Origin of the sequence: Pararhizobium antarcticum, from assembly GCF_001885585.1 — a bacterium.
GTDB lineage: Bacteria > Pseudomonadota > Alphaproteobacteria > Rhizobiales > Rhizobiaceae > Pararhizobium > Pararhizobium antarcticum.
Window position 1 is genome coordinate 56,228 of sequence record NZ_LSRP01000085.1, and the last position, 166,170, is coordinate 222,397.

General features: G+C 61.0%; 165 protein-coding genes, 1 tRNA gene and 1 pseudogene (1 of these 167 running past the window's edge). 79 read left to right on the forward strand and 88 right to left on the reverse strand.

Features of this window, described 5'->3' with window-relative positions:
* Positions 1-667 carry the 3' portion of a benzoate/H(+) symporter BenE family transporter gene (locus AX760_RS12165; RefSeq protein ID WP_071833150.1) on the forward strand. It extends 518 nt beyond the left edge of the window, so only the last 667 of its 1,185 coding nucleotides appear in the window; the start codon falls outside the window, past its left edge; the stop codon is at positions 665-667.
* Positions 668-670: 3 nt separating this feature from the next.
* On the opposite strand, the gene AX760_RS12170 is transcribed toward AX760_RS12165, so the two are convergent.
* Positions 671-2,731, reverse strand: coding sequence for a putative bifunctional diguanylate cyclase/phosphodiesterase (locus AX760_RS12170; RefSeq protein WP_071833151.1), 2,061 nt, complete (start codon positions 2,729-2,731; stop codon positions 671-673).
* 320 nt (positions 2,732-3,051) lie between these two features.
* Between AX760_RS12170 and AX760_RS12175 the strand changes: the two genes are divergently transcribed.
* From AX760_RS12175 to pth, 5 genes are all read left to right on the forward strand, one after another.
* Positions 3,052-3,651 carry a 50S ribosomal protein L25/general stress protein Ctc gene (locus AX760_RS12175; protein ID WP_071833152.1) on the forward strand — a complete coding sequence of 200 codons (600 nt, stop codon included), beginning with the start codon at positions 3,052-3,054 and terminating at the stop codon, positions 3,649-3,651.
* A 275-nt stretch (positions 3,652-3,926) separates the two neighbouring features.
* Complete coding sequence (locus tag AX760_RS12180) at positions 3,927-6,308, forward strand: putative bifunctional diguanylate cyclase/phosphodiesterase (protein ID WP_071833303.1); 2,382 nt, start codon at positions 3,927-3,929, stop codon at positions 6,306-6,308.
* Between the two features lie 167 nt (positions 6,309-6,475).
* The gene (locus AX760_RS12185; protein WP_245295003.1) at positions 6,476-7,045 is read left to right on the forward strand and encodes a substrate-binding periplasmic protein; all 570 of its coding nucleotides are present in this window, start codon (positions 6,476-6,478) and stop codon (positions 7,043-7,045) included.
* 82 nt (positions 7,046-7,127) lie between these two features.
* Complete coding sequence (locus tag AX760_RS12190; protein WP_071833153.1) at positions 7,128-7,841, forward strand: substrate-binding periplasmic protein; 714 nt, start codon at positions 7,128-7,130, stop codon at positions 7,839-7,841.
* Between the two features lie 144 nt (positions 7,842-7,985).
* Positions 7,986-8,711, forward strand: coding sequence for an aminoacyl-tRNA hydrolase (pth, locus tag AX760_RS12195; RefSeq protein WP_071833154.1), 726 nt, complete (start codon positions 7,986-7,988; stop codon positions 8,709-8,711).
* A gap of 9 nt (positions 8,712-8,720) precedes the next feature.
* Here pth and clpS read toward each other — a convergent pair whose 3' ends face one another.
* Positions 8,721-9,035 carry an ATP-dependent Clp protease adapter ClpS gene (clpS, locus tag AX760_RS12200; protein WP_071833155.1) on the reverse strand — a complete coding sequence of 105 codons (315 nt, stop codon included), beginning with the start codon at positions 9,033-9,035 and terminating at the stop codon, positions 8,721-8,723.
* A 153-nt stretch (positions 9,036-9,188) separates the two neighbouring features.
* Here clpS and ychF point away from each other — a divergent pair, with 153 nt between their 5' ends.
* Positions 9,189-10,292: a redox-regulated ATPase YchF gene (gene ychF / locus AX760_RS12205; protein ID WP_071833156.1), complete on the forward strand. Its 1,104-nt coding sequence runs from the start codon at positions 9,189-9,191 to the stop codon at positions 10,290-10,292.
* Between the two features lie 119 nt (positions 10,293-10,411).
* Here the strand turns inward: ychF and AX760_RS12210 are convergent, their stop codons facing one another.
* Together AX760_RS12210 and AX760_RS12215 are read right to left on the reverse strand one after the other, a co-directional pair.
* Positions 10,412-10,618, reverse strand: coding sequence for a YgaP family membrane protein (locus tag AX760_RS12210; protein WP_071833157.1), 207 nt, complete (start codon positions 10,616-10,618; stop codon positions 10,412-10,414).
* A gap of 94 nt (positions 10,619-10,712) precedes the next feature.
* The gene (locus AX760_RS12215) at positions 10,713-11,369 is read right to left on the reverse strand and encodes a Crp/Fnr family transcriptional regulator (RefSeq protein WP_071833158.1); all 657 of its coding nucleotides are present in this window, start codon (positions 11,367-11,369) and stop codon (positions 10,713-10,715) included.
* A 66-nt stretch (positions 11,370-11,435) separates the two neighbouring features.
* Here AX760_RS12215 and AX760_RS12220 point away from each other — a divergent pair, with 66 nt between their 5' ends.
* Together AX760_RS12220 and AX760_RS12225 are read left to right on the forward strand one after the other, a co-directional pair.
* Positions 11,436-11,903 carry a MaoC family dehydratase gene (locus tag AX760_RS12220; protein ID WP_071833159.1) on the forward strand — a complete coding sequence of 156 codons (468 nt, stop codon included), beginning with the start codon at positions 11,436-11,438 and terminating at the stop codon, positions 11,901-11,903.
* On the forward strand, positions 11,900-12,367 hold the full coding sequence (locus AX760_RS12225) for a MaoC family dehydratase (protein WP_071833160.1): 468 nt from the start codon (positions 11,900-11,902) through the stop codon (positions 12,365-12,367). Before AX760_RS12220 ends, AX760_RS12225 begins: the two co-directional genes overlap by 4 nt.
* Before the next feature lie 14 nt (positions 12,368-12,381).
* Here the strand turns inward: AX760_RS12225 and AX760_RS12230 are convergent, their stop codons facing one another.
* From AX760_RS12230 to AX760_RS12240, 3 genes are all read right to left on the reverse strand, one after another.
* On the reverse strand, positions 12,382-13,449 hold the full coding sequence (locus AX760_RS12230) for a hypothetical protein (protein WP_071833161.1): 1,068 nt from the start codon (positions 13,447-13,449) through the stop codon (positions 12,382-12,384).
* A 13-nt stretch (positions 13,450-13,462) separates the two neighbouring features.
* A complete protein-coding gene (locus AX760_RS12235; protein WP_071833162.1) occupies positions 13,463-14,008 on the reverse strand; it encodes an adenine phosphoribosyltransferase in 546 nt (181 codons plus the stop codon).
* 137 nt (positions 14,009-14,145) lie between these two features.
* Positions 14,146-14,613, reverse strand: a complete 468-nt coding sequence (locus AX760_RS12240) for a DUF4168 domain-containing protein (protein WP_071833163.1) — start codon at positions 14,611-14,613, stop codon at positions 14,146-14,148.
* A 346-nt stretch (positions 14,614-14,959) separates the two neighbouring features.
* On the opposite strand from AX760_RS12240, the gene AX760_RS12245 reads away from it, so the two are divergent.
* The gene (locus AX760_RS12245; protein WP_071833164.1) at positions 14,960-15,145 is read left to right on the forward strand and encodes a DUF1059 domain-containing protein; all 186 of its coding nucleotides are present in this window, start codon (positions 14,960-14,962) and stop codon (positions 15,143-15,145) included.
* Positions 15,146-15,151: 6 nt separating this feature from the next.
* Here AX760_RS12245 and AX760_RS12250 read toward each other — a convergent pair whose 3' ends face one another.
* From AX760_RS12250 to AX760_RS12260, 3 genes are read right to left on the reverse strand one after another with little or no spacing between them, the layout of a single operon-like run.
* Complete coding sequence (locus AX760_RS12250; RefSeq protein ID WP_071833165.1) at positions 15,152-16,405, reverse strand: CCA tRNA nucleotidyltransferase; 1,254 nt, start codon at positions 16,403-16,405, stop codon at positions 15,152-15,154.
* Positions 16,402-17,043: a CoA pyrophosphatase gene (locus tag AX760_RS12255; protein WP_071833166.1), complete on the reverse strand. Its 642-nt coding sequence runs from the start codon at positions 17,041-17,043 to the stop codon at positions 16,402-16,404. The genes AX760_RS12250 and AX760_RS12255 overlap by 4 nt, the downstream gene beginning before the upstream one ends.
* Positions 17,040-17,663 (reverse strand): DUF1285 domain-containing protein, encoded by a 624-nt coding sequence (locus tag AX760_RS12260; protein WP_071833167.1) that lies wholly within the window; start codon positions 17,661-17,663, stop codon positions 17,040-17,042. Before AX760_RS12260 ends, AX760_RS12255 begins: the two co-directional genes overlap by 4 nt.
* A gap of 179 nt (positions 17,664-17,842) precedes the next feature.
* Here AX760_RS12260 and AX760_RS12265 point away from each other — a divergent pair, with 179 nt between their 5' ends.
* The 5 genes from AX760_RS12265 to AX760_RS12285 are packed head-to-tail and all read left to right on the forward strand — an operon-like array spanning position 17,843 to position 25,153.
* Positions 17,843-18,856, forward strand: a complete 1,014-nt coding sequence (locus tag AX760_RS12265) for an AAA family ATPase (RefSeq protein ID WP_071833304.1) — start codon at positions 17,843-17,845, stop codon at positions 18,854-18,856.
* A gap of 16 nt (positions 18,857-18,872) precedes the next feature.
* Positions 18,873-19,793, forward strand: a complete 921-nt coding sequence (locus AX760_RS12270) for a DUF58 domain-containing protein (protein ID WP_071833168.1) — start codon at positions 18,873-18,875, stop codon at positions 19,791-19,793.
* Positions 19,787-22,600: a DUF4159 domain-containing protein gene (locus tag AX760_RS12275; protein ID WP_083531169.1), complete on the forward strand. Its 2,814-nt coding sequence runs from the start codon at positions 19,787-19,789 to the stop codon at positions 22,598-22,600. The genes AX760_RS12270 and AX760_RS12275 overlap by 7 nt, the downstream gene beginning before the upstream one ends.
* Before the next feature lie 10 nt (positions 22,601-22,610).
* Complete coding sequence (locus tag AX760_RS12280) at positions 22,611-24,680, forward strand: hypothetical protein (protein WP_071833170.1); 2,070 nt, start codon at positions 22,611-22,613, stop codon at positions 24,678-24,680.
* On the forward strand, positions 24,659-25,153 hold the full coding sequence (locus tag AX760_RS12285) for a GNAT family N-acetyltransferase (protein ID WP_071833171.1): 495 nt from the start codon (positions 24,659-24,661) through the stop codon (positions 25,151-25,153). Before AX760_RS12280 ends, AX760_RS12285 begins: the two co-directional genes overlap by 22 nt.
* Positions 25,154-25,163: 10 nt before the next feature.
* Here AX760_RS12285 and AX760_RS12290 read toward each other — a convergent pair whose 3' ends face one another.
* The gene (locus AX760_RS12290) at positions 25,164-25,664 is read right to left on the reverse strand and encodes a GNAT family N-acetyltransferase (RefSeq protein ID WP_071833305.1); all 501 of its coding nucleotides are present in this window, start codon (positions 25,662-25,664) and stop codon (positions 25,164-25,166) included.
* Between the two features lie 279 nt (positions 25,665-25,943).
* Here AX760_RS12290 and AX760_RS12295 point away from each other — a divergent pair, with 279 nt between their 5' ends.
* The gene (locus AX760_RS12295; RefSeq protein WP_071833172.1) at positions 25,944-26,921 is read left to right on the forward strand and encodes a glutathione S-transferase family protein; all 978 of its coding nucleotides are present in this window, start codon (positions 25,944-25,946) and stop codon (positions 26,919-26,921) included.
* Between the two features lie 10 nt (positions 26,922-26,931).
* On the opposite strand, the gene AX760_RS12300 is transcribed toward AX760_RS12295, so the two are convergent.
* A complete protein-coding gene (locus AX760_RS12300; RefSeq protein ID WP_071833173.1) occupies positions 26,932-27,423 on the reverse strand; it encodes an NUDIX domain-containing protein in 492 nt (163 codons plus the stop codon).
* 83 nt (positions 27,424-27,506) lie between these two features.
* Here AX760_RS12300 and AX760_RS12305 point away from each other — a divergent pair, with 83 nt between their 5' ends.
* The 4 genes from AX760_RS12305 (at position 27,507) to AX760_RS12320 (ending at position 30,693) form a co-directional block, all read left to right on the forward strand.
* Positions 27,507-28,409: a metallophosphoesterase family protein gene (locus tag AX760_RS12305; protein ID WP_071833174.1), complete on the forward strand. Its 903-nt coding sequence runs from the start codon at positions 27,507-27,509 to the stop codon at positions 28,407-28,409.
* A 167-nt stretch (positions 28,410-28,576) separates the two neighbouring features.
* The gene (locus AX760_RS12310; protein ID WP_071833175.1) at positions 28,577-29,128 is read left to right on the forward strand and encodes a tetratricopeptide repeat protein; all 552 of its coding nucleotides are present in this window, start codon (positions 28,577-28,579) and stop codon (positions 29,126-29,128) included.
* Between the two features lie 209 nt (positions 29,129-29,337).
* A complete protein-coding gene (locus tag AX760_RS12315; protein ID WP_071833176.1) occupies positions 29,338-29,856 on the forward strand; it encodes an RNA polymerase sigma factor in 519 nt (172 codons plus the stop codon).
* A 3-nt stretch (positions 29,857-29,859) separates the two neighbouring features.
* Positions 29,860-30,693, forward strand: a complete 834-nt coding sequence (locus AX760_RS12320; RefSeq protein WP_071833177.1) for an anti-sigma factor family protein — start codon at positions 29,860-29,862, stop codon at positions 30,691-30,693.
* A gap of 119 nt (positions 30,694-30,812) precedes the next feature.
* Here the strand turns inward: AX760_RS12320 and leuA are convergent, their stop codons facing one another.
* Positions 30,813-32,522, reverse strand: coding sequence for a 2-isopropylmalate synthase (gene leuA, locus AX760_RS12325; protein ID WP_071833178.1), 1,710 nt, complete (start codon positions 32,520-32,522; stop codon positions 30,813-30,815).
* Here leuA and AX760_RS27715 point away from each other — a divergent pair.
* Both AX760_RS27715 and AX760_RS12340 read left to right on the forward strand, forming a co-directional pair.
* Positions 32,497-33,210: a type II toxin-antitoxin system Phd/YefM family antitoxin gene (locus AX760_RS27715; RefSeq protein ID WP_245295004.1), complete on the forward strand. Its 714-nt coding sequence runs from the start codon at positions 32,497-32,499 to the stop codon at positions 33,208-33,210. The two genes, leuA and AX760_RS27715, sit on opposite strands and share 26 nt — an antisense overlap.
* 67 nt (positions 33,211-33,277) lie before the next feature.
* Entirely contained in the window at positions 33,278-33,595 is a 318-nt protein-coding gene (locus AX760_RS12340) for a type II toxin-antitoxin system VapC family toxin (protein ID WP_245295009.1), read from the forward strand.
* A 56-nt stretch (positions 33,596-33,651) separates the two neighbouring features.
* Here AX760_RS12340 and AX760_RS12345 read toward each other — a convergent pair whose 3' ends face one another.
* Positions 33,652-34,233 (reverse strand): ATP-dependent Clp protease proteolytic subunit, encoded by a 582-nt coding sequence (locus AX760_RS12345; RefSeq protein ID WP_071833181.1) that lies wholly within the window; start codon positions 34,231-34,233, stop codon positions 33,652-33,654.
* Positions 34,234-34,481: 248 nt separating this feature from the next.
* Between AX760_RS12345 and AX760_RS12350 the strand changes: the two genes are divergently transcribed.
* Positions 34,482-35,063, forward strand: a complete 582-nt coding sequence (locus AX760_RS12350) for a HupE/UreJ family protein (protein WP_071833182.1) — start codon at positions 34,482-34,484, stop codon at positions 35,061-35,063.
* A gap of 301 nt (positions 35,064-35,364) precedes the next feature.
* Here AX760_RS12350 and queF read toward each other — a convergent pair whose 3' ends face one another.
* The 4 genes from queF to AX760_RS12370 all read right to left on the reverse strand — a co-directional run bounded on the left by queF (position 35,365) and on the right by AX760_RS12370 (position 41,553).
* On the reverse strand, positions 35,365-35,829 hold the full coding sequence (gene queF / locus AX760_RS12355) for a preQ(1) synthase (protein ID WP_071833183.1): 465 nt from the start codon (positions 35,827-35,829) through the stop codon (positions 35,365-35,367).
* Positions 35,826-36,749: a cation diffusion facilitator family transporter gene (locus tag AX760_RS12360; RefSeq protein ID WP_071833184.1), complete on the reverse strand. Its 924-nt coding sequence runs from the start codon at positions 36,747-36,749 to the stop codon at positions 35,826-35,828. Before AX760_RS12360 ends, queF begins: the two co-directional genes overlap by 4 nt.
* 91 nt (positions 36,750-36,840) lie before the next feature.
* Positions 36,841-39,030, reverse strand: coding sequence for an anthranilate synthase (locus AX760_RS12365; RefSeq protein WP_071833185.1), 2,190 nt, complete (start codon positions 39,028-39,030; stop codon positions 36,841-36,843).
* Between the two features lie 288 nt (positions 39,031-39,318).
* Complete coding sequence (locus AX760_RS12370; protein WP_071833186.1) at positions 39,319-41,553, reverse strand: TonB-dependent hemoglobin/transferrin/lactoferrin family receptor; 2,235 nt, start codon at positions 41,551-41,553, stop codon at positions 39,319-39,321.
* Between the two features lie 288 nt (positions 41,554-41,841).
* Between AX760_RS12370 and AX760_RS12375 the strand changes: the two genes are divergently transcribed.
* Together AX760_RS12375 and AX760_RS12380 are read left to right on the forward strand one after the other, a co-directional pair.
* Positions 41,842-42,762, forward strand: a complete 921-nt coding sequence (locus AX760_RS12375; RefSeq protein WP_071833187.1) for an extensin-like domain-containing protein — start codon at positions 41,842-41,844, stop codon at positions 42,760-42,762.
* Between the two features lie 122 nt (positions 42,763-42,884).
* On the forward strand, positions 42,885-43,394 hold the full coding sequence (locus tag AX760_RS12380; protein ID WP_071833188.1) for a DUF1993 domain-containing protein: 510 nt from the start codon (positions 42,885-42,887) through the stop codon (positions 43,392-43,394).
* A 46-nt stretch (positions 43,395-43,440) separates the two neighbouring features.
* Here the strand turns inward: AX760_RS12380 and AX760_RS12385 are convergent, their stop codons facing one another.
* From AX760_RS12385 to AX760_RS12430, 10 genes are all read right to left on the reverse strand, one after another.
* Complete coding sequence (locus AX760_RS12385; RefSeq protein ID WP_071833189.1) at positions 43,441-45,120, reverse strand: formate--tetrahydrofolate ligase; 1,680 nt, start codon at positions 45,118-45,120, stop codon at positions 43,441-43,443.
* Positions 45,121-45,328: 208 nt separating this feature from the next.
* Entirely contained in the window at positions 45,329-46,471 is a 1,143-nt protein-coding gene (locus tag AX760_RS12390; protein WP_071833190.1) for a DUF2333 family protein, read from the reverse strand.
* Complete coding sequence (locus tag AX760_RS12395) at positions 46,464-47,765, reverse strand: DUF6638 family protein (protein WP_071833191.1); 1,302 nt, start codon at positions 47,763-47,765, stop codon at positions 46,464-46,466. Before AX760_RS12395 ends, AX760_RS12390 begins: the two co-directional genes overlap by 8 nt.
* Before the next feature lie 21 nt (positions 47,766-47,786).
* Complete coding sequence (locus AX760_RS12400) at positions 47,787-48,005, reverse strand: type II toxin-antitoxin system RelE family toxin (RefSeq protein WP_342587495.1); 219 nt, start codon at positions 48,003-48,005, stop codon at positions 47,787-47,789.
* A gap of 34 nt (positions 48,006-48,039) precedes the next feature.
* A complete protein-coding gene (relB, locus tag AX760_RS12405) occupies positions 48,040-48,273 on the reverse strand; it encodes a type II toxin-antitoxin system RelB family antitoxin (RefSeq protein WP_071833193.1) in 234 nt (77 codons plus the stop codon).
* A gap of 88 nt (positions 48,274-48,361) precedes the next feature.
* On the reverse strand, positions 48,362-50,272 hold the full coding sequence (locus AX760_RS12410) for an AAA family ATPase (protein ID WP_071833194.1): 1,911 nt from the start codon (positions 50,270-50,272) through the stop codon (positions 48,362-48,364).
* A gap of 3 nt (positions 50,273-50,275) precedes the next feature.
* Positions 50,276-51,424 (reverse strand): hypothetical protein, encoded by a 1,149-nt coding sequence (locus tag AX760_RS12415; protein ID WP_071833195.1) that lies wholly within the window; start codon positions 51,422-51,424, stop codon positions 50,276-50,278.
* 196 nt (positions 51,425-51,620) lie between these two features.
* Positions 51,621-52,709: a coiled-coil domain-containing protein gene (locus AX760_RS12420; protein WP_071833196.1), complete on the reverse strand. Its 1,089-nt coding sequence runs from the start codon at positions 52,707-52,709 to the stop codon at positions 51,621-51,623.
* 132 nt (positions 52,710-52,841) lie between these two features.
* Positions 52,842-53,300 carry a c-type cytochrome gene (locus tag AX760_RS12425; protein WP_342587493.1) on the reverse strand — a complete coding sequence of 153 codons (459 nt, stop codon included), beginning with the start codon at positions 53,298-53,300 and terminating at the stop codon, positions 52,842-52,844.
* Entirely contained in the window at positions 53,297-53,881 is a 585-nt protein-coding gene (locus AX760_RS12430; protein ID WP_071833197.1) for a thymidine kinase, read from the reverse strand. Before AX760_RS12430 ends, AX760_RS12425 begins: the two co-directional genes overlap by 4 nt.
* Before the next feature lie 245 nt (positions 53,882-54,126).
* Here AX760_RS12430 and AX760_RS12435 point away from each other — a divergent pair, with 245 nt between their 5' ends.
* From AX760_RS12435 to AX760_RS12455, 5 genes are all read left to right on the forward strand, one after another.
* A complete protein-coding gene (locus AX760_RS12435) occupies positions 54,127-55,083 on the forward strand; it encodes a choline ABC transporter substrate-binding protein (protein WP_083531170.1) in 957 nt (318 codons plus the stop codon).
* 86 nt (positions 55,084-55,169) lie between these two features.
* Positions 55,170-56,021, forward strand: a complete 852-nt coding sequence (gene choW / locus AX760_RS12440) for a choline ABC transporter permease subunit (RefSeq protein ID WP_071833198.1) — start codon at positions 55,170-55,172, stop codon at positions 56,019-56,021.
* Positions 56,018-57,067, forward strand: a complete 1,050-nt coding sequence (choV, locus tag AX760_RS12445) for a choline ABC transporter ATP-binding protein (protein WP_071833199.1) — start codon at positions 56,018-56,020, stop codon at positions 57,065-57,067. The genes choW and choV overlap by 4 nt, the downstream gene beginning before the upstream one ends.
* Before the next feature lie 70 nt (positions 57,068-57,137).
* On the forward strand, positions 57,138-57,881 hold the full coding sequence (locus tag AX760_RS12450; protein WP_071833308.1) for a HugZ family pyridoxamine 5'-phosphate oxidase: 744 nt from the start codon (positions 57,138-57,140) through the stop codon (positions 57,879-57,881).
* A 118-nt stretch (positions 57,882-57,999) separates the two neighbouring features.
* A complete protein-coding gene (locus AX760_RS12455) occupies positions 58,000-58,338 on the forward strand; it encodes an ArsR/SmtB family transcription factor (RefSeq protein WP_071833200.1) in 339 nt (112 codons plus the stop codon).
* A gap of 111 nt (positions 58,339-58,449) precedes the next feature.
* Here the strand turns inward: AX760_RS12455 and AX760_RS12460 are convergent, their stop codons facing one another.
* Positions 58,450-60,744: a glycoside hydrolase family 9 protein gene (locus AX760_RS12460; RefSeq protein WP_425348847.1), complete on the reverse strand. Its 2,295-nt coding sequence runs from the start codon at positions 60,742-60,744 to the stop codon at positions 58,450-58,452.
* A 249-nt stretch (positions 60,745-60,993) separates the two neighbouring features.
* Between AX760_RS12460 and aptA the strand changes: the two genes are divergently transcribed.
* On the forward strand, positions 60,994-62,322 hold the full coding sequence (gene aptA / locus AX760_RS12465) for an omega-aminotransferase AptA (protein WP_071833309.1): 1,329 nt from the start codon (positions 60,994-60,996) through the stop codon (positions 62,320-62,322).
* A gap of 81 nt (positions 62,323-62,403) precedes the next feature.
* On the opposite strand, the gene AX760_RS12470 is transcribed toward aptA, so the two are convergent.
* On the reverse strand, positions 62,404-62,865 hold the full coding sequence (locus AX760_RS12470; protein WP_071833202.1) for an Lrp/AsnC family transcriptional regulator: 462 nt from the start codon (positions 62,863-62,865) through the stop codon (positions 62,404-62,406).
* 95 nt (positions 62,866-62,960) lie between these two features.
* On the opposite strand from AX760_RS12470, the gene AX760_RS12475 reads away from it, so the two are divergent.
* The 3 genes from AX760_RS12475 to AX760_RS12490 all read left to right on the forward strand — a co-directional run bounded on the left by AX760_RS12475 (position 62,961) and on the right by AX760_RS12490 (position 66,193).
* Positions 62,961-63,914 carry a threonine ammonia-lyase gene (locus AX760_RS12475; protein ID WP_071833203.1) on the forward strand — a complete coding sequence of 318 codons (954 nt, stop codon included), beginning with the start codon at positions 62,961-62,963 and terminating at the stop codon, positions 63,912-63,914.
* Between the two features lie 137 nt (positions 63,915-64,051).
* Complete coding sequence (gene ade, locus AX760_RS12480) at positions 64,052-65,746, forward strand: adenine deaminase (protein ID WP_071833204.1); 1,695 nt, start codon at positions 64,052-64,054, stop codon at positions 65,744-65,746.
* A 261-nt stretch (positions 65,747-66,007) separates the two neighbouring features.
* Positions 66,008-66,193 (forward strand): type II toxin-antitoxin system RelE family toxin, encoded by a 186-nt coding sequence (locus AX760_RS12490; protein ID WP_071833206.1) that lies wholly within the window; start codon positions 66,008-66,010, stop codon positions 66,191-66,193.
* Between the two features lie 62 nt (positions 66,194-66,255).
* On the opposite strand, the gene bglA is transcribed toward AX760_RS12490, so the two are convergent.
* Positions 66,256-67,905, reverse strand: a complete 1,650-nt coding sequence (bglA, locus tag AX760_RS12495) for a beta-galactosidase BglA (RefSeq protein WP_071833207.1) — start codon at positions 67,903-67,905, stop codon at positions 66,256-66,258.
* 366 nt (positions 67,906-68,271) lie between these two features.
* Here bglA and AX760_RS12500 point away from each other — a divergent pair, with 366 nt between their 5' ends.
* Together AX760_RS12500 and AX760_RS12505 are read left to right on the forward strand one after the other, a co-directional pair.
* Positions 68,272-69,198, forward strand: coding sequence for a sugar kinase (locus AX760_RS12500; RefSeq protein WP_071833208.1), 927 nt, complete (start codon positions 68,272-68,274; stop codon positions 69,196-69,198).
* Positions 69,199-69,359: 161 nt separating this feature from the next.
* Complete coding sequence (locus tag AX760_RS12505) at positions 69,360-70,166, forward strand: tetratricopeptide repeat protein (protein ID WP_175552058.1); 807 nt, start codon at positions 69,360-69,362, stop codon at positions 70,164-70,166.
* 63 nt (positions 70,167-70,229) lie between these two features.
* On the opposite strand, the gene der is transcribed toward AX760_RS12505, so the two are convergent.
* From der to AX760_RS12520, 3 genes are all read right to left on the reverse strand, one after another.
* Positions 70,230-71,666 carry a ribosome biogenesis GTPase Der gene (gene der, locus AX760_RS12510; RefSeq protein ID WP_071833210.1) on the reverse strand — a complete coding sequence of 479 codons (1,437 nt, stop codon included), beginning with the start codon at positions 71,664-71,666 and terminating at the stop codon, positions 70,230-70,232.
* Positions 71,667-71,784: 118 nt separating this feature from the next.
* Positions 71,785-72,468, reverse strand: coding sequence for a tetratricopeptide repeat protein (locus AX760_RS12515; protein WP_071833211.1), 684 nt, complete (start codon positions 72,466-72,468; stop codon positions 71,785-71,787).
* Positions 72,469-72,575: 107 nt separating this feature from the next.
* Positions 72,576-73,163, reverse strand: a complete 588-nt coding sequence (locus AX760_RS12520) for an NnrU family protein (RefSeq protein WP_071833212.1) — start codon at positions 73,161-73,163, stop codon at positions 72,576-72,578.
* A 142-nt stretch (positions 73,164-73,305) separates the two neighbouring features.
* Here AX760_RS12520 and AX760_RS12525 point away from each other — a divergent pair, with 142 nt between their 5' ends.
* Positions 73,306-74,310 carry a polysaccharide deacetylase family protein gene (locus tag AX760_RS12525; protein WP_071833213.1) on the forward strand — a complete coding sequence of 335 codons (1,005 nt, stop codon included), beginning with the start codon at positions 73,306-73,308 and terminating at the stop codon, positions 74,308-74,310.
* A 20-nt stretch (positions 74,311-74,330) separates the two neighbouring features.
* On the opposite strand, the gene bacA is transcribed toward AX760_RS12525, so the two are convergent.
* The 5 genes from bacA to glpK all read right to left on the reverse strand — a co-directional run bounded on the left by bacA (position 74,331) and on the right by glpK (position 80,781).
* A complete protein-coding gene (gene bacA / locus AX760_RS12530; RefSeq protein WP_071833214.1) occupies positions 74,331-75,608 on the reverse strand; it encodes a bacteroid development protein BacA in 1,278 nt (425 codons plus the stop codon).
* Positions 75,609-75,722: 114 nt separating this feature from the next.
* Positions 75,723-76,931, reverse strand: coding sequence for a YbfB/YjiJ family MFS transporter (locus AX760_RS12535; RefSeq protein WP_245295006.1), 1,209 nt, complete (start codon positions 76,929-76,931; stop codon positions 75,723-75,725).
* A gap of 80 nt (positions 76,932-77,011) precedes the next feature.
* On the reverse strand, positions 77,012-77,764 hold the full coding sequence (gene map, locus AX760_RS12540) for a type I methionyl aminopeptidase (protein ID WP_071833215.1): 753 nt from the start codon (positions 77,762-77,764) through the stop codon (positions 77,012-77,014).
* A 76-nt stretch (positions 77,765-77,840) separates the two neighbouring features.
* Complete coding sequence (locus tag AX760_RS12545; RefSeq protein ID WP_071833216.1) at positions 77,841-78,902, reverse strand: LLM class flavin-dependent oxidoreductase; 1,062 nt, start codon at positions 78,900-78,902, stop codon at positions 77,841-77,843.
* 385 nt (positions 78,903-79,287) lie between these two features.
* A complete protein-coding gene (gene glpK / locus AX760_RS12550) occupies positions 79,288-80,781 on the reverse strand; it encodes a glycerol kinase GlpK (protein WP_071833217.1) in 1,494 nt (497 codons plus the stop codon).
* 232 nt (positions 80,782-81,013) lie between these two features.
* Here glpK and xdhA point away from each other — a divergent pair, with 232 nt between their 5' ends.
* The 8 genes from xdhA (at position 81,014) to AX760_RS12595 (ending at position 91,523) form a co-directional block, all read left to right on the forward strand.
* Positions 81,014-82,489 (forward strand): xanthine dehydrogenase small subunit, encoded by a 1,476-nt coding sequence (xdhA, locus tag AX760_RS12555; RefSeq protein WP_071833218.1) that lies wholly within the window; start codon positions 81,014-81,016, stop codon positions 82,487-82,489.
* A complete protein-coding gene (xdhB, locus tag AX760_RS12560) occupies positions 82,489-84,831 on the forward strand; it encodes a xanthine dehydrogenase molybdopterin binding subunit (protein WP_071833219.1) in 2,343 nt (780 codons plus the stop codon). The genes xdhA and xdhB overlap by 1 nt, the downstream gene beginning before the upstream one ends.
* A gap of 7 nt (positions 84,832-84,838) precedes the next feature.
* Positions 84,839-85,663, forward strand: a complete 825-nt coding sequence (gene xdhC / locus AX760_RS12565; RefSeq protein ID WP_071833220.1) for a xanthine dehydrogenase accessory protein XdhC — start codon at positions 84,839-84,841, stop codon at positions 85,661-85,663.
* Positions 85,664-85,945: 282 nt separating this feature from the next.
* Positions 85,946-86,842 (forward strand): LysR substrate-binding domain-containing protein, encoded by an 897-nt coding sequence (locus AX760_RS12575; RefSeq protein ID WP_245295007.1) that lies wholly within the window; start codon positions 85,946-85,948, stop codon positions 86,840-86,842.
* A 127-nt stretch (positions 86,843-86,969) separates the two neighbouring features.
* Complete coding sequence (locus AX760_RS12580) at positions 86,970-88,208, forward strand: urate hydroxylase PuuD (protein WP_071833222.1); 1,239 nt, start codon at positions 86,970-86,972, stop codon at positions 88,206-88,208.
* Positions 88,205-89,521, forward strand: coding sequence for a guanine deaminase (gene guaD / locus AX760_RS12585; protein WP_071833223.1), 1,317 nt, complete (start codon positions 88,205-88,207; stop codon positions 89,519-89,521). Before AX760_RS12580 ends, guaD begins: the two co-directional genes overlap by 4 nt.
* Positions 89,522-89,689: 168 nt before the next feature.
* On the forward strand, positions 89,690-90,223 hold the full coding sequence (locus tag AX760_RS12590; protein WP_071833224.1) for a DUF992 domain-containing protein: 534 nt from the start codon (positions 89,690-89,692) through the stop codon (positions 90,221-90,223).
* 163 nt (positions 90,224-90,386) lie between these two features.
* Positions 90,387-91,523 (forward strand): alpha-hydroxy acid oxidase, encoded by a 1,137-nt coding sequence (locus AX760_RS12595; protein WP_071833225.1) that lies wholly within the window; start codon positions 90,387-90,389, stop codon positions 91,521-91,523.
* Here the strand turns inward: AX760_RS12595 and AX760_RS12600 are convergent, their stop codons facing one another.
* The 8 genes from AX760_RS12600 to AX760_RS12635 form a co-directional block, all read right to left on the reverse strand.
* Entirely contained in the window at positions 91,524-91,790 is a 267-nt protein-coding gene (locus tag AX760_RS12600; RefSeq protein ID WP_071833226.1) for a Txe/YoeB family addiction module toxin, read from the reverse strand.
* Between the two features lie 6 nt (positions 91,791-91,796).
* On the reverse strand, positions 91,797-92,054 hold the full coding sequence (locus tag AX760_RS12605) for a type II toxin-antitoxin system Phd/YefM family antitoxin (protein ID WP_071833227.1): 258 nt from the start codon (positions 92,052-92,054) through the stop codon (positions 91,797-91,799).
* A 71-nt stretch (positions 92,055-92,125) separates the two neighbouring features.
* Positions 92,126-92,482: a hydroxyisourate hydrolase gene (gene uraH, locus AX760_RS12610; protein WP_071833228.1), complete on the reverse strand. Its 357-nt coding sequence runs from the start codon at positions 92,480-92,482 to the stop codon at positions 92,126-92,128.
* On the reverse strand, positions 92,479-92,988 hold the full coding sequence (locus AX760_RS12615) for an ureidoglycolate lyase (RefSeq protein WP_071833229.1): 510 nt from the start codon (positions 92,986-92,988) through the stop codon (positions 92,479-92,481). The genes uraH and AX760_RS12615 overlap by 4 nt, the downstream gene beginning before the upstream one ends.
* A 4-nt stretch (positions 92,989-92,992) precedes the next feature.
* Entirely contained in the window at positions 92,993-94,033 is a 1,041-nt protein-coding gene (gene alc / locus AX760_RS12620; protein ID WP_071833230.1) for an allantoicase, read from the reverse strand.
* The gene (uraD, locus tag AX760_RS12625; protein ID WP_071833312.1) at positions 94,026-94,526 is read right to left on the reverse strand and encodes a 2-oxo-4-hydroxy-4-carboxy-5-ureidoimidazoline decarboxylase; all 501 of its coding nucleotides are present in this window, start codon (positions 94,524-94,526) and stop codon (positions 94,026-94,028) included. Before uraD ends, alc begins: the two co-directional genes overlap by 8 nt.
* 2 nt (positions 94,527-94,528) lie before the next feature.
* Positions 94,529-95,458 (reverse strand): allantoinase PuuE, encoded by a 930-nt coding sequence (gene puuE / locus AX760_RS12630; protein WP_071833313.1) that lies wholly within the window; start codon positions 95,456-95,458, stop codon positions 94,529-94,531.
* Between the two features lie 145 nt (positions 95,459-95,603).
* The gene (locus AX760_RS12635) at positions 95,604-96,413 is read right to left on the reverse strand and encodes a DUF1045 domain-containing protein (protein WP_071833231.1); all 810 of its coding nucleotides are present in this window, start codon (positions 96,411-96,413) and stop codon (positions 95,604-95,606) included.
* Positions 96,414-96,575: 162 nt separating this feature from the next.
* On the opposite strand from AX760_RS12635, the gene AX760_RS12640 reads away from it, so the two are divergent.
* A complete protein-coding gene (locus AX760_RS12640; protein ID WP_071833314.1) occupies positions 96,576-96,965 on the forward strand; it encodes a PRC-barrel domain-containing protein in 390 nt (129 codons plus the stop codon).
* Between the two features lie 27 nt (positions 96,966-96,992).
* On the opposite strand, the gene AX760_RS12645 is transcribed toward AX760_RS12640, so the two are convergent.
* Positions 96,993-98,165: an NAD(P)/FAD-dependent oxidoreductase gene (locus AX760_RS12645; protein ID WP_071833232.1), complete on the reverse strand. Its 1,173-nt coding sequence runs from the start codon at positions 98,163-98,165 to the stop codon at positions 96,993-96,995.
* Positions 98,166-98,204: 39 nt separating this feature from the next.
* Here AX760_RS12645 and mnmC2 point away from each other — a divergent pair, with 39 nt between their 5' ends.
* The gene (mnmC2, locus tag AX760_RS12650) at positions 98,205-98,960 is read left to right on the forward strand and encodes a tRNA (5-methylaminomethyl-2-thiouridine)(34)-methyltransferase MnmC2 (protein ID WP_083531173.1); all 756 of its coding nucleotides are present in this window, start codon (positions 98,205-98,207) and stop codon (positions 98,958-98,960) included.
* A 146-nt stretch (positions 98,961-99,106) separates the two neighbouring features.
* Positions 99,107-100,699, forward strand: coding sequence for a trimethylamine methyltransferase family protein (locus tag AX760_RS12655; RefSeq protein WP_071833316.1), 1,593 nt, complete (start codon positions 99,107-99,109; stop codon positions 100,697-100,699).
* A gap of 15 nt (positions 100,700-100,714) precedes the next feature.
* On the opposite strand, the gene AX760_RS12660 is transcribed toward AX760_RS12655, so the two are convergent.
* On the reverse strand, positions 100,715-101,395 hold the full coding sequence (locus AX760_RS12660; RefSeq protein ID WP_071833317.1) for a helix-turn-helix transcriptional regulator: 681 nt from the start codon (positions 101,393-101,395) through the stop codon (positions 100,715-100,717).
* A 93-nt stretch (positions 101,396-101,488) separates the two neighbouring features.
* Between AX760_RS12660 and AX760_RS12665 the strand changes: the two genes are divergently transcribed.
* The 4 genes from AX760_RS12665 (at position 101,489) to AX760_RS12680 (ending at position 105,171) form a co-directional block, all read left to right on the forward strand.
* Entirely contained in the window at positions 101,489-101,788 is a 300-nt protein-coding gene (locus AX760_RS12665) for a hypothetical protein (RefSeq protein ID WP_071833233.1), read from the forward strand.
* A 6-nt stretch (positions 101,789-101,794) separates the two neighbouring features.
* A complete protein-coding gene (locus AX760_RS12670; RefSeq protein ID WP_071833234.1) occupies positions 101,795-102,895 on the forward strand; it encodes a DNA alkylation repair protein in 1,101 nt (366 codons plus the stop codon).
* A 299-nt stretch (positions 102,896-103,194) separates the two neighbouring features.
* On the forward strand, positions 103,195-104,718 hold the full coding sequence (locus AX760_RS12675; protein WP_071833318.1) for a DEAD/DEAH box helicase: 1,524 nt from the start codon (positions 103,195-103,197) through the stop codon (positions 104,716-104,718).
* Positions 104,719-104,919: 201 nt separating this feature from the next.
* The gene (locus tag AX760_RS12680; protein ID WP_071833319.1) at positions 104,920-105,171 is read left to right on the forward strand and encodes a hypothetical protein; all 252 of its coding nucleotides are present in this window, start codon (positions 104,920-104,922) and stop codon (positions 105,169-105,171) included.
* A 45-nt stretch (positions 105,172-105,216) separates the two neighbouring features.
* Here AX760_RS12680 and AX760_RS12685 read toward each other — a convergent pair whose 3' ends face one another.
* Positions 105,217-106,101, reverse strand: a complete 885-nt coding sequence (locus tag AX760_RS12685; RefSeq protein WP_071833235.1) for a DMT family transporter — start codon at positions 106,099-106,101, stop codon at positions 105,217-105,219.
* Between the two features lie 371 nt (positions 106,102-106,472).
* Here AX760_RS12685 and AX760_RS12690 point away from each other — a divergent pair, with 371 nt between their 5' ends.
* The 3 genes from AX760_RS12690 to AX760_RS12700 are packed head-to-tail and all read left to right on the forward strand — an operon-like array spanning position 106,473 to position 109,655.
* The gene (locus AX760_RS12690; RefSeq protein WP_071833320.1) at positions 106,473-107,867 is read left to right on the forward strand and encodes a circularly permuted type 2 ATP-grasp protein; all 1,395 of its coding nucleotides are present in this window, start codon (positions 106,473-106,475) and stop codon (positions 107,865-107,867) included.
* Between the two features lie 6 nt (positions 107,868-107,873).
* Complete coding sequence (locus tag AX760_RS12695) at positions 107,874-108,812, forward strand: alpha-E domain-containing protein (RefSeq protein WP_071833236.1); 939 nt, start codon at positions 107,874-107,876, stop codon at positions 108,810-108,812.
* Positions 108,813-108,833: 21 nt separating this feature from the next.
* Positions 108,834-109,655, forward strand: a complete 822-nt coding sequence (locus AX760_RS12700) for a transglutaminase family protein (protein ID WP_071833237.1) — start codon at positions 108,834-108,836, stop codon at positions 109,653-109,655.
* Positions 109,656-109,665: 10 nt separating this feature from the next.
* Here AX760_RS12700 and AX760_RS12705 read toward each other — a convergent pair whose 3' ends face one another.
* The 7 genes from AX760_RS12705 to chvE form a co-directional block, all read right to left on the reverse strand.
* Positions 109,666-109,929 carry a type II toxin-antitoxin system VapC family toxin gene (locus tag AX760_RS12705; protein ID WP_071833238.1) on the reverse strand — a complete coding sequence of 88 codons (264 nt, stop codon included), beginning with the start codon at positions 109,927-109,929 and terminating at the stop codon, positions 109,666-109,668.
* Between the two features lie 82 nt (positions 109,930-110,011).
* On the reverse strand, positions 110,012-111,751 hold the full coding sequence (araD, locus tag AX760_RS12710) for an L-arabinonate dehydratase (protein WP_087149236.1): 1,740 nt from the start codon (positions 111,749-111,751) through the stop codon (positions 110,012-110,014).
* Between the two features lie 62 nt (positions 111,752-111,813).
* A complete protein-coding gene (locus AX760_RS12715; protein WP_071833239.1) occupies positions 111,814-113,247 on the reverse strand; it encodes an aldehyde dehydrogenase family protein in 1,434 nt (477 codons plus the stop codon).
* 74 nt (positions 113,248-113,321) lie between these two features.
* Entirely contained in the window at positions 113,322-114,314 is a 993-nt protein-coding gene (gene araD1, locus AX760_RS12720; RefSeq protein WP_071833322.1) for an AraD1 family protein, read from the reverse strand.
* A gap of 157 nt (positions 114,315-114,471) precedes the next feature.
* Positions 114,472-115,680 (reverse strand): multiple monosaccharide ABC transporter permease, encoded by a 1,209-nt coding sequence (mmsB, locus tag AX760_RS12725; RefSeq protein WP_071833240.1) that lies wholly within the window; start codon positions 115,678-115,680, stop codon positions 114,472-114,474.
* Complete coding sequence (mmsA, locus tag AX760_RS12730; RefSeq protein ID WP_071833241.1) at positions 115,680-117,215, reverse strand: multiple monosaccharide ABC transporter ATP-binding protein; 1,536 nt, start codon at positions 117,213-117,215, stop codon at positions 115,680-115,682. The genes mmsB and mmsA overlap by 1 nt, the downstream gene beginning before the upstream one ends.
* Positions 117,216-117,431: 216 nt before the next feature.
* Positions 117,432-118,493: a multiple monosaccharide ABC transporter substrate-binding protein gene (gene chvE, locus AX760_RS12735; RefSeq protein WP_071833242.1), complete on the reverse strand. Its 1,062-nt coding sequence runs from the start codon at positions 118,491-118,493 to the stop codon at positions 117,432-117,434.
* A 302-nt stretch (positions 118,494-118,795) separates the two neighbouring features.
* Between chvE and AX760_RS12740 the strand changes: the two genes are divergently transcribed.
* Both AX760_RS12740 and AX760_RS12745 read left to right on the forward strand, forming a co-directional pair.
* Positions 118,796-119,773, forward strand: coding sequence for a LysR family transcriptional regulator (locus tag AX760_RS12740; protein WP_083531176.1), 978 nt, complete (start codon positions 118,796-118,798; stop codon positions 119,771-119,773).
* A 56-nt stretch (positions 119,774-119,829) separates the two neighbouring features.
* Entirely contained in the window at positions 119,830-120,303 is a 474-nt protein-coding gene (locus AX760_RS12745; RefSeq protein WP_071833244.1) for a hypothetical protein, read from the forward strand.
* Here the strand turns inward: AX760_RS12745 and AX760_RS12750 are convergent.
* Complete coding sequence (locus tag AX760_RS12750) at positions 120,300-120,572, reverse strand: hypothetical protein (RefSeq protein WP_083531174.1); 273 nt, start codon at positions 120,570-120,572, stop codon at positions 120,300-120,302. The two genes, AX760_RS12745 and AX760_RS12750, sit on opposite strands and share 4 nt — an antisense overlap.
* A gap of 365 nt (positions 120,573-120,937) precedes the next feature.
* Here AX760_RS12750 and iolG point away from each other — a divergent pair, with 365 nt between their 5' ends.
* Positions 120,938-121,930 (forward strand): inositol 2-dehydrogenase, encoded by a 993-nt coding sequence (gene iolG / locus AX760_RS12755; RefSeq protein ID WP_071833245.1) that lies wholly within the window; start codon positions 120,938-120,940, stop codon positions 121,928-121,930.
* A 57-nt stretch (positions 121,931-121,987) separates the two neighbouring features.
* Here the strand turns inward: iolG and AX760_RS12760 are convergent, their stop codons facing one another.
* Positions 121,988-123,235, reverse strand: a complete 1,248-nt coding sequence (locus AX760_RS12760; RefSeq protein ID WP_071833246.1) for an ROK family transcriptional regulator — start codon at positions 123,233-123,235, stop codon at positions 121,988-121,990.
* A gap of 243 nt (positions 123,236-123,478) precedes the next feature.
* Here AX760_RS12760 and xylF point away from each other — a divergent pair, with 243 nt between their 5' ends.
* The 3 genes from xylF (at position 123,479) to AX760_RS12775 (ending at position 126,746) form a co-directional block, all read left to right on the forward strand.
* On the forward strand, positions 123,479-124,519 hold the full coding sequence (gene xylF, locus AX760_RS12765) for a D-xylose ABC transporter substrate-binding protein (protein WP_071833247.1): 1,041 nt from the start codon (positions 123,479-123,481) through the stop codon (positions 124,517-124,519).
* Between the two features lie 114 nt (positions 124,520-124,633).
* The gene (locus tag AX760_RS12770; RefSeq protein ID WP_071833248.1) at positions 124,634-125,947 is read left to right on the forward strand and encodes a sugar ABC transporter permease; all 1,314 of its coding nucleotides are present in this window, start codon (positions 124,634-124,636) and stop codon (positions 125,945-125,947) included.
* A 13-nt stretch (positions 125,948-125,960) separates the two neighbouring features.
* Complete coding sequence (locus tag AX760_RS12775; RefSeq protein WP_071833249.1) at positions 125,961-126,746, forward strand: ATP-binding cassette domain-containing protein; 786 nt, start codon at positions 125,961-125,963, stop codon at positions 126,744-126,746.
* Between the two features lie 71 nt (positions 126,747-126,817).
* On the opposite strand, the gene AX760_RS12780 is transcribed toward AX760_RS12775, so the two are convergent.
* Both AX760_RS12780 and AX760_RS12785 read right to left on the reverse strand, forming a co-directional pair.
* Positions 126,818-128,374 (reverse strand): cryptochrome/photolyase family protein, encoded by a 1,557-nt coding sequence (locus tag AX760_RS12780; protein ID WP_071833250.1) that lies wholly within the window; start codon positions 128,372-128,374, stop codon positions 126,818-126,820.
* Positions 128,368-129,045 (reverse strand): SDR family NAD(P)-dependent oxidoreductase, encoded by a 678-nt coding sequence (locus AX760_RS12785; protein ID WP_245295008.1) that lies wholly within the window; start codon positions 129,043-129,045, stop codon positions 128,368-128,370. The genes AX760_RS12780 and AX760_RS12785 overlap by 7 nt, the downstream gene beginning before the upstream one ends.
* A gap of 283 nt (positions 129,046-129,328) precedes the next feature.
* On the opposite strand from AX760_RS12785, the gene AX760_RS12790 reads away from it, so the two are divergent.
* The 3 genes from AX760_RS12790 (at position 129,329) to AX760_RS12800 (ending at position 131,140) form a co-directional block, all read left to right on the forward strand.
* A tRNA-Arg gene (locus AX760_RS12790) sits at positions 129,329-129,405 on the forward strand.
* A gap of 74 nt (positions 129,406-129,479) precedes the next feature.
* Positions 129,480-130,295, forward strand: coding sequence for a DUF429 domain-containing protein (locus AX760_RS12795; protein WP_071833252.1), 816 nt, complete (start codon positions 129,480-129,482; stop codon positions 130,293-130,295).
* A 176-nt stretch (positions 130,296-130,471) separates the two neighbouring features.
* Complete coding sequence (locus tag AX760_RS12800; RefSeq protein WP_139276131.1) at positions 130,472-131,140, forward strand: SH3 domain-containing protein; 669 nt, start codon at positions 130,472-130,474, stop codon at positions 131,138-131,140.
* Between the two features lie 34 nt (positions 131,141-131,174).
* On the opposite strand, the gene AX760_RS12805 is transcribed toward AX760_RS12800, so the two are convergent.
* From AX760_RS12805 to AX760_RS12830, 6 genes are read right to left on the reverse strand one after another with little or no spacing between them, the layout of a single operon-like run.
* Positions 131,175-131,948, reverse strand: a complete 774-nt coding sequence (locus AX760_RS12805) for an ABC transporter ATP-binding protein (protein WP_071833254.1) — start codon at positions 131,946-131,948, stop codon at positions 131,175-131,177.
* Entirely contained in the window at positions 131,945-132,778 is an 834-nt protein-coding gene (locus tag AX760_RS12810; protein ID WP_071833255.1) for an ABC transporter ATP-binding protein, read from the reverse strand. The genes AX760_RS12805 and AX760_RS12810 overlap by 4 nt, the downstream gene beginning before the upstream one ends.
* A complete protein-coding gene (locus AX760_RS12815; RefSeq protein ID WP_071833256.1) occupies positions 132,775-133,707 on the reverse strand; it encodes an ABC transporter permease in 933 nt (310 codons plus the stop codon). Before AX760_RS12815 ends, AX760_RS12810 begins: the two co-directional genes overlap by 4 nt.
* Positions 133,704-134,774, reverse strand: a complete 1,071-nt coding sequence (locus tag AX760_RS12820) for an ABC transporter permease (RefSeq protein ID WP_071833324.1) — start codon at positions 134,772-134,774, stop codon at positions 133,704-133,706. Before AX760_RS12820 ends, AX760_RS12815 begins: the two co-directional genes overlap by 4 nt.
* 14 nt (positions 134,775-134,788) lie before the next feature.
* Positions 134,789-136,429 (reverse strand): ABC transporter substrate-binding protein, encoded by a 1,641-nt coding sequence (locus AX760_RS12825; protein ID WP_071833257.1) that lies wholly within the window; start codon positions 136,427-136,429, stop codon positions 134,789-134,791.
* Positions 136,430-136,476: 47 nt separating this feature from the next.
* On the reverse strand, positions 136,477-137,532 hold the full coding sequence (locus AX760_RS12830; RefSeq protein ID WP_071833258.1) for a dipeptidase: 1,056 nt from the start codon (positions 137,530-137,532) through the stop codon (positions 136,477-136,479).
* A gap of 344 nt (positions 137,533-137,876) precedes the next feature.
* On the opposite strand from AX760_RS12830, the gene AX760_RS12835 reads away from it, so the two are divergent.
* The 3 genes from AX760_RS12835 to AX760_RS12845 are packed head-to-tail and all read left to right on the forward strand — an operon-like array spanning position 137,877 to position 141,248.
* Complete coding sequence (locus AX760_RS12835) at positions 137,877-139,139, forward strand: alpha/beta hydrolase (protein WP_071833259.1); 1,263 nt, start codon at positions 137,877-137,879, stop codon at positions 139,137-139,139.
* The gene (locus AX760_RS12840; protein WP_071833260.1) at positions 139,136-140,176 is read left to right on the forward strand and encodes an Lnb N-terminal periplasmic domain-containing protein; all 1,041 of its coding nucleotides are present in this window, start codon (positions 139,136-139,138) and stop codon (positions 140,174-140,176) included. Before AX760_RS12835 ends, AX760_RS12840 begins: the two co-directional genes overlap by 4 nt.
* Before the next feature lie 49 nt (positions 140,177-140,225).
* On the forward strand, positions 140,226-141,248 hold the full coding sequence (locus AX760_RS12845; protein ID WP_071833261.1) for a substrate-binding domain-containing protein: 1,023 nt from the start codon (positions 140,226-140,228) through the stop codon (positions 141,246-141,248).
* On the opposite strand, the gene AX760_RS12850 is transcribed toward AX760_RS12845, so the two are convergent.
* The 4 genes from AX760_RS12850 to AX760_RS12865 form a co-directional block, all read right to left on the reverse strand.
* Positions 141,237-142,280, reverse strand: a complete 1,044-nt coding sequence (locus AX760_RS12850) for a Gfo/Idh/MocA family protein (RefSeq protein WP_071833262.1) — start codon at positions 142,278-142,280, stop codon at positions 141,237-141,239. The genes AX760_RS12845 and AX760_RS12850 overlap by 12 nt on opposite strands.
* A gap of 8 nt (positions 142,281-142,288) precedes the next feature.
* On the reverse strand, positions 142,289-143,074 hold the full coding sequence (locus AX760_RS12855; RefSeq protein ID WP_071833263.1) for a ThuA domain-containing protein: 786 nt from the start codon (positions 143,072-143,074) through the stop codon (positions 142,289-142,291).
* A gap of 151 nt (positions 143,075-143,225) precedes the next feature.
* On the reverse strand, positions 143,226-143,567 hold the full coding sequence (locus AX760_RS12860; RefSeq protein WP_071833264.1) for a DMT family transporter: 342 nt from the start codon (positions 143,565-143,567) through the stop codon (positions 143,226-143,228).
* A gap of 20 nt (positions 143,568-143,587) precedes the next feature.
* Positions 143,588-144,166 (reverse strand): TetR/AcrR family transcriptional regulator, encoded by a 579-nt coding sequence (locus tag AX760_RS12865; protein ID WP_071833265.1) that lies wholly within the window; start codon positions 144,164-144,166, stop codon positions 143,588-143,590.
* On the opposite strand from AX760_RS12865, the gene AX760_RS27980 reads away from it, so the two are divergent.
* The 3 genes from AX760_RS27980 to AX760_RS12875 are packed head-to-tail and all read left to right on the forward strand — an operon-like array spanning position 144,159 to position 145,087.
* Positions 144,159-144,293 (forward strand): hypothetical protein, encoded by a 135-nt coding sequence (locus tag AX760_RS27980; RefSeq protein WP_280950773.1) that lies wholly within the window; start codon positions 144,159-144,161, stop codon positions 144,291-144,293. The genes AX760_RS12865 and AX760_RS27980 overlap by 8 nt on opposite strands.
* Before the next feature lie 27 nt (positions 144,294-144,320).
* The gene (locus tag AX760_RS12870; RefSeq protein WP_071833266.1) at positions 144,321-144,722 is read left to right on the forward strand and encodes a group II truncated hemoglobin; all 402 of its coding nucleotides are present in this window, start codon (positions 144,321-144,323) and stop codon (positions 144,720-144,722) included.
* Positions 144,719-145,087 carry a DUF423 domain-containing protein gene (locus tag AX760_RS12875; RefSeq protein ID WP_071833267.1) on the forward strand — a complete coding sequence of 123 codons (369 nt, stop codon included), beginning with the start codon at positions 144,719-144,721 and terminating at the stop codon, positions 145,085-145,087. Before AX760_RS12870 ends, AX760_RS12875 begins: the two co-directional genes overlap by 4 nt.
* An 11-nt stretch (positions 145,088-145,098) precedes the next feature.
* Here AX760_RS12875 and AX760_RS12880 read toward each other — a convergent pair whose 3' ends face one another.
* The 6 genes from AX760_RS12880 to AX760_RS12905 all read right to left on the reverse strand — a co-directional run bounded on the left by AX760_RS12880 (position 145,099) and on the right by AX760_RS12905 (position 148,151).
* On the reverse strand, positions 145,099-145,470 hold the full coding sequence (locus tag AX760_RS12880; protein ID WP_071833268.1) for a bleomycin resistance protein: 372 nt from the start codon (positions 145,468-145,470) through the stop codon (positions 145,099-145,101).
* Positions 145,470-145,784, reverse strand: coding sequence for a heme-degrading protein HmuQ (gene hmuQ, locus AX760_RS12885; protein WP_071833269.1), 315 nt, complete (start codon positions 145,782-145,784; stop codon positions 145,470-145,472). The genes AX760_RS12880 and hmuQ overlap by 1 nt, the downstream gene beginning before the upstream one ends.
* 8 nt (positions 145,785-145,792) lie before the next feature.
* Entirely contained in the window at positions 145,793-146,062 is a 270-nt protein-coding gene (locus tag AX760_RS12890) for a hypothetical protein (protein WP_071833270.1), read from the reverse strand.
* A 56-nt stretch (positions 146,063-146,118) separates the two neighbouring features.
* On the reverse strand, positions 146,119-146,532 hold the full coding sequence (locus tag AX760_RS12895) for a DUF2325 domain-containing protein (protein ID WP_071833271.1): 414 nt from the start codon (positions 146,530-146,532) through the stop codon (positions 146,119-146,121).
* A 202-nt stretch (positions 146,533-146,734) separates the two neighbouring features.
* Positions 146,735-147,676 carry a cell envelope integrity protein TolA gene (tolA, locus tag AX760_RS12900; protein ID WP_071833272.1) on the reverse strand — a complete coding sequence of 314 codons (942 nt, stop codon included), beginning with the start codon at positions 147,674-147,676 and terminating at the stop codon, positions 146,735-146,737.
* A gap of 31 nt (positions 147,677-147,707) precedes the next feature.
* Complete coding sequence (locus tag AX760_RS12905) at positions 147,708-148,151, reverse strand: hypothetical protein (protein WP_071833273.1); 444 nt, start codon at positions 148,149-148,151, stop codon at positions 147,708-147,710.
* A 199-nt stretch (positions 148,152-148,350) separates the two neighbouring features.
* On the opposite strand from AX760_RS12905, the gene hemP reads away from it, so the two are divergent.
* The 7 genes from hemP (at position 148,351) to AX760_RS12940 (ending at position 153,530) form a co-directional block, all read left to right on the forward strand.
* Positions 148,351-148,530 (forward strand): hemin uptake protein HemP, encoded by a 180-nt coding sequence (gene hemP / locus AX760_RS12910; RefSeq protein ID WP_071833274.1) that lies wholly within the window; start codon positions 148,351-148,353, stop codon positions 148,528-148,530.
* A gap of 7 nt (positions 148,531-148,537) precedes the next feature.
* The gene (locus tag AX760_RS12915) at positions 148,538-149,593 is read left to right on the forward strand and encodes a hemin-degrading factor (RefSeq protein ID WP_071833275.1); all 1,056 of its coding nucleotides are present in this window, start codon (positions 148,538-148,540) and stop codon (positions 149,591-149,593) included.
* Positions 149,594-149,605: 12 nt separating this feature from the next.
* Positions 149,606-150,553, forward strand: coding sequence for a heme/hemin ABC transporter substrate-binding protein (locus AX760_RS12920; protein WP_071833276.1), 948 nt, complete (start codon positions 149,606-149,608; stop codon positions 150,551-150,553).
* Complete coding sequence (locus AX760_RS12925) at positions 150,540-151,664, forward strand: FecCD family ABC transporter permease (RefSeq protein WP_071833277.1); 1,125 nt, start codon at positions 150,540-150,542, stop codon at positions 151,662-151,664. The genes AX760_RS12920 and AX760_RS12925 overlap by 14 nt, the downstream gene beginning before the upstream one ends.
* A 10-nt stretch (positions 151,665-151,674) precedes the next feature.
* Positions 151,675-152,463, forward strand: coding sequence for a heme ABC transporter ATP-binding protein (locus AX760_RS12930; RefSeq protein ID WP_071833278.1), 789 nt, complete (start codon positions 151,675-151,677; stop codon positions 152,461-152,463).
* Between the two features lie 142 nt (positions 152,464-152,605).
* Positions 152,606-152,965 carry an ElaB/YgaM/YqjD family protein gene (locus tag AX760_RS12935; protein WP_071833279.1) on the forward strand — a complete coding sequence of 120 codons (360 nt, stop codon included), beginning with the start codon at positions 152,606-152,608 and terminating at the stop codon, positions 152,963-152,965.
* A 139-nt stretch (positions 152,966-153,104) separates the two neighbouring features.
* A complete protein-coding gene (locus tag AX760_RS12940) occupies positions 153,105-153,530 on the forward strand; it encodes a hypothetical protein (protein WP_071833280.1) in 426 nt (141 codons plus the stop codon).
* Positions 153,531-153,564: 34 nt separating this feature from the next.
* Here the strand turns inward: AX760_RS12940 and AX760_RS12945 are convergent, their stop codons facing one another.
* From AX760_RS12945 to AX760_RS12955, 3 genes are all read right to left on the reverse strand, one after another.
* Positions 153,565-155,070, reverse strand: a complete 1,506-nt coding sequence (locus tag AX760_RS12945) for a sensor histidine kinase (protein WP_071833281.1) — start codon at positions 155,068-155,070, stop codon at positions 153,565-153,567.
* Positions 155,071-155,260: 190 nt separating this feature from the next.
* On the reverse strand, positions 155,261-155,839 hold the full coding sequence (locus tag AX760_RS12950; RefSeq protein ID WP_071833282.1) for an RNA polymerase sigma factor: 579 nt from the start codon (positions 155,837-155,839) through the stop codon (positions 155,261-155,263).
* Positions 155,836-156,033, reverse strand: coding sequence for a NepR family anti-sigma factor (locus AX760_RS12955; RefSeq protein WP_071833283.1), 198 nt, complete (start codon positions 156,031-156,033; stop codon positions 155,836-155,838). Before AX760_RS12955 ends, AX760_RS12950 begins: the two co-directional genes overlap by 4 nt.
* 142 nt (positions 156,034-156,175) lie before the next feature.
* On the opposite strand from AX760_RS12955, the gene AX760_RS12960 reads away from it, so the two are divergent.
* Positions 156,176-156,970 carry a response regulator gene (locus AX760_RS12960; RefSeq protein WP_071833284.1) on the forward strand — a complete coding sequence of 265 codons (795 nt, stop codon included), beginning with the start codon at positions 156,176-156,178 and terminating at the stop codon, positions 156,968-156,970.
* A gap of 228 nt (positions 156,971-157,198) precedes the next feature.
* Positions 157,199-158,158 (forward strand): sensor histidine kinase, encoded by a 960-nt coding sequence (locus AX760_RS12965; RefSeq protein ID WP_071833285.1) that lies wholly within the window; start codon positions 157,199-157,201, stop codon positions 158,156-158,158.
* 289 nt (positions 158,159-158,447) lie between these two features.
* Here the strand turns inward: AX760_RS12965 and AX760_RS12970 are convergent, their stop codons facing one another.
* The 8 genes and pseudogenes from AX760_RS12970 to AX760_RS26755 all read right to left on the reverse strand — a co-directional run.
* On the reverse strand, positions 158,448-160,031 hold the full coding sequence (locus AX760_RS12970) for an FGGY-family carbohydrate kinase (protein ID WP_071833286.1): 1,584 nt from the start codon (positions 160,029-160,031) through the stop codon (positions 158,448-158,450).
* Positions 160,031-160,723, reverse strand: a complete 693-nt coding sequence (locus tag AX760_RS12975) for an HAD family hydrolase (RefSeq protein ID WP_071833325.1) — start codon at positions 160,721-160,723, stop codon at positions 160,031-160,033. The genes AX760_RS12970 and AX760_RS12975 overlap by 1 nt, the downstream gene beginning before the upstream one ends.
* Before the next feature lie 78 nt (positions 160,724-160,801).
* Entirely contained in the window at positions 160,802-162,286 is a 1,485-nt protein-coding gene (locus AX760_RS12980; RefSeq protein ID WP_071833287.1) for a mannitol dehydrogenase family protein, read from the reverse strand.
* Between the two features lie 31 nt (positions 162,287-162,317).
* The gene (locus AX760_RS12985) at positions 162,318-163,091 is read right to left on the reverse strand and encodes an L-iditol 2-dehydrogenase (RefSeq protein ID WP_071833288.1); all 774 of its coding nucleotides are present in this window, start codon (positions 163,089-163,091) and stop codon (positions 162,318-162,320) included.
* Positions 163,088-164,089: an ABC transporter ATP-binding protein gene (locus tag AX760_RS12990; RefSeq protein WP_071833289.1), complete on the reverse strand. Its 1,002-nt coding sequence runs from the start codon at positions 164,087-164,089 to the stop codon at positions 163,088-163,090. Before AX760_RS12990 ends, AX760_RS12985 begins: the two co-directional genes overlap by 4 nt.
* Positions 164,090-164,119: 30 nt before the next feature.
* Positions 164,120-164,944, reverse strand: a complete 825-nt coding sequence (locus AX760_RS12995) for a carbohydrate ABC transporter permease (protein ID WP_071833290.1) — start codon at positions 164,942-164,944, stop codon at positions 164,120-164,122.
* A 12-nt stretch (positions 164,945-164,956) separates the two neighbouring features.
* The gene (locus AX760_RS13000) at positions 164,957-165,829 is read right to left on the reverse strand and encodes a carbohydrate ABC transporter permease (protein ID WP_071833291.1); all 873 of its coding nucleotides are present in this window, start codon (positions 165,827-165,829) and stop codon (positions 164,957-164,959) included.
* A gap of 188 nt (positions 165,830-166,017) precedes the next feature.
* Positions 166,018-166,170: pseudogene (locus AX760_RS26755) on the reverse strand (sugar ABC transporter substrate-binding protein); the annotation flags it as partial.

The following is a 166,170-nucleotide window of genomic DNA, read 5'->3' on the forward strand; positions in this document are numbered from 1 at the left end:
GCTGGCCGCATTCGTGCTGGTGCTGGTCTTCGGCGTCGATATCCCGGCAGACGCCCTGGCAAAGCTCTCCGGGACGCTTTTGCCGCAGGCCGAGCTGGTCAGCCCCGTCTTCAATATCGCAGGCCTCGTCAGCATCGCCCTGCCTCTGTTCATCGTCACCATGGCATCGCAGAACATTCCGGGCATCGCCGTGCTTCAGGTCAACGGCTTTGAGCCCAGGCCCGGACCTTTGTTTGCGGTCACCGGAGTCTTTTCTCTGCTCAGCGCGCCCTTTGGCGGCCATGCGGTCAATCTGGCGGCAATCACGGCGGCCATGTGTGCCGGCAGCGATGCCCATCCGGATCCGGCACGGCGCTATTGGTCGGCGATCGTCGCCGGTGTCACCTATGTCGTCTTCGGCCTGCTGGCCGCAACCGTCACCGCCTTCGTCAGCCTTGCACCGCCCATCCTGATCCAGGCAGTCGCAGGCCTTGCGCTGATCGCCGCCTTCGCCGGATCGTCAATGGCAGCCTTCAAGGAACCGGACACGCGCGAAGCCGCCGCCGTAACCTTTCTCGTCACGGCGTCCGGCGTCAGTTTCGCTGGCATTTCCGGCGCGTTCTGGGGGCTTCTGGCCGGCGGGCTGATGCTTGGGCTCGCCCGGCTGACACGTCGTTTGAAAGGCTGATGCTCAGGCGGCGCTGCGTGTCACAGGCATCTTCGTTCCCGGCGCGGCGTTGACGATATGGGCGATGCCGCTCAGCGGCATCGGTTTGCCAAACAGATAGCCCTGCACCTGCAGACAGCCTTCCCGACGCAGAAAATCCATATGCTCTTCCCTCTCGACCCCTTCGGCCAGCACCGGAATATTGAGGCTCTGCGCCAGAATGATCGTCGAGCGGACGATCGCTGCAGATTGCCGGTTGCTGTTGACGCCGTCGATGAAAGCCCGATCGATCTTGATCTTGTCGAAGGGAAAATTCTGCAGGGTCGAGAGCGACGAATAGCCAGTTCCATAGTCGTCCATGGCGATCCGGACGCCGAGATCTTTCAGCTGGCGGATGATGTGCAGCGCATGCTGCTGATCGGCGATAATGCCGGATTCAGTGATCTCGAGTTCCAGACGCGCGGCGGACAGGCCGGTTTCCAGAAGAATCCGGTTGACCCGCTGGGGAAAATTTGCGTCGGCAAGCTGGGCGGGCGCGACATTGACCGCGATGTTCACGGGATTGTTCCAGCCGGCCGCCTCCTGGCAGGCCGTACGCAAAACCCACTCCCCCAACTCATGGATGAAGCCGTTCTTCTCGGCGATCGGGATGAAGTCCAGCGGCGGCACCTTGCCCCGCACCGGATGGTTCCAGCGCAACAGCACCTCGAAACCGATGATGTCGCGCGTCTGCGAACTGTTCTGATACTGGTAATAGAGTTCGAACTCGCTGCGGGTGATGCCCTGGCGCATGTCGGCTGCAAGGACGCTGCGGTTGCGGGCGGCATCGTCCATCGACGAATCATAAAGGCGTATCGCATTCGAGCCGGCGGCCTTTGCCCTGTACATGGCAAGGTCAGCCTGGGCCAGCAATTCCTCCGATGTGCGGGCGTCGACCGGAAACAACGACATGCCAACGCTGGTGCCGACCATCAGCGTGCGGCCCTCCCATTCGATCGGCTTGACGATCTCCGCCACAAGCCTGGCGGCAAAGGCGCGCGCATCGCCCTTCATGAAGAAATTGCTGGTCAGCGCCACGAACTCGTCGCCACCGATGCGTGCCACGAATTCGCCTTCGCCGAGAACCAGGGTCATGCGCTCGGCCACCAGGCGCAAAACAGCGTCGCCGGCCGCATGGCCGTGCACGTCGTTGACCTCCTTGAAGCGATCTAGGTCGAAGGACAGGACGGCAATCCGGGCTGTATCGTCGGACTGACTGCGGATGCTTGCGCTCAGATGCTCGCCGAAGGCCGCCCGGTTCGGCAGACCGGTCAGCGGATCGTGCAGCGACAAATGGCGGAAGCGCTCGACCGCCACCTGCGTCGCATGCAGGTCGATGATATAGGTCGAGGCGCCGAGCCCCAGCATGACGCAGACAAGGGCAAGCACCATGATGGTCATGAGGCTGTCGGGCATCATGTCGGCCGCAAGCGGTATCAACGGATCGGGCACGATCGTGATTGCCGCCATGCCGGTGAAGTGCATGGTGGTGATGGCAAGAATGAGCGCGATGGAGGCGCCGTATTTGCAAAAACGCGTGACGGGCCGCGCAATGCGGCTCGTCGCAAGGGCGCCGAAGACAATACCCAGCACGATGGAAGCCGCGTAATAGGTGGGATCCCATTCCAGCCGACCGGTGACCTGGTAGGCCATCATGCCGACATAGTGCATGATGGCGATGCCGGCGCCCATGATGGCGCCGCCAAGCTCGATGGTCGGGCCGGTCTTGCGCAGCGCCGTGACCAACAGGCCGCACGTCGTCATGCCCACGGCAATCGCCAGCGACAGGACGGTCAGCGTCGGGTCATAGGCATGCGGCAGCGACGGCTCGAAGCTCAGCATTGCGATAAAATGCGTGGTCCAGATGGTGGAACCGCCGATGACACCGCCCATGAAGAGCCAGTTCATCTGCTGCACGCCGACCGTTCGCCGCACCCGTGCATAGAGCCGCATGGTCAGGATAGAGCCGAGGATGCAGACCAGCACCGCCAGAAGCAGCAATCCATATGTATGGTCCGTGGCAATGCAGGACAAAACCGTAATCATGAAACACCTGTACCCGTCATGACGGCGATCCTCGCATCCAGGTGTTAGGATTTGCTAAGCACCCTTGATTTCGATCAAATGAGAGTTAGCAAGCGCTGAAGCGAATCCCGCATGAGGCGAATTTATGCGGCGGCGTCACCGCAGGGCGCAGTTTCGCACAGAACGCCGTCTGGCTTGCTTTTCAGGCTGTTCTCGGTTATGGACCCCGCGTCCGCGCGGACACCCTTGGAGGCAAACGCGGATGAGGTTTTCACCGGCCTCGGTTTTCCGGACCACGTCTGGACCGGCAAACTCTCCAAAAACACCAGAAAGGTACGACCATGAGCCACGCATCCTATGAGCTCAAGGCCGAAACGCGCGAACGGGTTGGTAAGGGGTCCTCCCGTGAACTGCGCCGCAACGGTCTTATTCCTGCTGTCATCTATGGCGACAAGCAGACTCCGATTTCGATCTCCCTGTCTTCCAAGGAAGTCACCCTGAAGATTCACGCCGGTGGTTTCATGACCACGATCGCCACGATCGACGTTGGCGGCGAGAAGATCCGGGTTCTGCCGAAGGATTACCAGCTCGATCCGGTCCGCGACTTCACCATGCATGTTGATTTCCTTCGCGTTTCGAAGGACAGCGTCGTGACCGTTGAAGTTCCGGTTCACTTCGTCAACGAAGAAAAGTCCCCGGGCATCAAGATCGGCGGCGTTCTGAACATCGTTCGCCACGCAGTCGAACTGGTTGTTCCGGCCGACGACATTCCGGAATTCCTGACGGCCGACCTGAGCGGCCTGAAGATCGGCGACGGCATCCACATCTCCAACATCACGCTGCCGAAGAACGCGACCCCGGTCATTTCCGATCGCGACTTCACGATCGCCACGATCGCCCAGCCTGCTGGCGGCACGACCGAAGAAGCCGAAGCAGAATAAGGTTCGCCTGACGGCCGCAAGGCCGGATGAGACGATCTCCACAAGACCCGCTCCTGCGCCCGCAGGGGCGGGTTTTTTCGTGCGCACAGCCACACGTGTCTGCAAGCGGACCGAGAAAAACGATGTGCCCTGCTACCGGAAGACAACTTTTCACGGACGAATTTCAGCAAGCTTTAAGACTTTGATGGTGTTTTAGTGGTGGGGGATTTTAACGGCATTTATGTACGAGAATCCTAAATGATATTTGAAAGCCGCAAGCCGCCGGAATGCGCACGATGATGCATTCCGTCGAGAACCGATTTATTGCAATCGTCTGTGCCGCGATGCTGATATTCGTGGCGCCTCTGCTCGTCCTGTTCCTGACGCTGTCTTCGGACCGGCTGGCGCGGGAACGCGTCCATAACCCGCATGTGCTGATGGAAGCCAGTGCCAAGGCTCTCGGAAAGCCGCTCTGGGACTTTGATGCCGATAGCGTCACGCAGATTGCCAGATCCCTGACCGACGACCCGAATGTCATCCTGGTTCATATCAAGGACAGTTCCGAATCGATTTCCGTACAACTGCCGGCCGGCACCATTGATGCCAGCATTCCACACACCTCTTTGAACACACCGATCCACTATGTTTCGTCCACCGGGCTCAGGCAGGTTGGCAACATCGATGTCTGGGTCGCCGCACCCGGACTGCTGTCGCGCTTCAGCATGGACGAAATCAGCGTTTTCGCCATCCTCATCTTTGCCGTCGGCATCGTGTTTGCCTCCGCCATCATCGGAAACCGGATCACCGTCATCCGCCCCCTCATGCGCCTGACCGCAGCCATAGAGGCAACGCGACGCCTCGGGTCGCGTCACCATGTCGACTGGACGTCCGACGACGAAATGGGCAGTCTTGCCGAGAACTTCAACGACATGCAGATCCGCCTCGACCGCGAGGAAAAGGAACTGCAGCTGGCGCACAGCCGAGCCAAGGACATCTACAACCAGACGCCCGCAATGCTGTTCTCGCTCGACACGGAAAACCGCATCACGGCCGTCAGCGACTACTGGCTGCTGGCCACCGGCTATGCCCGCGACGACGTCGTCGGGCGCGCCTTTACCAGTTTCGTCCATGAGCACTGGCATGAAACCTACCGGGCGCGAAACGCCCATGTCAACGCGACGCACGCCAACATCTGCGAAGTCACCGTTCCCTTCGTCCGCGCCAACGGCGAAGCGATGACAGTGCTGATCCTGGAGATGAACTCGGCGACCTGCGATGCCGACGGCACCACGTCGCTTTCGGTCATGACGGATGTCACGGAGCTGAAGCAGGCCGAGAGTCGCAACCATGCCCAGGCGATTACCGACCACCTGACCGGTCTCTTGAACCGGCAGGGCTTCGAAGCCGCGCTCGATAACAGCATCCGCCAGGCTGACGAGCGCGAAACGCAACTCGCCTGCCTCTTTATCGATCTCGATCGTTTCAAATGGATCAACGACAATTTCGGCCATGCTGCCGGGGACGAGGTGCTTCGGCAGGTTGTCTCGCGGATCAAGACGACGCTGCGGCCCGACGACACGATGTCACGGCTCGGCGGCGACGAATTTGCAATCCTCGTTATGGCGCGCGACGTCGAAGCCCTGGCAAGCGAGATCGGTGAGCGGATCTGTGCCAGTCTGCGCGAACCCATCCTCATCGAAGGCGCCGAGCTGTGCGTCAGTTCCAGTGTCGGTATCGCGCTCTACCCGATCCATGCGGCCAACGCCGCCGAACTGCTGCTGAAATCCGACATGGCGATGTATGCCCGCAAGCGCGACGGCAAGAACGGTATGCAGATCTTCGATGCCAGCATGCTGGATACGGCGCGGGAGCGTCATGAAATCGAGCAATATATCGAATCCGGACTGAGGGAAGACTGGTTCGAAGCCTATCTTCAGCCGATCGTCAGCCTGAGCGACGGCCGGATCGCCGGCTTCGAGGCACTGATGCGGCTCAATCATCCGGAAAAAGGCATCCTTCCACCCGCCAAGATCATCGGCATTGCCGAGGAGACCGGCACGATCGCGCTCGTCGGCGAGCGTATGATGGAGAAAGCGATCCACAATCTGGCCCGGATCTCCCGGCTCGATGGCACGCAGGAAACCTATCTGGCGATCAACTTCTCGCCACTGCAATTCGAGGAGACGCTGCCGCACAAGCTGGCAGCCCTCCTCCTCAAGCACCATATCGCGCCCAACCGCATCGTCATCGAGATCACCGAGGCGGTTCTGATGCTCGACAACCCGCATATCCATGCCGTCCTCAAGCAACTCAGCGAATTCGGCTGCCGCATCGCGCTCGATGATTTCGGCACCGGCTATTCCTCGCTCAGCTATCTCAACCGGTTTCCGGTCGATATCGTCAAGGTGGATCAGTCCTTCACCCGCTCGCTCAGCACCGGCACGGCGGATGTCCGCCGCAAGAGCCGGATGTTGATCAAGGGGATTCGCACGATCTCGCACCAGATGGGCTGTACGGTTGTCGCGGAGGGGATCGAGACACAGGATCAATGGGAATTGCTGCGCAAGCTGGGGCTCGACTATGGCCAGGGTTTTCTGTTCAGCAAACCCATGCCGATCGAAAGCATGTTACAAATGCTCGAGACGAATTCCGAAGCAAAAGCCAGCAATCTGGCATGACACACCAAAGCGGGAAATGGTATGAAATCTGCAACTCTTGCACTTCTTCTTGCCCTTTCCTGCCCTGCCCGTGCCGAGCCGCTCAGGCTGCTGAGCGAAGAATATCCGCCGTATAGTTCAGCGCTGGCGGCCAGCTGAGCGGTGCATCGGTCGAACAGGCCGAACTCATGATGGCGGCGCTCGGCATCGACTATCGGATGGAGATCCTTCCGTGGGCACGGGCTCTCTCGCTGGCCGAAAGCCAGCCATCCACCTGCATTTTCACCACCGGTTATGACGAAGACCGGGCCCCGCGCTTCAAATGGGTGATGCCGCTGCTTCTCGACCGCATGGTGATGCTCAAGAAGGCTGGCTCCGCCGTAAAGCCCTTGAACGTCGAAGACGCAAAGCGCTTCACCGTCGGAACGCAGCGCGAGGATCTATCCAGTACCTATCTGAAGAACAACAACTTCACCCGGGTCGACCTCGCTGTCGATATGGAATCGACACTGAAGAAGCTCCTGAGCGGTCGCATCGACCTGATGATGACCTCGGAAAAGACATTCGAGACCATGCGCGCCGATGGCAAGGCGGTCGAGGCCGCATTGACGCTCGAAGGCAAGGCCTACGGATTTGCCTGCAATCTCGCTGTCCCCGACGCGACGATCGCCGCGATGCAGGGCGCACTCGACAGGCTGATCAAGGACGGCGTCCAGGATCGCATTTTTGCGAAATACGGTTTGCGAAAAAACAGGTAACATCGCTGGCCACCCTGCAGCCATCACGCAAGCGCGCCTGCGCCCGGAAAAGGCGTCTCGTCCCCATCGACAGGAAAACATCATGAGACGTCTGATCCCCACGCTCCTTGTCCTTTGGTCTTCCTCCGCCCAGGGCCAGGAGCTGCAGCTCCTGACAGAGAACTACCCGCCCTTTTCCTATAGCGAGAACGATGAACTGCGCGGCATATCCGTCGATCAGGTGCGGGCCATCATGAAAGGCTCCGGCATCGGCTTCACCATGGAGATGCAGCCCTGGGCCCGGGCCTTTGCGCTTGCCGAGAGCACGCCGGATACCTGCGTCTTCACGACGGCTCTGCTGCCGGAGCGCAAGGCACGGTTCAAATGGGTCCAGCCGCTGGTGCTGGACAGGATGATCATGGTCCGCAAGCAGGGCCAATCCTTTCAGCCAAAGACACTCGAGGAGGCAAAGTCCTTCATCATCGGCGTGCATCGCGACGATTCGGCCGAGACCTATGCCGAACAGCAGGGATTTCCGCAGCTTGACAGCGCCCCCAGTCTCGATATTTCGCTGAGGAAGCTGTTGAGCGAACGGGTACAGCTGATGATCATGACCAACACCACCTATGAAAGCCTGAAACAGCAAGGCGAGCCGATCGAATCCGTGCTCGATCTCGAAGGCACGCGCGCAGGCATTGCCTGCAATCTTGCCGTTGCCGATACGCGCATTGCCAGGATGCAGGCGCAGCTTGACGGGCTCATCAAGGATGGCGGCCAGGCGGAGATCTACCGGCGTTATGAAAACACAGCAAAATAGCCGCTGGTCGGGCCGCCATGGTTGACTTCCGCGCGCCAACGCGATGGAAGACAGTCAACAGCAGCGCGGGGTGCCGTGCTGTAAAGTGTCATGCAGCATCCGGGCGGGCGCGTCGCCTGCAGGGTGCCCCGGGAAGAGATCGTCATGCAGATTTTCGCAGGCCTTGGGAATCCGGGCAGCCAATATGCCGGAAACCGGCACAATATCGGCTTCATGGCCGTCGACGCCATTCACCGTCGTCACAGCTTTTCGCCCTGGAGCAAGAAGTTCAAGGCCCTTGTTTCCGAGGGAGAGGTGGCCGGCCAGAAGCTTTTGCTGTTGAAGCCGCAGACCTTCATGAACCTGTCCGGCGAATCGGTCGGCGAGGCCATGCGCTTCTACAAGCTGGAACCGGGCGCGGTGCTGGCGATCTACGACGAACTCGACCTGCCTCCCTGCAAGGCCCGGATCAAGACCGCCGGCGGCCATGGTGGCCACAACGGCATCAAGTCGATCGACGCGCATATCGGCAAGGACTACCGCCGCCTCAGGCTCGGCATCGATCATCCCGGATCGAAGGAACGCGTGCAGGGCCATGTGCTCGGGGATTTCGGCAAGAACGAGCGGGTCTGGCTGGAGCCGCTGCTCGACGCGCTGGCCGACAATGCCGAGATGCTGGCCCGCGGCGAAGATTCGCAATTCATGAACAAGATCGCGCTCGCCACCGGCGGCAAGCCGGAGCCTGAGCCCGCCGCGGCCAGGCCGAAGCCTGTGGGAAAATCCCATATCCGCCAGGCCAACAACAGCTTTCAGCCGAAAAAACTGCCGACCACAGGCCCGATGGCCGACATGCTGAAAAAGCTGTTCGGCGGCGGCGACAAGAGCGAGTAGCGACGCGCCCTACTCTTCCGGCTCGGTGCTCAGCATCAGGGGGAAGCCTGCTTCCTTGGCGAGATCCGTCGCTTGCTTCGACTTGGTCTCCGCAATGTCCTTTGCGCAGACGACGATGACGCAGGACCCCATCTTATGCGCCGTCATCATCAGCCGGTAGCCGGTTTCCGGACCGATGTTGAACACCGACTGCAACACCATGATCACGAATTCGCGCGGCGTGTAGTCGTCGTTGAGCAGGATGACCTTGTAGAGTTTCGGCCGCTCGAGCTTCGGTTTGGTCTGGGTTTTCCGGTCGACGACCGTATCCTTCTGGTCTGCCATGATTGTCTCCGCGGAAGGGCAAAGCCCGTTCCTGTCCTGCTGCAATGTCGGATTGCCGGTCGAAACCACCCTGCAAGGGCACGCAAGGCTTGACCGCCTTCCTCCTTTATCTCATAGGCAGGGCAAGAGTTTCAAGAATAACGGACCAGTCTCATGGGTTTCAAATGCGGTATCGTCGGACTGCCGAATGTCGGCAAGTCCACCCTCTTCAACGCCTTGACCAAAACGGCGCAGGCGCAGGCGGCGAACTATCCGTTCTGCACCATCGAGCCGAACACCGGTGAAGTGGCCGTGCCCGACGCACGCATGCGCAAACTTGCCGATGTCGCGAAGTCGAAGGAACTGATCCCGACCCGCATCTCCTTCGTCGATATTGCCGGTCTGGTGCGCGGCGCCTCCAAGGGTGAAGGTCTTGGCAACAAGTTCCTCGCCAATATCCGCGAGGTCGACGCCACCGTGCACGTGCTGCGCTGCTTCGAAGACGACGACATCACCCATGTCGAAGGCCGCATCAACCCGGTTGGCGATGCCGAGACGATCGAGACCGAGCTGATGCTCGCCGACCTCGAAAGCCTCGAGCGCCGGACGGAGCAGACCCGCAAGCGCGCCAGCGCCAAGGACAAGGAATCCATGACGCTGCTGCCGATCATGGACGCATCGCTGAAGCTTCTGCAGGACGGCAAGCCGGTGCGCACGCTGGTGCCGACGCTCTCGCCCGAGGAAGTCGAGATCCTCAAGAGCCTCAATCTCCTGACCTCGCATCCGGTGCTCTATGTCTGCAACGTCGCCGAGGCGGACGCGGCAACCGGCAACGCCCACACCAAGGCCGTCGAAGCCATGGCGAAAGCGCAGGGTGCCGAGACCGTGATCATTTCGGCTGCGATCGAATCGGAAGTCGCACAGCTTCCGGATGACGAATCCAAGGAATTCCTCGAGGCGCTCGGCCTGCATGAAGCCGGTCTCGACCAGCTGATCCGTGCCGGCTACAAGCTGCTCGACCTCATCACCTATTTCACCGTCGGTCCCAAGGAAACACGCGCCTGGACCATTCCGCGCGGCACCAAGGCGCCGGGCGCCGCCGGCGTCATCCACACGGATTTCGAACGCGGCTTCATCCGCGCCTTCACCATCGCCTATGACGACTACATCACCTACAATGGTGAAGTGGGCGCCAAGGAAGCCGGCAAGGGCCGCGACGAAGGCAAGGAATATGTCGTGCAGGACGGCGACGTCATCCATTTCCGCTTCAACACCTGATCACAGCAAGACAGCCAGCCAGCAGCAAGACAGCAGCAAGACAGACAACGGCCGTCCCTCATTCGAGGGGCGGCCGTTTCAGTGTCAGGCGATCCCTCTCGGCTGATCTTCGGACACTGTCAGATCCGCTTTGCCGGGCATGACGAAATGCCGAGGAGAGAATAGAGGGGGCAGGTCGACAGAAGTCCGGTCAGCAGCGGCACCACGCCGATCAGCGTGAAATAGCGCCAGGGCGCAGCCGGATAGAGAAAGAACAGCGCCAGCAGCGCCACCCCGACAACAATGCGCAACAGCCGGTCGATGGACCCGATATTCTTGGCAAACATGCGTTTTTCCCTTCAAGGTTCCGTGTGGTGATGTCTCACATTAGAACCTCGTTGCAGGCTTCACGGTGACTAAGTCACACGGGATCGAAAGAACTCAGTCTTGTGCCGCCATTCGGCTGAGCGCCGGGCGGTCGAGAATGCGGATCGCTCCCCGCTCGTTGGCAATCAGACCTTTCGACTGCATGGCCTCCAGCCTGCGCGAAATCACCTCGCGAGCCGTGCCGATCACCACGGCAAGGTCATGATGCGTCATGGAGACGAGCCCATCCGGCCCGGCCCGCTCCAGCAGCGCATGGGCCAGTCGCTGCTCCACTTTGACGAAGGCCACTTGCTCCAGCACGAACATCAGATCACCCAGGCGCGCAGCAAACGCCTTGAAGACGAAATGCCTGAAGCCCGCCGACCCTGCCATCAGGCGCTCGAACAAGGCCGGTGGCACAAGAACCGCCACCAGATCCGTCTCCGCCAGCGCCTCGCCCGAATAGGGCGCTCCGCCGAGAACACCGAGGGTCGTCTGGACGCAGGTTTCCCCCGGCGTCACCGAATAAAGCAGAAGTTCACGACCGTTGCGCCCGGTCAGGTAAACGCCGATCTTGCCCGACAAAAGCACGACAAAGCTCTGTGCGTGATCGCCGGGACGAAACAGCGTCGTGCGCACAGGCACCAGAACGGGCTTGCAGGCCCTCAGTTCTTCCCGCCATTGCGGCTCCAGTCCAGCCAGAAAGCCTGCGTCATCCACCCAACCCGCCATAGACCCTCCAGGATTTCCAAGGCATAAGCTGCATACTGCACATCGCAGGGAAGGAAGGAACACCGGATGCAGGCAGATCGTCTCCATATCGAGGACTTTACGCCGGGGCGCGCCTTCGCGCTCGGCCCCACACCTGTGTCCGCAGACGAAATTGTTGCCTTTGCCAGCGAATTCGATCCGCAGCCGATGCATCTTTCGCAGGCGGATGGTGCGGCGAGCATCCTCGGCGGCCTTGCAGCCTCCGGCTGGCACACCAGCGCCCTGATGATGCGCATGCTCTGCGACAGCTATATCGGCAACAGCGCCTCCGAGGGATCGCCCGGGATCGACAGCATGGAATGGAAAAAACCGGTGCTGGCCGGCGACACGCTGTCCGGCCAGAGCCGCGTCACCGCCGCACGCGTGTCGAAATCCCGACCGGAGATCGGCATCGTCACGTTCCGGGCCACCGTCACCAACCAGCGCGGGGACGTCGTCGCCATCTGCGAATATGCCAACTTGATCCGCTGCCGCCCTTCAGGAGAGGCCGCATGAAACTGTCGGAGCTTCATCCCGAAGGCACGAAAGTCCGGATCGGGACCGTGGATTTCACCCAGGACGACATCATCCGCTTTGCAGGACAATTCGATCCGCAGCCGTTTCACCTTGATCCGGAGGCTGCGCGTCAATCGCTGTTCGGCGGGCTTTGCGCGTCGGGCTGGCACACATGCGCCGGCTGGATGAAGTGCTTCGTGCCGTATTGGACAAGCGAAACGATACGGCTGGGCAAGGACGGTATCGTTGCGCCGAAACTTGGCCCCTCCCCCGGCTTTGCCGATCTGCGCTGGCTGCGACCGGTCTTTGCCGGCGACAGCATCACCTATTTCGTGACGTTCCTTGCCGCCAAGGACCTGGAATCGCGACCGGGATGGCGGATCAACACCATCCGTTGCGAGGGCGAGAACCAGAACGGTGAAGCGGTCATACGCTTCGACAGCAAGGTGATCGAGTTTCCCTGATCCCCTGCATGACGTCAGAACGCCGGATGCAGCCGCCGTGCGATGGCAGAGGGCATCGGGCGCATGACAAGCCGGCGCAGCCGCACCCAGAAGATACCGATGGCCAGAACCACGACGCCGACCGCCAGCAGGGTTGTGAAGCCATATTCCACCCCCTGAAATCCGCTTCGATTGATCAGCGCAAAAATCGCAAAGCCGAGCGAGATCAAGCCCGAAGTGACGAAAGCGCGGCGATCGATAATCAGCCCCAGAAGCATGAACGCCGCAACGATCACCATGACGACAGCAGCATAACCTGTCGGCATTTCGAAAACCGGTTGTGTGAACTGTCGCAGGAGAATGAGAGACAGCATCGCGTAGAGCAGCGCCGGCGCCGTCACGAGATGCAGCCAGAAGGCGATATCGGACCGCCGCGTCTGCCGCAGAGGGTCTGAAACATCATAGCGCATCGCCAGCGCGAACAGCCCGAATGCAACAACAAGGAAAACTGCCGAGACCAGGTGCGGATGTGTCTCGAAAATAACGTTCGCTCCCAAGACCTTGCCGATCAGCACAAGAACACCAAGCACGAAACACCCGGCGAGCGACACGACGGCCAGCGCCAGGGCGAGTGGCACGCGATAGCGCCAATAGAACAGGCCAACAACAAGCGGAACCGGCGCAAGCATCGCAAGAGCCGCAAGCAGGCCGGGTTGTCCCTCCAGGTAGTCACCCAGGAAAACCACGGACAGCGTTGCTGTCCAATAGACGAGGGCAATCGTAATCACCACGGCCGGCAACGCCAGACGCTGGCGGCGAATGAGGACTTCGGCAAGCGCGACGATCAATGGCAGGCTGGCGAAAGGACCACCGAGCCCCGACGCGCCCGTCAGCACGATCAAAACGCCGATGGTGATCAGGATATCGTGGAAGCCACGCACAAACCGCGGTTGCTCGCTGTCTTCGGCAATCAAGCCGTCTTCAGCCGGCCGCGCCACGGCATCGGCTGTCTGCTGAAAATAGGGCGCAAGCCGATTGGCCTGATCGGGCGTGATCAGGCCGTCACCGGCCGCGGCATTCAATGCATCGGTGATCGACCGCATGAACAATCTCCGCTCAATGTCCGCCGAATTCGATCAGCGTATGGACGTTGACGCCGAGCGCCTCGAGCTTCTTGCGGCCACCCAGGTCCGGCAGGTCGATGATGAAGCAGGCAGCGACGATATCGGCCCCCATCTGGGTCAGGAGCTTGACCGCCCCTTCGGCCGTGCCGCCGGTGGCAATCAGGTCATCGACGAGAATGACCTTCTCGCCGGGCGTGATTGCGTCCCGGTGCATCTCCATCTCGTCGACGCCATATTCCAGGCTGTAGGCAATGCGCACGGTATCGTGCGGCAGCTTGCCCTTCTTCCGGATCGGCACGAAGCCCGAAGACATCTGGTGTGCCATCGCACCGCCCATGATGAAGCCGCGCGCCTCGACGCCAGCGATCTTGTCGATCTTGGTGCCGGCATAGGGATGAACGAGTTCGTCAATCGCCCGGCGAAAGGCGCGCGGATTGCCGAGCAGCGTGGTGATATCGCGGAACATGATGCCGGGCTTCGGATAGTCCGGAATGTTGCGGATGGCGGCGGTCAATTCCATTTGCAGGGAAGACGTCATGGTATCTGGCATGCCTTTGAACGTGTCACGATGGGCGCAAGGCATAGCACCAAACCGGGATTTTTCTAAAGCTGTTTCTGACAGCGAAAGGGCCGCCAGGGGCGGCGGCCCGACGTTCAACGCAAAGACGCGTTGGTTTACGGTGCTGCGGCCGGTGCCTGCAGTTTTTCCTGCAGTTTCTTGGCAATGACGGGATCGGTCTGCGCGGCGCTGATCACGGTCTTGTAGTCTTCGACCGACATGTTCGGCGATGTCTCGACGGCCTTGATCATCTGCTGATTGGCCTCGTTCTGCAGTTTCTGCTTGGAAGTCGAATCCTTCGCCGCGCCGATCTTTGCAGAATAATCCTGACGCACCTTGTCGACCTGCAGATAGGCGACGGCAAAGGCCTGCAGCTTCTCGTCGGAGATCGCGGCCGGCGCCGCCTGTTCCATGGACTGACCCTCGCTAGACCGGCCCTCGCTAGATTGGCCCTCGCTAGATTGGCCCTCGATCGGCTTGGCCTGCGGGGCGGTGTTTTGCTGGGCAAAGGCCGGCGCGCCGATGACGACGAGGCTGAGGACGGCAGCGCCGAGCGCGGCAATGGGCATGTGGCGAATGGTCATTCGTTCAGTTCCTTCTCGGTTCTGTGTCTGAAGGACGGGACCAGCGCGAGACGACCCGCTTTGCCAGATAACCAACGTTGCAAAGACAAGCCTGCTTGCTGTTCCTGTCGACCGGGCACAGGGTCGGGGATCGATCGGGCGACAATGTGACCCTCGAAAGGGAGGAATGGGGCCATGTCCGGGTGATGTCTTGACCCTCGAACGGCCATTTCATGGCATGCGGTCGCCCTTACCGGAACAATTCGGCCCGTAAGCCGGTTCGTGTTATGCTTGCCGCGCGGGCCGGATCGCCCGCGACGAACACAGAGAAAAGACCCAGATAGCTGAACAGACAAGGAGGAACATCATGCGACTTTTTGAATGCGGTTCTCTCGTGCCCGGTTGCGACTGGCACACCCGCGCCGACAGCGATGCGGAGGTCATCCGACGCACCGTCGACCATATGAAACAGACCCATGGCGAAACGACCATCCGCGAAAGCATGATCGAGAACATCCGCGCCCGCCTCGTCAACGAGACGAAGGCAGCCTGACCGGCGTCAGGATACCATCGATCCCAGCCGGGCAACCAGCGTTGCCCGGTCCGCATGAAAGTTTCCCTCCACCCACTGCTTTTCCAAGGCCGCCAGGATTTCCCCGACACGCGGCCCAGCCGTGATACCGGTCTGAAGGACGTCGGTTCCGGACAGCGGAAAAACTGGCTTTTTCCAATCTGCCGCACGCGTCAGGAGACGCTGCAGCTTGCCCATCTGCGGCAGCAGCGCCGGGTCGTTCTCTGCTTTCGCGCGAAGGCCGGCGAGCATCAGCTTCAGCCTGGGAATGATCCCTGCCGGGCCGTACCAGTAGAGCAGCCGATCGAAGGCGGTGTCGGCGATCGTATCGGCGACAGGTGGCGATGTCGCCCATTGCTGTAAAGAACCGCCCTCGACCTTCGACAGCCGCAAACGCGCGGCCATCGCTTCCAGCCGTTCCGCATCGGGCGGCACGATCGCCGCGAGGCGCAGCAGCGGGTCCGGCTGCCACTGCAGGACGGTTTCGGCCGCAACCAGGGCCGGGATCGCATCGATACCCCATTTTTCCGTCTCGGGCAGGACGGCGGTCAGAACACCGGCCTGCCGCATCCAGAGCAGGGCGCGGCCCGGATCGCGCGCGCCAAGCAGCTTTTTCGTCTCCGACCAGATACGCTCGGCCGACAGTGTCGAGAGTTTGGATTTCGCTTGCGCGCAGGCCCGCAGACCATCGGCATCGGGGCGGCCCGAGCCGTAAAAGGCAAAGAAGCGGAAGAACCGCAGAACCCTGAGATAATCTTCCGCAACACGCGCCTGCGCATCGCCGATAAAGCGCACCGTGCGGGTCTCGATGTCGGCCATGCCACCGATGAGATCGATGACCTCGCCGTTTGCATCCGCATAGAGCGCGTTGATCGTCAGGTCCCGGCGCGCCGCATCCACCGTCCAGTCGGTTCCAAAAGCAACCTCGGCATGGCGACCGTCGGTCTCGACATCGCGGCGCAGCGTGGTGACCTCGAACGGCTGCCGGTCGATCACCAGCGTGACGGTGCCATGCGCAATCCCGGTCGGGACCGATTTGATGCCGGCTGCCTGCGCCCGGCGGACGACCTCGTCCGGAAGGAGCGTCGTCGCCATGTCGATATCGCCGACCGCAAGCCCCATCAGGGCGTTGCGCACGGCGCCGCCCACGATACGCACTTCGCCACCATCGGCATTCAACAGATCAAAGACGCGTCGCAGCGCCGGCGCCGAAAACCAGGTTTCGGCGGCAATCGAGGTCATGCGTAAAGCCTTTCATAGAGCATCCGGACAATTCCCGCCGTGATACCCCAGATGTTGCGATCGCCATAGGGCATGCTGTAAAATTGCCGCTCGGCGCCCTGCCAGTGGGCAAGGCCCGTGCCGTGATTGCGCGGATCCATCAGGAACGACAAGGGCACGTCGAAGATCGCCTCGACCTCGGTCGGGTTTGCAACGAGATCGAAACCGGGCCGGACGATGGCCAGCACTGGAATGATCCGGAAACCCGACAGCGCCATATAATGCGGCAGGCGGCCGATCGGCTCGACGAAGCGGCGATCAAGGCCGATCTCCTCCTCGGCCTCGCGCAGCGCGGCCACTTCCGGCGTGTCATCGGCCGCGTCGATGGCCCCACCTGGAAAGGACACCTGGCCGGAATGCTTGCGCAGCGTCGCTGTCCGCTGGGTGAAGATCACCCGCGCATCCGCGCCATCATCAACGACCGGCACCAGCACGGCGGCGTCCTTCAACTGCAAGGTCTCAAGATAGGGAACAACATCCGGATTGAGCAGGAAATCGCCATGTTCGCGCCAGGCATCGTCGATCGGGCTGCCGGTCTGGGCAAGGGCCCGACGGCGAAAACCTTCGGCAGAAAACAGATTGCTCTGGAGAACGGTCATTTCGACAGCATGTCCAGCTCGGCGGCCGGCATGACCGGAAACACGGCCCCGCACGAGCGCAGCGCAAACATCGCCACACCATCGATTACGACTGTTTCGCCGAGCGCCACCAGATCATACATGACAGGGCGCGAAACCAGCGCCTGGAGCCGGCCGCGCACATGCAAATAGGGCTTCAGTTCCTTGTTGTCGCCATGAATGACGAACTGCAGCGGATGCTCCGGCCCCGCCTCGACGACATCGCCGACATTGGTGCGGAAGGTCAGGATCGGTTGGCCGTCGCGATCGCCGACATTCATCTCGACCGCGATGAAATGCGCATCGACGACGCGGATGCCGACCTTTTCCACAGGCGTGACGAGATAGGTCCTGCCATCTTCCTCCTTGCGCAGCACGGTGGAAAAAAGCCGCACCAGCGGTTGCCGACCGATCGGCGTACCCATGTAGAACCATGTGCCATCGGCGCGGATCTCCATGTCGATATCGCCACAAAACGGCGGATTCCAACGCTCTATGGGCGGCAGGCCCTTGTTCCCGTCGCCCGTCTGGCCGGCGGCACGGGTAATCAGCGCCGCCAGACCGGCGGCATCTGCTGCCGCGTGTATTTTCGCCTCTGCCATCGTTCCGTCCCGTTTGGTGGTGATCGTGCCCGAATGCTGTCCGGGCTTCGTATCCTTCTCACGAGATAGTGCAGTGCCCTTGGCTTGTCAGCCGCCGGGCATAGCCTAGATTGAAAAAGACGATCGAAACAGCATATTTCGCGATTCGGCGATCCGCCGACCGGCCACTGGAGACGACGATGGGTGTGATGAAAACCGCCGACACGGCCATGGACGACAAGGCCATCGTTGCGGCAGCCGAAAAGGCACTGAGTGAAATCGCCGTGATCCGCAAGGAAGTCGGCAAGGTGATCTTCGGTCAGGAAAGCGTCGTCGAACAGACGCTGCTCGCCGTCCTGTCCGGCGGCCATGCGCTGCTGGTCGGGGTTCCCGGTCTTGCCAAGACGAAGCTGGTCTCGACGCTCGGCACCGTGCTCGGCCTCAATGCCAGCCGCATCCAGTTCACACCCGACCTGATGCCTTCGGATATTCTCGGGTCCGAAGTCATGGACCAGGACGAAACCGGCCGCCGGTCCTTCCGGTTTGTGCCCGGTCCGATCTTTACCCAGTTGCTGATGGCCGACGAAATCAACCGTGCCTCGCCGCGCACCCAGTCGGCGCTGTTGCAGGCCATGCAGGAATATCACGTCACGGTCGCCGGCCAGCGCAACGACCTGCCGCAGCCTTTCCACGTTCTCGCGACCCAGAACCCGCTGGAGCAGGAGGGCACCTATCCGCTGCCCGAAGCCCAGCTCGACCGCTTTCTGATGCAGGTTGACGTCGGTTATCCCGAACTGGCCGCCGAGCGCCAGATTCTTCTTGAAACGACCGGTATCCACGAATCCGAAGCGCGTGGCGTCATCGACGCGACCCAGTTGAAGTCGATCCAGCACCTGATCCGGCAGATGCCCGTCAGCGAAAAGGTTGTCGACGCAATCCTCTCGCTGGTCCGCTCCGCCCGCCCCGGCAACGGCAATGCAGAGACCGACAAGAACGTCGCCTGGGGACCCGGCCCGCGCGCAGGCCAGTCGCTGATGCTCTGCGCCCGCGCCCGGGCGCTCTACGACGGCAGGCTGGCACCATCCATAGACGACATCATGGCGCTCGCGGAACCGGTTCTGCAACACCGCATGGCACTGACATTTGCAGCTCGCGCCGAAGGCATGACGGTCCGCGATGTGGTTGCCGGGCTGGTCACCAAGGCTAAGGGCTAGGCCCAGGGAAGAGTGAATGGCTGCGATCGGGCAAAGCGTTGAACCGACACCTTCAGGAGACGTGCTTCACCGCGCCCAGCAGCGCGCCATGCTCATTCCCGACTGCATGGTCGAGGCCAAACGCATCGCCAACACCGTGATTTCCGGCTGGCACGGGCGGCGCAAGCGCGGCGTGGGTGAAAACTTCTGGCAATTCCGACCCTATAGCGACGGCGAAAGCCTGTCGCGCATCGACTGGCGCCGTTCGGCCCGCGACGATCACACCTATGTCCGCGACCGCGAATGGGAAGCCGCCCACACGATCTGGCTGTGGGCCGACCTGTCGCCATCGATGATGTACAAATCCCGCTTCGGCGCGGTGTCCAAGGAAAGCCGGGCGCTGGTGCTGATGCTGGCGCTTGCGGAAATCCTCGCGCGGTCCGGCGAGCGCATCGGCTGCCCCGGCATCATGGAACCGGTGTCCGCCCGCAATGCTGCCGAACGGCTGGCAACGGCGCTGATGCACACGCCGCTGTCGGGCGGCCTGCCCGAGACCCAGATGATCCGGGGATCAAGCGACCTGATCCTGATCGGTGATTTTCTCGATCCGACCGATCGCATCATGGCACGGCTCGGGCCGCTGGCCCGGCGCGGACTGCGCGGCCACGTGGTCGAGGTTGCCGACCCCGCCGAGGAAAGTTTTCCCTATGCCGGGCGGACCGAATTCACCGACCCCGAAACTGGCGAGAAACTGACCGCCGGCCGCGCCGAGATCGTCCGCGACGACTATCGCCGCGCCTATCTTGCCCGGCGCGACACAATGGGCGAAAGCCTGCGCCATCTCGGCTGGACGTTCACGCCGCATCGCACCGACCATCTCGCCTCCGAAGCTTTGGTTGCCGTCCACATGTATCTGTCGGGCATGCCGGGACGCGCCACCCATGGAGGCCAATTGTGAGCGGCCTGTCCTTCCTCTTCGCCAATCCGCTGATGCTGGCGGCGCTCGTCGCCCTGCCCGCCATCTGGTGGCTGCTGCGGCTGACGCCTCCAAAGCCGGTGACGGAAGTCTTTCCGCCGCTGCGCATCCTCGCCTCCGTTCTGAAGCGCGAGGAAACGCCGTCGAAAAGCCCGTGGTGGCTGACGCTTCTGCGCATGCTGATGGCGGCCGCCGTGATCCTTGCGATCGCCGACCCGGTGTTCAATCCGCGCACCAACACGCTCTCTGCCGAGGGGCCGCTGGTTCTTCTGATCGACAACAGCTGGGCGACCGCCAGCGACTGGGAACGCCGCGTCGAAACCGCAGATGCGCTGATCGGCGATGCCGAGGCCAGGGATCTGCCCGTCTCGATTGCGTTTACCACGGACCGCGAGCACAATGCCGTCCCGGCCTCTGCCGCGACAGCCCGCAACCGGCTCGCCGCTGCTGCGCCGCAACCGTTGCGAGCAGACCGCAAGACGGCAGTCGAGGCAATCACGACTGCGCTGGATGCTACACGGATCGGAACCCTGGCGTTCCTGTCCGACGGCATCGCGACCGGGGACGATACGGCCATGACGGATCTCGCCAGCCTTGCCCCACAAAATCTCCGGCTGATCGCGGGTGACGGCGAACAGGCGCTGGCGATGACCGATTCGGCCAATGAATCCGATGCCATGGCGGTCACGGCCAGCCGCCTCAACAAAGCTGTGGCACGCACCGTCCCGATCACCGCCTATGACACGCGGGGACGCGCGATCGCCAATGGTACGATCGCCTTTGCCGCCGGGGAAGGCACCGCCAAGGGCACGATTGCCGCTCCGTTCGAACTGCGCAACGATTTTGCCCGCATCGGCATGGACGGCGCGGCGAGCGCCGGCGGGACCTTCCTGCTCGACGACGGGTTCCGTCGCCGTCGCGTGGCACTCCTGTCGGGCGAAGCGCGCGACCTGTCGCAGCCTCTGTTGTCGCCGCTCTACTATATCAATCGCGCGCTTGCGCCCTATGCCGAACTGATCCAGCCCGAAGAGGCAGATCTTGCCTTGGCGATCCCCGCGCTTCTGGAACAGAAGCCGTCCGTGCTGATAATGGCCGATATCGGCCGCCTGCCGGAGCAGAGCTATGCGCCGATCAGCCAGTGGATCGAGAATGGCGGCACGCTGATCCGCTTTGCCGGGCCGCGCCTTGCAGCCGCGCCCTCCGACGATCCGCTGGTGCCGGTCACGCTGCGACAGGGCGAACGCGCCCTCGGCGGCGCCTTGTCCTGGTCCGAGCCGCAGGCTTTGGCCGACTATCCCGCGCTGAGCCCGTTTGCCGGCATGGCGCGGCCGCAGGATATTCTGGTCAAGCGCCAGGTTCTGGCCGAACCGACGGCCGATCTGGCCGAGCGCACCTGGGCAAGTCTTGCCGACGGCACGCCGCTGGTGACCACCCGAACCACCGGTGCCGGCCGCATCGTCCTGTTCCATGTCAGCGCCGAAGCGACATGGTCCAACCTGCCGATCTCGGGCGATTTCGTCGAGATGCTGCGCCGCAGCGTTCAACTGGCGCGCGGCGGCGGTGTCGCCAGCGACGGCAATGCACAGGCGCAGACGCTCGCGCCCTACCGCCTGCTGAATGCCGATGGCGTGCTGGTCAGCGAAACCGGCAAGGCCCGTCCGCTGGAGGTGGCCACCGGTACGGCACCCGTCTCCACAGCGGAACACCCGCCCGGTCTCTATGGCTCGGAAGACGGCTTCACCGCCCTCAACCTCCTGCCGCGCAATGCCGAGCTGGCGCCGATCGATACGACCGGCCTTGCAACCGCCTATACCAGCGAACCGCTGATCGGCACCGAAGCCGTGTCGCTGAAACCGGCGCTCTTCACGCTTGCCATGATCCTGCTTTTGATCGACAGCCTCGTCGTCCTGTTCATGGCCGGTGTCTTCGCACGGATGCGCCTGCCGCGGACCGCCACTGCCAGCCTGCTGGCGCTTGCCGCCGCAGCCCTGATCCTCAACCCCGGCCCGGTAATGGCGCAGGACTTAAAACCCGGCGACGATACGATCCTCGAGCGCCTCGACCGGACGCATCTCGCCTATGTCGTCACCGGCGAGGCGGAGGTCGATCGCCTCTCCGAGCGCGGGCTGTCCGGCCTCACCGATTTCCTCACCTATCGCACGACGCTCGAGCCCGGCCTGCCTGTCGGCCTCGACATCGCCTCGGATGAGCTTGCCTTCTATCCGCTGATCTACTGGCCTGTGTCCGCCAATGCGCCGATGCCGAGCCCGCAGGCGGTCAGCCGCATCGACGCCTATATGCGCGCCGGCGGTACGGTTCTCTTCGATACACGCGACCAGTTTTCATCCCTCGGTGGCTCGGGCGGCAACAGTCCGAACGGCGATCGCCTGCAGGCGATCCTCGCCAATCTCGACATTCCCCCGCTGGAACCCGTTCCAACCGACAACGTGCTGACCAAGTCCTTCTACCTGCTCTCGAATTTTCCAGGTCGCTACAATGGCAGCCCGCTGTGGATCGAGGCGCAGCCGGAAAACAGCGAGGACCAGAGCGGGCGACCGGCGCGCTCCGGTGATGGCGTTTCGCCGATCATGATCACCGGCAATGATTTTGCCGGTGCTTGGGCCGTCGATGCCAGCGGTGTCGCACTTTTGCCCACCGTCCCGCCGGACGAGACTCAGCGCGAGCATGCGTTTCGCGCCGGGGTGAATATCATGATGTACATGCTCACCGGCAACTACAAGGCCGATCAGGTCCATATACCCGCGCTGCTCGAGCGGCTCGGACAATGAGGACGCGCCGATGACAGTCGATTTCCTGCCCCTTCTCGCCTGGCCCGTGATCGCCCTCATAGCCGTGCTCGCGCTGATGGTGTCGGCGCTCGGCTTCTGGCGTGGCGTGCGCGGAACGACCTTGCGTGCAGCAGCGCTCGCAGCGCTATGTCTTGCCATCGCCAACCCCGTCTTCTTCCAAGAAGAACGCGAACCGCTATCGAGTATCGTTGCCGTCGTCGTCGATCGCAGCCAGAGCCAGGATGATGCCGGGCGTCGGCAGATGACCGATGAAGCCCTTGCGACCCTGAAGGAGCGCCTGGCGAAGTTTCCGCAGATCGAGGCGCGCATCGTCGAGGCGGCGGACGATCCGGACACCGAGACGCCGTCGACAAAACTGTTTTCGGCACTCTCGACAGCCCTTGCCGATGTGCCGCCAGCCCGTGTCGGCGGTGCGATCTTCATCACCGACGGCCAGATCCACGACGTGCCCGACGTCAACCAGCCGCTCGGGTTCGATGCGCCGATTCACGGGCTGATCACCGGTCGGCCCGACGAATTCGACCGGCGCATCGAAGTGGTCAGCGGCCCGCGCTTCGGCATTGTCGGCGAAGAGCAGACGGTGACCTTCCGGGTCATCGACGACGGGCAGGCACCGGGTGGCACGGCCGAAGTGCGGATCAGTCTCAACGGTAACGAAATCGCCACGGAACAGACCGAGCCGGGCACCGACGTGCCGTTTGCCTTCACCGTTCCGCGCGGCGGCAACAACATCCTTGAATTTGCGGTCAGTCCCGTGCCCGGCGAAGTGACGGAGGCCAACAATCGCGCCGTGCACGTGCTCGACGGCATCCGCGAGAACCTGCGCGTGCTGCTTGTCTCGGGTGAGCCCCATGCCGGCGAACGCGCCTGGCGCAATCTCCTGAAATCGGACGCGTCCGTCGATCTGGTGCATTTCACAATTCTGCGCCCGCCGGAAAAGCAGGACGGCACGCCGATCAACGAATTGTCGCTGATCGCCTTCCCGACGCGCGAGTTGTTTGTCGACAAGATCTCGGAATTCGACCTGATCATCTTCGACCGCTACCAGCATCGCGGTGTGCTGCCGATCCTCTATTACGACAACATCGCCCAATATGTGGAAAACGGCGGCGCGCTTCTGATTGCAGCCGGGCCGGAACATGCCGGCGACGATTCGATTGCGACGACACCGCTGTCCGCAGTCCTGCCGGCAAGCCCGACGGGCGTCATGAACGAAGAGGCCTTCTATCCGCGCCTGTCGGAAGATGGCAAGAAACATCCGGTCACCCGCGGGCTGGAAGGCGCCGGCAGCGAACCGCCGCAATGGGGCCGCTGGTTCCGCACCGTCGATGTGCAGCAACCGCTTGGCCAGACCGTGATGAATGCCGCCGACGGCAAGCCGCTGCTGGTGCTCAACCGTGTCGGCAAGGGCCGCGTCGCCATGCTTCTGTCGGATCAGGGCTGGCTCTGGGCGCGCGGCTTCGAGGGCGGCGGCCCGAGCGTTTCGCTCTACCGCCGCACCGCCCACTGGCTGATGCAGGAACCGGCTCTGGAAGAGGAAGCCTTGACGGCACGCGCCGCCAACCGCGCCCTGGAGATCACCCGCCAGACCATCCAGGGCGATCCGGGCGCTGCCACGGTGACGACGCCGTCGGGCAAGACCGAACAGGTGCCGCTGATCGAAAGCGAACCCGGCCTCTACAAGGCCGACCTTGGCAGCAGCGAGACCGGACTTTTCGAAATCGCCAATGGCGAACTGACCACGCTTGTCCATGTGGGCAGCGTCGATGCGCCGGAGTTCAAGGCGACGATCTCGACCGAGGAGACGCTGAAGCCCTGGGCCGATAAGACCAAGGGGCTGGTGCGCCGTGTCGCCGACGCCTCCGGGACCATCGACCTGCCGCCGATCCTGCCTGTGCGCGGTGCGCTGCGGGTGGCCGACGACCAGCGCCTGTCGCTGCGCATGACCGACGAGACCATCCTCAAGGGGGTCAACTCCCTCCCCCTGTTTGCCGGTCTCCTCGGCCTTGCCGCCCTGCTCTTCGCGATGTCCGCCACATGGTACCGCGAGGGGCGGTGACCGAAAGCGCGTGCACGATATCGGACCTCAACGACCGCCCGGATTTCTGCGCAACCGTCGCAGACCGGATCTGGCTTGCGTGGTGGAAGGAAAAGGGCACCGCGCGCCATGAGATAGAGACACGCGTCCGCGAAAACCTCAATCCGGATGGCTTCCCCTTTGCGGTCATTGCCCATGATGGCGATGATTTTCACGGGACGGCATCGGTGATCGCGTCCGACCTGGACGAACGACCGGACTATACGCCATGGATCGCCGCCGTCTGGGTTGATCCGCAGCACCGCGGCAAGGGCACAGGCGGCGCCATCGTCCGCCATGCAGCCCGGATCGCACTGGCCCGCGGCTTCGAGACGATCTATCTCTGCGCCCTGCCGGAAAAAAGCGACTTCTACCTCAATCTCGGCTGGAGCCTGCTGGAAGAGGACGTCGGAGAGCACAAACTGTGTGTTCTCACCGTGACAGCGACACCCTGACCGGCCGTTATCAAGCCCGGTAGGCGATGGCGCCTTCGAGCCGTGCGTGCACATCCTCAGCCATCGGAACGATCAGCACCCGGTTGGGATCGACAGGCCCCGGAAACGCGAGCGCTGCGTATTTGACCTTCTCGAAGCCGAGCGGCTGGTAATAGGGCGGGTCGCCGACAAGGATCACGCCTTCGGAGCCCTGCCGCCGGGCAGCCTCGATGGCGATCCGCACAAGTTCGCGTCCAATGCCCCGGTTCTTGTGGGAGGGGCGCACGGCGAGCGGCCCGAGCAGATGGCCCTTGACGGCCCCGGCCATCACCGGCGTCATCCGCACCGAGGCGATTGTCTCGCCATCATCGGCGCAGATGAAGGACAGGGAAAGGTCGTGTGGCCCCTGCTCGCGGATGCGTGCGGCGGCACGGGCGAACCGGCCCGGCCCGAAGGCTTCCTCATTGATGATTTCAATGGCAGCGTCGTGGGAGGCGTCTTCGGTAAGATAGACGAGGTCGTGCTTTTTCATGAACATCGGAAAACCCGGTATGCGAGACGGAAATGGGGAAGGCTTCGCCCGAGGGGGCGTTGGCAGCTTCAGCGTCGTCGCGGGTTTCCTGAAATCAGCATGGAAGGTTGGTCCATATGGCACGATTGAAAAAGTCTGGCTGCGCGGATAGCAGAAAAAGACCGCGCGTCAAAGCCAAAAACGCACTGTTCAACATTTGCGGTCTATATGGCGGGCAATTGTCCGCTATCTAGAACCAGAGAACGGACAACGCGGCGGCATCGTCGCAGGAGGCGAATGATGGGCAAGCTTGTGAACGGCATCTGGCATGATGTCTGGTACGACACCAAGGAAACCAAGGGGCATTTCAAGCGCTCCGAATCGCAGTTCCGCAACTGGGTGACTGCGGACGGGCAAGCCGGTCCGACCGGAAGCGGTGGCTTCAAGGCCGAGGCCGGGCGCTATCACCTCTATGTGTCGCTCGCCTGTCCCTGGGCGCACAGGACGCTGATCTTCCGCCAGCTCAAGCGACTCGAGGACCTGATCACAGTTTCGATCGTCGATCCGCTAATGCTCGCCAAGGGCTGGGAATTCAAGAACGAGGACGGCGGCACCGCCGATCATCTGTTCGGCTCGGAGGCGCTCTGGCAGGTCTACGTCAAGGCCGATCCGAATTATTCGGGACGCGTCACCGTGCCTGTGCTCTGGGACAGGAAGACCAACACCATGGTCTCCAACGAATCCGCCGACATCATCCGCATGTTCAACACGGCCTTTGATGCGCTGACCGGATCCGGCGTCGATTTCTACCCGCCGGCGCTGCGCGGCGAGATCGACGCACTCAATGCGACGATCTACGACACCGTCAACAATGGCGTCTACAAGGCCGGCTTCGCGACCGTTCAGGATGCCTATGAGGACAGCGTCACCAGCCTTTTTTCAACGCTCGACGATCTCGAAAAACGGCTTTCGACCCGCCGCTATCTGACCGGCCCTGAGATCACCGAGGCCGATTGGCGCCTGTTTACGACGCTGGTGCGCTTCGACCCGGTCTATGTCGGCCATTTCAAGTGCAACATCCGCCGCATTGCCGACCACCCGAACCTGCAGGGCTACCTTCAGGAACTGTACCAGATCCCGGGCATCGCAGAGACGGTCAATCTGAACCACATCAAGGCGCATTATTACCGCAGTCACACGATGATCAATCCGACAGGCGTCGTCCCGGTCGGGCCGGTTCTGGCTCTGAATGCACCCCACAGGCGCGCAGACCTGTAGCAGAGCGCGACTACCAGACGTCGGCGGGCGGCGTCGACGCAGAAAGGTCCGCAAGCCGCCGGTGCGTGGCGCTTGTCGTGCCCGGCGGGAGTGATTCAAGGGGGAAAAAGCCGGTCTCGATGATCTCACGGTCCGGCAGTTTCGGGCTGGTCTGGCGAACATTGTCACAGCGATAGAACAGCACGTGGTCGCGCTTGCTGGTCCGGATGTTGAAGTAGACATGGAACAAGACCGGCGTTTCCGAGAGCACGAGGTTGCCTTCCTCGCGCAGTTCCTTGGCGAGGGCCTGCAGTGCCGTTTCGCCGCGCTCCAGGCCACCACCCGGCATATGCCATCCCGCGACATAGGAATGTTTCACCAGAAAGATCCGCCCCTCGGCGTCGAAACAGGCAGCCCGAACGCCCAGCGTCATGCCGCGTGTCAGCGCGAAATAGCCATGCACGAGGCGGGTGAAAAGACGGGTCCGCCAGTTTCGCATCTCGGGCGGTGGCTCGCTGTTCATGATCTCATCCTCGCAAAACGGGCTGTCCGGGAAAAATGGCCCAAATGATTCCCCTTTTTGGGAATATGCGCTAGGTAACCCTTATGTTCAAACTTGCCCATATGTCCGACGTCCATCTCGGCCCGCTGCCGGATCTTTCGTTCCGGGAACTTGCCTCGAAGCGCATCACCGGTTTCGTCAACTGGCATCGCAACCGCCGCAGCCATCTTGTCGGCGACACGCTGAACCTTCTGATGGACGAGATCGAGCGCTGCAACCCCGACCACCTGGCAATCACCGGCGACCTCGTCAACCTGGCGTCGTCGCGCGAGATCGAGACGGTGACGGCCTGGCTGAAAGAGGCGGGCGAACCGGAGAATATCTCCATCGTGCCCGGCAACCACGATGCCTATGTTCCCGGCGCCTATGAGAAGACGACGCGGGCCTGGTATCCGTTCATGCGCGGCGAAAGCGGCCCGGAAACCTGGAACGAGGATTTCCACTGCTTCCCTTATCTGCGGGTTCGCGGACCCGTCGCTTTGATCGGCTGTTCGACGGCCGTCGCCACGCCGCCCTTTGCAGCCAGCGGCTATTTCGGCCGGCGGCAGGCACGCGAAACAGTCAACCTTTTGCGCGCGGCCGGAGAGGCCGGGCTGTTCCGGGTGGTGATGATCCATCACCCGCCGGTACGCGGTGCAGCCTCGATGCACAAGCGCATGCTCGGCATCCGCCGGTTTGGAGCCACCATCACCGCCGGCGGTGCCGAACTGATCCTGCATGGCCATACCCATCTCAACACGGTCAATTGGCTGAAGGGACAGATCGCGCCGGTTCCGGTCGTCGGCATCGCATCCGCCTCGCAGGGCAATGGTGGCAAGAAACCGCCGGCTGCATTCAACCTGTTTTCGATCTCCGGCGGTCCGGGGCACTGGAACTGCTCGCGCGAACGGTTTGCCCTGACCCCTGATGGCCGCTCCGTGGCGCTGGCCGAAAGCACCCGCTTCTGAGACCGCGACAGCCCTCGCCAAACGGATGAAAGCCGGTATGCTGCCGAATAATTGATCTGCCCCGTCCGTTACCCGTGCTGGACCTTAAGAGGTTCGTGGCGGCGGTCACAGGATGGCGTGCGACCAGCTGTTTGACCGTGATCCGTTTCAGCCAAGGGAGATGACCTATGATCAATCGCAAGACCGCTCTGATTGCCCTGTTTTCAGCCGTTTCGACATTCGCTCTGACCCCTGCCGCCCGTGCGGCCGGCGAGGATACAACAACGCCGCCCGCAACCACGAAAACCTCGACCGAATGCACGGACGGCAAGATCTGGGACGCGGAAAAGAAGGAATGCGTCGAACCCCAGAAAAGCGGCATGACCGACGATCTCCTCTTCGAGGCCGCGCGCGAACTGGCCTATGCCGGCCAGCATGACAACGCGCTGAAGGTGCTGGATGCCGCAAGAGATCAGAACAGCGCGCGTATCCTGAACTATCGCGGCTATTCGAACCGCAAGGCCGGCCGCGTCGAACTCGGCATGACCTACTACAAGCGTGCGCTCCAGGCCGACGAGAACTACATTCTCGCCCGCTCCTACATGGGCCAGGCGTTGTTCGAACAGGGCGAGATCCAGGAAGCCAAGGTGCAGCTGATCGAAATTCGCGACCGGGGCGGCGAGAACAGCTGGGCCTACCGCGCCCTTCTCGAGACGCTCGGCGGTATACGCCAGTATTGATGCACTCTTCTGATATCGGCCGGCCTCCGCCACCGCGCGCTCCGGCCGATACCAGCATCCGACCCTTGAAAACGGCAGACGAACGGTAAAATCTGGCCCTTCGCCCGGCTCTTGGCTTGCGGACAGGCAATCAAATGTTTCATATCAATCGGCGTGTTCCCTGCACCGACGAATAAAAGATTGATCCGGAACGTTTCTTTGGAAGAGCAATGCGCCAAGCGACAGAATCGAATGAGTTCAGACGGGATTTGGTCAGTTTTTTGCCCAAATTGCGCCGTTTTGCGATGACGTTGACGCGAAATGCCGCAGATGCCGATGACCTGGTGCAGGAAGCCTGCGAGCGGGCCATCACACGCAGCCACCTTTGGAATGGCGAAGGACGGCTGGAAAGCTGGATCTATGCAATGACACGCAATCTCTGGATCGATGAAATCAGGAAACGCAAGGTGCGCACCGGCGGCGGGACCGTCGACATTGCCGACCAGGACGAACTGACGATCGAAGCCTCCGGTGAAAAAGCGGTCTATGCAAACCAGTTGCAGAAGATGATCCTGTCGATGCCGGAAGGCCTCGCCAGTGTCTTTGTCCTGGTTAATGTCGAGGGACACAGCTACCGCGAGGCGGCAACGATTTTGAACATTCCGATCGGCACGGTGATGAGCCGCCTGTCCACGGCCCGCATGCGGCTGGCCGCGATGATTTCAGACACGACGGAAAGGAGGGCCTGAGCGTTGCAGAATACAAAAGGTCTTTCCCTGGAGATCCGGCTTTCCGCTTACATGGATGGCGAAGTCAGCGACGCGGAACGCCGTGAACTGGAAGAACTGGTTGCACACGACGACGAGGCGCGCCGGATTCTGGAACTGCTGCAGGCAGGCACCCAGTTTGGCAACAAGGCATTCGAGGATTTCCTCCACGACCCCGTGCCACTGGCGCTGGTGCGCCAGATCAAGCAGGGTACCACAGCCAGCCCGAAGGCAGAACGTTTGACAGCCACTGCGCCCAGCCGCCACAGTGAGCGCCTCTGGCCCCGTGCGCTGGCAGCCTCGGTTGCCATGCTGCTGGTCGGCGGATCCACCGGTTACATTCTCGGCATGGCCAACAGCGGCCCCCCTGCGGTCACGCAGGTGGCGGCCGCGCGCTCCTGGCTCGACGACATTGCCGACTATCACCGCATTTACGCGCGACAGGAAAAACACCTGGTCGAGGTGCCGGCTGCAGAGGGCGAAGCGGCGATCCGGACATGGCTTGCTTCCAGCGTCGGCGTGGACTTCACGATCCCGCAACTGGCCAAGGACGGCCTGACCTTCGAGGGCGCCCGTCTGCTGGTCGCTGCCGGCAAGCCGGTGGCGCAGTTGATGTACCGGAATGCTGAGGGAGAGGTCTTTGCCATCTGCTTCCTGAAAAGCGAACCGATCGGCGAACAGGGCATGCTCAGGGAGAGCATGCGCGACGATCTGGCGATGGTCTCTTGGCAGAAATCCGGAGCATCCTACGTGGTCGTCGGCCCGTCCGCGGATGCAAGCCTGCGACGCTTGGCAGAAACCGTCTCCACCGACATCTGAATTCCACCCTGCCCGAGCAACTGTCTGCGAGTGATGGAGCGCCCCCTCAATCGCAGACAGCCGCCCCCCGTTGGGAGGCGGCTGTTCCACGCAAGCGGATGTGGTGCAGGCCGATGTGATCAGGCGTCTTTACCCTGGAGCAGGGTATTGGCGGCCGAGACGATGGCCTCCAGCGAAGCCCCGACGATGTTGGTGTTGATGCCGACACCGAAAAGCTTGCCGCCGGGATGCTCGACCTCGACATAGGCAATGGCCGCAGCATTCGAGCCGTGCTGCAAAGAGTGCTCGGAATAGTCGGCAACCGACATGTCGATGCCGAGATAGATCGACAGGGCATTGATGAAGCCGTCGATGGGGCCGGTGCCCCTGCCCTCGATCCGCTTGGTTTCACCATTGTCGATGATCTCGGCGGCGACGACACGCGCCCCCTTCTGCTCACCGACCGGGTAGGTGTGGTGATCGACATAACGGATGCGGGCGCCCGGCTGCTCGACGTAACGCTCGAGGAAGCGTTCATGGATAGCCTTGGAGGGCAGCTCCTTGCCGTGCTCGTCGGTGATGCGCTGGATATCCTCGCGGAACTCCACCTGCAGGTTGCGTGGCAGGTTGATGCCGTAGTCTTCCTGCAGAATATAGGCGATGCCGCCCTTGCCGGACTGCGAGTTGATGCGGATGATCGCCTCGTAGGAGCGGCCGACATCGCGGGGATCGATCGGCAGGTAGGGCACTTCCCAGAGCGGCTTGTTGGCCTGCTTGATCGCCTTCATGCCCTTGTTGATCGCATCCTGGTGCGAGCCGGAAAACGCGGTATAGACGAGCTCGCCGACATAAGGGTGGCGTTCGGGAATGATCATCTGGTTGGAATACTGGTAGACGTCCTTGATCCGCTCGATATCGGAGCAATCAAGCATCGGATCGATGCCCTGCGTGAACATGTTGAGCGCCAAAGTCACCACGTCGACATTGCCGGTGCGCTCGCCATTGCCGAACAGTGTGCCTTCGACGCGGTCGGCACCGGCCATCAGGCCGAGTTCGGTGGCTGCGATGCCGGTACCGCGGTCATTGTGCGGGTGCAGTGAAATGATCAGGTTTTCGCGATTGTCGAGGTTGCGGCACATCCACTCGATCTGATCGGCATAGATATTCGGCGTCGCCATCTCGACCGTCGACGGCAGGTTGAGGATCAGCTTGTTGTCCGCGGTCGGCTGGATGATTTCAGCCACCGCGTTGCAGATATCCAGCGCCACTTCCAGCTCGGTGCCGGTAAAGCTTTCCGGAGAATACTCAAAGCGGAAGCCGCCACCAGCCTTGGCCGCCATGTCGGCAATCATCTTGGCGGCGTCGGTGGCGATCTGCTTGATGCCGCGCACGTCCTTGGCAAACACAACACGGCGCTGCAGTTCACTGGTGGAATTGTAAAAATGCACGATCGGCTTCGTCGCGCCCTGCAGGGCTTCGAACGTGCGGGTGATCAATTCCGGCCGGCACTGCACCAGGACCTGCAACGACACGTCGGCAGGCACATTGCTTTCCTCGACGCACCAGCGCGCGAAATCGAAGTCCGTCTGCGATGCCGAGGGAAAGCCGATCTCGATTTCCTTGAAGCCCATGTCGAGCAGGAGCTGGAACATGCGGGCCTTGCGGTCATGGCCCATCGGATCGACCAGCGACTGGTTTCCGTCACGCAGGTCCACGGAACACCAGATGGGTGCCTTGGTGATGGTCTTGCCGGGCCAGGTGCGGTCGGCAAGGTTGATCTGCGGATAGGGCTGATACTTGACGCTCGCGTCGGGCATGCCCTGCTTGATGGTGTGGGACTTCAAAATCATTGCGGCTTCTCTTCGTCATGAGGCGCTTTGTCCGCATGCAATAACCGATCATCGACCGCATTGCGATGGCAAATGGCGCTACGTGGGTTCTTTTGTCTTCAGATTTTCAGAGGAAGGCAAGGAGCTGGGGCCGGTGGGCTTTGGGCCACCGGGCGCTCCTTTAAAGAACCCGGCAACCGCGCGTAAGGCCGAGGAGAAGAAGCGATGTGAAGGCGCGCGAACGCTCACGCACGGCGTTACGCCCGCGGGAAACCTGTTCGATGATCTGTGCGCCTGTCTTCAACATGAAGCGGTGTATAGGCGCAGATGGAAAAAAGGGCAAGGGGCGCCAAAAGAAAAGGCGAATTGCCCGAAAGGATGCAATCGCGCCACGTTTGCGAATGGTGTCGAGTGGCGTTACCATCCTCTCATGACCCAGATCCCGCTCCGCGAAGCCGAAACCCAGTTGATTGAGCTTGCCCGCCGCGTCGAGGCCGGCGAAAGCATTACCGTGACGCACGACGGCAAGCCGCTGATGCAACTGGTGCCCGTCAAGAAGAAGGGCGGGATCAATTGGGAGGGCCTTGAGGCGTTTAAAAACGAGCGCGGGATCGACCAGTTTGTCACTTACATTTCTCCCGATTTCGACGATCCGCTTCCGGAAGATTTTTTGATAACTCCACTTCCCCCCTTCAAGAACGGGCCATGAAGCTTCTCCTCGACACCCATGTATTCATTGCATTTCTGAACGCGCAAACCGGACTGCTGCCTTCAAAATCAACGAAGTCCTATCGAACAATTCTCCCGATCTTTATGTCAGCGTCGCCACGCTTTGGGAAATGGCGATAAAATGGCGGCTGGGAAAGCTCGAATTTGGTATGGCACTTGAAGATTTAACCGCTGCGGCCCGGAGCGGAGACATCCAAATTCTGGCAATTACCGAGCATCACGCGCTTCATCATGTCGAGCCCGAGCCGCCTACCCGAGATCCATTCGATCGACTGTTGCTCGCCCAATGTGCCATCGAAGACATGCGGCTGGTCACAATTGATCGCGCCCTCGCCAACCACCCGTTGTCGGCGACCTCCTCTTAAAACGAAACCCCGCCAGTTGCCCGGCGGGGTCCAAAACATGAGCGACAGAAATCAGCTCAGATTTCCGAAGCGTTGGTCACAACACGGGAGACGAGACCGTAGGTCTTGGCTTCCTCGGCCGACAGCCAATAGTCGCGGTCGGTGTCCTTGGCGATCTTTTCGTAGGACTGGCCGGTCGCTGCCGCAAAAATACGGTTCAGGCGCTCGTTCATCTTGATGATTTCGCGCGCCTGGATTTCGATGTCCGATGCCATGCCGCGCGTCCCGCCCGAGGGTTGGTGCAAAAGGAAGCGGGTGTTCGGCAGGCAAATGCGCCGTTCCTTCGGAGCCGACACATAGATCAGCGCACCGGCGGAGGCGACCCAGCCGGTCCCGATCATCCAGACCTTCGGCTTGATGAACTGGATCATGTCATGGATGCTGTCGCCGGACTCGACGTGGCCGCCCGGCGAATTGACGAAGATCCGGATGTCGTCGTCGCTGGCAGCCGATAGCGCTACGAGCTGCGAGCAGACCTTCTGTGCCAGTTCCTGGTTGATCGGGCCGTAGATAAAGATCGAGCGCGACTTAAAAAGGTTCGCCTCTGTTTCCTTGCCCAAAGGCAGTTCCGTTTTCTTGTCGTCCTCGTCTTCGTTCATTCGCATTCTCCGCGATAGATGTGTGTTTTCCAGTCGCCCTCAGATAAGGCGACTCGACTGTGAAAACAATGCAACAAAAGCCCATGGCCGCGAAAGGGGCAATCAAGCGCAGTGTTGCCCTATGGTAAAGATCTCGGATTAAGGCAATTGCCGTATGGACAGAAAGACGATCGCCCATAATATGCCCCGGACAGAATTCGCATCTGGCGGCCGCGGCTCCCACGCATCCGCCCAAAAATGGGGTCCTCATGCAAAAACGTACTCTGCTGACAGCCGCCGCCCTGCTCATCGCTTCCAGTGCGCCGGCCTTCGCCCATCTTGACCCGGCCGAGCACGGCTCGCTGCTGGCCGGTATCAGCCATCCGCTGGTCGGTCTCGATCACATCCTGGTCATGGTGGCCGTTGGCCTTTGGGCCTCCCAGATCGGCGGAAAGGCCCTGTTGGCTGTTCCGGGCGCCTTTGTCGGCACCATGGCGACCGGTTTCCTGCTCGCCATGGTCGGCGTCCAGCTTCCCTTCGTCGAACCCGCCATCCTCGCCTCGGTCGTTGCGCTCGGTCTGCTTGTCGCCATGGCCATTCGCATGCCGGCGGCGGCCAGTGCGGCTGTCGTCGGGGTGTTTGCACTGTTCCATGGCTACGCCCATGGCGGAGAACTGGGTGCCGCCGGCGCCCTGCCCTTCGGCCTCGGTTTCGTAATCGCGACTGCGCTGCTGCATCTCGCCGGCATCGCCCTTGGCCTCGGCATCAACCGTCTCGCATCCGGCCGCGTCCTGTCGCGGATCATCGGCGGCGTGACGGCGCTGGCCGGCGTGGCGCTGATCGTCAACTGAAACCCTGTTGGATTGCGATAACGACGGCGGGCAAAAAGCCCGCCGTGAGTTTGCTGACAAACCCCAGAACTACCTCTGGGAGTGATGTGGCCCCTCACTCTCCGTCTTCCTCGCCCTTGTGGCGGGGATCCAGTGCCCCGATGTCTGTCGGGTCAAAAGACTCTTTTCGCCCAAGGACTTGGGCGACTGGATTCCTGTGACAGGCGCAGGAATGACGGAGGACGTGGGATCCCCGTTTCGATCACGGACAGTCATTCCAAGCAGCAGAAAACTGGTTTGTCAGCAGCCCGCCGTTTCCGTTTCAGCCCCGGCCGCGATAGGGCTGCACGCCCTGATCCGGAAGCCAGACGCCTTCCGGCGGTTTGCCCGTCTGCCAGAAGACATCGATCGGAATACCGCCGCGCGGATACCAGTAGGCACCGATGCGCAGCCATTTCGGCGACAGAAGATCGACCAGACGCTTGGCAATGTCGATGGTGCAATCCTCATGGAAGGCGCCGTGATTGCGGAAGGAATGCAGAAAAAGCTTCAGCGACTTCGATTCGACCAGCCATCCATCCGGCACGTAGTCGATGACGATATGGGCAAAATCGGGCTGACCGGTCATCGGGCAGAGCGAGGTGAATTCCGGCGCGGTGAAACGCACGACGAAATCTGTGCCCGCATGATGGCTCGGTACGCGTTCGAGGACAGCATCCTCTGGTGATTGTGGTGACGAAACGGCCTGGCCAAGCTGTGACAGGCCGGAAACATCGGTGGTGCTCATTTTTTCAGTCCTTCGATAACCTTGACCCGAATGCCGTGGGCCTTTTCACTTTCCGGTTCGACGTGGATGGCAATCTTCGCGCCCGGATGCACCACGCGGATCGCATCCTCCAGCCGGTCGCAGATATCATGGGCATCGCCGACCGGCATGGCGGCCGGAACCACCATGTGGAAATCGACGAAGATCGCCGCTCCCGCCTCGCGGGTCTTCAGGTCGTGCACGCCGAGCGAGCCGGTCGCGTTGGCGGCGATCGCCTGCTTGATTGCCTCTTCCTCCTCGGCCGGGACCGCCCTGTCCATCAGGCCATCTACGGAGCGGCTGATCACTTTCCAGCCCTGGTAGAGAATATTGAAGGCAACGAGGATGGCCAGCAGCGGATCGAGCACCGCATAGCCGGTGACGATCGCAAGCACGAGCCCGATGAGGACGCCGATCGACGTCACCACGTCGGAGAAAATATGATGACCATCGGCCGACAGCGCCGGTGACCGCAGCGACCGTCCGGCCCGGATCAGCGTATAGGCCCAGATGGCATTGACGACGCCCGCCAGCACATTGATGGCCAGGCCGATGACCGGGGCCTCCATCGGGCGCGGCTCCAGCACGGCCGGGATGGCTTCCCAGACGATCAGAAGCGCCGCCACCACGATCAGCACGCCTTCGATGACTGCGGACAGATACTCCGCCTTGTAGTGCCCGAAGGGATGATCGGCATCCGCCGGCTTGGCGGCATAGCCGATCACGACGAAGGCGACGATCGCGGCGATGACGTTGACGATCGATTCCAGCGCATCGGACAAAAGCGCGACGGAACCTGTCATCCACCAGGCAAGCATTTTCAGCCCGAGCACGAGGATAGCCAGCGGTATGCCCCAGAACGCGATGCGTTGGGCCTTGTTGACCTGAGTGTTCGTCGCCATCACTGGCTCCCATCTGCATTTAACGCACTACAATAGAAACGACCGCCGCACCGGGTCGGGTGCGGCGGTCTTGACCCTCACAACCCTTTGATCAGGCGGCTTTGATCTTCGCCCGCTTGGCCAGATGCGACACCACGTTCTCGATCATCCGCATGCCGGCGTCGCCACCCAGCGTCATGATCGATTCCGGGTGGAACTGCACGGCGGCGATCGGTTCCTTGGTGTGCTCGATGCCCATGATCGTGCCGTCATCGCTTTCGGCGGTGATCATGAAATCGCGCGGCAGCGTCGAGGGATCGGCAAAGATCGAGTGATAACGGCCGACCGTGACTTCCTTGCCGAGACCGGAAAAGACGATGCCGGGCTCCAGCACGCGAATGCGCGACGGCTTGCCGTGCATCGGCACCGCGAGATGCCTGAGTTCGCCGCCATAGGCTTCGGCGAGCGCCTGCAGGCCAAGGCAGACGCCGAAGATCGGCAGGTCGCGGGCCCGCGCCTTCTTGATTGTCGCCTTGCAGTCGAAATCCTTCGGCGAGCCGGGACCGGGCGACAAAACGACAAGATCGGGCTTGACGCTGTCGAAGATATCTTCCGATACCGGCGAGCGCACGGTGCTGACGGTCGCGCCGGTCTGGCGGAAATAGTTGGCCAGCGTATGGACGAAACTGTCCTCGTGATCGACGAGCAGGATGCTGACGCCCGCACCGACCGCCGCGACATCGCGGCCGGACTTGCGGTTGTTGGCGGACTTCGCATCGCGGATGGCGGAAATCATGGCGGATGCCTTCAGTTCGGTTTCGGCTTCTTCTTCGTCCGGATTGCTGTCATTGAGCAATGTGGCACCGGCGCGCACCTCGGCAATGCCGTCCTTGATGCGGATCGTGCGCAGCGTCAGCCCCGTGTTCATGTCGCCATTGAAGCCAACCATGCCGATGGCGCCGCCATACCAGGCGCGCGGGCTCTTTTCATGCGCTTCGATGAATCGCATGGCCCAGAGTTTCGGCGCACCGGTGACGGTGACCGCCCAGGCATGCGACAGAAAGCCGTCAAAGGCGTCCATGTCGTCGCGCAGCCGGCCTTCGATATGATCGACCGTATGGATGAGCCGCGAATACATCTCGATCTGCCGGCGGCCGATGACCTTGACCGAACCAGGCTCGCAGACACGGGACTTGTCGTTGCGATCGACGTCGGAGCACATGGTCAACTCTGACTCGTCCTTCTTGGAATTCAGGAGCTTGAGGATCTGTTCGCTATCGGCGATCGGATCATCGCCGCGCTTGATCGTGCCTGAGATCGGGCACGTTTCGATCCGGCGCCCCGATACGCGCACGAACATTTCCGGCGAAGCACCGACCAGATATTCCTGGTTTCCGAGATTGATGAAGAAGGAATAGGGCGACGGGTTGATCGCCTTCAGGCGATTGGAAATCTCCGACGGCTTGCTCTCGCAGCGCTCGAAGAATTTCTGACCGGGTACGACTTCGAAGAGATCGCCGCGACGGAAGCTTTCCTTGGCCTTGGTCACCAGTTCGGCATATTCGCCGGGCCGATGGTCGCCATGCGGCGGGATGCTGTCGACGGTGTGGAAGGGTTCGGACGGGATATCGCCCGCCTTGCCGTGCGTATCCAGCCCGTCCTTGGAGAAATCATAACGATCGATCCAGGCCTTCGCCGAATAATGATCGACGACGAGGATTTCGTCGGGCAGGAACAGCACCATGTCGCGCTGGTCGTCCGGGCGCTTGAGCTTCAATTCGATCGCATCGAACTGGAAGGCAAGATCATAACCGAAGGCACCATAGAGGCCGAGGCTTGCATCTTCCTTGGAAAAGAACAGGCCGGTGACGGCGCGAAGGACCGTGAAGACGGTCGGCATCTTCGAGCGCTCTTCCTCGGTAAACACCCGGTCCGGCAGGTTGATCGAAAGGTCCAGCCGGCGCGTCGATGCGGCGCCCAGCGTGATGTCCGCAACCGTCTCCAGATGTGCCGAAATCATCGCGAGCAGCACTTCGCCGCGCGCGTTATAGGCTTCGATCCAGAGCGCGCGGCCAAACGACGAGATGCCGAGCGGCGGATCGATGATGGCCGTATCCCAGCGCGTATAGCGGCCCGGATATTCGTAATTGGAGGAAAACACGGCGCCGCGCCGCTCGTCGAGGCGGTCGACATAACCGGAAATCGCCTCCGCATAGGGGGCTTCGCGCCTGCGCCGCGTCACCGCGATCCCGCCCTTGGTGGTGTAGGATTCCGCGCCGTCGTCCAGAATTATGGTCGCCATTCTCTCGCTCCGTTCAGCCCGGCTCAAGCGCGGCCCGAATACAAAAAAGCCGCCTCGAAACTTCGGGCGGCTCATCGTCTCAATCACGCATGACTGGTCAAGGCCGCTTTAGCGAGCCCACCACCAGATTGCAATGTTGCGTGCCTGTGTCATGGGCGAATTGTTAGCCTGCGAAACTGGATTGCGCAAGCGGGTGCGAGGCGAAAAAGCGGACCGCCGTCCAACAGCCAGGAAAAAGGCGCGATCCTTTCGAACCGCGCCTCTTCGGCTTTCGTCTGGAGGCGAAACTCAGAACCGCTGCGTCAGCGAAACCTTGAAGGTCCGGCCGGGCTCGGAATACCACGACTGTGGCTGTGAGCTCACGGCCGTGAGGTTTACATCACGCGTGGCCAGAGCGCTGTAGTATTCCTTATCGAAGACATTGTAGACGCCGGCCTGGATGCGAAGGCCTTCAGCCTGGGCTGGAGTCCACCACGTCGTGAAATCAACGATGCCATAGCCCGGCGCATCGAAGGTTGTCGTAGCACCGTCATCGGGCATGTTGGACGAAAGCGTGGACGAGAGATCGAAACCATAGATCTCATTGCTCCAACCGGCGCCGACAATTGCCTTGACTGGTGCGACAGACCGCAGTCGCGCATTGGTGTCGCCGTTCTTGCCATAGGCGTAAGCAAGCGACGCATGCAGATTGATGCCATTGTCGAAAGCCTTGGTTGCCGCGAGTTCGACGCCCGAAATCGTCGCTTCGCTGACATTGGTGTAGTTGAACTCCATGATCCCAGTTTTCTGGTTGGTGGTCGTGACGGTTTCGATGAAGTTCTCGTACCTGTTGTGGAAGGCCGAAACCCTGCCAGTCATGCCGCCAGCGTCGAAGGTCGAACCGACCTCAAAGCCGTTGCCCGTTTCCGGTTCCAGATTGGGATTGCCGAGTTGCGCATAGTTACCCATCGGATTGTAGAAGCGGCTGTAGAGTTCGTCTACTGTCGGCGCCCGGAAGGCCATCGCCCATTGCGCATAGACCTGAAGGTCTGCCGATATGTCGTAACTTGCCAGTAACTTCGGCGAGAACTGCGATTCCTGGCGATCGATCAGCGGACCAAACACGGGCAGGGCCGGATTATTGGCAAAGCCACCGCCTGTCGATGGCTTGTAATCGAACCAGTCGAAGCGCAGCCCGGGCGTCAGAGAAAAGCTGTTGCCGAAGTCGATTTTGTCCTCGATACTGAAGCCGAACGTCGATCCATCGACATCGGGAACTTCAGCCTGATTGTTGAGCATCGGGCATGTTACCGGAGTCGGGCAAAGCGCGAAGCTGTATTGGCTCCAGTCGGATTTGGCGGTCTGGAGGCTGGCGCGAACAGAATGGGACAGACCGCCAGCATCGAAGTCCTTGGTGGCCGCAGCGTTGAAGCCGAAGGTATCGTTTTCGATTTCGTTGTTTCGTCCATAGGGAATACCGAGAGCATTGCTGCCATCCGTACCCGATTCCTTTTTCAGGCTCTGCCAATAAAGTGTCGAGCGAGCCGTCGTGAAAAATGCGTCGGACGACATAGCTTCATAGCTATAGTCCAGTGAAAGTCGATCGCGCTGCCGCTGTTCGCGGCCATCGTAGTCACCGATCTGATAGGTGCGGCCGGGCCCCTGAAGCTCGCGTAGGTCGGTGTTGAGTTCACGATTGAAACGCTCGGCGGTCAGACCGATCTTGTGGCCGCCCTCAAGCTCCTGACGAACCTTGAAAAGCAGGTTGTACTGATCGAAATCGGCGGGGTCAGCTTTGGTGCGGGTCGCGCCGTAGGTGTCCGTGTCGCCCGCTTTGGTGCGTTCGTTGCCCTTGCGATAACCACCCTGGAAAAGGATGGACGTGTTTTCGATTCTCTGAGCAGCGGCGGCCGAGCCTGAAAGGCTCCGATCTTCCGTGTCATAGGTCGACTTGACGATTGCGCCCCAGTTGCGCCCCTCGGTGATAAGGTCTTCGGGTTCTAGGGTGTTGACGACGATTGCCCCTCCAAGCATGCCTGACCCTGCCCTGCTTGAATCCGCCCCACGCACAATATCGAGCGAGGACAGCGAGTCGAAGTCAAAGGTGTCTGCCCCGCCATTTGCATTGCTTGTCGCGAATGCACCCTGGCGTGCGCTGTTGGAAAGATAGGGGATGGGAATTCCATCCACCAACGTGATAACGCGTGGGCCCGACAGCCCGCGCAGGTTGAAGCCAGCGTCGGCGCGCGAATAGTTGACACCGGCATCCACGCTACGCCCGATATCGTCGAAGCTTGTCACCTGCTTTTCTGTGAGTTCGTCCTGACTGACATTAGTTGCCAGCGGCGTGTCGGCAACACCCTCGCCACCGGACGTCACGGTGATCACCTTGAGGACCGTCACCCGATCCTGTTTCTTCAGTACACCATTTGTCTCGGACGGCTCCTCGGCCGGAGCACTCTGGGAAAATGATGGGGACGCAGACACAAGCGCAAAAAGCGTCGTGCATGCCAAAAGCGCCGTGCGATACCGCCGGTTCGTCATGGACCAATCCTTTGAAAGTTTCACCGGGCTGGCTGCAGAGACGATCCGCTCAAGGGGCTGGCTAGGCATGGGTTCGATAGAAGCAGGCAACAAAGCGTCGCCTTGTTTATGTCGAATAAAAAACATGATTATAATTTTCAACATATAAAAACAGCTTCTCCCGAACGCTGCTTTGTCCCGCCACGGGACGTTGCCGAAACGCCACGATCGGAGCCTTGATGCAACCCTCGCGCTGTTCAAGCGTTATCCCTGCGCAACCGGCCGCCGTTGCAAAACCGGAGACCGTTCATGTTGCCCCGTTCCCACCTGATCATCCTGTTCGCCGCTTTGCTCTGCTCCGCCGCCGCCTTGCCGGAGCGCGGGCCGCTTCCCCTCGAAAAACCGCAGACACTGGAAAAACCGAAGGCGCTTGAAAAACCGGAGACAGCGGAAAAAACCACGCCGGCCGAGGCTGTCCCGGGAAAGACGGATGGCGGCACAGACGCAGCCAAGGACAAGGACAAGGACAAGGACAAGGACAAGGACAAGGACAAGGACAAGGACAAGGACAAGGACAAAAAATCGGAAGCGGCGCCGGACATCAAGCCGGACGTGAAAAAGACGGAACCGGAAAAGAAAGCGGAACCGGTTCTGACCATCGAACCCGAAATCGCCGCCGATCATGCCACCTGTCTTGCCGATCTCAAGGCACTGGGCGCGAGCTTCAAGGAGGTCGAGCGGATCGATGACGGACAGGGCTGCGGAATCGACAAGCCGATCCTGCTCCATACGGTCCTGCCAGGCGTCGCCCTTGCGCCCGAGGGCACCATGCGCTGCGAAACGGCACTCGAACTGGCGCGCTGGACAAAGGATTCCGTTCTGCCGGCGGCAAAGGCAGCACTTCCAGACGCGGGCCCGCTGACCACGGTCAACCAGGCGTCGAGCTATGTCTGCCGGCTGCGCAACAATGCCGCGACCGGCAAGATTTCAGAGCATGCGCGTGGCAATGCCGTTGATATCGCCTCCTTCACCTTCAAGGGCGGAAAGACCATCGTGATCGAACCGCGCGACGAGGATTCGACCCTGAGCGGTGCGTTCCAGAGGGCCGTTACAGCCGCCGGCTGCCTCTATTTCGAAACCGTGCTGGATCCCGGCAGCGATGAAGCGCACGAGGATCATCTGCATTTCGACGTGCTGGAACGGAAGAATGGCTATCGCTATTGCCGATAGGGCAAGCCGCCTGTTCAATGCTGCCTGTTCAATGCCATTTGCCGCATACCGCTTGTCCAAGACCGCTTGTCCGGAAAGAAGCGCGTCCCCATCTGTGCACGGCAATCGCACAGGAAAAAATCATGTCCGTCACAATGTACAATCTCACCGTCCCGGTCTTCAGCCGCGGCCTCACCGTCCTGTCCACCCTGCTGACCAAGGCGGAGGCCCATGCCGCAGAAACCGGCGTTTCCGTGGAAAGCCTTGTCAGTGCAAGACTGGTGGAAGATATGCTGCCGCTCTCCGGCCAGATACAGCGGGTCAGCGACACAGCCAAGAACACGGTCGGCCGTCTGATGACGATCGCGGCACCGAGCTTTCCGGATACCGAAGCGACCTTTGCGGAACTGAAGGCGCGGGTCGAAAAGACGCTCGCATTTCTGCAGACGATCACAGCGCAGGACCTCGAAGGCAGCGACACGCGCGACATCAGCGTCAAGTTCGGCAAACTGGAACTGACGTTATCAGGCAGCGACTATGTGCTGAAATTCGCCATTCCGAACTTCTTCTTCCACGTCACGACCGCCTACGACATCCTGCGCGCGCAGGGTGTCCCGGTGGGCAAGGCCGACTATCTCGGCGCCTATAGCTGAACGGCGGCCCCGGAGCCACAACTCCGGGGCCGCCTTTTCCAATCGCTCAGAACAGCCCCTCGATAAAGCCCTCGTCATTGAGGAAGATCTTTTCCGACGACGGCACCCGCGGCAGGCCCGGCATGGTCATGATCTCGCCGGTGATGACCACGACAAAACCCGCGCCAGCCGACAGCCGCACCTCGCGCACAGGCACCGTATGGCCTGTCGGCGCCCCACGCAGGTTCGGATCGGTAGAGAAGGAGTACTGGGTTTTCGCCATGCAGATCGGCAATGTGCCGTAACCCTGCTCCTCCCAGGTGCGAAGCTGATCGCGCACCGACTTGTCGGCAATGACCTCGCCGGCATGGTAGATGCTCTTGGCGATCGTCTCGATCTTCTCGAACAGCGGCATATCGTCGGGATAGAGCGGCGAGAATTGCGACTTGCCCGATTCGGCCAGTTCCACCACCTTGTGGGCCAGTTCCTCGATACCGGCCGAACCCTGCGCCCAATGCCGGCACAGGATCGCTTCGGCCCCGAGCGTCGCGACATAATCCTTCACCGCCTGGATTTCAGCCTCGGTATCCGCGATGAAGTGATTGATCGCCACCACCACCGGAACGCCGAATTTCTTGACGTTCAGCACATGCCGTCCGAGGTTGGCGCAGCCCTTGCGGACCGCCTCGACATTCTCTTTGCCGAGATCTTCCTTCTTGACCCCGCCATTCATCTTCATGGCCCGCGCCGTCGCCACGATCACCGCCGCATCAGGCTTCAGACCGGCCTTGCGGCACTTGATGTCGAAGAATTTCTCCGCCCCGAGATCGGCACCGAAACCGGCTTCGGTAACGACATAGTCGGCGAGCTTCAGCGCCGTCGTCGTCGCCACGACCGAATTGCAGCCATGCGCGATATTGGCAAACGGGCCGCCATGCACGAAAGCCGGGTTGTTTTCCAGCGTCTGTACCAGATTGGGCTGCATCGCATCCTTGAGCAGCACCGTCATGGCGCCATCGGCCTTGATGTCGCGGGCAAACACCGGCGTCTTGTCGCGGCGATAGGCGATGATGATGTTTCCCAGCCGCTTTTCGAGATCCTTCAGGTCTGTCGACAGACAGAGAATGGCCATGACCTCGGAGGCCACGGTGATGTCGAAGCCGGTTTCACGCGGATAGCCATTGGCAACACCGCCGAGCGAGCCGACGATCTGGCGCAGCGCCCGGTCGTTCATGTCCATCACCCGCCGCCAGGCGACGCGGCGAATGTCGATGTTCTGCTCGTTGCCCCAGTAGATGTGATTGTCGATCAGCGCGGCGAGCAGGTTGTGCGCAGAGGTGATCGCATGAAAATCGCCGGTGAAATGCAGGTTCATGTCTTCCATCGGGATGACCTGCGCATAACCGCCGCCGGCCGCTCCCCCCTTGACCCCGAAACAGGGGCCAAGCGAAGCCTCGCGGATGCAGACGACCGCCTTCTTGCCGATGCGGTTCAGTCCGTCGCCCAGCCCCACCGTCGTCGTCGTCTTGCCCTCGCCCGCCGGTGTCGGATTGATCGCCGTGACGAGGATCAGCCGGCCGTCCTTCCTGCCCTTCTGTTCGGCGATGAAGGCGGCGCTGATCTTGGCCTTGTCATGGCCGTAGGGCAAAAGATGTTCGGCTGGAATGCCGAGCTTGGCGCCAATCTCCATGATCGGCTTCTTCTTCGCGGCCCGTGCAATCTCGATGTCGGACTTTACCTCAGCCATGCGGTGTCTCTCCCTTCCACCTTTTGTTATTCCCGACATAAGATCGTGAAGGAGAGACCGTTTCCACACCTGCCTTTGCCGTCTGATAGGCTAAAAACGACACATTCACCCAAGCGAAGCGACAAAACCGCGGTCTGGGCGGTTTGCCGCACCTGCGGCGGCCTCTGCCACGCCACAGCCGGTGATGAACCGGCGGCGACGTTGTCTTTTATCGTGCGAGAATGTCGCGCATCTCGACGAGATTGGAGCGCACACGCAGGATGTAGAAGCCCATGGTGGCGAGATGCGTGGCAAACAGACCATCTTCGCGCGCATTGGAAATGATCCAGGGCTGGATGTTCAACGATGCGCGCAACTGCTTGATGCTCTCGTTCCAGATCGGAGCGAGGCCGCGCTGGTTGATGACGCCGTCGAAATCGGCACCGGCGGCAGAGAGCACGCCATAATAGCCATACAGCTGGCCATAGGCGAACCAGAAACGATCGTCGGCGCGCGTATCGAAGAAGCCGCCATTGTAGTTTTCGGAGCGCTCGCGCAGCATGGCCGAAGTGCTGCCGATGGAACTCGCGATGCGATCCATGAATTCAACGAAATTGTCCGCGCGGGCATCGAAGGTCACGGTGCATTTCGCAAGTTCGTCGTTGAAACTGCGCAGATCAATTATCGCCGCGCGGTACTGCGATGGCGTCGGCGTCAAGGGGCCGAAGGGCGACAGGCCGAAGTACCAGTTGGTTTCCTCATACTGCATCTTGCTGCGCACGCTCTGCAGCTGCGGATTGATGCCCGACGTGCCGCGCATGCGAACGAGCGAATCGACGAGTTCGACCGTGGTGCGCCGCACCGCCTCGTTGACGCCGCGCTGGAACGACGCCTTGTTGTCGAGCCAGGGCGTGTTGTCCCAGTCCATGCCGAACAGACCGGCCTTGTAGAGGATCATCGATGAGATCCAGGCGTTCTGGTTGACATTGTAGTCGATGAGATCAGCTGCAACATCGACGATGGCGGAACGCTCGCACGTGTTGGCAGGCGCAGTTGCAGTGGCGGTCGCAGTCGCCCCCGCAGCCACCTTCACCGGCTGACCGGCATCATTCTTGCGGGCCGCAAAATTATAGGTGTTGACGTAGTCCGGGTTGAAATTGGTCCAGACCGTCGCCTGCCACAGGAAATAGCCGTAGAGCCCGATCAGCAGGGCGAAGACAATGCCGAGCGGTCCCTTGATGATCCAGCTGCGCCCGGTGAACCACTGGCCGATCTTGAGGAACGGCAGGCAGATCCAGGCGACCAGAAGCCCGATGCCGCGGCCGATCGCGGAGAAAATGCGCTGAAAAAACGCGACGATCGGATCAAGCATTGTTGTTGTCCTCTTTCAATCCATAGAGACGCCTGCGAAAGGCCGCCTTGTCCATCAGATAAGTGCCGCTCAGCGTCGCAACAACATAGTCGCGAAATTTTTCGCTGTAGTGATCATAGGCGGCATAGAAACCCTGCTTGTCAAAGATGAAGCGCGAAACAAAATCCTGCGACACAAGCTGGGCAATCAGGCGGTTGGTCAGCCACTGGTCTGGATGTGCGGGTGCTGCCCGCACCAAGAGGAAACGCCGGGCCGGCGCCACGTCCTGCATCTTGACCGTGCCGGTGGTGGCAACGGTGCGGATCATCTCCTGCAGGAACGGATAGAGCCCGTTCTTAGACACGCGCTCGGTATTCCCGTGCATCCATGTCTGCAGCCAGATCCTGTCGATGGCGGTCTGGTCCGTGGTCGGATCGGCCTCGTTGATCAGGCTGCGGATGACCATGTCGGCGCGATGCTGGTAAAGACCGGAGCTTTCCACCCAGGATGCCTGCGGCAATTGCAGACGGTTGGTCGACGCCAGGAATTCAAAGATCCGCTGATGATCGTTGAGGCCGATATAACCGACCTGCCAGGGCCGCGAGCGCCGGAAGCCCGGAACCGAGGGATCGCAGATCACCGTCGTCGTCTTTTCGTCCAGGAACACGTAGACGCCGCCGAAGTGATTGGCCCAGAAGGCATCATGGCGGAAGACGAGTTGGTCGGGCACCAGCGCATTCTGGCGGATGTCGCCGGTAACCTTTGCCAGCTCCACCATCCGGTTGAGCAGGACATCGTCGGCCCAGGCCGTCGGTACGGATTTCAGCCGGTCGGCAAGCGCGCGCAGTTCCGCCGCCTTGCCCAGCATGTCCTCGGCGGACAGCACCCGGAAGCGGACCTCGTTGATCGACAGGAGATCGTCGATGTCGTTGACGACAGAGACACTGTCCTCGATCTCGCCGTAGAGCGCATCCTTGATCGTCACGGCATTGATGGCACGGCTGTTGGCGTTGAAGAACTCGTGCATCAAGGCGGCCGTGTTTGAAAAGCTCGTATGCACGACCGGAAGCTCGGCCTGGTCCGGCGTCATGATGATGAAACGGCGATTGACGCGGTTCGGATCGAGATAGTCCCGATCCCCCAGCTCATCGGCAATTTCGGGCGAGAACCCGGTCATGTCGATGCTGAAGGCGGTGAGCGCCGTCGGGCGCAGGCCAAAACCCTGCAGCGCCTTGTTGTAACGCGCAATCAGGTGCGGCTCGGAAATTTCGAGCAGGCGGCCATAGATCAGTTCGGCTTCGAGGAGGCGTTTCATGCAGGACCGATCATGCGTGGATCATCTGTAGCCATCGCGACGATGACCGATTTCGACAACAAGGATAACAAGGCGTTGATCGCGGATTTCGCACAGCACGCGAAAGTCCCCGTCACGGTAACGCCAGAGGTGACCGAGTCTCGTTCCCTGTAGAGCGTGTCCGAATTGGCGAGGATTTTCGAGGAGCGATATGCGCTGGCGCAGATCGTTGCGAATTCGCTGTGAATCCGGTCGCCCCATCTTTTCGAGGTTCCGGAGCGCATCATCGGTAAACTCAATCGTCCAAGCCAAGACGACGCTCTACTTCTTCCAGAGAATAGGTTTGAATCTCCCCTCTCGCCAGCTTCTCCAGCACCTGTTCCGCGAGATAGATGTCCTCGAGATCCTCAAGATGCTGTTCGATCGCTTCCCGGATATAATAGGTCGCGGTTCTGCCGGTCCGCGTCGCCAGCACCTGTAGCCGCTCATAGGTTTCGTCGGGCAGACGTATCGCTGTCTGTCTGGTCATGAGATGCCTCCTTGGGATATATGTATCCCAAACCTTATCATGAAGGCAGCACGAGTTCCATGCTGCGGATTGGCAAAATTGGCCTCACCTACCACCGACCATCGCCCTTCATCGTCTCGATCTCGCGGATTGCCTTTTCGCGCTGGCGCTCGCGGCGGATAATGTCGGTTACGGCGGCATCGTCGGATTTGTCGGTGTAGCGGAATTCGCTGTCGGCGTAGCGGTTGATCTCCTGCAGAACCATGTCCAGCGTGATCGGTCCGCGCAACGCCTCGATCATCGCCTTCTTCTCGTCGTAGCCCTTGTGCATGAAGGCTTCCGGCGTCGAGAACCAATCGTCCGGCAGGTCGACATCCATGGCCCGCATCTTGATCGCGTCGGTGATGTTCTTGATCGCGCGGCCGGTAAAACGCGGCTCCGCCACCTTGATCCTGTGCAGATAGGCGCCGACATCGGCAATGCTCTCGATCCGCCCTTCCTGCTTCTCGAACGTCTCCCAGACGGCCAAGAGCCCCTCCTCCTTCGGCCTGGCATGCGCCTCGTAGGATTGCGAAACCGCCTTCTTGATTTCCTGCCCCGCAAACAGCGCGTGCTCGCCGAGCGGGATCTTGTGGTTCTTGCCGACCAGCATGGCAAAAATGTCGATATAGTCGCCCTCGCTCTGGGGGCCATCGACCAGCCAGCGGGCACCGGCGCGCTGGCGCAGCGCATCATCGACATTTTCCGGATAGTTGGAAAACATGCCGAAGGTGCAATTGCCGCGAATGACCGTGGACGCCCCGGCAAAACTCTCCATCAGCACCGCAGTGACCTCGTGCTGGCCGGCAGACGCCCGGTCATCGGATCGCTTCGCCGCCACCTGATCGATATCGTCGATCGTGCCGAAGCCGATCGCCTTCGGATTGATGATGTTGTTGACGAACTCCTTGCAGTTCTGCCCGGACTTGCCCTGGTAGGAGGAAATCTGGTCGACGCCGAAATTCTCATAGTGAAAGGCATAACCGGCGATCTGGCAGTAGTCGTTCAGCAGGCCCGCCAGCATCTGGATCAGGATGGTCTTGCCGGTGCCCGGCATGCCGTCGCCGATGAAGGTGAAGAGGAAACCGCCAAGCTCGACAAACGGGTTCATCTGCCGCTCGAAATCATAGGCCATCAGCATCTTCGACAGCTTCAGCGCCTGATATTTGGCGATGTGGTTGCCGATGATTTCCTCCGGTTTCTTGAAGGTCATCGACAGGGCTTTTCGCTTGACGCCGGGCGCGACATCAAAGCCGTTGATGGTGAAATCATCCTGCTCGATGCGGATATGGACATTCTCGAAGCTGGAAAGCCCGGTAAACCGCGCCTTGCGGCCGATCAAACCTTCGATGGCGACACGCGCAAAAGCCCGGGTCCGGGCCGTGAGCGTCGCATCATCCGGCGCGCCTGAAATGCTGCGGTCGAGCGCCGCGATCATCGATTTCAACGCATCCTGCGGCGTATCGAACAGAAAATCCGGTTCCTTGGCATCGTCTACCGGTTCCCCCTCGCCTGAAAGCGTCGAGGAGAGATAGGCGGCCAGCGTAAACGCCGAAACGTAGGCCGAGGCCGACAACAGCGCCTTGAATTGCGTCGCGTCGTCGCCGGACAAAGGGGCAGTCGCATTGCGCGCTTGCAAACCCTCCAGATTGGTCTGCCTCGAAAACACATCGGCGACGGCCAGCGCCACCTGCAGCCCGCGCCGGGCACGATAGAGAAGCGCATGCTGGGCGGGAGACATCAGCGGATCGGCTGCCCGGACGGACTGGATCGTTTTCGCAAGTTCGACCTCACGCGTCCGGCGCGTGCCGGTCGTCGCCACGGTCGAGACGAAACGCCGCCCGGTTCCAGCAAGCGCCGTCGCCGTTGCCGGATCATCGGCCTCCAGAATGATCAGCCGTGTCACCATGCCTTGCGCCAGCGCCTGGTGTCTGGCGATGTCATCCTCGTGGATCGTTGTCAGACCTGCGTTCAGGGACATGGTTCAAACCTCGCTGATCACCTGGTTTCCGGAAATCACGTGCACCTTGTAGTCGCCGAAGATCGCTTCGACTTCGCCGCTGGCATAAAGCGCCTGATAGGCATCGTGCGGCACGAGCGCATGTTTCTCATAGGCGCTGACGCCCATGCGGGTGGCTTCCAGATTGCCGGTATCGATGTGGAATTCCTCCATCGCCGGCGTCGTCGACCAGAAACCCTTTTTGGCCGGACGTTCGGCCTTGGAAAAGACCTCCTGCACGGTCCAGGTCAAAAGCCAGGCGTTTTCCGACTTGCGCACCTTCGACAGGATCTCGTTGATCCGGGCATTGTTCTCGGTGATCCCGGCCGAATAGAAGGGCCCGAGCACGATCCGGCGCACCTGCTTGGGATGCAGTTCGGGGAAATCCGTATCGAGATTGGAGGCAATCGTTGCCGGCGTCAGCGAATAGGAACTGTTCTTCAGCGCAAAATCGTCAAAGCGCGTGGCAAGCTCGGGGTTGAGCAACCCGCCGACGGGGAGCACGATTTCCGTTTCCGGATTGAGCTTGCCGTCCTTCGTGACAAGCGCCTTGACGATGTTTTCGGAACTGTCCTCGATCGTCGCCATGTAGACCATCGGCAACGTGCTGCTGCCGTCAAAGGCGCCCCAGGCAACCACGTAATAGGGCCGCATGGTTTTCGGATTAACGGCCACGCGGATGGTTTCCGGCAGGATGAAAGGCGAGAAGATGTCGCCCTTGCCAATCTGTTCGAGATAGAGACGCTCGGCCATGCGCGCCTGGAGGGCATCTGGAAAGGCCTTCTGACGCAGGATGAAATCGACCATTTCTTCGCGCAACGCATCGGCCAGCGGGATGCTCGCCAGCCGCTTTTCCGAAGTCTGGCGGTCGTTTTCCAGTTCCAGCACGTTCTGGAACACCGGAAACCCGCTTTCAGCGCGCGAAATCCGGAATTGCTCGACAAAGCCGATGCGGTTTTCCCAGCAGGAAAACGAGGCTTTCAACCGATCGAGATAGGGAACCACGACCTCGCCGACCACGGAATTGCGATAGAGCGGCGAATTGCGGTCCCCGAGAAAGATCTCGAGACCGCCCAGTGCCGCCCGGATCGACGAGAAATACTGGCCGACCGGGCTGTCTGCTGCAGCGCTCATCGGGACTTTGGAGTTTGCGGACGCTTACCCCCCTCTGTCGGCAATGCCGACATCTCCCCCACAAGGGGGGAGATCGTTATGTGCCCTAGACGGCCCAAAGCGTTCGGCCAATCTCCGCCCTTGAGGGAGAGATAGCCCGGAGGACCAGAGGCGGGCAATCCTGCGCGTACTCCTTCCAAAATCACCGCCAGCACCATCACGGCTTCACGTAGTTCGCGGAATTGTGCTTGTCCATGACCGTCTGGAACCGGCGGGCAAAGGCGTCGTCAGCGAGCTTCTTGCGGCGCTGGATATCCTGCGTCGAGAGCATGTTCTTCTCGTGCATTTCGAGCAGATCGCCGATGTGCCGCTGCGAGGCGGAACCGATGCCGGCCATGGTTTCCTCGGCGGCCGTATCGACCTGGCTGCCGAGCGTGTTGATCTTGTGGGCGACGTCCTGCTGGGCCGCCGTCTTCAACGAATCCTCCAGCGCCTTGTAGAGGACGATGCGCTGTTCGGTATCGATCGTCAGCTTGTTGATCAACGTGTTCTGCGCAGCGATCTGGTTGTTGAGGCTGTCGACGAAGGTCTGGAACATCGAGGTGTAGCGCTCCAGCGTCTGGCTTTCGGCCAGGAGTTCCTGCTCCTTGGCCTGCTTCTGGTTGTATTCCGTCGCCAGTGCCGAGCGCTCGCCTTCAAGCTGCGCCCGGGTCATCTGGTCGGTCGAAGCCGCAATCTTGTTTTCGATATCCATCAGCATCGGGTTGAGTTCCTCGATGCGCTTCTGGGTGTCCTGCAGCGACGTCATCGTGCCCTTGCGCCGCTCGATCACCTGGATCAGGCTCGCTTCCGACTGCTTGTACCGCTGGTCGAGAACCGCCTTCTGCTCTTTGAGGATGCCAACGATCGTATCCGATTTCGACAGGAGCTGCTGCAGGTTGCCGGCCAGCGACATGTTGCGCACCCGGTCGGTGCGCATGCGCTGCATGCTCTGCTTGGAAAACATGCCGATGAATTTCTCGTAGCCGGTATAGCTCTTCATCGTCTCGAATTCGGCGCCGAACGTGTTGGTCGCGTCTTCGAGCCCGAGGATCAGATCGGCAATATTGCCTTCCATCACCCGCTGCTGGTTGACGACATCGCTGATGCGGGCGTTTTCGATGTCGAAATTGACATCGCCGAGCTTGGTGTCGGCCTTGGCGAACTGGTCGAGCACGGCGCCGGACTGCTCCATCTTGCCGCGCATCTGGCTGACGATGCCGCGCGTCTTTTCGATTTCGCTCTCAAAATTCTGCAACGTCGCCATCCCTGTTCCCCTTGATGCTGTTGTTAAGGCCGGACGCATCGCCGGGCCGGATTATTCGGTTGTCACATCAGCCTATATAATGGGACTGGCAATTTGAAGCACAAGTATCCGGCTGCCGAAATTCGCCCTGGCCTATTTCCCAACCACCGTGCTCTTGAGATAGGCTATCAGGTTGACGATATCGGTTGGCTTGCGCAGACCGGCAAAGGTCATCTTTGTCCCCGGCACCATCGATTTCGGGCTCAAGAGATAGTCCGACAGCCGCCCCTCGTCCCAGAGCTTGCCGTCTTCGCCGAAGGACGCCATGGCCGAAGAGTAGTTATAGTCCGGCACCGTCGCCACAGGCCGGCCGAGGATGCCCATCAGGCTGGGCCCGACGCGGTTCTCAGCCTCTGTCGCGCTATGACAGGCGCCACATTTCCTGAAGACCTGTGCCCCGGCCGCCGCATCGCCGTCGGCGCGCACGGACCCCGCCGCAAGCAGCAGACACAAAGAGAGCAGAACAGCACGAAAGGACATCGACAGGTTTCCTCGGCAGGAGCGACGGACCGCCATCATGACGGGCTTCAGCGCCCAGCGATAGGTGGTCACTGTGTCTCGTTCATCTTGTCTTCCCAGTGGCGGCGGCAATAGACGACGTATTTTTCGTTGCCGCCAACATCGACCTGCGCGCCCTCGCGAACGATGTTACCCTCTGCATCCAGGCGCGCGACCATGGTCGCCTTGCGGCCGCAATGGCAGATCGTCCGGACCTCGCGCATTTCGTCGGCAATCGCCAGCAGCGCCATGGAGCCCGGGAAAAGCTTGCCCTGGAAATCCGTTCGCAATCCATAGGCCATGACGGGAATGCCGATACGGTCGGCGATCCGCGCCAGCTGCCAGACCTGGTCGGGATCAAGAAACTGCGCCTCATCGACAAACACGCAGGCGATGGCGTCCTCCGCATGCAGGCGCTCCAGCAGCACATAGAGATCGTCACCCGGCTGAAAGGCGATGCCGTCTTCCATGAGGCCGATACGCGAGGAGACACGACCCGTTCCGGCACGATCATCGAAGGCTGCGATCAGGATCACCGTGCGCATGCCGCGTTCACGGTAATTGTAGGACGCCTGCAGAAGAAGCGTCGATTTTCCGGCGTTCATCGTGGCGTAGCTGAAATACAGTTTTGCCATGGCGTCCTCTCCTGTATGTTGGCCCGTGTTCATGACCAGAGCGGGAGGCGGAAGGCCAGAGCGCAACGACGAAAGTCACAGAAAATCGAATGTCGGGGGCGAAACGAAGGCAATGCGACATTTCGCGTCGCTAAACGGGGCCGCCTCCGGTAAATGTCCCAATACACTTGAGACAACATCAAGGGCGCTGGGAAGAGCGGACACTTGATGATTGGCTAAAATGATAAAGTCAGGGGAATATCAGCATGATCAAAACGCTTTCATTGAAACTCGCACTTGCCACAGCGGTCTCCGTTGCGGCGCTTTCCGTCGGCACGGCTTCTGCCGCCGAGCCTGAAGCCTGCGGTACGGTTCGTTTCGCCGATGTCGGCTGGACGGACATCACGGCGACGACCGCGACCGTCTCGACGATTCTGAAGGGTCTCGGTTATGAAACGGACGTCAAGGTCCTCTCGGTTCCAGTGACCTACCAGTCGCTGAAGAACAAGGACATCGACATCTTCCTCGGCAACTGGATGCCGACCCAGGAAGCCGACGTGCGGCCGTTCCTCGACGACAAGTCCGTCGAATCCTTCGGTCCGAACCTTGAGGGCGCCAAATACACGCTGGCGACCAACGCCAAGGGCGCGGAACTCGGCATCAAGGATTTCAAGGACATCGCCACCCACAAGGATGCACTCGAAGGCAAGATCTACGGCATCGAGCCCGGCAATGACGGCAACCGCCTGATCATCGACATGATCGAAAAGGACACGTTCGGCCTGAAGGGCTTCGAAGTCGTCGAATCCTCCGAGCAGGGCATGCTGGCGCAGGTCGCCCGCACCGAGAAGGACGGCGCGCCGGTGATCTTCCTCGGCTGGGAACCGCATCCGATGAACGCCAACTTCAAGCTGACCTACCTCACCGGCGGCGACGACATCTTCGGCCCCAATCTCGGCGGCGCGACGATCTTCACCAATGTTCGTGCCGGTTACACGACCGAATGCCCGAATGTCGGCAAGCTGATCACCAACCTGAAATTCTCGCTTCCGATGGAAAACGAGATCATGGGCAAGATCCTCAACGACGGAAAAGACCCGGACGCCGCTGCAACGGAATGGCTGAAGGCCAATCCTGCGGCAATCGAGCCCTGGCTGGCTGGCGTCACCACCAAGGACGGTGGCGACGGTCCGGCAGCCGTCAAGGCCGCTCTCGGTCTCTGATCGAACGACAAAGGCAGGGCAAAGTCCCTGCCTTTTTCACGCGCATCCGCTCCTATCCTTGATCTCGAAAACCAGGCGAAAAATCCGTGGAATGGCTCACCGACCCTGAACGACGTATCCCCATTGGCCGCTGGGCGAAGGAATTCTTCAACTGGCTGACCACCAATTTCGAGAGTTTTTTCGACAATCTCTCCGCCGTTCTGGCCGGTGTCGTCAACGTCATCCTATGGGTGTTTCAGACACCGCACCCGCTGCTCGTCGTCGCGGTGGTGACAGCTGCAGCCTACTGGTTCCGCCGCTCGATCGGCGTGACGCTGTTCACGCTTTTCGGCCTGCTGCTGATCATCAATCTCGGCTACTGGAAGGCGACGACCGAGACGCTGGCGCTGGTGCTCGCGGCCAGCTTCGTCTCCATGGCTGTCGGCATCCCGCTCGGTATCGCCGCCGCCCGTCGCGCCTGGGTCTATGCCGTGATGCGACCGATTCTCGACCTGATGCAGACGATCCCGACCTTTGTCTACCTGATCCCGGCCCTCGTGCTCTTTGGACTGGGCATGGTTCCCGGCCTGATCGCAACCGTGATCTTCGCGATCCCCGCCCCGATCCGCCTGACGCGCCTCGGCATCATCTCGACGCCGCCATCGCTGGTGGAAGCAGCACAATCCTTCGGCGCGACACCGATGCAGGTGCTGCGCAAGATCGAACTGCCCTTCGCCATGCCGCAAATCATGGCAGGCCTGACGCAGACGATCATGCTGTCGCTGTCGATGGTGGTCATTTCGGCACTGGTCGGCGCTGCCGGTCTCGGCGTCCCGGTTGTGCGCGCCCTCAACACCGTCAACATCGCCATGGGCTTTGAATCCGGCCTCTGCATCGTCATCCTCGCGATCATTCTCGACCGCCTGTTCCGTTCGTCCGATGAAGGAGAAGGCGCATGACCGAAGCCGTCGTTTTCAAGAATGTCGACATCATCTTCGGCAACAGGCCGCAGGCAGCCATCGCGATGATCGACCAGGGCAAGACCCGCGACGAGATCGGTGCGGCAACCGGCCTGGTGCTGGGCGTCGCCGATGCCTCGCTCGCGATCCAGGAAGGCGAGATCCTCGTCCTCATGGGGCTCTCAGGTTCAGGCAAGTCGACGCTTCTGCGTGCCGTCAACGGGCTGGCGCCCGTGGTGCGCGGCGAGGTCGCCGTCAATACGGCGAACGGACCGCTCAATCCCTACAAGACCAGCGCCAAATCGCTGCGTGATTTCCGCATGCACACCGTATCCATGGTGTTCCAGCAATTCGCGCTTTTGCCGTGGCGCACCGTCGCCGACAATGTCGGCTTCGGGCTCGAACTTGCCGGCATGCCGGACAAGGAGCGCAGGGACCGCGTCAACGAGCAGCTTGAACTCGTCAACCTGACGAAATGGGCCGACCGCCAGGTCAAGGAACTGTCGGGCGGCATGCAGCAGCGCGTCGGCCTTGCCCGTGCCTTTGCCACCGGCGCCCCGATTCTTCTGATGGATGAACCCTTCTCGGCGCTTGATCCGCTGATCCGCACCCGCCTGCAGGACGAGCTGCTGGAATTCCAGCGTCGCCTGAAAAAGACAATTCTCTTCGTCAGCCACGATCTCGACGAGGCCTTCCGCATCGGCAACCGCATCGCCATCATGGAAGGCGGTCGTATCATCCAGTGCGGCACCCCGCAGGATATCGTCAAGAACCCGGCCAACCAGTATGTTGCGGATTTTGTCCAGAACATGAACCCGATCACCATGCTGACGGCGCTCGATGTCATGCGCCAGGGCGTCAACCGCACCGACACCGCCGCGGGCGTAACGGCAACTGCCAAGCCGACAACCCCGCTGATCGATATTCTCGATGCCATGTCCCGGCAGCCGGGCAGCATCGGCGTGGTTGACAACGGCACGATCGTCGGCACGATCACGGCCCAGAACGTCGTCGAGGGCCTGACGCGGCATCGCAACAGGACCTGACGAACGACCGATGCACAGTGCATGCGCCCGGACCTCGAAGCTCCGGGCGTCTTCGTCTGAGGAGATGATCATGACAGACAAACCTTCCGTCCTGCGCGAAACGGATGACGCGGCCCGCAAACAGGCCCGCATTCTGTTGCGATCGGCTCGCCATGCGGCGCTGGCCGTCATCGAACCGGGCAGCGACGGATTTCCCTTTGTCAGCCGCGTGCTGCTCGGCATGGATATCGATGGCACCCCGGTCATCCTGGTTTCGGCCCTGTCGACCCACACCCAGGCGCTGGCCGCAGATCCGCGCTGCTCGCTGCTGACAGGCGACATCGGCAAGGGCGACCCGTTGGCCCATGCCCGCCTGACGGTCCAATGCGAGGCGGCCAGAGTGCCGGGAGAGAGCCCTGACCACGTCCGGATCCGCGAGCGGTTCATCCGGCGTCACCCGAAGGCGCAACTCTATGTCGACTTTCCCGATTTCAGCTTTTTCCGGCTCGTTCCCCTCAGGGCCAGCATGAATGGCGGCTTTGGCCGCGCCTTCCTGATGGAAGCGCAGGACCTGCGCATCGAATCACCGGCGACGGCAGAACTCCAGGCCATGGAGGCCAGCGCAATCGAACACATGAACAGCGATCATGCCGATGCGGCCGGCCATTATGCGCGGACCCATTGCGGCGCAAAGGGCGAGACGTGGCAGATTCGCGGGATCGACGCCGCAGGGATCGACCTGGCGAGCGGCGACCAGCTGAAGCGGCTGGAATTCGATGCGCCACTGCAAAATGCATCAGGTCTGCGGCCATTGCTGAAGAAACTTAACGGTTAAACCGATCCGCCTACCCCGATTTTTTACAGTAGGTGGTTGTCCTTTTATTCATCACGACTAATTATCCCGGCTTCACACTCATAACCAAGCGTGATGTAATTTTCGCATGGAGCCTTGAATGCAAACAATTTCGCCCCAGAAACACGTCAAAGCAGAGGTTGCTGCCGGATTTTTAGCCGCCATGGCCAATCCGAAACGGCTGCTCATACTCACTTCGCTGGTCCGCGAAGAAATGGCCGTGGGTGCGCTGGCAAATCAGGTCGGACTCAGCCAGTCGGCGCTGTCGCAGCATCTGTCGAAATTGCGGGCCCAGAACCTTGTCACCACGCGTCGCGATGCACAGACGATCTATTATTCGAGTTCGTCCGATGCCGTTTTGAGAATTCTGGAAACGCTCAAGGATATTTATCCGGAAGACGAGACCGCAGAAGCAACGGCGCCGCGCCTGAGAGCCTGACGGAATACCGAATTCTCGTATATGCAGAGCCCCCATTTTGGCCGAAGCCTGATTGGGGGCTTTCTTTTGGCGTGCTTTTGGCCCGCAAGGCACCCGCGCTCGCTGCGGCCCTCAGCGCGCATCCGCCAGAAACGAGGCGATGTAAACCAGCGGCGCATTCCAGTTGATGGTGATCTCATTGGTCCCCCAGGACATGATGTCGTCGACATAACAGGCCTGCGGCACGCAGCCCTGCAGTTTTTCCTTTGCGACATCATCGACCAGCGCGGAATTCGGCCCGCCCGCGAGTGACCCTACCGGCGGATTTGGCAGGCTGTCGTCGACCTGGTTGGCATACCAGCGGCTGTGCTGGTTCTGGGCCCAGACCGAGCCATAACCGGTGATATAGGACAGGTTCATGAGATTGCGCCCGAGAAGATAATCCATGCTTCCGCGCACGGCGTTCAGGAAGGACCGTTGGCCGGTCAGATCAAAAGCAGCTGACAGCACAATCATGTTCTGCAGGATCAGCTGGTTGGACCCCCAGTCAAATCGGCTGTTGCCGGGACGGTAGATCTGGCCGAAGGGCTCCCTGCCCTGCAACGCCTGGAATTCCCGCGCCGCCGAAATGACGCTGTCGCGGATCATCGCCCTGTCGTCTTCGGCAAGCGTTCTGCTGTAGAGCGCCAGGTCGAGCCGCCCGAGGCCGGCCGTGCTGCGCCAGTCGAAGGCACCGACAGCCGAGAAGACCGGTCCTGCCCAGTGCGGCGATGCCTTCAGCGCCACCAGATACGGTGCCTCGCCGGTGGTGATATAGAGCTCTGCCGCGGCCCAGTATGTCTCGTCGGTGATGTCATCATCGGCATAATCGCCACCGCCTTGTCCGCCATCCGATTGGGGCGCGTAGAGAACAGGATTGGCCGCGGCGGCCAGCCAGGCCTTTTTTGCAGCTTCCAGCAGGCGTTGCGCAAACGCGGCATCATAGGAAGCAAAGAGCCGTGCGCCCTGCGCGGCCGCGGCCGCGAGGTTGAGCGTGGCGGCCGTGGAAGGGCGATGCAGCACGCGCAGTTTCGGATCGAGATGCGGCAGCATCGGCAGACCGGTCCATTCGGTATCATGGATCTTGTGATGCACCATACCAGCCAACGGCTGACCATCCGGCACCATCATCCTCATAAGAAACTCCAGTTGCCAGCGCGCCTCGTCGAGAAGGTCGGGCACCCCGTTTCCTGTTTCGGGGATGCGCGACAGGCTGTCGCTCAAGACCGGCGAAGCACCACCGCCAAAGGTTACGCCACGTTCGAAGGTGCCAAGCAATTGCGCAACGGCAATGCCGCCATTGACGACGTATTTTCCGTGATCGCCGGCATCGTACCAGCCGCCGGAAACGTCGAGCTGGTAGTCGCACGACCAGTCACCGAAAAGACGGGCTGCCGCCTCGCCGGAAAGACACGGCACGCTGGTGTCGCCGTCATTGGGACGCAGACCGATATGGCCGGCCGGGCGCGCATAGCCTTCGCCTGCAATCTCAGCCCGGATCTCCATGCCGCTGCGCTGCGGGTAGAACCAGGACAACGCATCAATGCGCAGCCTGCCATAGACGTCGCGACCAATCGAAAACGGCGGGCTTTCCTTGCCGCCGACAACAAGCCTGTATCCCTCGCCGATGGTCTGGAAAGATGAAAAATCCGCGACCTGCGTGCCGGCTTCCACCGTCGGATCGATGCCCATGGGCTCGGTCATGCCCTCGCGGGCGACGAGGCCGGACGCGTCGAGCAATCGGAACGGCAGCGGCGCCTGATCGTCGCTCACCACGGTTGCACGCTTCGGGCCATCGGCAAAATAACCGGCCTGGTTGACGCGCGGGGTCAAATCGACGGCAATGCCGGACTTGGCTGCGGGCGCGGGCGTTGTCTCGATCTGGGCGCCCTCGTCGGCCGAGGCCTCCCGAACCGACAACATGTCGAGGCACAGCCGCCAGGGAGACGCTGCCCCGCCGAGATGAAAGATGACCTGGGCCGCCTTGTCTTCCGTGGCCCGGAAATCCGCCGAGAACGGTTTCATGGCAACCTCGGCTTCGACTGTAAAACTTGCCTGCGCCGTCCACGGGTCTTCATTGCGCTGCACGAACACGGGGATGCTGCGTGGCACGCTGCTCTCCAACCGTGCGGAAAGATGATAGACCGTATCCGGGATAAAATTCAGATCATTGACGCCCATCAGGCGGTCCCATGGCTCGCCACCGGCGGGAACGGAGGCACAGAGCTTTCCATCTTCGCGCGACAGGCTGACACCGCCGCTGGCCCAGATCCTGTCGCCGCCCTTGTCGAAGGCGCCATCGGCAATCATCTCGCTCGCCTGCACCGCAGCGATGGGGAAAAACACGGCCGACAGCGCGAAAGCCGCCAGAAATTTGCGCAAGGTCATCATGTCCAAGGCCCAGGCTCGGGGAATTATGTGCGCACTCTGTGGCAAACATATTAAACTTCGGGAAAGACGCCCCATCATTCTGTCCGGATCGAAAGGCGGTTTTCCGCGCGCAACGCGCTCTTCGCGCTGCATCCCAACTTGACGCTGCAGGGGGCACTGATAGTTTGGCCGCCAGCTAAAGATTCCACCCCGTTTCCCTGGACCTGGCCGCCGGGCATCAAAAAAGAGCCATGGAGAAGAATGTCGATGTCGAACCGCCTGAACGCCACGCCCAACGACCTGCGCGCCTTCTGGATGCCGTTTACGGCCAACCGCCAGTTCAAGAAGGAGCCGCGCCTGTTCGTCAAGGCGAAGGACATGCACTACACGACCTATGACGGTCGCACCGTGCTTGACGGCACGGCCGGCCTCTGGTGCGTCAATGCCGGACATTGCCGGCCCTTGATCACCGAGGCGATCGCCGAACAGGCGGGCGAACTCGATTATGCCCCGGCCTTCCAGCTTGGCCACCCCAAGGCCTTCGAACTGGCCAACCGCCTGGTCGATATCGCGCCTGAGGGCATGAACCATGTGCTTTACACCAATTCCGGTTCGGAGTCGGTCGATACGGCGCTGAAAGTGGCACTTGCCTACCACCGCGTGAAGGGCGACGGATCGCGCACCCGCCTGATCGGCCGCGAGCGCGGCTATCACGGCGTCAATTTCGGCGGCATATCGGTCGGCGGCATCGTCTCCAACCGCAAGATGTTCGGCACGCTTCTGACCGGCGTCGATCACATGCCGCACACGCACATGCCCGACAAGAACGCCTTCACCAAGGGCGAGCCCGAGCATGGCGGCGACCTCGCCACCGAGCTGGAGCGCATCGTCACGCTGCATGACGCCTCGACCATTGCCGCCGTCATCGTCGAACCGGTCGCCGGCTCCACCGGCGTTCTCATCCCGCCGAAGGGCTACCTGAAGAAACTGCGCGACATCTGCACCAAACACGGCATCCTGTTGATCTTCGACGAAGTCATCACCGGTTACGGCCGTCTCGGCACGCCCTTTGCCGCGCAATATTTCGACGTCATGCCCGACATCATCGTAACAGCGAAGGGCCTGACCAACGGCGTCATTCCGATGGGGGCGGTCTTCGTGACGTCGGCGATCCACGACGCCTTCATGAGCGGCCCGGAACACATGATCGAATTCTTCCACGGCTACACCTATTCCGGCAACCCGATCGCCTCGGCCGCCGCCATCGCCACGCTCGACACCTATCGTGACGAAGGTCTTTTCGCCCGCGCCGCCACGCTCGCGCCCTATTGGGAAAAGGCGCTGCATTCGCTGGCCGACTGCCCGCATGTCATCGACATCAGAAATATCGGCCTGATCGGCGCGATCGAACTGTCGCCGATATCAGGCGAACCGACGAAACGCGCCTTCTCGGCCTTCCTCAAGGCCTATGAAAGCGGCTTCCTGATCCGCACCACCGGCGACATCATCGCGCTGTCGCCGCCGCTGATCATCACCGAAGCACAGATCGACGAATTGGTGGACGGCATCCGCAAGGTGCTGGTGGCAAACGCCTGAGGCTGATCTTGATGGATCTGGAAAGGGCGGCCGCAGGGTCGCCCTTTTTTCATTGCATGGGGGAAAGCCGGCGCGCCACTGTCAGTCCAGATGGACCGTCAATGTCTGTTTCAATGTTTTCAACACCACGCTGGTGGTGAACTTCCTGATATTGGCATGAAGTGCCATCATGCGGTCGGCGAAAGCGTCGAAATGCTCGATGGAAGAGGCAACAACCACGAGCGTATAATCCCCCCTTCCGGTGACGCACCAGGCTTGCTGGATTTCCACCGTATCGGCAATCCAGCGCAACAGCGGCGGCAGGAGTTCCGGCCGGTCACGCTCCAGCTCCAGTTCCACCAGCATCGCCACGTTCGGCCCGGTCTTCTTCGCGTCGACCACCGATATGTCGCGCAGGATCACCTTGTCCTCGCGCAGCTTCTGCAGCCGCCGCTGGGTCGATGATGGAGAAAGCCCGACCCGGTGTGCAAGTTCTGTCAGCGTCAGCGTCGCGTCTTGCTGCATCTCTCTGAGGATGGCGCGATCGGCCTTGTCCATTGACATTTAAAATCTCATCCAAGGGCATTATTCGGGGATAATTCCCATCCTGCTGGAAAAATCGGGAACTTCAACCGAGAAATTGCCGTCATCTTCAGGGCATGACACAGCAACTATTTCCCACCCCCGAAGGCATCATTGCCGCCAGCAGCCGCATTGATGGGCGCTTTACCAACAGCCCTCTCTTGGAACAGCAGACGGCGAATGATGCAACCGGCGTTCGGCTTCTCGCCAAGGTCGAGATGCTCAATCCGATTCGCTCGTTCAAGGGGCGTGGTACCGATTGGTGGCTGCAGAACCAGCCGCCCGGCACCGATCCGATCATATCCGCTTCAGCCGGAAATTTCGGCCAGGGCTTGGCCCGTGCCGGACGCAAGCATGGGCGCCCCGTGATCATCTATGCCGCAACATCAGCCAATCCCGCCAAGATCGAGGCAATGCGCCGGCTTGGCGCAGACGTGCGTTTGCAGGGCAAGGATTTCGACGCCGCCAAGGCAGCCGCCCGCACATTTGCCGACGCCCACGGCTATGCCTTCGTCGAGGACGGTGCCCTGCGGGAGATTGCCGAGGGAGCCGGCACCATCGCACTGGAAATCACCAGAGAACTTGCTGGCGAAGACGTCCAACTCGACGCTATCCTTGTGCCGCTCGGCAATGGCGCGCTTTTGACCGGTGTCGGGACATGGATCAAGGCACATGCTCCGACCTGCCGCGTGATCGGCGTGGTTGCTGCCGCCGCACCGGCGATGAAACAGGCCTTTGAAACCGGCATGCCTGTATCGACAAAAACGGCCATGACCGCGGCCGACGGAATTGCCGTGCGCGAATGCGTGCCCTATGCGCTGGAGAGCATGAAGACCACGGTCGATGCCGTCTGGGCGGTGGACGAAGCCACCATCACGGCCGCACGTCGTTTTTGCCTGGAACACTACGGCCTTGTCATCGAGGAAGCGGGTGCCGCCGGTGTAGCCGCCATCATGGATCGCAAGGAAGAGCTGAAGGGTCGAACGGTTGCAACGATCCTGTGCGGCAGCAATGTTCGCGCGCAGCTGTGAATTTCTGAATTTACGCGTTTTCTGGTCAAACTGCGGCTAGATGTGGTCGGTGGCCGAGACGTCTCTGCCGCTGTCTTCGCTTCCCCTGCCCCTCCCGGACCGCTAAAGTCGCGGCGGGCGGGAATCGGAGAACAGATATGACAAGACTCGAAAACCGCATCGACCAGGGCACCGGCCGCGAACCGGCCGACATCGTTCTCAAGGGCGGACGCTTTTTTGATCTGGTGACCGGCGACCTCGTCGAAAGCGACATCGCAATCTGTGGCGACCGGATCGTCGGCACCTGCGAAAGCTACCAGGGCCGAACGGAGATCGACATCACCGGTCGGATCGTCGTTCCCGGCTTCATCGATACGCATCTGCATATCGAATCCTCGCTCGTCACCCCCCATGAATTCGATCGCTGCGTTCTGCCCTATGGCGTGACCACGGTGATCTGCGATCCGCATGAAATCGCCAATGTGCTCGGCACGGAAGGCATCCAGTTCTTCCTCGACAGCGCCCGCGAAACCATCATGGACATCCGCGTACAACTGTCGTCCTGCGTGCCGGCGACGCATCTGGAAACCTCGGGCGCAGCACTCCCGATCGAGAAACTCTTGCCCTTCCGCTCCCATGAAAAGGTCATCGGCCTTGCGGAGTTCATGAATTTTCCCGGCGTCATCCACAAGGATCCGATCTGCCTTGCCAAACTGGAAGCCTTTCAGGACGGCCATATCGACGGACACGCCCCGCTTCTACGCGGGCTCGACCTCAACGGTTATCTCTCGACCGGCATCCGCACCGACCATGAATGCACCACGGCAGAGGAAGCGCTGGAAAAGATCCGCAAGGGCATGCACATTCTCGTGCGCGAAGGCTCCGTCTCCAAGGACCTGCACGCGCTGATGCCGATCCTGACGGAGCGGCTCTCGCCGTTTCTGGCGCTCTGCACCGACGACCGCAATCCCCTCGATATCGCCGAACAGGGCCATCTCGATTACATGATCCGCGAGGCCATCGCGCAAGGCGTCGAGCCGCTCGCGATCTACCGCGCCGCATCGATTTCAGCTGCGCGCGCCTTTGGCCTGCGCGACCGCGGGCTGGTTGCGCCGGGCTGGCGCGCCGATCTCGTGGTCGTCGACAGCCTGGAAAGCTGCAAGGCGCAGATGGTGTTTTCCGCCGGGCGCCGCGTCGACGACGCGCTGTTTGCGACCCGCAAACCGATTGCCCCCGTCGGGCTGAACAGCGTCAAGGCCGGCCATGTCAACGCTGCCGATTTCGGCGTGCCCTATGCGGAGAACGAAACCTCCGTCATCGGCGTTTTGCCGGGCAAGATCATCACCGAGCATCGTCGCTTCCATCTCCCGGCAAAGGGCAACCAGGCCGGCGTCGATCTCGGCCGCGACATCATCAAGGTCGCCGTCATCGAACGCCACGGTATCAACGGCAACCATGCCAACGGCTTCGTCCAGGGCTTCGGGCTGAAGAAGGGTGCCATCGCCTCGACCGTTGGCCATGACAGCCACAATATCTGCGTCGTCGGCGTCAACGAGGACGACATGGCGCTCGCCTCCAACCGGCTTGGCCAGATCAAGGGCGGCTTTGTCGTCGTCGAGGACGGCAAGGTCACCGGTGAAATCGCGCTGCCAGTCGCGGGATTGATGAGCCTCGAGCCCTATGAAAGCGTGCGCGACACGCTGCATCACCTGCGCGAGGCGGCGTTTGCCCTTGGATCGACGCTACAGGAGCCCTTCCTGCAACTCGCCTTCCTGCCGCTGCCAGTCATCCCGCACCTGAAGATTTCGGACATGGGGCTGGTCGATGTCGACAAGTTCGCGCTGATCGGGTGAAGCGGAGACACTTGGCAGGCAGGCCGGTCTGTTCGGTCTAAATTCCTGCGAGAAGGACCAAAACGTAACGAAACTGGAGCAGATCGAAGAATCATTCCTGGAACTGGATAGCGGCGATTTGGAACAATTCGCGGCCTGGTTTCACAAGCTGGAGGCCGAACGTTGGGATGTCCAATTTGCAGCAGATGTCAAAACCGGGGCGCTGGATGACGTAGCGAATGAGGCAATTGTCGAGTTCAACTCCGGCAGGTCCCGTGCGCTTTGAGACATCACGCCACCAGCGGGTTCTGGAAGACCTACGACGCGCTGTCCGGCATTCGCCAGTTGGCTGTTCAAAACTTCGAAAAACTGGAAACAAACCCCAAGCATCCCTCGCTGCGTCTCAAGCAGGTCGGGCGCTTCTGGTCGGTGCGTGTCGGGCAATCCTGGTGCGCCTTGGCCGTCTGAGAGGACGAAGACATGATCTGTTTCTGGAACGGATCCCATCCCCTGCCGAGTATGACAAACTGCTAGGATGAAACCCGCCCGCAAAACACATCCAGCGCGTCCAGTTGAAGCTCGTTTCCCGTAAGCGTCGGCGCAAAACCCGGCATCGGCATCACCTCTGCAATCTTCAGCGCCTTCGGCAATTGCACAACCTGCGGGCCGCGATGCAGGTTGAACACGAACAGCAGTTTAACGCCGGCCTTTTCGCGGGTGAAGGCGAGGATATCCTCATTGGTGTCGATAAAGGCCATGCTGCCGTCGAGAAGCGGTGCATGCGCTTTGCGGAAGGCCAGGGTCTCGCGATAGTGCGCCAGCACCGAATCGGACAGCTTTTCCTGGGCATCCGCTGCCAGCGCCTTATGTGCATCCGGTACCGGAAGCCAGGGTTTTGCGGTTGAAAAACCGGCATGCGGCGCCTTGTTTTCCCAGACCATCGGCGTGCGGCACCCGTCGCGCCCCTTGAAGGCCGGCCAGAAGCGGATGCCGTAGGGGTCGCGCAGATCCTCGAAGGCAAGATCCGCCTCCGGCAAAGCCAGCTCCTCGCCCTGGTAGAGGCAGATCGAGCCACGCAGCGCAGCAAGCACGGAAATGGCGAGTTTCGCGACACGCTCCCGCTCGTCTTCGCTCTGCGTGAAGCGCGTGATGTGGCGCATGACGTCATGGTTTGAAAACGCCCAGCAGACCCAGCCGTCGGTCACGGCGGCCTGGAAGGCGCTGACGCAGCGGCGGATATGGGTGGCGGTAAAATCCGGTCCGAGCAGATCGAAAGTGTAGCACATATGCAGCTTGTCGCCGTCGCTCGTATAGGCGGCCACCGTCTTCAGCGACCGCGCCCCGTCGCCGACTTCGCCGACCGTGGCGCGGTCGCCATAGGCGTCGAGCAACGCACGAAAGCGCTGCAGGAAGCCGATGTTTTCCGGCTGCGTCTTGTCGTAGAGGTGGTTCTGCATGCCGTAGGGATTGACATCAGGCGCATCGAGGCCGATCGCGTCCGGATCATGGACCAGCGGCGGATTGTCCCGCAGTTCCTTGTCGTGGAAATAGAAGTTGACCGTGTCGAGCCGGAAACCGTCGACGCCGCGCTCCAGCCAGAAGCGAACCGTGTCGAGCAGCGCATCCTGTACCTCCGGATTGTGGAAATTCAGATCCGGCTGCGAGCCGAGGAAGTTGTGCATGTAATATTGCTTGCGCACACCGTCCCATTCCCAGCCGGGACCGCCGAAGATCGACATCCAGTTGTTCGGCGCTGTGCCGTCAGGCTTCGGATCGGCCCAGACATACCAGTCGGCCTTCGGATTGGTGCGGTCCGAACGGCTCTCCTTGAACCAGGCATGCTGGTCCGACGTGTGGGAAATCACCTGGTCGATGATGATCTTGAGGCCCAGTTTATGGGCCTTTTTCAGCATGTCGTCGAAATCGCCGAGCGTTCCGAACATCGGATCGACATCGCAGTAATCAGAGACATCATAGCCCATGTCAGCCATGGGCGAGGTGAAGAACGGCGAGAGCCAGATGGCATCGACACCGAGCGCGGCAATATAGGGCAGACGCTGCGTCACGCCCTTCAGGTCTCCCAGACCGTCTCCCTTGGTGTCCTGAAACGACCGCGGATAGACCTGATAGATCACCGCGCCGCGCCACCAGTCGGGATTCGTCTTCGGGGAAGAGGTCATGAAGGGCTCCGGCTTGCAAGAACTGACGTCACCAGATGTAACCGTCCAGAAGCATTGAGTAAACGCAGTTTCTGGCCGGTCCGGAGAATTGACGGGCCGCGGCACTGACGTGTCTCGGCGGGCGAAGGGAAATGGCTCCCGTCCCCACGTCGGCGACGCCATCCTGCAAAACCCCACCAGTCCAAGACCGATGGGATGACGCTACACCGTGCGGAAGCCCGCCAGATCGCGGAACACGGTCTTGTCGCTGCCGGTGCGGGCCACGGCCGATGAAGCGCAACAGGGTGAAAAAACAAGGCATCCGCTTGCCATCGGCCTTGCTGCGCCGTATCTCGGCTTTCAGGCAAAACGAGCGGGGGGATAGGCATGGCTGGCAGGATGCTGTCGATCGGTGAATGCATGGTGGAACTGATGCAGGCCGAGGGTGATCTTCTGCGCAAGGGCTATGCCGGCGACAGTTTTAACACCGCCTATTATGCCCGCCTCTTTCTGCCTGCGGACTGGTCGGTGGATTACCTGACGGCGGTCGGAACCGACACCGTGTCCGATGACATGCTTGCCTTCATCGCAGGCACCGGCGTCGGGACAGGCCAGATCCGTCGCGTCGAGGGGCGCACGCCCGGCCTCTACATGATCCACCTCAAGAACGGCGAGCGCAGCTTTTCCTACTGGCGCTCGGTCTCCGCCGCAAAAGCCCTGGCCGACGACCCCGCACATCTGCGCTTCGCCGTCGAAGCCTCTGATGTCATCGTCTTTTCCGGCATCACGCTGGCAATCCTCGCCCCCGATGCGGTCGAATCGCTTCTGTCGGAATTGCGCAGGGCAAAGGTCGCCGGCAAGTCCGTCGTGTTTGATCCGAACATCCGCCCACGCCTGTGGGACGACAAGGCGCGCATGCTTGAAACGATCCGTGCCGGCGCGCGGGCGGCGACGCTGGTCATGCCGAGCTTCGACGATGAGGCGACGCATTTCGGTGATATCGATATTGCCCAGACGATTGCCCGCTACAGGGCGCTGGGCGTCGACGACATTGTCGTTAAGGACGGGCCGAACGGGATCACGCTGGACTTCAAGGACACACAACAGACTTTTGTGCCGGCTGCGCTGGTTGAAAACGTGGTCGACACGACAAGTGCCGGCGACAGCTTCAACGGCGCCTTCCTTGCGCACTCTGTTGTGCACGGAAATCCGGCAGATGCGGCCGCCTTCGCAGCCAAGATCGCCGCCGGCGTCATCGGTCATCACGGCGCGCTCGTCGCGCGTGAAAAACTTCTGCCACCCGGTCAAGGTTGATGGCATTTCGGCTGACGGTGCCCGGATGCGACAGAGAGGTGAAAGCCTGTTTCCACGGGAACGGGCGAGAGCCTGTTTCCTCGGGAACCGCACCGGAATGGCTCCAGTGGCATAAACGCAGCCAGCAACATAAGCTGCACATGGCAACACTGGAGCCCGGCATGACCTTCTCCACTTTTCTTCTCACATCCGTGTTTTTCGCGACAATCGCGACAGGCCTTCTTGCCCCGTCGAACAAGGCGGCGGCGCAGGACAGCCGCAGCCTCTGCGACACCCTTGCCTCGAGCCGTTACGATACCACGCGTCCACCCGGCCTGGCGGGCGTCGAGCAGGAGAAGATCGACACAGCCAAGGCCCTGCCCGCCTGCCGCGACGCGCAGGCCAAAGCACCGGCGGATGCGCGCCTCGCCTTCCAGCTCGGTCGTACCCTCATGCAGGATGGCAAGGAGAAGGAAGCGCTCGTCCTGTTCGAGCAGGCAGCGACCGCCGGTCACCCAACGGCCATGGTCAATCTGGGCGTGGCGCTGCACGAGACGAAGCCGGATGAAGCCTTTTCCTGGTACAGCCGCGCCGCCGCTCTCGGCGACCTATTGGGGCAGTACAATCTCGGCGTCGCCTATCAGGACGGTGTCGGCACGCCGGTCGACGTCACCCAGGCGCTTGCATGGCTGCAGAAATCCTCCAATCAGGGAGACGACGTGGCGGCCTACAACATCGCCATCATCCATGACGAGGGCACGCTTGTTCCGGAAAATACCGACAAGGCGCTGACCTACTACCGGCTCGCCGTGGATCGCGGCAATACAGACGCCATGGTCAATCTCGGCATCATGTATGAAAAAGGCGAAGGCGTTGCCGCCGATGTCGCGACAGCACTCGGGCTTTACAAACACGCGGCAGGCCTCGGCGACGCCGATGCAAAGGCCGAAGTCGACCGGCTCGAGGCAGACGACGACAGGCAGGAATAACCGCTCTCAAGGCGGCATGCAGTCGAACGTAAAAACGGGAGCGTTTCATCGCTCCCGTTCGTATCAATAAATCTTGCGCTTCTTGCGGTTCTCGAACGGATTGTCCGAGGCCTTCATGTGGATGCGGATCGGCACGCCCGGCAGCTCGAAATCGGCACGCAGCCCGTTGGTCAGGTAGCGGACATAGGATTCCGGCACCGATTCGGGTCGTGTGCAGGAAATCATGAAACCCGGCGGACGGGCCTTGACCTGCGTCATGTATTTCAGCTTCAGGCGACGCCCCGACACGGCCGGTGGCGGATGCTGGATCTGCTGGCTTTCCAGCCACTTGTTCAGCTTGGCCGTCGAGATGCGGCGGTTCCAGACCTTGTCGGTATCGATGATCGCCTGCATCAGCCGGTCAAGCCCGTAGCCGGTCTGGCCCGAGATCGGCACGGCACGAATGCCGCGCGCCTGCGGCAAAAGCCGTTCGGTCTTTTCGCGCAGATCGGCGAGAAACGCCTGCGTGTTCTCGACCAGGTCCCACTTGTTGAAGGCGAGCACGGCGGCACGGCCCTCGCGAATCACCAGATCCGCCAGTTGCAGATCCTGTTTTTCGAAGGGGATCGTCGCATCAAAGACGATGACCACGGTTTCAGCAAAACGGATCGAGCGCAGGCTGTCGGCGACGGAGAGCTTTTCCAGCTTTTCCTGCACACGCGCCTTCTTGCGCATGCCGGCCGTGTCGAACATCTTGATGGTGCGGCCGCGCCAGTCCCATTCGACCGAGATGCTGTCGCGGGTGATGCCGGCCTCAGGGCCGGTGAGCAGCCGGTCTTCACCGAGAAAACGGTTGATCAGCGTGGACTTGCCGGCGTTCGGGCGGCCGATGATCGCCACGCGCAACGGCTTGGTGTCGTCATATTCCGGCTCGTAGTCGTCATCGACATCATCGCCTTCGCCATTGTCGTTGCGAATATCGACATTGGTGGCCGGCTCGTCGATCTCAGGCGGAAAGGCCCGGTCTTCGCCAATCGCCTCGACGATCGCATCGCGCAGGTCGATCATGCCCTGGCCGTGTTCGGCCGAGATCGCCACCGGTTCGCCAAGACCCAGCGTGAAGGCGTCGTAATAGCCGCCGTCGGAGCCCTTGGCTTCGGATTTGTTGGCGACCAGCACAACCGGCTTGCCGCGACGGCGCAGCATCTTGCCCAGCGTTTCGTCGGCCGGCGTCAGCCCGTGTTTGGCATCGACCACGAACAGCGTCAGGTCGGCCTCGTCGATGGCCGCTTCCGTCTGCAGCCACATCCGGCCCTGCAGCGTCTCCGGTCCGGACTGCTCGAGGCCGGCGGTGTCGATGATGGTGAACCTGAGATCGACGAGCTTGGCATCGCCCGGCCGTCGGTCACGGGTAACGCCCGGCGTATCATCGACAAGCGCCAGCTTCTTTCCCACCAGACGGTTGAAAAGCGTGGACTTGCCGACATTGGGGCGCCCAACGATGGCGACGGTGAAGTTCATTTAGAGATCCTGTCTTCATTCGAGAACGACGCGCATTCGGGTGAACACGCGTCGCTCCAATTTTTCTTGTCATAACATCTTATCGGGCTCAGGTGATCCCACCTGAACGCGGGATGCACTAGGACGCCTGTTCGGGCGCCTTTCCGCTTGCGGCAATCAGGTCGAGCAGCATCTGGGCGCGATTTGCCAGATTGCGCGGGCTCTCAGCATCGTCGGCGATCTGCTGGAACCATGTCTTGGCTTTCGGCATGTCGCCGGCCTTGTAGGCAGCAAGACCGAGGACCTCGCGGGCGGAATGGCGCATCGCACCGGCCGGCACGGCCATCTGCTCGACTTCGGCCGAAACCTGCTCGTAGGTGCCGGTATCGACCAGAAGATAGGCGGCGCGCATGCGGGCAGCATCGCGCATCGGCTTTTCGATCGTGCTGTCCTTGCCGATGTCGGAGAATGCCTGAATCGCCGCAGCGGTATCGCCCTTCTGCACCTGCAGCGTCGCAGCCCGCATCCGCGCCAGGACCGGATAGGCGCCGTAGCCATCCTTTTCCAGGCTGGTCAGCGCGGCCAGCGCCTCGTCGGTCTTGTTTTCCTTGGCAAGGTTCAGGGCTGCCAGAAACTCGTCGCCGGATTCCGATGCCGAGGTTTCGTGCCAGTATTCATAACCGACCTTGCCGATGGTGCCGAGCACGATCAGAATGGCAATCGCAATGAAAACGCCGCCAAATCGGGACCAGACAGCCTTGACCTGTTCCGAGCGGAGCTCTTCATTGACTTCGCGAATAAAGCTTTCGTCCTGGTTTGCCATTCCTGAGTTCCGGTTGCCCGGCCTTCCTTGCAGATATGAAAGTGAAAGAACGCGCCTTCTACCGCATTTTGCAGCACTTGTAAGGGGGGCGCGTGATTTAGCCGGACCTAGCCCATGACGACGGGGGCAACACCGATCACAAGTTCATGAAGTTTCCAGACGATCAGGCCATAGACGAGGGTGCCGATCACGATGGCGACGACATCATAGCGATAGGACACGAAGGGCGGGTAGACGATCTCGCCGGCGCGCCAGCGGCGCTTCATCGAGATGCGCAGGATCACGCCCCAGATCAGGAATGTGGTGAACAGAAGGACCGAATTGGTTTCGCCATTGCAGAGCAGATGCGACAGCGCCCAGATCTTGATCGCGAGAACGGCGGGATGTTTTGTTGCCGTGCGTATCCTGCCTGCCGGCAGATAGGCGGCGACCAGGCAGATGGTTGCGATCAGCAGCAAAGTCAGCGCGATATGGGTGAGAAACTTCGGCGGATTGTAGAGAATCCCGCTGGTCGCCCGCGCCGCGTCGAAGCCATAGGCGATCAGACAGAGGCCGATCAATGCCGAACCGCCATGGATCGCCATCCAGAGACCCTTGCCGCCCCGCGCCATGACCGCGGCCCGGACCCCCGGCACAAAACTCTTGACCAGATGGATGCCGAGAAAAATCACGATACCGAGAATCAGAATTGCCATGTCGGGCACCCGCCGCTGTTGTTGTTCTTCCTCCTCGCATAGCCGTTACCGCACGCCATTGCCAGTGTGATCAAAGGATTGCCGCATTCCTGCCGCAGGGCTGGGGCCCGCAAATCGCCGCAGTCATCTCCAGGTCGCCGTCATGTTCTGTTTTAAAGCCGCCCCGGCCCTCGCGCTGGCCATTCTTGTTTCCCCTCCTGCAAATGCCAGCGACGGCAAGGATCCGCCCCGGGGCAAGCAACTCGTTATCGTCTCCTTCGATGGCGCGCATGACAACCGGCTGTGGGAAAAGAGCCTGGAGATGGGCCGCCGGACCGGCGCGCATTTCACCTATTTCCTCTCCTGCACCTTTTTGATGACCAAAGCCGATGGCGGCCAATCCTACCGCGCAGCAGGCCACAAGGCCGGGCGCTCGAATGTCGGTTTTGCCCAGAGCCGGGAAGAGATACAGGCGCGCGTTCGCCATATCTGGCAGGCGCATCTCGCCAGCCACGATATCGGCAGCCACGCCTGCGGCCATTTCGACGGCAAGGGCTGGAGCCGTTCCGATTGGTCGAACGAGTTCGGCGCCTTCAATGCGGCGCTGTCAGATGCCTGGAAAGCCGCTGGTATCGAAGGCGAACAGCCCGAAGGCTGGGCTAATTTTGTCGGGAAAGACATCAGGGGATTTCGCGCGCCCTACCTCTCGACCAGCGACGGCCTCGTTCCGGCTCTTGAAAAGGCTGGGTTTTCCTACGATGCCAGCCTTGTCACCAAGGGGCCGGCATGGCCGACATCAGAAGCCGGCCTACAGCGCTTCGGTCTGCCGATGATCCCGGAAGGCCCGCAGCAGCGTCGCGTCATCGGCATGGACTACAATCTGTTCGTCCGCCATTCGATGGGCGTCGAAAACCGCAAGGACAGCACCGCCTTTGAGGAGCGCACGCTGTCGGCCTTTCGCAACGCGTTCCGGAGCGAATATGAGGGCGGCCGCATTCCGCTGCAGCTCGGATTTCATTTCGTCGAGATGAATGGCGGAGCCTATTGGCGGGCGCTTGACCGGTTTCTCAGTGAAACCTGCGCGAAAGCCGATGTCGCCTGCGTCAGCTATGCACAGGCCCTGCCGATGATCACGGCGCGCGAGAAGGCGGATGGCTCCGCCTTCTGAGGTATGCGTTCCTCACGGCATCAAGGCTGAGCAGCCGCGATCTCGCCGTCGTTTTCCTCACGTTCCATGTAGCGCTGGTCGATCTCGGGCAGCGGCTCGTCGTCGATCGCCGCTTCGAAGGCGCGCAGGCGCTTGTAGATCGACAAGAGTTCGACGATCGTCGACCAGGAATTGACGAGATACTGGAACGATTCCCGCACCTGCCCGAAGACGTTGAGGATCTGGTTCATCACACCGAGCGTCAACTTGCCGGCCACGATCGATGGCACCAGGATAAAGGTGCCGAAAAGGTTGTCGGCCTGCAGGTAGAAGATCCGGGCGATGTTGAAATACATATAGTGGAAATAGAGCCGGAAATAATTGCGCCGGACATTGTCGAAAAGCTGCGCCACGGTGCTCGGCTGGGCGCGGTCGGCATTGTCCTCGCCATAGACCAGTTCCTTGCGGTAGGCCGCCTCGACGCGCTGGTTGCGGAATTCGAGCCCCGGCAGCTTGATGCCGACGACGGCAAGAAAGACCGTGCCAAACAGCGACCAGAGGATAGCCGCCCAGACCAGCGCATGGGGAACGGGGCCAATGAACGGAAGTTCGGTGACTTGCTCCGAAAATTTGAACAGCACCGGCAGGAATGCGATCAGCGTCATGATCGAACTGACGAGGCTGACGCCAAGGCTCTCCATTGTGCGGGAGAAACGCATCGTATCGTCCTGGACACGCTGCGAGGCACCTTCAATGTGACGCAGTTTCGGCCAGTTGGCCATGTAGTAGTTGTTCATCGCCGTGCGCCAGCGGAAGATGTAGTGGCTCACGAAAAACAGGTTGAGCACGCCAACCGTGACTGCGACGAAGGCAATGCCGGCAAAGCCGACCATCCCGAAATAAAGGTCCGGCGCGGTCGGAATAGGGTCAGTCCTTGCGAGCGCACGCTGGATCATGTCGTAGAACGGACCATACCAGGCATTGATCGCGACGCTGACCTGCACCGAGAAGTAAGTGTTGAAAACGATCAGCGCCGTGCCGAGAACCGACCAGTTCTGCCAGGGATGCGGGCTGAACGAGAACCAGAACGCGGTAAAGATCGCAACAGCAACCGCGTAGTAGATGTAGAACCACAGGAATGGCGTCGACCAGAACACGGACACGCCGATGACAGGCTCCTGTCCGGCGGCCAGCGGGGGCAATCCGATTATACTGCCAAGGTCACTACCACCCAAATACCAGGAGGCAATGACGATGGCAGTCCAGATGATGATTGATGGAAAAAACAGCCGGGGCGTCGGGAAAAAGGATTGGAACAAGGCAGGCACTCTCGCTTGTTGGCGTGGCAGGCATACCACCCGCCGGATGCGCCGAAACTAGGGCAAAACCTGCACCGCAACAATCGCAGAAGGCTAAAGTTACCGTGATTTAATTCAGCGGCTGCGCTGTCCATCCAGCGCGGTGACAATCCGCTTCATTTCGAGACCGGTGATCAGCGCACACAGGAGCAGCACGAGGGCTGCCATGAGCGTCGGGATCGTGAAGCTGCCAGTGCGCTCGGCGAGTGCACCCGCGACCAGCGGTCCGATGATCTGCCCGACGCCGAAGGCCGCCGTCATGAAGGCGAGCGCCTTGCGCGGACTGTCCGGCGCAAGGCCCCGGCCGATCTGCAGGCCATAGGCGGTGATCATGATGAAGGTCAGGCCGAGCAGCATGCCGCCAATCAGCGGCGCAACCGGCAACGGCAGGCAAACGGTCGCGACAAGCCCGGCAGCCTCGACCAGAAGGCCGATCAGATAGACACCGACAGCCCCGAAACGCGGCACGGCCAGCCGCCAGAGGACAACGGACAGCGCAGCACTCAGGCCCGTCAACAGCCAGGCCAGAAACTCGATCGTCTGGTCGGCCGCACCCTGCCGCGCCATGGTCACCAGGAATGTCGCGGTGATCACATAGCCGAAACCGAACATGCCATAGGTTAGGGTCATGACGACCAGCGGCCGGGTCCAGAGGAGCGGTTTTTCGACCGTCCTGCCCTGTTGCGCGACATCGCCTTTCGGCAGCAGAAGGGCAACGACACAGAGACCAGCTGCAGCCATCAGCGCGCCGGCAAACCAGTCCGCTCGCCAGGATGAAAGACCGGACGTATTCGCCTGCGCCAGAAGCCAGACCATCAGCGACGATACGGCGATGCCGATGCCGACGCCACCGAAATGGATGGACTGCACATGGACTGCCCCGGCACGCAGGCCGCGCCCCAGGACGATGCCCGACAGGAAAATCATGGCAAAGGCACTGGCAAGACCGGCGAGAAAGCGGATGACTGAAAAGACCATGAGCGACGAGGACAGCCCCATCGCCAGCAAAAGCACTGCCGTGGCGGCCAGTGCCAACAGGCCGAGCCGCCGCTCGTGGCCTGCCGCCCAGCCATAGCCGGCAAGCACCGCACCGGCGAGGTAGCCGATGAAATTGGCAGACGCGATGACGCCGGCATCGGACGGCGACAGATCGAGCCCTGCCATCATGCCCGGCAGGATCGGCGTGTAGGAAAACCTGCCAAAGCCCATGGCCACCGCCATGCCGATACCGCCGGCCAGCGCCGTGGGCCAGAGGTCAGAATCAGGGGTGCGGGTGGCGGTCATCCCGTGGTTTATCGCAGCGCAGCATCCTGTCTTCAAATGACAAAATCTGATCGTTCCGATCAGCGCCCGGAATGCAGCCCTCAATCCGGCAGCGTCACCACCAGCGGCCCGGAGCGGGTGGCGACGACCGTATGCTCATATTGCACCGTCGGTGCCCGCGGCTGGCTGTAGAGCGTCCACGGATCATCCTCGCCATCCTGCGCGAATTGCGCGCCCAGCGACAGGAACGGCTCGACCGTGAACACCATGCCGTCGGTCATGCGGCGCTTCTCGTGTTTATCCGGCCAGGTGGCGATCTCGGTCGGCTCCTCGTGCAGCGACAGGCCGACGCCATGGCTGGCAAGGTTTGTCACCAGCGTATAGCGGTTCTTGCGCGCAAACGTTCCGATGGCATTGCCGATCGCCGACAATGGCTGGTCGGCGCGCACCTGCTTGAGGCCGACCCACATGGCGCGCTTGCCGTCGCGGCAGAGCCGGTCAATCAGCGGCTTGACCGGCGGCACGGAAAACGACGCGCCGGTATCGGCGAACAGGCCATTCTTTTCGGCGGAAACATCGATATTGACGAGGTCGCCGGCCTTGATGACACGGGCGCCCGGAATGCCGTGGGCAATTTCCTCGTTGACGCTGATGCAGGTGGCGCCCGGAAACTTGTAGGCAAGTTCAGGCGCCGAGCGCGCACCGGCGTCTTCCAGCACCTTGCGCCCGATGGCATCTAGCTCCGCGGTCGTCATCCCCGGCTCGAGCGCGTCGCCCATCACCTTCAGCGCATTGGCACAAATGCGGCCGATCTCCTTCAGCCGCTCCAGATCATTGTCATTGTCCAGTGTCATAAGATCTCGCTTTCGCGGCCTGTCTAGGCCGTCCAGCTACGGCAATCCAGACGGGACGGATAGGAAACGCTGCAAATCACGCAGATTTTGCCTGTTTTTCAGCATCCTCGGCCAGGGCCTGCCGCACCAGAGGCGCGACCTTGGTACCATAAAGCTCGATGCCGCGCATGATCTGGTCGTGCGGCACCAGCCCGATGGCCATCTGCAGCAGGAAACGATCGTTGTGGAACAGCCTCTGATGCCGGACGATCTTTTCGGCGACAGTGTCGGGATCGCCGAGAAACAGATTACCGTTCGGCCCGATCGCCTGGTCGAAATGCGCCCGGCTGGTCGGCCCCCAGCCGCGCTCGCGGCCGATGCGGTTCATCACCTCGGCCTGCGGTCCATAAAACTGGTCGGCGGCGGCCTGTGTCGTATCGGCGATAAAGCCGTGTAAATTGATGCTGGTCTTCAGCTTTTTGGGATCTTGCCCTGCTCGGCGCGCTGCCTCCCGATACAGATCGAACAACGGCGCAAACCGCGCCGGCTCGCCCCCGATGATCGCCAGCGCAAACGGCAGGCCCATGGCACCGGCCCGCGCCACCGATTGCGGCGTGCCGCCGACCGCGATCCAGATCGGAATGTCCGCCTGCAATGGCCGCGGATAGACGCCACGCGCGTTGATCGGCCGGCGTTTCTCGCCCGCCCAGGTGACGATCTCGCTGTCACGGATGGCGAGCAGAAGGTCAAGCTTTTCGGTGAAAAGCTGATCGTAGTCATCAAGGTCGTAGCCGAACAGCGGGAAGGATTCGATGAACGAACCGCGTCCTGCCATGATCTCGGCCCGGCCACCGGAAATGAGATCGAGCGTCGCGAACTGCTGGAACACGCGAACCGGATCCTCGGAACTAAGCACGGTGACGGCACTGGAAAGCGTGATGTTTTTCGTACGCGCCGCAGCGGCAGCCAGGATCATCGCCGGGGCGGATGCCACATAGTCCGGCCGGTGGTGTTCGCCCAGCCCGAAGACATCGAGCCCGACCTGATCGGCAAGTTCGATCTCCTCGATCAGATGCCGAACCCGTTCCGCCCCTTCCACGCCACGCCCACCGGGCGCCTGCGGATGCACGTCACCGAATGTGTAGAGACCGAGTTCCATGAGATTTCCTGTCTGGTGCCGCCTTTGTGCGGGTGCTGGTTCGATCCATGAATAGCGATCAGCAATTAAACCTCACAGTGTCGAAGTTGAAACACTCTGTTTCAACGGGCGCTCAACCGTCCCATGGGTTCATCAACCGAACTCCGATTCCTCTGAAATCCCGTATATTGCGAGCAACCACAGTCAGGTCGTTGTGGAGCACCGTGGCGGCGATGATGGCATTCGCTCCGGCCGCTTATCTGGAACATGCAATCCAGCACAAACAAGAGCCACCGCATTGTCAAACACCAGAATGCGATCTCCAAAAATCCTCGGGATGCAGTCCATTTTCCAAGTTTTAACGCGCGCAGCCTGTAAGGGATCACGACGTCTCAATGACAGACCCTCACACCTCGCTCAGCGTCCGCTTCACCGCATTGCGCCAGCCCTTCAGCTTTGCAGCCCGCGTCTTGTCATCCATGGACGGTTCGAAACGGCGGTCGCGGGCCCAGGAGGCGGCAAAGCCTTCTCGGTCCGGCCAGACACCGGCGCGGCTGCCGGCAAGCCAGGCAACACCGAGCGCCGTGGTCTCCAGAATGGTCGGACGATCGACAGGTGCGTCGAGCAGGTCGGAAAGCCGCTGCATCGTCCAGTCGGACGCCACCATGCCGCCATCGACACGCAGGACCGTCTCCCGGTCGTCGCTCTTCCAGTCCTTGTGCATGGCATCGAGCAGGTCGCGCGTCTGGTAACAGACGGCCTCCAGTGCGGCGCGGGCAAATTCGGCGGGGCCTGTGTTACGGGTCATGCCGAAAATCGCGCCGCGCGCGTCCGGATCCCAGTGCGGCGCACCCAGTCCGGTGAAGGCGGGAACGAGATAGATCTCCTGCGCCGGGTCGGCACTTTCAGCCAGCGCACCGGTATCCGCAGCCGACTTGATGACCTTCAGCCCGTCGCGCAGCCATTGCACAGCGGCCCCCGCAATGAAGATCGAGCCTTCGAGCGCATAGGTCGTCTCGCCGTTCAGTCGGTAGGCAATCGTCGTCAGCAAGCGGTTTTTCGAGCGGACGATATCCTTGCCGGTGTTGAGCAGCGCGAAACATCCGGTTCCATAGGTGGATTTCAGCATGCCCGGCGAAAAACACGCCTGGCCGATGGTTGCCGCCTGCTGGTCGCCGGCAACGCCGAGGATCGGAATTTCAGCACCGAACAGCGCCTTGTCGGTGACGCCGAAATCCGCGGCACAATCCTTGACCTCCGGCAGCATCGCCTCCGGCACGCGCAGGATATCGAGCAGTTCCCGATCCCAGTCGTTTTCGACGATGTTGTACATCAGCGTGCGCGAGGCGTTGGTGGCGTCGGTGGCAAAGCTTTTGCCGCCGGTCAGCCGCCAGATCAGGAAGGTGTCGATCGTGCCGAAGCAGAGTTCGCCCCTCGCGCCCCTGGTGCGTGCGCCCTTCACATTGGCGAGCATCCACGACAGCTTCGTGCCGGAAAAATACGGGTCGAGCAGAAGTCCGGTCTTCTTGGTAAAGGTCTTTTCAAGCCCCTGCCGTTTCAGCTTGTCGCAATAGGAGGCGGTGCGGCGATCCTGCCAGACGATGGCATTGTGGATCGGTTTGCCGCTCTCGCGCTCCCAGACGACGACGGTCTCGCGCTGGTTGGTAATGCCGATCGCCGAAATGTCGGATGCGGTGATGCCGGCCTTGCGGATCGCCTCGTTTACGGTCCAGACGACCGTCTCCCAGATCTCCTCCGGATCATGCTCGACCCAGCCGGATTTAGGGAAATGCTGCTTGAACTCCTTCTGTCCGGAGCCGACGACCGCCTGCTTGCCGTCGAAGACGATGGCCCGGGTCGATGTCGTGCCCTGATCGATCGCAAGAACATACTGAGCCATGCACCCCTCCCCCTTAAATCTCTTTTTGAATGTCCCGGCCGCTTCTCCCAAAGACGGCGCAATCATTCAAAAACTTCAATACGATGCAAAAACGAATGTCAAACGAAAACAAAACGCAAAAAGGCCTGTTCGGCCCGCGCGACGATCCTGCGACGGAGCCGACAAAAACACAATTGTCAGCCGAACGCTTTTGCGCGTAGTTTGAATGCACCGCATCATAAGAAGAGACCGCATGACACAGCACACCGGCAGCATTCGCTTCATTCTGAACGAAACGGATGTCGTGCTTTCCGATCTCGCGCCGACAGCAACGCTGCTGGATTACCTGCGGCTCGAACGCCGCCTGACCGGAACCAAGGAAGGCTGTGCCGAGGGCGACTGCGGTGCCTGCACGGTTCTTGTGGGGCGCCTGGTCCAGGGTGAACTGGTCTATGAGAGCGTCAATGCCTGTATCCGCTTTACCGGATCGCTCAACGCCACCCATGTCGTCACCGTCGAACATCTGGCCGCAAAGGACGGGACGCTGCATCCGGTGCAGCAGGCCATGGTCGATTATCACGGCTCGCAGTGCGGATTCTGCACGCCGGGTTTTGTCATGTCGCTCTACGGCCTCTGGCTATCCAGCGACAGGCCATCACGCGCCGACATCGAAAAGGCGCTGCAGGGAAATCTCTGTCGTTGCACGGGCTACGAGCCGATCGTCAGGGCAGCGGAAGCCGTGGCGGCGGCGCGGCCCAGCGCCGTCTTCGATCCGATCCTCAAGGTCCGGGCTTCGATCACCACGCGCCTGCAGCACCTGAAGACGACGCAGACCATCACCATCGCATCCGGAGAAGACCGGCTGATCGTTCCCGGCACGGTGACGGCACTGGCCGACATCCTTGCCGACCACCCGACAGCCACTGTTGTTGCCGGCTCCACCGATGTCGGGCTCTGGGTCACCAAGCAGTTTCGCCGCATCAACCCTGTTGTCTTCATCAACGGCCTCGATGCACTGCAGACAATCGAGGAGACCGCTGACGGCCTGACCATCGGCGCAGGCGTCAGCTATTCCATGGCCTTTTCGAAGATTGCTGCCGCCTATCCCGTGTTTGGCGCCCTGATTGACCGCATCGGCGGCGCGCAGGTGCGCAACATGGGCACGCTTGGCGGCAATGTCGCCAATGGCTCGCCGATCGGCGACACACCGCCACCTTTGATCGCGCTCGATGCCACGGTCACGCTGCGCTCGAAGGCCGGCGCACGCACGCTGCCGCTCGAAGCCTTCTACATCGAATATGGCAGGCAGGATCGGCAGCCCGGAGAATTCGTCGAAAGCCTGTTCGTCCCGCAGATGCCGCAGAGCGAGCGGTTTGCTGTCTACAAGATTTCCAAACGCCGCGACGAGGATATTTCGGCACTGTGCGGCGCCTTCCGGATCGCGCTCGATGACAGCAACCGCGTGACGTCTGCCCGCATCGCCTTTGGCGGCATGGCTGGCACGCCGAAGCGCGCCGCAAATGTCGAAGCCGCTCTCATCGGCAGGCAGTGGAACGAAACGACGATCACAGAAGCCCAGGCCGCCTTCGATGCCGACTACCAGCCGCTCAGCGACTGGCGCGCCACCGCGGAATACCGGCAATTGACGGCACGGAACCTCATGATGCGGTTCTACCTGGAAACCTCAGGCGAGACCGTGCAACTGCACCGGTTCGAGGGAGTGGCATAATGGACAACACCCCCTTCGACGACCGCAAGACCATCGCCGGTCCGATGCACGCAACCTTGCGACACGACAGCGCGCACAAGCATGTCGCAGGATCCGCCGACTATATCGACGACATGCCGGAGCCGGCGGGAACGCTGCATGGGGCGCTCGGCCTGACCGATCGGGCCCATGCCGAGATCCTCGCGATGGACCTGTCCGAGGTCGAGGCAACGCCCGGCGTCATCTGCGTTCTGACGGCCCGGGACATGCCCCATTCCAACGATATCAGCCCCAGCCATCTCGACGACGAGCCGGTGCTCGCCGATGGTCTCGTGCAGTTCCATGGCCAGCCGGCCTTTGCCGTCATTGCCGAGACGCGCGACATTGCGCGCCGCGCGGCACGGCTGGCAAAGATCACCTATCGCGACCGGCCGCACCACACCGACATCACCGATGCCCTGGCAAACGGCGCCGCTGTTGTCACCAAGCCGCTGACATTGCAGCGCGGCGACGCGGATGCCGAACTGGAGCTTGCCCCGCGGCGGCTGAAAGGCCGGATGCGGATCGGCGGGCAGGAGCATTTCTATCTCGAAAGCCACATTGCCTTTGCCATTCCGGGCGAAGACGACGAGGTCACTGTCTGGTCCTCCACACAGCATCCAAGCGAGGTCCAGCACATGGTCGGCCATGTGCTCGGCGTGCCCTCCAACGCAGTCACCGTCAATGTGCGCCGCATGGGCGGCGGCTTCGGCGGCAAGGAAACGCAGGGCAACCAGTTTGCCGTGCTGGCGGCCGTCGCCGCCAAGAAACTCAACCGCGCCGTCAAGTTCCGCCCGGACCGCGACGAGGACATGACCGCGACCGGCAAGCGCCACGATTTCCTGGTCGACTACGATGTCGGCTTCGACGATGAAGGCCGCATCCATGCGGTGAAAGCCAACTACGCGGCGCGTTGCGGCTATTCCTCGGACCTTTCAGGTCCGGTCACCGACCGGGCGCTGTTCCACGCCGACAGCTCCTATTTCTATCCGCATGTGACGCTAACCTCGCAGCCGTTAAAAACGCACACCGTCTCCAACACCGCCTATCGCGGGTTTGGCGGGCCGCAGGGCATGCTCGGCGGCGAGCGCATGATCGAGGAGATCGCCTATGCGGTCGGCAAGGATCCGCTCGAAGTCCGCAAGCTGAATTTCTATGGCGAGACCGGCTCCGGCCGTGACGTCACGCCCTATCACCAGACGGTCGAAGACAACATCATCCGCCGCATCGTTGCGGAACTGGAGGCGAGCAGCGATTACCAGGCACGTCGCGCAGCGATCGTTGACGACAACAGGACAAGCCGCATCATCCGCAAGGGCATCGCGCTGACACCGGTCAAGTTCGGAATTTCCTTCACCATGACCGCCTTCAACCAGGCGGGCGCGCTTGTCCATGTCTACCAGGATGGCTCGATCCACCTGAACCATGGCGGCACCGAAATGGGCCAGGGGCTCTATACCAAGGTGGCGCAGGTTCTGGCCGACAGTTTCCAGGTCGATATCGACCGCGTGAAGATCACCGCGACAACAACCGGCAAGGTGCCGAACACGTCCGCCACCGCCGCCTCATCCGGGACAGACCTCAACGGCATGGCGACCTTTGACGCAGCCCGACAGATCAAGGAACGCCTCGTTGCCTTTGCCGCCGAGCGCTGGCAGACGACGCCGGACAAGATCAGCTTCGTCGCCAACCATGTGAAGATTGGCGAGGCGCTGGTGCCGTTCCCCGATTTTGTCAAACAGGCCTATTTCGCCAGGGTTCAGCTCTCGGCCGCCGGCTTCTACAAGACGCCGAAAATCCACTGGGACCGCAACACCGGCCGCGGCACGCCGTTCTACTACTACGCCTATGGCGCCTCGGTCTCGGAGGTCTCCATCGATACGCTGACCGGCGAATATATGGTCGATCGGGTCGACGTGCTGCACGATGTCGGCAAATCGCTCAATCCGGCGATCGACATAGGCCAGATCGAAGGCGGCTTTGTGCAGGGCATGGGCTGGCTGACGACGGAGGAATTGTGGTGGGACGCCAAGGGCCGGCTGCGCACCCACGCGCCGTCGACCTACAAGATCCCGCTGGCTTCCGACCGGCCGAAAATCTTCAACGTCAAGCTGGCCGAATGGGCGGAGAATGCGGAAAAGACCGTCGGCCGCTCCAAGGCCGTCGGCGAGCCCCCCTTCATGCTGCCGATCTCGGTGCTGGAAGCGCTGTCCATGGCCGTCGCCAGCGTGGCCGACTACCGCGAATGCCCAAGGCTCGATGCGCCGGCAACACCGGAACGGGTGCTCATGGCGGTCGAGCGCCTGCGCGCTGGGAAAGTCTGAGACGCGCATGAACTTTGCAGTCGATAGTCTTGGAGCCTTTCTGGAGCGCGAATACCGGCTGGTGATCGTCGAGATCGTCGAGGCTTTGGGCTCGACGCCGCGCGAAACCGGTGCGTTCATGCTGGTCTCCGCGACAGATACCCATGGCACCATCGGCGGCGGCCAGATGGAGTTTCTGGCGATCGACAACGCCCGCGCGCTGCTCGCCGGTATCACCGATCGATACGAAATGGATATTCCGCTGGGGCCGGACATCGGCCAGTGCTGCGGTGGACGTGTCCTCTTGCGGTTCACGATCGCCGACGATGCGGCCCGGGCATCTCTGGTGAGGCGCCTGCGGGAAAGACTTGCCGCCCTGCCCGAAGTCTGGCTGTTTGGCGCTGGCCATGTCGGTCGTGCGCTCGCCGACGCCCTGTTGCTGTTGCCGCTGAAAATATACGCCGTCGAAACGCGCAAGAGCGAACTCGACCTGATGGCATCAGGGGCCAGCCACCGTCTTGTCGCCATGCCGGAATCAGTCGTGGGCCATGCCGCGCCCGGTTCTGCCGTCATCATCCTCACCCATGATCATGCACTGGATTTCCTGATCGCGAGGCAAGCGCTGGCGCGAGAGGACCTCGCCTATGTCGGCATGATCGGCTCGAAGACCAAGCGTGCGACCTTCGCAAGCTGGGCACGACGGGAAGGCCTGCAGGACGACAAGATCGATCGCCTGATCTTGCCCATCGGCGGAAAGACCGTTGCAGACAAGCGGCCAGCGGTCATCGCCGCACTGGCGGCTGCCGAAATCCTCACAGCGCTTGCCGCCTATCGGGTGACGTCCGGATCGTGACGCGGATCGCGTCCATCGAGGAACCCCAGATCCCGTTTCATATAATCCGACATCACCTCGAGATCGAGCTTCGTCTCCGCTGATCTGTGAAACCGCCTGGCGGCGTGAAGCAGCGCGTGCAGGCGTCGCTTGAACCGGCAAAACGCGGACGGGCGGCTGATATCAACGATTTGGCAGTCCATGAAGCACCTGATAATTCTGATCAACAGGATTGCAGGATGCAGTGAATAATGTTGAAATTCCAATCGAACGACGATCGCAATGCATCAAGAGTACTTATCCATGAAGATGTCGAGGCAGATGCCGCTCAATGCCCTGCGCGTCTTCGAGGCGGCAGCGCGCCTTGGCAGTTTTACCAAGGCCGGCGACGAACTTGGCATGACGCAGACGGCTGTCAGCTACCAGATCAAGCTGCTGGAGGAGCATGTCGGGGAACCCTTGTTCCTGCGCCGGCCTCGTCTGGTGACACTGACGCAGGCCGGCGAACAACTGGCCCCGAAGATCGCGCAGGGGTTCGGCATTCTGGAGGAAGCCATGGCATCCTTACGCAGCAATGCCGGGCAATTGCTGCACATTGATTCGACGGCAACCTTTGCCCAGCAATGGCTGACCCGCACTCTGGGCAGTTTCCAGCTCAAACACCCCAATATTGCCGTGCGCCTGACAACGTCGCCGCTGATTATCGATTTCGTCAGCACCCGCGCCGATGTCGCCATTCGTTTCGGCACCGGCGGCTGGGCCGGACTGCGTGCGCACCGCATCATGCGGCTGGATTTCACCCCGATGCTCAGCCCGAAACTTGCAGCCGCCGTTGGTGGCATAAACGAGCCGGCGGATCTTTTGAAACTGTCGATCATCAGCGCCGCGGATCCCTGGTGGAAACAATGGTTCACTGCTGCCGGCATCGAAAACCCCGGGCTGGAGCGTTTTCCGCCCAATGAACTCGGCACGCAGTCCTTCGACGCCGCCATGGCGATCGCCGGCCAAGGGGTCGCCATCGTCAATCCGAAGCATTTCCAGGACGAGATCGCCAGTGGGCAACTCTTTCAGCCCTTTCCCCTCACCTGCAATGACGGCCGCGATTACTGGCTGGTCTATCCGGAAGGGCGCCGCAACACGCCGAAGATCCGCGACTTCCGCAACTGGCTGCTCGAAGAACTCGCACCGCTCTGCGAATGAGCGCGGCTGCCGACGGTCGCCGTGTGGCCGTCCACCGCAATCATCCGATGGACAGATGCTTTTCGCCCTTCCCTCCTGCCCGAAATTTTCGCAATGTGGCAGTGCGGGAGAAGAAAAGGGGACGTGAATGTATGAATACGCCATAGCCTGGGAATGGCTTTCCTTTGCCGTCCGCTGGCTGCATGTGATCACCGCAATCGCATGGATCGGGTCGTCCTTCTATTTCATCGCCCTCGACCTCGGTCTGGTGAAACGCGACCACCTGCCGGTCGGCGCCTATGGCGAGGAATGGCAGGTGCATGGCGGCGGTTTCTACCACATCCAGAAATATCTGGTCGCCCCGGCCATGATGCCCGAGCATCTCACATGGTTCAAATGGGAGGCCTACACGACCTGGCTGTCGGGCTTTGCCCTTCTCTGTCTGGTCTATTACGGCGGCGCCGATCTCTTCCTCGTCGACCGGCATGTGCTGGATATCTCCTCGACCACGGCGGTCCTGATTTCGCTGGCATCGCTGGCCATCGGCTGGATCTTCTACGATCTGCTCTGCAAGTCGCCGCTTGGCAGGAACACCTGGGTGCTGATGGGCATTCTCTACGTGGCGCTGGTGGCCATGGCCTGGGGCTATACGCAGGTGTTTTCCGGTCGCGCCGCCTTCCTGCATCTGGGCGCGTTTACCGCGACGATCATGTCGGCCAACGTGTTTTTCATCATCATGCCGAACCAACGCGTCGTGGTTGCCGATCTGATCGCCGGCCGCACGCCCGATCCGAAATATGGGGTCATCGCCAAGCAGCGCTCGCTGCACAACAACTACCTGACGCTTCCCGTCATCTTCTTCATGCTGTCGAACCACTACCCGCTTGCCTTTGCCACCGCCTTCAACTGGATCATCGCCGCCCTCGTCTTCCTGATGGGCGTCACCATCCGCCACTGGTTCAACACCACCCATGCAAGAAAGGGCCGGCCGACCTGGACCTGGATCGTGACGCTCATCCTGTTCATCGTCATCATGTGGCTCTCGACAGTGCCGAAAGTGCTCACCGGCACCGACACGGCGCAGGTCGCGCCCGCCTTCGAGCGTTTTGCCGCCAACGCCCATTTTCCGGCAGTCACGGAGATGATCTCGACGCGCTGCTCGATGTGTCATGCGGCAGAGCCCGTCTATGAGGGCATCAATCGGGCACCGAAGGGCGTTATCCTGGAAAACGGGGCGGAGATCGCCGCCCATGCGCGCGAAATTTACATCCAGGCCGGCCGTAGCCATGCCATGCCGCCCGGCAATATCACCGAGATGACAGCGGAAGAACGCCAGCTTCTGGCCGTGTGGTTTGAGAGTGCCGCCGTGGAAAGCCAGACCCGATGACGACAACACTGATCCGCGGGCGCACGCTCAGTTTCCTGCGCAAGCCGGACACCCTCGATGACCACGCGGCCTATGCCTATGAGAACGACGGTGCGCTGCTCGTGACCGACGGTCTGATCATTGCCAGTGGTTCCTACGCGATGGTCAAACCGCAGGCCCCTGAAGGTGTGACCGAGATCGATCACCGGCCGCACCTGATCCTGCCCGGCCTGATCGACACACATCTGCACTTTCCCCAGATGCAGGTGATCGGCTCCTATGCCGCCAACCTGCTCGAATGGCTGAACACCTACACCTTTCCCGAGGAGTGCCGTTTCGTCGAAAGCGCCCATGCGGCACGCATCGCCATGCATTTCTTCGACGAGATGATCCGTCATGGCACGACCACGGCCGTTGCCTATTGTTCGGTTCACAAGGCGTCGGCCGATGCGTTTTTTGCCGAAGCCCTGCGCCGCGACATGCGCATGGTCGCCGGCAAGGTGATGATGGACCGCAACGCGCCACAGGGCCTGCTCGACACGCCGGAAACCGGTTATGACGAGACCCGGGCCGTGATCGAGGACTGGCACGGCAAGGGCCGCAACCACGTGGCCATCACGCCGCGCTTTGCAATCACCTCGACGCCGGAACAGATGCACGTGACGCAGACGCTGATCCGCGAGTTTCCGGACCTGCATGTTCAAACACATCTGTCGGAGAACCGCGACGAGATCGATTTCACCTGTTCGCTCTATCCGGACGCGACGGATTACACCGATGTCTATGCCCGCTACGGCATTCTCGGGCCAAAGACGCTGCTGGGGCACTGCATCCATTTGTCGGAACGGGAGATGGACGCGTTGAGCGAGACCGGATCGGTCGCCGTGCATTGCCCGACATCCAACCTTTTCCTAGGCTCCGGCCTGTTTCCGCTCAAACACCTTGCCCGCCGCGAAAGGCCGGTCCGCGTTTCCGTCGCAACCGACATTGGCGGCGGATCGAGCTACTCGATGCTGCGCACCATGGACGAGGCGTACAAGATCCAGCAATTGCAGGGCGAGCGGCTCAATCCGCTCGAGAGCTATCACATGATGACCAGAGGCAACGCGGAAGCCCTGTCGCTCGTCGATCGCATCGGCACGCTTGACCCCGGCTCCGATGCCGATTTCGTCGTTTTGAACATGGCGGCAACGCCGGCGATGGCGCTCAAGGCCGAAGTCGTCACTTCGCTTGCCGACGAACTTTTCCTGCTGCAGACCATGGGCGACGACCGGGCCATTGCCGAGACCTATGTGGCCGGCAAGCCTGTCAAATCGAGCCTTTCCAGCGCCTAGCTGTCAGGCAGCCGTCGTTGTGCACCGACATCCCGCTTCTTCAGCCTGGCTGCCTCTGAAATGTCCCAATGGACCTTTCTAGGTTTACGGGCGTTAACGATTGCCGCCATGCACGCGCCAATGAACCAGGCCCGGGCGGCAACGATTTTAAACTGAAGGAGAATTCTCATGAACCCTGTTCACGCTCTGGCGCTCGCTGCAGTCCTGCCGATGCTTGCCGGTGGCACCGCCGCCCAGGCCGCCGACCTTGCCGTCAACCAGGAGCCAGCCCCCTATCAGGAGGCCGATGTCAGCAATGGCATGAAGATCGGCTACCTCAATTGCGAGATCGGCGGCGGCGTCGGCTACGTGCTCGGATCGTCCAAGGAAATCGATTGCGTCTTCAAGTCGACTGTCGGCCGCGAGCGCACTGAAAACTACACCGGCGCGATCCGCAAGATGGGCGTCGATCTCGGCTTTACGACGCGCAGCCGTCTCGTCTGGGCCGTGTTCGCACCCACGGCAGGCTATCATCAGGGCTCGCTCGGCGGCGTCTATCAGGGCGCGACTGCAGAAGCCACGATCGGCGCAGGCATCGGCGCCAACGTCCTCGTCGGCGGCACGTCCGGCTCGATCCAGTTGCAGACGGTCAGCGTCACAGGACAGCTTGGCCTCAACATCGCAGCAACCGGGACATCCGTGACGCTCAACGCGATCAACTGATGCATCTTCCCCCTTCCGCTGCGGCGGAGGGAGGGACCTGTTACCGATCCGGCCTACCGCAGCCCAAGAGGTAAATTTATTTTACCTCTTGGGCTGCGGCCCCTTAACAAGTACGCGGCATCCATGGTATTGGCGGAGCAACACTCCGTTGAAAGCCCCCGCCATGGCCAAGCCTCTCGATATCCGCGAACTCAAAGCCCTTGCCAAGCGGCGGGTCCCGAAGATGTTCTTCGATTATGCCGATAGCGGCGCTTGGACCGAAGGCACCTATCGCGCCAACGAAACCGATTTCCACGACATCAAGCTGCGCCAGCGCGTCCTCGTCGATATGACCAGGCGGTCCCTGGCGACGACGATGATCGGCCAACCGGTCTCCATGCCCGTCGCGCTTGCGCCGACCGGCCTGACGGGCATGCAGCATGCCGACGGCGAAATGCTGGCAGCCCAGGCAGCAGAGGCCTTCGGGGTCCCCTTCACGCTGTCGACCATGAGCATCTGCTCGATCGAGGACGTCGCGTCGGTGACGACAAAGCCGTTCTGGTTCCAGCTTTACGTGATGCGCGACCGGGATTTCGTCAAAAACCTGATCGACCGGGCAAAGGCCGCCAAATGCTCGGCGCTGGTGCTGACGCTCGACCTGCAAATTCTCGGCCAGCGCCACAAGGATCTGCGCAACGGTCTCTCGGCACCGCCGAAGTTCACGCCGAAACACATCTGGCAGATGGCCACGCGACCGCTCTGGTGCCTGGAAATGCTGAAAACGCAGCGCCGCAGCTTCGGCAACATTGTCGGCCATGCCAAGAATGTCTCCGACCTCTCCTCGCTTTCCTCCTGGACGGCCGAACAGTTCGACCCGCAACTCTCTTGGGAAAACGTCGCCGAAATCAAGGAAATGTGGGGCGGCCCACTGATCCTCAAGGGCATTCTCGACGTCGAAGACGCGAAAATGGCCGCACGGACAGGGGCCGATGCGATCATCGTCTCCAACCATGGCGGCCGCCAGCTCGACGGCGCCCGCTCATCCATCAGCATGCTGCCACGGATCGTCGATGCCGTCGGCGACCAGATCGAAATCCATCTCGACGGTGGCATCCGCTCCGGCCAGGACGTCCTGAAGGCCATCGCCCTCGGCGCCAAGGGCACCTATATCGGCCGCCCGTTCCTCTATGGTCTCGGCGCCATGGGCAAGGACGGCGTAACGCTGGCATTGGAGATCATCCGTAAGGAACTCGACATCACCATGGCGCTCTGCGGCAAGCGCGATATCAGCGATATCGACAGGGATGTGATTTCGGATTGATCAGTGGTGGAAGCGGCATTGTGTCATCGTCACAGTCTGCCTCTCGCCTTCTCCCGAAACGACATAGATCAGGCGGTGCTCCTGTGTGATACGCCGTGACCAATAGCCTTTGAAATTCTGCAGAAGCGGCTCGGGCTTCCCAAGCCCCCCAAAGGGATGACGCATAAGGTCTTTGATCAATTCGTTGATACGGAGTTGAACTGCTTTGTCAGTCTGTTGCCAATAGAAGTAATCATCCCAGGCACTCTGGTGCCAGACCAGCAACACTGCGCGCTAGTTCTCAACAAGCGGATGATGAACCAGGTTTTTTCCCGCTTCAATATCTGCCATCGCCTCCATCAGACGTTTCGCGTTGGTCGGACTGGACATTAGTTGAAGCGTCTCCAGCTTGCCCTTGTATTCCCGCTTGTCGATAAGAATCGACGACGCCTTATCCCGGCGCACAATTTCGATCGGCACGCGGTCCTGGCTCACCTCGTCCAAAAGGCCGGCCAGTTCATCCCTTGCTTTCGGAAACATGACAGTGCGCATACCAGGCTCCCTACGATCACACTTGTACGAAATGCCGTACAAGTATGATCGCCTGCAAGGACAGCGCGTGTTCAGCTCCCCCGATAGGTCGAGTAACTGAACGGCGAGAGCAGCAAGGGCACGTGGTAGTGGCTCGTCGGATCGGCGATGCCGAAACGCAGCGGGATCAGGTCGAGAAACGCAGGTTCCGGAAGAACTGCACCGGTCGCGCGCAAATAGTCGCCGGCGTGGAACAGCAGTTCATAGATGCCGGCCGCGAAGGCCTCGCCCTCCAGCATCGGGCCATCGACACGACCGTCGGAATTGGTGACAACGGAGCGGATCAACGTCCTCGTCTCCCCGTCGATCCGGAAAAGGTCGATCGCCAGCCCATTGGCAGGCTTGCCAAGCGCCGTGTCGAGAACATGCGTCGTCAGGCGTCCGCTCATAGATCCGTATCCCTTACCGGTTCCTCGATCAGGAACGGTTCCTCGTAGAAGAATTCTTCCAGATTATTGCCGGGACCATCGCGGTCGACAATCAGGAAATCACTGATGCCGTCCAGCGTCATCAACGGGTGATGCCAGACATTGCGGTGATAGTTGACGCCCTGCCGCGGCCCCGCCAGGAAAGCCATGGCCCGGCCCGGACGGCCGCCAGCATCCGGGGCAACCACCACCAGCCACGGCCGCCCGGACAGCGGCGTAAAACTCTGGCTGCCGAGCGGATGCCGCTCCATCATGTCGATGGCATAGGGGAAACGTCGTGGCTGGCCGCGGAAAATACTGAGGATCGGCCGCGCGCCCTCGCCCGCCACATCCACCGTCGCCAGCCCATGGAAACGCTCGGTCGTGCCGCCATTGATCAGCCGCATGCGGGCCGGATCCGCGTCAATGACCTCTCCGAACGGGCGGAACGCCTCGGCGGTCAACGAGCGGATCGGGAGAACGCGCATCCCGTCAGGCCTTCGTGCCGAACAGGCGCAGACGGCTGGTGCCGCCATCCGGATACATGGCATAGCGCACATGCGTCACCGGCCCGATCGCCTGAAGGACATCGCCGGCATAGTCATGGATATGATCCATCTGCAGCTTCTGGCGCGGCAGGATAGGCCTCCACGCTTCCGAACTGGCAATCTCAGCCTCGTTGAACGGTTCGGAGTGCCCCGGCAGGTTGGCACCGAGCAATTCGCAGCTGTCGGGAAAGTTGCCCTTGAAATGGGCGGTATCGACAACGACGCGGTGGATCAGGCCGGCATGGCCAAGCCGGATGATCGCCCAGTCATGGCCTGGCCCCCGGCGCCGTGCCGTCTCCCAGCCGTCGCCCATGTTGATGCCGCGACCCGGACCGAGCATCTGGTCGGGAACGCCGTAATGGGCATTCGACCAGGCGAGCGATTTCGCGCCATTGTAAATATAGGCAAGATCGACCTCCTGCGAGGCATCGACCTTGCTCCAGTCAAAATGGGCCGTTCCATATACGCGCAGACGTGCGATGCCGCCATCTGGATAGATGTGCAGGCGCAGATGCGTCCAGACCTTTTCGGAGGCAGCGCCCGATGTCTTGAAGAAATGATGGGCGGCAGCGCCGATGCCGGGACCAAGTGCAGACTTGGCGACGATTTCCGTCCACACCGTGGTATCGTCCGGATCGCCGCCATCAACGAAAGCGGCCTCTATGCTGCAATGGGGCGGGTAATTGCCGGTGAAATGGCTGGTATCGACATCGAAGCCATGGATCACACCGGGCATCGCAAGACGAACAATGCCGAAGTCATGACCGGGCACGCGCTTGCGCCGGCTTTCCCAGCCGTCCATCCACTTGCCGTTGTCATCATAGACGTCTGGCAGGAATTTTGCCGGCTCGTCCTGCAGCATCCGGTCGAGCGGTGCAAAGAAATCGTCCGTGACGGAGAGCCCCTTGGCGCCGAGGCGCGCAGAGGCAAGATTGACCGCCCCGATGGTAAAATCGGGCAGATCGGCGGACGGTGCATCAGACATTGTCTTCTCCTGGGAGCATGGATTGCAGGCGCAGGCGCGCGATTTTCTCGACCTGCGCCGTGGCCGTTTCGAATTCCTGATCGACGCTGTTGTCGATCCGCGTCTCGAAGGCGGCAAGGATATCGTCCTTCGTCAGGCCCTTGACGGCGATGATGAAGGGGAAGCCGAATTTTTCGACATAGGCCGTGTTGAGGGCGGTGAACCGGGCGTGTTCGTCAGCGCTCAGCCGATCGAGGCCGGCAGACGCCTGTTCGGCCTTCGAATCCTGCGTCAGCCCGCCGGCAATCGCCAGTTTTCCGGCAAGATCCGGATGGGCGCGCAGCACGCCGATCCGTTCCGCAGCACTTGCGGCGCGAAAGGTATCGCACATCACGGCATGAACGGACTGGGCAGTCAGCGGGATCTCGGCACCGGCATCAAACGCCCGTTCGGCTATGAAGGGCGAATGCTCAAAGACGCCGCCGAAGCGGGCGACGAAGTCGTCACGGTGCAAGGTCAAAGCCCACCCTCCGGTTTGTGATGGTCATGCCAGTGCCGGGCGATGTCGATGCGCTTGGGCACCCAGACCTTCTCGTGATCGAGCACATAGTCGATGAAGCGCGCAAGGGCTGCAATGCGCCCCGGGCGGCCGACAAGCCGGCAGTGCAACCCGATATTCATCATCTTCGGGCTGCCCTCCCTGCCTTCGGCATAGAGCACGTCGAACGTGTCTTTCAGATAGCTGAAGAACTGGTCGCCGGAATTGAAGCCTTGCGGCGTGGCAAAGCGCATATCGTTGGCATCGAGCGTATAGGGAATGATCAGGTGCGGCTTGTCCCGGGTCAGGCCGGGCACCCAATAGGGCAGATCGTCGGCATAGCTATCCGAGGAATAAACGAAACCGCCCTCCTCCAGCACCAGCTTCAGCGTGTTGCCGGACGGTTTGCCCTGGTACATGCCAAGCGGATGCGAACCCGTCAGCTCCGTGTGCAGGCGCACCGCCTCGAGGATATGCCTGCGCTCGTCTTCCTCGGAAAAATCCTTGTATTCCAGCCAGCGGTAACCGTGGCTGGCGATTTCCCAGCCGGCCTCCTTCATGGCGGCAACAGCCTCAGGATTGCGCGCCATGGCTAGCGTCACGCCATAGACGGTGACGTCGATCTTGCGGCTGGTCAGCAGGCGCCAGAGCCGCCAGAAGCCGGCGCGGGACCCATACTCATAGATCGATTCCATGTTGAGATTGCGCTGGCCGGGCCAGGATTGCGCGCCGACGATTTCCGACAGCAGTGATTCGGAGCCTTTGTCGCCATCCAGGATCGAGCTTTCGCCGCCTTCCTCGTAGTTCAGGACGAACTGCACCGCGATCCGCGCATCGCCCGGCCACCGCACCTGCGGAAGATTGCGGCCGTAACCGACAAGATCGCGCGGATAGGAACTGTCTGCCATCACATCACCCTTCGAATATGCCGGAACGGTAGCACCCGAAACCGGAAAGTCGAGATGAAAATGCGATGCCACCGATAGTTTCCAGCGGCGATTTGCAAGTGTTCTCCGGACGTTGCTCCACAGCGCAATCCTGTCGGATCCTCGACTACCAGCTGCGCTCCAGGCCACGCACCGCTGCGGCCGCCGTCTGTTCGCTGAAAACAAGGCCGGGATCGCCGACCGAAAACTGACCCGGCCGACCGGGCGCCAGGGATGGCCGACGCGCAGTGATCTTGCCAAGCGGATGCTGCGAATGCACGCGCAGCGGAGCACCCGGCTCCGGCTCGACGAACAGAGCGAGGCTGGCAATGCGCACCGGCTCGGTCATCAAAGCCGCGAAGACGTGTTTCAAAGCCGTCTCAAGCCGGCTGGATGCGGCTTTTGAAAGCGGCCCGGTCAGCGCCATATGAAACCGGAATTCGTCCATGACATAGGGATAACCCCAGCGATGCAGATTGGAAAACTGCGGCGCGGTCAGCCCGTCCGGGTCGCGGCGCTCGATTTCCGCCTCGCCAAGCGGCGCGCGAAATTCATCGAACAGTTGAACCACCTTGGCCGCCAGCAGTTGCATCGCCTCGCACGGAAGGACCGGCGCAATCCCAAAGAAATCGCCGAGCCGGGCAATCTCCATGCGCGGCATCTCGAACGGCGTGACGGTGCCGGCAAACTGCATCAGGGCCTTGAGCAGCCCGGCCTCGGTCCTGTCAGGATGGAGATGGAACGGCGACTTGATCGTCGCGTGGAAACCATAGCGGCGGGGAACGGCCGTATAGAAGGCCAGTTCCTGCGAACTCAGGCCGATGCCGGATGGGCGCTCCGTGACCTCGCCCGAATAGACGTTTCGACCGAGCCAACTCTCCGCTGCGATCGACAGCGGGTCGTGAATTGGCGGCGTGAAATAGATGGCGTAGCGCATGGGCCTGCTCCGGTCGGCTGATGGCCCAGTGACTAGGTGATTTGCGTGACAGAATGACGAATCGACAAGCGGTCTGTCGTCGTCCGATCGCCCCACAAACCATGGAACCATCCGCAGACTGCCCCGTTAACTCTTCGTATGAATGGAATGAAGGAGAAAACGATGACCTATCAGAGCGCAAACATCCAGGACGCCAACATCAAGGAAACCCATGACCTGATCGCTAGCGACAAGGTCGAAGGCACCAAGGTCTATGGCGCGGATGGCAAGCACATCGGCTCCATCGAGCGTGTCATCCTCGAAAAGCGCAGCGGTCGCGTGTCCTACGCGGTTCTCGGCTTTGGCGGCTTCCTCGGCATCGGCGAGGATCATTATCCCTTGCCCTGGGCCAAGCTAACCTATGACGAAAACCTCGGCGGCTACCAGACGGACCTGACCCGCGAGCAGGTGGAGAACGCGCCTAAATACGGTGGCAATGACGAATACGACTGGAACAAGGAAAATGGACGCCGGGTCTACGACTATTACGGCGTGCCGCCTTACTGGATGTAAGCATCCATCGATTGCGATCAGGCCCTGCTATCCCGTAGCAGGGCCTTTTCTGTTGGGCACGCCACCGGTTTTGAGCAGCGTAACATGTTCCCGGCACCGAAAGGATTCAGGCAGGTCGATGCTCTCCTGCCCGTTGATATCTGCGATAACCGAGGCGGCGAGCCTGTGCGCAAGGCCGAAACTCACTTTGAAGCCGCCGGTCAGCGTCAACAGCTTGTGGAAATCCGGATGCCGACCGACCATTGGCTCGCGCCCGATGGCTTTCGGCCGCAAACCGGCCCAGCGCTGAAGAACCTCGGCCTTTCGGAGCATCGGCACGACGCCGTAAGCCCGCTCCAACAGGTCGTCCAATTGCCTGTCGCAGGCCAGCGGATCGGCAAAGCTGATTTCACTGGTGCTGCCGACGGCAACGCGGCCGTCTTCATGGGGCACAAGATAGAGCCCGTCGGAGTAGATCACCGGCCATGAGGGATCGATGTCGGTCTTCAGCAGCGCGGCCTGCCCCTTGACGGCCGTGCCGCTTGCCGAAGGCGCTGCGGGGTGCAGCGCATCGATCAGCGGAAAGGACTGCACCCCAGCAGCCAGAATGCAGTGTCCGAAGTCAATTTTCTGACCACCCTGCAACTCTGCTTTTCCATCGGTCGGATCGAGACGGACAACCTCTGTCCCTTCCAATATCGTCACATGGGTAGAGCCGCGCAACACTGCGGTGAGCATGTCGAGCAGGGCTCGCGGCGCAACGCGGGCGGCCAGCGTATCGAACACCATGCCGTTTTCAGTGACGGCACGATCAGGCCAGCCGGGTGTGTCGGAGATATCGCTGAAATTCCAGAAAAACGGACGGTCATGGGATCGCCAGTGTTCGAGTGCCTCCTGCTGGTGGCGCAGCGCGATGGTCCGCAGATGCGGCTTGGCCAGCGGAATGATGCGACCGGAACGGCGATAGCCGGCCGACAGGCCGGTTTCCGCCTCGAGTTTGCGGATCTCGGCTTCAAGAGACACCAAGGCATCGAACTGGAACTGCTTTTTCTCGTTCCAGCGATCCGGCACATGCGGCATCAGCGCCCCGAGGATGCCGCCGCTGGCACCGGCGCCGATTGCCGAGCGTTCGACAAGCATTGTCTCGATGCCGGCGCGGTCCGCCATCACGGCCGCCCACAGTCCCATGATGCCGCCGCCGACGATCAACAGATCCGTCATCGATTGACCTTCTTTCCCGCGAGGATTATCCGACACGGCATGACAGCCAGAGAGACCGACAATCCGTCATTGCCCGCGCGCCCGACCGAACTGAGCCCGGTCCCGCAGCACCAGACGCTCGAATGGCACGAGGGCGATATGCCCTATTCGGCCGAATTTGGCGATCATTTTTATTGCCGCGAGGATGGCAGGCTGGAATGCCAGCACGTGTTTCTCGGCGGCAATGTTGTCATCGCTCGCTGGCAGGACAGCACCGATTTCACCATCGGCGAACTTGGTTTCGGCACCGGCCTGAATTTCTGCGAGACCTGGCGGCAATGGAAACGAGAGGGCCGTGACGGTCAGCGGCTGCATTTCATCTCCTTCGAGCGTTTTCCGATGCAGGCGACCGACATCGCCCGGGCGCTTTCACGCTGGCCGGAGATCAACGAGGAGCGCGCGGCGCTTTGCGCCTTGTGGCCAGAGCAACCAACGGCGGATGTCTGCCTTGATTTCGGCGACGGCGTGCAGTTGAGGGTGGTGATCGGGCCCGCAGACGCACGGCTTGGCTCGATGGCAGAAGTGTTTGACGCCTGGTATCTCGATGGCTTCTCGCCGGTGCGCAATCCAGACCTCTGGTCACAGGATCTCATGCAATCCGTCTTTGACAGGACCCGGCCGGGCGGTACATTCGCGACCTATGCAGCGGCCGGTTTCGTCCGGCGCAATCTGCAGGCCGCCGGTTTTGCCGTCGAACGGCGCAAAGGCTATGGCGCCAAAAGGGAAATGCTGTCCGGCACAAAACCGTCCGCCTGACGCTTCTGGACGCATGACAGACGCAGATGAACGGGCACGATTTCGATCCGGTTTTCTGTCAAGGAAGTTTGCTGTCGCAAATGGTGGCGCATGCCGGGACCCAAATCTGCAACATCTCCGTCGTGTCCAAACGCGATGGAAAAATCATGAGCGACAACGAATTCTCCGCCATGCCCCTGGTCGATCAGCCCGAAGCCCCCGTCGAGCGGCGCCGGCGCGCCGGTGGCCGTGGCGCGGACCGGACAGCCCGGAGGTCCACGGGTCATTCGAAATATCTCAACCTCGTCAACACCATGACGAAATCCACGGTGCTCAGCGAGGATGCACTTGAAGCCATCCATGATGCGTCGCTGACAATCCTTGAAGAAATCGGCATGGATGTGATCCTGCCGGAAGCCCGCCAGCGGATGAAGGCGGCAGGCGCCGATGTGACGGAGGGAACCGACCGCGTGCGCTTCGACCGCGGCCTGATCATGGAGATGATCGCCTCGGTTCCACCGGCCTTCACCCTGCATGCCCGCAACCCGATCCGCAATGTTCAGATCGGCGGCAACAATCTCGTCTTCGCCCAGATTGCGTCCGCACCCTTTGTCGCCGACCGCGAGGGCGGACGCCGCGCCGGCAATCAGGAAGACTTCCGCAAGCTGGTCAAGCTCGCCCAGTCCTACGACATCATTCATACGACCGGCGGCTACCCGGTCGAACCGATCGACATCCACGCCTCGGTGCGCCATCTCGATTGCCTGTCCGACATGGTCAAACTCACCGACAAGGCGTTCCACTGCTACTCGCTCGGCCAGCAGCGCAACATCGATGCCCTCGAGATCGCCCGCATAGGCCGCGGCATTTCGGCCGAGCAGATGGAGCAGGAACCCTCGCTGTTCACGATCATCAATACGTCTTCGCCGCTGCGTCTCGATGGGCCGATGCTGCAGGGCATTATCGAGATGTCGTCGCGCAACCAGGTGGTCGTCGTCACGCCGTTCACGCTGGCCGGCGCCATGGCGCCTGTTACGATCGCCGGTGCCGTCGTGCAGCAGAATGCCGAGGCCCTGGCCGGCATCGCCTTTACGCAGATGGTCCGGAAGGGCGCACCGGTGCTCTATGGCGGCTTTACCTCGAATGTCGACATGAAGACCGGTGCCCCCGCCTTCGGCACACCGGAATACATGAAGGCGGTGATTGCCGGCGGCCAGCTTGCCCGCAAATACAACATCCCCTACCGCACCTCCAACACCAACGCCTCGAACACGCTCGATGCCCAGGCAGCCTACGAATCGGGCTTCTCGCTCTGGGCGCTGACGCAGGGCGGCGGCAATTTCATCATGCATTCGGCAGGATGGAGCGAGGGCGGGTTGACCGCATCCTTCGAAAAATTCATCCTCGACGTCGACATGCTGCAGATGGTGGCGGAGTTCCTTACACCGCTCGATGTCAGCCAGGATGCACTCGGCCTGGATGCGGTGCGCGATGTGGGCCCCGGCGGCCATTATTTTGGCACCGCCCACACGTTGGCGCGCTACGAGACCGCCTTCTATTCGCCGATCCTGTCTGACTGGCGCAATTTCGAAACCTGGACGGAGGCTGGACGGCCGACCACATACGATCACGCCAACCGTGTTTTCAAGGACAAGCTCAACGAATACGAAAAGCCGCCGCTCGATCTGGCCATTGAAGTAGAACTCGACGACTTCGTCGCCCGCCGCAAGCGCGAAGGCGGCGTCGCGACGGACTTCTGAAGCCTGTCAGATGGCTCAACCGGCAAATTGGTCCAGATAAGTTTCGAACGACTGGTGAGGCTCCGGGTCGAACCGTTCGGCCAGCACCGTCCAGACCTCGATCCTGTCGAGCCGGAAATCACGGAAGGCCTGGCGCATTTCGCACCAGGCGGTCATCACCCAGATCGCCCCGAACGCGGACAGGCCGAGCGGCCAGACAAGCCTTTGACTGCGCGCGCCGGGCAGTGCAACATAGGCGATCGATAGCTTGCGCCGCCCCGCCAGCGCCGCACGCACGTCACCGAGGCAGGCCGGCGGTTCTGGCTGCGCGGCAGCGCGGAAAGCATGGATCGGCATCGAGACCAGGCGCTTGGCATGCCCGGACGGCAGCATCGCCACGATCTTGTCCCTTGCCTCGCGGGCCGCCTGCCCAAGACGCGGGTCACCGAGCATGTCGACGGCCCGCAGTCCGAAGGCCAGCGCTTCGAGCTGCTCGAAGGTAAAGGTCAGCGGCGGAGCGTCGAAGGCCTCGCGCAACATGTAGCCGACACCGCGTTCACCTTCGATCGGTGCTCCCGATACCATCAGATGCATCATGTCCCTGTAGATCGTGCGCGGCGCCACTTCCATCGCCTCGGCAATGGCGGCCGCCGTCATGGCGCCACCCTTGGAACGCAAGAGCTGGATGATCCGGAACAGGCGGTCGGCAGGACGCATCGGCACACTCGGCATGGAGCGGAAACACTGTGGCCAGAAGGGTGTCAGTTGGACCGTGTTAGGTCAAGTCCGTCATTCACAGGAGCAAGATCCATGACCCAACCGACCATTCTTGAAATCGCCGTTTGCACCGTCACCGACCGGCCAGCCGCCGAACAGGCACGCCGCGCCGCCATGCAGGCCGTGCGCAGCTTTCCGGGCTTCGTCAGTTGGCGGGCCTTGACTGCGCCCGATCGGCAAGACCTCATCGCCGATCTTGTCGAATGGACCGACAAGCCGAGCGCCGATGCCGCCGCCGCACGGGTGCAGGCCGACCCGGCCTTTGCCCCTTACATGGCGACAATCGCAAGCGTATCCTTGATGCAGCATTTCGTAACCGCAGAGGCAATCTGAGCGCTGATGGCCGAGCCACTGAAACATCTGATCGGCCACCACACCGCCCGCGACACGGCCGACGCCGTGGCGCGGGCCTTCGCACCCTTCGAACGCGCAGCGTTTCTGGAAGACATCCTGCCCGTAATCGATACGCTGGAACTGATGCAGCGCGGAAAATTGATCGCAACCGCCCTGCATCGGCATCTTCCACCGGACTTCGAAGCAACCGTCCCGATCCTGCACGCCTGCCTTGCGCGTGTGGATAGACCGGGCCTCACCGGCTGGGCGCTGCTTTCAATCAACCAGTTCATCGCCGAATGCGGTGTCGCGCATCTAGACCTCTCGCTGGATCTTCTGAAGGCACTGACGCCGCACTTTACCGCCGAATTCGGCATCCGGACGTTCATCCATGCGCAGCAGGATCGGGCGCTGGCCATCATCGGGCCGTGGGTTGCAGATCCGAATCACCATGTGCGCAGGCTTGCCTCGGAAGGCACCCGGCCACGCCTGCCCTGGGCCATGCGCCTTCCCGCGCTCGTCCGCGACCCACAGCCCATCCTGCCGATCCTCGAAGCGCTGATGGATGACCCGGAAGACTATGTCCGCCGGTCCGTGGCCAACAGCCTGAACGACATCGCCAAGGATCATCCCGATCTGGTGGCCGCCTTCGTGCGCGATGCGATAAGCAACGCCTCGCCCCAGCGCCGACAATTGCTGCGCCACGCGTCCCGCACGCTTTTGAAGAAGGGTCATGGCGAGGCGCTTGCCAATTTCGGCTTTGCGCCCGCAGCGGGCGTCAATGCAGCGGTATCGATCGAAACCCCGGGTGTCACGTTCGGTGAGCATCTCGGCTTTAGCCTGACCGTGAGCAATACAGGCTCAGAGACGCAGCGGCTGATGCTCGACTATGCCATTCACCACCGCAAGGCCAATGGATCGCTCGCGCCGAAGGTCTTCAAATGGACCAGCCTGGATCTGAAGCCGGGCGAAACGCAGACATTCATGCGCCGGCATGCGCTGCGACCGATCACCACCCGGCAATATTATGCCGGCCTCCACCGTGTGGAGATCCTGGTGAATGGCGCCGGCCTTGCCAGCGGCGATTTCGAGCTGGTCATGTCCTGAGCGCAGGGCTGCCCTTCGCAGTCGCAAAAAACTATCTCTTGACTTTTTCGGTGAAAACAACGACATGAGGCCCAGCGTCACCTTCCGGCCGCCGCGTGAGCGGCCTGCGGGATCCTCTGGATCCCTAACGAAGGATAAGCGCAAAAGAGAATGTCCTGCCGATCACGGCAGGATGCAGCGCAGACCGCTTTATCAACCCACAAGTTCCCAAATCACGCGGGGTTCTTGACGCCAACCGACACCGGAACCGCATGGTGCTGTTCCGGCGAAAGCGTTTGGCGCCCCGAAAAGGCAATACATTGACCACTTTTAAAGACCTTGGCCTCTCCGAGCACATTCTGTCGACCCTTGCCGCGCAAGGTTTCGAAGTGCCGACGCCAATCCAGGCGCAGGCAATCCCGCTCGTGATGGAAGGCAAAGACCTCATCGGTCTCGCCCAGACCGGCACCGGCAAGACCGCGGCTTTCGGCCTGCCGATGATCGAAAAGATGCTGGCCAGCGGCAAGCGCCCTGACCCGCGCAACATCAGCGCACTGGTTCTGGCGCCGACCCGCGAACTGGTGAACCAGATCGCCTCGAACCTCAAGGACTTCGTCAAGAAGACCCCGATCAAGATCGGCCTCGTCGTCGGTGGTGCATCGATCAACAAGCAGTCCGAACAGCTTTCCCGTGGCGTCGACATTCTCGTTGCAACGCCGGGCCGCTTGCTCGACCTCATTGCCCGCAAGGCCGTGACGCTGACCCAGGCCCGCTTCCTCGTGCTTGACGAAGCCGACCAGATGCTGGACCTCGGCTTCATCCACGACCTGCGCAAGATTTCCAAGATGGTTCCGAAGAAGCGCCAGACGCTGCTTTTCTCGGCCACCATGCCAAAGGCGATCGCCGAACTGGCCAGCGAATACCTGGTCGATCCGGTTACCGTGCAGGTCACGCCTCCCGGCAAGGCTGCCGACAAGGTCGAGCAGTATGTGCACTTCGTCCAGGGCGCCAGCCAGAAGACTGAAATCCTCAAGAAGACGCTCACCGAAAATCCCGATGGCCGCGCCATGGTTTTCTCGCGCACCAAGCATGGCGCCGAAAAGCTGATGAAGCACCTCGAACATGTCGGCTTCTCCGTTGCCTCGATCCACGGCAACAAGAGCCAGGGCCAGCGCGAGCGCGCCCTGAAGGCCTTCCGTGACGGCGAGACCCGCGTTCTGGTCGCGACCGACGTTGCTGCCCGCGGCATCGACATTCCGGGCGTCACCCACGTCTACAACTACGACCTGCCGGAAGTGGCCGAAGCCTACATCCACCGCATCGGCCGCACGGCCCGTGCCGGCCGCGACGGCATCGCGATTGCCTTCTGCTCGCCGGACGAAATCCGTCTGCTGCGCGATATCGAGCGCCTGATGAAGATCGAAATCACCACGGCCAGCGGCGAAGTGCCGGCCGACCGCGCCCGCCCGAAGGGCTCGCGTGGCGGTCAGCGTCCGGGTGGCGGCAATGGCGGCGGCCAGCGCAATGAGCCGCGTGCAGACCATGCACCGCGTGCCCGTCCGGCCGCAGCCGGCGGCTTTGCCGGCGACGAACTGCTGAGCGATGCCGACATGCAGAAACAACATCGCAAGGGCCAGGGTCCTGCCGCACAGGCAGCCCACGAAAAAGCGATCGCCAAGCGTCCAGGCGGCAACCGCAACGGACGTCCCGGCCAGAAGCAGGGCGAATGGCGCAACCGCAATCACGGCGGCGGCACAGCCAGCGGCCAGCCCCGCGAAGGCAACCCGGCCGGCGCCAACGGCCTGCGCAAGCGTGCTGCCGGCGCCCGTCGCGACGAAGCGTAAGCTTTCATATCCGATCCAATGACATTTGAACGGCGGGGGAAACCCCGCCGTTTTTGATTCGATGCATGTTCGCAATTGAAGCGGCAAGCATGCGCAGGCGGATACCCGCTACCCATTTTTTTGAAGGAAATTTGTTTGCGGATGCGTCGATTCCGCAAGTCGCGCGTTTATCGGAGAGATCAAACTGATAAGGACACCATGATGGACAAGCGCATCGACCTCTCCGACCTTTCGCAAAACGAACTGAGCAATGTCATCGATGAGGCAAAGGACGTGCAGCAGACACGGCAGGACAGCCGCGAACGCGAACTGCCCACAGCCGCCGATGGCTCAAAGGGGCAGGATGTGCACGATCCCGACCACGGCGTCATCACCGCACCGACACCGCGCGAGGTGAAGGAAGAAGGTCCGGCGCACGGCGCTGAAAAGGATCTTCCGCAGAAGGGTAATTGAACACGACAAGGCCGGACGTTGCTCCGTCAGGGGCGGGTGGTCATCTCATGGCGCGATCGGACCGGGCGTACGATTGGTCAGGTACACGCCTGTGACAGCCACAACCGTACCGATGATCATCGGCGTGGTCAGCGTCTCGCCGAACAGGATCATTGCCTGCACGGCGGCAAGTGGCGGCACGAGGTAGATCAGCGACGCGGCCCGCGAAACCTGCCCCCTGCGGATCAGATAGAGCAGCAGCGCGATGGCGCCCATGGACAAGGCCAGAACCGACCATGCGAGCGCCGCGAAAAGCTCGAAAGACCATGTCACGTGCAGATCCTCCAGCATCAGCGCCAGCGGGATGGTGACGATCAGGGCACCGACATATTGCAGCGTCGCAATCGAGCGGATGTCGACCGCCTGGAGAAAGCGTTTCTGGTGGATCGTGCCATAGGTCGCCGCCGCCATGCCAAGCACATTGACGATCACCGGGAGGATCGGCGTGGCACCGGTGTCGATGGCAAGGATTTTTGGCAGGACGGCAATCGCAATGCCAAGAAAACCGATCGAGAGGCCGAGACGCTGTTGCCCGCTCAGGCGCTCGCCGATCAGGGCCGGTGCGACCGCTGCGGTCATCAGCGGCTGGAGACCGGCGATGATGCCGGAAAGTGCTGCGGGAACACCCTGGCCGATCGCCCACCAGACGGAGGCGAGATAAAGCCCGTGCAGGAACATGCCGGAGATGACTGCATGCCCGGCCTCGCCCCTCGTCCTTGGCCATTGCGCGCCGGTTGCGAGACAGAAGATCAAAAACAGCGTGACGGCAATGGCGTAGCGCAGCACGAGGAAGGTCAGCGGATCGGCAAAGAGGCCAGCATATTTTGCCACCACCCATCCCGTCGACCACAGGAGAACGAAAATGGCCGGGGCCAGACGATCGAGGGTCATGCTCTCTCCGTTGTGCCAACAGTGGCACGGGGCGCAAAGCGTTTGCGATAGAGCGAAGCATGCTGATGGTCAAAACAAAATTCGTGATGATGAGGTTCAGAAAATCGCAACACGACAACGCGCAAAGCATAGGCATCTGCACAATTGGAGCGCACTGCCCTCGGCCGTGCCGTCAGATCAGGCCGCTTGGCTTCTCCGGCGCGCCACATCGGAGAGGCCAGCGTACCCTGCGCCACGGCAATCCGTCCAAAAAATTGGCAATTCCCCGTCTGAAATTTCTTTTGCCCGGAAACGAGCATGCTTCTTGCATTGCACTTGCTGTTGTACTCAAATGACAAAAAAAGGGGATCACACCGTTGGCATTTGACGAAATGATGAATGCGGACAATAGCCCGCGCCAGCCTTACAAGACCTACAATGATTGGTATTCCAGCCAGGACAAGGCCCGACTGATTGCCAAATCGAAAGACGCAGAGAACATATTCCGCAAGACCGGCATCACTTTTGCAGTTTACGGACACGCCGACAGTGCGGAAAAACTCATCCCCTTCGACCTCATTCCGCGCATTATTTCCGGCCGGGAATGGCGCAAGCTCGCACAGGGCATCGAACAGCGCGTCATCGCCCTCAATGCGTTTCTCGACGACATCTACCACAAGCAGGAAATCATCAAGGCCGGCCGAATTCCGCGCGAACTGATCGAGCGCAACGTCACCTTCCTGCCGCAGATGATCGGTTTCCGCCCACCGGGTGGCGTCTATACGCATATTGTCGGGACAGACATCGTGCGCACCGGCGAGGACCAGTTCTACGTCCTCGAAGACAATGCCCGTACGCCCTCCGGCGTCAGCTACATGCTGGAAAACCGGGAGACGATGATGCAGATGTTCCCGGAACTCTTTCATCAGAACCGCGTTCGCCCGGTCGAAAACTATCCCAATCTGCTGCGCCAGAGCCTTGCTTCGCTTGCCCCTCCCGGATGCGAAGGCAAGCCGCGCGTCGCCGTCCTCACCCCCGGTATCTACAACTCGGCCTATTACGAACATGCCTTCCTGGCGGACATGATGGGGGTCGAACTTGTCGAAGGCTCCGACCTGCGCGTCATCGACGGCAAGGTCAAGATGCGCACAAGCCGCGGCTACGAGGCGATCGACGTGCTCTACAGGCGCGTCGACGACGACTATCTCGACCCGCTGACCTTCAAGCCCGAATCGACACTTGGCGTTCCCGGGATCATGGACGTCTACCGTGCCGGCAACATCACGATCGCCAACGCGCCGGGCACCGGCATCTGCGACGACAAGGCGATCTATTCCTACATGCCTGAGATCGTTGAGTTCTACACAGGCCGCAAGCCGCTTCTCGAAAACGTCCCGACATGGCGCTGTGCCGAGGCGGACAGCCTGAAATATGTTCTGGAAAACCTTGCCGATCTCGTCGTCAAGGAAGTCCACGGCTCCGGCGGCTACGGCATGCTGGTCGGGCCGACAGCCTCGAAGAAGGAACGCATGGCCTTTGCCGAAAAACTGAAGACACGCCCGCACAATTATATTGCGCAGCCGACACTGTCGCTCTCGACGGTGCCGATCCTCGTCAACAAGGGCATTGCGCCACGCCATGTGGACCTTCGCCCCTACGTTCTCGTTTCCGACAAGGTGCAGATCATACCGGGCGGCTTGACCCGCGTGGCATTGAAGGCCGGGTCCCTGGTGGTGAATTCCAGTCAGGGCGGCGGCACCAAGGATACCTGGGTTCTGGAGGACTGACGCATCATGCTTGGAAGAACCGCAAACGGTTTGTACTGGATGTTCCGCTATATCGAGCGCGCCGAAAATAGCGCCCGGCTGATTGATGCTGGCATGCGCATGTCGCTCACCCGATCGGAGGCAACCGAAGACGATTGGGACGGCGTGCTGCAGAGCTCGGGCGTCCGCGATACCTACGACGAGACCCATGACAAGCTGACCAGTGCCGACGCCATCGATTACCTGCTGCGCGAACGCAGCAATCCATCGAGCGTCATGTCGTGCATCGATGCCGGCCGCAACAATGCCCGCATGGTGCGCACCGCTTTGACCCGGGAAACCTGGGAGGCGACCAATGAATGCTGGCTCGACCTGAAGGCGCTTCTGGCGCGTCGTGTCAAGCCGGCGGACCTGCCGGAAGCCATCGATGCAATCAAGCGAAAGACCGGCCTCATCCGCGGCGCGTTTCACGGCACCATGCTGCGCAACGAGATCTTCAACTTCTCGCGCATCGGCACCTTCATCGAGCGCGCCGACAACACGGCGCGCATTCTTGACGTCAAATATTACGTGCTCCTGCCGGCCGTCAGTCAGGTCGGCTCGTCAATCGACAATGTGCAGTGGGAATCGATCCTGCGCTCCGTCTCGGCGCACCGCTCCTATGGCTGGGTCTACGAGGCCGAATACAAGGCCTCCAACATCGCCGACTTCCTGATCCTGAACGGCCGCATGCCGCGGTCGCTGGCCTATTGTTATGAAAAGATCTGCAGCAATCTGGGCTATCTTGCGCGGGAATACGGCGAACGGCACGCCGCCCATGCAACCGCCGAAGAAACGCTCGCCTCGTTGCGCAGCCATTCGATCAAGGATGTCATGGATCAGGGCCTGCATGAATATATCGAGAACTTCATCAGCCACAACAACCGTCTGGGACAGGAAATCTCCGACGGCTACCGGTTCTACTAGAATGGGCTGGGGGAGAACGACATGCGTCTGAAAATCAACCACACGACCCAATATACCTACGAAGAGCCGGTGCAGTATTCGCTGCAACGCCTGCGCCTGACACCCCTGACCCAGCCCGGACAGACCGTGCTCAGTTGGGAAACCTCGGTCGAGGGCGCACGAATGGAGGTCGGCTATGACGACCATTTCGGCAACCGCACCAATCTGGTCAGCGTCAATGGCGACCAGACATCAATCCGCATCATCGCCACCGGCGAAGTCGAGACCGAGGACAGATCCGGCGTCTATGGCGTGCACCAGGGCTATGCGCCGCTCTGGCTCTATCTGCGCGAAACGCCATTGACGAAGATGGCAAAGCCGATCCGCAATCTTGCCAAATCGATGAGCGGCGACACAGATCTTGCCAAGATGCACATGCTGATGTCGACGATCGCCGAAACGGTCGAATACCGGCAGGGCGAGACAGGCACCGAGACGACGGCGGAACAGGCGCTGTTGCAGGGAAGCGGTGTCTGCCAGGACCACACCCACATCATGGTCGCGGCAGCGCGGACACTGGGCCTTCCGGGACGCTATGTCTCCGGCTATTTGATGATGGAAGACCAGCCGGAGCAGACGGCAAGCCATGCCTGGGCGGAAATCCACCTCGCCGGCCTTGGCTGGGTCGGTTTCGATGCCGCCAACAAGATGTGCCCGGACGATCGTTATGTCCGCATTGCCTGCGGGCTGGACTATCGCGACGCCGCCCCGATCTCAGGCCTGATCCACGGCGCGGCCAGCGAGGCGCTGAAGGTGACGGTCACGGTGGAGCAGCAGGAACAGAGCCAGAGCCAAAGTCAGTAGCGACACCGCGTCACGAAGAAGCGGGAAAAACGGCGACATGTCCCTTTGCGCCATAGTCGAGCATAGCCTTGTCTGCCGTCAGCAGGGGCACTTGATGAAACCGCGCCGTCGCAACGATGATTCGATCGGCTGGATCCGCATAAAAAATGCCGGGAAGCCGGACGCTGCCAACAGCGATCGGGGTTTCAACAGCGGCAAGTTGCACGCCGGGTAAGGCCAGCGCACGCTCAAGCCAGCGCCCGACGTCGTCACCGAGTGCAATTCGGCCAATCATCGCAAAATGAACCGCAATGTCCCCTCAGAATCAAAAAGGCGGAGACTATGCTCCGCCTTTCTCAATACAAAACGACAGCCGATCAGTGGCTGTCCTTGCCCACCGCGCTGCCGCGACATCCCTTGAGGAAATCGAGGTCGGCACCGGTATCGGCTCCCTGGACATGCTGCTGGTGCAGCCAGGCATAGCCGGATGTCGGCAGATCATGGTTCGGCTGCCAGGCGGCCAGGCGCCGCGCCAGTTCCGCCTCGGGAATATCCAGATGAAGGCGACGGTTCGGCACGTCCATCTCGATCATGTCGCCATTTTGAACGACCGCGAGCGGCCCACCGACGGCGGCCTCAGGCGAGGTGTGCAAGACGACGGTACCGTAGGCGGTCCCGGACATGCGGGCGTCGGAGATACGCACCATGTCGGTGATGCCCTTCTTCAGCACTTTCGGCGGAAGGCCCATATTGCCGACTTCCGCCATGCCCGGATAACCCTTCGGACCACAGTTCTTCATGACCATGACGCAGGTCTCGTCGATATCGAGATTGTCGTCGTTGATCTTGGCCTTGTAGTCGTCGATATCCTCGAACACCACGGCCCTGCCCCGGTGCGTCAAGAGATGCGGCGAGGCCGCCGACGGCTTCAGAACGGCACCCTTCGGCGCGAGATTGCCGCGCAGAACGACGATGCCGCCGGACTGCGTCAGGGCCTTTTCGGCAGGCAGAATGACGTCTTCGTTCCAGTTGACGACATCCTTGACCTCGTCCCACATGGTTTCGCCGGACACCGTCAGTGCATCCCTGTGCAGGATGCCGGCTTCGCCGAGACGCTTCAGAACGACCGGCAGGCCACCGGCATAGAAGAACTCTTCCATGAGGTACTTGCCCGACGGCATGAGGTTGACGATGGTCGGCACGTCGCGGCCGCAACGGTCCCAGTCGTCGAGCGTCAGGTCGATGCCGACGCGGCCGGCCATGGCCAGCAGGTGGATGACGGCATTGGTCGATCCACCGATCGCAGCATTGGTGCGGATGGCATTTTCAAAGGCCTGCTTCGTCATGATGTCGGACGGCTTCAGGTCATCCTTGACCATCTGCACGATCCGGCGACCGGTGAGCTGCGCCATCGCCTTGCGGCGGCTGTCGACACCCGGAATTGCGGCATTGCCTGACAGCGCCATGCCAAGCGCTTCGGCCATGGACGCCATCGTCGACGCAGTACCCATGGTATTGCAGGTGCCGGAGGAACGGCTCATCGAAGCTTCTGCCTCGAGGAATTCGGCCTGCGTCATCTCGCCGGCCTTGACCATTTCGGAGAATTTCCACAGATGCGTGCCGGAACCGACCCGTTCACCACGGAAATAGCCGTTTAGCATCGGCCCGCCGGTGACGACGATCGACGGCAGGTCAACGGATGCAGCGCCCATGATCAGCGACGGCGTGGTCTTGTCGCAACCGACGAGCAGCACGCAGCCATCCATCGGCTGGCCACGGATGGCCTCCTCGACGGCGAGTGCCGCAAGATTGCGATACATCATGGCGGTCGGGCGGAAGGTGTTTTCGGAAGCCGAGAACACCGGAACTTCCATCGGGAAGCCGCCGGCCTCCCAGATACCGGCCTTCACCTTTTCAGCCAGTTCGCGCAGATGGCCGTTGCACGGTGTCATGTCCGACCAGGTGTTGAGGATGCCGATGACCGGGCGTCCGTCAAACAGATCATGCGGATAGCCCTGGTTCTTCATCCAGCCGCGGTGATAAATGACATCGCGGCTTGTGCCGCCATACCATTCCTGCGACCTCAGCTTGCGCGGCCATTCCGCTTTCTTAAACATCATCATTGTCCTTTGAAGGTCCGGACGGATCGGCGCTGTGCTCCGATCCGCCGGATATGTCGTTACGCCAGCGTGTAGGCCGTCTTCACGACGGTGAAGAACTCGGCCGCGTATTTGCCCTGCTCGCGCGAACCGAAGGAGGAAGCCTTGCGGCCGCCGAACGGAACGTGGAAATCGACACCGGCTGTCGGCAGGTTGACCATGACCATGCCGGCTTCCGAGTTGCGCTTGAAATGCGTCGCGTGTTTCAGGCTCGTCGTGGCAATACCGGCAGACAGGCCGAACGGCGTGTCATTGGCAACCGAGAGCGCCTCTTCGTAATCCTTCACCCGGATGACCGACGCAACGGGCCCAAAGATCTCTTCGCGCGAAATGCGCATCTGGTTGGTGGCTTCGGTAAACAGCGTCGGCTGCAGGTAGAAGCCAGGATTGTCGCGCGAGATCGTCTCGCCGCCGAAGGCAAGCTTTGCGCCTTCCGACTGGCCGATGGCGATGTAGTCGGTGTCCTGCTTCAACTGGCCGGCATCGACCACCGGGCCGATATGCGTACCGGCTTTCAGCGGATCATCGACGACAAGGCCCTTCAGCTTTTCCGTCAAGGCAGCGACGAACTTGTCATGAATGCCTTCGGTGACGATCAGGCGCGAGGAAGCCGTGCAGCGCTGGCCGGTCGAGAAGAAGCCGGAATTGGCAGCGGCTTCGACAGCCACCGTCAGGTCTGCATCATCGAGCACGACCATCGGGTTCTTGCCCCCCATTTCCAGCTGGAACTTGCGGTTATGCTCGATCGAGGAAGCCGCGACCCGCTTGCCGGTTCCGGTCGAGCCGGTAAAGGTGATGGCGGCGAGATCCGGGCTGTCGAGCATGGCCTGGCCAACGACCGAGCCCTTGCCCATGACGAGGTTGAGCACGCCCTTTGGCAGACCGGCGCGATGCAGAATGTCGGCGATCGCCCAGGAGCAGCCCGGCACGAGTTCGGCCGGCTTGAAGACGACCGTGTTGCCGTAGCAGAGCGCCGGCGCGATCTTCCACGCCGGGATAGCGATCGGGAAATTCCACGGCGTGATGATGCCGATGACACCGATCGGCTCGCGGGTGATCTCGACACCGATATTCGGCCGCACCGACGGCAGGACTTCGCCTGCAAGGCGCAGGCACTCGCCAGCGAAGTAGTCAAAGATCTGCGCGGCGCGGATAGTCTCGCCGATCGCTTCCGGCAACGTCTTGCCCTCTTCGCGGGCGAGCAGCTTGCCAAGCTCGTCCTTGCGCGCCAGGATTTCGTCGGCGGTCTTCTTCAGGATCGAATGGCGCTCGAGAATGCCGGAGCGCGACCAGGACGGAAAGGCAGCCTTGGCCGCCGCAATCGCGGTCTTGGCATCGTCTGCGCTGGCGCGGGCGTAGAGGCCGACGACTTCGTTGGTGTTGGACGGATTGATGTTCTCGATGCCGTCCGTGCCGACCCATTCGCCGGCAATCAGGTTCTGATGGAGTGTCATAGGCTCAAGGCCTCCTTGGTGTTCGCGCACGCCGTCTTGGGACTGACGCATCGCTTTCAGATTTAAACGACAGCTCAGAGCTGCCCGATCGTGATCTCGTCATGGCCAGCCAAAGCAAGCCTGTTGCGAAGCGGCAGGCCGAATTCGGCGGCCTCGATTTCGAAGATATCGCCGGCTTCGGTCTTCAGACCGTCGCCGAACGACAATGTCGCTGTTCCGAACATATGGACATGCACATCGCCCGGTGCACGGAAAATTCCGTATTTGAAGTGATGGTGTTCAAGATTGGCGAAACTGTGGGACATGTTCGCCTCGCCCGACAGGAACGGCTTTTCCCAGAGAACCGCCCCGTTGCGGATGATCCGCGACGTGCCGCGAATATCGGCCGGCGGTGCGCCAACGCGAATTTCCGGACCGAAGCTTGCCGGACGCAGCTTGGAATGGGCGAGATAGAGATAGTTGATCCGCTCGGTGACGTGATCGGAAAACTCGTTGGACACGGCAAAGCCGACGCGGAACGCCTGGCCGCTGTCGGCAATTACATAGATGCCGGCCATTTCCGGCTCTTCGCCGCCATCCAGCGCAAAGGCAGGCGAAACGAGGTCGCCGCCCGGTGCGGTCGCCTGCGTGCCATTGCCCTTGTAGAACCATTCCGGCTGAACGCCGGTTTCGCCAGCCTTCGGCTTGCCGCCTTCAAGGCCCATCTTGAACATCTTCATCGTATCGGTGGCGCCCTCGTCCACCTTGGACGCGGCAGCGTGCATGGCATCGCGCGTCGAGGCGGAGCCAAGATGGGTCAGCCCCGTGCCCGTCAGATGCAGGTGGGCCGGGTCCTCATGGGTGATCGGCGGCAGGAAACGGCCGTCTGCGTAGACCTGCTCCAGGTCGATCTCCGCGCCGAGGCCATGGGCATCGACCACAGCCTTCAGGCTGCGGCCTGAATTGGCAGCCTCGAGCGCCAGCGCATGTACGCTTGTCGCGCCGTTGACGGCATGCGCGGCGGCGCCCGCCTCGCGGACGGCAACCGTGATCGAACCATCTTCATTCCGGATCTGCGATATCAGCACAGTCTTGTCCTTTTCTGGGTCGTGATGCTGCGTTGCCCAACCAGCCGAAGCCAAGCTTCAGGCAACAGTCATCCACGGAGAGGGTCCAGACCCTCTCCTGTCGACGGCCAGGCCGTCCGTTTGCATGTTTTGTACTGCGGGTGGCCGACCTTGACGGTCAGCCCTTGTTCTTGTTGTAGACGTCGAAGAACACGGCTGCGAGAAGCACCAGTCCCTTGACGAGTTGCTGGTAGTCGATGCCGAGGCCCATGATTGACATGCCGTTGTTCATGACGCCCATGATCAGCGCGCCGATAACGGCACCGGTGATCTTGCCGACGCCGCCGGATGCCGAGGCACCGCCAATGAAGCAGGCAGCGATGACGTCGAGCTCGAAACCCACACCGGCTTTCGGCGTTGCGGAGTTGAGGCGCGCCGCAATGATCATGCCTGCGAGCGCTGCCAGCACACCCATGTTGACGAAGGTGTAGAAGGTCAGCCGCTCGGTATTGATGCCCGACAGCTTCGCTGCCTTCTCATTGCCACCCATCGCATAGACGCGGCGACCAATGGTCGAACGCGTCGTGATGAAGGTATAGAGCGCGATCAAAAGGCCCATGACGATCAGGACGTTCGGAAAACCCTTGTAGGTCGAGAGCTGATAGCCGAGGAAGATTGCGACGACGGCGATGATCCCCATCTGGCCTGCAAAAAAGGCGAAGGGTTCGTTTTCGGTGCCGTGTTTGTCATTCTCCCGCCGATCCCGCAGGCCGTAATAGATCGCCAGCGCGACAAGCGCGACGACAACGACAAGCGAGAAGAAATTCGTGACCGTACCCGGCATCGGATTGAGGAAAGAGAGAAAATCGGGAACGAAGCCGGTCGACAGCGACTGGAAATCCTTCGGGAAGGGACCGATCGGGCGGTTCTGCAGAATGACGTAGGTCAGGCCGCGGAACACCAGCATGCCTGCCAGCGTGACGATGAAGGCCGGAATCTTCTGGTAGGCGACCCAATACCCCTGGGCAGCCCCGGCGAGCCCGCCGAGGATGAGGCAGACCGGCACGACGATCGAGTAGTGAATGCCCCATTTGACCAGCATGATTGCCGACAGGCCGCCGGTAAAGGCAACGATCGAACCGACAGAGAGGTCGATATGCCCAGCCACGATGATCAGCAGCATGCCCAGCGCCATGATGACGATGAACGAGTTCTGCAGGATGAGGTTCGTAATGTTGACGGGCCTGAACAGGACACCATTCGTCACGACCTGAAAGAACACCATGATGACGACGAGAGCGACGAGAAGGCCGTATTCGCGGATGTTGTTGCGGAGGTAGTCCCCGATGGATGGTTTTGTTTTCTGAGCGCTGGTTTCGGCGACCATTAGTGTTTCTCCCCGGAGCGCATAATGGCGCGCATGATGGATTCCTGGCTTGCTTCGTCCCTGGAAAGCTCCGCGACGATGCGACCTTCGTTCATGACGTAGATGCGGTCGCAGGTTCCAAGCAGTTCCGGCATTTCCGATGAGATCATCAGGATGCCTTTGCCTTCCGCTGCAAGCTGGTTGATGATGGTGTAGATTTCGTATTTCGCGCCGACATCGATGCCGCGTGTCGGCTCGTCGAGGATCAGCACTTCAGGACTGGTGAACAGCCATTTCGAGAGCACGACCTTCTGCTGGTTGCCGCCCGAAAGATTGACAGCCTCCTGGTAGATCGAATGCGAGCGGATGCGCAGCTTCGTCCGATAGCCGGTCGCGACCTCACGCTCCTTGCGCTCGTCGATCACGCCGGTGCTGGCGACACCGTCGAGATTGGCAAGCGTCGTGTTGTGCATGATGTTGTTGTTGAGCACGAGACCGAGATGCTTGCGATCCTCGGTGACGTAGGCGAGCCCGACGGCAATCGCCCGCGGGATCGTACTGACATCGACCGGCTTGCCATGCATGAAGACGTCGCCGGTGATCTTGTGGCCCCAGGACTTGCCGAAAACGCTCATCGCGGTCTCGGTGCGACCCGCGCCCATCAGCCCGGCAATACCGACGACCTCGCCGGCGCGAACCGTGAAATTGACATCGTGCAAGAACTGCCGGTCGCGGTGATGCTGGTGGAAGACGTTCCAGTTCTTCACTTCCAGCAGCGTTTCACCGATCTTCGGATTGCGCGGAGGATAACGATCCTCCATGTCGCGACCGACCATGCCCTTGATGATCCGGTCTTCGCTGATATCCTCGTTATGACAGTCGAGCGTTTCCACCGTGCCGCCATCGCGGATGATGGTGATCTTGTCGGCAACCTTCTTGATCTCGTTCAGCTTGTGCGAAATGATGATCGAGGTCATGCCCTGCTTGCGGAATTCCACCAACAGCTTCAGCAGAGCATCGGAATCCGTTTCGTTGAGCGAAGCGGTCGGCTCGTCGAGGATCAGCAGGCGAACCTTCTTCGACAGCGCCTTGGCGATTTCAACCAATTGCTGTTTGCCGATACCGATGTCGGTGATGCGGGCGCTTGGAGATTCCCTGAGCCCGACCTTGTTCAGCAGTTCCTGCGTCCGCGAAAACGTCTGCTTCCAGTTGATCACGCCGTTCGTTGCGATCTCGTTGCCGAGAAAGATGTTTTCGGCGATCGACAGAAGCGGCACCAGCGCCAGTTCCTGGTGGATGATGATGATACCGATGTGTTCGCTGTCGGAGATCGTCGAGAAGTTGCGAATCTGGTTGTCGTAATGGATCTCGCCGTCATAGCTGCCGGCCGGGTAGACACCGCTCAACACTTTCATCAGTGTCGATTTGCCGGCGCCGTTTTCACCGACCAGAGCGTGAATTTCGCCTTCGCGGACCTTCAGGTTGACGTTATCAAGCGCCTTGACGCCCGGAAACGTCTTCGTGATGCCACGCATTTCAAGAATGATATTATCCATGGTCAAGCATTCCAGCGCCAGTCTGTGACAGATGAGGTCAGACTGACGGACAGTACATTTGCCTCATCAAGCCGTTGCATAAATCCTCAAACCGGAATCGATTCAAGAAATTATGCAACATCTTACGGTGTTGAAGCGTTTTTTGCGCGACTTTTCAGCCGCAAAACGCCTGAAAGAGGCCCGCGACGGATCGCGGACCTCCAGAATTCAAAGCGATCAATTGTCGATCTGGTCTGCGGTGTAGTAGCCGGCGCCGACGAGAACGTCCTTGACGTTGGTCTTATCAACCGAGACAGGCTTCAGCAGGTAGGACGGGATGATCTTGACACCGTTGTCATAGGTCTTGGTGTCGTTCACTTCCGGCTCGCCGCCGGTCATGATGGCGTCAACCATCGAGACGGTGACCTTGGCCAGTTCGCGGGTATCCTTGAAAACCGACGAATACTGTTCGTCAGCCAGGATCGACTTGACGGATGGCAGTTCGGCATCCTGGCCGGTGACAACAGGCATGGGCATGTCGCCCGAACCGTAGCCAACGCCCTTCAGCGCGGAAAGAATGCCGATGGACAGGCCATCGTAAGGCGACAGAACGCCGTCAACCTTGGCGTCCGAATAGGTCGAGGAGAGCAGGTTTTCCATGCGGGCCTGTGCAACGGCACCGTCCCAGCGCAGCGTACCGACCTGTTCCATGCCCATCTGGCCGGACTTGACGACGATCTTGCCACTGTCGATCAGCGGCTGGAGAACCGACATTGCACCATCATAGAAGAAGAAGGCGTTGTTATCGTCAGGCGAACCGCCGAACAGTTCGACGTTCTTGACGCCGCTGTCGAGCTTCAGGCCTTCGACGAGCGAAGTTGCCTGGAGAACGCCAACCTGGAAGTTGTCGAAGGTCGCGTAGTAGTTGACATTGCCGGAATCGCGGATGAGGCGATCATAGGCGATGACCTTGACGCCAGCGTCGGCAGCCTTCTGCAGGATGTCGGACAGCGTGGTGCCGTCGATAGCGCCGATGACCAGAACCTTGGCACCCTTGGTGACCATGTTCTCGATCTGGGCGAGCTGATTCGGGATGTCGTCGTCAGCAAACTGCAGGTCCGGGGTATAGCCGGCTTCTGTGAACAGCTTTTCCATGGTCTCGCCGTCGGAAATCCAACGGGTCGATGTCTTGGTCGGCATGGAGATGCCGACGACGCCCTTGTCCTGTGCCAGAACCGGCGCGACGAATGCAGCCACGCTGATCGCAGCGGCAGCAAGAAGCGAAGTAATCAATTTCATGCGATCTCTCCCAGTATGTGTTGATCGAGGCAGGACCTCAAAGCCGGCCTTGATATGTGCAGCGCTTCGCGTTGTCGGAAACCGAGGTCTCCGGCGGAGGTTTAAGGGGTGAAAGAAAGCCCTCCCAGGCCTTACACGCTCCCAAGCACGCTGGCGCACATCGGCGCAAACTGGAATCAAACACCATAACTGTCAAATACAATATCTGTTCATCCCCATATCAATTCAGTTATAGTAACGCAAAACAGTGTGATTTTTCGCATCTGCGAGCAGTGCCGAGGGGAGTGACGTTGGCCGACCTTATCGACGACCGGATTCAGGCTGCATCAGCGCCTGTGGATTATTCCGAGGCGGGCATCTTCCGGCTCGGCCTCAAGATCAGCCATCTCAGGCTGATTCTCGCCATTGAGGACCATGGCCAGATCAGCGCGGCGGCGGATTCCCTGAGCATTTCACAACCGGCAGCATCACGCATGCTCGGCGAAATCGAAAGCATTCTCAAGGCGCCGCTCTGCGCCCGAATCGCGCGCGGCGTCGAACTGACGCAGTACGGCAAGGCGCTGGCGCGGAGGGCGCGCACCATCTTTCTCGAGCTGCGCGAAACGGCACGCGAGATCAACGAACTGAAAACCGGAAGCGGCGGCTCCGTATCGCTGGGTTCGGTCACCGGTCCGGCGCTCAATCTCGCCGTGCCGGCCATCCGTCAGGTGTCGACCGCCTATCCCGGCATCGAAATCAACATCCAGATCGAAAACAGCACCGTTCTGGTGCGCGAGCTTCTGGCGGCCCGGCACGATTTCGTCATCGGGCGCATCCCCGACGACATCAATCCGCGCCTGTTCAATCTGGTCGAGATCGGCGCAGAGGATGTCTGCCTCATCGTCCGCGAAGGCCATCCGCTGCTGGACAAGGATGTCATCGTTCCTGGCGACCTGCCGGGCTATGACTGGGTCTTCCAGCCGCAGGGAACCCTGCTGCGCCGGGCAGTCGAGGACAGCTTCCTGTCGGCGGGCGTGCCCCTGCCCTCGACGATCATCAACACCTCGTCGATCATCCTGACGATCTCGATCGTGTGCAACACCAATGCGGTTGCCCCTGTCGCCCGCGATGTCGCGAACCTGATCTCCGGCAATGGAAGCCAGGCTGGCCAGATCCGGGTTCTGCCGACGACGTTCGACATCCAGATCCGCCCCTACAGCCTGATCACCGCCAAGGGACGGGCTTTGCCGCCCAGTGCCAAGCTGCTCTACGACCTGATCCTCAAGCAGAGCACCGCATGACCAGCCCCGCATAATGCTGTTGTGTTTTGACGGGCGATCTCTCAGCGGAGTCAAAGATGTTCGGAATGTCGGTTTTCCAGTCCGTTCTGGAACGATTGAAAGCGGAAGAGGAGAACTCGGAAGCCGAAGACCCGGCCGAAAACGAGCCGGTTCGCGGGGTCCGTGGCCTTGGTCAGGGCTTTGTTTCCACCCTTGACCAGAAAGGCCTGAATGATCAGGCGCTGGTGCACCGCGCCTATTTCGACAATGCCGGCGAGGACATGCTGGCACCACCACAACCGATTGCCGAACCTGTCATGCCCGATCATCTGGCGCGGACGCGACCGCAGGAGATTGCCGCCGACCTGGCGTTCACGGATGACGAGACACCGGCCAGCCTGACCGCCAAGCGCCGCGCCTTTGCCACCCGGAATCATCCGGACCGGCACCCGGTGCTGTTCCGTCAGAATGCGACGACGCGCATGAAGATCGCCAATATGCTGATCGATGAGGCCTTGCGACGGATCAACATCCTGCAGAGGCTCGCCTAGATCCGATCGTCCGGCTTGGCTTCCTGACCATCGACCGGGTCCGGTGATGCAGCGTCTGCTTTCGCCTCTTCGGTCACCAGCGGCTTCGGCTTGAAGAAGATCAGCAGCGTGCAGGCCGTGTAGGTGGTCACCGCGAGAAAGATCATCCCCCAGGTATTTTCGTTGTTGCGAAACTCCACCGCAGTCCAAAAGCCGCAAAGCGCGATGATCAGAAGCCGGATCCAGAGCGGACGGTAGAATGGATGATCCGGATCGATGAGCTTGATCATAAAGGTATCCCTGCTAGAAAAGTCGATGACAGGACTGTGAAAGCCTGCCTTGGTCTGCATATCCTTATGGCTAAAAAGATGGCGACCGCAAGCGCATTAGGCTTTTGACCGCTTGACGCGCCCGCAAGAAATGGAATAAATATTCCGAAAATAACAAATATTACTCTTTTGTTCCGACCGTAGGCCAATGATCGGGAGACCAGGAGAGTTTTGGGAGACGACACGGCATCGGCCGCAGCCAGCGACAAGTCCGAAGCCTGAACACCATTCACAACCAGCGTGGCCCTTGTCCACGACGCCTTTGCGGGGTGAGCGGCATCACCGCGTTCTTTGCAGCCTTTGCTGCCCTTCGAAAGAGATGAAAGATGACAGTCAGATTTGGTCTTCTCGGCGCCGGACGTATCGGCAAGGTCCACGCCAAGGCCGTCAGCGCCAATGCGGATGCCGTGCTGGTGGCCGTCGCCGATGCTTTTCCGGAAGCCGCAAACGCCATTGCCAAGACCTATGGCTGCGCCGTTCGCACCATTGAAGAGATCGAGACATCCAAGGACATCGATGCGGTCGTCATCTGCACGCCGACTGATACCCATGCCGACCTGATCGAGCGCTTCGCGCGCGCCGGCAAGGCGATCTTCTGCGAAAAACCGATCGATCTCGACGTCGACCGTGTCCGCGCCTGCATGAAGGTTGTCGCGGAGACCAAGGGCAAGCTGATGGTCGGCTTCAACCGCCGCTTCGATCCGCATTTCATGGCGGTGCGCAAGGCGATCGACGACGGCAAGATCGGCGATGTCGAGATGGTCACCATCACGTCGCGCGATCCGGGTGCGCCGCCGGTCGACTACATCAAGCGCTCCGGCGGCATCTTCCGCGACATGACCATCCATGACTTCGACATGGCCCGCTTCCTGCTCGGCGAAGAGGTCGTGTCGGTGTTTGCCACGGCCGCCGTGCTGGTCGATCCCGAGATCGGCAAGGCTGGCGACTACGACAGCGTTTCGGTCATCCTCCAGACCAAGACGGGCAAGCAGGCGATTATCTCGAACTCGCGCCGCGCCACCTATGGCTACGACCAGCGCATCGAAGTGCACGGCTCCAAGGGTGTCGTCTCGGCCGAAAATCAGCGTCCGGTATCGATCGAGATCGCCAATGGCGATGGCTACACCCGCCCGCCGCTGCACGACTTTTTCATGACCCGCTACACCGAGGCCTATGCCAACGAAATCGCCAGTTTCATCTCGGCGATTGAAAAAGGCACCGCGATCACGCCATCGGGCGCCGACGGCCTTGCAGCGCTGACCCTCGCCGATGCCGCCGTGACCTCGGTTCAGGAAAAGAAGCTGATTGCGGTCGGCTGAACCGCGTCATTTGTCAAAAACAACACGATGCCGGGTCTCCGATCCGGCATCGTGCCGTCAGGCTTCCTGGCGGAGCGCACCCATGCTGCCGGAAACGAGACGCAAGGCAGCGATATCGTGATCGATATCGGTCAATGCCCGGTCGAGATGCCCGTCGAAGACAAGCCGCTGCTCGTCGAAGATGATCGAGATTTCAGGAGGGCCCTGCTGGCGCACCTGATGGGACTGGGCCAGGCCTTCATCAATGCCTTTTTGCAGAAGCTCGAAATACCGCGTTCCCGGGCCGGTGATGAAGATCGGCATGCGATCGTAGAGGCTGAGCATGCGCGACAGGCCATTGCCAAGCGCGATACCGGCCTGCCGGAAAGCATAACCGGCCATACGATTGCCCTGCCGGGCACTGACGGCGATCTTGTCCATCTCTGCCAGAGGCACGAATTTCGCAGGGATGGTATCCGGCGGCACTTCGAAGGCCGTGCGCAGAATGCCGTAGAACCCTGCCGCAGCCTCGATGCAGCCATTCGAACCGCAGCGACAAAGCCCGGCACTGGGCGAGTGCAGCATATGGCCGAAATTCGGGGCCGTGACCTCCAGTTCCCCGGCGCGATCCTTGCGCGCCACGCCGACGCCGATGCTATGGCCGAGCGACAGTGCCGCCAGCGCCCGGAAAGGCGCCTCGCCCGATTTGTCGGCCCGCAGACCGAGCGCCTGTGCCACCAGCAAGGTCTCGTTGTTGAGCGAAACCTTGGCCGGCCAGGCCGGCTGCAGCAGCGCTGCGAAATCGATCACTTCGCTGCCAAACACCGGCGACCAGACAAGGCGTGGCCGGGCGCTATCGACAATGCCCTTGCTGCTGATCGAAATCGCCAGGACCTGGGCCTTTTCGAGCCGGGAGCGCAACACGAGGCGATCGAGCGAATCCAGCAGGCTGCGCACGAAATCCGTCGTGCCGGCAACGCCGTGATTGCGCGGCTCCTCGAACCGGTCGATCAGTGTGCCGCTGTAGTCGATCATCGAATACTGCACGATGTCGGACGAAATACGCACGACGATCAGGTAGCCGCAGTCGCGCCGCTGCGAAAAGAAGACGCGCGGTCGCCCGCGGCCGCTATGCGGCGGCTGTTCGGATTTCTCGATGACGTGGGCACGTTCGAGTTCGGCAGTGATGACCGACACCGTCGCGGAGGCAAGGCCGGTCTGCGCCGAGATGTCGGTATGCGACAGCGGGCCGGATCGCCGCAGCGCCGAGAGCACCAGCGCGCTGTTCTGCTGACGCACCAGTTCAGTGCTGGATTTCATCAGCATTGCGCATTTCCGTTCACCCTGGAGATTTCAAACACATGCCCCTCCCAAAGCATCTGTTCATCGGCAAAACAAGACGTGACAAGCCTTGTTGACAGCCCTTTAAAACTCTGACATCTATTTTCTCGACTGTCGAGAAAAAAGTCTTCACACAATGTGACGCTGATCTCGGTGGTGTTTTTCGGTTGACCGGTGGGTCGTGCGGGAGGTTCGCGCGGGCGGTCAGCAGTCTCTTGGGAGGACTACATGAAAACAGTTTTGAAGCTGATGGCAGGGGCTGCCATCATCGTTTCCTTGCACTCCGTCGCGATGGCCAAGGATCTCACAATCGCCGTATCCTGGTCCAATTTCCAGGAAGAGCGCTGGAAGACGGACGAAGCCGCCATCAAGGCTGCCCTCGAAGCATCCGGCGACAAGTACATTTCGGCTGACGCACAGGCTTCGGCCGCAAAGCAGCTGACCGACATTGAATCGCTGATCGCCCAGGGCGCAAACGCCATCATCGTTCTGGCGCAGGATTCGGAAGCCATCGGCCCGGCCATTGAAAAGGCTGCAGCAGAAGGCATTCCGGTCGTCGGTTATGACCGCCTGATTGAAAATCCGGCTGCCTACTACATCACCTTCGACAACAAGGAAGTCGGCCGCATGCAGGCTGCCGAAGTCATGAAGGTCAAGCCGGAAGGCAACTATGTCTTCATCAAGGGCGCATCGACCGATCCGAACGCCGACTTCCTGTTCTCTGGACAGATGGAAGTGCTGAAGGAAGCCATGGACGCCGGCAAGATCGTGAATGTCGGCGAAGCCTATACGGACGGCTGGAAGCCTGAAGTTGCCCAGAAGAACATGGAACAGTTCCTGACTGCGAACGACAACAAGGTCGACGCGGTTGTTTCGTCGAACGACGGCATGGCCGGCGGCGTCGTTGCAGCGCTGGAAGCCCAGGGTCTTGCAGGCGGAGTACCGGTATCGGGCCAGGACGGCGACAAGGCCGCTCTGAACCGCGTTGCTCTCGGCACGCAGACCGTTTCGGTCTGGAAGGATTCGCGCGAACTCGGCAAGAAGGCTGGCGAAATCGCCGTCGCTCTGGCCGGCGGCGCCGCGATGGATGCCATCGAAGGCAACGTGAAGTTTGCCGGTGGCCCGAAGGCTGTCGAGATGAACTCGTTCTTCATCGCGCCGCAGCCGATCACCAAGGACAATCTGAACGTCGTCCTCGACGCCGGCTGGATCTCCAAGGAAGAAACCTGCCAGGGCGTCAAGGCTGGAACGGTCGCTGTCTGCGATTAATCCGCACCTGACCATGGGGCTGTAACCTCCGAACGAAGCGCCGCAGCGACACCGTTGCGGCGCTTCTCGGATGGGCAGCACCTTGAACAAGAATAAAGGGGGAGTACCCGGGACATGGCAAACAAAACCATTGCCGCACCTGCCAGCAGCACGCTCAAAACCCAGGGGACTGCCCTTCAGCGGTTCCTGCAGGCAACCGAGATCGACACCCGACTTCTCGGCATGGTCGGCGCGCTGCTTCTGATCTGGATCGGTTTTGAAATTTCAACCGGCGGCCTGTTTCTCACGCCGCGCAACCTGTGGAACCTGACCGTTCAGGCCTCATCGGTTTCCGTCATGGCGACGGGCATGGTGCTGGTCATCGTTACCCGCAATATCGACCTTTCGGTCGGCTCGATCCTCGGCTTCGTCGGCATGATCATGGCGATCACCCAGGCCAGGATTTTGCCCCCGCTGATCGGTTTCGACAATCCGGCGACCTGGGTCATCGCACTCACGATCGGTATTTTGCTCGGCGCAGCCATTGGCGCGTTTCAGGGCATGATTATCGCCTTTTTGAGCGTTCCGGCCTTCATTGTCACCCTGGGCGGCCTGCTGATCTGGCGCGCTGCGGCCTTCCTCGTCATCAGCGGCGCCACGGTTGCGCCGATGGATACCAAGTTCCGCATCATGGGCGGTGGCGCGGATGGCTCGATCGGCGCCACGGCAAGCTGGGTGGTGGGCGTCATCGCCTGCGTTGCCATCGTGCTGTCGATCGTCAATTCCCGCAAACAGCGCAAGCGCTTCGGCTTTCCGCTGCGTCCGAAATGGGCAGAATATTTCCTGTCCATCACCGGCTGCGTCGGGGTTCTCGGTGCCGTCTGGGTGCTGAACAGCTATTACATGCCCGTCAATCTTGCCAAGCGATATGCGGAACTCAACAACATTGCATGGCCCGAAGGCGGCCTGCAGATTCCGCTCGGCATTGCCGTTCCGGTTCTGATGGCTGTCGGCATCGCCATTGCCATGAGCTTCCTGACGACGCGCACCCGCTTTGGCCGCTACGTCTTTGCGATCGGCGGCAATCCCGAAGCGGCCGAACTTGCCGGCATCAAGACCCGCTGGGTCACGGTGCGCATCTTTGCACTGATGGGCGCACTCTGCGCGATCGCAGCAGCGATTTCCACGGCACGCCTCAACGCCGCCACCAATGCGCAGGGCACGCTTGACGAACTCTATACGATCGCGGCGGCCGTCATCGGCGGCACCTCGCTTGCCGGCGGCGTCGGCACGATCGCCGGTGCTGTTATCGGCGCCATCGTCATGCAATCGCTGCAATCCGGCATGGTCCTGCTGCGTGTCGATACGCCGCTGCAAAGCATCGTCATCGGCATCGTCCTGGTCATGGCCGTCTGGCTCGACACCGTTTATCGCGGCCGGGCGAAGTAGAGGAGTTCGAACAATGACACAACACCGCACTCCGCTCGTCGAGATGAAGAACATCTCCATCTCCTTCGGCGGTATCCATGCCGTCGACAACGCCTCGGTCGATCTCTACCCGGGTGAAGTCGTGGCCCTTCTCGGCCACAATGGCGCCGGCAAGTCGACCCTGATCAAGATCCTGTCCGGCGCCTACAAGCGCGACAACGGCGAAATTCTGATCAATGGCGAGCCGGTCCAGATCAGCAATCCGCGCGACGCCAAGGGCTACGGCATCGAGACGATCTACCAGACGCTCGCCGTCGCCGACAATGTCGATGCCGCCGCAAACCTCTATCTCGGCCGCGAACTGCGCACCCCCTGGGGCACGCTGGACGATGTCGCGATGGAAGCAAAGGCCCGCGAAGTCATGGGCCGCCTCAACCCGAACTTCCGCCGCTTCAAGGAGCCGGTCAAGGCACTCTCCGGCGGTCAGCGCCAGTCCGTCGCCATTGCCCGCGCCATCCTGTTCGACGCCCGCATCCTGATCATGGACGAGCCGACGGCAGCGCTTGGACCGCAGGAAACGGCGCAGGTCGGCGAGTTGATCAAGCAGCTGAAGCGCGAAGGCATCGGCATCTTCCTGATCAGCCATGACATCCACGACGTCTTCGACCTCGCCGACCGCGTGTCCGTGATGAAGAACGGCCAGGTCGTCGGTCACGCCCGCACGCAGGACGTCACCAAGGATGAAGTGCTCGGCATGATCATTCTCGGCAAGGTTCCACCCGGCGCAATCGCCGGTCCTGGCGCCATGCAGACCGCCTGATAGAGATCAATCCAAAAGCCCTCTTCCCGATTTCGGGGAGAGGTTTCAGGCCAGCGTGCAGGCATGCACCGCTACTGGCCATAGGTTCGCGGCAAGGCATCAATGCCGGCCAGGAACCGCGCGGCACTTGCCCGCGTATCTTCCTTCTGCGCACCGCCCATCCGGTCCCACGTCGAATAGACCGGGCCGAGGCGCGGATTGCCGCGCAGACGCTGCGCATTGCGGTCAAGAAAATCCCAGTAGAGCGCATTGAACGGACAGGCCCCTTCTCCCGTCTTCTTCTTGACGTCATAGCGGCAGGTCTCGCAATAATCGGACATGCGCCCGATATAGTTTCCGCCGGCGGCATAGGGTTTCGATCCGAGAAAGCCGCCATCGGCAAACTGGCTCATGCCGATGACATTCGGCAGCTCCACCCATTCGAAGGCATCGACATAGACCTCCAGATACCAGCGATGGATATCGGCGGGGCGGACGCCGGCCAGCATGGCGAAATTGCCTGTTATCATCAGCCGCTGGATATGGTGGGCATAGGCATTGTCGCGCGTCTCTGAAATCACCGTCTTCAGGCAATTGAGGTCCGTCTCGGCGGTCCAGTAGAAGTCCGGCAGTGGCCTATCGTTCTCGAAGAAATTGGCCTGCGCATAATCGGGCATTTTCAGCCAGTAGACGCCGCGCACATATTCGCGCCAGCCGATGATCTGCCGGATGAAACCCTCGACACAGTTGAGTGGTGCCTTGCCCTCGAGATAGGCGCGTTCGACGCGGCGGCAGACGACAAGCGGATCGAGCAGCCCGACATTGATATAGGCCGACAGCAGCGAGTGGTGGAGAAACGGATCAGCGGACAGCATCGCGTCCTGGTAATCCCCGAACAGCGCCAGATGGTGCTCGATAAAATGATCCAGCGCCATCTCCGCATCGGCGCGGGTAACGGCGAACCGAAAATCCTCCAGCGAGCCGAAATGATCAGCGAAGCGAGCGGCGACAAGCTCCAGAACCCTGCCGGTGGTGGCGTCCGGCGAAAAGCCCGCATGGCCCTCGGCAAACAGATCCGGCACCGCCGGCTTGCGGTTATCCGCGTCGTAATTCCAGCGCCCGCCCTCCGGCGCATCGCCGCGCATCAGAAGACCGCTCTTGCGGCGCATGTCGCGGTAGAAATACTCCATGCGCATCTGCTTGCGCCCTTCGGCCCAGGCCGAAAAAGCCGCGCGCGAACAGAGAAATCGCGTATCCTCCCGGATTTCGACGGGGATGCCGAGCCGCGCGGCCCAGCCCTTCATCATCTCCGCGACACGCCATTCACCGGGCTCCGTGACGCAAACGCGCTCGACCGCGTGACGCGCAGCGGCCCGTTCGAGTTCACCGGTAAAGGAGCCCGTATTGGCGGGATCGTCGAGCCGGATATAATCCACCTGAAAACCCGCCTGCCGCATTTCTTCGGCGAAATGGCGCATGGCCGAAAAGAGGAAGGCGATCTTCTTCTTGTGGTGCCGGACATAGCGGGTCTCGTCCGCGACTTCGCACAGCAGGATCACGTCGCGCCCGGGAGACGCATCCTTCAGGCTGCTGATCGAGGGCGACAGCTGGTCGCCGAGAATGAAGATCAGCCTGGCACCCGTCACCATTCGATCGCACTGCCGTCATAGGACAGAAAGGCGCCGCTTTGCGATGCATCAAGGCCATGCACGACAGCGAGAAGCTGCGCTGCGGCGCGCGATGGCGCAAAGACCTCATGATTGCTTTTGAATTTCGAACTGAGTTTTGTCTCGACCGTGCCGGGATGCAACCCGACGACGGCAGCCTGCGGATGGCTGCGGGCAATCTCAATCGCCGCCGTGCGAACGATCTGGTTGAGCGCCGCCTTGGCCGCCCTATAGGAAATCCAGCCGCCCAGCCGGTTGTCACCGATCGAGCCGACCTTGGCCGAGAGCGTTGCAAACACCGCCGGCCCGTCCTTGTTGAGCAGCGGTGAAAAATGCTTCAGGAGCAAGGCAGGTCCGATGGCATTCAGCGCAAACTGCCGCGCCATGGCGCCGGGATCGATCGCCCGGATGGTCTTCTCGGGCCCCTGCCCGTCGATCTCCAGCCCGCCGGTCGCATCGAAGATCAGATCGACGGTCTGCAGCATCTCCCGGGCCTGCAGCGCCGCCTTCAGGATCGTCGCCTCATCGGTCAGATCCAGCCCCGTCTGCGCGCGCGACAGCTTCAAAACATCGCTGTAGCGGCCATCGCTTTCTAGCGCCGATGCCACCGCAGACCCGATGCCGCCGCTCGCACCGATGACAATCGCCTTCATCCTCGCCCCACCTGCTGACATCCCATTGCCTCCAAACACCCGGGCGCTCGTTTGCGTCCCGGCAAGGGCAATACGCAGCAGGAGCCTCCGCGGATCGCAGCGTCGATACGCAGCCTCATCCTGAAGGATGTCTTCGCCAACACCTCTTTCCCAAAACATGGCTGACCTGAAAGTGCCCGAGCTGAAATTCCTTCGGCCGCAGGCGCATTCGCCATTGAAGCCACGCCCATCCTAAGCTATGAACCGGTCACAGCCTGCTTCGACGGTTTTGCCGTCCAAGAATGCACCCGTAGCTCAGCTGGATAGAGTGCTGCCCTCCGAAGGCAGAGGTCACTGGTTCGAATCCAGTCGGGTGCACCAAAATTCCGCCAGTATTGAACACAGCCATAAACTGGCATCCTTGCCCAGTCGGCAAGCTGCACTAGGATAGTGCATTGAAAAGCGGCTCGGTCATCGGCATCGATGTGGGGTATTCGCAGGCTCGGCGATCAAGCGCGATATGTCGGCTTGATGGGTCTGAAACAACAATCTCTTGGGAAATCTTGCGGTTCCGAGCGGCTGAACCAGAACGCGAGAATGCAATCGCTCTCATTGCAAAGGGCCGACATATAGCCGCTGCAGCCTTTGATGGCCCGATTCGTCGGGGTTTCGACATCATCGGCCGATACCGGACAGCGGAACGGATGCTGACCCGGCGCCTGCGGCCTATGATCGGCAAGCCGGGGCAGTCTAGCGCACCAGTTGGCAAACTGCTGAATCAGCATACCAACGCGTGCGTCGGCCACCTCGTTACTCACGCCGATGTGCAAAACGCGGCACACGGAGTAGCAATTGATCGAAAGGCGTTGGTTGAGGCGTTTCCGAGTTCATTTCTCGGCATGATGATCGATAAACCGGCTTCCCTCGCCGCACGAAGAGGCAACCGGTCCGATCTTTTCTTTAAACACCTTGCAACTACGTCCGTTCTGCGTTCTCTGATAGAGCACTGTCTCCCCGGCAGGCAACTCGAAAGCAACTTGAGCAGCGTTGTCAATCATGATGACCGAGCTGCCGTCATTTGTGCGCTCACGGCGCTTTGTGTCGCAGTTGGAGACTTCGTTGCAGCCGGCGACGATGATGGATGGATAATTTTGCCGCCTCGCAGGTTTATACAATCCGAGCAATGGGCGCTTCTCAACATAAACGCTCTAGAAGAGAATGTAGAGAGCCTTTACATTCAGGAGCCGGAGAAAATTGCAGAGCAACGATGATGAATGGGGAGACTCGGTTGTTTCTTACCCGGGAGTATTTAATGAGAACCGAATGTTCCCGTTTTGGTTGTCACTGGTGAAGCCCTGGGCTCATATAATGTTCGGCGCCTGACGTCTCTGTAGTGGCGCCGCAATGCAGATCGTAGCTTAACGGCAATTCTTGTTGGGGGGACTTCATGAGGACGACGATTTTGGTGCCGGTGATTGCAGCCGTCGGGACGCTGGCCATAGCGCCGGGGGCCATGGCCGAGACGCGCCGCTATTATTGCGGTGAAGCCAGTTTCATCAGCGTCGAGACGATCGATGCGACGACGATCTCAGCGGGCCTGATCGGCGGCAAGACGATTACGCTCGGGCAATTGCCCGGCACCCGCAGCTATTCGTTCGGAAACACCACCATCGCCCTGTCCGGCGACCGCAACAGCATCCAGATCACCCAGGGTGGCAGCGATGTGATCGGCTGCGTCTTCCCGGTGCCAGTGGAGGTCGTGACGCCGGGCGATGCCAATGCCAATGTCCAGGCGCAATCGGCGCCGGGCGTTAAGCCGGATATGACGATCAGGAGCGATGGTGCGGCAACGGTCGAAACCGAAGCTGCAACAGAGCCTTTCCCGGCCAAGTCCTGGGGTGGTGTGGTGCGCGACGGGCCCGGCATGGAACACGCCAAGATTGCCAGCCTGAAGGAGGGCGACCCGATCACGGTCGAGCAATCCACCGGCGTCGACATGAACGGCTATCCCTGGTTCAAGATCCGCTTCGGCAAGGACAGGATCGGCTACCAGTGGGGCGGCATCATTTGCCCTGTTGGCCAGGAAAAGCCGGGCACTTTCGAAAAATGCGACTAAGCATCCCGGTTGTGCATCCCGGTTCTGCCGGTGCTCATCCGGCCGGCGCCGGTGCAATGACCCGGCGCACGAAACCCTTGCTCGCGACCATCAGTTCTTGCGTGTAGGTCTGCTCGACCTTGCCACTGGCGAGATCGCCGGATGACAGGCGCTCGACAACCCTACCGGATTTCATCACTGCAAGGCGGTCGCACATATGGGTGACGACGCCGAGATCATGGCTGACCATCAGGAAGGTCAGTTGCCGGTCGCGCCGCACCTGTTCGAGCAGGTTAAGGACTTCGGCCTGAACCGACGCGTCCAGCGCCGAGGTCGGTTCGTCCAGCAGCAGGATCGACGGTTCGATGATCAGCGCCCGGGCGATCGCGATGCGCTGTCGCTGGCCGCCGGACAGCTGGTGCGAATAGCGGAAACGGAAGCTCGCGCCGAGCCCGACCTCGTCCAGGGCGCGCAGAATGCGCGGCTCGGCATTGTCGATGCCATGGATGGCCAGCGGTTCGAGCAAGAGCCGGTCAACCGTCTGGCGCGGATGCAGCGAGCCGTAGGGATCTTGGAAGACCATCTGCACCTGCCGGAAAAACGCCTTGTCGCGATAGCGGGCCGCCAGTGTCTGGCCGTTAACGGTGATCGTGCCGGCGCTGACGGGCGCCAGACCTGCGATGGCGCGCAGGAGGGTCGATTTGCCGGAGCCGGATTCACCGACCAGACCGAAGGATTCGCCGGAAGCGATCTCGATCGAGACCCTGTCGAGCGCCAGGAACCCGTCATAGTCGACGACCAGATCATCAATGGAAACAGCGGCCGTCATAGCGCCCACTCCGGTTTGCGATCAAGAACCGGAAGCGGATGCCGGCTGCTGCCGATTGCCGGCATGCAGTCGAGCAGGCCTTGCGTATAGGGGTGTTTTGCATGGGCAAGATCGGTTGCCGCAATCTCCTCGACGATCCGCCCGGCATACATGACGATGACCCGGTCGCAGAAGGACGAGACCAGCCGCAAATCGTGCGAGATGAAGATCAGCCCCATGCCGCGATCCGCGACGAGACGGTCGAGGATGCCGAGCACCTCGAGCTGTACCGTCACGTCGAGTGCAGACGTCGGCTCGTCGGCGATCAGCAGCTCGGGGCCGGCAATCAGCATCATCGCGATCATCGCGCGCTGGCCCATGCCGCCGGAGACCTCGTGCGGGTAGAGATCGAAGACCCGGGCCGCATCGCGGATCTGCACCGCCTCGAGCATCGCGATCGCTTGATCCCGGGCCTGGTGGGCGCTGACCTTTTCGTGGGTGCGCAGCGTCTCGACGATCTGGCGGCCAATGCTCATCACCGGGTTGAGCGAATATTTCGGATCCTGCAGGATCATCGCGATGCGGTTGCCACGCAGGCTGCGCCGCAGTTTCGATGGGGCCTTCAACAGGTCGATGCCGTCGAAATCGAGCGATTTCGCGGTGATCTGCGCATGCGGCGGCGTCAGCCCCATGATCGCCCTGCCCGTCTGCGATTTTCCGGATCCGCTTTCGCCGACAATGCCGAGCCGTTCGCGACCAAGTGTGAAGGACACGCCGCGCACCGCCTCGATCACGCCGGTGCGCGTCGGAAAGCGGACCCTGAGATCTTCGACCGTCAGCATCGGCGTCATTGGCCGCTCTCCCGCGGATCGAGCGCATCGCGCAGGCCATCGCCGAGCAGGTTGAAGCCGAGGCTGACGATAAGGATCGCCAGGCCCGGCATGGTCGCCACCCACCACTGGTCGAGAATGAAGCGCCGACCGGCGGCAATCATCGCGCCCCATTCCGGCAGCGGCGGCTGGGCACCCAGTCCGAGGAAACCGAGGCCGGCTGCCGTCAGGATGATACCGGCCATGTCGAGCGTGACGCGCACGATCAGCGAGGATACGCACATCGGCATGACATGGCGCAGCACGATGCGGAAGGGTGACGCCCCCATCAGGCGCACGGCGGCGATATAGTCGGAATGGCGCACGGCGAGCGTCTCGGCCCGGGCAATCCGCGCATAGGGCGGCCAGGAGGTGATGGCGATGGCGAGAATGGCATTTTCAATGCCCGGCCCCATGGCGGCAACAAAGGCAAGCGCCAGAACGAGCTTGGGAAAGGCGAGAAAAATATCGGTGATGCGCATCAAAACGGCATCGACCCAGCCGCCGGCATAGCCGGACACAGCCCCGACGAGCAGGCCGATGGGTGCGGCGATGACCGCCACCAGCACGATGACCAGCAGCGTCAGCCGCGAACCGTGCAACAGCCTAGACAGGATATCGCGGCCCTGATCGTCGGTGCCGAGCAGATAGCCCTCACTGCCGGGTGGCAGGAGACGCGCCCCGCCGAGATTGCCGATCACAGGCGAATGTGGTGCCAGAACATCGGCAAGGATGGCGACGGCGACCAGCAACAGGATGATGCCGAGGCCGACCATGGCCAGCCGGTTGGAAGAGAAGCGCCGCCAGGTCATGTAGGCCCTGCCGAGCCGCGCCTGCAGGCGCGATTGCGGCCGATCGGACAGGAGCCATTCGCGTCGCGACAGGACCGGTGTTTCGCTGATCTGGCTCATCGGGCGCGGGTCCTTGGATCGAGGGTGCGGTAGAGCAAATCCGAGAGGAGGTTGATGGCGATGAAGACCGAGCCGATGACGATCGTCCCGCCCAGCACCGCGTTCATGTCGGCATTCTGCAGCGAATTGGTGATGTAGAGCCCCAGGCCCGGCCACGAGAACACCGTTTCGGTCAGCACCGAGCCCTCGAGAAGCCCGGCATAGGACAGGGCAATCACCGTCACCAGCGGCACCGCGGCATTGCGCAGCGCATGCCCCCAGATGATGCGCGTCTCCGACAGGCCCTTGGCGCGGGCAGCGACGATGTATTCCTGCTGCAATTCGTTGAGCATGAAGCTGCGGGTCATGCGGCTGATATAGGCGAGCGAGAAATAGCCGAGCAGTCCGGCCGGCAGGATGATGTGCCGGAAAGCATCCTTGAAGACATCCCACTGTCCCTGCCACAGCGAGTCGAACAGATAGAAGCCGGTGACGGGCGTAAAGGTATATTCATAGACGATGTCGATGCGGCCGGGATAGGCGACCCAGCGCAGCTTTGCGTAGAACAGCACCAGCGCCAGAAGCCCGAGCCAGAAGATCGGCACCGAATAACCGATCAGCCCGATGACGCGGACGAACTGGTCGGCGATCGATCCGCGACGCACGGCCGCGAGCACACCGAGCGGCACACCGATCAGGCTGCCGATCAGCGTGCCGAGGGTTGCCAGTTCCATGGTGGCGGGGAAGACCCGGCGAATATCATCCAAGACAGGGTTGGTGGTCAGCACCGAGGTGCCGAAATTCCCGGTCAGGGCGTCCTTGAGATAGATGTAGAACTGGTAGTAGAGCGGCTCGTTGAACCCCATCAGCTCGCGGGTTCGCTCAACGACATGCGCCGGCGCACGGTCCCCGAGAATGGCAAGCACCGGATCGACCGGGATCACCCGGCCGATGAAGAAGGTCACGGACAGAAGCCCGAGATAGGTCGTGACGATGACCACCAGGAACCGCAGCACCGCATAGGTCCGCGCCTTGGCGCGGGCGCGAGAGCGCCCGGCCGATGGTACGATAATGTCCGGGATTGTCACCGCCGCGCTCCGGATCAATCTTTCGATACGGTCCAGACATAGTTGGTGTCGAAGCTCGGGCCGAGCTTGAAGCCCTTGAGCTTGCCGCTGTAGCCGGCCACTTCCGTCTGCTGGAAGATGATCACGAACGGGCTGTTTTCAAGCACCTTCTTCTGCAGATCCTTGTACATGTCGGCGCGCTTGGCGGCATCCTTTTCAAGCAGGGCAGCCTTGCTCTGCTCCGTCCACTCCTTGGGAACCTCCCAGGCGTTGCGCCAGGCAAGCGTCTTGGTCCCCTCATCGGAGTTGTCCATGTTGACCGTGAAGGTTTCGGCATTGGAATTCGGATCGAAATAATCCTGACCCCACTGGCCGATATAGATGTCGTGGGTGCGGGCCCGGTACTTTGTCAGCGTCTGCTTGCCGTCGCCGGGAATGATTTCCATCTTGATATTGGCCTGGGCCAGCGTCTGCTGCACTGATTCGGCAATCCCGGTCACCGGCTGCGTGTTGCGCACGTCCATGGTCACAGTGAAGCCATCGGCGAGGCCGGCCTTGGCGAGCAGTTCCTTGGCCTTGGCCACGTCCAGCTTGTAAGGATTTTCGTCGAGTTCGCCGAGAACGCCCTTGGGCAGGAAGGTCTGGTGGATTTCGCCGATGCCCTTGATCAGGGTCGAGCCGATTGCATCATAATCGACAAGATACTTGAAGGCTTCCGCCACTTCCGGCTTGGCAAGGTTCGGGTTCTTCTGGTTGAGGCTGAAATAATAGACGGTGCCCTTCGGCGCGCTGGTGCTGGCAAGGTCCGCATTCTTGGCGACCGCTTCGAGATCGCCGGGTTCGAGATTGCGGGCAACGTCGATGTCGCCGTTCTCGAGCGCAAGACGCTGGCCGGAGCTTTCCTTCATGTGACGGTAGATGACCCGGGCAAGCGGCGTCTTTTCACCGGCATAATTGTCGTTGCGTTCCAGAACGATCACTTCGTTGGCACGCCATTCGCGCAGCTTGAAGGCACCCGAGCCGGCATAACCGGTCTTCAGCCAGGCATTGCCGAAATCGTTGTCGTATTTGTATTCGTCCGACGGAGTGACGGCCGCCACGTGTTCCAGAACCAGTTTCTTGTCGACAACCGAGCCGACGGTCGCCGTCAGGCAGTTCAGCACGAAGCTCGGCGCATAGGCCTTGTCGACGGTGAAGACAAAGGTGTTCGCGTCGGTGGCCTTGGCTTTTTCGGCAATGTTGTCGCCGGTCAGGCCGAACTGCGTGAGGATGAAGGCGGGGCTCTTGTCGAGCTTGACGACGCGCTCGAAGGAATAGGCAACGTCTTCCGCCGTGATCGGATTGCCGGAGGCGAATGTCAGGCCCGGCTTCAGCTTGAACGTATAGGTCAGGCCGTCATCGGAAACGGTCCAGCTTTCGGCAAGGTCGCCGACGATCTTGGAAGTGTCGTTGAGATCGAGACGAACGAGGTAGCTGTAGGTATTGGCCGTAATTTCGGCGGTCGAAAGCTCGAAGGCTTCGCCCGGGTCCATGGTGATGATGTCGTCGAAGGCAAAACCCTCGACCAAGGTATCGGCAGGCGTTTCGGCAAAGGCCGGCGCGCCCGCCATCAGGATCAGCGCCATGGCGGCGCTTGCGGTCAACATTCTGAAGTGCGTGTTCATGGAGTGCATCATCGTTCTGTTCCCTTGTTTGGACCCGTTCCGGGCCTCTGTCTTCCGGCTCAGTCGGCCTCGTGCCAGGCTCGAGCCAAAACGCGCAGCCAGTTTTCCCGGCATATTTTTGTCAGTTCGGCGTCACCATATCCGGCAGCCCGAAGGGCGGCAATCAGGCTCTGGTTGCCGGCCGCATCCGAAATCTCCGCCGGAATGGTTGCACCGTCGAAATCCGAGCCGAGCGCGACGCAGTCAATGCCCATGCGCTCGACCATGTAGTCAACATGGCGCACCATATCGCTGAGCGGCGTCAGGGCATTCTCCTGGCCATCCGGCCGCAGCATCGTCGTTGCGTAGTTGAGCCCGGCCAGCCCCTTGCTCTCGCGGATCGCGTCCATCTGGCGGTCAGTCAGGTTTCGCGCCACCGGCGTCAGGGCGTGGGCGTTGGAGTGGCTGGCGATCAGCGGCTGGTCAGAGGTCCTGGCAACATCCCAGAAGCCCTTTTCGGTGATATGGGCGAGATCGATCAGGATGCCCAGCCGATTGCATTCGCGCACGAGATCAAAACCGGGGCCCGTCAGGCCCGGACCGGTATCGGGGTCCATGGGATAGGCAAACGGCACGCCATGGCCAAAAATATTGTGGCGGCTCCAGACCGGACCAAGCGAACGGAGGCCGGCGGCATAGAAGGTCTCGAGCGCGACAAGATCGGCATCGAGGGCCTCGCAACCTTCCATGTGCAGCACGGCGGCAAACACACCTTCGGCGATCGACTGGCGGATATCGCCGGTGCTGCGGCAGAGGGTCCAAGCCCCGGCGCGCTCAAGTCGCATCGCGATGGCGGCAAATTCAAGGGCGATATCGAGCGAGGACGGGCGTTCCAGCGGTGTCGACATCGGCGTGTTGTAATGGCCGTTCTCGTCAGGCTGCTTGAGCGCGAGATCGCCGGAGGGAATGTAGATGGCGCAAAGTCCGCCGACGAGGCCGCCTTTCAGCGATCGCGGTCCGTCGATATGGCCGTCCTTGGTGCCATTGACGAACTCGGCGACGGGATCAGCCCCGGCCTTTGCATGGCTCCAGAGGCGAAGCAGGACGTCGTTGTGACCATCGAAAACCGCCTGCATGCTCAAAGTTTCCCTATGAAATCAAAAAATTAACAGATTGGCAGCGGCGTCGCGCCAAGCGATACCGGACAAATGCTATTGAATTCATCACCGCCTGACAATGAGGCATAATGGGATTTCCCCATAATCTGATATATCAGAAACTGCACATCTACACAGTCTGTCCACGCCTGCACCCTGCGAAAAATATGCAACAGTTTCCGTTGGATTCTGCGTGCCCCCGGGTTTCAGCGACAATTCCGGTGTTGCCGTCCTGGAAAATCTGGCATGGGTGCCACCACGAAGCGTCGGCACACCGCATGAAACGGGACGCCGTGCGACCAGTTGCAAGGACGCAGAACTGTATGACCGATGACCGGACACGCCCCGTTTGCTTCCGACACGCAGGGAAGATTGCCCTGCTTCTGCTCTCTGCAATCGCCGCCGGTTGCGCCGGCAAACCTGTCGGCGTGCTCGTTCCATCCGGAACCAGCCCAGGCGCAAGCGAAGTCAACATGCTGGTCGCCACCACCCGTGCGCCTTCGGACCAACCGGGTATTCTTTACGGCGGTGAACGCGCCGCCCAATTGTCGGCGGCCGAAATCATCGTTTCAATCCCGCCGGATGAAACCCGCGAGATCGGCCAGGTCCAGTGGCCAAAGAAACTGCCGGCTGACCCGTCCAAGGAATTTTCCACCGTCAGCGTCAAACCGCTTGCCTCGCCGGCCGAGGCACAGCCTTGGCTGAAAGCCAACCTGCCGAAAAGCCGCCGCGTGCTGATCTTCGTGCACGGCTTCAACAATCGTTATGAGGATGCCGTCTACCGCTTCGCGCAGATCGTTCATGATTCAAAGACCGACGTCGCCCCGATCATGTTCACCTGGCCTTCGCGGGCCTCGATCTTCGACTATAATTACGACAAGGAAAGCACCAACTATTCGCGCGATGCGCTGGAAGAACTCCTGCGCCGGGCGTCGCAGGATCCGGCGATCAGCGAAGTGACCGTCATGGCCCATTCCATGGGATCATGGCTGACCGTGGAAGCGCTTCGGCAGATGGCGATCCGCGATGGCCGCGTCGCCCCGAAGATCAAGAATGTCATTCTCGCCTCCCCGGACCTCGATGTCGATGTCTTCGGCAAGCAGTGGGAAGCGATGGGCAAGGACAAGCCGAAGTTCACGATCTTCGTCTCGAGAGACGACCGCGCACTAACCCTGTCGCGCAGAATCTCCGGCAATATCGAACGCCTCGGCCAAATCGACCCCTCGCAGGAACCCTACCGCAGTGCCCTGGAAAATGCCGGCGACATCACCATCCTCGATCTCACGGCGCTCAAGAGCAATGACCAGTTGAACCATGGCAAATTTGCCGAAAGCCCGGAAGTCGTGAAACTGATCGGCAACCGGCTGATCGCAGGCCAGACCGTAACGGATTCGGACATCGGGCTCGGCGACCGTGTCGGGGCCGTCGCGCTTGGCACCGCGCAGACGGTCGGCAGCGCAGCGAGCATTGCCGTCAGCACGCCGATCCTGATCTTTGATCCCAAAACCCGCCAGAACTACCAGGGGCAGGTTGACCGGTTCGGCCGCAGCCTCGGCGGCACAATCAGCAGCACGGTCGGGCAATGACCGTCAACACCGAGATACCGCCCGAGCCGGCACGCCGGCATGTCCTGGGCTCCATCCTGCGCTGGGTCTCGGTGCTGGCAATCGCAGGCTTTGCCGTCTGGGGCGCTGCCGCCTTGTTCTATCAGGCACCCGGCACCCTGCCCTTGCGCATCGCGGCGGCGTGCGCCTGGGTGCTGCTGTCGCTGGCCTGCCTGATCGTCTACATAAGGCGGGCGTCACGGTTCGCAGCCCTTGTCTATCCGGTGGCGATTGCCGGCCTGCTCTTCTGGTGGGGTGCCATCGCCGCCAGCAATGAACGCGACTGGGCAGACGACATCGCCCAGATGACCGTCGGTGTCGTCAATGGACAGACCGTGACGCTTGCCAATGTCCGCAACTTCGACTGGCGCACCGAGACGGACTATACCGTCAACTGGGAGACCCGGACCTACGACCTCGAGAAACTGGCCTCTGTCGATATGCTGCTGTCCTACTGGTCGAGCCCGGCGATTGCCCATACGCTGGTTTCCTTCGGCTTCGAGGATGGCAGTTTCGTCACGTTTTCGGTGGAGATCCGGAAGGAAAAACACGAACGTTTTTCGGAAGTCGGCGGCTTCTTCAAGGAGTTCGAGACCAGCATCGTTGCCGCCGATGAGCGCGACATCGTGCGTCTGCGCACCAATGTGCGCAAGGAAGATGTCTATCTCTACCGCATCGCCATGGCGAAACCGGCCATGCGCTCCCTGTTCATGGCCTATGTCGACGCGGCCAACGCGCTAGCCGAGACGCCGCGCTTCTACAACACGGTCACCGCCAATTGCACGACGATCGTCTATGACATGGTTGCCCGCATCGTGCCCGACCTGCCGCTCGACTACCGGCTGATCTTTTCAGGCTATCTCGCCGAATACATCGATACCGTGCGCGGCCTGACGCCGGGTTTTACGCTGGAACAGCTGCGCATGGCCGGCAGGATCGGCCCGCGGGCCGTTGAAGCGGACAATACGCCGGACTTTTCCGCCCGCATCCGCGAGGGAATCCCGCCTCTTCCCCTTTGAACGATCGGCAAAGCGTCCTAGAAGACAAGGGACAAAAGGACGATCGCGCATGAACCTCAAGGAATTTGCAAGCCGGCTTGCCCTTTCGCAGACGACAGTCAGCCGCGCGCTCAGCGGTTATCCCGAGGTCAAGCCGGCGACGCGCGACCGCGTGCTGAAAGCCGCGCTCGAATTTGGATACCGCCCCAACACCAGCGCGCTTGGCCTTGCCACCGGTCGTGTCGGCGCCATCGGCATCGTCTTTCGCGGCGGCGGCCAGTTCGGACCGCACACCAGCGAATTCATGGGCGGCCTTGGCACAAGGCTGCAGCAGGACGAGGTGGATATTCTGGTTTCGACGGTCGATTCGTCTGAGGCCGAGCTCAACACCTATCGCAGGCTTGCCGCGAGCAAACGCGTCGATGCCGTGATCCTGCATTCGCCCTTCACCGACGACCCGCGCATTGCGCTGCTGACCTCCCTGCGCCTGCCGTTCATCGTCCACGGGCGAACCCAGGCGCCGGGCGAATTCGGCTGGCTCGATATCGACAATTTCGATGCGATCCGCCAGGCGACAAGCCATCTGCTGGACCTCGGTCACCGGCGCATCGCCTTTCTCAACGGTCACCGCGGCCGGGTCTTTGCCGATCACCGTCACGAAGGCTATCAGACGGCGCTGGCAGCGCACGGCATCGCCGTCGATCCCCTGATGTCCGGCAATGGCGAATTCACCGACGAGATGGGCTTTCGTCTGATGCAGGGCTTCCTCGCTTTGGAGCAACGCCCGACGGCCGTGCTTGCGGGGTCGATGATGTCGGCCCTTGGCGCCATGCGAGCCATCCGCGTTTCAGGCCTGAAGGTCGGCGACGACATCTCGTTGATCGCCCATGACGACGTCTTTCCCTATATCAGCCCGGACAATCTCGTGCCGACGCTGTCGACGACACGATCGTCGATTCGGGCGGCGGGCGCCAGGATCGCGGAAATGGTGCTCGAGCTTCTGCAGGGAACGCCGGCCAGCACCCTGCGCGAGGTCTGGCCGGTGGAACTGGTGATCCGCAATTCGACGGGCGTCTGTCCGTCAGACCTTTAGCTCGCGCCGTTCCTTTTCGGTGAACATGGCGAGATCAAGCACCTTCTGAAGATTGGCCGCATGCCGGAAACCGGGTTCGACCGTCTTTTTCGCCCGCACAGCCTCGACGAAGCGCTCGTAATTCGTTGGAACTGTGCCGGCATCGATATCCGCCCAGGTCCCGGTCTCCACATCCTTGCCGAGGCAGGCACGCAGCGTCGATCCGTCAGGCGTATGAATGACCTCGATCGCGCCTTTTTCGCCATGCATGCGCAGGCGCAATTCGTTGAGATGGCCGGTGGCCCAACGGCTGGCATGGATCACACCCATGGCGCCATTGGCAAACTCCGCCGTCATGGTGAAGCTGTCATTGGCATCCAGATCATACTCGCCAATGCGGTTTCCCGGTGCCTTGTCGAAGGTCTTCAGGCGGGCAAAAATGTGATCGACATCGGTCGCTGCGCCATAGCCGGCAAAATCGAGGATGTGAATGCCGACATCGCCAAGCACGCCGTTGGAGCCGTGTTTCGTCGACAGCCGCCACAGCCATTGCGATTCCATCGACCAGTCGCCCCAGGCCTTGGAAACGAGCCAGCTCTGCAGATAGGACGCCTCGACATGGCGGACCGTGCCGATCTCGCCGGCCAGCACCATCTGCCGGGCCTTCTGGATCTCGGCGACATTGCGGTAGGTCAGGTTGACCATCGCGACGAGGCCGGATTTCTCGGCAGCATCGGCCATTTCGGCGGCCTTGGCATAGGTTTCCGCCAACGGCTTTTCACAGAGCACGTGTTTGCCGGCAGCCAGCAACGCCAGCGTGGTCGGGTAGTGTATGCGATCGGGCGTGACATTGGCGACCGCATCGAACTCGCCCCAGGCGATGGCATCGGTAAGCGAGGTGAAGCTGTTGGCGATGTCGTGACGCAGCGCAAAGGCCCGCACGACAGCAAGGTTGACATCAACCGCCGCCACCAGTTCGACGCCCTTGATGGTCGCAAAATTCATAGCATGGCTATTGGCCATGCCGCCGGTTCCAAGGATCAGTAAACGCATGGTGGACCTCACTTGTATCCGGCTTCGCCGGACTGGTGCAGCTTCGGACCGCGCTCGACGATCGGCTCGAGCGCCTGTTCGACCGGCACGTTTGGCGCATCATGGATGGCGCTATAGGTTCCCTGGGGGTTGTAGGCCCACCTGACGGCGTTGCGCAGCACCTTCTGGACATTGCCGTCGTGATAGGTCGGATAGGTTTCGTGACCGGGGCGGAAATAGAAGATATTGCCGGCCCCGCGTCGCCAGGTGAGACCGGAGCGGAACACCTCGCCGCCCGCAAACCAGGAGATGAAGACAGTTTCGAGCGGTTCCGGCACCGAAAACTGCTCGCCGTACATTTCCTCGTTTTCCAGAACGAAATTCTCATCCAGCCCTTCTGCGATCGGGTGCCGCGGATTGATCACCCAGAGCCGTTCGCGCTCGCCGGCCTCGCGCCACTTCAGCGCACAGGGCGTGCCCATCAAACGCTTGAAGGGCTTTGAGAAATGACCGGAATGAAGCACGATCAGGCCCATGCCTTCCCAGACGCGCTTGGCGACACGCTCGACGATTTCGTCGGAGACCGCGCCGTGATCCTTGTGACCCCACCACAAAAGCACGTCGGTATTGGCCAGTCGCTCCACGCTCAGGCCATGCTCCGGCTCCTGCAAGGTCGCGGTCGTTGCCTCGATGCCGACATCGGTGTTCAGCGATGCGGCGATCGTCGTGTGCATGCCATCAGGATAGATGCCTTTGACGACATCATTGGTCTGTTCGTGGATATTCTCGCCCCAGACGACGGTTCGTATGGTCATGATCAACTTCCTTTTCGCCGCGAGAGCCGCCTCCCGCCGGACCTTAATCCGGATGGACACAAGCAGACGCTTAAATTGAAACCGCTTTCAATTTCTAGCGATAGAATCCGATAATGACTTTTGCAAGGAGAAATTCAGCGGATCTGCGCGTTCAATGGAAGGTGGATTTGGAGAACAGATTGAGCACCAGCACCCCGGCAATGATCAGTCCGAGGCCAAGAATGGCCGGCAAATCGAGCTTCTGGCCGAAGACGAAAACGCCGACCAGCGAGATCAGCACGATGCCGAGACCGCTCCAGATCGCATAGGCGATACCGACGGGGATGACCTTCAGCGTATAGGACAGAAAATAGAAGGCCACGGCGTAGCAGCCGATCATGACCAGCGTCGGCACCAGCCGGGTAAAATGCTGGGCTGCCTGCATGGCCGAGGTGCCGAGCACTTCGAAGACGATGGCGATAACGAGCATGGCATAGAGCGTGGCGGGGGTCATGGAATGGCTCCGAAAGACGGCTATTGCAGCGAAAGGGCATTGAGGCGGGCAAGCATGACGCTGCGAACATCTGGGGGCAGATCATGGCTCTGCAAGAGATCGGCCAGCCAGATGCCGTCGGCGGCAAAGCGGGCAAGCTGGCAGTCGGGCGACGAATCGGTGCCGACAAATTCGTCTGTCCGATCAGCCACCCATTGCCGCCAGCGATCCCGCAGGGGCGGCTCGGCAAGCAGCGCAATGGTCAGCACGTGCCACGCCTGGGCATCGCCGGCCCCGTCAACCGGATCGCCATCATCGAAGGCGAATACGGTCGAGATATAGGCCCGCGTGAAACGCCCCTGCGGAACCGGATCGCTGCGCATCATCTGTGCCATCGCCGCATCGAATTTATCGATCATGTCGTCGAACAGCCCGTTGAGCAGCGCCATCTTGCTGGGAAAATGGTGCAGCAGACCACCCTTGCTGACACCGGCTTTCTGGGACACTGCATCCAGCGTGACATTGCCGAGACCTTGATCATAAGCGAGTCGCGCCGCGACGCTCAGCAATTGCTGGCGAACCTGTTCAGGCTGCTTTTTTCGGTGATGTGCTATGGCCATCGCCCATAAAGATACCGGCTGGACGGTTTGTCAATTGCTTTATGAGGCAATGACGAAAAACGCGATGAAACGTCGCAAGGCTGAAACCACGCGAATGCCCATTGTGAAGCTGCAGGCGGTCCCGTAAAAAACAGCACCTGGCAGGACAAAGCGAATGAGTGAACCGGAATCGACGACCCTGTACGAAGCGATCGGCGGCGATGCGACGGTGGCAGCGCTGACAACGCGCTTCTATGCCCTGATGGACACGCTGCCCGAAGCCGCCCGATGCCGCGCCTTGCATCCCGCCGATCTCACAGGCAGCCGTGAAAAATTCTATGAATACCTGACCGGCTGGCTTGGCGGACCGCCGCTCTACACCGACAAGCGCGGTCATCCGATGCTGCGCCGCCGCCATTTCGGCGCCTCCATCGGCGCCGTCGAGCGGGATGAATGGCTTTTTTGCTTCACGCAGGCTCTTGAGGAAACCGTCGCCCACCCGCAATTGCGAAGTGTCATTCTCGAACCGGTGACACGGCTCGCCCACCACATGCAGAACAGGGAAGAACCACAATGAAGACCAGTTCGTTGCGGCGATCGATCCTCTTCGTCGCGGGCATGATGGGCCTTGCCGGCGTCGTCAGCGCGGCAGCCGCCTCCCATGGTGCCGATCCGCGCCTGCTCGGCGGCGCCTCTGCCATGTGTCTTGCCCATGCCCCGGCGCTGGTGGCGCTTTATGCAGCCTGGCCACAGTTCCGCACGGCTGCCCTTGCCGCCCTTCTGCTTGCTGTCGGCACGGCCCTGTTTGCGGCCGACCTGACGGCACGGCACATGCTCGGCCACGGGCTGTTTCCGATGTCGGCCCCCACGGGCGGCGTGTTGATGATGCTGGGTTGGCTTTCGATAGCACTCGGTGTCTTTTTACCGGCACGCGACGCCTGAACCGCTGACGGCTACGGTCGTGGAATGCGCCCGAACCGCAGCAGATTGCCATGCGGATCGTGAATGTAGAACTCTTCCATATTCCACGGCCGAACGGTCATCGCGCTCAGTTGCGGCACGGCCTTGGCGCTGAACTCGCGGTGCAGGTCACCGATCCCGCCACCACGCAGATAGACCGAACTGTTCTCGCAAAGCAAACGATCCGTCGCCAGCCAGAAATGCAGCTCCATCTCGGCACGCCGGACAATCAGATAACCGTCGTCCTGGTGCACGACGGTCGAAAAGCCCAGGCAGTCTCGATAGAAAGCCAGCGTCACGGCAAGATCGAGCGACGGCAGAACCGGCAGAACCTCGATACGATCATCGTCCGATCTGGCTGTCATCACGCGCCCTCGACGACCGAGAAGCCCTCGAATTTTGGCGGCCCGAGATACATCGCCCTGTTGTCGCCGGCATTCTTGTGGGCCGCGCGAAAGTTTTCGGATTTTGTCCACGCCGAAAAGGCATCGCGATCCCGCCAGATCGAGCTGGAAACGAACAGGGTATAACCCTCCTCCGCCACCGTCTGGCCGCGCAGCAATTTGAATTCGACAAAGCCCGGCATGTCCGCCAGGCTCGAATCGCGGTTTTTCCAGACATCCTCGAAAGCCTGTTCATGGCCGATGGTGATCTGGAAGCGGTTCATGGCGTAAAACATGGCAATCTCTATCTCTTGTCTTTGCGGGCAGGATCTGCGCCCGCAGCGATCGGAAAGCGCAGAATATTGTCCGCAGCGTCAGGCGCAACAAAAAACGGCTGCCGCACCGGCAAGCGGACCTGTTCATTCGGAAACGCGACCACGTTCGCAACGGTCTCTTCATGAAAGCTGCGGCGCGACAAAAGCGCGTAGAGTTCCGGAACAAGGCCATCCCCGAACTGGGACGCCATCTTGTGAAGACCGATCATCATGTACTGATCGGGACGCTGCTCGCTCATGTTTTTCTCCGTTCGTCGCGTCAGAACGAGACCTGCGCCTCGCCCACTGCCACGGGTCAGTTGCCGCGGCCGTGGTTTGTGCTGAGCTCGGCAAACGCCCGCTCGAGGCTGGACTTGCTGCCGTTACGCAAAGGCACGAAGGCCTTGCCCCACTTCTTGCAGCCGCTTTTCACCCGCAGGCATGCATCATGGCTGATGCAGTCGATCGGGCAGAACACGCAATCGACGGAGGGCAGGACATTGTCGATGCGTGACACCGCCTCGCGCAGACCGCCATCATGATGGATCAGTTCGGCACCATAGGAAGTGGCGATCTGGCGCAAATGCGCAACCTGACAATCGCGTCCGCCGACATACAGGAAACTGCGGCCTTCCAGCGTCGGCCGTTCAATCTCAACAACCGTCTCGACGACGGTTGCCGGCTGATCGTAGCGGCTCTTGCTCCGCTGCTGACGCTTCTTGTCGTGCATTCTGTCGTCTCCGCCCTTGCGTTTCTCCACGGCAATTTTCACCGAGATTGACCCGCTTCGTTTCTTGGATGAGAGGACCCTATAAAACTTGATAATTCGAGTAAAGTATAAACATGAGTTTTTTCATCATATTTTTCGATGCATCAGCAGCGCCTGTCGCCGCCGCCCGCTGCTCAGCACTCTGGCGTACTGTGCCGCGCCGTCAGCGCCCTCTTGCAAACTTCATGGGGATGAGAAAATCCCAGCTGTTCTTTCCAGCCCCTTCCGGAATGGGCGGGAACGGCGCTGCACGGTTGACCGCGCTCAGGGCAGCTTCATCCAGGATTGGCGAGCCGGAGCTTTTAGAAATGGTCAATCCACGCACGGCACCGCTCGCCGAAATGGTAAAACGAACCCAGGGCACACCGGTGACCCCCTGCCTTGCCTTTGACGGATATCGGAAAGCACGGGCCAGTTTCGACCGCACCTTGCCCTTGTAGTTCGAGACAGATGCATTGCCGGACTGTTGCCAGAATGCGCCCTTCTTGCCCTGGGAGGTGCTCGCCTTGGCCGTTTCAGCTCCGTCGACCTGCCCTTTTTTCTGCGAGGCGACGGCTGCACCAGCTTCCCCGGCCTTCGGGCGGCTCGCATTCTTTTTCACCGGTTTTTGCTTCTTCGGTTCCGGCTTCTTGATTTCCTTGCGCTTTTCGACCTTTTCCGGTTCAGGCTTCTGCTCCGGCTTCTTTTCAGGCACGACGGTCTCGACCGGTGGCACCGTTGCCGTGACCTCGGCTTCCGCAACAGCCACGGGCGGCATCTCGTCGGCGGGCAGGATGATGTCCGCTTCGACCGGCGGAATGTCGCTCGGTGTTTCCGCAGCGACCTCGGACTGGACCGGCACGATTTCCTCGGGCACGGCCTCGGCCACTTCGGCGTCGATCGGCTCGATCTCTTCCGGCTGTTCTTCCAGCGGATCGAGTGGCTCCGTTGGATCGCCGGCCTCGATCACATCCTCAAAGGCGTTGCCGAGAACCGCCACCTCCATGGCTTCGCCGCCGGCAACCTCCGCCTGTTCGGAAGGCTGTGGATTAAACAGCGTTGCCGCACCGCCATGCGCGAGAAGCGAGACGGCAATGGCGGCAGTCCATGTAAGAGCGGTACGCATCATTCTATCAGTCCTGTCGCTGCGGACGTTGTCAGCCCTTGAGTTCGACGGGCGATTTCGATCCCGTCCTGAGGGCCTTCATGCAGGCGTCCTTCGTCAGGACTTCACCGGTGCAGGCCGGTGTGTCATTGATCAGCAGGCTCTTGACGGCCTCGCATTTCGTTCCCGGCAGATCGAACTGGCGGACCTTGGTCTTGCCGGACGGCAGATCGCGGAAATCGAGCACCGCCATGCGCTCGACAAGCCCTTTCTGATCGAACAATACGAATTCGAACGAAACCTTCGACAGCGACTGCGCGAGACTATTGTCAGCAACGAAGGTGAACTTGCATCCCTTTTCGCTGGCGACGACGTCATTCAGCTCGATGCTGAGCGTGCCAGCGGCTGCCGTCGCCGCATCCTGCGCAAAGACCGCGTGACCCGCGCAGGCAGACGCGATCACGGCGACACTCAACAATCCCTGAAGTCTTTTCATGCTTCTAGCCCTTATTGGCGCCTGACATATCCGTTCCGGCCGCCGGCGCAAACCTCAACCGCGAATACTAGACTAAAAAAATCTGGTATTGCGTCCATATTAAAAGATGAGTATTGAAGTCAAGATACTAATCGCAACGACAGGCAGACGGCGCGTGTTTCCAGCCCGCCTGCCATGATGCCCAGGACGTCACCCCTGCATGCCAACCGAAACCGACAGAGCTGCGGCAATCCCGCGATCAACGCTGCAGGGCCAGACCCATCGCATCGTCGAAAGCCGCGATCTATTCCGCGGGGACAACGAAATTCTGATCGCCCACGACGGATCGATCTACCGCATGAAAATCACCCGCCAGGGCAAACTCATACTGAACAAATAGGCCTGCCATGACCGACACAACACTCCCCTCCCCTTCTGAAATCCGCGCCTACCGGGCCGCCAATCCCAAGCTCCGCGAACGCGACATCGCAGCCCAACTCGGCATTTCCGAAGCCGCTTTGGTGGCTGCCGAATGCGGCCTGAGCGCAGTTCGAATCGACGGCGATGCCAATCGCTTTCTCGCCCGCGCACCGGAACTCGGTGAAGTCATGGCGCTGACCCGCGACGAAAGCGCCGTGCATGAAAAGATCGGCGTGTTCGAGACGGCAACAGCCGGCAAGCAGGCCTCCATCGTGCTCGGCAGCGAAATCGACCTGCGCATCTTCCCGAGCGCCTGGGCTCACGGTTTTGCCGTGACAAAGACGGATGGCGAGGACGTGCGCCGCAGCCTGCAGTTTTTCGACGCCCAGGGAACGGCCGTTCACAAGGTGCATATGCGTCCGGCCTCGAACCTCACAGCCTATGCCGCGATCGTCGACGACCTGCGGGTCGAGGACCAGAGCCAGATTTTCGTCGCCACGCCGAAAGCAACAGCCAAAAACGAACCCGAAACCGTTGTCGACAGCGCAGAACTGCGGGACCAGTGGTCGAAGATGACCGACACGCATCAGTTCCACGGTATCCTGCGCCGGCTGAAGCTCGACCGCCGCCAGGCCCTGACCAGCATCGGCGATGACTTCGCCTGGAAGCTGGAGGCGTCATCGATCGAGACGATGATGACGCAATCGGCCGAAATCGGTCTCCCGATCATGTGTTTCGTCGGCAATCACGGCATCATCCAGATCCATTCCGGCCCGGTTGCGACCGTCAAGACAATGGGCCCCTGGCTGAACGTGATGGATCCGACCTTCCATCTTCACCTGCGCACCGACCATCTGGCCGAAATCTGGGCGGTTCGCAAGCCGACCGCCGACGGCCACGTGACCTCGCTCGAAGCCCTGGATTCGAAGGGCGAAATGGTCATCCAGTTCTTCGGTAAGCGCCAGGAAGGCGTGGCGGAGCGCACGGAATGGCGCCGGATCATGGAAGGTCTGCAGCGCCTCGATACCACTGTGGCTGCATAAGGGAGAGGGTTGATGAAAAACGGATACGATTTTCGCAGGCTGCGCTCCTGGGAGCTGACGGTTGCCGTTCTGGCCGTGTCGGTGCCATTCCTGCTGCCGGTCGCAGCGCCCGGTACCGGGGCGTTCGTGCGCGCTTCCGTGGCACAGGAAATGCAGCAGCCGGACACATCGAGACTGGTCTCGGTCGGCGGCGCGATCACGGAAATCATCTATGCGCTTGGCGCGGAAAACCGCCTGGTCGGACGCGATTCGACCAGCGTTTATCCGCAAGCCGCTTTGAAGATCCCGGATGTCGGCTATATGCGCCAGCTTTCGGCCGAAGGCGTGATGGCGACAAATCCAAGCGCGATCATCGCCGTCGAGGGCAGCGGCCCCCCGGAAGCACTCGCCCTTCTCGGCGACGCCGCGATCCCCTTCGAATCCGTGCCGGAAAGCTATGACGGGGCCGGCATTATCGCAAAGATCAAGACGGTCGGCGCGTTTCTCGGCCTTGCCGACAAGGCGGAAGCGCTGGCAATCCAGGTCAAGGCCGACCTTGATGCGGCTGTCACCGATGCCGCAAAACGACCGGTATCGGAACGCAAACGCGTGCTGTTCATCCTTTCGACGCAGGGTGGAAAGATCATGGCTTCCGGTTCCGGAACCGCTGCCGATGCGATCATTGCGCTGTCCGGCATGGTCAACGCAACGGATGACTTCCAGGGTTACAAGGCTTTGACAGACGAGGCGATCATTGAGGCAAAGCCGGATGTGGTGCTGATGATGACCCGTGGCGGCGATCATGCGGCAAGCGATGCCGATTTGTTCGCCCATCCGGCGCTGAGCCTCACGCCGGCGGCGGCGGCGAAAACGGTCATCCGCATGGATGGCCTGCATTTGCTCGGCTTTGGCCCGCGGACGGCGGGCGCCGTGCGCGAACTGAACGCTGCGGTTTATGGAAAAGCGAATGTCTCGCAGTGAAACCATGGTGGCCGATGGGCGAACCGAAGGCCTTCTCGCACGCCTGAGATCGGACTGGCTGTCCGGCGATCGCTCGCGGATCGCCCGGCTGTTGATCGCCGCACTCGGTGTGATCACGGCCACCATGTTCTGTGCATCGATCATGACTGGCGCGGCCGATGCCTCGGTGTCGGACGTCCTGCTGGGCGTGCTCGGACTGAACAACGTCGAGCAGGCGCTGAGCCTGCGCGACCGGATCATCATTCTTGACATCCGCCTGCCGCGTGCGGTGCTCGGCCTTCTGGTCGGTGCATCGCTCGCCGTTTCCGGCGTTGTCATGCAGGGACTGTTCCGCAACCCTCTGGCAGATCCCGGCCTGGTCGGCGTGTCCTCCGGTGCCAGCCTCGGCGCCGTCCTGATGATCGTTCTCGGCACCTCGGTCTTCGGCCCGCTGTTTGCCGTCTTCGGCTTTTACACTTTGCCGATCGCAGCCTTTCTCGGAGGGCTCGGCACAACCCTGCTTCTCTACCGGATCGCCACGCGCAGCGGCCAGACCTCCGTCGCCACCATGCTTTTGGCCGGTATTGCGCTGGGTGCGCTCGCCGGCGCCGTCACCGGCGTTTTGATCTTCATGGCCGACGACAAGCAATTGCGTGACCTGACCTTCTGGGGTCTCGGATCGCTGGCTGGCGCAAACTGGACGAAGATCATGGCGGCCGGACCGATTATTGTCCTATCGCTTGCCGTCGTGCCGTTTCTGGCGCGTGGCCTGAATGCGCTGACGCTCGGCGAAGCCGCGGCTTTCCATATGGGCGTTCCTGTCCAGCGGCTGAAGAACATTGCCATCGTCAGCGTCGCAGCCGCCACCGGCGCATCTGTTGCCGTCTCCGGCGGCATCGGCTTCGTCGGCATCGTCGTCCCGCATGTCCTGCGCCTTATCATCGGCCCGGATCATCGTTATCTCCTGCCGGCCTCAGCCCTGCTCGGCGGCACGTTGCTGATCTTCGCCGACATGATCGCTCGCACCATTGTGCCGCCTGCCGAACTGCCGATCGGCATCATCACCGCCTTTGCCGGAGCCCCCTTCTTCCTCTGGATCCTTCTGCGCGGTCGCACGCATATGGGCCTTTGAGACAAAGATCATGATCAGTGCATCCAACCTCATCGTTCAGCTTTCGGATAAGCGCGTCCTGCATGGCGTTTCTCTCGAGGCAAGGGCCGGCGAATTGACCGCAATTGCAGGGCCGAACGGCTCGGGCAAGACGACAACCTTGAAGGCCATCGCCGGCGAGACGGCCTATGACGGCACGGTCCGTATCAATGGCCACGACATCACCACGCTAAAACCATGGGAACTGGCACTGAAGCGCGCCGTCCTACCGCAGGCGACCGTCATTTCGTTTCCCTTCACCGTGCGCGAAATCGTCCGCATGGGCCTCTCGATCGGGGGCGGCGTTGGCACAGCGCTGACGGACCGCATTGCGCAGCAGGCGCTGGACGCTGTCGATCTCACGGGTTTTTCCGGTCGCTTCTACCAGGAACTCTCGGGCGGCGAACAACAGCGCGTGCAGATGGCTCGCGTGCTTTGCCAGATCTGGGAGCCTATCCGGAATGGCGAACCGTCCTTCCTGCTGCTCGACGAACCGGTGTCCAGCCTCGACATCCGCCACCAGCTGACGATCATGCGGCTGGCCCGGGATTTTTGTGCGCGTGGCGGCGGCGTCATCGCCGTCATGCACGATCTCAATCTCTCGGCCATGTTCGCCGACAAGATGATCCTGATGAAGGCTGGCCGCATCCGCGCTGCAGGCTCGCCGCAGGAGGTGATGACCGACTCGATCATGGAAACAGTGTTTGGCTGCACCATGCGCGTCAACGTAACCCCGCTCGGCACCACACCCTTCATCCTTCCGCATACCGCAGCGCATTAATTACTTTGCCCTAATTCAGGAACCAAACGGGACTTCGCGCGTTTCGAATGTGAACCGCTGGTATCGCAGTCTTGTCTATGCCGGCACGAAACGGAAAAGGGACGGCCAACCGTGGTCATTCCTGAAATCTAGGAGTTACCCGATGGCAACTGGTCTTTTTTCAAGCTCCCGTGCAAAGAAGCGCAACGCATTTCTGAACGCTCCGGTCGAGGACCAGATCAGCGAAATCCGCAGCGATATCGCAGCCCTGACCAAGCTTCTCTCGAAGCGCGGCACAGAGGCATCCACAGACGTTCGCGCCCGCGCCCATGATGCCCGCGATCAGGCCGAAGCCGGCCTTCACGACCTGCTGAGCAACGGCGAACAGCTTTTGTCGGAACTGCGCGCCCGTTATGCCAGCACGGAAAAGCAGGTCCGCCACACGGTTCGCGAACATCCGGTCGCGACCCTGGGTGCTGCCGCATTGGTCGGCATCTTCGTTGCAGCCCTGATGCGTCGCTAACCCTGCGCGGCACGTGACGGCCCTGTTTTCGCAGGGACCGTCATTGTCGTTTTCCGGTCCCGCTTGGTGTTGCGGGACAGACTGGAACATCGCTCGATAGCAGGTGTTTCGAGAAAAATTCTGTTTCTGGAGAAAATGAATGGGTCCGTTGGGTGCTCTGGTTTCTGCCCTGCTCGCCAGCGACGTGGGTCACACCGTGTCGCGATACAAGCGCAACGCGGCTTTGTCTGTTTTTGCGGGCGTATTTTTTGCAACGGCCTATGTCTTTGCGCTCGTCGCAGGCGGCTTGTATCTCAGCACACTCTATACGCCGCTGCACGCAGCCTTGATCCTTGGCGGCGCCTCGCTCTTGATCGGCCTTATCATAATGGGTGTCATGTATACGCTGAGCGCCCGCGATGCGCGGCTGGCTGCCGAGCGTAGACGGCGGTCGATGGCGCAGGCAAACCTGGCTGTCGCTGCATCCATGACCATTTTCCGCAGGAAGCCGCTGCTCGCTGCGGGTCTTGCCGTCGGGGTCGGTGCACTGCTGGGCTTTACCCGCAAATCGCGCAACGACGATTGAAGGCCGCTGACGTTTCGAAAGCGTCGGACAGGCTTTAAAGGGGTAATCGCACGATTGCCGTCACCCCGGCGGGAAGATATTCCACCTTGACCGAACTGCCGAGTACCTTGTCGAGACTGCGCTCGATGAGGATTGACCCGAAGCCACGGCGTTCCGGGGGGTGCACAGGCGGGCCATCCACTTCGGTCCAGGTCAGGTGCAGAACGCGTCCCGTCTCTTCAGTCACGCTGCGCGCCGTGAGCACTATCTTCCCCCGCGCCGTCGATAACGCGCCATACTTGGCGGCATTGGTGGCAAGTTCGTGAAGCACCAGCCCAAGTCCGACGGCCTGGTCCGGTCCGAGCGAAATGTCGTCCTTGTGAATTTCCACCTGGGCGTCATAGTCGCGGGCATAGGGCGAAATCTGCTTGGCAAAAAGCGACGACAAGCGGATCTCGCCCCATTCGTGATCGGACAAGAGACCATGCGCCTCGGAGATCGCCTGCAGACGCCCGGAAAAGGCTTTCATGAACAGGTGCGGATCGCTGGTCTGGCGCAAGGTCTGGCGGGCCAGGGACTGCAGCATCGCCAGCGTATTCTTGACCCGGTGATTGAGTTCACGCAGGAGCAGGCGTGTTCGCTGAATGGAGGACTGCTCGTCGGTCACATCGAGGTTGATGCCGAGAAACACTGTCGGCCGGCCATCTGCGTCGCGCTCGTGCACACGTCCCCGCCCGAGCAGCCACCGGCCGGTGGACCGCACCCGGAAAAGCCCGTCATACTCCTCATCCTGCGCCATCGCATCGCGCAGCTTGTCCAGCGTCTTGACGCGATCGTCGGGAAGAATGGAGGCGAAAATATCTTTGGCGCGCAACGGAGCGCCGCTGACCGGAAGGTTGAACAGGCGGTTCATGGCGCCGTTTCCGGCAACTGAGCCGGTTCGGATGTCCCAGAGCCAGCTGCCGACATTGGCCGCATCGAGGGCCATGGCGTGACGACGCCCGTCCCGCGACAAGGCGGCTTCCTTCAGCGCGCGCTTGCGCGCTTCATCCTTCAGCTTCAACAGCGAAGAGGCAAGCGCCGACAATCGGTGCAGTTGCACGATCAACTGCGGATCGGTGTGCGGCCGCGCAACCACGTCGAACACACAGACGGTGCCGATCGCTTGTCCGTCGATGATGACGGGCACACCGGCATAAAACCGCAGAAAGGGTTCCCCTGCAACGCGTGGCTGATGTGCAAAGCGCGGATCCAGGCATGCGTCGGGAACCAGAAAGACCTCACCGGAGCCGGCAATCGTATGGGCGCAGAATGATTCGAGCGAAGGCGCATGGGTGTCTTCGGTTCCGACCCGCGACTTGAACCATTGCGTATGGGGCTCGATCAGGCTGACAAGCGCCACCGGTGCACGAAACAGGTCCGCGGCGATGTGCGTGATCGAATCGAAATCGGGATCAAGCAGGCGCATGTCCGGCGCAACAGATTGCAGGACATCGAGCCGTTCGGCCGAATGAAGACTGTCAGCCACTGCGGCCGGCAGTTCCGGTGTTGTCTTGTTCATCCGTCCCCAACTTCGCCGGCGCGCACGGTTTGTGCGGCCAACCACCTGTTCTGCATGCCACGCGGACTTTCTGCCACATTTCGCATGCCTGTTTCCACCCCACAATGCATCACGCGAAACTCTGTCCGACATCATCAGTTGGCATAACAACGCGCGACGCGGGGCGCCGCGCGCATTTATCCGTCCTGTTTCAGGATACGAAGGCCCGCGATGTCAGCGGTGCGGACGTCGCATCCGGGCCGTATTCGTTTTCTCCGGTTACCTGAAGAATATCCTGCAGACGCTGGCGTGCGCGGTTTACCCGGCTCTTGATGGTGCCAAGGGCGCAGCCGCAGATCTCGGCAGCCTCGTCATAGGAAAAGCCCGACGCTCCAACCAGAATGATGGCTTCCCTCTGGTCGGGGGGCAACTGATCCAGCGCGCGCTTGAAATCCTGCAGATCGAGCGAGCCGTATTGCGCCGGGTGCTGCGCGAGCGATTCCGTAAAGTAGCCGTCGCTGTCCTGGACCTCCCGGCCTCTCTTGCGCATCTGGCTATAAAGCTCGTTGCGCAGGATCGTGAACAGCCAGGCCTTCATATTCGTGCCCATCTCGAAATGGTCCTGTTTGGCCCAGGCTTTCATGATGGTGTCCTGCACCAGATCATCCGCCCGATCATGGCGACCGATCAGCGACATGGCGAAGGCGCGCAGGCTCGGAAGCGCCGCCAGCATCTCCCGCTTGAAGCTCGGTTCTTCCGCTTTAACGTCCGTTTTCGCTGTACCGCTCATTCAGCCATACCCGCATTCGACTGCTTTTGTTCGACAGCATCCAGCTGCTCGAGAAGATCGAGAAAACGATCGGGAATGGCCTCCTCCTGTACCGAAATGTAAAGCGCCCTCAATTTTGTTGCAATCTGTCCGTTCGGATCGTCAGCGTGCACCGGCTTGACCGCCCCACGCTCTGCCCCTGTTTTATAGCTCATGAATCTTTGTTACCTTTGGTCGTTCATCGGATACAGAATGCGCCAGCAAAAAAAATGTTCCATGGGAAGGAACTTTTTTTTCAGAAGCGCGTTTCAGCCCGGTGAAGGTCATACGCATTGGCCTGCTTGAGGGAGTTCATCTATGTCACTTTCGAACCGGATCGCGCCGTTTCTACCCTATCTGCGCCGGTATTCCCGGGCCCTGACCGGGTCCCAGACGTCAGGCGACGCCTATGTAGCCGCAGTGCTCGAGGCCTTGATCGCGGACGTCACGATTTTTCCAGAGTCGAGCAATGACAGGGTCGCATTGTTCCAACTCTACACAAAGCTGTTTGGTTCGTCGTCGGTGATGATCCCCGAGCCGGTTTCACCGTTTGCCTGGGAGAAACGCGCTTCGATCAACCTTGCATCGGTCTCTCCCCTGGCGCGCCAGGCGTTCCTGCTGGTTTCGGTCGAAGGCTTCCGCCCCACCGAAGCGGGCGAGGTACTCGAACTGGACGAGACAGCCATGCACAAGCTGTTGGAGCGGGCGTCCGAGGAGATTTCGCGTCAGGTTGCGACCGACATCATGATCATCGAAGACGAACCGCTGATTGCCATTGATATCGAGCAAATGGTCGAGAGCCTTGGCCACCGCGTCACGGGCATCGCCAGGACACATGCCGAAGCTGTGGCTCTGTTCCAGTCGACTCGTCCGAGCATGGTGCTTGCCGATATCCAGCTGGCTGACGGCAGCTCCGGTATCGACGCCGTCAACGATATTCTCAAGACGTCGGCGATCCCGGTTATTTTCATCACCGCATTCCCGGAGCGCCTGCTGACGGGGGAACGCCCTGAGCCGACATTCCTGGTCACCAAACCTTTCAACCCGGATATGGTAAAGGCGCTGATCAGTCAGGCTTTGTTCTTCAACGAGTCCACAAAAGCCGCGGCTTGAAATCGCTAAACCTGGGGGTGCTGCCATTCAAAAGCGGCACCCCGGTGACGAAAAATATGAAACCGACAACGTCTGGCCCGCGCGTTCCCAAAACGAGCGTGGCACTTGTTTTTTCAACGCTGCCCAAGTTGCGAAAGACAGTTCGAACCTTTGACGGGAAAGTATCGCGTGACCAGTGCAGGAAATACGAAGCAGACCGGGGCAAAGCCTGAACAAGCCGCAATTTTAATGGAAATTGCGCTGAAGAAGACGGGTGTCGGCTTCCTTCACCAATCCGCCGATATGACTGTCACGCTGTTCGGTAACCTGCCTGTCCGGCTGCATCGGCCGGGAGCCTTAGTTCCTGATCGCGGCGATCTGTTCGGCGGCGATGACGATGTTCGGCTGACGGCTCTGAAGCGGGCTGTCCTGCGCGAGCAGCAACCGACCGCCACCGAGGTCGAGGTCCACTACGCCAATGAGGTTGTCACCTACCGGATCGAGATCGAACCGGTTGCCGCGGCGGATGGTGGCGGTCTTCTGACTGTGATCACCGACATCTCCGACACCCTGCATCGCGAGCGCATTCTCAAAACATTGCTGCGCGAACTCAGCCATCGCTCGAAAAACCTGCTCGCCATCATCCAGGGCATCGCCACCCAGACAGCCAGGCAGGCCCTGTCACTGGATGGGTTCCTGACCACCTTCCGCGGCCGCATACAGTCGCTGTCCTACTCGCAGGACCTGGTGACAGATTCGAGCTGGCGGGGTGCCTATCTTTTCGCGCTCGCCGAACGGCAGTTCAGCTCCTATTGGCCGGACCGGGGAAATCCGATCTCCGTAACCGGTATCAATGCCCATCTATCGCCCAACGCCACCCTGCATATCGGCCTTGCCCTGCACGAACTGATCGTCAACTCCGCCTCGCATGGCGCCCTTGCATCCGGCGTCAACTCCCTGACCGTCAATTGTTTCGAGACTATGTTCAAGGGACAAAAGGCAATCGAACTCCAGTGGATCGAGCATCTGCCGGCAAACGAAGCCGCACCGAAAGCCGACGAACATACCTTCGCCCGCACTGTACTGGAACGGGTGGTGCCGATCGCCATCGGCGGCAAGGCGCTGTACATGACAGCCAATGGACGGATCGAATATCACCTCACGGTACCGTCTCACGAATACGAAATCATCACCCGCCTTGAGGAATAACAAACACATCGCTTCGCCCATAGGGCGAGCGGTTGTTTAAGGATCCTGACTGGGCTCTGGGCTGAAATGAAAACAGCCAGTGCCGGGGGAAGGCACTGGCTGATATCAACAACTCACCGAGGGGGCGTGTGAGTCGGAAACCGGATACATTGGGGGCGGTTCGCATTGGGGGCGACACGAACCAACATCCGGACATCACATAAACGGGGCGCGCGAAAATAAGTTCCAGCCCTTTCGATATTTTTTCTGCGTTGCAAATATCCGAAAAATGCACGGTCGGACGTCCGGTCTAGTCGATCGCTTCGAGTTCTGCGCGATGGCGGTGGAGCATCAGGAACTTCCGATAATCGCGATCATAGCCCGGCCACTTTTGCGGATCCGGATGCCGTTCATGGCCACCGGGATACATCGCCTGGCCAGCTGCCCCGAGATCCGCATAGAGCCCGCCGGCGACGGCTGCGATCATCGCGGTCCCCAACAGGACGGCATCATTGGTTTCCGGCACGACGACACGGCATCCGGTGACATCACAATAGAGTTCCATCAACAGCACATTGCGCACATGGCCACCGGTGACGTGCAGCGTGTCGAGATCGTAACCGGCTGACTTCATCATTTCGAGAATATGCCGGATGCCGAGCGCGATCGACACGCAGGTCCGCCAGTAAAGCCGGCAGAGATCGTCGAAGGACGCATCGAGGGTCAATCCGGTTATGACCCCAAGCGCATGCGGATCCGCAAGCGGCGACCGATTGCCATGGAAGTCGGGAAGCACATGCAGGCGTCCGGCGAAATCCGCACCATGCACCACCCTGAGTTCCTGAATGCGCTTGATGATCGCGCCATGCACCTGTGCATCCGGCTCGCCGCCGGCGCTGTGACTCCGCACGATATGATCGAGCAGGGCACCGGTCGCCGATTGACCGCCTTCGATCAGCCAGCTGCCTGAAAACGCCGCCTCGAAATAGGGGCCCCACATTCCAAAGCCCGGTTTCATCTGCTTGGAAAAGGCGACGATGCAGCTCGATGTGCCGGCGATCAGGGCAAGTTGCCGCTCCAGCTTCTCCGGTTGTGCCACAAAGGCCCCGAGTGCCCCGATCGCGCCGGCATAGGCGTCGATCAGTCCGGTTGCCACCTCGCACATGTCGTCGAGGCCGAGATCTGCCGCGGCCTCCGGTGTCAGCCGTCCGGTCGAAGAACCGACGGCAAGCGTTTCCTGGGGAAGACCGCCGCGCTCGATGAGGTCGGACAGGCCGATTGCCTCGAGGAAATCGCTTTGCCACGCGTCCGGCCGATGCGCCAGGTAGTTCCATTTGGCCGTCAGCGTGCAGCGGGAGCGGGCCGCGCTGCCGGTCGCACGCCACGACATGAAATCCGCGAGATCAAAAAGATAACCTGCCTTTTGCCATTGTTCCGGCAGGTTCTGCTTCAGCCACATGAGCTTTGGCATTTCCATTTCCGGCGACATCACGCGGCCGGAATGATCGAGCACCGGGTGTTTCGTCGCCGTGCAGAAGTCGGCCTGGTCAAGCGCGCGATGATCAAGCCAGACAATGGTGTCCCAGCGCGCATCACCCTTGCGATTGACCGAGAGCGGCGCACCGTCGCGATCGCGCACGACCAGCGAACAGGTCGCGTCAAAACCGATCGCGGAAATCGAAGACGCCTCCACGCCGGCCTTTGCCCGCGCTGTCTTCACGGCAATGCAGGCCGCTGCCCAGATGTTTTCGGAATCGTGCTCCGCGTGGTTCTCTTCCGGCCGGTTCATGGCGATGGGATAATCCGCCCTTGCCAGAAGCGCACCCTGCCTGTTGAAAATGCCGGCACGCGCGCTGCCTGTCCCGATGTCGACCGCCACGACCAAATCGCGCATTAGAGAATGTTCCCGTCCCTTTGCTCTTGCCGAACAAAGTGTATCAATTCCCGCATATCGTCAAACAGCACGTCTGGCTCAAGTTGCAGCAAGGCCGCCTTATGGCGCTCGGAACGGGCGTGCGACGCGCCGGCAAAGGCAAAGACACGCATGCCGGCGGCCTTGGCCGCCTCGATGCCGGCAGGACTGTCCTCGATCACAATGCAGTTTTCAGCGGGAACGCCCATCTGGGCCGCGGCATGGAGAAACAGATCGGGCGCCGGCTTACCCCTGGAAACCATCGATGCACTGAAAAGGTGGGGCTCCAGGCGATCGATGAGCCCGGTGATCGTCAGCGAAAGCCGGATGCGCTCCATCTGGCTGGACGAGGCAACGCAGCGCGGAACATCCAGTGCATCCAGCGCATCCGCAATGCCGTCAACCGCCTGCAGTTCCTTGCGGAAGCGCTGATAGAGGTCAAGCCGCATCTCCTCGAGAAACCGGTCATCGACGGCAAGGCCGTAATCCGTGTGCAGAATATCGGACATCGTCTGAAGGCTTTTTCCGAGAAACCGGACATAGGCCTCCTCGGCATCCATTTCGACGCCCGCATTGTGCAGCACCCGAACCAGAACATCGACCGACAAGGGTTCGCTGTCGACCAGCACCCCGTCGCAGTCGAAGATCATCAGCTGGGGCGCGCGGGGCCGCATCCCGGTCAAAGCCATGCAAGCGCGTGAAACGCGCGATCGGCTGCTATCATGGTCTGCGGGCAGCTGAGGGCCATGGAATCAATCTCCGAGTTTTCCATCGATATAGAGCTTCAGGGTCTCGCGTGTGCCCTTTTCCCAGAGTGTCGTCAACGCTTGGGCAAAACGGCGCTGGAACAGTTCCGATTGCGCAACTTCACCAAATATATCCGAAAGAGCAAGAAAGGCCTTTGGGTCATCCTTGGCTTTCAGCGCGGCCTCCTGGAGACGATCGGCACTGGCATCGTTGAAGGCGATCGCCTTGCCGCTGTCCGAGATGCCCGCGAAATAGCGGCACCAGAGAGCCGAAACCAGCGACAATCCGACGACGTCCTCGCCCCGCGCGAGGCGATCGGCCGTCGAGGGCAGGATGAATTTCGGCTGCCGGTTGGAGCCGTCCTGCGCCAGCCGCGGGATCGTGTCGGCGATCTTCGGATTGAACAAACGGGTTTCGACGAGCCTGTAATAGTCGTTGAGATCCGTGTTCGGTACCGGCGGGATGACCGGGATGATTTCATCGAATTCGAGTTTCTGCAGGAACGCCTGGATCAGCGGCTCCTCCATCGCCTCATGGACGAAATGGATGTCGAGAAGCGCCGCCGGATAGGCGATTGCGGCGTGGCCGCCGTTGAGGATACGGATCTTCATGTGCTCGTAAGGTGCGACATCAGGCACGAACTGCACGCCAACGCTTTCCAGCGCAGGGCGACCGGCCGGAAAATGATCTTCCAGCACCCACTGTTTGAACTCTTCGCAGAACACCGGCCAGTTGTCGTCGATCGCGTATTCGGACGCGACGATGCCGACCTCGCGCGGCCCGGTCGCCGGCGTGATGCGATCGACCATGCCGTTCGGAAAGGCGACATTGGCATCGATCCAGTCCGCCATGCCCGGATCGGAAAGACGCGCCAGTCCGCACACAGCCGCATGGGTGACTTCCCCATTGCCGGGGATATTGTCGCAGGACATCACCGTAAATGGCGCGAGCCCCTTGGCCTTCCGGGCTTTGAGACCGGCAATGATCAGCCCAAAGACCGTTTTCGGATCGTCCGGGGTTTGCCCGTCGGCAACGATTGCCGGATGCGCCGGATTGAACGTGCCCGATGCCGGGTCGATGAAATAACCGCCTTCGGTAATCGTCAGCGAAACGATGCGGATCGCAGGCTCCGCAAGCTGCGCAATCGTTGCCGTCGCATGGCCCGGGCGCAGATAGTCGATCATCGGCCCGGTGACGCGGGCCGCACTCCGGTTGTTGTCCTGCTCAACCACCGTCGTCAGGAAGTCCTGCTCGGCAAGCTTGGCGCGCATCGCCTCGTCGGACGGCAGGACCCCTGCTCCGATGATCGCCCAGTCGTGATCGCGGCCGCTGCTGAACAGGTCGTCGAGATAGACGGCCTGGTGCGCCCGGTGAAAATTGCCAACGCCGAAATGCACGATGCCCGCCGACAGCACCGAACGATCATAGCCCGGAATGGTGGCGGTCGCCTGGATCTTGTCCAGCGTCGCTAGCGAAAGTTTGGTGGTCATCGCATTGTCCTTTTCAAGCTGAGTCTCGAGCTCAGCTCATCCAGTTGCCGCCATCGACGTTGTATGTCTGCGACACGATATAATTGCTCTCGCTGGAAGCGAGGAAGATGGCCATGCCGCAGAGATCTTCCGCCTGCCCCATGCGCCCGTAGGGAACCGCCTCGCCGACAAGACGGCGCTTTTCGCCGAGCGGCCGGTTCTCGTACTTTGCAAAAAGCGCATCAACCTGATCCCACATTTCGCTGTCGACGACACCCGGTGCGATGCCGTTGACGTTGATGCCGTGCTTGATCAGGTCGAGACCCGCCGACTGCGTGAAGCTGATGACGGCCGCCTTCGTTGCACAGTAGACGGCCACCAGCGGCTCGCCGCGACGGCCGGCCTGGCTCGCCATGTTGATGATCTTGCCGCCGCGCCCCTGCGCAATCATCTGCTTGGCTGCAGCCTGCATGGTGAACAAGGCGCCGGCGACATTGATGGAAAACAGCGTGTCGAAGCTCTTGCGGGTGATCTCGACGATCGGCGCCAGATCAAACAAGGCCGCATTGTTGACCAGGATATCGAGCCCGCCGGTCTTGACGACGACCGCAGCAATGGCCGCATCGATCGATACCTGATCCGTCACGTCCATCTCGACGGCATAGGCCGAAGAGCCGATCTGTGAAGCGGTTTGCTGCGCCCGCTCGAGATTGATATCGGCAATCGCCACAATCGCTCCCTCAGCCACATAGGCCTCGGCGAACGCCCGGCCGATGCCACGGGCGGATCCGGTTATAAGCGCGCTTTTTCCTTCGAGGCGTTTCATCGTATTGCCAACCCCTTTGCGTCGAAGCGGTGAATGCGGTCGGCGTCGGGGGTCAGGAAGACGGTATCGCCATGATGCACGGCGACATCGCCACTGGTGCGAACGGTGACCATGCCGATACCGTCGACATGCACGTGCAGGAAAGTATCGGAGCCGAGATGTTCGGCGACGCCGACTGTGCCCTTCCAGCTACCGCTTTCACCCGACAGGCGGGTATGCTCCGGCCGGAACCCGATGGTGTGGGCGTTGAACGGCGCCGACACCGCCCCCGTGGCAAAATTCATGCGCGGCGAGCCGATGAAGCCGGCGACGAAGAGATTGTCGGGCTTGTTGTAGAGTTCCAGCGGCGAGCCGACCTGCTCGATATTGCCGGCATTGAGCACGACGATCTTGTCGGCCATGGTCATGGCTTCGACCTGGTCATGGGTGACGTAGACCATGGTGGTCTTCAACTGTTGATGCAGTTCGCTGATCTCCAGCCGCATGGTGCCGCGCAGGGAGGCGTCGAGGTTCGACAGAGGTTCGTCGAAGAGAAACGCCGAGGGTTCGCGGACAATCGCGCGGCCGATGGCGACGCGCTGGCGCTGGCCGCCGGAAAGCTGGCCCGGCCGGCGGTCGAGGTAGCTGGTCAGGTTCAGCACCCGCGCCGCATCCGTGACCTTCTTGTCGATCAGCGCCGCATCGAGCTTGGCCATTTTCAAGGGAAAGGCGATGTTGTTGCGCACCGTCATATGCGGATAGAGCGCATAGGACTGGAACACCATGGCAAGGCCGCGCTTGGCCGGTGCCTCACCGGTGACGTCGCGCCCATCGATCTCGATCGTGCCGGACGTCGTGTCCTCGAGGCCAGCGATCAGGCGCAGCAATGTCGACTTGCCGCAGCCGGACGGCCCGACGAAGACCACGAATTCGCCGTCCTCTATGGTGAGGTCGATCGCCGGGATGACCTGGGTCTCGCCGAACGATTTATTGACCTTCTTCAGTGTGATGTTACCCATGCGGGCCTCCCGGAATTGTCTTTTGTTGGCTTACTTGACGGCGCCGAAGGTCAGGCCGCGCACGAGTTGCTTCTGGCTGAACCAGCCCATGATCAGGATCGGTGCGATCGCCAGCGTCGAGGCTGCCGAGAGCTTTGCCCAGAACAATCCTTGCGGACTGGAGAAGGAGGCGATGAAGGCCGTCAGCGGGGCCGCATCGGTCGTTGTCAGGCGAAGCGTCCAGAAAGCTTCGTTCCAGGCCAGGATGATGTTGAGCAGCATGGTCGATGCAATGCCCGGCACCGCCATCGGCGTCAGCACGTACCAGATCTCGCCCCACATCGAGGCGCCGTCCATCCGTGCGGCTTCGAGGATCTCGCCGGGGATTTCCCGGAAGTAGGTGTAGAGCATCCAGATGACGATCGGCAGGTTGATCATCATCAGCATGAACATCAGGCCGATACGGCTATCGAGCAGGCCGAAGTCGCGGAAGATCAGGTAGATCGGCATCAGCACGGCAACGGCCGGCATCATCTTGGTCGACAGCATCCACATCAGGATGTCCTTGGTCCTCTTGGTCGGCGAAAACGCCATCGACCAGGCGGCCGGAACCGAAATCAGCAGAGCAAGGAAGGTGGAGCCGACCGACAGGAAGACGGAGTTCATGAAGGGCTTGAAATAGTCCTTCTGGGTCTGCACGTCGATATAGCTCTGGAAGGTGCCGGACGGGATAATGTTGAAGCCCTGGATCGCCTCTGTCTCGGATTTGAACGAGGTGATGATCGTGTAGAGGATCGGGAAGAAGATAATCAGCGCGACGATCCAGGCGGCGACCGTGAAAAAGACGGTTCTTCTGGTTGAAACTGCACGTGCCATGGTCTTGTCCCCTTATTTGTCGAGGTTCTTGCCAACGGCGCGCATCAGGAAGAAGGCGACGATGTTGGCGAGGATGACGGCGATGATGCCCCCGGCGGATGCGCCGCCGACGTCATAGCCGAGAAGCGCGGTGCGGTAGATCAGGAAAGGCAGGTTCGTAGAGGCATACCCAGGCCCGCCATTGGTGGTGACGAGGATTTCCGCATAGACACCCAGAAGGAAGATGGTCTGGATCAGGATGACGACGGTGATCGAGCGGGCGAGATGCGGCACGGTCAGGTAGATGAAGCGGTTGAGGAAATTGGCGCCATCCATCTCGGCGGCTTCCTTCTGCTCGCCGTCGAGCGACTGCAGCGCCGTGAGCAGGATGAGCGTCGCAAACGGCAGCCACTGCCAGGCGACGATGATGACGATGGAAAACAGCGGCCACTGGGAAAACCAGTCGATCGGCTGCAACCCTAAAAAGCGGCTGATATCGGCAAAGACACCATAGCCGGGATGCATGATCATGTTCTTCCAGACCAGAGCCGCGACCGGCGGCATGACGAAGAACGGCGAGATCACCAGGATACGGACGATCCCCTGCCCCCACATCGGCTGGTCGATCAACAGCGCCAGCGCCACACCGCCGACCACCGTGATCAAAAGAACCCCGCCGACCAGAAGCATGGTGTTCCAGATCGACTGGAAAAAGGCCGGATCCGAATAGAAATACTGGTAGTTGAACAGACCGGCAAAACTGACATTGGTCGGATTGAGCAGGTTGTAGTTCTGGAACGAGAAATACAGCGTCATTGCCAGAGGCACGATCATCCAGATCAGGAGCAGCCCGACCGAGGGTGCCAGCATGAGACGCGCGAGTGCGCGGGTATTCTGCGTTGCCATGGGTACGACCTCCCTCTACCGGGCCGCTGCGCTCCGGACGGAGGACAGCGCACCAGCTTTCTTGTTCTTGTCTTCAAAGCTTGGTTGCCAAGCGTACCATACGTTCGCCAACCGTTTCTACGCCTGACGCCTGTTGGCCTTGGCTGCCCGGACCGAAATCCGGACAGCCACGTCCTTGGGAAGGAACGTTATTTGATGTAGCCGCTGCGGGTCTTTTCGCGGGTTGCTACATCCTGCGCCTGGGCGAGTGCATCGTCGACGGTCATCTGCCCGGCAAGCGCGCCGGAGAAGAGCTGCCCGACCGTTGTGCCGAGACCCTGGAATTCCGGGATCGCGACAAA

Excerpts from the sequence above, each read along its gene's own strand:
- AX760_RS12840 (WP_071833260.1), top strand. The coding sequence starts at position 139,136 with ATGACCGTCAACACCGAGATACCGCCCGAGCCGGCACGCCGGCATGTC.
- xdhC (WP_071833220.1), top strand. The coding sequence starts at position 84,839 with ATGAACTTTGCAGTCGATAGTCTTGGAGCCTTTCTGGAGCGCGAATAC.
- AX760_RS12785 (WP_245295008.1), bottom strand. The coding sequence starts at position 129,045 with ATGAAGGCGATTGTCATCGGTGCGAGCGGCGGCATCGGGTCTGCGGTG.
- AX760_RS12215 (WP_071833158.1), bottom strand. The coding sequence starts at position 11,369 with ATGGCGGGTTGGGTGGATGACGCAGGCTTTCTGGCTGGACTGGAGCCG.
- AX760_RS12380 (WP_071833188.1), top strand. The coding sequence starts at position 42,885 with ATGTCCGTCACAATGTACAATCTCACCGTCCCGGTCTTCAGCCGCGGC.
- AX760_RS12190 (WP_071833153.1), top strand. The coding sequence starts at position 7,128 with ATGAGACGTCTGATCCCCACGCTCCTTGTCCTTTGGTCTTCCTCCGCC.
- AX760_RS12300 (WP_071833173.1), bottom strand. The coding sequence starts at position 27,423 with ATGAACAGCGAGCCACCGCCCGAGATGCGAAACTGGCGGACCCGTCTT.
- AX760_RS12185 (WP_245295003.1), top strand. The coding sequence starts at position 6,476 with ATGATGGCGGCGCTCGGCATCGACTATCGGATGGAGATCCTTCCGTGG.
- AX760_RS12915 (WP_071833275.1), top strand. The coding sequence starts at position 148,538 with ATGACCGACACAACACTCCCCTCCCCTTCTGAAATCCGCGCCTACCGG.
- AX760_RS12800 (WP_139276131.1), top strand. The coding sequence starts at position 130,472 with ATGAGGACGACGATTTTGGTGCCGGTGATTGCAGCCGTCGGGACGCTG.
- AX760_RS12170 (WP_071833151.1), bottom strand. The coding sequence starts at position 2,731 with ATGATTACGGTTTTGTCCTGCATTGCCACGGACCATACATATGGATTG.
- AX760_RS12470 (WP_071833202.1), bottom strand. The coding sequence starts at position 62,865 with ATGTCAATGGACAAGGCCGATCGCGCCATCCTCAGAGAGATGCAGCAA.
- AX760_RS12415 (WP_071833195.1), bottom strand. The coding sequence starts at position 51,424 with ATGAGCGCTGCAGCAGACAGCCCGGTCGGCCAGTATTTCTCGTCGATC.
- AX760_RS12635 (WP_071833231.1), bottom strand. The coding sequence starts at position 96,413 with ATGCGCTACGCCATCTATTTCACGCCGCCAATTCACGACCCGCTGTCG.
- AX760_RS12655 (WP_071833316.1), top strand. The coding sequence starts at position 99,107 with ATGAGCGACAACGAATTCTCCGCCATGCCCCTGGTCGATCAGCCCGAA.
- AX760_RS12310 (WP_071833175.1), top strand. The coding sequence starts at position 28,577 with ATGATCAATCGCAAGACCGCTCTGATTGCCCTGTTTTCAGCCGTTTCG.
- uraH (WP_071833228.1), bottom strand. The coding sequence starts at position 92,482 with ATGAGCGGACGCCTGACGACGCATGTTCTCGACACGGCGCTTGGCAAG.
- AX760_RS12895 (WP_071833271.1), bottom strand. The coding sequence starts at position 146,532 with ATGCACGACAAGAAGCGTCAGCAGCGGAGCAAGAGCCGCTACGATCAG.
- AX760_RS12815 (WP_071833256.1), bottom strand. The coding sequence starts at position 133,707 with ATGAGCCAGATCAGCGAAACACCGGTCCTGTCGCGACGCGAATGGCTC.
- AX760_RS12370 (WP_071833186.1), bottom strand. The coding sequence starts at position 41,553 with ATGACGAACCGGCGGTATCGCACGGCGCTTTTGGCATGCACGACGCTT.
- AX760_RS12580 (WP_071833222.1), top strand. The coding sequence starts at position 86,970 with ATGTATGAATACGCCATAGCCTGGGAATGGCTTTCCTTTGCCGTCCGC.
- AX760_RS12395 (WP_071833191.1), bottom strand. The coding sequence starts at position 47,765 with ATGAAACGCCTCCTCGAAGCCGAACTGATCTATGGCCGCCTGCTCGAA.
- AX760_RS12960 (WP_071833284.1), top strand. The coding sequence starts at position 156,176 with ATGTCACTTTCGAACCGGATCGCGCCGTTTCTACCCTATCTGCGCCGG.
- AX760_RS12270 (WP_071833168.1), top strand. The coding sequence starts at position 18,873 with ATGGCTGCGATCGGGCAAAGCGTTGAACCGACACCTTCAGGAGACGTG.
- AX760_RS12505 (WP_175552058.1), top strand. The coding sequence starts at position 69,360 with ATGACCTTCTCCACTTTTCTTCTCACATCCGTGTTTTTCGCGACAATC.
- AX760_RS12940 (WP_071833280.1), top strand. The coding sequence starts at position 153,105 with ATGGGTCCGTTGGGTGCTCTGGTTTCTGCCCTGCTCGCCAGCGACGTG.
- xylF (WP_071833247.1), top strand. The coding sequence starts at position 123,479 with ATGAAAACAGTTTTGAAGCTGATGGCAGGGGCTGCCATCATCGTTTCC.
- AX760_RS12460 (WP_425348847.1), bottom strand. The coding sequence starts at position 60,744 with ATGACCTTGCGCAAATTTCTGGCGGCTTTCGCGCTGTCGGCCGTGTTT.
- AX760_RS12905 (WP_071833273.1), bottom strand. The coding sequence starts at position 148,151 with ATGAAAAGACTTCAGGGATTGTTGAGTGTCGCCGTGATCGCGTCTGCC.
- AX760_RS12695 (WP_071833236.1), top strand. The coding sequence starts at position 107,874 with ATGCTTGGAAGAACCGCAAACGGTTTGTACTGGATGTTCCGCTATATC.
- AX760_RS12955 (WP_071833283.1), bottom strand. The coding sequence starts at position 156,033 with ATGAGCTATAAAACAGGGGCAGAGCGTGGGGCGGTCAAGCCGGTGCAC.
- AX760_RS12715 (WP_071833239.1), bottom strand. The coding sequence starts at position 113,247 with ATGACACTCCATCAGAACCTGATTGCCGGCGAATGGGTCGGCACGGAC.
- xdhA (WP_071833218.1), top strand. The coding sequence starts at position 81,014 with ATGACACAGCACACCGGCAGCATTCGCTTCATTCTGAACGAAACGGAT.
- AX760_RS12665 (WP_071833233.1), top strand. The coding sequence starts at position 101,489 with ATGACCCAACCGACCATTCTTGAAATCGCCGTTTGCACCGTCACCGAC.
- AX760_RS12805 (WP_071833254.1), bottom strand. The coding sequence starts at position 131,948 with ATGACGGCCGCTGTTTCCATTGATGATCTGGTCGTCGACTATGACGGG.
- bglA (WP_071833207.1), bottom strand. The coding sequence starts at position 67,905 with ATGACCTCTTCCCCGAAGACGAATCCCGACTGGTGGCGCGGCGCGGTG.
- AX760_RS12290 (WP_071833305.1), bottom strand. The coding sequence starts at position 25,664 with ATGAAAAAGCACGACCTCGTCTATCTTACCGAAGACGCCTCCCACGAC.
- hmuQ (WP_071833269.1), bottom strand. The coding sequence starts at position 145,784 with ATGTTTTACGCCATGAACCGCTTCCAGATCACCATCGGCCATGAACAG.
- AX760_RS12810 (WP_071833255.1), bottom strand. The coding sequence starts at position 132,778 with ATGACGCCGATGCTGACGGTCGAAGATCTCAGGGTCCGCTTTCCGACG.
- AX760_RS12930 (WP_071833278.1), top strand. The coding sequence starts at position 151,675 with ATGATCAGTGCATCCAACCTCATCGTTCAGCTTTCGGATAAGCGCGTC.
- map (WP_071833215.1), bottom strand. The coding sequence starts at position 77,764 with ATGACACTGGACAATGACAATGATCTGGAGCGGCTGAAGGAGATCGGC.
- AX760_RS12985 (WP_071833288.1), bottom strand. The coding sequence starts at position 163,091 with ATGAAACGCCTCGAAGGAAAAAGCGCGCTTATAACCGGATCCGCCCGT.
- AX760_RS12435 (WP_083531170.1), top strand. The coding sequence starts at position 54,127 with ATGATCAAAACGCTTTCATTGAAACTCGCACTTGCCACAGCGGTCTCC.
- AX760_RS12860 (WP_071833264.1), bottom strand. The coding sequence starts at position 143,567 with ATGACCCCCGCCACGCTCTATGCCATGCTCGTTATCGCCATCGTCTTC.
- pth (WP_071833154.1), top strand. The coding sequence starts at position 7,986 with ATGCAGATTTTCGCAGGCCTTGGGAATCCGGGCAGCCAATATGCCGGA.
- AX760_RS12265 (WP_071833304.1), top strand. The coding sequence starts at position 17,843 with ATGGGTGTGATGAAAACCGCCGACACGGCCATGGACGACAAGGCCATC.
- glpK (WP_071833217.1), bottom strand. The coding sequence starts at position 80,781 with ATGGCTCAGTATGTTCTTGCGATCGATCAGGGCACGACATCGACCCGG.
- araD (WP_087149236.1), bottom strand. The coding sequence starts at position 111,751 with ATGTTTAAGAAAGCGGAATGGCCGCGCAAGCTGAGGTCGCAGGAATGG.
- AX760_RS12745 (WP_071833244.1), top strand. The coding sequence starts at position 119,830 with ATGTTCGGAATGTCGGTTTTCCAGTCCGTTCTGGAACGATTGAAAGCG.
- AX760_RS12400 (WP_342587495.1), bottom strand. The coding sequence starts at position 48,005 with ATGGGGCGACCGGATTCACAGCGAATTCGCAACGATCTGCGCCAGCGC.
- puuE (WP_071833313.1), bottom strand. The coding sequence starts at position 95,458 with ATGGCAGACAGTTCCTATCCGCGCGATCTTGTCGGTTACGGCCGCAAT.
- AX760_RS12830 (WP_071833258.1), bottom strand. The coding sequence starts at position 137,532 with ATGCAGGCGGTTTTCGATGGTCACAACGACGTCCTGCTTCGCCTCTGG.
- mnmC2 (WP_083531173.1), top strand. The coding sequence starts at position 98,205 with ATGACAGCCAGAGAGACCGACAATCCGTCATTGCCCGCGCGCCCGACC.
- AX760_RS12280 (WP_071833170.1), top strand. The coding sequence starts at position 22,611 with ATGACAGTCGATTTCCTGCCCCTTCTCGCCTGGCCCGTGATCGCCCTC.
- AX760_RS12315 (WP_071833176.1), top strand. The coding sequence starts at position 29,338 with ATGCGCCAAGCGACAGAATCGAATGAGTTCAGACGGGATTTGGTCAGT.
- AX760_RS12350 (WP_071833182.1), top strand. The coding sequence starts at position 34,482 with ATGCAAAAACGTACTCTGCTGACAGCCGCCGCCCTGCTCATCGCTTCC.
- AX760_RS12950 (WP_071833282.1), bottom strand. The coding sequence starts at position 155,839 with ATGAGCGGTACAGCGAAAACGGACGTTAAAGCGGAAGAACCGAGCTTC.
- AX760_RS12455 (WP_071833200.1), top strand. The coding sequence starts at position 58,000 with ATGCAAACAATTTCGCCCCAGAAACACGTCAAAGCAGAGGTTGCTGCC.
- hemP (WP_071833274.1), top strand. The coding sequence starts at position 148,351 with ATGCCAACCGAAACCGACAGAGCTGCGGCAATCCCGCGATCAACGCTG.
- AX760_RS12595 (WP_071833225.1), top strand. The coding sequence starts at position 90,387 with ATGGCCAAGCCTCTCGATATCCGCGAACTCAAAGCCCTTGCCAAGCGG.
- choV (WP_071833199.1), top strand. The coding sequence starts at position 56,018 with ATGACCGAAGCCGTCGTTTTCAAGAATGTCGACATCATCTTCGGCAAC.
- AX760_RS12835 (WP_071833259.1), top strand. The coding sequence starts at position 137,877 with ATGACCGATGACCGGACACGCCCCGTTTGCTTCCGACACGCAGGGAAG.
- AX760_RS12250 (WP_071833165.1), bottom strand. The coding sequence starts at position 16,405 with ATGACCTCGATTGCCGCCGAAACCTGGTTTTCGGCGCCGGCGCTGCGA.
- mmsB (WP_071833240.1), bottom strand. The coding sequence starts at position 115,680 with ATGGTCGCCGAAACCAGCGCTCAGAAAACAAAACCATCCATCGGGGAC.
- xdhB (WP_071833219.1), top strand. The coding sequence starts at position 82,489 with ATGGACAACACCCCCTTCGACGACCGCAAGACCATCGCCGGTCCGATG.
- AX760_RS12235 (WP_071833162.1), bottom strand. The coding sequence starts at position 14,008 with ATGACGTCTTCCCTGCAAATGGAATTGACCGCCGCCATCCGCAACATT.
- AX760_RS12640 (WP_071833314.1), top strand. The coding sequence starts at position 96,576 with ATGACCTATCAGAGCGCAAACATCCAGGACGCCAACATCAAGGAAACC.
- AX760_RS12935 (WP_071833279.1), top strand. The coding sequence starts at position 152,606 with ATGGCAACTGGTCTTTTTTCAAGCTCCCGTGCAAAGAAGCGCAACGCA.
- queF (WP_071833183.1), bottom strand. The coding sequence starts at position 35,829 with ATGAGCACCACCGATGTTTCCGGCCTGTCACAGCTTGGCCAGGCCGTT.
- AX760_RS12845 (WP_071833261.1), top strand. The coding sequence starts at position 140,226 with ATGAACCTCAAGGAATTTGCAAGCCGGCTTGCCCTTTCGCAGACGACA.
- AX760_RS12925 (WP_071833277.1), top strand. The coding sequence starts at position 150,540 with ATGTCTCGCAGTGAAACCATGGTGGCCGATGGGCGAACCGAAGGCCTT.
- aptA (WP_071833309.1), top strand. The coding sequence starts at position 60,994 with ATGTCGAACCGCCTGAACGCCACGCCCAACGACCTGCGCGCCTTCTGG.
- AX760_RS12420 (WP_071833196.1), bottom strand. The coding sequence starts at position 52,709 with ATGGCGACGTTGCAGAATTTTGAGAGCGAAATCGAAAAGACGCGCGGC.
- AX760_RS12965 (WP_071833285.1), top strand. The coding sequence starts at position 157,199 with ATGGAAATTGCGCTGAAGAAGACGGGTGTCGGCTTCCTTCACCAATCC.
- AX760_RS12825 (WP_071833257.1), bottom strand. The coding sequence starts at position 136,429 with ATGATGCACTCCATGAACACGCACTTCAGAATGTTGACCGCAAGCGCC.
- AX760_RS12945 (WP_071833281.1), bottom strand. The coding sequence starts at position 155,070 with ATGAACAAGACAACACCGGAACTGCCGGCCGCAGTGGCTGACAGTCTT.
- AX760_RS12260 (WP_071833167.1), bottom strand. The coding sequence starts at position 17,663 with ATGGCAGAGGCGAAAATACACGCGGCAGCAGATGCCGCCGGTCTGGCG.
- AX760_RS12210 (WP_071833157.1), bottom strand. The coding sequence starts at position 10,618 with ATGTTTGCCAAGAATATCGGGTCCATCGACCGGCTGTTGCGCATTGTT.
- AX760_RS12760 (WP_071833246.1), bottom strand. The coding sequence starts at position 123,235 with ATGCTGATGAAATCCAGCACTGAACTGGTGCGTCAGCAGAACAGCGCG.
- AX760_RS12345 (WP_071833181.1), bottom strand. The coding sequence starts at position 34,233 with ATGAACGAAGACGAGGACGACAAGAAAACGGAACTGCCTTTGGGCAAG.
- AX760_RS12970 (WP_071833286.1), bottom strand. The coding sequence starts at position 160,031 with ATGCGCGATTTGGTCGTGGCGGTCGACATCGGGACAGGCAGCGCGCGT.
- AX760_RS12990 (WP_071833289.1), bottom strand. The coding sequence starts at position 164,089 with ATGGGTAACATCACACTGAAGAAGGTCAATAAATCGTTCGGCGAGACC.
- iolG (WP_071833245.1), top strand. The coding sequence starts at position 120,938 with ATGACAGTCAGATTTGGTCTTCTCGGCGCCGGACGTATCGGCAAGGTC.
- AX760_RS12365 (WP_071833185.1), bottom strand. The coding sequence starts at position 39,030 with ATGGCGACCATAATTCTGGACGACGGCGCGGAATCCTACACCACCAAG.
- AX760_RS12685 (WP_071833235.1), bottom strand. The coding sequence starts at position 106,101 with ATGACCCTCGATCGTCTGGCCCCGGCCATTTTCGTTCTCCTGTGGTCG.
- AX760_RS12690 (WP_071833320.1), top strand. The coding sequence starts at position 106,473 with ATGATGAATGCGGACAATAGCCCGCGCCAGCCTTACAAGACCTACAAT.
- AX760_RS12305 (WP_071833174.1), top strand. The coding sequence starts at position 27,507 with ATGTTCAAACTTGCCCATATGTCCGACGTCCATCTCGGCCCGCTGCCG.
- AX760_RS12605 (WP_071833227.1), bottom strand. The coding sequence starts at position 92,054 with ATGCGCACTGTCATGTTTCCGAAAGCAAGGGATGAACTGGCCGGCCTT.
- relB (WP_071833193.1), bottom strand. The coding sequence starts at position 48,273 with ATGACCAGACAGACAGCGATACGTCTGCCCGACGAAACCTATGAGCGG.
- AX760_RS12535 (WP_245295006.1), bottom strand. The coding sequence starts at position 76,931 with ATGACCGCCACCCGCACCCCTGATTCTGACCTCTGGCCCACGGCGCTG.
- clpS (WP_071833155.1), bottom strand. The coding sequence starts at position 9,035 with ATGGCAGACCAGAAGGATACGGTCGTCGACCGGAAAACCCAGACCAAA.
- tolA (WP_071833272.1), bottom strand. The coding sequence starts at position 147,676 with ATGCGTACCGCTCTTACATGGACTGCCGCCATTGCCGTCTCGCTTCTC.
- AX760_RS12430 (WP_071833197.1), bottom strand. The coding sequence starts at position 53,881 with ATGGCAAAACTGTATTTCAGCTACGCCACGATGAACGCCGGAAAATCG.
- AX760_RS12450 (WP_071833308.1), top strand. The coding sequence starts at position 57,138 with ATGACAGACAAACCTTCCGTCCTGCGCGAAACGGATGACGCGGCCCGC.
- AX760_RS12770 (WP_071833248.1), top strand. The coding sequence starts at position 124,634 with ATGGCAAACAAAACCATTGCCGCACCTGCCAGCAGCACGCTCAAAACC.
- AX760_RS12705 (WP_071833238.1), bottom strand. The coding sequence starts at position 109,929 with ATGATTGGCCGAATTGCACTCGGTGACGACGTCGGGCGCTGGCTTGAG.
- AX760_RS12645 (WP_071833232.1), bottom strand. The coding sequence starts at position 98,165 with ATGACGGATCTGTTGATCGTCGGCGGCGGCATCATGGGACTGTGGGCG.
- AX760_RS12500 (WP_071833208.1), top strand. The coding sequence starts at position 68,272 with ATGGCTGGCAGGATGCTGTCGATCGGTGAATGCATGGTGGAACTGATG.
- AX760_RS12295 (WP_071833172.1), top strand. The coding sequence starts at position 25,944 with ATGGGCAAGCTTGTGAACGGCATCTGGCATGATGTCTGGTACGACACC.
- AX760_RS12515 (WP_071833211.1), bottom strand. The coding sequence starts at position 72,468 with ATGGCAAACCAGGACGAAAGCTTTATTCGCGAAGTCAATGAAGAGCTC.
- AX760_RS12230 (WP_071833161.1), bottom strand. The coding sequence starts at position 13,449 with ATGCGGTCGATCACCGATGCATTGAATGCCGCGGCCGGTGACGGCCTG.
- AX760_RS12575 (WP_245295007.1), top strand. The coding sequence starts at position 85,946 with ATGAAGATGTCGAGGCAGATGCCGCTCAATGCCCTGCGCGTCTTCGAG.
- AX760_RS12390 (WP_071833190.1), bottom strand. The coding sequence starts at position 46,471 with ATGCTTGATCCGATCGTCGCGTTTTTTCAGCGCATTTTCTCCGCGATC.
- AX760_RS12670 (WP_071833234.1), top strand. The coding sequence starts at position 101,795 with ATGGCCGAGCCACTGAAACATCTGATCGGCCACCACACCGCCCGCGAC.
- AX760_RS12995 (WP_071833290.1), bottom strand. The coding sequence starts at position 164,944 with ATGGCACGTGCAGTTTCAACCAGAAGAACCGTCTTTTTCACGGTCGCC.
- der (WP_071833210.1), bottom strand. The coding sequence starts at position 71,666 with ATGAACTTCACCGTCGCCATCGTTGGGCGCCCCAATGTCGGCAAGTCC.
- AX760_RS12255 (WP_071833166.1), bottom strand. The coding sequence starts at position 17,043 with ATGACCGTTCTCCAGAGCAATCTGTTTTCTGCCGAAGGTTTTCGCCGT.
- AX760_RS12850 (WP_071833262.1), bottom strand. The coding sequence starts at position 142,280 with ATGCGTTTACTGATCCTTGGAACCGGCGGCATGGCCAATAGCCATGCT.
- AX760_RS12475 (WP_071833203.1), top strand. The coding sequence starts at position 62,961 with ATGACACAGCAACTATTTCCCACCCCCGAAGGCATCATTGCCGCCAGC.
- AX760_RS12225 (WP_071833160.1), top strand. The coding sequence starts at position 11,900 with ATGAAACTGTCGGAGCTTCATCCCGAAGGCACGAAAGTCCGGATCGGG.
- ade (WP_071833204.1), top strand. The coding sequence starts at position 64,052 with ATGACAAGACTCGAAAACCGCATCGACCAGGGCACCGGCCGCGAACCG.
- chvE (WP_071833242.1), bottom strand. The coding sequence starts at position 118,493 with ATGAAATTGATTACTTCGCTTCTTGCTGCCGCTGCGATCAGCGTGGCT.
- AX760_RS12220 (WP_071833159.1), top strand. The coding sequence starts at position 11,436 with ATGCAGGCAGATCGTCTCCATATCGAGGACTTTACGCCGGGGCGCGCC.
- AX760_RS12545 (WP_071833216.1), bottom strand. The coding sequence starts at position 78,902 with ATGGAACTCGGTCTCTACACATTCGGTGACGTGCATCCGCAGGCGCCC.
- AX760_RS12360 (WP_071833184.1), bottom strand. The coding sequence starts at position 36,749 with ATGGCGACGAACACTCAGGTCAACAAGGCCCAACGCATCGCGTTCTGG.
- AX760_RS12880 (WP_071833268.1), bottom strand. The coding sequence starts at position 145,470 with ATGACAGCCAGATCGGACGATGATCGTATCGAGGTTCTGCCGGTTCTG.
- AX760_RS12180 (WP_071833303.1), top strand. The coding sequence starts at position 3,927 with ATGATGCATTCCGTCGAGAACCGATTTATTGCAATCGTCTGTGCCGCG.
- AX760_RS12385 (WP_071833189.1), bottom strand. The coding sequence starts at position 45,120 with ATGGCTGAGGTAAAGTCCGACATCGAGATTGCACGGGCCGCGAAGAAG.
- AX760_RS12615 (WP_071833229.1), bottom strand. The coding sequence starts at position 92,988 with ATGCGCGTTCTCCCGATCCGCTCGTTGACCGCCGAGGCGTTCCGCCCG.
- AX760_RS13000 (WP_071833291.1), bottom strand. The coding sequence starts at position 165,829 with ATGGCAACGCAGAATACCCGCGCACTCGCGCGTCTCATGCTGGCACCC.
- AX760_RS12870 (WP_071833266.1), top strand. The coding sequence starts at position 144,321 with ATGAGTGAACCGGAATCGACGACCCTGTACGAAGCGATCGGCGGCGAT.
- AX760_RS12920 (WP_071833276.1), top strand. The coding sequence starts at position 149,606 with ATGAAAAACGGATACGATTTTCGCAGGCTGCGCTCCTGGGAGCTGACG.
- AX760_RS12285 (WP_071833171.1), top strand. The coding sequence starts at position 24,659 with ATGGTACCGCGAGGGGCGGTGACCGAAAGCGCGTGCACGATATCGGAC.
- AX760_RS12890 (WP_071833270.1), bottom strand. The coding sequence starts at position 146,062 with ATGAGCGAGCAGCGTCCCGATCAGTACATGATGATCGGTCTTCACAAG.
- AX760_RS12525 (WP_071833213.1), top strand. The coding sequence starts at position 73,306 with ATGTTCTGTTTTAAAGCCGCCCCGGCCCTCGCGCTGGCCATTCTTGTT.
- AX760_RS12175 (WP_071833152.1), top strand. The coding sequence starts at position 3,052 with ATGAGCCACGCATCCTATGAGCTCAAGGCCGAAACGCGCGAACGGGTT.
- AX760_RS12590 (WP_071833224.1), top strand. The coding sequence starts at position 89,690 with ATGAACCCTGTTCACGCTCTGGCGCTCGCTGCAGTCCTGCCGATGCTT.
- AX760_RS12855 (WP_071833263.1), bottom strand. The coding sequence starts at position 143,074 with ATGACCATACGAACCGTCGTCTGGGGCGAGAATATCCACGAACAGACC.
- AX760_RS12410 (WP_071833194.1), bottom strand. The coding sequence starts at position 50,272 with ATGTCCCTGAACGCAGGTCTGACAACGATCCACGAGGATGACATCGCC.
- AX760_RS12980 (WP_071833287.1), bottom strand. The coding sequence starts at position 162,286 with ATGACCACCAAACTTTCGCTAGCGACGCTGGACAAGATCCAGGCGACC.
- AX760_RS12245 (WP_071833164.1), top strand. The coding sequence starts at position 14,960 with ATGCGACTTTTTGAATGCGGTTCTCTCGTGCCCGGTTGCGACTGGCAC.
- leuA (WP_071833178.1), bottom strand. The coding sequence starts at position 32,522 with ATGATTTTGAAGTCCCACACCATCAAGCAGGGCATGCCCGACGCGAGC.
- AX760_RS27980 (WP_280950773.1), top strand. The coding sequence starts at position 144,159 with ATGGCCATCGCCCATAAAGATACCGGCTGGACGGTTTGTCAATTGCTT.
- AX760_RS12680 (WP_071833319.1), top strand. The coding sequence starts at position 104,920 with ATGGACAAGCGCATCGACCTCTCCGACCTTTCGCAAAACGAACTGAGC.
- AX760_RS12875 (WP_071833267.1), top strand. The coding sequence starts at position 144,719 with ATGAAGACCAGTTCGTTGCGGCGATCGATCCTCTTCGTCGCGGGCATG.
- AX760_RS12750 (WP_083531174.1), bottom strand. The coding sequence starts at position 120,572 with ATGATCAAGCTCATCGATCCGGATCATCCATTCTACCGTCCGCTCTGG.
- AX760_RS12700 (WP_071833237.1), top strand. The coding sequence starts at position 108,834 with ATGCGTCTGAAAATCAACCACACGACCCAATATACCTACGAAGAGCCG.
- AX760_RS12780 (WP_071833250.1), bottom strand. The coding sequence starts at position 128,374 with ATGGTGACGGGTGCCAGGCTGATCTTCATTCTCGGCGACCAGCTGTCG.
- AX760_RS12865 (WP_071833265.1), bottom strand. The coding sequence starts at position 144,166 with ATGGCCATAGCACATCACCGAAAAAAGCAGCCTGAACAGGTTCGCCAG.
- AX760_RS12375 (WP_071833187.1), top strand. The coding sequence starts at position 41,842 with ATGTTGCCCCGTTCCCACCTGATCATCCTGTTCGCCGCTTTGCTCTGC.
- ychF (WP_071833156.1), top strand. The coding sequence starts at position 9,189 with ATGGGTTTCAAATGCGGTATCGTCGGACTGCCGAATGTCGGCAAGTCC.
- AX760_RS12660 (WP_071833317.1), bottom strand. The coding sequence starts at position 101,395 with ATGCGTCCTGCCGACCGCCTGTTCCGGATCATCCAGCTCTTGCGTTCC.
- AX760_RS12240 (WP_071833163.1), bottom strand. The coding sequence starts at position 14,613 with ATGACCATTCGCCACATGCCCATTGCCGCGCTCGGCGCTGCCGTCCTC.
- alc (WP_071833230.1), bottom strand. The coding sequence starts at position 94,033 with ATGTCTGATGCACCGTCCGCCGATCTGCCCGATTTTACCATCGGGGCG.
- AX760_RS12775 (WP_071833249.1), top strand. The coding sequence starts at position 125,961 with ATGACACAACACCGCACTCCGCTCGTCGAGATGAAGAACATCTCCATC.
- mmsA (WP_071833241.1), bottom strand. The coding sequence starts at position 117,215 with ATGGATAATATCATTCTTGAAATGCGTGGCATCACGAAGACGTTTCCG.
- AX760_RS12520 (WP_071833212.1), bottom strand. The coding sequence starts at position 73,163 with ATGGCAATTCTGATTCTCGGTATCGTGATTTTTCTCGGCATCCATCTG.
- guaD (WP_071833223.1), top strand. The coding sequence starts at position 88,205 with ATGACGACAACACTGATCCGCGGGCGCACGCTCAGTTTCCTGCGCAAG.
- AX760_RS12975 (WP_071833325.1), bottom strand. The coding sequence starts at position 160,723 with ATGCGGCCCCGCGCGCCCCAGCTGATGATCTTCGACTGCGACGGGGTG.